Raw genomic sequence first — 164394 nt, forward strand, 5'->3', positions numbered from 1 at the left:
GATCGACGCGCTGCTGCACGGCCGGGAGATCGTCGGCGAGGGCGGTCCGATCGGGCCGGACGAGCCGTTCCGCCCCGGCGCGCACCTCTGGCTCTACCGTGAGCTGCCGGACGAGGTCCCGGTCCCGTTCGAGCTGGCCGTGCTGTACCGGGACGAGCACCTGGTCGTGGTCGACAAGCCGCACTTCCTGGCCACCACCCCGCGCGGCCGCCACGTCGTCGAGACGGCGCTCTCCCGGCTGCGGCACTCGCTGGACCTCCCCGCCCTCAGCCCGGCGCACCGGCTGGACCGGCTGACGGCCGGGCTCGCGATGTTCGTGGTCCGACCCGAGGAGCGCGGCGCCTACCAGACGCTCTTCCGCGACCGGCTGGTCCGCAAGGAGTACCGGGCGATCGCGCCGTACGACCCGGCGCTCGCCCTGCCCCGCACCGTCCGCAGCCACATCGTGAAGGAACGCGGCGTGATCGCCGCCCAGGAGCTGGACGCCCCGCCGAACAGCGAGAGCCGGATCGAGCTGGTCGAGCACCGCGACGGCCTCGGCCACTACCGGCTGCTGCCGTTCAGCGGGCGCACCCACCAGCTGCGGCTGCACATGAGCGGCCTGGGACTGCCGATCCTCGGTGACCCGGTGTACCCGGTGCTGCTGCCGGACCCCGCGCCGGACGACTTCCGCCGTCCACTGCAACTACTCGCCTCCTGCGTCGAGTTCAGCGATCCGCTGACCGGCCGCCCGCGCCGCTTCGAGAGCTGCCGCACGCTCGCCGCCTGGTCGGATCCCGCCTCCTGGTAGCTCCGGGCCCCGCGGCGGTCCGAACAGCGGTCCACCCGGCCCGGGCGCGGCGGTCCACCGGCCCGGGTGGGGCGGGCCGACGGAGTGGGAGGGGCCCGGGAGGAGCCGGCCGGGCCGGCGGAGCGGGAGGGGGCCCGCATCGGCCTCCTGGTCTAGGTCCAAGGTACGACCCGGTCCCGGTCCCGGTGGCCGATCCGTGCGGGGCGGGGCCGGGACGATCGTGGTGCCATGAACAACGCACCGCAGCACACCGTCCGGTCCGCCCAGCCGGCCACCCCGCCCGTCGCCCTGGTCACCGGAGCCTCGCGCGGCCTCGGCCTTGCCCTCGCCCGGGCACTGGCCGCCGACGGCTGGCAGCTCGTGATCACCGCCCGCAACCAGGCCGAACTCTCCGCCGCAGAGGCCGGGCTGGCCGCCCTCACCAAGGTCACCGCCCTGGCCGGCTCGGTCGTCGACGACGACCACCGCGCCCGCCTGGCCGAGGCCGCCGCCGGGCTCGGCGGTGCGACGCTCCTGGTCAACAACGCGGGCACGCTGAACGGTTCGGACGCGGGCAGCGAGCCGCTGCCCCGGCTCGCCGACGTCCCGTTGCCCGATCTGCTGGAGATGTTCGAGGTCAACGCCCTCGCGCCGATCGCCCTGACCCAGCTCCTGCTGCCGCAGCTGCGCGCGCACTCCGGTGTCCTGCTGAACATCAGCTCCGACGCGGCTGTCGAGGCCTACCGGGGCTGGGGCGGTTACGGCGCCGCCAAGGCCGCGCTGGACCACGCCTCCGCCGTGCTGGCCCGGGAGGAGCCGGAGTTGAAGGTCTGGGCGGTCGACCCGGGCAGCATGCGGACCAGGATGCTCCAGGAGGCGTACGCGGGTGAGGACATCTCCGCCGAGCCGCTCCCCGAGACCGTCGTCCCCGCCCTCCTCGGCCTGCTGCGCGACCGTCCCGCCTCCGGCCGCTACCGGGCCGCCGACCTGCTCGCCGCCACCGCCGCCCAGGGTGAGCGATGACCGCACTCGCCGACACCGGGATCGACGTCACCGTCCCGCCCGAACTCTCGGCCCGCGCACCGGCGGAGGCCCGCGGCACGGCCCGCGACGGCGTGCGGATGCTGGTCGGCCGCCGCGACGCGGGAACCGTCGAGCACCGTCGCTTCACCGACCTGCCCGAGGTGCTGCGCCCCGGGGACCTGCTGGTGGTCAACAACTCGGCCACCCTGCCCGCCGCCCTCGCCGGGCGGCTGCCGGACGGCACCGCCGTCGCGCTGCACCTGTCCTCCGCGCAGCCCGACCAACGCGGCTCCTTCCTGGTGGAGTTGCGCCGCACGGTGCCCGGCGGGGCCCCCGCCTACTACCCGCCGGCGGAGTCCCCGGCCCGCCCCGGGCTGCGGGTGGACCTGCCGGGCGGCGCCTCGGCCGAGCTCGTCGAGCCGTTCACGGCCCGCCTCTGGCACGCCCGACTCGACCTGCCCGCACCCTTGTTGGAGTACCTGGCCCGTCACGGCAGGGCCATCCGGTACGGCTACGTGGACGGCGACTGGCCGATCGAGGCCTACCAGACGGTCTTCGCGACCGTCCCCGGCAGCAGCGAAATGCCCAGCGCAGGGCGCCCGTTCAGCACAGAGATGGTGGCCCGGCTGGCCGGGCGGGGGGTGCTGGTCGCGCCGATCACCCTGCACACCGGCGTCGCCTCCCCGGAGGCGCACGAGGCCCCGTACGCCGAGCGGTTCCAGGTCCCGGCCGCCACCGCCCGTCTGGTGGGCCACGTCCGGGCCGGCGGCGGCCGGGTGATCGCGGTCGGTACGACCGTCGTCCGCGCCCTGGAATCGGCGGCCGCCCCGGACGGGACCGTCCACGAGGCGGGCGGCTGGACCGAGTTGGTGATCACCCCCGAACGCGGCGTCCTGGCCGTGGACGGCCTCCTCACCGGCTGGCACGAGCCCCGCGCCTCCCACCTGCTGATGCTCGCCGCCGTCGCCGGGCGACCACTCCTGGCACGCTGCTACGCGGAGGCGGTCCACCACCGCTACCTGTGGCACGAGTTCGGCGACGTCAATCTGCTGCTCCCCGACTAGGGTTTCGCCCGGGCCCCGGCAGCCTGCGCCCGCACGCCTGCGCGTCCGCGCCCGCACGCCTGTGCGTCCTCGCTCGTGCGCCGCCGGGGCAGGCGCCGTGAAGGCGCGGCGGCGGTGCCGACGGACTCCGGCCGACGGTGGGCCGCCTGCCGGACGACCGGTGGCCCACCGTCGGCCCACCGCAGGACGCCGGTCAGGAGGCCTGGTCGGCGAACAGCGTGCGCGCCGCGTGGTGGGTGTCCAGGTACTCGCGCACCGCGGTGATCAGGCCGTTCTCGACGGTGAAGATGCCGAGGCACTGGTTGTGGTACGCGGAGCCGTTGGCCGCCGTGCCACGGGCGGTCCACTCGGCGACCACCTGCGGGCCGTCCGCCAGCAGGCCGGTGAGCGTCACCTGCGGGGAGCCGCCGGGGGCGAACAGGGTGCCCACCGAGCCGAGGAAGTCCTCGACGATGGCGTCCCGTCCGTCCCAGACCCGCGACAGCGGCAGGTCGCCGGGGTAGGACCAGGTGGCGTTCTCGGCGAACGAGGCCACCGCGGTGGGGAGGTCGCCGGTGGCGATGGCGGTGACGTAACGCTCCACGACGGTACGGGGGTCGAGCTGGTCCACGATGTGCTCCTCGGTGTTCCGGGCCGGTTCCTTCTGCCGGGACCAAGCCAAGCCCCCCGGGGGCCACGCGGGCGAACAACCGCACGGGAACGGTGACAAACGACGGTTGTCGTGGGTGGTCAGCGGGCCGATGTACCCGGTGGCAGCTCCAGTTCGAACCAGACCACCTTGCCGTCCCGGGTGCGCCGGCTGCCCCAGCGGTGGGCGAGCTCGTTGACCAGGTGCATGCCGCGTCCGCCCTCGTCCTCCGAGCGGGCGCGCCGCATCCGGGGTGACTCGGCGTCCCGGTCGGCGACCTCCACGGTGAGCAGCCGGTTGTAGAACAGCCTGAGCTGGGTGGGGGATCCGGCGTGCACGAGGGCGTTGGTGATCAGCTCGCTGGTGAGCAGCTCCGCCCAGTCGGCGAGCGGGGCGAGACCCCAGCCGATGAGCGTGTCGCGGGTGAAGCGGCGTGAGTGCGCGACCATCGCGTGGTCGTCGGTGAGCGGCAGGGTGGCGATCCGGTCGGCGCCGGCGGGCCGGACCTGCGCCAGGATGATCGCGATGTCGTCCTCGCTGGTGCGGCCGGTGAGTTCGGCCAGGACGGCGTCGCAGGTCTGCTCCAGCGAGCGGTGCCGGTCGGCGATGGTCCGGCAGAGCAGGTCCAGGCCCTCGTCGATGTCACGGCCGCGGCGCTCGACCAGACCGTCCGTGTACAGCGCCAGGATGCCCTCCTCCGGGAGCGTGAACTCGACGCTCTCGAACGGGACTCCGCCGACCCCGAGCGGTGCGCCGGGCGGCAGGTCGACCAGCCGGGCCCCGCCCTCGCTGTCGGCCACCACCGGCGGCAGGTGGCCCGCGCAGGCGGCGGTGCAGAGACGTTCCACCGGGTCGTACACCACGCAGACGCAGGTCGCGAACTGGCCCTCGCCGAGTGCCGTGGTGGCCTCGTCCAGCCGGTGCAGAACCCGTGCGGGATCCAGCTCCAGCGTGATCAACGTGCGGGCCACCGTGCGGAGTTGCCCCATCGTGGCGGCGGCCCGGATGCCGTGCCCCATCACGTCGCCGACCACCAGCGCGACCCGCCCCGACGAGAGCGGCACGACGTCGAACCAGTCGCCGCCGACCTCGCTGACCACGCTGCTCGGCAGGTATCGGTAGGCGATCTCCAGCCCCAGCGTGCGGTGGATCTCCTGCGGCAGCAGGCTGCGCTGCAGCGTGAGCGCGGTGTCCCGCTCGCGACGGTAGAGCCGGCCGTTGTCCATCGCCAGGGCCGTCCGCGCGGCCAGCTCCTCGGCCAGCGCGCGGTCCGCCTGGCCGAACGGCACCGGATTGCGGATCCGGATGAACTCGGCGCCGCCCAGCACCAGTCCGCGTGCCAGCAGCGGCACCATCAGGTAGGAGTGGATCCCGGCGTCGAGACCCGGCTGGACCCGGTCCGGCGACGCGACGATCCGCCGCAGCGCCGCCTCGTCGACCTCCGACACCAGGATCGAGCGCCCCGTCCGCAGGCTCTCCGCGTACACCTTCGCGGACTGCGAGTTCGAGCCCACCTGGTCGGCGGCCCCCGCCAGCACCCCGTTCGCGTTGGCCTCGCCGACGGCGACCGCCCGCAGCAGCACCGTGCCGTCGTCCGGGACGGGGCTCGGCTCGTCGCCGCTCAGGACCGCCTCGCGCAGGTCGACGGTGACGAAGTCGGCGAAGCGCGGGATCACCACCTCCACCAACTCCTCGGCGGTGCGGTGCAGATCGAGTGTGGTGCCGATCCGGGTGCTGGCCTCGTTGAGCAGTGACAGCCGCTGCTGCGCCGCCCAGGCCTCGTCCAGGGCGCGCTGGCGGGCCGCCGCCGCGTCGCGCTCCCGGGTGAACAGCAGCGCGTTGTCGATCGACACCGCGGCCCGGACCGCCAACTCCCCGGCCAGCGCCAGGTCGTCGTCCTCGTACGGGCGCTCCACCACCGTCCGGTAGAAGCCGGCCACGCCGACCGGCGAACCCCGGGCGATCAGCGGCACCACCATGAACGACCGGACGTTCTGCGTGCGGACCGCGGCCCTGCGGACCGGGTCGTCGGCGAACCAGGCCATGCCCGCCGCGTCCATCCGCGGCACCAGCACCGGCTTGCGGTTCGCCAGGCTCCACGCGTACGGCGAACTCGGCCGGAACCGCTGCACCCCTCCGGTGCGGTCGATCGGCTCCAGCGTCGAACCGTGCGCCGAGTGGAACGCCATCCGGCGCAGCACCGCCGAGCCGTCCGCCAGCGTGCGGGCCTCGCGCTCGCCGCGCACCAGGTCGTCCAGCACCTCCACCACCACCGTGTCGGCCAGCCTGGGCGTCGCCACCTCGGCCAACTCCTTGGCGGTCTGGGTGAGATCGAGCGTGGTGCCGATCCGTGCCGATGCCGAGTTGACCAGCGCCAGCCGCTCCTGCGCGGCCTTCGCCTCGCGCAGCGCCTGCTGCCGGGCGAGCACGGTCTGGTGCTGGCGCAGGTAGAGCCGGGCGTTGTCGATCGCCACGGCGGCCCGCGACGCGAGCTCGTCACCGAGCGTGATGTCCGCCTCGGCGAAGGACTCCCGCTCGCCGCGCCGCGAGTACACCACCATGCCCAGCGTGGTGCCGCGCGCCACCAACGGGGTGATCCGCACCGAACGCGGCCGGTCGCCGAGATACGCCTGGCGGCGGCTCTCGGAGATCCCCTGGCTCAGCATCGGCAGCTCCCAGGACGGCACCACCACCGTGCGGCCGGTGGCCAGCGCCCGCGCGTACGGGGAGTCCGGGGCCACCTCGTACACCGTGTCCACCGGCAGTGCCTCGGCCGGGTAGAGCGGGTCGGTGGTGGCGAGCGCCAGCCGGCGCACCAGCTGCGGGGCGCTGGGGTCCAGCGGCTCCACGTTGCGCCCGGCGACCAGCGCCTCCAGCGCGAACACGCCGCTGATGTCCGCGACCCTGGGCACCATGGCATCGGCCAGCTCGCGGGCCGTCTGCCGCAGGTCAAGCGTGGTGCCGATCGAGGCGGTGGCGTCGACCAGCAGTGCCAGCCGCTCCTGCGCCCGGGCCGCCCGGGCGTCCGCGCGGGACCGCTCGGTGATGTCGATGACGGTCGAACTCACCCCGAGGATCTCCCCGGCCGGGTCCTCCAGCCGGAAGTAGGAGGCCGACCAGGCGTGGTCGTGCTCGGGATCGCCCGGGGTTCGGCCGCGCGAGCGCGCGTCCAGTACGGGTTCGCCGCTCTCCAGCACCCGCCGCATCACCGCCTCGGTCTCCTCCCCGTTGATCCCGGGCAACAGTTCGGTGAGGCGGTGTCCCAGGTGCGCGCCGGCCGGCAGGCCGTTCACCCTGGCCAGCGCGTCGTTCAGCCGGACGAAGGCGAGCCGGGTGTCGAACACGCCCATCCCGACCGGGGACTGCGTGAAGAACCCGTCGAGGACGGCGAGGTCCGCCTGGATCCGGCGCAGCGTCGAGACGTCGGACGCCACCGCGAGCACCAGCGGGCTGCCGCCCGGCCCCGAGATCGGGTGGGTGCGGAACTCCAGGTTGACGAGGTGCCCGTCCCGGTGTCGGACCGGGAACACGCCCGACCAGCCACGGCCGTCCAGGATCTCCTGGAACAGCTCCAGCACCTCCGGCCGCTGCTCGTCCGTGGCCAGCAACTGCGCGGCCCGCGCGCCGATCGCCTCCTTGGCCGTGTAGCCGAGCAGTGCCTCGGCGTCGTTGCTCCAGTGCAGGATGCGCCCGTCGGCCTCGATCAGCGCGGTCGCGATCGGCACCATCAGCAGGGCGTCCTGACGCGGCCGCCTGGGCTCACCGGCATCACGCTGCTCGTTCACCATAGCCAGAGAACCGCCCGGAGATCGTTTCCACCAGCCCTGCCATCTTCCCACGCAGCCCCGCAGCCCCGCTCGTTCCACCCGCCCCACCCGGAACCGCCCCCACCCGGAACCGCCCCCACCCGCCCACCGGCCCCGACCCCGGTGGGCCCGACCGCCCCCGCCGCGGGCCCGACCGGCGGGCCGCATCGCCCGCACGGGAAGTCGGCGGATCCGACGTCCTGCTCCGCCATCCCGCCCCGCAAGGAGAGTCCTCCGAGCCCTCCCCGCCTTCTCCGGCCTCTGCGGCCCGAGCCCTCTCCCGCGCGTGCGCCCTGCACAGGAGGCCGGCGGGGTCGACGTCCTGCTCCGTCTGGCCGTCTGCCTCTCCCGATTCGACGTCCCGTCCAACGGCCGGATGGGGTGTGCCAGCGCCAGAAGTCGGCCCAGAAGTCGGCCGGGTCGACTTCTGGCGCGTGAGTGCCGGGCTTCTGGCAGCTGGGCTGGTGGACGGACGGGCTTCTGCGCTGGAGGTCGGCTGGGGCGGCTTCCGGTGTGTGGCACAGCCGACGGATGGCTTGTCGTGGTCACCGGGCCGGGCCGGTCCAGGGTGCGTGCGGGCGGTTGCGTAGGAAGTCGGCCGGGTCGCCTTCCTACGCAACGGGGACGACCGGCCGCCGGGTGCGGGTGGTGAGGGTGAGGGCGGCGCCGAGGAGACAGAGGGCGGACGCCACGAGGGTGGCGCGCTCGGCACCTGCGGGGAGCGAGGGGGTGGAGGACGCGACGGCCACGGTGATGGCGACGCCCAGGGCGGAGCCGAGGTAGCGGGCGGTGTTGTTGGCGCCGGAGCCCATGGCCGCACGGTGGGGTGGGACGCTGCCGACCGCGAGGCGGGCCAGCGCGGCGTTGAGGATGCCGCTGCCGACGCCTGCGACGACCAGGCCCGGCACGAGCCGTTCCCATGGCGTGCCCGGGGTGACCCCGTACAGCCCGGCCTGGCCGAGACCGGAGAGCAGGAGGCCGGTCGCGACCTGGGTGGTGGCGGACATCCGGTCGGCGAGTCGGCGGGCCTGGAGGGCGGCGACCACGGACAGGCCGGACCAGAGGGCGAGCACCCCGGCCGCCGCGAGGCCGGAGAGGCCGAGCACGCTCCGGAGGAGGGTCGGCAGATAGCTCATGAACCCGACCACCGCGAGCCCCGTGAACAGCGCTCCGCCGGTGGCGGCCACGAATCCGGGGTTGCGGAACAGTGCGAGGTCCAGCATCGGCTCCGCGACCAGTGACTCCGCCACGAAGAACAGCGCGAGCAACAGCGCCCCGAGGGCGAGCAGCACCAGCACCGGCGTCCGGCCCCAGCCCGTCCGCCCCTGCGCGAGGCCGGCGATCAGGCAGGACGTCCCGGCGGCCAGGGTCAGTACGCCGTACGGGTCGAGCGCACGCGGGCGCTCGGCGCGCGACTCGGTCAGGACGACGGTTGCCGCCGCGGCCACTGCGGCGGCGGCCACCGCGATCCCACCGTTCACCGCGCGCCAGCCGGCCGTCTGCTGGACCAGTGCCCCGTACACCGGCCCGAGTGCGATGCCGAGGCCGACCGCCGCGCCCCAGGTGCCGAGGGCCCGGATCCGGCCGGGTCCTGGAGGGTGAGCATGGCTGACCAGCCCGAGCGCGGGTGCCAGGATCGCCGCGGAGGCAGCGCCCAGGAGGACCCGGGAGGCGAGGTACACGCCGCCACCGGGTGCGAGTGCGCCGAGCGCGGCGGCGACGGCGAAGAGCAGCACACCGGAGGTGAAGACCCGCTTGCGGCCGCGGTCGTCGGCGACGCTCCCGGCGGTGAGCAGCAGGGCGGCGAGGCCGATCAGGGTGCTGGTGAGGATCCACGTCCGCCCGCCGGCGCCGAGGTGGAGGGCGTCGGCGGTGGCGGCGAGCGAGGAGGTCGGGGCGGTGTAGGCGATGGTGACCAGCGCGGTCGCCAGGCAGGTGGTGAGGAGGGTGGCACCGGTGCGGACCGGGAGCGCGGCACAGGTGCCGACGGCCCGCCCGGAGGCGGTCGGCCCGGAGACGGTCGAGGCGGCCGGCCCGGAGACTGTCGAGGCGGCCCGCCTGGAGGCGGCCGGTACGGAGTCGGCCGGCACGGCGGCCGACGGAGCCGAGCCCGATGGCCCAGAGCCTGACGGCGCGGAGCCCGATGACGCGCGGGACATGGCGTTCCCTCCGAATCGCAGACCATGAGGCGAGCGCATCATGAGTCTGGTGAATGAACCTTCAAGCCGCGCAGCACGCTACCACCGTAAGTCTGTTCATTGAACCCTTGATCCGCCTGGACTACGCTGAGCCGCATGGCGCTCGGAACCGACTACGAACAGCAGGACTGCTCACTGGCCCGCGCCCTGGAGGTGGTCGGCGAACGATGGAGCCTGCTGATCGTCCGCGATGCCTTCTACGGGGTCCAGCGCTTCAACGACTTCCTCGTCCACCTCGGCATCCCGCGCGCCGTCCTCACCTCGCGGCTGAACGCCCTGGTGGCGGCCGGGGTGTTGCGCAAGGAGCCCTACCAACAGGCGCCGCTGCGCCACGGCTACCTGCTCACCGATGTGGGCCTCGAACTCTGGATGCCGGTCTACACGCTGGCCCGCTGGGGCGGCCGCCATGCCTCGGCCGGCGGACCCAGGCGCATCTTCTCGCATGCGACCTGCGGCACCGACCTCGACCTGGCCGGCTCCTGCCCGCACTGCGGGGGCCCGGCCGTGCCGCCGGGCGAGGTGACGATGCGCCCGGGGCCGGGGGCGTCGTCCGACGTCCACCCGGATCCGGTCTCCCGCGCGCTGGCCCGCCCCCACCGTCTGCTCGCGCCGGTCGGAACGGCCGCGGAGGCGCAGTCGCAGTAGGGGCGAGCCGACGCGGTCGGGGAGGCACGGTCGGGCCGACGCGGTCGGGCGGGCGTCGGGATGCCAGGCTTCCCGGGCTTCCCAGGCCTGCCGGGCCTGCCGGGCCTGCCGGGCCTGCCGGGCCTCAGTCCAGGGCCTCCAGGACGGTGGCGTTGGCCAGGCCGCCCGCCTCGCACATGGTCTGCAGCGCGAACCGCGCCCCGCGCTCGCGCATCGCGTGCACGAGGGTCGTCATCAGTCGCGTGCCGCTCGCGCCGAGCGGGTGGCCGAGTGCGATCGCGCCGCCGTTGACGTTGACCTTCGCGGGGTCGGCGCCGGTCTCCTGGAGCCATGCCAGGACGACGCTGGCGAACGCCTCGTTGACCTCGAACAGGTCGATGTCCGGCAGTGACAGCCCGGCCCGCCGGAGCACCTTCTCGGTGGCGGGTATGACGCCGGTCAGCATCAGCAGCGGGTCCGAGCCGGTCACCGCGAAGGAGTGCAGCCGGGCCAGCGGGCGCAGGCCCAGTCGCGCCGCCGTCTCGCTGCTGGTGATCAGGACGGCGGAGGCACCGTCGTTGATCGGGCTGCTGTTGCCGGCCGTCACTGACCAGTCGATCTGCGGGTACCGCTCGGCGAAGCCGGGGTCGGCGAAGGACGGGCGGAGGCCGGCCAGGATCTCCGGCGTGGTGTTCGGGCGCACCGACTCGTCCAGGGTGACGAGCCCGGTCGGCGTGGTGACCGGCACGAGCTCCGCCTCGAACAGGCCGGCGGAGTGCGCCTGCGCGGCCTTGGCGTGCGAGCCGCCGGCGAACGCGTCCATCGCCTCGCGCGCGACCGACCACTTGGCGGCGATCAGCTCGGCGCTGACGCCCTGCGGGATCAGCCCGCCGGGGTAGCGAGCGGCGATCGCGGCGCTGAACGGGTCGGCGCCGGGCGGCACGTTGGACCACATCGGGACCCGGCTCATCGACTCGATCCCGCACGCCACCACCACGTCGTACGCGCCCGCGATCACGCCCTGCGCGGCGAAGTGGACGGCCTGCTGGGAGGAGCCGCACTGCCGGTCGACCGTCGTCGCCGGGACGGACTCCGGCAGGCCGGCCGCCAGCCAGGCGTACCGGGTGGTGTTCATGGCCTGCTCGCCGACCTGGTCGACGCAGCCGCCGATCACGTCGTCGACCAACTCCGGGTCGACGCCGCTGCGGCCGATCAGGGCCTGGAGGGTGTGCGCGAGCAGCTCCACGGGGTGGACGCCCGAGAGCGCGCCTCCGGGCTTGCCCTTGCCGATGGGGGTGCGGACGGCTTCGACGATTACGGCGTCACGCATGGCGGCCGCCTTCCTCTCGCGTGAGTTGGGAAACCAAACCTACTAGAGATCTAGTGAGTTTGGAATTCCAACGTTATGAGGTTGTGGTCCGGGCCGCTCTCCGCGCGGCTGCCCCGCTCGCTGCGCCCCGCTCTCCGTGCACGCTCTCCGGGCCTCGCCCGCTACGCCACCCCGCCCTGCCCGCTACGCCGCCCCGCCCGACGCGCGGCCCTTGCCCGTTGCTCCGCCGTTCTGCAGGGTGCGCAGCAGTGCGACCCCCGCCGGGTCGACCGACCGGCGGGTGTTGGCCAGGGTTATGACGCCGACCTGCTTCTCGGGGTCGAAGGCGACGAAGGAGCGGAACCCGCCCGTCCCGCCGTTGTGCCAGATCTGGAGGTGGCCGCCCTGCTGGGGGTGGAGGCGGTGGGCGAGCCAGCCGAGGTGCATCCAGGCGAAGGGGTTGACGCGGTGGTTGACCTCCCGGGTGAGGGCTATCGCGGGCGCCAGCGGCGACCCGCCCGGCGCCGTGGTCGTCGCCGACGCCTCGAAGGGGGTCGTGGCCGAGGCCCCGGTGCAGGCCAGCTGGGCCTGGAGGAGTATCGCCAGGTCGGCGGCGGTCGAGCGGAGCCCGCCGGCGCCCGCGAGGTCGGCGAGGTGCCAGCCGGGGACGGGGCGACGGCCCGGGGTGTGGCCGTGGGCGAGCCGGCCGGAACGCTCGCCGTCGACGGTGATCACCGTGTCCGCGAGTCCGAGCGGCTCGCAGACCTCGCGCGTGACCAGTTCCTCGTAGCCGGTGCCGGCCTGGTGGGCGAGGGCCAGGCCGAGCAGGCCGGCGCCGAGGTTGGAGTAGCGGAAGCTGCGGCCGGGCACCGCGCGCAGTCGGGTGCGGGCGAGACCGGACAACAGGGCGTCGGAGGTGCAGTTGCGGTACGGGTCCGGCTTGTTCGGGGAGAGCAGGGCGGGCAGCAGCATCCCGGCGGGGAGCCGCGGCAGTCCGGAGGTGTGGGTGGCCAGGTGTTGCAGGGTGATCGGCGTACCGCCCCGGGCGGGGACGGTGACGCCGGGCGGCAGCGCGTCCTTCAGGACCTCGGCCAGTGGTTCGTCGAGTGCGGTCGAGCCGGCGAGCACCAGACGGGCCAGGGCGAGAGAGGTGAACACCTTGGTGGCCGAGCCGATTTCGAACAGGGTGTGCGCTCCGGGCACGCCGTCGCCCGGGCCCGTGGAGGTGCTCCCGGCACCGCGGATCTCCACCGCGCCGCCGGCCAGGCCGGCGACCACGGCGCCGACCTGCTGGCCGGCGAGCCGGTCGGCGGTCTGCTGGACAAGGCTGCCAAGGTCGTTCATGGTTGCGAGCCTAGGCCCCGCCCCCTGCCCGGTCGTCCGCCGTGACGATGATTCTGCACCCCCGCCGCTCCTCCGGCCGAGGTACGTTCCCGCTGCTCCCCGTGAAGTACCGGGAGCGGGCGGGGAGTAGCGGGGGAGTGGCGGGGGCGGCGGGGGCCCTGTCGGGCGGGGGCGGGGTTTGTCGGACCGTCAGCAGCTCAGGTTCGAGCCCGGGACGGTGCCGAGGATCTGGGTGAAGCTCTGGTAGGCGTTGATCCGGCTCTGCACCTGCGCGGGGTTGCCGCCGTTGCACTCCAGGGAGCCGTTGATGCTGCGGATCGTCTCGCCGAAGCCGTACCCGTTGACCATGGCGTTGTGCGGGGTCATGGTGCCCGGGCCGGTCTGGGTGTTCCAGTACCAGAGGGCGGTCTTCCAGGCCACGGCCGGGTCGGTCTGCACCAGGTTGGGGTTGTGCAGCAGGTCGATGCCGAGCGCGTCGCCGGCCGCCTTGTAGTTGAAGTTCCAGCTCAGCTGGATCGGACCGCGCCCGTAGTACGCGCTCTGCCCGGCCGGGCAGCCGTAGGGCTGCGAGGTGTCGCAGTAGTGCGGGTAGTTGGCGGTGTTCTGCTCGACCACGTAGACCAGGCCGCCGGTCTCGTGGTTGACGTTGGCGAGGAAGGCGGCGGCCTCCTGCCGGCGGACGGTGTCGCTGCCGGTGTTGGCGAAGCCGGGGTAGGCGCCGAGCGCGTCGAGCAGGCCCTGGTAGGTGTAGAAGGAGTTCCGGTTCGGGAACATCTGGTTGAACTGCGCCTGGCTGACCGGGAACCCGCCGGGGTTCGGGGTCGAGGTCGGGGTGCCGGTCGGCGTCGGCGTCGGGCCGCAGCTGTACGGCTCCCAGTACCAGGTGCTGATCACCGGGTCGTACCCCGGGTTGTCGTGAGTGGCCCGGTAGAGCCCGCCGTTGGTGTAGCGGACGATGCTCCCGGTGGTGTACGTGCGCCCGGCGGTCCAGTCCGGGTAGACGCAGCCGCCCGGGGTCTGGGTGGGCGTCGGATCGGTCGGGCCGCCGCCGCACGCACCCTGGTCGGCCCAGACACCGGTACCGCCGGTGCTGGGAGCCTCGTTCTGGGTCCACCACTTGGCGGACCAGTTGTGGCCGCTGTTGGAGACGGAGGCGCCGCCGGTGTAGGCGGTGGCCGCGTTCCAGGGCGCGGAGCAGGCGGCGGCGCTGGCGCTCGCGGCGGGCAGCAGCAGCGCGAGCGCGAGCGCCGTGACCATGGCGGAGAGCAGCGCGAGCAGGCGTTTCGTTGACACGTGATCACCCCTTGTGCGGTGGGGGCCGCACATCGGTGGGACAGGACTGTGGTGCCAGGGGGCTCCGACCCCGCGCGGGCGCGTCGTGGGGGACACGCCGACCGGGGTACGGGCCGGTGCGGGGCTGACCGAGACTCAAGCGGAATGGTCTATACCTGTCAAGGGGCGGCCACGGATTGGGCCGGGAACAGTCCTGTTTTGGCGGTTCAGGCACGGATCTCGTGAAGCCGACAGGCTCCGTGCGCCGGTGGCGCCGCGTCATCTCGGAGTGGACGCCGACGCCCCGAGCTCATTCCACTGTTCCGGGATTCTCCTGCGCGTAGGCAGCCCGGCAGCGTTCCACCTGCTCGGTGACCTGTTCCACGAACCAGCGCATGATGTCGTAGGGAACGACGTGCTCGTCATGGCTGTGGATGTGGACGGTCGGTTCCAGTGCCGGATCCTCGTCGGGGACGAACCCCACCAGGAGGGCCGGTCCGGGGCGGTGGGTCATGGGGTTCGGATCCCGGTCGCGGCTCGGCCGGCGGTTGCGACCGCGCGGGTCCTCCGTGGGGAGTCCCGTCCGATGCGTGCCGCCAGCGGGCCCGGCCCGACGCGAGGGAGCTGCGGATCGGCCCTGAACCGGGTGCCCGCCGGAGTCTGCGAGGATGGCCGGATGGACGAAACCCCCGGGCCCGCGACCCCTCTGCCCGGCCTCGGCGCGCCCATCCGGGCAGGCATCCCCGAGCACGGCAGGGTGCCCAAGTACTACGCCGTCAAGGGCCAGTTGGAGGCGCTGCTCGACGAGCTCGGCGAGGGCGGCGTGCTGCCGACCGAGCGCGACCTCGCAGCCCGCTTCGAAGTGGCCCGGGAGACCCTCCGGCAGGCGCTGCGCGACCTGCTGATCCAGGGGCGGGTCCGGCGGCGCGGCCGCAGCACGGTGGTGGCCGGGCCCAAGCTGGAGCAGCCGCTGTCGCTGGCCAGCTACACCGAGGGTGTCCGCCGTCAGGGGCGCGTCCCGGGACGCAACCTGATCGGGCTGGAGAGGTTCGCCGCCGGCCCGCTGCTGGCCGGGCAGCTGGACATCGGGGTGGGGGAGCAGGTCTGGCACCTGGAACGGGTACTGCTCGCGGACGGCGAGCGGGTCGGCCTGGAGAGCACCTATCTGGCGGTGGCCCGGGTGCCGGAGCTGGACCGGGAGTTCGACCCCGGCTCGTCGTTCTACGCCTTCCTGAAGGAGAGGGCGGGCGTCGAGCTCGGCGGGGCCGACGAGCGCATCGAGACGGTGCTCGCCTCCCCGCGCGAGGCGCTGCTGATCGGAACGCCGCCCGCCCTGCCGATGCTGCTGCTGCACCGGCTCACCAGGGATGCGGCCGGTGTGCCGCTGGAGCGGGTGCGCTCGCTGTACCGCGGCGACCGGTTCAGCTTCACCACCCGTCTCGAAGCGGACTGACCCGCCCTTCGGGCACCGCCCCCGCGTTCGCCGCCTATCCCGACTTCCTGACCCGGATCGAGACCGCGGCCCCCGCGCTCTCCACCTACGTGGTCGCCTCCTGGGCACCGATCGCCGACACCGTCTACTCCGGCAAGGTCGACACCCGTGTCGCCACCCCGTCCGCCGAGTACGACACCGGCACCACCTCCCGCGCGGTCGCGAAGCTCCGCTACGGCAACCCGGACGCCGTCTTCGTCCAGCTCGACAACGTGGACCACGCCGGCCACGCCAGTGGCGCCGCCAGCCAGGCGTACCTGGGCGCGATCCGCGGGGTTGGACGCCCAGGTGGGCCAGATCGTCGCCGCCGTCCGGGGCCGCGCCACGTACGGGCAGGAGGACTGGCTGATCATGGTCACCGCCGACCACGGCCACACCGACGCGGGCGGCCACGGCGGCTCCACCTGGAGCGAGCGGCAGACCTTCGTGATCGCCAACGGCGGTGGGCTTCCGGCGGGTTCGGTCCGTCACGACGTCCGGATGGTCGACCTCGCGCCCACCGCCATCGCACACCTGGGCCTCGCGATCGACCCGGCCTGGAACCTCGACGGATCCCCGATCGGCACCCTCGTCCCGGACGCGTTCGACGCGCTGCGCCCGCAGCTCACCGGGCCGGTGGACGAGACCGGCACCGCCGCGGGCACCATCGGCTTCACCCACACCCCGCCGAGCGGCTGGTCGGTCGACAACTCGGCGATGGGCACGGGCGGCGTCACCGAGTGGCGCGGCTGGGCCTTCACCACCGACGAGTTCTGGACCAGGACCCAGCGCGACCAGTACCGCGAGCTCAACGTCCGCTCCCCCAACGTCTTCGCCGTCGCCGACTCCGACGAGTGGTCGGACAAGAGCTTCACGGGTGGTTACGACTCCACCCTGGTCAGCCCCGAGTACCCGGTGGCCGGGCTGAGCACCGTCCCGGTCTCGTTCACCACCTATTACCAGCAGGAGGGTGGCCAGACCGCCCAGGTGCTGGCGGTCTGGGACGGCGGCGCGCCGGTCGTCGTCAAGAGCTACAGCGCCGAGACCAACGGCCGGCAGACGCTGGCACTCGCCGTGCCGGCCGGTGCGAGCCGGCTGCGGCTGCGGTTCCGGTACACCGGGAGCAACAACTGGTACTGGGTGCTCGACAACGTCCGGGTCGGCTGAGCCGGGCGGCCTGCGCCCAGGGTCGGCCTGAGCCCTGGGCCGGCCTGAGCCCGAGCGTCTGAGCCCGAGCGTCTGAGCCCGACCGTCTGAGCCCGACCGTCTGAGCCCGAGGCGGCCCGGGCCGCCTCGGGCTCAGACGGCCCTCAGGGCGGGGTGAGGGCCGCCCGCAGCCGCTCGGCGACCTCGGCAGCGCCCGCCTCGTCCGGGTACTTCCCGCGCGGCCAGAAGAAGCCGCGCAGCCCGTCCTTCGGATTGCGCGGCACCACGTGGACGTGCAGGTGCGGCACCGACTGGCTGATCCGGTTGTTCGCCGCGACGAAGCTGCCCGCCGCCCCGAGCCCGCGCTCCACTGCGGCCGCGACCCGCTGCACCCGGAGGAAGAACGGGCCCACCTCCGCCGTCGGCAGGTCCGCCAGCGTGCGGTGGTGGGCGCGGGGCACGACCAGGACGTGGCCGGGGAAGAGCGGCCGCCGGTCCAGGAACGCCACCGCCACCTCGTCGTCCAGCACCCGGTGCGCGGGTTCCTCGCCCGCAACCACCGCACAGAAGACGCAGTCCATCCGTCCATTCAAGCGACCGTCCGCCGCCCCGGCACGCCCACCAACCCTCCCCGGCCCGGCTTCACCCGTCCGGCCGCTCACCGCCGGCCGCTGGCTACTGCTCCGGAGTCCCGTCGCCGGAGTGCAGCACGCCCTCGGCGTCCTGCACCAAAGCCGTCGCACCGGACGCAACCAGCGCTCCGCGGGCCTTCTCGACGTCGTCGACCTTGAAGAACACCAGCGGGTGGTCGACCCACGGCAGCCGCGACAATCCGATCTCGACCCCGCCATCGGCGAAGGTGGCGTAATCGGCGTTCTGGAACACCGGCCCCCGGCCCAGCACGGCGGTCCAGGCCTCGATACCCGCCCCCAGATCCCTTGCCGGGTAGACCACCAAGTGCACTCCGTCCAGCTCGCTCATCCCGCAGCCCCTCTCCTCGGTCGACCACTCGCGGACAGGCGCTACCGCCCGGCACCGACAGGAAATTGATCACGGATGCCGCGTCAGGACCGGGTGAACCTATGCGGCCAGAGCACTGCGTACCGCCGGTCGCGTGCGGCGGGCCGACGGGTGCGGACGGGGGGCAGGCCGGTCCGGGGAGGGCGGACCACCCGGGACCGACCTGCCCGTGATCCGGCCTCCCCGGTACCGCCCTCCCGGTACCGCCCGGCCCGCCACAGGATCCGGGCGCCGGCCGGCTGCTCGGGGCGGTGGGGCATCCGTGCGTCACCGTCGGCCTCACGTCAGCAGTTGGTCGCCGAGCGGGCCGCGCAGGTACAGGACGAGGTGCCCGTGCCGGGCCCGGGTGACCAGTCCGGCGCGGTGCAGGACGCCGAGGTGCTGGCTCACCGTGCCGGGGCTGACGCCCAGCCGGTGGGCCAGCCCGGTGGTACTCGCCGGTTCCGCGAGCAGGTCGAGGATGCGGGCGCGGGTGCGGCCGAGGAGGTCGGCCAGGGCCCTCGGCGGGGCGGTCGAGCCGGCGTGCCAGACCGTGGCGAGGCCGCGGGCCGGGTACCAGATCCGGGGCGGCAGAGCAAGGTCGACGACGGTGACGGCGTGGTCGCAGAACAGGGAGGGCGTGAACGTCACGCCGTGTCCGTCGGCGGGCAGGTCGTGGTGTTCGGCGGGGAAGGCGTCGACGGCCAGGGTCCCGGAACCGGGCCGCCAAGCCAGGCCCGGGTCGATGTCGGCGAACAGGGAGGCCGCTCCGCCGTCGGCGAGGCGGCGGGCGCGGTACAGGACGTCGGCGCGCAGCACGGCGTGAATGCGCGGCCAGTGCGGCGCGATCACCAGGAGCCAGTAGGTGTGCAGGGCGTCGGCGACACGCCCCAGCAGGCCGAGCGGGTCGGTGCGGGCCTCCTGCAGGATCGGGTGCAGGGGGCGGCCGTCGGCGGCCTGGAGCAGTTCCTGCGTCACGCGCCGGGCCGGTGTCGACCGCAGGACGGCGAACTCGTCGTCGATGTCCGTGCTCGGCGTCGGCGGGTGCGGCGTGAGGAAGTCGGCGACCAGCCGGGTCGGGCCGACGAGTGCCTGCAACAGCGGCCAGTCGAGGTGACGGAGCAGCGGGGCGGATTGCCGTAGGAACGGTTGGTGCAGGGCGTAGCGGGTGGGACTGCGCCAGGCCCGCAGGCTCTGGACGGTCTCCTGGAGGGGTGAGCATGCGAACCGGACCGAGGCCAGGGCGTCCACATCGAGCCGGATCAGCAACATTCGGCCCATGCTAAATCTCTCGCCCCGTCAGTGAACGGCCTGGTGGAATCCGGCGCATGACTGAATCTGCTCCCGGGGGGACCCCGGCGACGGCGACGTACGACCGCATCGGCATCGGCTACCGGCACGTCCGGCGGCCCGACCCGCGCCTGGCGGCGCTGATCCACCAGGCCCTGGCCGGAGCGAGCACGGTCGTCAACGTCGGTGCGGGTACCGGGTCCTACGAGCCGGCCGGCGCGGAGGTGACCGCGGTGGACCCTTCGCGGGTGATGCTGGAGCAGCACCCCGGCCGACGGAAGGTCCTGGCCGGCGCGGAGGAACTGCCCTTCGAGGACGGCGCGTTCGATGCCGCCATGGCGGTGATGACGGTGCACCACTGGCCCGACCTCCACCGTGGTCTCGGCGAACTCCGGCGCGTCTCGCGTCGGCCTCGGGGGCCTGGCGGTGACGCCACGGGGGACGGCGAGTCCGGCATGGCGTGACGGCACGGCGTGACGGCACACCACCCGGCCACCGAGGCGAGGACCCCCGCGTAGGCGCGGGACGCCGGCACCCCGACCGGCGGCCCGCCCTGGACGATCCCGAGCGTCCGGCCGATCCGGTGCCCGACGGCGGACGCCCAACACCCGACGCCCAACACCCGGCGTCTGCCGTGCGCGGACGCACCGAGGCCGGTCCCGGCGGAGCACCGGGGACCGGCCTCCGCCCGTCCGTCCGCCCCGCGTTACTCGTAGCGGTAGAGCAGCGCCTCCCGCTCGTTCTGCTCGATCATCTCGATGGTGAGCGACGGGTCCCGCAGGTGGGAGAGGGTGACGGCGGCCGAGGTGGGCTGCGCGTCCTTGGCGAGCCAGTTCTCCGGCTTCCAGGCCGAGCCGCGCAGGAACGCCTTCGGGCAGTGCCCGTACACCTCCTCGACCGCCACCACGATCGCGCTGCGCGGCGGCTTGCCGACCGCCGTCAGCTGCTCCAGCAGCCGCGGGTCGGTGGAGACGCAGGCCCGTCCGTTGACCCGTAGCGTGGTGTCCCGGCCGGGCACCACGAAGAGCAGCCCGACCTGCCCGGTCTCGACGATGTTGTGCAGGGTGTCCAGCCGCTTGTTGCCGGTGGCGTCCGGAATCGCCAGCGTGTGATCGTCCAGCACCGAGACCAGCCCGGCCGGCCCGCCGCGCGGTGACACGTCGCACCGCCCGGCCGCATCCGCGCTGGCCACGAAGACCAGCGACGAGCAGGCGATCAGCTGCCGCGCCACCTCGTGGATCCGGTCGACCTGCTTGCGCCGCGCGTGGTCGCCCGGCTGCTCGTAGATCTCCCGCAGGTCCGCCGCGTCCTTCACGGCGCCCGTACTGAGCGCCGCGAACAGGCTCCCCGGGGCGCCGTGCGCGCCCTGCGGGGTTCGAGCGCCCTGCGGGCCCGGCCCGGTGGTTGACGGAATGACAGTCTCCGGTGTGCTGGTCATACCGGAAATCTAGCGCTCCCGACGCATCGCGGAAGGTCTGCTCAGCGGCTCGCTCAGCCGCCCGCCCAGCGGCCCGCGAAGCTCCGGGCGGGAATCCCGCCGGTGATCGCCGCCTCCCGGTCCAGGACAGCCTCCGGCCATCCGGCCGGAAACCCGGCGCTTGAACGCGGACGGGCCGTCCTCCACGAACATGCGGCCGAGAGCCAGGGTGCGCGCCGGACAAGCCCGTCGACGTCCTCCTCCTCCACCACCACTGTCCCGGGACACCGTCGGGACAGTCACCTCTGGTGACCAGGACACGCCGCGCCTGACGATGCTTCGAGTCCGGAACAACCGGGCCCGGGCGGCCCGTTGCGCCCGGCTTTTCCCACCTGCGGGCCGCCGGACACCGCCGACGCCCGCCCCACGGACTCCGGAGAACCGCTCCGGGACGCATGAAACACCGCGGAGAAGAAGCACCGCGGAGAATGGAGTGCACCATGTCAGCGCAGGCCATCCGGCTGCCGCAGTTCCTGCTCCCCGCCCTCGACGAGAACGAGGCGCCGCGGGTCATGACCGACTCGGCGGCAGAGCGTGCCTGGGTCCCGGCGTACGCGGCGGTGCCGACGTACGCGAGTGTCGACCGGCCCGTGCTGGTCACCGCGTCGGCCTGACCCCGTCCGCCTGAGCGGCTGTACGGCGGTGGAGGCGGAGGAGCGCCTGTTGCGGGTGCGCACACCGCACTCCACCGCCGTACCCCGCTCCGGACGACGGCGCACACCGCACCCCAGGAACGGAACAGAAAGGCACCACCGTGGCCATGGTCTCCCCTCGCACGGCGGAGGACGTACTCGCGCGGGACGGTCTCTTCGGAGACTCCACCGCCATCCAAGCCAGGAATCTCGCCAGGTACCGCCTCGGGCTGTCACTCCTGGGCACCCGCGACCCCCGGCACGCCGACGTCCTGCACGCGCTCTCGCTGGAGCCGGACGACCGGCTGCTCCCCGCCCTGGCCGACCCCGTGCTGCGCAACGCCTTCGAGGACGACGTGGCCTGCCTGGAGAACGGGGTGTTCGCCGCCAGCGCCCTCGGTGGTCATCTTGCGGAGGGGTGGCCGCTGCCTGCCGACGGCGCCGGCCCCTGCGAGAGCCTCATGCTGACCCGGGCCCGACCCTGGCCGGAGATCGGGGTCGGCTGGGTGTGGACCGGACTCCGGGCCCCGGCCTCCCGGCAGGCCATCGCCGAACGGCTCCGTGAGCTGTGCCGCAACAGCTTCGAGCCGGGCAGCCAGAGCGAGCCCTTCGACGCGACCCCGGAGATGGTCGAGGCGCTGCGGCAGGGCGGCGAGCTGCTCACGTCACTCCTCCCGCAGATCGGTCCGAGCGTGCTGCGGCACGCGTCGCTGGTCGGGTTCAGCGACGGGGAGTCCGCCGACGGCCCGCTGCAGTCGCTGTCGGGCGGTGACCCGCTGCCGTCCTCGATCCTGATGTCCCCCGGCCGGCTCCGCGATCCCTGGACGACGGCCGAGACGCTGCTGCACGAGGGCGCGCACCTGAAGCTGTTCGACGTGCTGCGCTCCTGCGCGCTGGTGGAGGACGGCACGGCCAAGGTGCCCATCCCGTGGAGGCAGTCCTCCTGGAGCTTCATCAGGGTGCTGGTGGCGCTGCACTTCTACGCGCACATGTTGGTCTTCCAGACCGTGGCCCGCGAGGCGGCTCCTGAGCTCGTCGCCCGGTTCGGACCGCCGCCCGCCGACGAGGTCGTCGACGAGCCGACGCCGGGGAGCCCGGCCGCCGCCCTCGGCAGCCACGGCACCGTCCTGGAGCGCCTGACCTACCTCGCGGAGCAGGCCCTCTGCGCCGACCACGGGCAGGTGACCCCGGAGGGCCGCCGCTTCGTCCACTGGCTGCTCGACGCCGTCGAGCACTGCGAGCCCCGGGTGCGCTCACTGGTCCGGGTGCCCGGACCGGCCGCCGCCGCGGGCCGGGCCGGCGAACCGCCGTCCCCCGACGGCGTCTTCGTCCGCAACGAGCCCGCGCTGGTCCGGGAGCTGCCCGCCCTGCGGCAGCTCGTGGTGCTGATGCCGGACCGGGCTCGCTACCACTGGCTCGACGCACACACCTGGGCCGTCTACGCCCTGTGCGAGGGGGTGCCGCTGACCTCGATCGCCGAGGGCTACCGCCGCACGGTGCAAGGACCGCTGGGCGAGGACGCCGCCCGCAGGACCACCCGCCGCTCCCTCGACCTGCTGCTCGCCGCGGGACTGGTGTCCCGGGTGGACGGCCCCTGAGCCCTCGGCGGGACACGGTGACGGACCCCGGTCTCCGGTCACCCGTTGATCCTCCGACCTCGCTCGCCGGATCCGGGCGCGGGAGATCGTCCGGGAGGCTCGGCGTCGCCGACCCCCCGGTCCCGGCCGCCGGACGCCTGCCGACGCGCACGGGAGAGCACTCCCTGCGCGTCGGCCAGGCCGAGCCGGTGGCCGGCCTCCGCCAGGACGGCAGCGGCCTCGGCGGCGAGCCCGGCCGCCTCGTCCGGGCGCCCCTCCGCGAGGCCCACCCGGCCGAGGACGGTCAGCGCCTGGCCCTCGATGATCCGGTAGCCCTCGACGCGTGCCCGGGCCAGTGCGGAGCGGCCGTGGGTCCCGGCGTCGGCGAGGTGCCCACCCAGCAGACACAGCTCGGCCCGGCCGACCAGGATCGCCGCCTCCGTGTGCCTGGCTCCGGCCCGCTCGGCGAGCGCGTGTGCGCGGTCGTAGGTCCGCGCGGCCTCGGCCGGCTCCCCGCGGCGCGTGCGGACGGAGGCCAGGGTCTGGAGGGCTGCCGCAGCCAGACGGCTCTCGCCGATCTCGTCTGCCAGGGAGACGGCGGCCGTGGCGAGGTCCAGGGCCACGGCAAGGTCGTCCCGGTCCCGGTGCCAGTCGGCCAGCGCCCGCAGCGTCTCCGCCTCGCTGCCCCGGTTGCCGACCTCCCGGTGGATCGCCAGGGCGTCCGTGAGCCGGTCGAGCGCCTCGTCCGAACGCCCCAGAAGGCTGAGGACCTGGCCCAGATTGCCCCGGGAGACCCCTTCGGCACCGCGCGAGTCGATGCGCCGGCTCAACTCGACGGTGGCGCGGAGGTGCCGCTCCGCCGTCCGGAGGTCGCCGAGCTCCTGGCAGAGCAGGCCCGTGTTGCCCTCCGCGCTCAGCCGGAGCATGGTCCACTCCGGACCGGCCGGCAGGACCGCCAGTGCCTCCTTGTAGCGCTCCACGGCGTCCCGCAGGGCACCGGTGAGGATGTCGACGAGGCCCAGGTTGATGAGCGCCTGGGCCTTCCCCTCCCGCCACCCGATGGTCTCGGCGTCCGCCAGCACCGCACCGTAGTGCCCGGCTGCGCTCTCGTACCTGCCGAGGCTGCGGTGGGCGTCGCCGAGGCTCAACCGCGCGGCCGCGGAACCGAGCACCTCACCGGCTGCCCGGGCCGCCTCGTCCGCCGCCTCCGAGACCGCGATCCAGTCCGGGGCGGTGCGGACCAGCCAGAAGTAGCCCCGCAGGCCGTCGCAGAGCTCCCAGGCGGCGGAGCGCAGGCCCAGCGCCGCGGCCTGCTGCACGGCGAAGACGAGGTTGGTGTGCTCCTGCCGGAACCAGTCCCGGGCGGCGGTCTGGTCGTGCATCACGACCGCTTCGTCGGCGGCGTGTTCGGGGGTGAACACCCGCATCTTCTCCGGATAGAGCAGCCGGGCCCCCGTGTGCACGCCCGCCAGGTAGTAGTCGTAGAGCCGCCGGAGCGCGGCGGCCCGCTCCTCGGCGCTCTCCTCCGCCGCCACGCACTCCTCGGCGTGGAGCCGGAGCAGGTCGTGGAGGTGGAACACGTCGTAGTCCGTCTGGCCGACCAGGTGCGCGGCGACCAGCCGCTTGAGCAGCTGCGAGGTCCGGGCGGGGGCCAGGCCGAGCAGGGCGGACGCACCACCGGTGGTGGTCGTGGGTCCGGGCACGAGGCCGAGGCGCCGGAACAGCTTCCGCTCGTCGGGCGACAGGGACGCGTAGGACACGGAGAAGACCGCCTGCAGATCGCTGGCCTCGTCCTCCGGGACGCTGAGCGCGCACAGCCGCCGGTCCTCCGCCCGCAGCCGTGCCACGTAGCGGGCCACCGGGCGGTCCCCACCGGCTTCGCGCACGTTGACGGCGGCGACCCCCAGGGCCAGGGGCAGGTGGCCGCACAGCCGGGCCAGCTCCGCGGCGGCTTCCGGCTCGGCCTCGACGAGCGCCGCCCCCATGAGCCGTTCCAGCAGTTCCCCGGCCTCCGCCGGGGGAAGGGCATCCACCCTGAGGTGGCGGGCGTTGTCCCGGACGACCAGACCCGCGAGCGTGTCCCGGCTGGTCACCACGACGTACGAGCCGGGTGTCCCGGGGAGCAGCGAGCGCACCTGGGCCACGCTCCGCGCGTTGTCGAGCACGATGAGGATGCGCTTCCCGGCCACCAGCGTGCGGTAGAGGCCCATGGCGCGGTCGAGGTCGCCCGGGACACGGTCGCAGGGGACGCCCAGGGCGTAGAGGAAGGTCGCGAGGGCCTCGACGGGGGCGACCGGCTGACAGGTCGAGTACCCCCGCAGATCCATGTAGAGCTGACCGTCCGGAAACCTCGCCCGGGCGGCGTGCCCCCAGCGCACCGCAAGCGCGGTCTTGCCCACGCCCCCGCGCCCGTCGATCGCCGTGATGATCATCGGGGCGCCGGCGCCCTGGTCGTCGGCCCACTCCTCCAGCGCCCGCAGGTGGTCACGACGGCCTGTGAAGTGCAGCGCGTCGGCCGGGAGCTGGCGGGGGACCGGGGCGAGGTCGGCGCCCTCCGCGGCTGCGCCGTCCTGTGGCGCGGCCACCGCCGGCATCCCGAGGTCCGGACTGTCGGCGAGGATCGCGCGGTCCATCTCCCGGAGCTCCGGCCCCGGTTCCAGACCGAGCTCCCGGACGAGGACGCGGCGCCCCTCCCGGTAGACGTCGAGCGCGTCGGCTCGTCGGTTGGCGCGGTAGAGCGCCAGCATGTACTGCGCCCGCAGCCGCTCCCTGAGCGGCTCGCGTTCGAGCTCCCGCCGCATCTCGCCCAACAGGGCCGCGTGACGGCCGAGTCGGAGGTCGACATCCATCAACCCCTCGAACGCCGAACGCCGCCCCTCGTCGAGCCGCGGTGCCTCCACCTCCGCGAGATAGCGGGAGGCCGTCCCCTCCAGCGCCCTGCCGCGCCACAGCCGCAGGGCCCGGCGCAGCAGCGCCGAGGCACCGTTCAGGTCTCCCGCCGCCTGCGCGCCGTCGGCCCGCTTCACCAGGTCCTCGAAGACGTGGACGTCGAGCCGGTGCGACTCCAACTGCAGTGAGTACCCGCCGGGCCTGGTGTGCAGGATGTCCGCTCCGCGGTCCCCGAGGATCCCCCGCAGCCGGCGGATGTAGTTGTGCAGCGTGGTCCTGGCGGTCTTCGGGGGATCCGCCCCCCACAGTCCGTCGATCAGGTCCTCGGTCGAGACGACCCGGTCGGACCGCAGGAGGAGCATGCTCAGCACGGCCCGGTGCTTGGCCGCCGATATCGGGACGACCTGCTCCCCGCACAGCACTTCCTCCGGTCCGAGCAGCCGGAACTCCAACGGTCCTCCCCCCACGGCACCAGCCGGCCCCCGCCGCTGCCTGCGCTAGTCGCGCGCTAGCGCATCGCGGTCATGCTAGGTCAAGACATCGTCCGAGCCTAAGGGGACAACCAGTGACGCCCACGCCGACCGAGCCAGTCCGGGTGTTCCTCGTCGAGGCGAACCCGCTCATCCGGATCGGCATCGGCGCGGTGCTGTCGGACGGCACGGTCGACCTCGTGGGCGAGGCCGCGGACGCCGAGGCGTGCCTGGAGCAGATCGGGGACACGGGCCCGCACGTCGTGCTCCTGGACCTCGACAGGCCGAGGGGATCGGGACTCGCCGCGGTCCGGTCCCTGGTGCGCCGCTTCCCCGCGGTCGGTGTGGTGGCGACCGGGTCGGCCCGGAACGAGGAGAGCGGGCTGGCGCTGGCGGCCCTGTCGGCCGGCGCCCGGGGATTCCTGCTGAAGGACCTGGAACCCGCCATGATCCTCGACGCCGTCAGGCTCGTCCGGGGCGGCGGGGTGGTGCTCAGCCCCGGTGTCGGCGGCATGCTCCCGTCGCTCCTCGCCTCGGCGGCCGATGTGCCGAGCAGCTGCGCCCTGGCCGCCCTGACCGCCCGTGAGCACGATGTGCTCGGTCTCATCGCCTGCGGTTTCGACAACCGGCGGATCGCCAGGGAGCTGATCCTCTCGGACAAGACCGTGCGCAACTACGTCTCGGCCGTGCTGACCAAACTGGGGGCGGGCAACCGCGGAGAGGCCATCGTGGCGGCACGGACGGCGGGGCTCGGGCAGGCCCCGCGGAGTGGGAAGCCGATCCGGCCGGCCTCCCACTCCGTACGCCGCGCCCCGTCGTGGCCAAGCCTCAGGCCGGTGTGAACGGGGGCTGCGCCGCCGCTCACGGCTGGTGCCCGTACCCGACTGCCCGGACCCGGCTGCCCGGACCGGCCCAGGGCGGCGCGGCCGCCTGCGCCGGGACGTCCGGTACCGGCCCGGGGTGTCCGGTGCCGACGGAACGGGGCAGGTGACGGAACGGTGCCGCGGCGGATAATTGTGGGTGTTCCATCGGCCCGCAGCCTGGTGCGGAGTGCCTCAGGGAGGTGGTGGCCGTGATCGTCAGGATCTGGGCCGGGCAGGTCATGGCCGGGCAGGTCGAAGAGTTCTGCGCCCTGCTGACGTCACAGGTGATCCCACAGCTCGGGCAGACGGACGGCTGCCTGGGCGGCGAGCTGTTGCGGTCGGTGACCGAGGACGGCCACCGGGTGCTGGTGGTGAGCCGGTGGCGCGACGAGGAGGCCCTGCGCGGGTACGCGGGGCCGATGTGGCGGATCCGGCCGGTCTGGTCGGAGGGCGAGCTGCGCTACCTGGCGCACCCGCCCGAGGTCACCCACTTCACGCCGATCCCGGCCGTGCGGCCGGCGTGACCCGCGGCCGGGGTCCGGCCTCCCCGGCGGCGCCCGGTCCGTGCGTGCCGACCACCGGGCGCGACCCGCGGGGGTCGGCACGCCCACCGGGTTCGCACGTCCGCCGGGTTCGCACGTCCGCCGGGGTGCAGACGTCCGCCGGGTTCAGACCATCAACGGCACCGGATGGATCTCGTCCGCCGGGTGCCCGGAGCGCTCGTGGATGCGCTGCACGGCCTCCTTGGACGGCGCCTCGGAGAGGCAGTACACGGTGCCCGACTCCGGGTCGGCCCACGCCTGCTCGAAGTGGACGCCCTCGTCGCCCTCGATCGCGAGGTCGGCCCGGTGGGCCATCCGCAGCTGTTCCTCGGTGATGCCCGCCATACCGTGGTGGACGTCCATGAACTTGGCCATCGCTGTCGCACCTCCAGGAGTCGCGGCCGACCGGTGCCGGCCGCCTACCACCAGCGTGCGCCCGTCGCACCTCGGGCCGCCACCGGGCACCCGCGCCACCCGGCGTCCTACGCTCGGATGAGAACCGCCCGGGCCGGGAGAAGCCGAGGCAGCGACCGGCAGAGACCGGCAGAGACCGGCCGCGACCGGCCGAGTACCGACCGGGCGCACGGTCCCGGCCCCGGGTGAGAGGACGGCCCGATGCCCGTGCTTCCCTTCGTCGGCCGCGCCGACCTGCTGGCCGAGCTGGCGGCGGCGGTCGCCGAGGCGCGCGCCGGGCGGGGCGGCCTGACCGTGCTCACCGGCGCGGCCGGTGCGGGCAAGACCCGGGCGGCCGAGGAGGCCGTGCGCCGGGCCGAGGGGTGCCGGGTGCTCTGGCTCTGGTGCCCGCCCGGAGCCGGCGTCCGCGCGGGCTCCGGCGCGCTCGGCCCCTGGTCGCAGGCCGTGCGCGAACTCGCCGCCGCCGACACCGCCTGTGGCCGGCTGGCCGCGGCCTCGCCCGGGCTGCGCGCCCTGGTCGCCGGCGAACCCGCCCCCGCCGCGGCGCCCGCCCCGGGCGTCCCGGGTGGGCCCGACGCCACGGGTGCGCCGACGCGCGGCGGACCACGCACCGCCCACCTGCCGCGCACCGCCGACCTGCCACGTGCCGCCGACCCGGCGGCGGCCCGGCAGCGGCTCGGCGGCGACCTCGCCGAACTGCTCCGCACCGGCGCCGCGCGCCGCCCGCTGCTGCTCGTCCTGGACGACGTGCACGAGGCCGACGCCTCCACCCTCCACCTGCTGACCGAACTCGCCGCCGCCGTGCGCACCACACCCGTCCTGCTGCTCGCCACCGCCCGGGACGACGGCGCCGCCTGGCGCGGGCGCACCGCCGCCCGGGCCGCGCTGCTGAGGGCGGGCCGGACACTGCCGGTCGGTCCGCTCACCGAGCCGGACCTCCGGGCGCTGCTCGCCGCCGCGGCCGGCGGGCGCAGCGACCCGGCGGCCGTCCGCGCGCTGCTGGAGCGGACCGGCGGTGACGCCTTCTTCGTCACCGAACTGCTGCGCCACGACGGGTCCGGCCGGCCGGGGCCGCTGCCCGCCACGGTCCGCGCGGCGGTCGCGGCGCGGCTGGACGGGCTGCCGGGGGAGTGCGCCCGGGTGCTCGGCGCGGCCTCGGTGCTCGGCACCCGCTTCGGCCTGGACGTGCTGGCCGAACTCGCCGCCGTACCACTGGACTCGCTCCGCCCGGTGCTCGCCGCCGCGACCGGGGAGGGGCTGCTGGCACTGGTCGAACCGGGCGCGGGCGAGTTCCGGCACGAGCTGATGCGCGAGGCCGTCCTCGACGCCCTCGACCCGGCCGAACGCGCCGCCCTGCACGGCCGCGCGGGCTCGGTACTGGCCGCCCTCGCCGCCCGCGGCCGGGACACCGGGCCGGCCGAGGCGGCGCGCCAGCTCATCCTGGCCGGGCCGGAACAGGCCGCCGCCGCCGCCGAGTTCGCGGGTCGGGCGGCGGACCGTGCGGCCGGTCTGCTGGCGTTCGAGGACGCGGCCCAGTGGTACGAACGGGCGCTGACGGTGCTCGGCACGGCAGCCGTCGCGGACGACGCCCGCCGTGCCGCCCTCCTGCTCGGCCTGGGCACCGCGCGCCTCGGCGCGGGCCACCGGGAGCAGAGCCGGGAGGCCTTCCTCGCCGCCGCCGGTCCCGCCCGCCGTGCAGGCCGCCCCGACCTCCTGGCTCGCGCAGCCCTCGGCCTGGGCTCCGGTCCGGCGGGCTTCGAGGTGGACCTCCTCGACCGTCCGCAGATCGACCTGCTCGCCGAGGCCCGCACCCGCCTCCTCGCCGCGCCGCCCACCCGGCCCGGCGCCCCACCTCCGACCCCGAGTTCGCCTCCGGCCCCAAGCCCGACCTCACCCCCACCCCAATCCCCACCCCCGACCCCGCACCTCGCCCTCCTCGCCGCCGTGACCGCGCGGCTCTCGGTCGCCGGGGCGCTGGTCGAGCCGGAAACGGACCGCCTCGCCCTGGCCGAGGAGGCGGTCCGGACGGCGCGGGGGAGCGGGGACGACGCCGTGCTGGCGTACGCGCTGTCCGCGCTCTGCGACGCACGCTCCGGCCCCGCGTACTGCGGCGAGCGGCGCGCCTGGGCGGGGGAGATCGTGACGCTCGCGCGGGGGTTGCCGGAGCCGGACCGGGAGTTGGAACTGCTCGGCCGGCGGCTGCGCCTGGTGGCGTTGCTGGAGCGCGGCGAGTCGGCCGAGGCGTACGCCGAGATCCAGGCGTACGAGGCGGGTGCCCGGGCGCTGCGCCGACCGCTCTACGCCTGGTACGTGCCGCTCTGGCGGGGTATGCGGGCCCTGTTGGAGGGCCGGCACGCGGACTGCCGCGCCGCCCTCGCGGAGGTGGCGGAGCTCGGCGAGCGGGCCGGCAGTGCCAATGCCGCCCTCCTCGCCGCCACCCAACGCTGGTGCCTCTGCGCGGAGTCGGGCGAGACCGACGAACTGAACCGGCTGCTCGCCGGACCGCCCCCGCTGGACAGCCTGCCGGGCGTCTGGCCCCGGGTCACCCGGGCGCTGATCGCGGCCCAGCTCGGCGATCGCACCGACGCGAGACGTCGACTCGTCTCCGTGGCACCGCTGTTGGCGTCCGCACCGGTGGACAGCGAGTGGCTGCCGATGATGGCCCAGGTCGCGGAGGCGCTCGCACTCGTCGGTGCGACGGCCGCCGACGCGGAACTGAGACCCCTCGCCCGCTGGCTCTACGACTCCCTGTACCCCTACCGCGAGCTGCTCGCGGTCGAGGGGATCGCGGCCGCCGTCCGCGGCCCGGTGCACCGCCACCTCGGTCTGCTCGCCACCGTTCTCGGCGAGTCCGCCGCCGCCCGCGAGCACTTCGCCCGGGCGCTCGCCACCGCCCGGGCGCTCGGCGCACCCGGCCTGGCCGACCGGATCGCCCAGGAGGCCGACGGTACTGGGCGGCCCGCGGAGGACGGTCAACTGTTCGTCTTCCAGGGAGAGTTCTGGCAGCTCGGGTATGCGGGGGAGGAGGTCCGGCTCCCCGACAGCAAGGGCCTGCGCGACCTGGCCGCACTGCTGGCCCGGCCGGGCAGGCCCGTCCCCGCCCTCGACCTGGCGACCTCGGCCCCGGCCGGCGGCGTGGCCCGGCCGTCCGATCCGGAAGGGCTCCACCAACCGTCCGACACAGGTGAGTTGATCGACGCCACCGCCCGCGCCGCCTACCGCCGGCGGCTGGTCGAGCTGGACGAGGAGTCCACCGAGGCCGACGCCGCCGGTGACGCCGAGCGCTCCGCCCGGATCGCCGTCGAGCGGGACGCGCTGGTCGGCCAGCTCTCCGCCGTCTACGGCCTGGGCGGGCGGGTGCGCCGGACGGGCTCGGCCGCCGAACGGGCCCGGACCGCCGTCACCGCCCGGATCCGCACGGCCATCGACCGCATCTCGCACGCCCACCCCGCCCTCGGCCGGCACCTCGCCAACGCCGTGCGCACCGGCACACTCTGCGTGTACGAGCCGGAGCAGCCCGTCCACTGGCAGCTCGACGACAGGCGGCCCTAGCGATCCGCCGACCGTCCCCCGCCGCGCCGCCGCGCCCCGCGAGCCCGCGCCCCGGCAGGCCTCACATCGTGCGGCCGTTCCTCACGCCCTTCTCACCGGACACGGCAGACAGCCGGGAACGCACCCGAGGAGGACGTCATGCCCCGCATCTCCAAGGCCGAGGCCGCGCTCGAACTGGACGAGCCGGTCATCGAGGGCCGCTACGCCGAACTCGGCGGATACACCGTGGGGTTCGAGACCCACAGAGCCGACATGGACCCGGGCCCGCTCTTCGCCGGACTCCCGCAGGACCGCTGCCAGAGCCCGCACTGGGGCGTCGTGGTGGCCGGGAAGGTGGTCTTCCGCTACGCCGACCACGACGAGGTCTACCAGGCCGGCGACGCCTACTACGGTGCGCCCGGCCACCTGCCGCTGATCTTCGCCGGGACGGAGCTGATCGAGTTCAGCCCGACCGAGGCGCTGGAGCGCACGATGGCCGTGGTGGGCCGCAACCTGGAAGCCGTCAAGGCGGCCGAGGCCGGCAGCGCCCCCGTCGGTGCCTGACCGGGAGGGCAGCACCATGACCATCACGACGACGGCGCCCGCACCCGCCGTCAGCGACCGCCTTTCCGCCCTCCTGGTCACCTTCCTGGAGACCGGCACCCCGCCCGCGGGCCTCTTCCACCGCGAGGTGTTCTGCGACCTCACCCTCCCGTGCTGGCGGCTCCAGTCGCGCGGGGTGGACGGCCTGGTCGCCCTGCGCAAGGACGGCCATCCGGTGCCCGGCACCGTCCCGCGTCATCGTCTCGACCGGACCGCCGCCGGGTTCGTGCTGGAGGTCGAGGAGAGCTGGGAGCAGGACGGCGAGCGCTGGTACTGCCGCGAGTTGCTGCGCGCCGACGTCCGGGACGGCGCGATCGGCCGGCTCTCCGTCTACTGCACGGGGGACTGGGACGCCGAACAGCAGCGCCGCCACCGGGCGGAGGTGACACTGCTGGAGCGTTGACGCCGGTGGACGTTGGCACCCATCGACCGTGGCACCCATCGAGCGTGCCCTCCATGGAGCGGCGACACCCGTGGAGTGCGCCCGCCGGCCCGTGAAGCCCCGCGCCGGGAGGCCGGATCACGTGATCCGCGCACCCCGGCGCATTCCCGCCCCGCACGTGAAACAGGACACAGCGGAGGCCTCTCCCTCGCTTCGCGGGGATCATGGCACAATGACGTCAGTAGTAGCAGTGACGTTCAGCGCACTCCGGGGTCGGTGAAAATCCGAACCGGCGGTTACAGTCCGCGACCCGTCCGCAGCCAGCGGCCGGTTGACCAGGTGAAATTCCTGGACCGACGGTTAAAGTCCGGATGGGAGGCGTGCGCGACGGATGAAGAGCAGTGCCCGTGGTCCCCTGGTGGGCCTCGGGTAGGTGTACGACGGGAGAGTTCTCTCCCGGCGGTTCTGCGGCACCCCGACGACGGGCCGTGCCCCGGGGTCCGTGCACCCGTGCCCGTCCGTGTCCCCTCCCATGCCGCCCCGGAGTCCGCGCCCCAAGCGCGAGGAGAACCCGGGTGTTCACCGGCATCATCGAAGAGCTCGGCGAGGTCGTGTCGATCGAGGAGATCGGCGACTCCTCGCGAATCCGCCTGCGCGGCCCGGTGGTCTGTCAGGGCGCGCATCACGGCGACTCCATCGCGGTCAACGGCGTCTGCCTGACCGTTGTCGACACCCCCGAGCAACTGGCCGCCGAGACGGGCGAGTTCAGTGCCGATGTGATGGCCGAGACGCTGCACCGTTCCAGCCTGGGCGAGTTGAAGCCCGGGTCCCGGGTCAACCTGGAGCGGGCGATGGCGCTCGGCGCCCGGCTGGGCGGGCACCTCGTGCAGGGGCATGTCGACGCGACCGGGGCCCTGTTGGGCCGCGAGCCCGGCGAGCGCGACGCGGACGGCAACCTCCGCTGGGAGGTGCTGCGCTTCTCGCTGCCCGGCACCATCTCCCGCTACCTGGTGGAGAAGGGCTCGATCACCGTGGACGGCGTCAGCCTGACCGTGGTGGAGGCGGCCCGGGACAGCTTCACCGTGAGCCTCATCCCCGCCACCCTCGCGCTGACCACGCTCGGTGCCAAGGCCGTCGGCGAGAGCGTCAACCTGGAGGTCGACGTCCTCGCCAAGTACGTGGAGCGCCTGCTCGAAGCCCGCACCCTCCCCCCGATCACCCTCCCCCCGATCACCGCGGCAGAGACGACCGGAGAGTCCAAGTGAACTGGCTGAGCGGAGAAGCGTTCACCGTCTTCGGTGAGCACGTGAAGTGGGCCGACATGTTCGGCAACCTGCTCGGACTGTCCGCCCTCGCGCTGGGTTGGCGCCGCTCGGTGTGGAGCTGGCCGGTCCAGCTGCTCTCCGGCGTCGTGCTGATCACGGCCTACCTGAACGGCCACGTGCCCGGCCTGATCGGCAAGCAGCTGATCGTCGTCGCCACGGCCGCCTGGGGCTGGACGCAGTGGCAGCGCGGCCGCCGCGGCACCGGTGAGATCGCCGTCCGGTTCGCGACCTGGCCGGAGCGGGCCGCGCTGGTGGCCGGAACCGCCCTCGGCACGGGGGCACTGGCCTGGCTCTTCCTGGCCAACCCCAGTCTCTCCTGGAGCCCCTGGTCGGACGCCTACATCTTCGTGGGCACGCTGGCGGCGATGGTCGCCCAGGCCCGCGGCTGGGTGGAGTTCTGGTTCGCCTGGATCGCCGTCGACGTCGTCGGCGTCCCGCTCGCCTTCAACAGCGGCTACTCGTTCTCCGGCCTGACCTACTCGATCTACTTCGTCCTGGTGCTGCTCGGCCTGCGTTCCTGGTGGCTGAGCACCCGTGCGCCCCGCCCCACCTCCGCCACCGTCCTTCAGGGAGCCTCCGCATGAGCACCGACCCCGGCACCGACGACCTCGTGCTCGACCCCGTCGAGCGGGCGGTCGCCGACATCGCGCTCGGCCGCGCCGTGATCGTGGTCGACGACGAGGACCGCGAGAACGAGGGCGACATCGTCTTCGCCGCCTCCGCGGCCACCCCCGAACTGATGGCGTTCACCATCCGCTACAGCTCCGGCGTGATCTGCGCGCCGATGACCGGCGACGAGCTGGACCGGCTCAAGCTGCCCCCGATGACCCAGGTCAACGAGGACCGCAAGGGCACCGCCTACGCCGTCTCGGTCGACGCCCGCGAAGGGGTGGACACCGGAATCTCGGCCGCCGACCGCGCCCGCACCGTCAGGCTGCTCTCCTCTCCCGGCACCGAGCCGGCCGACCTCACCCGCCCCGGGCACGTCTTCCCGCTGCGGGCCGTCGAGGGCGGCGTGCTGGTCCGCCCCGGCCACACCGAGGCCGCCGTCGACCTGGCCCGCCTGGCCGGGCTGCCGCCGGCCGGCGCGATCGCCGAGGTGGTCAACGACGACGGCACCATGGCCCGGCTGCCCGAGCTGGTCGCCTTCGCCCGTGAGCACGGCCTGGCGATCATCTCGATCGAGGACCTGATCGCCTACCGCCGCCGCACCGAGCTGCACGTGGACCGGGCCGCCGTCACCGCGCTGCCCACCGCGTACGGGGAGTTCACCGCGGTCGGCTACCAGGGCACGATCGACGGCGTCGAGCACCTCGCGCTCGTCGCGGGCGGCCTGGACGCCGACGGCCGGCTGCCGGACGGCGAGGACGTGCTGGTGCGCGTCCACTCCGAGTGCCTGACCGGCGACGTGTTCGGCTCGCTGCGCTGCGACTGCGGCCCGCAGCTCCAGGCGTCGCTCCAGAAGGTCGCCGCGGCGGGCCGCGGCGTCGTCCTCTATCTGCGCGGCCACGAGGGCCGGGGCATCGGCCTGGCCCACAAGCTGCGCGCCTACGAGCTCCAGGAGCAGGGCCGCGACACCGTCGACGCCAACCTGGACCTCGGCCTGCCCGCCGACGCCCGCGACTACAGCATCGGCGCGCAGATGCTCTGCGACCTCGGGGTGCGCTCGCTCACCCTGCTCACCAACAACCCGGAGAAGCTGGCCGCGCTCACCGAGCACGGCCTCAAGGTCAAGGGCCGCGAGCCGGTCGAGACCCCGGCGGGCGAGCACAACCTGCGCTACCTGCGCACCAAGCGCGACCGGATGGGCCACGACCTGCCCGGCCTCGGCTCCTGAACCGGATCCCGTACCACCCGCACGACCAGCACGACCAGCACCACCCGCACGACCAGCACGACCAGCACCACCCGCACGACCAGCACGACCAGCACCACCCGCACGACCAGCACGACCTCCTGAGCGACCCCGACCGACCCCGACCGACCCGGCAGACCCCCGCGGATTCCCGCGGATCCGCAGACCCCGAAAGAGGACCAGCACATGAGCGGCCACGGCGCCCCCGAGCTGACCATCGACAACGCCGCCGACCTCAAGGTCGCCGTGATCGCCGCCCAGTGGCACGACCAGGTGATGAACGGCCTCCTGGACGGCGCGCACCGCGCGCTCAAGGAGCTCGGCATCGCCGAGCCGACGGTGCTGCGCGTCCCCGGCACCTTCGAGCTGCCGGTCGCCGCCAAGCGGCTCGCCGACCGCGGCTACGACGCCGTGGTCGCCCTCGGCGTGGTCATCCGCGGTGGCACCCCGCACTTCGACTACGTCTGCCAGGCCGCCACCGCCGGCCTCACCCAGGTCAGCGTGGACACCGGGGTGCCGGTCGGCTTCGGCGTCCTGACCTGCGACAACGAGCAGCAGGCGCTGGACCGCGCGGGCCTGCCGGGCTCGGCGGAGGACAAGGGGCACGAGGCCGTCACCGCGGCGGTGGCCACCGCGGCCGCCCTGCGCGCCCTCTGACCCGGCCCGTACGCTCCGCCGCCGAACCCGCGTGCGGCTCCCGGACCGTGGACGTCCACCGGACTGTCCACGGTCCGGGATCGTTTACCGCCCGTAAGCCCGCACGCCGTAAGGTGAGTCCATCATGGCTTCGAAGACATTCGAGGAGCTCTTCACCGAGCTCCAGCAGAAGGCCGCCACCGGCGACCCCTCGTCCTCCCGTACCGCGCAGCTCGTCCAGCAGGGCGTCCATGCGATCGGCAAGAAGGTCGTCGAGGAGGCCGCCGAGGTCTGGATGGCCGCCGAGTTCCAGTCGGACGAGCAGACCGCGGAGGAGATCTCCCAGCTCCTCTACCACCTTCAGGTGATGATGGTCGCCCGCGGGCTGACGCTCGACGACGTCTACAAGTACCTCTAGTCAGACGTCTGCACGTACCTCCAGTCACCGGTCCAGAGAACCCGCACCACCCCACCAAAACAGGTAAGGAACCGACCTCCATGCTGCGCATCGCCCTCCCCAACAAGGGTTCGCTCTCGGGTCCCGCGGCGGAGATGCTCCATGAGGCCGGTTACCGCCAGCGCAAGGACCCCAAGGAGCTCGTCCTCGTCGACCCGGACAACCAGGTCGAGTTCTTCTTCCTGCGTCCGCGCGACATCGCGGTGTACGTCGGCTCCGGCCGCCTGGACGTCGGCATCACCGGCCGCGACCTGCTGCTGGACTCGCACTCCAACGCGGAGGAGGTGCTGGCGCTCGGCTTCGGCGGCTCCACCTTCCGTTTCGCCCGCCCGGAGGGCGTGGACGTCAAGGACGTGCAGGGCCTGGAGGGTCTGCGGATCGCCACCTCCTACACCGGCCTGGTCGAGCAGCACCTCGCCGACCACGGGGTGAAGGCCACCGTGACCAAGCTGGACGGCGCGGTGGAGACCGCGGTGCAGCTGGGCGTCGCCGACGTGATCGCCGACGTGGTGGAGACCGGTACCAGCCTGCGCAACGCCGGCCTGGAGGTGTTCGGCGAGCCGATCCTGGTCTCCGACGCCGTGGTGATCCGCCCCAAGGGCGCGGGCGAGGACCCGGCCGTCGACCAGTTCCTGCGCCGCCTGCAGGGCGTGCTGGTCGCCCGCCGCTACGTGCTGATGGACTACGACATCCGCGCCGAGAACGTCAGCGCGGCCGTCGCGCTGACCCCGGGCCTGGAGTCGCCGACCGTCTCGCCGCTGCACACCGAGGGCTGGGTGGCGGTCCGTTCGATGGTGCTCCGCAAGGAGGCCCAGCGGATCATGGACGACCTGTGGGGCATCGGCGCCCGCGCCATCCTGGTCACCAACATCCACGCCTGCCGCCTCTGACCGTCCGCCGCCTCCGGCCCCGGAGGCGGTCGCCGGCGCGGAGTTAAGCACCGGTTCAATGGGGCGGGGACGCCGGCCGGCGTTCCCGCCCCGTCCGCTGGACTTCCCCAGAACGCCCCCCGGAGACCCCACGTGTCCACCCCCGCCGAGTTCCCCGTCACCTGGGCGCCGCGCCGCACCCGCGCCGTGCTGCTGCCGGTCTGCACGCTGCTGGTCGTCCTGTTCGCCGTGATCGCGGTCGCGCTCCCGGCGAACTGGCAGCTCAACGACCGGATCATGATGGTGCTCAGCGGCGTCTTCTTCGCCGGCGCGGGCCTGATGCTGGCCCGCCCCCGGGTGAGCGCCGACGCGGAGGGCATCACCGTGGTGAACTTCGTCCGCCGCCGCCGGCTGGCCTGGGCCGAGGTCGTCCGGGTCAACTTCCGCCAGGGCGACCCCTGGGCGACGCTCGACCTCGCCGACGGCACCTCGCTCGCGGCGGTCGGCATCCAGTCCGGTATGGGCAAGGCGCAGGCGATCGCGGACGCCCGCGCGCTGCGCGACCTGGTCGAGCACCACGGCCGCTGACCGGCGCAGGCCACCGGCGCCCGAGCCGGCCCGCCACGGAACCGGGACACCGGAGCCACAGGGGACACCGGAGCCACAGAGGTCACAGGGGTCACAGGGGTCCAGGGGCCGGGGAGGCCGCTTCGAACGCGTATCCGGCAGCCGTACGGGTATCGTCTACGCTGGTAAAAGCAGGGCAAAGCGCACCGTCGACGGTCCCCTGGCCCTGCTCGCAACGACCAGAGGAGTGACTCCCCCCGTCCATGGACGATCCGTCCGGTAGTACCTGCGCCGCCCCACTTCCGACCCCCGGAAGGCAGGCGGCACTGTGATCACCGCCTGGCTGCTGTTGTTCGCGGCACTCCTGCTCATCCTCGCCAACGGCCTCTTCGTGGCCGCCGAGTTCGCCTTCGTGACCGTCGAGCGCGGGGCCGTCGAGCGCGCCGCCGAGGCCGGCGACGCGCAGGCCGCCCGGATCGCCAAGGCCCAGCGCCACCTCTCCTTCCAGCTCTCCGGCGCCCAGCTGGGCATCACCGTCACTTCGCTGGTGGTCGGCATGCTCGCCGAGCCGGCGCTCTCCGTCCTGCTGAAGCCCGTGTTCACCGGCATCGGTCTGTCCGACGGGGCGGCCCGCGCCGCCGCCGTGGTGATCGGCATGGGGCTGGCCACCGTGGTGCAGATGGTGATCGGCGAGCTGGTCCCGAAGAACTGGGCGATCTCCCGGCCGCTCCAGGTGGCCCGCGCCGTGGCCGCCCCGCACATGGCCTTCTCCCGGGTCTGCCGCCCGCTGATCAGCTTTCTGAACGGCTCCGCGGACCGCACCGTCCGTGCCTTCGGGATCGAGCCGCAGGAGGAGCTGGGCCACGCCCGCACCCCGGCCGAGCTGGTCTCGCTGGCCCGGCACTCGGCCAGGGCCGGTGCGATAGACGAGGAGTCGGCGACCCTCTTCGTGCGCACCCTCGGCCTGGGCGAGCTGACCGCCGAGTCCGTGATGACGCCGCGGGTGGACGTCGCGGCCCTCCAGCGCGACGCCAGCGCCGCCGACGTGCTCAACCTCACCCGGGCCACCGGCCTCTCCCGCTTCCCGGTCTACACCGGCAGCCTCGACGAGGTCACCGGCACCGTCACGCTCAAGGACGCCCTCGCCGTCCCGCCCGCCAGGCGCGGCCTGGTGCGGGTCGGCGAGCTGGCCGTGCCGCCGCTGCTGGTGCCCGAGACGCTCCCGGCCGAGCGGCTGCTCGACCAGCTGCGCCGGCTCCAGCCGATGGCCATCGTGGTGGACGAGTACGGCGGCACCGCCGGCGTGGTCACCGTCGAGGACATCGTCGAGGAGATCGTCGGCGAGGTGCAGGACGAGCACGACCCGGCCGACACCCCCGAGCTGGTCCCGCTGCCGCCGGTCGACGGGCTTCCCGTCTGGGCCGCCGACGGCCGGGCCCGGACCGACCAGCTGGAGGCCATCGGCCTGCACGCGCCGGACGGCCCGTACGAGACGCTGGCCGGCCTGGTCTCCGGCCTGCTCGGCCGGCTGCCCGCCCCGGGCGAGCAGGCCGAGCTGCCCGGCTGGCGGTTCACCGTCGAGGCCGTGGACCGCCACCGCACGAGCCGGGTGCGGGTCGAACGCACCGTCGGCGACCACCGCTTCGGCGACGACGAGGACGGGACCCGATGACCGCGCTCCAATTGGCCGTCGCCCTCCTGCTGCTGTTCGGAAACGCGTTCTTCGTCGGCGCCGAGTTCGCCGTCATCTCGGTCCGCCGCAGCCAGATCGAACCGCTGGCCGAGGCCGGCAACCGGCGCGCCCGAACCGTGCTGCACGCGCTCTCCAACGTCTCCGCGATGCTCGCCGCCGCCCAGCTCGGCATCACGGTCTGCTCGCTGGGCCTCGGCGCCCTCGCCGAGCCGACCATCGCCCACCTGCTGGAGGGCCCGTTCCACGCGATGGGCATCCCGTCCGGCCTGATGCACCCGCTGTCCTACGGCATCTCGCTGGCCGTCGTGGTCTTCCTGCACATGGTGATGGGCGAGATGGTGCCGAAGAACATGGCGCTGGCCGGCCCCGAGAGGGCCGCGCTCTGGCTGGGCCCGCCGCTGGACCGGCTCGCGCGCTGGCTCGCGCCGGTGATCCGCTTCCTGAACGCCTTCGCCAACGGTGTGCTGAAGTTGTTCAAGGTCGAGGCCAGGGACGAGGTGGAGTCGGTCTTCACCACCGAGCAGCTGATGTACCTGCTGGCCGACTCCCGGGACGCCGGCCTGATCGACGAGGGCCGTCAGGAGCGCCTGGAGGACGCCCTGGAGATGGGCCGCCGGCCGGTGACCGACGTCCTGCTCAAGCCCGAACAGCTGGTCACCGTGGACACCAAGGTGACCGCCGCGCAGGTCGAGGAGCTGGCGCTGCGCACCGGCTTCTCGCGCTTCCCGGTCACCGACGGCGACCCGGCCGACCACGGCTACCTCGGCTACCTGCACCTCAAGGACATCCTGGACGTCGACGACCAGTCGGCGCCGGTCCCGGCCCGCCTCTGGCGGCCGATCACCGTGCTGCGCGGCACGCTCCCGCTGGACGACGCGCTCGGTGCGATGCGCAGGGCCACCTGCCACCTGGCCGCCGTGCTCGACCAGGACGGCCGCACGCTCGGCGTGGTGACGCTGGAGGACGTGGTGGAGGAGCTGGTCGGCGAGGTGCACGACCCGGACCACCGCTCCGCCGCCTGACGGTTCCCGATTCCGTTGCGCTACGGGCGATTCCGCTCTGGGCGTGCGTCCGTTCCCCTGCCGGCCGTCCTCGTGCAGGGTGGTCGGCATGAGGCTTCTACTGCTGGGTGGAACGGAGTTCGTCGGCCGCGCCGTCGCCGAGGAGGCGCTGGCCCGGGGCTGGGAGGTGACGGTCTTCCACCGGGGGACGCACGCGCCGCCGGAGGGCGTGCGCGCCCTGCACGGGGACCGCAGGGCCGAGGGCGGCCTGGCCGCGCTGGCCGAGGGGGAGTGGGACGCGGTCGTGGACACGTGGTCCGGCGCACCCTCGGCGGTGCGTGACAGCGCCCGCCTGCTGGCCGGCCGGACCGGCCGCTACGCGTACGTGTCCAGCCGGTCGGTGTACGCGTACCCGAGCCCGGCCGGGGCGGACGAGGGCGCGGCCGTCGTCGAGGGCTCGCCGGACGCCGGGGAGGTGCCGTACGCGCAGGCCAAGCGCGGGGCCGAGCTGGCCCTGCTGGACGCCCTCGGCGACCGGGCCCTGCTCGTCCGCGCCGGGCTGATCCTCGGCCCGTACGAGAACATCGGCCGGCTGCCCTGGTGGCTGGGCCGGATCGCCCGCGGCGGCCCGGTGCTCGCCCCCGGCCCGCGCGACCTCGCGCTGCAGTACATCGACGGCCGCGACCTCGCGGTCTGGACGCTCGACGCCCTGGCGGCCGGGCTCGGCGGCGCGTACGACCTGGTCAGCCCGTCCGGGCACGCCACCATGGGCGGGCTGCTGGAGGCCTGCGTCCGGGCCACCGGCTCGGACGCCGAGCTGCGCTGGACCGAGGCGGGCCCGATCCTGGCGGCCGGCATCGAACCGTGGAGCGACCTGCCGGTCTGGATCCCGCCGGGCGAGCTGCACGACACCATGCACGGCTCCGACGTGTCCAAGGCGGTGGCCGCAGGGCTGCGCTGCCGGCCGGTGGCGGAGACGGTGGCGGACACCTGGGCCTGGTTGCAGTCCATCGGCGGCACGGCCCCGCAGCGCCCGGACCGTCCGGTGGTCGGCCTGGACCGGGAGCGGGAGGACGTGTTCCTCCGGGGCCGGACCGGCTGACCGGCTGACCGGGCTGACCCGGGCTGACCCGGACCGGACCGGCGGCCGGCGGCTGGGGGCCAGGGGCCGGGGGCCGAGGCCGGCCGGAAAGGGCCGGTGCGGCCCGGCCGCTCCCGGCGCCCGGTCAGCCCCGGCCGTCGATCAGCTCGCCGTAGGCCTGTACGAGGTCCGGCAGCCGCAGCGTCGCCAGGTCCTCGCGGCCCGGCGGCTCGCGCAGCAGCGAGAGCCGCAGGTCCCGGTAGGCGCAGGACTTCTCGTACAGGGTGCGGATGAACCGGCCGTTGCCGAGGTCGTCGATCCAGCCCTCGCGCACCACGTGGGTGCAGATGCTGGCCAGTTCCTCGGCGGCGTCCTCGTCCCAGCCGTCGCCGTCCCGGTCGGCGAGCGCCGCGCCGATCGCGGTCAGCTCGCCGGGGCGGTAGCTGGGGAAGTCGACCCGGGTGGTGAAGCGGGAGTTGAGACCGGGGTTGGTGGCGAGCAGCCGGTTCATCCCCTCCGGGTAGCCGGCCAGGATCACCACCAGCCGGTCCCGGTTGTCCTCGGCCCGCTTCAGCAGCACCTGGAGCGCCTCGTCCCCGTACGCGTCACCCTTGCTGTAGCCGGAGTTGGAGAGGCTGTACGCCTCGTCGATGAAGAGCACGCCGTCCAGCGCGGAGTCGATCAGCTCGTTCGCCTTGACCGCCGTCTGGCCGAGGAACTCGCCCACCAGGTCGGCTCTCTGGGCCTCGACCAGGTGGTCGCCGGAGAGCAGGCCGAGGGCGTGGAAGACCCGGCCGAGGATGCGTGCCACGGTGGTCTTGCCGGTGCCGGAGGGGCCGGAGAAGACGAAGTGCCGTTTGGGCGGCTGGACCGGAAGGCCCTGCGCCGCCCGCAGCCGGGACATCCGCAGCTGCGCGGAGAGCGCCCGGACCTGCCGCTTCACCGGCTCCAGGCCGACCATCCGGGCGAGTTCGGCCAGAGCCTCGTCCAGCTCCCTTTCACTGCCCACCGGTTCGGCGGGCGCCGAGGGGCTCGCGAGCCGGGGGAGCGCCTCGCCCAGGGCGGGCGCCGGAGCGGCCCCGGCGGTCGGGGCGGGGGCGGGGACGACGGGCGGGACGGCCGAGCCGGTGCGCTCTCCCGCGGCCGCCGGCGGGGCCCCGGCCCCCGCGGCCCCGGCCGGCGCGTCGGCAGGGGAGGGGGCGGTGGGGGGCACGACCCCGCCCGGGAGCTCCTCGGCGGGGAAGGCCTCCCCGGGGAAGGCCTCCGCGTCGAACGTCCCCGGGCCGTACCCGGGGGCGGCGAACCCCGCCGCGTCCGCCCCGGGCCCGTCCAGCTCCGCCGACTCGAACCCCGCCGATGGCAGCTCCGCCGATTCCAACTCCGCCGACTCGAACTCCGCCGATTCCAACTCCGCCGCGTCGAAGTCCTCTTCACCGAGCACGGCCGCTCCCGGGCCGTGGCCGCCGGCCCCGCCGACGGCGTCGAGCAGCCCGTCGACCAGTCCGTCCTCGGCCGCGATCGCCGCCAGCCGGGCCGCGGTGTCCATGAACGCCGGGTCGGCCCGGTGGACCGCGCGGTAGAGCGGGAGCGCGGCGGCGCTGCGCCCCGCCCCCTCGTACGCCCGGGCCAGCCAGTACCGCAGTTCCTTGCGCTGCGGCTGCTCGGAGCGGCAGCGGGCGAGCGAGGCGGCCAGCGGCGCCTGGGCCTGCGCGCACATGTCCAGCCGGACCCGTGCCATGCCGGCGAAGAGGCCGGCCTCGATGCCCAGCAGCGGGTCGTCCAGCAGCCGGTCGGTGTCCCGGATCAGCTGCTCCCAGTCCTTGAGCAGGTAGGAGCGGCAGGCGTGCAGGAACCGCGCGGACGGGTCTTCGGCGGGCGTCGGGCAGTGCGCCAACGCCTGGTCCAGCTCGGCGAGATGGCGGCCGTCCAGCCAGTGCGAGGCGTGGGCCAGGGCCAGGTCCCGGGCGTCCTCCAACACGGGCTGGACCCACCAGCCCAGCCAGTACCAGGAGCTGAGCGGGCGGCGGTGGAGCCGGCGCTGTTCGCCGAACCGTTTCTGGTGGCGGTACATCGCGAGCAGCGCCCCGGAGGTGTCGCTGCGCAGGGCGTGCAGGCCGAGCCAGGCGTCGGCCATCCCCGGGTCGAGCCGGACGGCCGCACGGAACTCCTCCTCCGCGCGGGCGTACGCACCCGCCGTGTAGGCGTCCATGGCGCGCAGCCAGGCACGGTCGGCGAGCCGGTTCGGAGCCGGGCCGCCCGCGTTGTTGCCGTCGGAACTGTCCACCGTCGTCACTCACGCCCCCCGCGGTGTGCCTCGGGGCTCGGCCGGCGGGTCGTGTGCGGAGTGCCGGCCGGTGGTCGATGCCCCGGGGCGCATATGCGCCTGCCTGGAATCGTACCGGCGTGGCGCTGATCCGGAAGGGTGCCGCGCGCAGTCAAATGCGACCGGGGGAGCGGTCGTTGGGCGCCCGCACGGGTCGGACGGGCTCGAACCGGCAGCCGGGGCGGTGTCCGGACCTGCGGTCGGGGCGGTGTCGGGCCGGCACCCGGCGCGGTGTCGGCCCGGAGGCCGGGGAGGCTCGGAGCGGGGTCCGGGCCGGAAGGGGGGCGGCACCCCCGGCTCACGGGGGAACAAGTCGGGAGTGCCGCGTCTGGGAGTTGCACGCTCGGTGACCGCGGCAACTGAGGAGAACCTATGTTCTGGCGATACCGCAGGTCAAGGGCTTGTTGAAGGTTCACCGAGGGTGACCGGGCGAGATCCGCCCGGTCACCCCGTCGACCGTCGTCCCGGCGTGCGGGCGGCTCGGGTCGTCGGCGAAATGTGCCGATTCGGCCTGCGCCCAGCCCTCCCAGAACTCCGCCAGTGCCGGCCCGTCCCGCTCCTCGCCGCGCCGCCGGGCGTCCTCGGCCGACAGTTCCATCCACACCAGCCGGGCCAGCCACGGCCGCACCGCACGCCGCCCGGCGCCGACCCCCTCCACCAGGACCACCGGCGCGAGCGGCACCGCCGCCGTCGAGGCGAACCGGCGCAGCGTCCAGTCGTACACCTCGTACGCGGCGTCCCGCCCGGCCGCCAGCGGCTCCAGTACCTGCGTGCGCAGCCGTCCCGCCCAGCCGAACGGCTCGGCGTGGGTGGCGAGGTCGTCCAGGTGCACCACCGGCGCGCCCCCGAGTGCGGCGCCGAGCCGGCCCGCGAAGGTGGTCTTGCCGGAGCCCGCGTGCCCGTCCACCGCGACCAGCCGCACCGGCCCGCAGGACGGCGCCAGCCCGCGCAGCTCGGCCGCGAGCGCGCCCAGGTCCGCCGCCGGGGCGTTCCGGCCCGCCGCGGGCGTTCCCGGCCGGGTGCCGGGACGGGTTTCGAAGGATTCGGAAGCAGCCACATCGGCTACCCTACGGCGGCCCGTGCGCCGATACGGACAGTGATGTTCCGCTGGTCGTGACGGCGGCGCCGGGATCGGGCATACTCACTTCGCCACGCATGTGAACGGCCGTTCACCGTAATCCGGTACCGGTCGGGCCGACCTGCCACACCCGCGTCGGGCCCGCCACAGCAGAGCCCGTCGCCCGAACGAGGAGGCGACCAGCCGCCATGACCCCCTCCCCTGCGAAAGCCGTGGACCGCCAGCTGCCCACCGAGGAGGCCCGTGAGCTGCTGAGCCTCACCCGGGACCTGGTCCAGCGCGAGCTCCAGCCGCGCGCGGCGGAGGACGAGGCCGCCGGGCACTTCCCGCGTGACGTGTTCCGCACCCTCGGCGAGGCCGGCCTGCTCTCCCTCCCGTACGACGAGAAGTACGGCGGCGGCGACCAGCCCTACGAGGTGTACCTCCAGGTCCTGGAGGAGCTGGCGTCCGGCTGGCTGGCCGTCGGCCTCGGCGTCAGCGTGCACACGCTCTCCTGCCACGCCCTGGCGACCTTCGGCACCGAGGAGCAGCGCGCCGCCTGGCTGCCCGGAATGCTCTCCGGCGAGCAGCTCGGCGCCTACTGCCTCTCCGAGCCGCAGTCCGGCTCCGACGCCGCCGCGCTGCGCACCCGCGCCGACCTGGACGGCGAGGACTACGTGGTCAGCGGCACCAAGGCGTGGATCACCCACGGCGGGCAAGCCGACTTCTACAGCGCCCTGGTGCGCACCGGCGAGCCGGGCCCGCGCGGCATCAGCTGCCTGCTGGTCCCCGGCACCGTTCCCGGCCTCTCGGCGGCCCCGCCGGAGCAGAAGATGGGCATGAAGTCCTCGCCGACGGCCCAGCTGCACTTCGACGGCGCGCGGGTGGCCCGTGAGCGGCTGATCGGCGCCGAGGGCCAGGGCTTCCAGATCGCGCTCGCCGCGCTGGACTCCGGCCGCCTCGGCATCGCCGCCTGCGCCGTCGGCGTCGCCCAGGCCGCGCTCGACCTCGCGGTCGACTACGCGCGCACCCGCCGCCAGTTCGGCCGGCCGATCGCCGAGTTCCAGGGCCTGTCCTTCATGCTCGCCGACATGGCCACCCAGATCGAGGCCGGGCGCGCGCTCTACCTGTCCGCCGCGCGGCTGCGCGACGCCGGCCTGCCGTTCTCCAAGGAGGCGGCGATGGCCAAGCTGTTCTGCACCGACACGGTGATGCGGGTGACCACCGACGCGGTGCAGGTGCTCGGCGGCTACGGCTACACCCAGGACTTCCCGGCCGAGCGCTACATGCGCGAGGCCAAGGTGCTGCAGATCGTCGAGGGCACCAACCAGATCCAGCGACTGGTGATCGGCCGCCACCTGACCCAGGGCTGACGGCCCCCGGGCCGCTCCTCGGCGGCCCCCCGAACCGCCTCCGGGCGTCACTCCAGGGTGCGGAGTGACGCCCGGAGGCATGTCCCGCCGGGACCGACCGCCGTCTGACGAGCGGTCAGGCACCCGGCGGGCGCCACGGTTTGCGGGAGTGGTGGGAACCCTGCGGGTCGGGGGAGCCGCGCGCCGTCAGTGCCGGGCGAGCCGGCGACGCTGCTGCGGGATCAGCGGGGCGACGGCCGTCACCCGGACCGGGCGGTGCGCCACCGCGTGCGAGAACGGCTGGGTGCGCCAGTCGAGTTCGGTCGGCAGCGCCAGCAGCGCCTCCAGGCCGTCCGCCTCGGCGTCCTCGGAGGGCTCCACCTCGGCCAGGTCGTCCGTCGGCGCGCCCGAGCCCGGGCAGAGCGCGGGGGAGAAGGGGTGCCACGCGGTCGGCAGCACCGCGTGCTGCGGCAGCCGCTCCTCGTCGCCCACGAGGGCGATCGGGCGGCGGCACTCGGGGCAGTGCACCCGGAAGATCTCCCAGGTGTCGGCCTCTCCCGGGTCCACCCCCGGCGCGAGGCCGTTCGGGACCGCGAGACCGTCGCGGTCGGTCATATCGTGGGTGTCGTCGGCGCCCGGCGAACGCGGGTCGGTTGCACGCATGGTGATCCCCCTCGGATCGGGCCCGGCGTGGTCGCCCGGGGCCACAACCAGCACTTCCCTGCGACGCGGACTCATAACCCTGCGGCTCGGCGCACTGTGATGCACCGGGTGTGTCCTTCGCCACATTCGCCCGGCATGTGCCCGCCCGGCACCCCGCACCACCGCCCGTGCCACCCCGCGCTCCCGCCGTGGCACCTGCCCGCGCCCCCGAAGGGGTAGGTTTGCGCCTTGTGGAGGATCTCGACCAACGCATCGTTCAGCTGCTCCTGGAGGACGGCCGGATGAGCTACACGGACCTGGGCAAGGCGACCGGCCTGTCCACCTCGGCGGTGCACCAGCGGGTGCGGCGCCTGGAGCAGCGCGGGGTGATCCGCGGCTACACCGCGATCATCGACCCGGACTCCGTCGACCTGGCGCTGACCGCGTTCATCTCGGTCAAGCCCTTCGACCCGAGCGCCCCGGACGACACCCCCGAGCGGCTCGCCGGGCTGCCCGAGATCGAGGCCTGCCACAGCGTCGCCGGGGACGAGAACTACATCCTCAAGGTCCGCGTCGGAGCCCCCGGCGACCTGGAGGACCTGCTGGCCCGGATCCGCAGCGCGGCCGGCGTCTCCACCCGCACCACCGTCGTGCTCTCCACCCCGTACGAGGCGCGGCCCCCGAAGCTCTGAGCAGGCCCGGAGGGGTGCAGACTAAGGCCCATGACCGAACGCACCCCACGGACCGTCCTGCTGCGCGGCGGCGCCGTCTACAGCCCCGCCGACCCGTTCGCCACCGCGATGCTCGTCGAGGGCGAGCACGTCGCCTGGGTCGGCAGCGACGGCGCCGCCGGGGCGTACGCCGACATCGCCGACGAGATCGTCGAGCTGGACGGCGCGCTGGTCACCCCCGCGTTCGTCGACGCGCACGTGCACGCCACCTCCACCGGGTTGGCGCTCACCGGACTCGACCTCACCGGCAGCCCCTCGCTCGCCGCCGCCCTGGCCGCCGTCGCGGCCTTCGTCGCCTCCGCCGCGGCGGCCGCCGACGAGCCCGGCGGCGTGCTCCTCGGCCACGGCTGGGACGAGACCGGCTGGCCCGAGGGCCGCCCGCCGACCCTCGCCGAGCTGGACGCGGCGGCCGGGGGCGCCGCCGTCTACCTGTCCCGCACCGACGTGCACTCCGCGCTCGCCACCTCCGCGCTGCGCGCCCTCACCCCCGGCCTCGCCGGGCGGCCCGGCCACGACGCCGACGGCCCGCTCACCCGGGACGCCCACCACGCCGTCCGGCAGACCGCACTGGCCCGCCTCACCCCCGGGCAGCGCCGCCGCGCCCAGCGCGCCACCCTGGCCCGGGCCGCCGAGCTCGGCATCGGCTCGCTGCACGAGTGCGCCGGCCCGGAGATCTCCTCCGAGGCCGACCTGACCGCCCTGCTCGCCCTCGCCGCCGAGGGTGAGGGCCCCGAAGTCTTCGGCTACTGGGGCGAGTTGGGAGGAGTCGAGACCGCCCGGCGGCTGGGCGCGGCGGGCGCCGGCGGAGACCTCTTCGTCGACGGCGCGCTCGGCTCGCACACCGCCTGCCTGCACGCCTCCTACGCCGACGCCGACCACACCGGCACCTCCTACCTGAGCGCCGGACAGGTCGCCGACCACGTGGCCGCCTGCACCGAGGCCGGGCTCCAGGCCGGCTTCCACGCCATCGGCGACGCCGCGATCGCCGCGGTGCTGGACGGCGTCCGGGCGGCGGGGGAGCGGGTCGGCGCCGACCGGGTCCGGGCGCTGCGCCACCGGGTGGAGCACGCCGAGGCGCTGGACGACAAGTCGATCGCCGCCTTCGGCGAGCTGGGCCTCACCGCCTCCGTCCAGCCCGCGTTCGACGCCGCCTGGGGCGGCTCGGACGGCATGTACGTCCAGCGCCTGGGCGCCGAGCGGGCCGCCGCCCTCAACCCCTTCGCCGCCCTGCTGCGGGCCGGAGTGCCACTCGCCTTCGGCTCGGACGCCCCGGTCACCCCGCTCGACCCCTGGGGCACCGTCCGGGCCGCCGCCTTCCACCGGACGCCGGACCACCGGATCTCCGTCCGGGCCGCGTTCACCGCCCACACCCGCGGCGGCTGGCGCGCGCTCGGCCGCGACCAGGACGGCGTCCTCGTCCCCGGCGCGATCGCCAGCTACGCGGTCTGGGCCGCCGACGACCTGGTCGTCCAGGCCCCCGACTCCCGGGTGGCCGGCTGGTCCACCGACCCGCGCTCCGGCACCCCCGGCCTGCCCGACCTCACCCCGGGCCGCCCCCTCCCCGTCTGCCTGCGCACGGTGGTCCGCGGCCGGACGGTGTACCTCGCCGCCGACGACCGGCCGGCCGGCTGAAACCGGGTGAGGCGGCGGGGCCACGCCCCCCAGGGTCCGTCTTCAAACTCCCGCCTGCCTGCCGGGCGGACGACGGGAGTTTGAAGAGGGACCCTAGATTGATCCCCATGACCGACCTCGTACCCGCCGACTTCGCCGTCCCCCGCACGCTCACCGCCGAGGGGTTCCGCCTGGAGCCCCTCGGCGAGCAGCACAACGCCTCCGATCTCGCGGCCTGGTCGTCGAGCATCGAGCACATCCACGCCACCCCGGGCTGGACCGGCAGCTGGCCGCCCGCCGAGGGCATGACGCCGGAGCAGAACCTCGCCGACCTGCGCCGGCACGCCGCCGACTTCGAGCGGCGCTCCGGCTTCACCTACACCGTCCTGGAGGCCCCCGGGGACGCCGTCGTCGGCTGCGTCTACATATACCCGGACCGGGAGGACCCCGCCGTCGCGAGGGTCAGCTCCTGGGTCCGCGCCGACCGGGCCGAGCTGGACGCCGTGCTCCACCGGACCGTCTCCGCCTGGCTCGCCGAGGACTGGCCGCTCGGGGAGGTCCGCTACGCCGCGCGCTGAGCCGCCCCGGCGCCGCCCCGGTCCCGCCCCGGCGCCGCACCGGTCCGCCGCACCGGTCCGCCGCCCCGGTCCCGGTCCTCCCGCGCACCGGGCCCGGTCCGACCGCGCGCCGGGCCCCGCCCGTTCGCGCACCGGGGGCGGCCCGGGCCAACCCGACCTCACGGTCGGGTGACATTCCGGGGTACCTTCTTCGGACAGCGTCCGAACAGCCGTCCCCGTACCTCCGCGAGGCGGCACCGAGAGAGATGGTGCGCCGGTGGCCATGCCCGTCACCCAGGAGCGGTCCGGGACCGCACCCGAGACACCCGACGAGGCGTCCTCGCCCGGGCGGCGGGCGCGGGTGCTCGCCAGGATCCGGGCCGGGCTGCCCCGCACCGGGCTGGCGGTGCTCGCGGGACTCCTGCTCGCCCTCGCCTTCCCGCCGTTCGACCTCTGGCCGCTCTCGCTGGTGGGCGTCGCCGCGTTCTCGCTGCTCACCCTGGGCCGCACCGCCCGGCAGGCCGCCTGGACGGGCTTCGCGTTCGGCCTGCCGTTCTTCCTGCTGCTGCTGAGCTGGCTGCGGGTGGTCGGCTGGGACGCCACGATCGGCCTCTCGGTCGTCGAGGCACTCTTCCTGGCCCTCCTCGGGGTCGGCCTCGCGCTCACCTCCCGGCTGCCCGGCTGGCCGCTCTGGGCGGCCTGCCTCTGGGTCACCCAGGAGTGGGCCCGCGACCGGCTGCCGCTCGGCGGCTTCCCCTGGGGTCGGCTCGCCTTCGCCAACACCGCGACTCCGTTCACCCCGCTCGCCGCGCTCGGCGGCGCCCCGCTGGTGACCTTCGCCGTCGCCCTCTCCGGCGCCCTGCTCGGCTGGGCGGCGCTGCGGACGCGCGGCCCCCGCCGGGCGCCGAAGACCGCCGCGCTGGCGGCGCTCGGCGCCGTCGCCGCCCTGCTGGCCGGCTACCTGGTCCCGGTGCCCACCGCCGCGGCCGACACCGTCAAGGTCGCCCTGATCCAGGGCAACGTGCCCAACCCCGGCATGGACTTCCTCGGCCGTCCGATGATGGTCCTCAACAACCACGCCGCCGCCACCGAGAAGCTCGCCGCCGACATCAAGGCCGGAAAGGCCGAGAAGCCGGACATCGTGATCTGGCCGGAGAACTCCTCCGACCTCGACCCGTTCAGCGACCCGCTCGCCTACCAGCGCATCGACGAGGCCGTCCGCTCGGTCGGCGTGCCCACCCTGGTCGGCACCCTGGTCGACGGCCCGGACGAGCAGCACGTCCAGAACGAGGGCATCGTCTGGGACCCGAAGACCGGCCCGGGCGCCTCCTACACCAAGCAGCACCCGGTGCCGTTCGGCGAGTACGTGCCGTTCCGCGACCAGCTGATGAAGGTGATCACCCGGCTCCAGCGGGTGGCCCGCGACTTCTACCCCGGCGACCACAACGGCGTCATGCAGCTCGGCCCGGCCAGGATCGGCGACGTCATCTGCTTCGAGGTGGCGTACGACGAGATCGTCCGCGACACCGTGGACCAGGGCGCCCGGGTGCTGGTCGTCCAGACCAACAATGCCACCTACGCGAAGACCGGCCAGCCCGAGCAGCAGCTCGCGATGTCCCGGCTGCGCGCCGTGGAGCACGGCCGGGCCGTACTGATCGCCGCCACCAGCGGCATCAGCGCCGTCATCGCCCCCGACGGCACGGTGCAGCAGCAGACCGAGGAGCTGACCGCGGCCCAGCTGTCCGCCGTGGTCCCGCTGCGCGACGGCACCACGGTGGCCGACCGCGTGGGCGCCGTGCCCGAGTGGACGCTGGCCGTCGGCGGCCTGCTGGCCTGCGGCGCGGCGCTGCTGGCCGGCCGCCGTCGGCGGGTGGCACCTCCGACCGGCTCCGAGTCCGCCTGATCCCTCCGGCCCGGCCCGACCCCTCCGGCCCGGGCCCTTCGCGCGGCCCGGGGCGGGCCGGCCGCCGGAACACGCGCAGCCGGCGGATCGTTGGACCAGGTGGTGCCGTAGCCGGCCCGGACCTCCCGTGCGGCGCGCAGAGCACCGCATGGAGTGGATTCGTACCGTGACCCAGCAAGACGCCCCCGCCCGTCCGGCCCCGCGCGGAAAGCTCCGGCGGGTCGTGCCGCTGCTGATCACCGCCTGGCTGGTGCTGGAGATCTGGCTGCTGGTCCAGGTGGGCTCGTGGCTGGGCGGCCTGACCGTGGTGCTGCTCCTCCTGGCCGGCGTGCTGATCGGCGGCTGGCTGATCAAGCGGGCCGGGCTGAAGGCGCTGTCGGCGGCGATCGACCAGAGCCGGGACCTCAAGCCGCAGCAGCCGCAGACCGGCACCAGCCTCACCGTGCTGGCCGGTCTGCTGCTGATCGTGCCGGGCTTCCTCTCGGACGCCCTGGCGCTCACCCTGCTCTTCCCGCCGACCCGGGCGCTCTGGCGGGCGGCCGGACGCCGCTTCGCCCGGAAGGCGCTGCGCAGCACCTCCGCCGTCGGTGCCGACCCGTTCGCGGACGCGATGCGGCTGCAGGAGCAGCTGCGGATCCACCGCCCGGACGGCAAGGTGATCCAGGGCGAGGTGGTCGAGCCGGGCGCCGGCCCGCAGGAGCCCGACACCACCTACCGTCCGCCGATCAACGGCTGACCGCGGGGCTCCGGGGCCGGGTCCGTACGCTTCGGACGCGCCCCCGGAGCCGGTGCAGTGACCGGGAGCGGTCGGTGGCCCGGGTCAGCCGGTCACCCGGACAGTCCGAGCAGACGGTCCGGGCAACGCGAAAGGCACCGGCGAACCGGTCCGGGCAACGCGAAAGGGACCCTGGTGGCCAGGGTCCCTTTTCGCGTGCTCCCGCCGGGTGACGGGGGCCGGGTCAGGCGCTCTTGCGGGTGTCCCGCGGGTGTACCGCGAGGTTCATCCCTCCGGAGCGGAGCACGGCCAGCCGCTCGGCCAGCACCTCCTCCAGCTCCTCGCGCGTCCGGCGCTCCATCAGCATGTCCCAATGGGTGCGCGTGGGCTTGGTCTTCTTCTCCTCCGGCTCGTCACCGTCGAGAAGTACGGCTTCCTGGCCGCAGAAGCGGCATTCCCAGGCGGACGGGATCTCCGCCTCGACCGAGAAAGGAACCTCGAATCGGTGTCCGTTCTGACATGCGTACTCGACGGTCTGGCGGGGAGCCAGATCGATACCACGGTCGGTCTCGTAGCTAGTGGCCCCGAGTCGCGTGCCGCGGAGAGCTCGCTCGCTCATGAATCGTGCCTCCCGGGCTTATGGCCCACAGGACTAGTGGTCGCTGTTCTTCGTCGTTCGGTCAACGCTCGGCTTCCGACGAAGATTCCCGTCCCGGGACATGCGTCGTCTGTCGTGCCGCCCCTGTTTGTACCCATCGGCGCCCGATTTGTCACATCTGGCCGCTGATATCACCCCAGGTGTCACCTATTTCACATCTGGTGATCGGTCGGCCTTTCCAGGACGAGCGTACCGGGACGGCCTTCCGCGCGGGGCGCCGCCCCCGTGCCGGGCCGCCCGATCAGGCGAGCGGGCGGAAGCGGAGGGGGGCGTGCTCCTTGCCCAGGTCGACGGCCGTCAGGGCGCCGGGATCGGCCGGCAGCGCCGGGGGCGGGCCCTCCGGGCGGGGCGGCACGTCCACCGGTGCGGCCGCCTCCGTCCGGGTGTCCCGGTGCGGCAGCAGGGAGATCACCGCGTCCCGCAGCTGGGCGGGCGCCTCCTCGTCCAGCGGGTCGACGGTGGCCGGCACCTGGAGCCGGACGGGTGTGCCGTTGCCGATCCGGGCGTAGCCGCGTCCGGCGGGGGCGTGCGCGGCGGGCACGATGTCCAGCGGCGCGCCGAGGGCGGCGTGGCCCTCCTCGGGGCCGGCCGGGCCGAGCAGCACCCGGGCCCGGGTGGTCGCCCGGACGGTCGGGGTGATCCGGTCACGGGCCTCCACGTCGTCGGCGATCACCACGGTGACCCTGGCGGCGCGGCCGTGCCGCAGCGGCAGCTCCAGCAGGTCCTGCGGGTCCGGGCGGCCCTCGGCGTGGGCCAGCTCGCTCAGCTCGGTCGGGTGGTCGAGCAGCAGCCAGAGCGGCCGGGTGACGTCCTCGGGCGGCGCCGATCCGGCGTGCCGGGCGGCGTTCAGCGCCGTCAGCCGGCGCTCGGTCTCCTGGGCGGCCCACTCCAGCGCGGCCAGCGCGCCGTGCAGGCTGGTCTCCACCGTGTGCACACCGGGCCGGTTGACCAGGCAGGCGTGCTCGCCGGTGCCCGCGCCGTCGATCACCACCAGATCGCCGAAGGGGAGCGCCTGGAGCGCGATCGAGCGGATCAGGCTGGAGGTGCCGTAGCCGGTCACGCCGAGCGCCAGCAGGTGCGGCTCGGCGGAACGCGGGCCGGTGCGCCAGACCACCGGCGGCTGCTGGACGGTCGCCCCGCCCTGGCCGACCGGGATGGTGCGGGCGCTGCCGTCCTCGTCGGTGAAGCCGAGCACGATCTCGCCGGGGGCGGCGACGAAGCGCTGTGCCGCGATGTCCGTCGGCAGCGGGGCCAGCGTGGCGATCCGCAGTTTGTTGGACTCCTCGTCCCAGTCGAAGCGGTACTCCCGGGCCCGGCCCGCCTTGCCCTGGACGACCTGCTCGATCCGGGCCCGGGCGGCGGGCTCGGTGTCGGTGAAGTACGCCGGGTAGTCCAGCTCCAGCCGGGAGAGCCGGCCCTCGCCGTCGAACTCCCAGGCGCGGAAGGCGTCCTTGTAGCCGCGCTCGTGGTGGTAGAGCGGGTGGAGGTCGTCCGGTCCCGCCAGGTACGGGGTGAGTGCCGCGTAGAGGGCGGAGAGCTTGATGTCGGCCACGTCCGGCTCGGGCGGGGACGGCGGTGCCTTGGGGGCCCGGCCGACCCAGGCGGAGCTGGCCATGAGCGCCACCAGGGCGAAGAGCAGGCCGTGCGGCAGCAGGTAGATGCCGAGCAGCATCGCGGCGACCAGGAAGACCGTCGGCCCGCGCCGTTCCTTCGGGGTGGCCTGCCAGCGGCCCTTCGCCCAGCCGGCGTGGTGGCGCAGCCCGCGCCCGATGACGGTGAGCGGCGCGAACATGTCGGAGGCGTGGTCGCCGGCCGTGCGGGCCAGGTCGCGGCCCTTTCTGAGGTGGCGGTTGAGCGGCATTCCTTGACTCCCCGGGCGAGTGGGACGGTCGGGTTGCGGAGGGGTGCGGAGGGTTTTGGACCGGCGGGCGGTACGACGGGGCCCGGGGGCGGTGGGATCCGCGCCCGGGCCCGGGGCCTGCCGTCAGGGGAGACGGCGGGCGCTAGAACTTGATGCCGCCGAGGAGGCTCGCCAGGCTCGCGCCGCCCGCGGTGATGCTGGGGGCGATCGAGGAGCCGGCGATGTAGAAGCCGAGGAGGGCGCAGACGATCGCGTGGGAGACCTTTAGTCCGTCCCGGCGGAAGAAGAGAAAGGCGATGGTGCCGAACAGGACGATGCCGGAAATCGAGAGGATCACGTTCTGCTCCTCGGGGAGGGGGACAGGGACGGTGTCACGGAAAGTGCCCCAATCGTGACAAAAAGTAATAGATGATGGAACGGTGCAAATGGGTGGTTTTCCCGGGCATTACCGCCCGGGATGCCGGGTGGAGGTATGCGAACCGCCCCGGGCGGGCCGGTCCGCCGCCTCCTTCCGGCGCGGCGAGGCATTCCCGGTGCGGGGGCGGGAGACTTCCGGGGGCACCGGGAAGTTCGCCCGAACGGATGCGCAACCTTCCCGCGTGCGTCCCGTGCGGCGGAATCCCGGCCCACGGCCCGCGCGAAACCGGCCCGCCGCCCGCGCGAAACCGGCCCGCCGCCCGGGCGCAACGGTCCCGGCGCCTGCGCGAAACGGGCCCGCTGGTCATCCGGAATCCGGACACCGGCTGGATCACGCCCGTTCCGGCCGTTACGGTGCGACGGGCGCGACCACCCCCGCGGGTCACCCGACCGCGGGGCCCCGACCGCCGGGCGCCCCCGGAGGGCACCCGGAAACAGCCAGAGAGGCCCGCCATGACCGACGCCGCCAGCCAGCAGAACGCCGACGCCCCCGACGCCGAGGTGATCGCACTCGCCGCGAAGCTCTTCGACGCCGCCCGCGCCGGGGACTCCGACACCCTCGCCGCCTACGTCGACGCCGGCGCGCCCGCCGACCTCACCAACGACCGCGGCGACACCCTGCTGATGCTCGCCGCCTACCACGGGCACGCCGCCACCGTCACCGTCCTCCTGGAGCGCGGTGCCGACCCGAACCGGGCCAACGACCGGGGCCAGACCCCGCTGGCCGGCGCCGTCTTCAAGGGCGCCGAGGACGTGCTCACCGTGCTGCTGGACGGCGGCGCCGACCCCGGGGCCGGGACCCCGTCCGCCGTCGACACCGCCCGGATGTTCGGCAAGGACGAGCTGGTCGCCCGGTTCGAGGCCCGCTGACCGCAGGCCGTAGGCTCTTCGACCATGGAGAGCAGCACCGCGACGGCCGTCCAGCAGGACGGCAAGGGCGACACCATAGAGATCCGCGTCACCGGCTACGCCCACCCGGACGCGCAACGCCTGTCCGCCGAGGTGCAGGAGGAGTACGTCCGCCGCTACGGCGACGGCGACCTCACCGTGCTGCACCCGGACGACTTCGAGCCGCCGGCCGGCCTCTTCCTGATCGCCTACCTCGCCGACGAGCCGGTCGCCTGCGGCGGCTGGCGGGCCAAGCAGGCCGGCCCGGACGACGTGCGGGACGGCGACGCCGAACTGAAGCGGATGTTCGTCGTCCCGGCCGCCCGCGGCCGGGGCCTCGCCCGCGCGGTGCTGCGCCGGCTGGAGCAGACCGCCGCCGAGGCCGGGCGGACCAGGTTCATCCTGGAGACCGGCACCGAGCAGCCCGAGGCGGTCGCCCTCTACGGCTCCGAGGGGTACCAGCCGATCCGGAAGTTCGGCATCTACCGCGACCACCCGCAGAGCATCTGCCTCGGCAAGGACTTCGGCGGCGCGCCCGCCGTCTGACCGGGCGCCCGCTGGGTAGGCTCCCCGCGGACCGGCCGAGGGGCGGCCGCGGGGGCGGGAGCAGGCCATGGACGAGACGGCACCGGCGACCACGCCACCGCACCCCCTCCCGACGCCCGCCCCGCTCCCCACACTGGCCGCCGCGGGCGGGGAGTTGGAGCGGCTGGTCGCGGACGGACTGCGCGCGGTCGGCTCCGGCGCGGTCTGGTCGGTCGGCGACGCCGGCGGCCGGATCGGCGGCGGCGCCACCGGAGTCCTCGGCCAAGGCCCCTACGCGCGGTCGGAGATGGGCACCGGCACCGTCTTCGACCTGGCCAGCATCACCAAGATCGTCGCGCTCTGGCCCTGCGCCGGCGCGCTCTGGCAGGCCGGCGGCCTCCCGCTCGACCGACCCCTCGGCGACTACTGGCCGGCCGCCGCCGGACACCCGGCCGGCCGGGTGACGGCACGTCAACTACTCACCCACACGGCGGGGATGCCGCTGCGCACCCGGTTCGCCGAACTCTACGGGCGCGACCGCGCGGCGATCCTGGCCGGCGTGCTCGCCGCCCCGCTGTACCGGCCGCCCGGCACCGCTGTCGAGTACACCGACCGGGCCGCCGTGCTCCTAGGCCACCTGGTCGAGTCGCTGGCCGGCGCCCCGCTCGACGTCCTCGCCGAGCGGCAGGTCTGGCGGCCGCTCGGTATGACCGACACCCGGTACGGCCCGCTCGGCCCCGCCGCGACGGCCCGCACCGCGCCCACCGAGTACGAGGAGACGGCCGGTGCCGCGCTGCGGGGTGTCGTCCACGACCCCTCGGCCCGGCTCCTCGGCGGCGTCTCCGGCAACGCCGGTGCCTTCTCCACCGCCCGCGACCTCGAACGGTTCCTCGCCGCGCTGCTCGATCCGCCGGCCGTACTGCCCTGGGGCGGCGGCTGGATCGCCGAATCACTGCGCGAACAGACCGGCGGGCTGGTGCCCGCCCGCGGCCTCTCCTGGCTGTGCGCCGCCGGCACCGACCCGGCCGAGGGCACCTTCGTCCACTACGGCTTCACCGGAACCGGCATCTGGGTCTCCCGCCGGCTCGGCCGCTGGGCGCTGCTGCTGACCAACAAGGTCCACTACGACCGCGACTTCCAGCCGCTCACCGACCTGCGCAACGCCTTCCGCCGGGCCGTCTTCGGCTGAGCCCCGCCCCGGCGGTGGTGCGCACCGTCCCCGTCCCCGACGGCCCGAGCGGGGTGGCGGTGGGCGTCGACGGGAAGAACCTCTGCGTCACCGACTTCTTTCCCGGCCTCCGTGCCGGTGATCGTGCTCCAGGACTCCTGCGGTGACTCCCTGCCGGGCACGGCGGTGCCCGGCACGGGAAGTGGCGACCGGTCAGAGCAGGGTGGACCAGTAGTACCAGAACCGGTTGAGGACCAGCATCGCGATCACCGCCGCCCACAGCACGGGCAGCGCCCAGTGGTAGCGGGCGGCCTCACGCACGACCACCTGCAACCGCGGCCCGGCCGGGATCACGCCGGTCCGCAGGTTGTGCAGCGTCGTGTACCAGCACAGCAGCACCACCGTCGCCCAGACCACGATGCAGTACGGGCAGAGAGCGCCGATCTCGTACAGCGCCTGGTCGATCAGCCAGTGCACGAAGACGACCCCGACCACGGTCCCCGCCTGAAGGCCCAGCCAGAACCAGCGCCGGTACGCGGCACCGGCCAGCAGCCCGGCGCCGATCGCGGCCAGCGCGCCGAACGCGGCCAGCCCGAGCAACGGGTTCGGGAAGCCGAGGACCTCCGCCTGCTCGGTGCGCATCACCGAACCGCAGCTGATCACCGGATTGAGGTTGCAACTGGGGATGTACGACGGGTCTTCCAGGATGCGGAGCTTGTCGAAGGTCAGGACGGCCGAGGCGGCCAGCCCGATCAGCGCGGCGAGGAGGACGAACAGGGAGAACACCCGGCCCGCGCCGACGGGGGCACCGCCCGGCGGGGCGGCGTCGGGGGCGGCGGGACGGGAGGGGTTCACGGGGTTCACGGCGGTCGGGGCGGTCACGGCAGAGCACTCCGGTGGGTGGGAAGGGCCGGCCCGGCCGGGACTTCGGCCGGGCCGGTGGTGCTCACTGCAAGCCCGCGGCCTGCTTCACCTGGGTGGTGAACTGCTCCGGCGTCACCGCGCGGTTCCCGCTGAACAGGGTGATCGGCTTGCCGTCCATCTTCACCGTCGGCGTGCCCGTCACCCCGCTGTCGTTGAACGCGTCCGCGACCTTCGCCGCCCACGGCGCGTAGGTGCGCTCGTTGACCGCCTTGACGAAGGCGTCCGTCTTCAGGCCCGGGACCTTGTCGGCCAGGTCCAGCAGGTGGTTGACGTTGCCGAAGCCGTCCTCGCGCTCGTCCGGCTGGTTGGCGTACAGCACGTCGTGGTACTGCTTGAACTTGTCCACGCCCTCGTTGAGCGCGGCCCCGACGGCGGCGAGCGCGGTGCGCGAGCCCCGGCCGCCGAGGTTCTTGTCCAGGAACGCGGCCAGGTGGTACTCCACCTTGACCGTGCCGTCGTCCGCCAGCTTCTTGACGGCGTCGCCGTTGGCCGCCTCGAAGTTCTTGCAGACCGGGCAGCGGAAGTCCTCGAACACCTGGAGGGTGTGCGCGGCGTCCGCCTTGCCGTAGGTGATCACCGTGCCGTTCGGGCCGCCGGCGTTGGCCGGCACGACCAGCGCGGTCGGCTCGGCCGCCTCGGAGGACGCGGAGGACGACTTGTCGTCGTCCGCCGCGGTGATCGCCAGTGTCGTCCCGCCCGCCAGGGCGAGCACGGCGACGACCGAGACGGCGATCACGATCCGCTGCCGGCGCTTGGCGGCCAGCTGCTCCAGGCGCTGGGCCTCCTGGATCCGTTCGCGGGCGCTGATCCGCTCGGCCTGCTTGCGGGTGGGCTTGGTGTTGTGGGACTGGGCCACGGTGGGTCAACTCCTGTACGCGGCGCGCAGCTGCGCGCGGGGGTGCCCGCCTCGGCGCGGCGGCGGCGCGGGGCGCCGGCGCGTGCGCGGGTACGAGGGGGCTCTGTCGGTGAACGCGGGAGTTGTGCGCACTGCCTGCGGGGGCGGGCCTTCGGACGCCGTCGGTCGGCGGGGGGATGGAAGCCGGTCGTCAGCAGGCAGGCGCGGGAGCCGGCGGACCGCGCCGGGGCGCCGGGCTGAGCACCACGTCCTCGCGGCGCGGCCGCGGACGGTCCGGGGCCGGCAGCGGTACCCGCAGCACCGGGCGGACCAGCGCCGGGGCCAGCAGCAGGACCAGCGCCCGCAGCGGGGCCGCCACCGACTGGCGCAGCGCCCGCAGTGCCCGGGCCAGACCCGACAGGGCGGCGTCGCCCAACCGCAGCCAGGCGGCGGCGGCCAGGGCCATCAGCAGGTGGACCAGCAGCACCAGCAGCTGGGTCGCCGCCGGCGCGACCGGCCCGGCGTGCCCCAACGGTCCGGAGAACAACGACCCGTCCACCGAGCCGCCGCCGCACACCAGCAGGTTCATGCCGCGGGTGGGACTGTGGCCCGCGCCGAGCACCGGACCACAGCCGGCCTGGCCCAGGTTGAAGGTCGTGTTGAGCAGCAGCTCGACCGGGACCATCACGGCCGAGATGTGCAGCAGCCGCCGCTCCCCGCCGGCCACCGCGGCCGCCACCAGGAAGACGACGACGGTCGCGGCGGCCACCAGGTTCAGCGGCAGCGGGCGACCGGTGATGACGACCTGGCCCAGCGCGGACAACGGCACGGCGAGCGCGGTGAACACCGCGGCCCGCAGGGCCCTCGTCGCTGGGGTGGAAGTCGTCACGTCCCGGAGTATGTCACGGCGTTTACATCCGGCACGAGGGTGCGTCCGGGACCGGTCCGGCTCCGGGGGAACAGATGGCCCGGCGGCGGCCGTTCGTTCGTGGCGGAGCGGTGCGGAGTTCACCGGCGGGATGGGTTTGCGGAGGCGCGGGGGCCCGACGGGCCGTCAGGGGCTGCCGTCGGCGGCGGGAGCGGTCCGACAATCGGGCGATGGACCATGCCACGGCCACGGCCACCGTGCTTGCCACGGGCCTGGTGACACCGATTCCGACACCGCCGCTGATTCCGATTCCGACTCTGGCTCCGACTCTGCTGTTGCCGGCGGTACCGGCTCCGCCGACCGTCCGGCCGCCCGCGCCGCCCGTGCCGCCCGTGCCGCCGACGCTGCACCCGCCGCCGGTGCTGCCGGACTTGCCGCACCTTCCGCACGTGCCGCACGTGCCGCACGTGCCGCACTGTCCGACGGCCGCGCCGTCGGCTCCGGCCACGCCCTCGGCACCGGCCTCGGCTCCGCTGGCGACCACGGTCCCGCCCTCGCCGGCGGCCGTACCCCGGACGGTTGACGCACCGCCGGTGACCGTCCCGTCGCCGGCCCGGCCGGTGCCGCCGCGGACCACGGCCGCACCCGCACCACCGGTGCCCCGGACGGCGAAGCCCGCCGAAACACCCGGAGGCCCGTCCGGGGCCCGGCCCGAACCCCCGGCCGTGCCGTGGGCGGCCCCGCCCCCCGGCCCGTCACCCACCGTGGCCGTCACCGTCGTCGCCGCGCCGCCGCCACCCGCAGCCGGTCCGTCCGTGCCCGCCCTCGACCCGGCCACCTGGACGGCCGTCCTGCTCCTCACCGCCCTCGTCCCGGCCGCGCTCACCGCGGCACTCGGCCACCCCACCCACCGGAGCCGCCGATGAACCCCGTGCCCCTGCTCAGCGCCGTCGGAGCGATCGCGGTCGCCGTCACCGGCCTCGCCGTCGCCCACCGTCTGCGCCCTGCAGTACCCGAGGGCGAGATCCCGCCCGAACCGCACGCCACCCTCTCCAGCATCGGCTCCGGCCTGCTCTCCGGCTTCATCCTGCTCACCAGCTTCCTGATCGCCACCGGCTGGGCCTCCCACACCACCGGCCTCGTCCCGCCCCGGGCCCTCTACGCCGCCGACCTCGCCGCCGGCCTGGCCGTCCTGCTGTACCCCGCCCTGGCGGGCCTGCCCTTCACCCCGCGCTACGTGACGGCGGTCTGCTTCTTCGCCGCGCTGGTCGGTTACACGATGTCCCTGGCGGTCCAGCTGCGGCCGTAGCGCGGGCGTGCCCGGCTCAGCGGCGGAGGAGCACCTCGGGGAAGCGGGCCGACGGGCCGTCGAAGAGTGCGGTCGGGCGGTGGCGGGCGCCGGAGGTCGAAGAAGGCGGTCAGGTACGCCCGCTGCGCGGCGACGGCACGGCCGTCGGTGTCGGTGCCGGTGCCGGTGCCGGTGCCGAGGAAGTGTTCCAGGCGGTCGGCGGGCCGGGCCGCCACGCGCTGGGCCTGCGGCAGCGGGAAAGCAGTCGCTGACGGCGAGATGGCCGGAGCGGGCGAGCGCAACCTGTCGGCGCCACGAGCCGAGCCGGGGCCAGAGGGCGTCCCACATGGCGTCGCGCTCCGGGTGCACGTCGTCGGCGCCCATGAACAGCAGGGGCGGTCGACGCCGTCGGTCGCGGTGCCGAAGACCGGGCCGTCCAGGGTGGCCCCAGCGCGGACGCGCGGGTCGTCGGGGAGGGTCCGGACGATGGTGGCGCCGCCCATGGAGTGGCCGAACAAGCCGGCGGAGGTGAGGTCCAGGGCCGCGCCGATGCCGCCCGGCAGCGGGCGCCCGTCGGCGTGGTCGAGCAGTTCGCGGTCGGCGCCGGCCACGAGGTCGGTGCGGCGGCCGAGGACGAGGCGGGTGTCGGCCATGGCGTGGCGGCGGGGGAGTTGCGGACGTCGAGCCGCTCGTCCGGAAACGCGACCTCGCCGGCGTCGAGGGTGTGGTCGATCGCGGCGACGACGTGGCCGCGCGAGGCGAGCCCCTCGCCCAGGACGGTGCCGAAGCTCCGGTCCCCCGGGAGCCGGGTGACTAGAGGACGACCGGTTGGCAGGCGGTGTTGTCGGCGGGGGCGCCCCGGCGGGCGTGGGCGAGCGGCCGGCCCGGCCGGCCCGGGGTGACGCCGGGGAAGTCGGTCTCCGGACGGATCTGCTCGGCGGTCCCGGTCCACGGTCCCGGTCCATGGCGCCCGAGGACGTCCGCGGGCGCAGGCGGCCGGGGACCAGAGCTGGACCATCAGCTCGCGGGGGCGGGCGGTGGGCGCCCAGCCGTCGGGGCGCCGGGGGTCGGTGAGGTGCAGCGCGGTGGTGCTTGCCGACGGGGTGCGGGCCGGTGGGCGCGGCCAGGGTCGGCCGGAGCGGGGCGTACGCGGTGGTGACGGGTCGTCATGAAACGATCCTGCCTTGACGATTGAGCGGCCGGTCCACCTTGTCCGCCGTCGCCGTCCGCCACGATGCGCGTCCGGCCATGGGCCGAGGCCCGGCTGGCGGATCCGACCGGGGCCGTACGCCTGTGGTTGTACGCAGCTGTTTCCGATGTCGTGCTCACCGACGACGAGGGGTTTGGCCCGCCGAACGCCCGGTGCTCAGGGCCCGGGACGGCGAGGCGGGCTAGCCTGGAAGGCGTTCCCCGGGCGGGCCCGGACGCGCCGCCCGGACGGCGGGACGCCGATGGCGCGACCCTCGGACCCCGAAGAGGGGGTGTGCGCGCGGATGGGTGCAGGTGAGAGCACGGTCGGCGCTGTGGTGCTGGACCGGATCGGTGCGCAGGCCGCCGTCCTGGCCGGGCTGGACGACGCGGTGCGGGCGGACGAACCCGACGCCGTGCACCGGATGCGGGTGGCCTGCCGACGGCTGCGGAGTGCGCTGCGCACCTACCGGAGGCTGTTCGAGGTCGGGGTCACCGAGGAACTGGTGGCCGAACTGCGCTGGCTGGCGGCCGCACTCGGGCGGGCGCGGGACCGGGAGGTGCTCGGCGAGCGGCTGGTGGGGCGGGCGCGGGAGCTGCCGGCGGCCTGCGGCCCGGAGCGGGTGGCGGGGGCGCTGGAGCTCTGGGCGCGGGCGGAGTACCTGCGGGTCTGGCCGGAGATCGTGGCCGCGCTCGACAGCCCGCGTCGGCGCGCCCTGGCGGACGGGCTGGCCGTGCTGCTCGCCGACCCGCCCCTGCGCGGACGGGCGGCACGGCGGGCCGGGCCGGAGCTGGCCCGGATCGCGGCACGGGAGCAGCGGCGGACGGCGAAGCGGGTGCGGCGCGCGCTGGCCCCCGAGCGGGACGGCGCCGCGAGTGACGGCGCCGCGCGGGACGAGGCACTCCACGAGGCGCGGAAGGCGGCCAAGCGGGCCCGGTATGCCGGGGAGACGGCGGTGCCGGTGGCGGGGGAGGCGGCGGAACGGTACGTCGAGCGGATGAAGGCCGTGCAGGACGTCCTCGGCGAGCACCAGGACGCGGTCGTGGCGGCGGCCGCGCTGCGGGAGAACGCGGACGGGTCCGGCGAGCCGTTCGGGTACGGCGTGCTGTACGAGCGCGAGCTGGCGGCGGGCGCGGCGGCGCGGCGGGAGCTTCGACCGACCTGGGAGCGCGCGGCGGGGCGGAAGCTGGCGCGTTTCGGCTGAGGAACGTCCGGCCGCCGGGGCGGGCTACTCCTGCCCGGTCGGCTCCCCGCCCGATTCGCCGCCTGGTTCCCCGCCGGTTGCCCCGCCCGGTTCCCCGCTCGGTGCGAGACCCGCCGCCCGGGCGGCGGTGCGGAGCAGGTCGCGCAGCATCGGGGTGGTGAGCCGGCCGGTGTTCGTGTTGCGCGGGCTCACGTGGTAGCACCCGTACAGCTCCAGCGGCGGGCCGCCGTCGCGGGCCGGCAGGGTGACGTGGGCGCCGTGGCCGAAGGCGGGCCGGGGCCGTGGGAGCAGCCAGCCGGCGGCCTCGACCGCGGGCAGCAGCGCCTGCCAGGCGAAGCCGCCGAGCGCGACCACGGTCCGGACGGTGGGCCGCATCAGCTCCAGCTCGCGGACGATCCACGGGCGGCAGGTGTCGCGTTCGGCGGTGGTGGGCTTGTTGTCGGGCGGCGCGCAGCGGACGGGGTCGGTGATCCGGACGCCGTCCAGGGCCAGCCCGTCGCCGTACCGGACGGACTCCGGGCGGTTGGCCAGCCCGAGCCGGTACAGCGCGGCGTAGAGCAGGTCGCCGGAGGGGTCGCCGGTGAAGATCCGGCCGGTGCGGTTGGCGCCGTGGGCGGCGGGGGCGAGGCCGACCAGGACGAGCGGGGCGTCGGGCGGGCCGAAGCCGGGGATCGGGCGCGCCCAGTAGTCCCAGCCGAGGTAGGCGCGGCGCTTCGTGCGGGCGGTCTCCTCACGCCACTCGACCAGCCGGGGGCAGGCCCGGCAGCCGGTGACCACCCGGTCGAGGGCGGCGAGCCCGTCGGCCCGGGCGGCGGCCGCGGCGGGGTGGCGCGGGTCGTCGGGGTCCGTGGCGGGGCCGTGGGCTGCGGCGGGCTGCGGCATGGGTCGATCCTAGGACCGCTCCGGGGGCCGCTGCGGGCATCGGCGGCCGCGGTTGCGGAGTCCGCGCGTTCCGGCGGCGCCCGCGCAGGCGTAGCGTGGAATCAGCTGCTCCGGCGGCCCCCGGCCCGGCCGGGACGGCGACGGCCGGAACTCGCTGGTGCGCGCGAGGAGGCCGTGATGGTCGTCGATCTGGTTGTGGGGATCATTGTCGGGGTCATGGTGCTGGCGGCCGTCGTGGCCGGGCTGAGCCTGCGGGTCGTGCAGCAGTTCCAACGCGGGGTGGTGTTCCGCTTCGGCCGGGTGCGCGAGGAGGTGCGGGACCCGGGGCTGGTGATGCTCATGCCGGTGGCCGACCGGCTGCGCAAGGTGAACGTGCAGATCGTGACCATGCCGATCCCCGCGCAGGAGGGCATCACCCGTGACAACGTGACCGTGCGGGTGGACGCGGTGGTGTACTTCCGGGTCGAGGACCCGGTGAAGGCCACCGTCAACGTGCAGGACTACAACTTCGCGATCTCGCAGGTCGCGCAGACCTCCCTGCGGTCGATCATCGGCAAGAGCGAGCTGGACGACCTGCTGGCCAACCGCGAACCGATCAACCAGGGCCTGGAGTTGATGATCGACAGCCCGGCGCTCGGCTGGGGCATCGAGATCGACCGGGTGGAGATCAAGGACGTCGCCCTGCCGGAGTCGATGAAGCGGTCGATGTCCCGGCAGGCGGAGGCCGAGCGGGAGCGCCGGGCGAGGATCATTACGGCGGACGGCGAGTTCCAGGCGTCGGCCCGGCTCTCGGAGGCGGCGGCGGTGATGAGCTCGACCCCGGCGGCGCTCCAACTGCGGTTGCTGCAGACCGTGGTGGAGGTGGCGGCGGAGAAGAACTCGACGCTGGTGCTGCCCTTCCCGGTCGAGCTGTTGCGGTTCCTGGACAGCGCTGGCGAGGTGCACCGGCAGTCGGTGCGGAAGGGGGAGGGCGACGACGCCGGAGTGGTCGGCCCGGCGGCGGAGGAGCCGCGGCTGCCGGCCGTCGAGCAGCTCGAACTGCCGCCACTGGAGGAGCTGCTGGAGCACTCGCCGCTGGACCCGCCGCCGGACCTGCCGCCGAACGGGGGCCGTCCGGAGCCGTCGTAGGAGGACCGGCCCCGAGGACTGCCCCCGAGGCCCTGGCCCCGCCACCGGCCCCGAGCCCGGTGGCGGGGCCAGTGGGGGCGGACCAGGATGGAGTAAGCGGGACCCGGTAAGCGGCGGCCGAAGCCGGCAGGAGTGGCAGGGGCAGGCACATCAGGAGGCCGATCATGACCAGAGCCAGCGACATCATGCACCCGGGCGCGGAGTGCATCCGCGAGCACGAGACGCTCGCCACGGCAGCCCGGATCATGAAGGAACGAGGCGTCGGGGCGCTGCCCATCTGCGGTGAGCGGCAGAAGCTGCTGGGCATCGTCACCGACCGGGACATCGTGCTGAAGTGCGTCGCCGAGGGCCGCGACCCGGCGGCGGTCACCGCCGGCGAACTGGCCGAGGGGCGGCCGATGACCGTGGAGGCGGACGAGGACGCCGAGCAGGTGCTGCGGGTGATGGAGCAGTACCGGGTGCGCCGGCTGCCGGTGATCAACCACCCGGAGCACGAGCTCGTCGGGATGATCAGCGAGGCCGACATCGCCCGCGGGCTTCCGCAGGCCCGGCTGGCGGAGTTCGTCTCGGCGGTCTGCGCGGAGGAGGAGCCGAGGTCGACGGAGGTGCAGCAGCCGCAGGGCGTCTGACCGGCACCGCGGCTCGGCCGGCGCCGGGGTCCGAGCGGCGCCGGCACCGGGGTTCAACCGGCGCTGGCGCCGATCCTCAACCGGCACGGCACGGCACGGCACCGGACCGGACCGGCGTCCCGGCTCAACCGGCCAGCGCGTACACGGTGGTGGCATGGGCGGCGGGCTCGTCCTCGCCCTCGGCGGTCAGGGTGATGTCGAGGAAGGCGATCCGCCGCCCCAGCTTGGTGACCCGGGCGTGCACCAGGACATCCCGGCCGGTGACGGCACGCTGGAAGCTGGTCGACTGCTGGACGGTGGTCATCGGCCCGAAGCCACCCAGCGCCGCCGACACCGCCACGACACTCGCGGTGTCGGCGGCGGCCATCATCGCCTGGCCGGACAACCCCCCTCCTTCGCGGGCGAGTTCCCCGGACCACGGAAGCCGCAGCACGGCGTGCCGCGGGCCGGTCTCGGTCACCGAGAGGCCGAGCGACCGGACCCAGGGGGCGAAGTGGTCGGCGAGGATCTTGTCCGCCTCGGCGGTGGTCAGCGTCATGCCGTCATTCTGGCGGTCGGGGGAGCCCGGTGTCAGCGGTTCGTGCGGCGCGCGTGTCGGCGTCGGCCGGCCACGCGGCGATTCCCTCAACGCGGGAACTGGCAAGCCCTGTTCAGCAGTCACCGTTACCATGCGCACGACGACGCACCAGGCCTGCCACCGGGGCGGCCGGCGCCGGCGCGACGGGCGACCTGGGAGGGGCGACGCATGCCGAACATGGGCTGGGTGTCACGGAACACGCGGGAGGAACGCTGGCCCACGGTGGATCTGCGGATGGACGTGCCGCACTCGGCCAGGGTCTACGACTACCTCATCGGCGGCAAGACCAACTTCCAGCCGGACCGGACGGCGGCCCACGCCTCCGTGCAGGCGTGGCCGGCGCTGCCGGTCTCGATGCGCACCACCCGGACCTTCATGCAGCGGGTGGTCCGCAACCTGGTGGAGGAGCACGGGGTACGCCAGTTCCTGGACATCGGCACCGGCATCCCGACCTCACCCAACGTGCACGAGATCGCGCAGGGCATCGCCCCCGAGGCGAGAGTCGCCTACGTCGACAACGACCCGATCGTGCTGACCCATGCGCGGGCCCTGATGTCGAGCACGGAGGAGGGCCGGACCTGCTACGTCGACGCCGACCTGCGCGACCCCGACGCCATCCTCGGCGCACCGGAGCTGCGCGAGGTGCTGGACCTCTCGCAGCCGGTGGCGCTCTCGCTGATCGCGATCGTCCACTTCGTCCTCGACGAGGACGACCCGCAGGGCATCGTGCGCCGCTTCATGGACGAGCTGGCCCCGGGCAGCTTCCTGGCCCTGACCGTCTTCACCGGTGACACCGACCCGGTGGGCGTCGGCGGTGTCGGCCGCGAGTACAACGCGCGGGGCATCCCGCTGCAGATCCGCGACCGGCAGGAGACGCTCGCCTTCTTCGACGGCTACGAGCTCCTCGACCCGGGGGTCACACTGGTCCACCGCTGGCGGCCCGACGCGGACGCCGCCCCGGTCCGCGACCAGGACATCGCGATGTACGGGGGCGTGGCGGTCAAGCGCTGAGGCGTGCCGATTGCTGAGGCGTGCCGAGCGCCGAGAGGTGCCCACCGCTGCGCCGGCCCCGCCCTCAGATCGGCTGGGTCTCCAGTACACGGTCGAGGGGCCGCAGTGCACGGGCCGCGAGGGTCTCCGGGTGGTCCTCGCCGAGGCGGCGCGCGAGGTCCGCGGTGGCGCGCCGTTGCAGCTCGGCGGCGGCCGGGTCGTCGGCGCTCCTGAGGTGGGTGAGCGCCAGGTCGGCCGCGCAGGCGAGGGCGTCGGGGTGGTCCGGCCCGAGGCGGCCGGCCAGCCCGTCGACGGCCTGGCGGTGGAGCCGGCCGGCTTCGCCGTAACGGCCTTCGTCGGCCAGGGCGTTGGCGAGGTTGGCGGTCGCGCACAGGGTGAACGGGTGGTCCGGCCCGACCGCCCGGGTGAGGGCGTCCACCGTGGCGCGCCCCTCCCGGGCGGCCGCGCCGCCGTCCCCGGCGCGGCGCAGGTAGACGGCGAGGTTGTTGGCGCAGGCCAGGGTGAACGGGTGCTCGTCGCCGAACATCCGCCGGTAGGCGGCGTGGACGCGCGCGGTGAGGCGGTGGGCGGCCTCGTGGTCGCCGGCGGCGCTGTGGTCGGTGGCCCGGCCGAGCGAGCACACCAGGCCGTCGGGTGCGTCGAAGCCGTAGCGCTCGTGGTAACGCTCGAACGCCGCGTCGGTGACCCGGCGGGCCTCCGCCAGCCGCCCGGTCCGGCGCAGCACGGCGCCCAGCAGGGTGGCGTTGCGCAGGTGCTCGGGGAGGTCGGGCTCCAGGACGCCTTCGAGATCGGCCATGACCTCCCGCAGGAGCGTGATCGCGCCTTCGGAGTCGCCGAGTTCGTGCAGGTCGCGGGCGAGGCAGGTCTTGGTGGAGAGGGTGTACGGGTGACGCGGCCCGAGGACGGCGGTGCGCAGGTCCAGCGTCTCCCGGTCGAGTTCGCGGGCGGCCTCGCTGTCGCCGACCAGCCGGTGGTCGATCGCCAGGTTGTTGACCATGGAGAGCGTGCGCGGGTTGTCGTCGCCGAACAACCCGCGGAACCGGTCGAGGACTTCGCGGTCGAGGTCGAGCGCGGCCTGGAACCGGCCGAGGGCCCGCCGGTCGGCGCCGAGCGAGCCGGCCGTCATCAGGGTGTCCGGGTGGTGCTCGCCGAGTACGGACCGCTGGCGCTCCAGGGTGGCTTCGTCGAGGGCCAGCGCCGCGGCGTAACGTCCCTGCGTGCGCAGTACGTTGGCCAGTTGGAAGCGCAGCAGCAGGGTCTGCCGGTCGTCCTCGCCGAGCTTCTCGACCCAGAGCTCCTCCAGTGACCGCCCGAGGTCCAGGGCCTGCGCCATCTCGCCGCGCTTCCACAGGTAGCGGACGCGGTCGATCAGCAGGGTGCGGGTTTCCGACTCGTCGCAGACGTGCGCCTGGGACGGGTAGAGGTGCGGCCAGATCTCCTCGAAGGCGGGCCAGTTGGCGGGGTCGTCGGTGTCGCCGACGAGGGGCCGGGCGCCGGTGAGGACGCGGTGCACCCGGTGCTTGGTCTCGAGCTGCGCGTCGATCCCGGTCACTGAGTCCCGCACCACGGCCTGGACCAGCCGGTGCAGTTGGAGTCCGCCCGCCTCGGGGTCCACCCGGGCGAGCGAGTAGCGGCCGAGGGCGCGGACGGCGGCGGCGACCGCGAAGGCGTCCTCCACCGCGGGGTCGGACTCGGCGAGGGCCTCGACCATCCGGTCGCTGTAGAGCAGCCGGCTCGAGATCGGCTCGGGTGCGAAGTAGGCACAGAGTTGCAGGAGCCGGGCGGCGGCCGGCGACTGCACGCGCAGCCGGCCGATCGAGACGCCCCAGGCGGCGGCCACCGACCGCGGGTAGTCGAAGGCCCCCTCGGCGGACAGCGCGTGCCGGAGCCGGGCGAGGTAGGTGGTGACGGGCATGGCGGTGGCGTCCAGCCAGGCCGCGGCGACCTCGACGGCCAGCGGCAGGTCGCCGAGGGCCTCGGCCACCGCGTCGGCGTCGTCGGCCGGGAGCGCGCGGACCCGGCGGCGCAGGTGTTCGGTGCTCTCCCGGCGGGTGAAGACGTCGACCTCCAGCGCGCTGGCGGCCCTGGTCCAGCCGAGGTTGCGGGAGGTGACCAGGATCCGGCCCGGCCCGTCGGGGAAGTACGGCCGCAGGTCGGCCGGTTCGTCGGCGTTGTCGAAGACCAGCAGCCAGTGCGTGGACGGGATGCCGCGGCCCAGCGCCTCCCGGGCGGCCTCGGCGCCCTCGGCGACCGAGTCGCCGACGGGCAGGCCGAGCCGCCGGGCGAGTCCGGCCAGGGCGAGGGCCACCGACTCGGTCTGCTCGGCGTCGATCCACCAGACCAGGTCGTACTCCGCCCGGTAGCGGTGGGCGTACTCCAGGGCGAGCTGGGTCTTGCCGATCCCGCCGAGTCCGTAGAGGGTCTGCGAGGTGGGCAGGACGGCTGCCACCCCGGCGCCGAGCTGCCGGTGCAGGTGCTCCAGCACCGCCTGGCGGCCGGTGAAGGACGGATGGCGGGGCGGCACCTTGAAGTGGGCGGGGACGGAGCCGGGGTGACGCAGGCCCGTCAGGTCGGGCGCCCGGCCGGCGATGCCCAGCGCGGCGAGCAGCGCCGTCGCGGCCTCCTCGGGGCCGAGTCCGACGAGGTCGGTCACCGGGCCGTCGACGGGCACCGGCTCGATCCGGACGGCAACGGCCCGGCCGGGGCCCGCGACGGGTCCGCCGTCGGGCGGCACGAGGACGCCGGGCGGCCCGAGGACGTCGGGTGAGCCCGGAGACCGGCCGCCCGGCGTCGGGCACTCGCGCAGGAACGCGGGGGAGAGCAGGGTGAGCGTCTGTTCGGCCGCTGCCGGGACGACGTGCAGGCCGGCCCGGCGCAGGACGGCCTCGGCCCAGTGCGCCCAGAGGGAGTCCTCGGGGGCGTGGAGGAGGGCGACGGTGGCGTTCTCGGGCGGGAGCCGGCACAGGTCGCAGTCGCCGGGCCGGCCGGAGCCGACGGTTCCCCGGCGCGGGTGGAGCCCGGCCCCGGCCCCGGCGCCGGCGACGATCCGGGCGGCGGTCCGTGCCAGGTCGGCGGGGAGGTTGCCGGATCCGGCCGTGAGTGCGGCCAACTCCCCTTCGGGCAGGGCCAGGTCGTGTACGGCCAGCAGGTCCGCCAGGTGGCCGGCGGCCTCCTCGGGAGTGAAGGACCCGACCCGGACCAGCCGACGCCGGCTGGTGCGCAGCTCCTGGTCCGTCCGGCGGGTGGTGACGACGACCCGGCCGGTGGCACTCGGGGCGGGCCAGAGGCCTGGCAGGTCGGCGGGGTCGGCCAGGCCGTCGAGCACGATCAGCCAGCGGCGGCCGGTGGTGTTCAGCCAGGACAGCAGGTGCTCCGCCGTCGCCGGCCCGCCCCCGAGGCCCAGCCGGTCGGCGGCCGTCGCGTAGGCGTGCCGGATCGACGCGGCGCTGTCCGCGGCTGCCCACACCACCAGGTCCACCGCGCCCGTTCGGAGGGCGAGTTGGGCGTGGTGGGCGGCGGCCTGGGTCTTCCCGGTGCCGGCCGGGCCGCTGAGCACCACCGACCGGAGCGTGCCGGGTGCGCCGTGACGGGCGACCGTGCCGGGTGCGCCGTGACGGTCGGCCGTGCCGGTTGCACCGTGCGTGCCGGGGCCGGTTGCACCGTGCACACCGGCCGTACCGCTCGGGGCCGTACCGTTCGGGGCGGGTCCGCCGGGGAGGGCGAGTGCGCCGTCGACGGCAGGCCGGTGGCGGAAGCAGTCGGCGAGCGCCGGGAGGGTGCCGACCTGGACCGGCCAGGCGACGGCGGTGGAGGCGGGGGCGGTCCGGTGGTCGTGGAGGTGGACGTCGCGGACGGACTCCGCCACCACACCGCCCGAGTTGAGGAGGTCGCGCTGGCTGTACACGCCGCCGTGCGGGGCGGCGGGGCCGGGACGAGCCCCGGGAGCGGTCAGCGCGGGGCCGCTCCCGGCGGGGTAGGGCGGTCGGGCGTGCCGATGGTGACCGGGCCGGCGAAGTCGCGGCCGATGGCGCCGCCGTGGTTGCCGATGTCCCGGCCGGCGGTCACACCGCTGTTCTCGGCCCGGACGGAGGCCGCCGCCTCGGGGGCGGCCGCCTCGTCGAGCAGCGCGCGGAGCTGTCCGGCGGCCTGCGCCTGTTCCTCCGGGGCGAGTTCGTCCAGGAAGTCCTCCAGCCGGGTCTGCCAGGAGGCCGCCTGTCGGCCGGACACCTGGTCCAGCTCGCCGGGCGCGGCGGCCGCCAGGGCCTCCTGCGTCCGGTCGAGGCGTTCCAGGACGGCCCGTTCGCCCTCCGGGCGGCCGCGGCCAAGCAGCCGGGCCACGCGTTCCCGCAGGGCGGTCCAGACGTCCGTCCCCGCCGCCTGGACGATCCCCGCGCCTCCGGCCGCCGCCAGCGCCGTCATTCCCTCCACCAGCATCCCCGCAACCCCCTCAACGCCGTTCGGCCTCGCGCTCCGGAACAGGTGACGGTTATTCAACTCCACTGGTTCCCCGGGGGAAAGGGTGTCGGGGCAACGCGTCCGTTCCGTCAGTGACTCCGGTGCAGTGCCTGCTGCATCAGCTCCGCCAGGTGCAGGGACTGCCGGCCCCCGGCGAGTTGGGAGATCTGGGTGCGGCAGCTGAAGCCGTCGGCCAGGATCACCGTGGACGGGTCGGCGGACCGGACCTCCGGGAGCAGGACGCGTTCGGCGATCGACTCCGAGACCTCGAAGTGCCCCCGCTCGAAGCCGAAGTTGCCGGCCAGGCCGCAGCAGCCGGAGTCCAGTACCCGGTTGCGCAGGCCCATCCGGGCCTCGACCCGGCGGTCGGCGGCGGTGCCGAGCACGGCGTGCTGGTGGCAGTGGGTCTGGGTGATCGCGTCGACCGGAGCCCGGGGGAGTTCGGCCTCCGGCGCGTACTCGTCGACGAACTCGGCGAAGGTGCGGGTCCGTTCGGCGAGCGGGCGGCCGTCGGACCCGAGCAGGCGGGGCAGGTCCTCGCGCAGGGTGGCGGTGCAGCTCGGGTCCATGCCGACCACCGGCGTGTCCGCGGGCAGGCCGGTGGCGGCCAGCGTGCGCAGGCTGCGGCGCATCACCCGCCGGGCGGTGCCGAGCTGGCCGGTCGAGTACCAGGTGAGGCCGCAGCAGACCGGGCCGGACGGCAGCCGGACGTCGAAGCCCAGGTGTTCCAGCACCTCGACGGCGGCGCGCAGCACGTTGGGCTGGAGGTGGTCGGAGAAGGTGTCCGGCCAGAGCAGGACGGGTCGCGCGCCCGCCGGGGCCGGGTGGGCGGCGCGGTGGCGGCGGTACCAGCGGGTGAAGGTCTCGGGCGGGAACACCGGGATCACCCGGCGCGGGTCCACCCCGCCGAGCCTCTTCAGCAGGCCGGCCGCGGGGGAGCGGGCGACCAGGTTGGCCGCGCCGGGGGCGAGGGCGACGGCCCGCAGCCAGAGCGGCAGCCAGCCCATCGAGTAGTGGGGGACGGGCCGGGGCCGGTGCCGGTAGTGCTGGTACAGGAACTCGGCCCGGTAGGTGGCCATGTCGACGTGGACCGGGCAGTCGCTCGCGCAGCCCTTGCAGCCGAGGCACAGGTCCAGTGCCTCCCGGACCTCCGGCGAGCGCCAGCCGTCCGGGATCGCCCCGCCGCGCAGCATCTCGGCGAGCAGCCGGGCACGGCCGCGGGTGGAGTGCCGCTCCTCTCCGGTGGCCATGTAACTCGGGCACATCACCCCGGTGTTCGGGTCCACGCACTTGGCCACGCCGACGCAGCGGCGCACGGCCTTGGCGAGGCTGCCGTCGTCCTGCTCGTAGGGGAGGGCGAGCGGCAGCTCGCGTACCGGTCCGGCGTGGCGCAGGTCGGAGTCGAGCGGACGGGGGTCGACGAGGGAGCCCGGGTTGAGCAGGTTCTCCGGATCCCAGATCTGCTTGAACCCGCGGAACAGGTCGATGATCTCCGGCCGGTACATGCGCGGAAGGAGTTCGGCCCGGGCCTGTCCGTCCCCGTGCTCGCCGGAGAGCGAACCCCCGTACGAGACCGCGAGATCGGCCGCCTGCTCCATGAACTCCCGGAAGACCAGAACCCCTTGGGGCTCGGTGAGCGGGAAGTCGATCCGCAGGTGGACGCAGCCCTCGCCGAAGTGCCCGTACGGGACGCCGTGCAGGCTGTGCCGGCGCAGCAGGGCCCGCAGGTCGCGCAGGTAGTCGCCGAGGCGTTCCGGGGGGACGGCCGAGTCCTCCCAGCCGGGCCAGGCCTCGCCGCCGCCGGGCAGCCGGGTGACGATCCCGGCGCCGGCCTCGCGCACCCCCCAGAGCTGGCGCTGCTCGTCCGCGTCGGTGACCAGGGAGACGGCGGCCGAGGGCTCGCGGCGCACCGCGTCCGCGAGCCCTCGGGCGGCCTGGTAGGCCTCCAGCGCGGTGGCGCCACCGACCTCCAGGAAGAGCCAGCAGGCGCCCGCGGGCAAGCGGTTCAGTGCGGGCGGGCGGGGCCCGGCGGCGAGCAGCGCGGCGATCAGGTCGGCGGCCATCCCCTCGACGGTCAGCGGGCGCAGCGGCAGCAGTGCGGGGACGGCGTCGGCGGCGGCGGTCTCGTCGGGGTAGCCGGCCACCACCAGGGCGCGGGCCGGCGGGTCCTCGACCAGCCGCACGGTCGCGCCGAGCAGCAGTGCGCAGGTGCCCTCGGTGCCGGTGAGCGCCCGGGCAAGGTCGAACCCGCGCTCGGGCAGCAGTGCGTCGAGCGGGTAGCCGGAGGTGCGACGCGGCAGGTCCGGCATGCCCTGACGGATCAGGGCGAGGTGTCGTTCGGTGAACTCGTGCAGTTCGCGGAGGAGTCGGCCGGGCCGGCCGGGTCGGCCGAGCAGCTCGGCGCGCCCTTCGGGCCCGAGCGGGCCGCCGACGGTCAGCTCGGTGCCGTCGGCGAGCAGCAGGTCCAGCGATTCGACGTTGTCGGCGGTCCGCCCCCAGGCCACCGAGTGGGCGCCGCACGAGTCGTTGCCGATCATGCCGCCGAGCGTGCACCGGCTGTGGGTGGAGGGGTCCGGGCCGAACCGCAGCCCGTACGGGCGGGCGGCCCGCTGGAGGTCGTCCAGTACGGCGCCGGGTTCGACCCGGGCGGTGCGCCGCTCCCGGTCCACCCCGAGCACCGCGCCCAGGTGGCGCCGGAAGTCCAGGACGACGGCGCCCGGGCCGATCGCCTGCCCGCCGATGCTGGTCCCCGCCCCGCGCGGCACCACCGGGACGCGGTACTGGCGGCAGAGCGCGAGCGCGGTGCGCACGTCGTCCAGGTCGGCCGGCTTGACCACGCCGAGCGGCAGATGCCGGTAGTTGGACGCGTCGTGGCTGTAGACGGTGCGCTCGGCGGCGCCGAAGCGGACCTCGCCGCGCAGCGTGGCGGCCAGCTCCCGGGCGAGGTCGGCGCCTGGGGTGGCGGACGGTCGGCTCACGGTGGTCCTCCCGGGGTTGGGCGGGCTGGCGTACCGCCGCCGATCATCCCAGCCGGGTCGCGGCCCGGGGCGCGGAAACCCCGGGGTTCCGCCGACGGGGTGTCATCTGACACCCTCGACTGTCATGATCAACGAGAACCGGGCCGACGGGCCCGACGCGTACCTGGCCGGCCTGCCGATCGGTGAGCCCCTGCCCTTCCCCGTCGACGGCGCCCCGTCCTGGGACATCTTCCCGTACGAGGGCGAGCTCAGGGTCAAGGCGCTGGTCGCGCCCGAGCTGCCCGAGCCGCCCCGCCAGGGCGAGGAGGGACCGGAGAGCTGCAAGCAGTGCGCCCGCCCGGACGAGGACTTCCTCTGGACGGACGAGCACTGGCGGCTGAGCAGCACCGACGAGCCCTCCGGCCTGCCCGCCGTCGTCCTGCTCCAGCCGCGCGCCCACCACGACCTGCTCGACCTGCCGCCCGGGCGCGCCGCCGAGCTGGGCCCGATGCTGCAGAGGGTGGAGGCGGCCCTGCTCTCGCTCGGCGGCATCGGCCGCGTGCACGTGAACCGCTGGGGCGACGGCGCCGCGCACCTGCACCTCTGGCTGATCGCCCGGCCCGCGGGCATGATGCAGCTGCGCGGCTCCACCCTGCCGCTCTGGATGGACGTCCTGCCGCCGCTGTCCGCCGAGGCGGGGGCCGCGACCGCCGGCCGGATCGCCGCCGCGATGGCCGCCGGCGGCGGCACGGCCCACGCGTAGGGCCCGTCGCCGGACCGCCGCCGGGCGGGAGTCCGAGGACGGGCCCGACGGCCTCAGACCGAGGCCCGCCGTCGCGACGCACCGGTGAGGGTGCCCTTGGCGATGTGGGAGAGCTTGGCCATCTCGAACGCCGGGTAGGCGCCGCCGGCCAACAGGGAGAACTTCACGCCCTCGCGGCCGGCGGGCCGCCGGTGCCCGGCCGGCAGGAAGCGGCGGTGGTGGTCGGCGGCGCGGTGGAAGAACTGCGGGCGCTCGGCGCGCGACACGCACCCGGCGAGGTCGAAGACAAAGAGGTAGTGCCGGATCATCCGGACGAAGAGCGCGTCCCGGACGGCGTCCGGGGCGGGCACCTCCTCCAGCAGCGCGAAGGTCCGCTCGTACTGCTCGAAGATGTCGAACTGGCTGCTGCCCGGCGAGCCGGTGGGGTGGACGGTCTCCCGCCGGCGCAGCTGGACGCAGGCGCGCGGCAGTACGGCGACCCGTCCGGCGGTCAGCATCGCCGCGTGGACCGGCGGGATCTCCTCGTACCGGCCGTCGGGGAAGGACAGCCCACGGTGCTGCCAGTGCTCCCGGCGGAACAGCCGGTCCCAGGCCAGCGCCGGTGCGCCGACCAGCTCGGGGTGGTCCAGCGGCCCGAACACCTCCGGTCCGGCCTCGGCCAGGAGCGTCTCCGCGCCGCCCGGCCAGTCACGCCCGCCGTGCCGCCGGGTGTGCCCGAAGAGCAGGACGTCCACCGGCCCGGTCTGCGCCAGCCGGTCGGCCAGGGCCTGGAGGGCGTCCCGGGGCAGCAGGTGGTCGGCGTCCAGGAAGAGCAGGTACTCGCCCTTGGCCCGGGCGGCCCCCGCGTTGCGGCTGACACCCACGCCGACGGCGGCGTCCAGGTGGAGCGCCGACACCTGCGGGTGCCGGGCCGCGTAGGCGTCGGCCAGCCCGGCCGGGGAGTCGGGGGAGCGGTCCGCGACCACGACGACCTCGAAGTCGCGGAAGGACTGGGCGAGCAGCGAGTCCAGGCACTCCGGCAGCTGTTTCTGCTGGTCGTAGGCGGGGATTACGACGCTGATCAGAGGTGAGGGCATGAGGCCGGAGCGTAAGGAGCGGATGCGGGAGGTGGCAAAGGCCTGACACTCCGTAAGTATGATCAATACCCGTCAAATCGTACGAGCGTGCGCGATATCTTCACTCGTCATGCCGGTCGCATCCACGACAGGCCCGGATCCGACGCGACCCGGGCCGCCTGGGTCCTGGCTCGTCCGGACACGGCCGGACCAGCCAGGACCCGACCCGATCGGGCCCGAACGGACCCCGGCGGACGCGAACGGACCTGAGCGGACGCGAACGGACCCGAGCGGACCCCAGTGCACCTGAGCGGACCCGAGTGGACGCGAACGGACCCGAGCGGACCCGAGTGGACCCCAGCGGACCGCCCGGCGCGGCGGACCGGCCGCGGTGGGTCACCGCGGCCGGTCCCCGGGACGGCGTGTCAGTGGTGGGCGGCCGCCTGCCCGTCCGGCCGCCGGTCCGGCCGTCGCAGCAGAAGCGCCACCACGACGCCGGCCAGCGCCGCCACACCCGCCCCGGTGAGCAGGGTGAGGTGCATGCCGTCGACGAACGCCGTCCGGGCGTGCTCGCCGACCGGGCCGCCGATGCGGGCGGCGGCGGCCAACGAGGAGCGGGCCGCGTCGGCCAGCTGCGGCGGCAGGCCGGTGACGTCGAGGCTGCTCCGGTAGCCGGCGCTGAGGACGCTGCCGAGGACGGCGATGCCGAGGGCGCCGCCCAGTTCGCGGGAGAGGTCGTTCACCGCCGAGCCGACGTTCTGGAGCGAGCGGGGCAGCGCGTCCGTGATGGCCGTGGTCGCGGGCGTCATCGCCAGCCCCGAACCGGCGCCGAGCAGCAGCAGGGCGGCCGCGAGCAGCCAGTACGGGCTGTCGGCGCCGAGTCCTCCGATCGCCGCCATCGCGGCCGCGATCAGCGCCAGCCCGGTCACCCAGGGGCCGCGGTCGCCGAAGCGGGCGGTCAGCCGCGGGGAGAGACGGGAGAGCGGCACCATCGTCACGGCCATCGGCAGCACGCTGACCGCCGCCACCAGAGCGGTGTCGCCGCGCACCAGCTGGAGGTACTGCATGATCACGAAGATGTAGCCGAAGAAGGCGAAGAACTGGCACGTGATCGACAGCGAGCCGGCCGCGAACCGGCGGTTGCGGAAGAGCCTCGGGTCCAGCAGCGGGTGGCGGCGCCGCAGCTCCCAGGCGACGAAGCCGGCCAGCACGGCCAGGCCGGCGGCGATGCCGCCCAGGGTCACCGGCTCGCCCCAGCCGCGGGTCGGCGCCTCGATGACGGAGTAGACCAGCGTGCCCAGGCCGGCCATGACCAGCAGGGCGCCGGTGACGTCCAGTCGCGGGGCGTCCGGGTCGGCCGACTCGGGCACGAAGAGCAGCGTCCCGGCGAGCGCCGCCAGCGCGAGCAGCACGTTCAGCAGGAACACCGAGCGCCAGGACCAGAGCTCCAGCAGCGTCCCCGAGGCGAGCAGGCCGACCACCGCACTGGCGCCCGCCACGGCGGCCCAGACGCTGACGGCCCGGGCCCGCTGGGCGCGCGGGAAGGTGCCGGTGATGGTGGAGAGGGTGGCCGGCATGACCAGGGCCGCGCCCACGCCCAGCAGGCCGCGCAGCGCGATGAGCATGGTCGGGTCGGTGGTCAGCGCGGCCAGTCCGGACCCGCCGCCGAACAGCGCGAGGCCGACGAGCAGCGCGCGCCGGCGGCCGAACCGGTCGCCGAGCGCCCCCGCGGGCAGCAGGAGCGCGGCGAAAACCAGGCTGTAGGCGTCGATGATCCACGAGAGCTGGGTCTGGCTGCCGCGCGTCTCCCGGGCGATGTCGGGCAGCGCCACGTTGAGCGAGGCCATCGCGGCGACCACGGTGGCCAGCGCGAGGCAGGTGACGAGCAGGACCAGGTTGTGGCGGACGGCCGGCCCGCCGGAGGCGGCGGCGTCCGGTCGGGCGGCCCCGAGGCCTGTCCCGGGCTCGGTGACGGTCATGACGGTCCTTCTCTCCCTGGCGAACGGGCGCCGGCACCCCGGAGGTTCGGGCGGGCCGGCTCGGTGCGGCCAGAGTGGGCGCGTCGCGACTAGGATTTCAACCGTGATGAATAAATCGCCGCGCCGGGGCCGGCGGACGGGCAGCCCCGACACCCGCGCCCAGATCCTCGACGTCGCGCGCCGACGGTTCCTCGCCGAGGGGTACGAGGCCGTCACGCTGCGTTCGGTGGCCGCCGAGGCGGGCGTCGACCTCGCCCTGGTCAGCTACTTCTTCGGCTCCAAGAAGGGCCTGTTCGGCGCCGCGCTCGCGCTGGCGGCCAACCCCGCCGAGAGCCTCGCCCTCGTCCTCGAAGGCGAGGTGGAGACCCTGCCGGAGCGGGTGCTGACCCAGCTGCTGCACGTGTGGGACGACCCGGAGAACGCCGCCCCGCTGCGCGCCATGCTGGGCGGCGCGGCCCAGGACCCGGCCGCCGGGGTGCTGGTCAGCGAGGTGGTCCAGCGCGAGATGATCGACCGGATCGCCGCCCGGATCGGCGGGGCGGACGCCCGTCGGCGCGCCTGCGAGTTCGCCTCCCACCTGGGCGGCCTGATCATGGCCCGGTACGTGCTGCACCTCGAACCGGTTGCTTCGCTCCCGGCTGATGAAATCGCCCGCAGCTACCTCCCGGCCATGCGCCACGCCCTGCGAGTGCGGCCCGCACCGTCCCGCGCGGGCCGGTAGGCGGGGGAGCGGGCTCGCACGGAGAAGGCCGAAGGCCCCGCGCGGAGGAGCTCCGCGCGGGGCCTTCGGTGCCGGGGTCGGCCTAGTACCAGTGGTGCGCCTGCCAGAACGACCAGGCGGCGCAGGGGCTGCCGTAGCGGGAGTTCATGTAGTTCAGGCCCCACTTGATCTGGGTGGCCGGGTTGGTGCGCCAGTCGGAGCCGGCGGAGGCCATCTTGGAGCCGGGCAGGGCCTGGACCAGGCCGTAGGCGCCGGAGGAGGCGTTGACGGCGAGCGGGTTCCAGGTGCTCTCGCGGGACACGATGTTGCTGAAGCACTGCAGCTGGCCGGCCGGGACGATCTGGGCGGCGATCTCGCGCGGGCTGCCGGAGTAGCTCGGCTTGGCGTTGAGCTTGGCGCGCTCCTGCGAGCGGGAGGCGGCGGCGTCGGCGTCCGCCTTGGCCTTGGCGTCCGCCTGGGCCTTCGCCTCGGCCTCGGCCTGCGCCTGGGCGGCGGCCTGGGCCTGCGCGGCGGCGGCAGCGGCGTCGGCCTGGGCCTGGGCGGCGGCTGCAGCGGCGTCGGCCTGGGCCTGGGCCTGGGCGGCGGCTGCAGCGGCGTCGGCCGCCTGCGGGGCCGGGGCCTGCTCGGCAGCCGGCTGCCCGTCCACGGAGACGCCGGCGACCCCGGCCACCGGGGCGGCGGCCTCGGCGACGTTGCCGCCGCTCTGCGGGATGGCGAGGGCGGCGGTGGCCGCGCTCGCCACCACGAGGGTGGTGATACCGGTGATCAGCGAGTTTCGGCGGGCATGGCTGAGCTGCATGGAGCGGACGATCCTTTTCCGTCGGGGGCCGTGTCGGGAGCGCGGGGGCATCCGGCACGCGGGGCGGGGCTCGGGTGAGCAGGGCCCGCAATGCCGTCCGGGACGGCCATGGCACCCCGGCGGTGAGGGCGGGGCGGGCGGGTTGCGCGGCGGCCGGGGCCGGTCCGCGCTGCCTGGCGACGGGCCATTCTTGGCAGAGCGCGGCGGGGGCGGCAAAGCCGCCTGCTACTACGCGCGGTAGTGGCCAGGGGCGGCGGAAACGGCGAGGCGCCCGGCCGGAGCCGGGCGCCTCTGGGCGATTTGTCCGTTTTGTGCAAAGAGGGGGCGAGTTGCCTGCGTCGTCGACGAACGATCGGCCCCAACCGGCCCGCCGCCTGCGTTCTTCCGGGTCCGGACCGGCTCCGCGGCCGGGCCGGACCGGTCCGGCAGGGGCACTCCCGGCCGCCCCGGCCGCCCCCGCGGGTGGCCTGCCACTATCGGCGGCAGTAGATGCGAAAGGCCGTGTGGGAGGCCTCACACCCCGGCCTGCCGGGGGTGGGCGCAGCGTGACCGGCCGGTCACCGGATCAGTGGCCCCGGTACGGGTTGTGCTCGGGGGTCACCGGAGCGTTCGCGTACGGGTGCTGTCCGGCGGTCGGAGCGTTCGTGTACGGGTTCTGCCCGGGAGCCACCGGGGCGTTCGCGTACGGGTGCTGCCCGGTGGGCGGAGCGCTCGCGTACGGTCCTTGCCCGGTGGCCGGACCGTTCGCGTACGGGTTGCCGGGCACCGGCTGCTGCTCCCCGTACGCGGGGTAGGAGGGGACGTCCGGAATGGCCTCGTCGGCGGGGGCGTCCTCGTCCTCCTCCTCGCCCGCGGCCTCCTCGACCGGCACCAGGTCCCGGGCCAGCAGCGTGGCGCCGGCCACCGCACCCGGCATGGCGAGAACGGTGACGAAGGGGATCAGGAACGCCAGGATCAGGGGGACGCCGAAGCCGAGCGTCAGTCCGAGGCGGGCGCGCAGCAGCCGGATCCGCTCGCGCTGCGGCACCCCGCGCCGCTGGAGGGCGACCGCGGTCAGCTCGACGGCCATGAAGAACCCGGTGACGAGGAAGCCGGCGACCGGTACCAGGGTCTGCCCGACCACGGGGATGAACCCGCAGGCGAACAGCAGGACGCCGAACCCGGCCACCCGCACCAGTACGTGGAGGCTGTCCCGGGCGGAGACCACCAGCTCGCGCCAGAGCGGCACGTCCGGCGGGGTGGGCGCCCCGCCCTCGGTCTCGTCCACCTTCTCGCAGAGCGACTCGTAGAAGGGCTGGCCGACCAGCAGGGTGACGGCGGTGAAGGTGATCAGCGAGATCAGCAGTCCGCCGCCGAAGACGATCAGGGCGAGTGCGCCGCGCAGCAGGCCCTGCCAGGGCGAGCCCCAGTCGTCCGCGAACGGGGTGGCCCAGGTGGCGAGGTCCTCCGACCATCCGCCGAGGAACCCCAGTGCCACCGCGTACCCGATCAGGGTGAGCAGCGCGGGGATCATCCCGAACGCCCACCAGCGGCCGTGCCGCCCCACCCACTTCTGGCCCTTGGCCAGGTACCCCATCCCCGCCACAAGATCTCGCATAGGGGAAAAGGGTAGGGGCTGGCCGTCGGCGGGTCATATCCGTCCCGTCACGGTCCGGTGCCGACGGCCCCGCCGGCGCCCTGCGGCCCTGCGGCACCGGCCCTGCGTCACTGCGGCACCGGCCCTGCGTCACTGCGGCACCGGGGCCCACCGGCGCAGTGCCGGGGAAGACGGCACCGGGCCCGGAAAACGGCACCGGGCCCGGGAGCCTCCGCAACGGCTTCCGGGCCCGGCGTTCGCGGGCGGCGCGGTCCGGCTCAGGCGGCCGGCGCCACCGCCGCAGCCCGTCGCCGGCGGCCCACCACGGCCGACGCCGTCAGCACGATGGCTGCGGCGACCAACGACAGGTACATCTGCTTGCGCCCGTCGGCGTCGGTGAACATGTACGCCACCACGAACCCGATCATGCCGATGGCGGCCCAGGTGAGGTAGGGGTACAGCCACATCCGGACGGTCAGGCGCTCCGGCATCTCGTTCTCGATGATCTTGCGCATCTTCAGCTGGGAGAAGCAGATCACCAGCCAGACGAAGAGCGCGACCGCACCGGAGGAGTTGAGCAGGAAGGAGAAGACGGTGTTGGGGGAGGTGTAGTTGAAGAAGACGGCGACGAAGCCGAAGACCACCGAGGACAGGATCGCGACCATCGGCACACCGCGCCGGTTCACGGTCGCGAAGGCCTTGGGGGCGTCGCCGCGCTGGCCGAGCGAGAACGCCATCCGCGAGGCGGTGTACATGCCCGAGTTGAGGCAGGAGAGCACGGCCGTCAGCACGATCACGTCCATCACCTGGCCGGCGCCCGGGATGCCGACGTGCTCCAGCACGGCGACGTACGGGCTGCCCTTGACCGCGTCGGAGTCCCACGGCAGCAGGGTGACCACGAGCAGGATGGAACCCAGGTAGAAGACGCCGATCCGCCAGATCACGCTGTTGGTGGCCTTGCTGACCGCCTTCTCCGGGTCCTCGGACTCGCCGGCGGCCAGGGTGACGATCTCGCTGCCCATGAAGGCGAAGACGACGGTGAGCATGCCGGTGAAGACCGCCCCCACGCCGTGCGGCAGGAAGCCGCCGTGGCCGACCAGGTTCGTCGTGCCGACCGCGTGGGTGCCGGGCAGCAGCCCGAACGCGGCCAGGGTGCCGATCACCAGGAAGGCGGCGATCGCCACCACCTTGATCCCGGCGAACCAGAACTCGAACTCGCCGTAGGAGGCGACCGAGAAGAGGTTGGTGGCGGTGAGCACCGCCATCACGATCAGCGCCCAACCCCACTGCGGCACCCCGGGCACCCAGTTGTTGAGGATCTTCGCACCGGCGGTGGCCTCGACGGCCAGCACCACGACCCAGAAGAACCAGTAGAGCCAGCCGATGGTGAACCCGGCCCAGCGGCCGAGCGCCCGGTCCGCGTACGCGGAGAAGGAGCCGCTCTGCGGGTCGGCCGCCGCCATCTCGCCGAGCATCCGCATCACCAGCACGACCAGCACACCGGCCAGCGTGTAGGAGAGCAGGATGCCGGGGCCGGTGGACGCGATGCCCGCGCCGGAGCCGACGAAGAGGCCGGCGCCGATCACGCCGCCGATCGCGATCATCGACAGGTGGCGGTTCTTGAGCCCGGCCTTCAGGTGCCCGTCGGCGCCGTGACCGGGTGCGCCGTGACCGCCCCGGCCGGCCTGGCCGTGCTGCGGGGGGACGGCGTCGGCCGGCGGCGATCCGGCCGTAGTGGTGGTTTCCGCACTCATGGAGGGTGAGCCCTGTGCCTTTCCAGCGCGGCTGACCCTCGGCTCGTGCACCGGAGGGTGGGGGACGTACCCGCGCAATGCGGTGCAACCTAACTTCTACCTACGAGTATCGGAACAAGGGTCGCGCAATTGTTCGCTCAGCGGACGCAAAGTGCCAGGTCAGAGCGGGTGAAAAGATGTCGCGGAAAGCTCAAATCTGAGGCATCGTCAGGCCTTTCGGAGCCCCTCGGGGCCCGCTGCGGGAGCCGGGCGGCGGGCCGTCCATACTGTCCGCGTGATGATCGTCCTCGTGCTGCTCGGCCTGCTCGCCGTCCTCGCCGTCCTGGCCCTCGCGCACTGGTACCTCTGGCGGCGCCTGGTGCGGGACGTCTCCGCGCCCGGTGGCCCTTGGCGCCGGGCCGGGACGGTCCTCGCCGTCGTCCTGCCGCTGCTCGCGGTGGGAGCGCTGGCCGGCGGGCGGAAGCTGCCGATGTCCGTCGAGCGCTGGCTGGCCTGGCCGGGCTACCTCTGGTTGGCGGTGCTGCTCTACCTGCTGATGGCGCTCGCGGTCGGCGAGGCCGCCCGGCCGCTCCTGCTCCGCCTCCCGGGTCGCCGGTCCCCGGCATCGCACGAGACCCCCGCGTCGCAGGAGGCCTCGGCGGCCGGCGCGACGGAAGCCGCCGCGCCGAAGGACACCGCGCCGAAGGACACCGCGCCGACGGACACCGCCCCCTCGCCCGAGCGCCGGCTCTTCGTCGCCCGTACGGTCGCGATCGGCGCCGCCGGCGCGGCCGCGGCCGTGGTCGGCAACGGCGCGTACGGGGTGCTGCGCGGGCCGCGGCTGAAGCAGGTCACCGTGCCGCTGGCCAAGCTGCCCGCCGGTGCGCACGGCTACCGGATCGCCGTGGTGAGCGACATCCACCTCGGGCCGATCCTCGGCCGCGGCCACACCCAGCGGATCGTCGACACGATCAACGGCGCCCGGCCCGACCTGATCGCCATCGTGGGCGACCTGGTCGACGGCACCGTGCCCGAGCTCGGGCGGGCCGCCGAGCCGTTGGCGCAGCTGCGGGCGCGCGACGGCGCGTACTTCGTCACCGGCAACCACGAGTACTTCTCCGGCGCCGCGCCCTGGGTCGACTTCGTCCGCGAGCTGGGCGTCCACCCGCTGCAGAACGCGCGCGTCGAGCTGCCCGGGTTCGACCTGGCCGGGGTCAACGACCTCGCCGGGCGCTCCGAGGGCGACGGCCCGGACTTCGCCAAGGCGCTCGGCGACCGCGACCGCGCCCGCACCTCCGTGCTGCTCTCGCACCAGCCGGTGACCATCCACGACGCCGTGCGGCACGGCGTCGACCTCCAGCTCTCCGGCCACACCCACGGCGGCCAGCTCTGGCCCGGCAACTACCTCGCCGAACTGGCCAACCCCACCGTCGCCGGGCTGGAGCGGTACGGCGACACCCAGCTGTACGTGACCCGCGGCGCCGGGGCCTGGGGCCCGCCCGTCCGGGTCGGGGCACCGTCCGACATCACCATCGTCACGCTGGCCTCGCTCCGGGCCTGAGCGCGCCCGGGGTCAGGCCTGCTCGCCCTCGCCCTCGGTGTCGATGTGCGGCAGCACCCCGTCCAGCCACCGCGGAGTCCACCAGGCGGCGGGACCGAGCAGGGTCATCACGGCCGGTACCAGGAGCAGCCGCACCACGGTGGCGTCGATCAGCACGCTGACGGCCAGCCCGAGGCCCATCATCTTGATGACGATGTTGTCGCTGACGATGAAGGCGGCGAAGACGCTGACCATGATGAGCGCCGCGCAGCTGATCACCCGGGCGGTGATCTCCAGGGCGTGGGCGACGCTGCCCCGGCTGTCCCCGGTGCGCAGCCACGCCTCGTGCACCCGGGACAGCAGGAAGATCTCGTAGTCCATGCTGAGGCCGAAGACGATGGCGAACATCATCATCGGCACGTAGCTCTCGATCGGCACGGTGCCGGAGACCCCGAGGGCGGGCCCGCCCCAGCCCCACTGGAAGACCGCCACCAGCACGCCGTACGAGGCGGCGATGGAGATCAGGTTGAGCACGGCGGCCTTCACCGCGACCAGCGGGCCCCGGAAGACCAGCAGGATGATCAGGAAGGCCAGGCCGACCACCACGGCGATGATCGGCAGCAGGCGTTCGGCCACGATGTCGCCGAACTCGACCTGGGCGGCGGTCGTGCCGGTGACGTAGGTCTTCGCGCCGGTGCCCGCCACGGCCTGCGGCAGGACGGTGTCGGCGAGGTGGCCGACCAGGTCGGTGGTCTTCTCGTCCTGCGGCCGCTGGGCGGGGGTGACGGTGTTGAAGAGGACGTCGCCGTCGGTGCTGGTCTGGAGCGGGGTGGAGCCCGCCGCGTCGGGCAGGCCGGTGAGCGACTGCTGGACGGCGCTCTGCACGGCGGGCCGGGAGCCGGCCGGGACGGCGCTCTGGTCGACGACCACGGTGATCGGGCCGTTCGAGCCGGGGCCGAAGGCGTCGGACATCAGGTCGAAGGCACGCCGGTCGGTGAACGAGACCGGGTCGGCACCGTCGTCGATGTGGCCGAGCTGGATGGAGAACAGCGGGACGGCGAGGATGCCGACGACGACCACCCCGGCCGTCAGGAACCACCAGGGGCGGCGCTCCACCCGCTGGGCGTAGCGGTGCCAGGTGCCGGTGATCTCCTCCCCGGGTGCGGCCCCGGTCTCGGCGACCGGCCGGTGCACGGTCCAGCGGTCCATCCGGCGGCCGATCAGTCCCATCAGCGCGGGGAGCAGGGTCAGCGCGGCGAGCACGGCGGAGACCACGGTCACCCCGGCGGCGGCGCCCAGCTTGGCGATGAAGTTCACCCGCGAGACGGCCAGGCCGGCCAGGGCGATGACCACCGTGCAGCCGGAGACCAGCACCGCCCGGCCGCTGGTGGCCACGGCGTGCCCGGCGGCGGTCACCGGGTCCCTGCCGTCCATCAGGCTCTGCCGGTGCCGGGTGAGCAGGAACAGGGCGTAGTCGATGCCGACCCCGATGCCGATCATGGTCGCCAGGGTCGGGGCCACGGTGGCGAAGGTGGTGGCCGCGGCCAGCAGGCCCAGCAGTCCGAGCCCGACGACGGCGCCGATCAGGGCGGTGACCAGGGGCAGGCCGGCCGCGATGACGCTGCCGAAACCGATCAGCAGCACGATGACGGCGACCCCGAAGCCGATCAGTTCGCTGACCCGGTCGTCGGCCGCCGGGCGCGCCAGCTCGCCGAGCGGACCGCCGTACTCCACCTGCACCCCGGCGTCCCGCAGCGGGGCGACGGCGGCGTCCACCCCGTCGAGGTACTCGTCACCGAGGGTGGTGGGGTTCACGTCGAAGCGGAGCGTGATGTAGCCGGTGAGGCCGTCCGCGGCGAGCGGGCCGCCGGGCGGGGCCGACTGGCCGGCCGGGGGCAGCGGGCTCTGCACGGACTGCACGTGCGGCAGCCGGCCCAGGGAGGCGACCGCCTGGTCGACCTGGCTCTGGAAGCCGGTCAGCGGCCGGGCGTCGTGGAGCACCACCTGGGCGCTGGTGCCGCCCACCGTCGGCTCGTGGGCCCGGAGGACGTCGCGGCCCTGCTGGGCCTGGGTCTGCGAGAGCGAGAAGTCGTCCGAGAACGTGCCGCCGACCGCGCGGTCGATCACCTGGACACCGGCCAGCGCGACCAGCCAGAGGACGAGGACGAGGACGGGGCGGCGGGCGCACCACTCGCCGAGGGCGCGCAGGGAACTGCGCCGGGCGGGGCGCGTGGCCTGGTCGGTGACACCGGGGGAGGACGCCATGAGCGCTCCTGGGGGAGGTGGCCAGGCGGATTCACCCACGGCCGGGCGGCACGGTCGAGCCCCGATGCTAAGGAGCGGGCGGCGCCGATCAGGCCGGGGACACGCCCCGGTGCCCCGTTCGGCGGCGCGCGCGGCGCGCGGCGGTTCCGGTCTCCCGCAGCGCCAGCAGGACGATCCGCCGGGCGTCCGCCGGCCGGCCGGTGAGACGGGCGGCCAGCAGGCGCGGGATGTCGCTCTCCTGCGAGTACCCGGGCACCACGGTCACCTCCGCCCGCCGCACCCCGGGCTCCCCGGCCACGGCGTAGGTCACGGCGTAGGTGGTCCGGTCCGGGGGCGGGGGCACCCTGGTCGTCGGCATGGCACCTCCTCGCTCCGCCCGCCGATTGCGTCCGCCGGCGCGCTGCTCCGGCAGTCCCCTGCCCCGCTTGCCCGCTGCTCCGCCGACGCGCTGCTCCGCCCGCCCATTGTCGCGCCGGCCGCCCCGACCCGCCGGGCGGCTCGGGCACGGGCGCGGGATCGTGTGGCCGATCGGGGTGAATCCGGGCAGAGTGGGAAATCTCCGGTAGGGGGAACTCCGGGAAGGGGCGACCCCATGCAGACCACCTGGAAGGGGACGATCAGCTTCGGGCTGGTCAGCATCCCCGTGCACCTGTACTCCGCCACCCAGGAGCACGACGTCCCGCTGCACCAGGTGCACGCCAAGGACGGCGGACGGGTGCGGATGAAGCGCTACTGCGAGCAGGAGGAGAAGGAAGTCCCGTACGCGGAGATCGCCAAGGGCTACGAGTCCCCCGACGGCCGCACCGTCACGCTGAGCGACGAGGACCTCGCCGACCTGCCGCTGCCCAGCAAGAAGATCATCGACGTGCTGGCCTTCGTGGACGCCGGCGAGATCGACCCGCTGATGTTCTCCAAGGCGTACTACGTCGGCGTGGCCGACAAGGCCGCGGCCAAGCCGTACGCGCTGCTGCGCGACGCGCTCACCGACTCCGGCCAGATCGCCGTCACCAAGATCGCGCTGCGCAGCAGGGAGTCCCCGGCGGTGCTGCGGGTCCACGACGGGACCCTGGTGCTGCAGACCTGCATCTGGCCCGACGAGGTGCGGCCGGCGGCCGGGATCGCGCCCGAGGAGGAGGTGACCGTGCGGCCGCAGGAGCTCAAGATGGCGCGTTCGCTGATGGACACCCTCTCCGAGGACTTCGACCTCTCCCAGCTCCACGACGACTACCAGCAGGCGCTGCAACAGGTCATCGAGGCGCGGTTGCAGGGCGTCGAGGTGCCGCACGAGGAGGAGCCGGGCGAGGCCCCGGACAACGTCATCGACCTGATGGAGGCGCTGCGCAGCAGCCTCAAGGAGGCCAAGGGCGGGCACCGGCGCGGCCACGCCGGGCCGGCCGCGGAGCCCGGGGAGGCGGCCGCGGAGCCGGGCGCGGCGGAGGAGCCGGCGGAGAAGCCGGCGCCCCGCAAGCGCGCCGCCGCCGCGAAGGCGGCCGGGAGGAGCGCCGACGGCACCGGGAAGGCGGCGGCCGCGAAGACCACCACGGCGCGGAAGAGCACCGCGAAGACCACCGCCGCGAAGACCACGGCCGCGAAGAAGACCGCCGCGAACACGGCGGCCACGGACGCGACCACCGCGAAGAAGGCCACCACCAGGAAGTCCGCAGCTCCCCGCAAGGCCTCGTGAGCTGCGTACCGGCAGTCCCCCCGACGTCCGGAGGCGAACCCAGATGGACCTGCTCACCTACAAGGACCTCGACAACGGTCCCGACGCGCCCCAGCACCCGAGCTGGGCGCACCGTGCCTGGCACGCCCTGCTCAGCCTCACCCCGACCGCCGTGGTCCTCCTGGTCGCGCTCTCGCTCGGCCTGGGGGCGATCGGGTCCCAGACCTCGTGGCGGTGGCTGGTCCTCTTCAGCATCGTCTGGGGCGTGACCGTGATCGCCCTCGTCGGCATGATCGCGCGCTGGATGACACCCGGACCGGGAAGGCACCGGACGGCCGGCTGACCCCTCCGGTGCCCGCCCGGCTCCCGGCCGGGCGGGCACCGGCACCGTGGGGGAGCGGGCACCGGCTCCCCGCCGGGCGACCGCGTCCGCGGGGGCGCCGCCGTTACGCGACCCAGACCGTGGTCACGTTGCAGAACTCCCGGATCCCGTGGCCCGACAACTCCCGCCCGAAGCCCGAGCGCTTGACCCCGCCGAACGGCAGCGCCGGGTGCGAGGCCGTCATGCCGTTGAAGAACACCGCGCCGGCCTGGATGTCGCGGACGAAGCGCTCCTGCTCCGCCGGGTCGTTGGTCCAGACGTTGGAGCTGAGCCCGAACGGCGTGTCGTTGGCGAGCGCCACCGCCTCGTCCACGTCGGCGGCCCGGTAGACGGTCGCGACCGGCCCGAAGGTCTCCTCCAGGTGGATCCGCATCGCCGGGGTGATGCCGGTCAGCACGGTCGGCTCGTAGAACCAGCCGGCGTCCAGGCCCTCGGGGCGCCGGCCGCCGCACTCCACCCGGGCGCCGTGCGCCCGCGCGTCCTCGACCAGCTCCTCCAGGTCGGTCCGCCCCTGCGGGCTGGCCAGCGGGCCGACCTCGGTCGCCTCGTCCATCGGGTCGCCGACGGTCAGGGCCCGCATCGCCGCGGTGAAGGCGGCGGTGAACGGCTCGTACACGTCCGCGTGCACGATGAAGCGCTTGGCGGCGATGCAGGACTGGCCGTTGTTCTGTGCCCGGGCCCGGACGGCGGTGCTGACGGCGGCGTCCAGGTCGGCGCTGGGCAGGACGACGAACGGGTCGCTGCCGCCCAGCTCCAGCACCGACTTCTTCACCTCGTCGGCGGCGGTGGCGGCGACCGCCCGGCCGGCCGGCTCGCTGCCGGTCAGGGTCACCGCGGCCACCCGGCGGTCGCGGATGACGCCCTCGACCGCGCCGGAGCCGATCAGCAGCGTCTGGAAGCATCCGTCGGGGAAGCCGGCCCGGCGGAACAGCTCCTCCAGCGCCACCGCCGTCCGCGGCACGTTCGAGGCGTGCTTGAGCAGGCCCACGTTGCCCGCCATCAGGGCCGGCGCCGCGAACCGCACCACCTGCCAGAACGGGAAGTTCCACGGCATCACGGCGAGCACCGCCCCGATCGGGCGGTAGCGGACGTAGGCGCGGGCGGCGCCGGAGTCGGCGACGTCGGCCGGGTCGGGGTGCTCGTCGGCGAGCAGTGCCTCGGCGTTCTCGGCGTACCAGCGCATGGCCTTCGCGCACTTGGCGGCCTCGGCGCGGGCGGCGGTCAGCGGCTTGCCCATCTCCTCGGTCATCGTGCGGGCGACGGACTCCCGGTCCTCGTCCAGCAGGTCGGCGGCGCGGCGCAGCAGTTCGGCGCGGTACGCGAAGGAGGTGGTGCGGTAGGTGCGGAACGCCTCCTCGGCGCGGGCCAGCCGCTGTTCGAGGCCGGCGGCGTCCAGCGGTTCGAAGGTCTCCAGGGTCTCGCCGGTCGCGGGGTTGACGCTTGCGATGGGCATGGATGGGCTCCCAGGTGTCCGCGGGGTTGTCGTGCCGGGTCTGCCTCCACCCTCGCCGACGCCCCGGCCCGGGGCACGCCATCGCCGCCCGGCGTGTCCCGCCGGGCGGCGCGGCGCCGCCGTCACTCCGGCAGCGACTCCACCCTGGCCGCCGCCTCCCGGGCCCGTGCGCCGGCCCTGGTACGGGCGGCGGTGACCTGCCGGCCGGGGAAGCGGTGCAGGTACTCCGCCTCCAGCTGCCCGGTCCGCAGGGTGTGGCGTTTCAGCGCGTCCTCCGACCCGTAGAGAAAGGTCTCGTGCCGGGTCCGGTGCAGCTGCTCCAGCTCGTGCAGCAGCGTGTCGTTGCCCAGGGCGTGCGGGGAGATGCCCTCGGGCCTGGTGTGCGGAGCGTCGGGGTGCCGCATGTCCACTACCTCCTCGGCGGGAAGCCCCCCGACTACCCGGTGCCCCGGGACCGGCGCCGGTACACCCGCGCGGACGGGCCCGCAGGTGAACAAGAGTTCTCGTACAATCACTGTCGTACAAGAGCTCTTGTCTATATGCTCGCCGCATGACCGACGAATCAGAAGCCCTGGCCGCCGCGCGGAGCGACGTCCGCCAGATCTCCGACTCCCGCGTCCTGGCCGCCCTCACCCACCCGGTCCGCCGCCGCCTGCTCGACGTGCTGAGGGTCGACGGCGCCGCCACCGTCGGCCTGCTGGCCGAGCGCACCGACCAGGCCGTCGGCAACGTCAGCCACCACCTCAAGGTGCTGGCGGGCGCCGACCTGATCGAGGAGGCGCCCGAGCTGGCCCGGGACCGGCGTGAGCGGTGGTGGCGCCTGACTCCCGGGAACCTGCGCTGGGTGCGGGCCGACTTCGAGAACGACCCGGTCGCCGAGGCGGTCGCCGAGGCCGCGGGCTCGCTCCAGCTGGAGCGCCAGGCCGGCCTGGTGCGCGCCTGGCCGGCCGTGCGGTCGGAGTACGACCCGCAGTGGCACCAGGGCTGCGCCGTGGCCACCGAGACCTGGCTCCGGCTCACCCCCGAGGAGGCCCGCGAGCTCGCGGCCGACCTGGTGGCGGTCCTGGAACGGTGGGCCGCCCGGCCGGTGCCCGAGGACGGGCGGGAGCGGGAGTCCGTCTTCGCCTTCGCCCACAGCGTCCCCGCCCGGCCGTGAGTGCCGCCCTCACCCCGGCCGCCGCGCCGCGCCGCTCACGGTGGGGCCTGCTGGCCCGGCGCGACTTCCGGCTGCTCTGGGCCGGCGAGAGCGTCAGCCGGCCCGGTGCGCACGGAGCGGGACTTGCCCTCCGGGCCGGCCGACGCCGGGCGGATCGTACGATGACTACTTCGTCCACCGTCGGTTCTCCCTCCCACAGCTCGGAACGATCGCCCATGCCGCTCCCCAAGGCCGAACTCCACCTGCACATCGAAGGCACCCTGGAGCCCGACCTCGCCTTCGCGCTCGCCGCGCGCAACGGCGTCACCCTCCCGTACGCCGACACCGAGGAGCTGCGCCGCGCGTACTCCTTCAGCGACCTGCAGTCCTTCCTGGACCTTTACTACGCGCTGATGGCCGTGCTGCGCACCGAGCAGGACTTCGCCGACCTCGCCGACGCCTACCTGGCCCGGGCCGCGGAGCAGGGCGTGCGGCACGCCGAGATCTTCTTCGACCCGCAGGCGCACACCGCCCGCGGCGTGCCGCTCGGCGTCGTGGTGGAGGGCCTCGGCCGCGCGCTGGACCGCAGCGAGGAGCGGTACGGCGTCTCCACCCGGCTGATCATGTGCTTCCTGCGCGACGAGTCCGCCGACTCCGCGCTGGAGACCTTCGAGGCCGCCCGGCCGTGGTTCGGCACCCGCATCACCGGCGTCGGACTCGACTCGGCCGAGGTCGGCCACCCGCCGGCCAAGTTCCGCGAGGTCTACCGGCTCGCGGCCGACGCCGGCCTGCACCGCGTCGCCCACGCCGGCGAGGAGGGCCCCGCCGGCTACATCACCGAGGCGCTCGACGTCCTCGGCGTCGAGCGGATCGACCACGGACTGCGCTGCCTGGAGGACCCGGACCTGGTCGACCGCCTGGTCCGCGAGCAGGTCCCGCTCACCCTCTGCCCGCTCTCCAACGTCCGCCTCCGCTGCATCGACACCCTCGCCGACCACCCCCTCCCCGCCATGCTCGCCGCGGGCCTCCTGGTCACCGTCAACTCCGACGACCCGGCCTACTTCGGCGGCTACGCCGACGACAACCTCCGCGCGGTGGAGGAGGCCCTGAAGCTCGACCGCGAGGAGCTGCGCCTGCTCGCCGCCAACTCCTTCCGGGCGTCCTTCCTGGACGAGGAGCGCCGGGCGGCCCTGCTGGCCGAGGTGGCCGCCTACGAGTTCGAGCCCGGCGCCGCCTGACCGGCGCCCGTGCGCCCGGCTGCCTCGCCGGGGTCGGCGCCGCCCCCGGGCCGGTGCGGGCCCGGGGGCGGCGGGGAGCTCAGACCAGAGTGCTCCAGTAGTACCAGAACCGGTTGAGGATCAGTAGGACGATCACTGCGTACCAGAGCGCCGGCACCACCCAGTGGTAGCGCGCGGCCTCCCGGACGGCCGGGCGCAGCCGGCGCCCCACCGGGATCACGCCGGAGCGCAAGTTGTGCAGCGTGGTGTACCAGAACAGCGGGATCATCGCCGCCCACACCACCATGCAGTACGGGCAGAGCGCGCCGATCCGGTACAGCGCCTGGTACATCAGCCAGGTCACGAAGCCGATGCCGAAGACCGTCCCGGCCTGGAGGCCGAGCCAGAACCAGCGCCGGTACGCCGCCCCGGCCAGGAGCCCGGCGCCGATGGTGACGACGACGCCGAAGCCGACCAGGCCCAGCAGCGAGTTGGGGAAGCCGAAGGCCTCGGCCTGGTCGCTGCGCATGATCGAGCCGCAGCTGATGATCGGGTTGATGTTGCAGTTCGGGACGTACGACGGGTCCTTGAGCAGCCGGATCTTGTCCAGGGTGAGGACGGCCGAGGCGAACAGCCCGACCGCGCCGCCGATCAGCAGCAGGAGGGCGAACGGCCGGCCGGCGCCGTAGGTGCGCGCGGGCGCGTGGGAGGTCACCCGGTCACCTGCTCGACCATGGCGGTGAACTTCTCCGGCGTGACGGCCGCGCCGTTGGTGAACACGTCCAGCTTCCGGCCGTCCAGCCGCACGGTCGGGGTGCCGGTGACGCCGCTCTTGTCGAAGGCCTTGTTCACCTGGTTGGCCCACGGCGCGTAGGTGCCGTCCTGGACGGCCTTGACGAAGGCGTCCGTCTTCAGGCCGGGGACCTGCCCGGCCAGGTCGAGCAGGTGGTTGACGTCGGCGAACCCGTCGTTGCGCTCGTCCGGCTGGTTGGCGTACAGCACGTCGTGGAACTGCTTGAACTTGTCCACGCCCTCGTTCAGCGCCGCGCCGGCGGCGGCCAGCGCGGTGCGCGAGCCCTTGCCGCCGAGGCCCTGGTCCAGGAAGGTCGCCAGGTGGTACTCGATCTTGTAGGTGCCGGCGTCGGCGAGCTGCTGGATGGTCTTGCCGTTGGTGGTCTCCAGCTGCTCGCAGTACGGGCAGCGGAAGTCCTCGTAGATCTCCAGGGTGTGCGGGGCGTCGGCCTTGCCGTAGGTGATCACGGTGCCGTCGGCGCCGCCCGCGTTGGCGGGGGTGACCAGCGGGCCGTTGGCGGCCGTGTCCCCGGAGCCGGAGGAGCCGCCGACGGCGAGGGCCGTGCCGGCGGCGAGGGCGAGCACGGCCGCGGAGGCCGCGCCGACGATCGTCCGGCGGCGGATCTTCGCCGACCGCTCGGCGCGTTCGCGCTCCTCGCGCATCCGCTCGGTGGCGGCGCGGCGGGCGGCGTTGCGGCTCTGCTGCCCGGAGGCGGTGGGGCTCCCGACGGTGGGGCTCCCGGCGGCGGGGTTCCCGGAGACGGCGTCCTCGGAGGTGGTGCGGCGGGTCTGGGGCTTCTTGCTCATGGCGGGGTGTCGTCCTGTGCTCTCGGTCCGGTGCTCCGCGTCGGGGAGCAGGGCAGGCGCGAAGGCGCGCGGCGGGGCGACCGGCGGAGAAACCGAACGGGACGGTTCCTCAGCAGGCCGGAGCAGCCACCGGCGGCCCGCGGCGGACCGCCGGGCCGAGCAGGACGGGCTCGGCCGGGACGCGGACCCGGCTGGCGCGCGGGAAGGGCGCCCGGGCCGGCGGGCGGGCCGGGACGGGCGCGGTGAGCAGCAGCAGCCGGCGGCCGGCCGTCGGGAGGAACCGACGGGTGAACTCGCCGAGGGTGTGCACCGAGCGGGCGAGGCCGGTCAGCGCGGAGTCGGCGCGGCGCAGCCAGAAGGCCGCGGCCAGCGCGATCGCGGCGTGCAGCGCGAGGAGCAGCAGCATGCCGGTGGACTCGGCCACTCCGTGGCCCAGGAGGAACCCGCCGAGCGAGCCGCCACCGCAGAGCAGCGGCTCGAAGCCGCGGGCGGAGCCGGGCGGCAGCGTGGGACAGGTCGTCTGGGCGAGGTCGAACAGGGCGCTCAGCCCCAGTTCCAGCGGCACGAAGACCGCCGCGATCGCCGGGTAGCCGCGTTCGGAGCCCGCGAGGGCGAAGGCCACCGCGAAGACGGCGCCACCGGCCAGGGCCAGCGTGCCGAGCGGCAGCGGACGGCCGGTGACCAGCACCTGGCCGAGCCCGGCGAGCAGCACGACCAGCGCGGCGAAGACCGCCGCGCGGAGCGTCCTGAAGCCCGGGCCGTTGTTCATGGGAATCGAGTCTGCCACAGGTCGAACGGCGGACGACCGGGCCGAAGGTCCGTTGTGGGGAGCCTCACCACCGCCTCTGAGCTGGGCTTATGCGTCCTTTACGGGTTCGGCGGGCGGGCCCTGGGCGGCCGCGACCCGGGCCTCGACCAGCTTCCGGAAGAGCTCCAGATCGGCCCGGACCGCGCGCTCGACCGCCCCGGCCAGGGCGAAGCCGCGCGGCCCTCCGAACACCTCGTGCACCGCCTCCGGGTCGTACTCGACGCGGATCTGCACCCGGGTGTGCTCCCGGTCGAGCGGGAGCAGGGCGAAGGCGCCGTGCAGGTCCAGGCCGTCCAGCGTCCGCCAGGCCATCACCCTGCCGCGGCCGTGGTCGGTGATCTCGGTCTCGACGCCGCGCTCGGTGCCGGCGATCTCCACCCCGAGGTGCGCGAGGTTCCGGCCCCGCGGATGGGCGCTGCGCACGCCGGCGACGAAGCGCGGGTAGTCGTGGACCCGGTGGAGCTGTTCCCAGGCCGCCAGTACCGGGGCGTCGATGTCGATCTGTTCTTCGAGCGTGCTCATAGCGGGTCGGACCTCCTGGGCCCGGTCATCCGGACCCGGTTGCTGGGACCCGGTCGTTCCGGCGGGGGCCGCGCACCTGCGCACGGGGCGCCTTCGCGCCGGGCACGCGTGCGCCGGGCACCTCCAGCGTGCGCCCGCCGGTGGCGGACAGGCAAAGCGCGGCGGGCTGCGCGAGACTGGGCGCATGCCGGAGCTGCCCGAGGTCGAGGCCCTCAGCGCCTTCCTGTCCGAGCGGCTGACCGGGCGGGTGATCGCCCGCGTGCAGCCGGTGGCGATCAGCGCGCTCAAGACCTACGACCCGCCGGTGACGGCGCTGGAGGGCCGGACGGTCGGCCCGGTCACCCGGCACGGCAAGTTCCTCGACATCGAGGCCGGCGGCCTCCACCTCGTCGTCCACCTGGCCCGGGCCGGCTGGCTGCGCTGGAAGGAGAGCCTGCCCGCCGAGCCCCCGCGCCCCGGGGGCCGGAACCCGCTCGCCCTGCGGGTGCGCCTGGAGGGCGAGGCCGGGGACGGCTTCGACCTGACCGAGGCGGGCACGAAGAAGGGCCTGGCGGTGTACGTGGTGCAGGACCCGGCCGAGGTCCCCGGCGTCGCCCGGCTCGGCCCGGACCCGCTGGACCCGTCGTTCACCCTGGACGCGTTCGCCGCCCTGCTGCACGGGGAGCGGCGCCGGCTGAAGGGCGTGCTGCGGGACCAGGCCGTGCTGGCCGGCGTCGGCAACGCCTACTCGGACGAGGTGCTGCACGCCGCCCGGATGTCCCCCTACAAGCTGGCGTCGAGCCTGACCGAGGACGAGACGGCCCGGCTCTACCAAGCGCTCGGCACCACCCTGCGGGACGCGGTGGAGCGCTCGCGCGGACTTGCGGCGGGGGAGCTGAAGGCGGAGAAGAAGCTCGGCCTGCGGGTCCACGGCCGCGCCGGGCTGCCGTGCCCGGTCTGCGGGGACACCGTGCGCGAGGTGTCGTTCGCCGACTCCTCGCTCCAGTACTGCCCCACCTGCCAGACCGGCGGCAAGCCGCTCGCGGACCGCCGGATGTCGCGGCTGCTGAAGTAGCCGCGGGGCGCGTGCCCCCGGGAGACGCGCCGGGGAGACGTGCCGGGGGAGACGCGCCAGGGCGGTGCCCGTTACCGCTTGATGGCGACGCCGCCCCAGTAGTACGCGGCGTGCGGGTCGGCCGGCGGCTCGCCGTCGGGGCGCCAGGCCATGACGGGGGCGACGCCGGGCTCGATCAGCTCCCAGCCGTCGAAGAACCGGGCCACCTCGTCGCGGGTGCGCGGGACCAGCGTCATCCCGCCGGCCCGGGCGGCCTCGGCGACCTTGGCGACGCTCTCCGGGTCGAAGTCCTGGGTCGGGTGGGTGAGGGCGAGGCAGCTGCCGGAGGGCAGGGCGTCGCGCAGCGCGGCGACCTTGGCCCACGGGTCGTCCTCGTCGGCGACCAGCATCAGCACGGCGATCATCAGCAGGCCGACCGGCCGGTCGAGGTCCAGCGTGGAGGTGAGTGACGGGTCGCTCAGCAGCTCGGCGGGCTTGCCCAGGTCGGCGTGGATGTAGGTGGTCCGGCTGGCCGGGGTGGAGACCATCAGTGCCCGCGCGTGGGCCAGCACGATCGGGTCGTTGTCGACGTAGACCACGCGGGTGCCCGGGCTGACCGCCTCGGCGATCTCGTGGGTGTTGGGCGAGGTGGGGATGCCGGTGCCGAGGTCGAGGAACTGGCGGATGCCCTGCTGCTCGGCCAGGAAGCGGACGGCGCGGCCCTGGAACGCCCGGTTCTCCTTGGCCATCGCCTTGACGCTCGGCACCGCCTCCTCGATGGCCTGGCCCATGGCGCGGTCCGGCGGGAAGTTGGTCTTCCCGCCCAGCCAGTAGTCGTACACGCGGGCGGAGTGCGGGGCACTGGTGTCGACGCCGAAGCGCTCCCACTGGCTCGGCTCGACCTCGTCACTCTCGGGCTGGTCGGAGAAGTCCTGACTTGTCGTCATGGCCACGTCCTCTGAAGACAGATCATCACACTGGGGAGGTCAGCGTAGCGGTCCAGCGGTCCGCACGGGGGCGTGGGTGTGCCGTCCGGGGCGGACGGTCCGCTTGGGCCGTCCGCCCCGGACGCGGACGGTCCGCTTGGGCCGTCGGGGTGGTGCTGGGGGCCGTCGGGGTTGCTGGTGGGAGGCGCGCGGGCTCGCGGGGGATGCATCGATCATGCTGTCTGATCGTCAGATTACTTCGCGTAGATTGCTGCTGGTTGCAGCCGGGATGTCGCTGCTCGGCGTCGCCGGTTGCCGGGGCTCCCAGGGGGCTGACGAGGGCGGTGGCGGATCGGGTGCCGAGGCGGCCGGCGGGGCGTCCGGGACGCCGGGCGCCGTGGCGCCGCCCGCCTCCGCGTCGGGCTCCGCGCCGCCCTCGGCCTCCGGCGTTCCTTCCGCCGCCCCTTCGGCCGGGCCTTCCTCGGCACCCCCGGCGGCGCCCGGCGCGGCGGCGGGCGTCGCCTCCGGCTCGCCGGTGGCCGCGCCGCGCAAGCTCACGGCGGCCGAGAGCAGACCGGTGTACGAGCTGGACGCAGAGCGGCGCGTGGTGGCGCTCACCATCGACGACGGTCCGGATCCGCGGTACACCCCGACCGTGCTGGCCCTGCTGGAGCAGTACGGCATCCGCGCCACCTTCTTCCTGATCGGCGAGAACGCCGTCGACCACGCCGGTCTGGTCAAGGAGATCGCCGCCCGGGGTCACCACATCGCCAACCACACCTGGACCCACCCCGACCTGCGCAGGCTCTCGGAGACCCAGGTGCGCGACGAGCTGACGCGCACCTCGGACCTGCTCAACCGGACCACCGGGAAGCTGCCGACCTGGTTCCGCGCGCCGGGCGGGGACTGGTCCACGGCGTCGCTCACGGTGGCCGCGGACCTCGGGATGCGGAACATGGCCTGGTCGGTGGATCCGCGGGACTGGGCCCGGCCCGGCACCTCGGTGATCACCGACCGCATCCTCAAGGACGTGCGGCCGGGGGCGATCGTGCTCAACCACGACGGCGGCGGCGACCGTTCGCAGACGGTCGCCGCGTTGAAGGCGTACCTGCCGGTGCTGATCGACGCGGGCTACTACTTCACCGCGCCGCCGGGGTGACGGCGGGCGGTGCGCACGCTCGGCAGGTAGCGGTTTTGCGGGCTAAACCACCCGAAAGGGTGGATTGGCAGAACCGTTTCTGCGATTTTGGGGCCTCTAGGGTGATAGCGCATCAATTTCCCCGGTACCCGCGCGTACCGCCCTGAAAGGCCCCAGCCCCATGCGTCTCCGCAACGCCGTGATCGCCGCCACCAGCGCTCTCGCCCTCGTCCTCGCCGTTCCCACCTCCGCGAACGCGGCAGCCGGTGACTTCCTCTACAAGATCGGCCCCGGCGTCCCGGCCGGCATCGCCGACCCGGCGAGCGGCGAGTGCGTCAACCTCTTCGGGGCGACCGAGGAGCATCCGGCGTTCGCGCCCGAGAACTTCACCACGTCGACCGCCACGGTCTTCCTCGACTTCGACTGCAACGGCGACACCTTCTACGTGATGAACCCGGGCAAGAAGCTCGGGGACCGGCTGAAGCTGCGGTCCGTCGTCTTCTCCTGAGGCGGACGAATTCCGGCGAAGCGCGGGACAGTTCGGCGATTGGTTGAGACCATTCCGGGACATCGACACCGGGAGCGGCCTTGCCGAGACGAATCGCCGGGCTGTCCGCCCGGGCCCGTGGACTGCTGATCCTCCTCTCCGCGCTGGTGCTCGCCGCGGCCGGCTTCGGCGCCCACCGTGCGCTCGGGCCCGGCGACGCCACCACGGCCGTACCCGATCCCGCCGCACCCCTTCCCGCCGGGCCGCGCACCGGCGACCGGATCGTCCCGGCGCCGTACTCCGCCACCACCGGGTCCGGCCCGGCCTACCGGCTCACCGGGCGGACCGTCGTCCGGGCGGCCGGAGGTGACGGGGAGCAGGCCGCCGAGGTCCGGCGGATCGCCGGGCAGCTGGCCGACGAGCTGCGCCGGCCGACCGGGCTGCCGCTGCCGGTCGCGGACGACGACGGCCCCGACGGCATCCGGCTCGACCTCGACCCGGCCCTGCCCGGGCAGACCGGACCGGAGGGCTACCGGCTGACCTCGGACGCGACCGCCGTCCGGATCACGGCCCGCACCCCGGCCGGGCTCTACCGGGGCACCCAGACACTGCGTCAGCTGCTGCCACCGCAGATCGAGAGCCGGACGCCGGCGGCCGCCGGGACGGAGTGGACCGTCGCCGCCGTCGACATCGACGACCGCCCGCGCTACGCCTACCGGGGCGCCATGCTCGACGTCGCGCGGCACTTCTTCACCCCGGCCGAGGTCAGGGGGTACATCGACCGGCTGGCCCTGTACAAGGTCAACTTCCTCCACCTGCACCTGAGCGACGACCAGGGCTGGCGGATCGAGATCCCCGCCCGGCCCGCGCTCACCCGGGCCGCCGCGGGCAGCGAGGTCGGCGGCACGCCCGGCGGCTTCTACACCGCGGCCGACTACCAGGAGATCGTCCGGTACGCGCAGGAGCGCTACCTCACCGTCGTCCCCGAGATCGACCTGCCCGGGCACAGCAACGCGGTCCTCGCCGCCTACCCGGAGCTGGACTGCACCGGGAGCGCGAAGCCGTGGCCGTACACCGGCATCGAGGTCGGCTTCTCCACGCTCTGCCCCACCGGCGACGCCGTCTTCGCCTTCACCCGGGACGTGGTCGCCGAGATCGCCCGGCTCACCCCCGGGCCGTACCTGCACATCGGCGGCGACGAGGTGAAGAAGGTCGCCCCGGAGGCGTACCGGGAGTTCGTGCGCAGGGTGGCAGCCCAGGTGTCGGCGGCGGGGAAGACGCCGGTCGGCTGGAACCAGACCGCGCCGGGCGGCATCGGACTGCTCCAGTACTGGGACGGCGGCGGCGGGCGCGACGCGGAGCTGCGGTAGGCCGCCGGGCGCGGGGCGAAGGTGATCATGTCCCCGGCGGGCCGGAGCTACCTCGACATGAAGTACGACTCCTCCTACCCGCTCGGGCTGGCCTGGGCCGGGACGGTCGACGTCTGGTCCGCCTACTCCTGGGACCCGGACACCCTGGTCAGGCTGCCGGCCGGCGCCGTGCTCGGAGTCGAGGCGCCGCTGTGGACGGAGACCCTGGACACCCCGGCCCAGCTGGACGTGATGCTGCTGCCCCGGCTGCCGGCCCTGGCAGAACTCGGCTGGTCGCCGTGGTCGAGCCATGACTGGGGGCGGTTCCGGCAGCGGCTCGCCGAGGAGGGGGCGCGCTGGGAGGCGGCCGGTTACGGGTACGAGCGGCGGCCGGAGGTGCCCTGGCCGGCGGGGAGGTAGCGGCCCGGCCGGCCGGCACCTCCGGTCGGCTGGGGCGGCGGGGAGCGGCGGCGTAGCGTGATGAGGGGGTTCGCGTTGGTCCCGGAGGCGGAGGAGGAACGATGTCCGTACGGGAACCGGACCCGGTGAAGCAGGAGGAGTTCGCGGGCCGGATCGTGCAGGTGCTGAACGACTCCTGTCTGGGATTCATGGCCAGCATCGGCCACCAGACCGGGCTGTTCGACGCCATGGCCGGTCTCGCCCCGTCGAGCAGCGAGGAGATCGCGCGCGCCGCCGGCCTGGAGGAACGCTACGTCCGCGAGTGGCTCGGCGCGATGGTCGTCGGCGGGATCGTCGAGTACGACCCCGGGCGCGGCACCTATCTGCTGCCGCCGGAGCACGCGGCCTCGCTCACCAGGGTGGCCGGGCCCGAGAACCTGGCCGGCATGATGCAGTACCTCGCGCTGATGGGCGACGTCGAGCAGCGGCTCATCGGCTGCTTCCGCAACGGCGGCGGGATGCCGTACTCGGCGTACCCGCGGTTCCAGGAGCTGCAGGCCGAGGAGTCCGGCCGGGTCTACGACCTGGCGCTGGTCGAGGGGATCGTGCCGCTCGTCCCCGGGCTGCCGGAGCGGCTGGGCGCCGGGATCGACGCGCTCGACATCGGCACCGGGCAGGGTCACGCCGTCAACGTGCTGGCGGGGGCCTACCCGGCGAGCCGGTTCACCGGTGTCGACATCGCGGAGAACGGCGTCGCCGCCGCCCGGGCCGAGGCCACCGCGCTCGGCCTGTCCAACGCGGACTTCGAGGTCGCCGACTCGGCCGGGCTGACCGGCTCCTACGACCTGGTCACCGCCTTCGACGTCGTCCACGACCTGGCCCGCCCGGCCGAGACGCTGGCCGCCGTCGCCCGGGTGCTGCGGCCCGACGGCGTCTTCCTGATGGGCGACATCGCGGCCAGCAGCCGGCTGGAGGAGAACGTCGGGCACCCGCTCGCGCCGGCGCTCTACACCTTCTCGACCTTCTACTGCATGACGGTCTCGCTCGGCGAGGGCGGCGCGGGGCTGGGGACGGTCTGGGGCGAGCAGACGGCCCGGCGGATGCTGGCCGAGGCCGGGTTCGGCTCGGTGCGGACCGCGCAGGTGGAGGGGGACATCCTGAACATCTACTACATCGCGCGGCCGGACGGCGCCGCGGCGTAGCCGGGCGGTGCGGGCCCCGGCGGCGGGCTGCCGGGGGTGCGCTGCCGGGGGTTCGCCGGGAGGACGCCTGTGGGCTGCCGGGGGGTGCGCCTGTGGGGTGGCGGGCCGGGGCGGGTGGCCCGGGTTGGGCCGTGCGGGTGGCCGGAGCGGACGGTCGGACGTAGGTTCGAAGAGGTCCGAGTGAAGGAGGGCGGCGATGACCGGCAACGGCTACGCACACCCCGAGGCGCTGGTCCCCACCGACTGGCTGGCCCAGCACCTGGACGACGGCACGATCCGCGTCGTCGAGGTGGACGAGGACACCACCGCGTACGAGGAGGGCCACATTCCCGGCGCGGTCGGATGGAACTGGACCACCGACCTGCACAGCCGGGTGGGCCGTGACTACACCGACCGCGACGGCGTGGAGCACCTGCTGCGCGCGGCCGGGGTGGAGGAGGACACCACCGTGGTGCTGTACGGCGGCAACAACAACTGGTTCGCCGCCTACGCCTACTGGCTGCTGCGCCTGCGCGGCTACGGGCCGGTGAAGCTGCTCGACGGCGGGCGGAAGAAGTGGGAGCTGGAGGAGCGCGGGCTCACCCAGGAGGTGATGGACTACCAGCACAGCGGCTACCGGCTGGCCGGACCCGAGCACCCCGAGGTACGGGCGCTGCGCGACGAGGTGCTGGCCAAGGCGGAGGTCTTCGCCAAACCCGGGTCCGACGCCGTGCTGGTCGACGTGCGCTCGCCGGCCGAGTACCGGGGCGAGGCGCTGGCGCCGGCGCACCTTCCGCAGGAGCAGGCGCAGGTGCCCGGCCACATCCCCGGCGCGGTGAACATTCCCTGGTCCCAGGCGGCCAACGACGACGGCACCTTCCGCTCGGCGGAGGAGCTGCGGGCGCTCTACGGCGGGCAGGGCGTGGAGGCCGAGCGCGAGGTGATCGCTTACTGCCGGATCGGCGAGCGCTCGGCGCACACCTGGTTCGCGCTGACCGAGCTGCTCGGGTACCCGCACGTGAAGAACTACGACGGGTCGTGGACGGAGTACGGCTCCCTGGTGCGGGCGCCGGTGGCACTGGGAGCCTGAGGAGACGGCTGTCGGGCGAGCCGGCGAGCCGGCGAGCCGGGCCACCGGGGTGCTGTGGGGGAGTGGGGGCGGGGTGGGCCGGCTGCGCGGGGTGCCGGGGCGGGGCCGGCTGCGTGGGGTCCGGAGCGGGGCCGGCCGAGCGGGGTCCGGGGCGGGGCTGACGTGCGCACACGGCGTGACGTGGGTGCGGCGGCCCCATTTCGGCCTGTTTCTTCTCATGAACATTTCATCCGATAGGAGTGGGGCACGGCTCACCGGGACAAGGATCGATGCGACCCATCCGTCCCAGTGATCCTGGAGGACCACCGTGCGCAAGAGGCTGATCGTCTCTGCCGCCGCAGGCGCGCTCGCCCTGCTCCTGACCGTCCCCGCCTCGGCGGCCCAGATCGGCCCCGGCGCGGCCGGCATCGGAGACCCGTACTACCCCAACGCCGGCAACGGCGGATACGACGTCTCGCACTACGACATCCGGCTCAAGTACCAGCCCGCCACCGACGAACTGGAAGGCACCGCCACCATCCTGGCCACCGCCACCCAGGACCTCTCGCGGTTCAACCTGGACTTCGTGCTCGGCGTCAAGGAGGTGCTGGTCAACGGCCGGACGGCGAAGTTCGCGAGCACCGGCGAGTCGGAGCTGGAGATCACCCCCGCCCGGCCGCTGGTGAAGGGCGCCCCGGTGACGGTCGTCGTCCGCTACGCCGACAAGCCCGGCAAGGTGGAGCGGGGCGGCTACTCCGCCTGGCTGCGCACCCCCGACGGCGGCGTCGCGGCCAACGAGCCCGAGGGCTCCGCCTGGTGGTTCCCCAGCAACGACCACCCCACCGACAAGGCCACCTACGACGTCTCCGTCCTCGTGCCCGACGGCACCCAGGCGATCAGCAACGGCCTCCTCACCGGCCAGAGCTCCCGGGCCGGCTGGACCCGCTACAACTGGCGCCAGACCAAGCCGCAGGCGACCTATCTGGCCACCCTCGCGATCGGCAGGTTCGACATCCGGACCGACACCACCCCGGGTGGGCTGCCGGTCGTCACCGCCTACAGCAAGGACCTCGGGGACAACGACGGCGCGGCACGCGCCAGCGTCGAGCGCACCGGCGAACTGGTCGACTGGCTGAGCGGCTACTTCGGCGAGTACCCGTTCGGCTCGATCGGCGGCTACGTGCCCAACGTGCCCACCGGGTACGCCCTGGAGACCCAGACCCAGATCTTCTACAGCCCCGCGCAGTTCTCCCGCGGCTCCAACACGTCCGTCGTCGTCCACGAGCTCGCCCACCAGTGGTACGGCGACAGCGTCTCCGTCCAGCGGTGGAGCGACATCTGGCTCAACGAGGGCTTCGCCCGCTACTCGCAGTGGCTCTGGTCCGAGCACGAGAACGAGGGCACGGCGCAGGAGCTCGCCGACTACGTCTACTCCTCCTACCCGGCCGACAACGCCTTCTGGTCCGTCAAGCCCGGCGACCCGGGGGCGGACCACCAGTTCTCCGGCGCCGTCTACGACCGCGGTGCGGTGGCCATCCAGGCGCTGCGCAACACCGTCGGGGACGAGAAGTTCTTCCAGATCCTGAAGGGGTGGCCGGCCGAGCGCAAGTACGGCAACGCGACCATCCAGCAGTTCCAGGCGTACGCCGAGCGGATCTCCGGGAAGCCGCTCGCGCAGCTCTTCGACACCTGGCTGTTCACGGCCTCGAAGCCGGCGGTGTCCTCGGCGGGTGTCCCGGCGGCGGCGCCTGCGGGTGCGGCGAGCCTCGCGCCGGGCGGCAAGGGCGCGCCACAGGAGCCGAAGTCCTGGAAGAAGATCCAGGAGACCAACTCGCTGCACGAGCACACCCACTGAGGACCGCCCCCGGCCGCTCGCCGAGCCCCGGCCGCCCGCGTGTGCGGGCGGCCGGGTCAGGCCGGGAGAGGGTGGAGGTCGCGCCGGAGCGGTGGAACGTGACGCCGGTGTCGCGTTCAGGAGCCGGGCGTGGCCTGCGCTGCGGTGGGGGTGGTGGTCGTGGGCGTGGTCGTGGGCGTGTCGGGTGTCGTGGTGGCGGCCGGTGCGGCCGTGCTGGTGGCCAGGGCCCGGGCCTCGGTGACGACCAGCTCCTCGATGCCGTAGAGGAAACGTTCCATCCGGGGGCGGGGGAGCACCGAGCCGTCGGCGGTCATCGCGAGCTGGAGCGCGTCCGGGGCCTGGAGGGCGTCCAGGGCGTAGGTGAGGCCGGGGCGCGGCTCGAACTCCTTGGGCCAGCTGAGGGTGGTGCGGGCCGGGTCCAGGGGGTCGCCGGAGGCGGTGCCCGCGGCATCACCGGGGGACGGGGTGGCGGGCTCGCCGGGTGACGGCGGGACCAGGTCGCGGGTGTCGTTGAAGATGCACGAGCGGTCGGCCAGCGGGCCGTGCTCGGCGGTCAGCCGGGCGATCTCCTCGTCCAGGAGGCGCTTGTCGTAGTACGCGTGCCGGTAGGTGGCGATCGACGCGGCATGGGTCCGGCGGACGACGGCGGCGAACTCGCCGTCCGCATCCGGCAGGTGGAGCAGGCCGTCGCCCGCCACCACGCTCACCGCGGCCGTCAGCCCGGGCAGGAAGCGGTTGTTGACGATGACCTGGAGCACCGCGTCGGACGAGCCGGCGAGTCGCGCCGTCATCACCGCCGTTGCCGCGAGCAGCACCGAGGAGGTGCTCGCCCGGTGTCCGGCCGCGACCAGCTCGACCGCCCGCAGCAGTGCCGGGGAGCTGAGGACGGCGTTCGGGAACGGCTGCGGCTCGTCGTGCCGGGCGGCGGGGAAGAGCCGCGGCGGCCCCGAGCGGAGCTTGCGCAGGACGTGCGCCCGGGCGTTGGCGTCACGCCGCCGGCCGCGCTCGGACTGCTGGAACGCGGCTTCCTCCAGCGGCTGTTGGGCCGGCCGACGGGCGCGGATCGCTGCGGCGGAGGCGCCCAGGGAGAGCTCGGTGAGGTCCGTCACCAGCCGGCCCATCCCGGCGCCGTCCAGCGCGGTGTGCGACAGGACGAGGGAGATGTGCCGGACCAGGTCGCCCGCCACGACCAGGCCCACCCGGACCGGCCACTGTGTGGTGCAGTCGAACGGAAGGGCGGCCAGCTCGTCGTGGAACGCCGCGCCGGTGCGCGCGAGTTCGGCGGAGTCGCCGTCGCCGTGGCGGGTGTGCACGGGCAGCCGGCCGTCCGGGTCGACGGTCTGCCGCAGCCGGCCCTCGCCGTCGGGGTGGAGCCTGGTGTGGAGGGAGTCGTGCAGGTGGAGCAGGCCGGTGAGCGCGTCGAGGACGACGGGCACCGGCAGACCCGGGTCCAGCGGAGCCGCCGTCGTGATGTTGTACCGAGGCGCGTCGGCGGGTGACAGCCGGCCGACGGCGTCCCAGATGGCCTGCTGGCCCCAGGTGGCCGGGCCGGTCCCGGACCGGCCGGACGAGAAGGTGATCTCCAGCTGCTGACTCGTGGTCACCGTGTGGCTCTCCGATGTGTGGCTCTGGGCCCGGTGCGTGCCGCGTGATGCGTCGCGCTTCCGGGCGGGGCGGGAGGTGCGGTGGGAACGCGTGTGCTGCCAGGGCAAGAGTGTGGCGCACCGCCCAGGCCCCGTCGAGCCTCCGAACGCGGCGGTCGGCCAAGGTCGTTGGGCGGTGGTGGGCGGGGTGTTCCCGGTCCGCTAGGCGAGGCCCTGTGTCCGCCCCCTCCCGGGTCCGATGGCCGGGGCGGGCGCCAGGGCGGCTCCGCCGAAGTCGCCAGGACAGGTGTCCGTGACGGTGCGGCCGGTGCCGCGGGCCCGGAGGGCGAGCCGGGCGCGCTCGCCGCGGGAGGGGCCCGCGGCCGCGTCCAGCTCGTCCGGGGCGATCCAGGCCCAGTGGGTGATCTCGCCGTCCGCGCAGGAGAGTTGGACGCTGTCGGGGTCGAGGGTGCCGAAGTCGTGGACGAACTGGACGAGCGGGTGGTCCAGCCCGGGAGCCGGATGCTGCCAGAACACGGCGAGCAGCGGCCCGGCGGGCAGGTCGAGCCCGGTCTCCTCGCGCAGCTCGCGTTCCGCGCCCGTGCGCGAGTGCTCGTGGTTGTCCAGGACCCCGCCGGGGAAGCCCCACCGGTCGACGTCGTCCCCCCTGACCATCAGCAGCCGCCCGTCCGGGGCCGTGAGGAGGGCGGCGGTGCACGTCCACGACCGCGAGGTGGTGGCGAGCCAGTGCTCGCGCGGAAGGTACGGGCGGGCCGGGGCGTGGGCGCGGAGGAAGGCGACGGCGGCCGGGGTGACACCGGGCAGGCTGTCGGCGAAGAACCAGCCGTGGGTGGCGTGACGGGTGAGGACGAGCCGGTCGAGGTCGCCCGGGTCGTCCGGTGCCACCCGGACCACGAGCTGTCGCGCGAGACCGTCGCCGCCGTCGAGTTCGCCCACGGTCCGGTCGGCGGTGCCTGGCCGGCCGCAGGTCTCGTACAGCGCGCGGGTCGCTGCGTCCGCCGGCTCCTCACCGGGCAGTTGGGCGACGGTGGGCAGTTCCCAGCAGCCGTCGGAGCGGCGCAGGAGCAGGATCCGGCCGATGCGGTCGGCGACGAGGGCGCCCGTGGTGGGTCCGGTGGTGTCCAAGCTGTCTTCCTCCGGCGGTTTTTGGGGTGGCGGACCGGTGGACCCGGTCACCCCTCGGTCAGGGAGCGGGGGTTGGCGTCGGTGCGCCACCCGTGGGTCGGGCGGCCGCGTCCGCCGGACGGGTGGCTTGCGGGAAGGCTGGTCTGCGGGACGCGCGGCCCGCTGGGCGCGTGTCCCGCTGGACAGGTAGGAGGTCGGGGTGGCGTGGGTGGCCAGGGAGGTGCGGGCGGTCAGGGAGGTGTGAGAGGTGCGGGCGGGGTAGGAGGTGGGGGAGGCAGGGGAGCGTCGGCAGGGTGGGGACTTCGGGGGGTCAGGCGGCCCAACCGAGGACGGACAGGGTGTTGCCCCGGCCGATCTCGGCGAGCGTGTGGGCGGTGTAGGGGACAGTGTCCTCCGGCAGGCGGTCCAGGGGCCACCAGAAGAGCTGCTCGCACTTGTCCGGCTCCCTGTTGACGACGTGGCCGTCGAAGCGGGCCGGGCGGAAGAAGAGCTGGAGACGGTCCCGGCCGTCCTCGGCGTCGAAGTGGTGCAGCGTGTGGACGAGGCCGAGGTGGTCCTCGGCAACGGTGATGTCGAGCTCCTCGGCGGCCTCGCGTGCCATGGCGGCGGTCACGCTCTCGCCGGGCTCCATGTGGCCCGCGGGGAGATGCCAGAGGCCGTCGGCGAACGAGGTGTTCCTGCGGCGGCCGAGCAGCACCCGGCCAGCGTCCAGGAGGACGAGGTGGACGCCGACGACGAGAGTGGGCGGGTGTGCCATGGATGGGCCTCCGGGCGGGCGGTGGCGGCGTTCGAACGGCGGGCGGGCGGCCTGGTGCGAGCGGCCTGGTGTGGGTGCCTGGTCCGAGCGGCCTGGTGTGGGCGGCGGGATTAAGTGGGCGTGGCGGAGGTGCAGTTGGCGGGGCCCGCGGACCGGGAGGAGGCTGATGATGATGCTGTTCGATTGTGGTGTTCAAGTGTTTTCGGTCCGGGCGTGCCCGGGTCGAACGGGGTGTTTTCGAGCAGCCCGAAACCGGGGAGCGGCGCCCTCCGGCCGGCCGTGGACGGCGCCGGCGAGGAGCTCGGAGCCCAGCGGGCAGGCGGCGAGCGCCCGTTCGATGGCGAGCCGTTCGGCCGGGGCGGCCCGTCCACCGGCGGCGGGCCGGGCGGGGCCGGTGCGTCGACGGATTCACCGCCGGAATCACTCGTCCGGTTGATCAGGGGGCTCAGCGGGTTTCGGTCGGTCCGCCCTCCGGGCCGGTGGCCCGGGCGTCTCCGCCCGGGGGCGGCACGGCTGTGGCGGCGCCCGCGGATGAGGCTGTGGGCGCAGGCGCAGGCGCAGGTGTGGGCGCAGGCGCGGGAGCAGGTGCGGATGCGGATGCGGTTGCGGCGAAGGTGGCGGCCGCGTAGCCGGCGTACCGCAGACGGTAGGAGTCGCCGAGGTGGTGCTGGAGCCGGCTGTGGCGGAACTGGTAGACCGCACCGGTCTGGCGCAGCACTCCCCGCCGGTAGGCGTCGTCGAGGAAGGCGACGGTGTCCCACGGGAGGTTGCCGGTCATCGGCAGCCAGATGCGGGAGAAGATCACCCACTGCCCCCAGGCGGTGAACCCGAGGGCGTAGGAGAACGTGCCGCCGAGCCCGCCCACCACTCCGATGAAGAGGCCGTCCGGCAGCGGCCACTTCATCGGTCCGAGGAAGACCTGGAGCAGGTCGACGATCAGGCGGCCGCCGAGCGCGATCGCCAGGGTGAGCGTCGGTACGAGCACGAGGACCTGCCGGCCCACCGTCGTGCGGTTGGCGGAGAGCAGGCCGACGGGGGTGGCGGCGGAGGCGATGTCCAGGGGTGCTTCGAGCGCCGCCATCAGCCCGAAGACCAGACCGGCGGCCGAGCCGAAGATCAGCCCGAAGGCCAGCATGTTGATCAGGGTGCCCTGGATCACCGCGCTGTCGGCGAGCGGGACCCTGTCGTACAGGACGCGCTCCAGCGTGACGGCGCACGCGCAGCCGACGCCCATCACGAAGCCGCCCAGCAGGACCGTCCCGAACCGGGAGGCGAAGGTGTGCACCGGCCCGCGGCCGATGCGGGTGTGGTTGCCGGGCAGCCGCAGCCGGACCTGGGTCGGCGCGAAGGCCGTGGTGCCGAACCTCGCGATGAGCCAGTAGACCGACCCGAAGGCCAGGCCCGCGATCGGCCCCATCAGGGCGCCCTCCAGGAGGATCTCGTCGAGGTCCGCCGCGGCGCCGCCGGCGCCGAGTTGGTGGACGATCAGGCCGACCGACCACTCGGACAGGGTGATGGACAGGGCACAGACCAGCATGACGGTGAGGAGACGGGTCGACGCCCGCAGGGAGTCGCCGATCCTCCACCAGGCGAGGTCCTGCTGGTCGAGGTCGTCGAACCGGGCCAGGTGGTGGGCGAGGTAGCCCAGCCAGTGCCGGACCCGTTCGGAGCCGGGGTCGGAGCCGTGGCCGCCGCGGCGCGGGGAGCCGCCGACGGCCCGCGCGGGGGCGAGGCGGCGGTAGACCGTGGGCACGAAGCCCGCCAGCAGATGCTCTTCGAGGGCGTGCCCGGTGGGGAAGCGGGTGGTGTCCAGGAGTTCCGCCGGATCGGCGGCGGGGTTCTCGCTGTAGATCGTCCGCGCCAGGATGACCATCAGCGGAGTGCTCAGGACCTCGGCGAGGTTCCGGCCGGCCGGGGTGTCCTGAGCGCGCAGCGCTTCCAGGACGGCGTCCCAGGTGTTCCGGTCCCCGGTTCGGCCGGTCCCGGCACCGGTCCCCCCGGCGGTTCCGCGGGTGGCCTCCCGGGTGCCTCCGCGGGCGTCTCCAGGGGCGTCTCCCTGGGCGTAGGCGGGGGCGTCTCCCCGGGCGTTGACGGGGCGGGAGGTGCGGGGCAGGTAGTCGGCGAGGTCGCCGGGAGTGAGATCGGCGAGTTCGACGCCGGCGGCCCAGACGAGCGGGGTCCCCGCTGCGTGGACCGCCTCGGCGAACTCCTCACGGCGGCTGGTCAGCACGAGCGGCATCGAGGTGGCGTTGAGCGCCTCCAGCGCGTCGGGCCGCAGGCCTTCCGCGATCTCGTCGAAGCCGTCGAGGACCGGCAGCACCAGGTCCGCGTCGACCAGTGCGGCGGCGAGCGTCGACCCGCTGGACACGCGCTGGACCAGGTGGGGGTGGTCGCGCAGCAGCAGGTCGATCAGCCAGTCGCGCAAAGCGGTGGCCGTCGGGTCCCACGACCCGAGGCTGAAGATCACCGGTACCCGGTCGTCAGCGGCCGGGGCGGCCAGGAGGTCCAGGAGGAACCTGATCGTCAGGATGGACTTCCCCGACCCGCCCCGGCCGAGGACCACGAGCCGGCCGGACGGGATCCGCCGGTAGACCTCGGCCACGTCGCGGAGGTCACCGCTCATGTCCACCCGGTCCGCCGCGGAGCCGGGCGGGAGGCGCTGGATGTTCTCCCAGTGGTCCGTCAGGCCCGAGGGCGCCTGCCGCCATCGCACCGGCAGCGGAAAGGGATCGTGGACCCGGCGCTGCTCCTCCTCGATCTGCCAGCGGCGCCTGACCTCCTTCGCGAGCTCGGCGGTCGCCCCGGCCAGAGCGTCCGGAAACCGGGGCGCCGGAACCCGAGGCGCCGGAACCCGGGGCGACGGCGGCCGCACCGGGGCCGGTGCCGCGGCCGGTAACGCCGCGGGCCCGGCGACCGATGCCGCAGCCGGACCGGCGACCGGTGCCTCAGTCGGTGCCTCAGTCTGTGCCGCAGTCGGTGTCACTGGCGGTGTGGGCAGGGAATGGGAACCTGCGGGCGGGAGGGAATCGGGGACAGCAGGAGGCGCGGAATCGGAGAGGAATTCAGAGGCCTTTCCTGGGGCCTCCTCCGGTGATGCCTTCGCAAGGGTGGCGGCCAGGCGCAGGCGGTCCTCCGGCCCGGCTCCCAGCGCGTCCGCGAGCAGATTGACCGTTCCCACACGGTGATCGGTGGACTTCCCGGTCTCCAGTCTGCGGATCGTGCGGACACTCACCCCCGACCGCTCCGCCACCTGTTCCTGGGTCAGCCCCGACTGTTTGCGCAGCCGGCGCAACAGTGTGCCGAGTTGATCCGCCATGCCGGCTCCCTCTTTCCCCCACGAGTACGGCCTTCGGCGAGCCTACCGTGACCACCGGCCACGGATGGCCGGTGCATGGCCTGTTCGCCGGCCAGCGCGAACGCCAGCATCAGTGGTGTCCGGTCGCCCCCGAACCTGGAGAGAGGAGCCGATATGGCGTACCGCCACTGGTGCGGAGAGTGCGGGTACAAGACCGCGTGGCTCCCCCAGTCGGAGAGCGAGGAACAGCAGATCCAGCACTACGCCAAACATCACCCGGGAATTCCTCCGGGCGGCAGCGTGGAGATCAATCGGAGTGACCCGAACCGCGGACCGGGATGTCTGCCGGCGCTGGGATTCGTGGTCCTGTTGCTGATTCTCGCGGCGTCGTGCCGCCGTTAGTTCCGGATCTCCCCGAGTGAATTCGTCCTGCCGGACCAGGTGTTCGGGTGGCTCCGCGACCGGTGTTCCGCCCGCTTTCGTCCTCGTAAAGGAAAGTGACCGCATGCTTCGCAAAATACGTGCTCTTGGTGTCGCCGCCGTGCTGGCGGGCCTGACGCTCGCCGCGGCGCCGTCCGCCGGTGCGGCGGCGCCCGCCTCCACCGCCCCCGCGGGTACCACCGCGGCCGCGGGAACCGCCGGTGTCACGGACACGCGCACGCCCATCGGCGGCGGCACCGGCATCATCTTCCGCATCGCTCCGAGCCCGGAGAACCCCCAGAGCTACTACGTCTGCACCCTCACCGCCGTCGGGCGCGATGCCGCCGGCAACCTCGTGGCCCTGACCAACGCCCACTGTTTCATCGACGACCAGGGCAACAAGCTCGTCGGCTCGCAGGTGTACCGGGACACCTCGCCCGCCGGCAGCGCGTTCTCCCCGGCGCCGCTCACGGACAGCCGGCCCGACCTGGCGACGGGGGCGATCGGCGAGGTGACGTACGTCAGCACGCCCAACAACCTGCTCAACAGCGGGCCCAAGGGGCTCGACTACGCGGTGATCAAGCTGGACGAGAGCCGGGTGGTGCCGACCGACACCGTCGGCGGCGTGACGATCAGGTCGATCGGCGCCCCGCCCGCGGTGGGGACCCGCATGTGCAAGCAGGGTCACCGGACCGGGCTGACCTGCGGGATGAGGATCGGTACCAACGGCATCTGGTTCACCCACCTGATCTGGACCGACGGTGGCGACTCCGGCTCCCCGGTCGTGTCGGGGACGGCGCTGGTCGGCAACGCCTGGGGCGCCCAGCACAGTTCGTCGATCCTCAGCATCATCGACGAGCTGACCGCCAACGGCGGCGTCGGGGCCGGCTTCCACCTGGCCACCTGAGCACCCGGCCGCTGGAGTACCTGGCCACCTGAGTACCTGGCCACCTGAGCACCCGGCCACCTGAGTATCCGGCCAATTGAGCATCCGGCCGGGTGGTGACCCGGGCACGCGGGCACGTGCCCGGGTCACCACCCGGCCAACAAGCCCGACCCACCCCCTCGACGGAGAGAACCCTCATGACATCCATACTGTCCGGTGCGCGCGTACGCGCCGCGATGCGTGCCACCGCGACCGCCGCCGCGACGGCGCTGGCGGCCACGGTGGTCGCCCTCGGCGGGCCGGTCGCACACGCCGACGCACACGCCGACGCACCTGCCGTCCCGGCCTTCACCGACGGCTACGGCCTGACCCAGGTCGTCGGCGCCACCGAGGTGCACTCCGGCACCGACTTCACGATCACCGTGACGACCCCGCAGCTGTCCGGCCGGCACAGGATCCGCATCCTGCTGCCCAGCGGCTACGCCGCGGAGCCCGGGAAGCGGTGGCCGGTGGCGTACTTCCTGCACGGCGGTGGCGGCAACGTGGACGACGCGGCGGCGGCGCCGGCCCTGCACTCGGACTCGATGATCACCGTCGTGCCGGACGGCGGCCTCAAGGGCTGGTACGCGAACTGGCTCATGCAGAACACCGCCCTGGGTGCGGCGAACTGGGAGGCGTTCCACCTCAACCAGGTCGTCCCCTTCATCGACGCCAACCTCCGTACCGTCGCCGACCGGGGCCACCGGGCCGTCGTCGGCCTGTCGATGGGCGGCTACGGCGCCCTGCACTACGCCGAGGCCCGTCCGGACCTGTTCGGCCACACCGCGTCGCTGTCCGGCGGCATCGACTTCGGGATGGCCGAGATCCGCGCGGCCGTCCTGGCCACCGAACTCAACGTCACGGGTGCCTGGTGCGCGGTGAGCACCTCCAGCCCGGCCGGCACCGGTCGGTGCACCGGCTACGGCCCCTACACCGACAGTGACGCGATCTTCGGCTCTCCGTACCCCGTCTTCAACGCGGACCACGTCTGGAACGAGGTCAACCCCGCCGCCAAGGCCAACCTGGCGAAGCTCGCCGGGGCGGAGATCACGCTCTACACCGGCAACCAGGGGCCGATCGACCACTTCACCGAGATGGCCGCCAACAACGTCAAGGCGCGCCTCGACCAGCTCGGGCTGCCGAGCCGGTTCGTCGACTACGGCAACGGGAGCTCGCTGGCCCCCGGGTGCGACGGCGGCCACAACTACGGCTGCTGGGCGCCCGCCCTGGCGGACTACGTCCCCCGGCTCCAGGCCTCCTTCGCCGCGGCGGGCTGACCGCGGCAGCGGCTCCGGCCCGGGCCCCGGCCTGACCGACTGCCGGGGCCCCGGCCGGAGCGGCACCCACTCCCTCCCGACCCGCAGTTCCTTCCTTCCTTCCTTCCTTCCTTCCTGAACTGACCTTCCCTCCCGAACTGCACTTCCTTCCCGGGCTCCGGCCCGCACGACCAAGCGAGGACTCCATGGACGATCTGATGCACAAGCTGGTTTCGGGCGCACTCAGCGGTGGGCTGATCGCACTGGTCGGGGGGCTCAGCGTCCTGGTCCGCCGCAGGCGGGTCGCCAGGGCCGAGGCCGCCGCGCCGGCGCCGGTCGAGGACCTTTCGCAGACCCTGCTGCGACAGGCCCGGGAGGCCGACCGCAGCCGTGACGAGCTCGTCGGCCAGGGCAGGCCGGTCGAGGCCCTCGACCCGGCCAGGGCGGCCGCCGATCTCTGGCGCCGGCTCACCGAGGTGCGGCAGGGCCGGTTCCTGGCCGAGCGGCAGGCCGCCCTGGCCCGTCTCGGCGAGCTGCTCGCCGCCGCGGGCCGGCCGGACGAAGCGGCGCGCGTCCGTCAGGAGATCGTCGGGCTCGGCTGACGCCCCCGACCGAAGCGAGGAGACCACCATGCCCGCCGCCCTCTGGACCGGCCGGGACGCCGACCCGGACCGCGTGACCGCCGACCTCTCCGGGGTGCTCGGCCGTGAACTCGGCCTCGCCCGCCCGCCCGTGGCCGTGACCCTCCCCTCCGACAGCACCGGCGTCCCGGCCGGCAGCCTGCTGCCGCCGCGCGAGCGGTTCAGCGGGATGCCCGCGCCGACGCTCTGCTACGTCTACGTGGACGCCCGGGCGCCGAGGCCGTTCGAACTGCGCGCCTCGCTCATGGTCGGGCGGGCGTTGGTCCGCCGCAGCCTGGGGCTGGGACAGCTCTTCTACGCCGTGCCGCTGACCCGGTCAGTGCCAGCCCGTACGGCCCTGAGCGCGCCCCGGCGCTTCGGTCCGTCGTCCTTCGAAGGCGACGCCGGGGTCGCGGGCCGCCTGAACGCGGACCGCGAGCTGGTCGCCGACGCGAACGCGCTCACCCCGCTGGAGGCCGGGCCGGACGCCTCGCACTCCTGGTCGGTCGAGCGGTTGCTGGCGGTCGAGCCGCTGCCCGGGGAGCAGGGGTCGGTGCTCCTCCTGCGCACCCTGCACCGCGCCGCCGCTCACGGGTGGTCGCTCCGCGCCGACGCGGTGCTGGACCTGGCCGCCCGCATCGAGGCCGCCCTCGGCTGAGCCGTGCGGGGGCAGCGCGGCGACGCGGCGGCGGGGCCGCGGGGGCCGGGCCGTCGCCGCCGCGAGCCGCCCGGCCGGTCCACGCCCGCCAGGCTCGCGCCCGTCAGGCTCGCGCCCGTCAGGCTCGCGCCCGTCAGGCTCGCGCCCGTCAGGCTCGCGCCCGCCAGACTCACGTGCGGTCGGCGGTGACGACGTGGTAGTCGAGCAGGCCGCTCTGCCAGGCGGTGAGGAAGTTGCGCGCCCAGTGGCCCGGCGGGACGGTGTCCTCCAGGTAGCGGTCCAGGCCGGGCCAGACGTGCTCGCCGATCGACTCGGCGGAGACGTTCCCGAAGCCGGCGTCCGCGAGATCGGCGGTGAAGTCCTTGAGCGGGTGCGCCACGTCCAGGCCGTCGGCGAAGCTGGCCAGCAGGATGCTCAGCCGCTCGGCGACCTCCGGTCCGGAGCTGAAGAACGTGGTCACCACCAGCCGCCCGCCGGGCCGGAGCACCCGCGCCGCCTCGCGCGCGAATCCGGTCAGCTCGCGGAAGTGCTGGGCCGCCTCGACGGAGTACACGCCGTCCAGCGAGCCGTCCGGGAAGGGCAGTTCGTCGGCCGCGCCGAGGGTGTAGGCCAGCCGGTCCGGGAACGTCGCCAGCGCCTTGGCGTTGACCGCGCGGGCGCGCTCGACCTGGTCCGGATGGATGTCCACCCCGGTCACCCCGGCGAACCGGAACTCGCGCAGGGCCAGTGCCGCGCCCAGCCCGCGCCCGCAGCCCACCTCGGCCAGCCGCAGCCCCTCGGCCGGCGCCGGGAAGGCGCCCAGCACCCGCCGGTACAGCTGCTCCTGGCTGCGCACGCGCTCCTCCGGGCCCGGTGACCTGGTGTCGATCCCGTGCCAGTCACCGAAGTTGATGAAGCCGCCGGCGAAGCTGGCCGCCATGGCGAGATCGCCGGCGCCGTAGGTCTGTCGCACGGTTGCGGGAATGCGGTCGTGGTTCATGGTCGCGGTCTCCTCGCGGTCGTTGCCCCGGCTCCGGGGGCGCCGCAGTACGTACCCAAACGGGATCGCGGCCGAACGCCACGTGCGGGTGGATTGTGCGGGTTCGGGACGACAGTTCGGGCGGGCTCGACGGACCTGTTGTTGACGAATTGTCAGCAAGTACTGCGCGATGGATTGACGGTGCATGGACACGGCTCTACAACGTAGTGGGCCGACCGATTCCCCCAACTGTTCGGACGGCCCCGGACGTTCGTCTTCTCGCCCCCCCTCGCCGAGAAAGAGGCTCCCCATGCGCACTCGCACCTGTCTGGCACTGGCCGCGGTCGCCGCGACGCTGGCCGTCGGCGCCGCCCCCGCATCCGCGTCCCCCGGCGGCACGGTGGCCGCCGGGGCGGTGCTGACCACCGGCGGGGCCGGCGGCACCCCGGTCGCGGTCGGCGACGTACTCGCCGCGCCGCTGGCCGCCAACACGCGCGCCACGTTCTACTCGACCGCCGCCGGATCGACCGGGGTGACGTGCGGCGTCTCGCAGCTCACCGCGCAGGTGCTCGACAACCCCGCCGCGCCCGGGACGGCGACGGAGTCACTGACCGGGCACACCTTCAGCTCGTGCACCAGCAACGTCACCGGCGTCACCTCGGTGCGGAGCCTCACCGTCGGCAACCTCCCCTACACCGTCTCCGTCGGCGACTCCGCCGGCAACCCGGTCGCCGTCACCTCCGGGACGGCCGGACCGATCCAGGCCACGGCCGTGCTGAACTCGTGGTTCGGCACGCTCACCTGCAGCTACCAGCTCAGCGGCGCCTTCACGGGCAGCGCCGACAACGCCGCCCACAGCCTGGTCTTCCGCAACGAGCACTTCGTCAAGAGCGGCGGATCGGTCCTGTGCCCCGCCGACGGCTACTTCTCGGCCACCTACGGGCCCGTCGCCGACACCAGCCGGGCGGGCAGCCCCGCGGTCGACGTCAACTGACCGACCCGGCAGACCCGGTCGGGTACCGAGCCCGGCAACGAGCCCGGTACCCGGCCCGGTCGGTCGGGCGCGCACACCGGCAGGCGGGACCGCTCCGCGGGGACCGGGCGGGCGGCTCCGTGGCGGTGGGGCCGTGGAGTGGCGGGCGCGGTGCCGGCCCCGGTCTAGCCGGTCCGGGTGACAGTTCGGGCGCGTACGCCTTCGGCCCGCCGGGCGGGGCGGAATGCTGTGCCCGGCCGGGGCTCAGGGTGTGGCGGGCGATGTGGATCACCGTGGGGGCCGACGGCCGCCGGCGGTGGCCGGTGCGCCGCTCCCCGCGGACGGGTGCCGCCGGGGCTGGGGGAGACTGGGGCTCCGACGGGGCGGCGGGGCCGGAGCGGGCCCGCCGACCATGAACAGGGGAGACCACCATGGCCACCGAACGGATCGCGCCGCCGCTGACCGGGGGCGAGCGGGAGATGCTGCGCGCCTTCCTGGACTACCACCGGGCGACGCTGGCGATGAAGTGCGACGGGCTGACCGACGACGAGCTGCGGCGGCAGTCGAGCCCGCCGTCCACGCTCTCCCTGCTGGGGCTGGTCCGCCACATGGCCGAGGTCGAGCGGACGTGGTTCCGCCGGGTGATCAACAAGGAGGACATCGCGTTCGTCTGGTCCCCGGAGCGCGACTTCCAGGCGGCCTACGACGCGCGCGACGCCGACCGGGCGGAGGCGTTCGCGGCCTGGGAGGAGGAGGTCGGGCACGCCCGCCGGATCGAGCGGGAGGCGGAGTCGCTGGACGTGACGGGCTACATGCCGAAGTGGGAGGCCGACGTGTCGCTGCGCCTGGTGATGCTGCACCTGATCCACGAGTACGCCCGGCACAACGGGCACGCCGACTTCCTGCGCGAGTCGATCGACGGCGAGGTGGGGGCGTAGGGGCGGGGGAGAGACCGGGGGCCCCGCCGGTTCACCGCCCGGTGGGCCGCCCCGCCCGCCAGAGGTCGGCGCCGACCAGGGCGGCCAGCTCGCGCACGGCCGCGCGGGTGCGGAGGCCGAGCCGGCCGGGGTCGAACTCGGCGCCCGCCGCCAGGTGCTCGTCGAACGGCAGCTCGACCACGCCCCGGCAGCGGGCGCCGAAGTACGCCCGCAGCTCGGCGGATTCGACCGGCCGGGCCGTCCCGCGAACCGCCGAGATCGCGGTGACCGAACGGGCGGCCAGCTCCCCGTAGCCGTGCGCGTGCAGCCAGTCGAGGGTCGCTGCCGCGCTGCCCGCACTGTCCACGCCCGGGGTCGTGGCGAGGACCAACTGGTCGGCCAGGCCGAGGACCCCGCGCATCGGGTCGTCCAGCAGGCCGGTGCCGGAGTCGGTGAGGGTGATGGGGAACCGCTGCGCCAGCAGGTCCAGGGCGGAGACGTAGCCGGCGTCGGAGAGCGCCCCCGGTCGGTCGGGCCCGGCGAGCACCGTCAGTCCGCTCGGCGTCGGCGAGACGTACCGGTCGAGGTCGGCGGGGTGCCGGGCAGTTGCCAGGTCGGCGATCCCGGCCTCCGTGCGCCGCCGGATCCGGCGGCCCAGCGAGCCGCTGTGCGACCCCGCGTCGACCGCCGCGACCGGCTCGCCGCGCTCGGCGGCCAGCATCGCGCCCAGGGTGAGCACCAGCGAGGTCTTGCCGGCGCCGCCCTTGGCACCCACCACGGCCACCCGGCAACTCCCCTGCAGCGGGGACCTGATGAGTCGCAGATGCTCGCGGCACCGGCGTTCGCCGGAGCGCAGGCGGTCCAGCGTGCTGCGCCGCCGCCCGGGAGCGGAGGCCGGCATGCGGGCGGCTGCCGGTGCGGGGGCGGGGCTGGCAGTCCTCATGCTCTCTCCTTCGGACGCGGTCTGCGGCGCACTCTCCACCCTGCTCTACGGCGCGTTGGCGCGGGTCAGTTCAGTGTCGGGGCGTTCGGCCGGTGCCCGACCGGGCACGACCGTGCTCTCGGGGCGAGGGCGGGAGGGGGTGGCAGGCCGTGGTTCGACGGCGCCGGGTCACACCGCCCCGGCGGAGGAGGGGAGTTCGACGCCCGGGGTGAGGTGGAACCGTTCGGGGCGGGTGACCAGGCGCCGTTCGGCCGGCGCCAGCAGGTCGCGCCGCTCCAGCCAACCGTTCAGTCTGGCCAGGGCGTTGTGGTTGCGCTCGGCCGGGTCGGCGCCCGCGAGGCCGACGGACTCGCGCAGCAGGACCCGGGCCGGACGGCCGGACGGGTCGGCCTCCGCCACCCCGATGACGATGAACGTCGTGCCCGGGGTGAACACCGCCTGCGGCTCGTCGTCGGCGTTGCCGAACGCGGTGGTGCGGCGGCCGGTGGCCGACCAAATGACGAACTCGACGGACACGCCCGGAAGTTCGGCCGCCGGTGCGGTCAGGCCGGCGACCGGGGCGGGTTCCATGAGCTCCCGCCCGACCGGATAGTGGTCCACCACCCCGGCCGGATCGAGTCCGGGATCGGCGGCGAGCAGGACGGCGCCGTGGTGGCTCGGGAGGCGGCGCAGGCCGGAGCCGAGGCAGCGGAGGAAGGCGGCCGGCGGTGCGGGCGCTCCGGCCCGGGCCGCCGCGGTCAACTCGGCCCGGCCGAGCGGGACTCCGGTGTCGCCGTGGTACAGCAGGACGGCGGCGAGGTCGGGCCTGGTGTCGTCCTTCGCGGTGGACCGCAGGGCGGGCAGCCGGGTGGCGGCCTGGTCCACCCGGCCGGTGCACCGCTGGTAGTGCTCGCCGAGCAGGGCCCGGACGGTTTCACGGTCGGCGGCGCTGCTGACGGCGACGGGGGCGGCGAACTCCTCCGGGCGGTAGAGGCGGGCCGGTGGGGGAACCGGCTGGGGAGTCGGTGGGGGAGTCGGGCGGGGAGCCGATTCGGGGCGGGGTGCGGGGGCGTGTTCGCGCGGGGCTTCGGCGGTCGGGTCCGGAGCAGTCGCCGGCGGCGGGGTCGGTTCCTCCGGTTCCTCCGGCCCCTCAGGCTCCTCAGGTTCCTCCGGTGCGGACGGCTGCGCAGGGCTGCTGCTGGCGGTAACGCTGGTGGTGGTGGCGGTAACGCTGGTGCTGCTGGTGGCGACGGCGGTCGGGGCGGGCGGGGCCGGCAGGGGAGCCGGCTCGGGAAGCGGTGCGGGATCGGTGGTGGCCGGGGAAGCGGGCAGGGCCAAGCGCCCGGGGCCGGGGTCGACCCCGGGAGCCGGGGCGGGGACGGCGGCGGGGGCGGCGGGGGCGACAGCGCCGGGAGTGCTCAGGACGGCGTGAGGCGCACCGGTCGGTGCCACTTCGGTCGGTGCCACTTCGGTCGGTGCCACTCGGGTCGGCGCCACTCGGGTCGGCGCCGTACCGGTCGTTGCCGCCCCGGGCAGGGCCCCGTACGAGACCGGCACCACGCCCGGCGGCCCGGCCACGGCCGGGTCGGGCCCGAGCCACTCCAGGCCGTGCATCCGGGCGACGAAACGCCCGACGCGTTCGGCGGACGGCTCCAGCAGTCCGTGGACGAGCAGGCCGAACCCCTCGGCGCCGGCGGTCGGCAGACGGTCGAGCAGCGCGCCGAGCTCCTCGAAGACGTCCGGCTCCACCGGGCGGTCCCGCTCGCCGATGATGAGCAGCGGGCGGGCCGGTTCGGGGCGGCGGAAGCGCGGGGTGAGCACGTGCGGCGGCTCCGGGCGGAGCCAGAGGCCCGCAGGGACGGCCTCCAGCGCCCAGTACGGGAAGGCCGCGAAGACGGCCGGTCCGTCGGTCCGCCAGTCGGCTCCGCCGTTGCGCCACGCGGCCGGGGTGGTGCCCTGGCCGGGGGCCGTGGCGAGCCGCAGGAGGTACGGCTCCCAGCGGGCCTGCCCCTGTGCGTCCAGGACGCGGGACGTGGGACCGCCCTCGCCGAGCACCGGGAGGCCGATCGCGGCATGCACCGGCCGGGCCAGCCGGGTGGCCAACGCGCCGGTGAGCGAGGTGAGTTCGTCCGGTGCGGCCCAGGGGGCACTGACCAGCGGCCGGGCGGCGTCGAGGGGCAGGGCGACCGCGGCGTCGGCGAACTCCTCGGGGAGGAGGAGCGGCGCGGCGGGGGTGCCGACCAGCAGGACGACGGTGCCGGGCGGTGCGGCGGCCAGCCCGAGGCCGGGCAACGGGCCGGCGGGCGGGGCCGCCGGGTGGGTGAGCCAGAACCCGGCGGGCAGGCGCAGCACCTGGGCGGTGGGGCTCCCGGACGTTCGGGCCGCCGGGGCAGTTCGGGCGGCCGGAGGTGTGGAGGTTCGGGCGGCCGGAGGCGTCGCGGTTCGGGCGACGGCGTGGGTGGTGGCCCGGGGCTCGGCCGTGGTGGCGCCGGGCGTTCCGGCCAGCCGCTGCGGTGCTGCGCCCGGGACGCAGTGCCACCAGGAGGTCGGCTCGGGGGCGCCGTCGGGGGTCGTGAGCGCGAGGCCGCCGTCCGGGGTGATCCTCACCAGCCCGTCGGGGGCGACCACCGGCACGCCCGCCTGCTCGGCGACCAGCTCGGCGGGCCGGCGGCCGTTGGGCGCGAGCGCGGCCAGCCCGGACGCGGCGACGACGAGCGTGCCGGCCCCGCGGGCACGGGCGACCACGCCGAGGTCGGCCATCCGGTCGCGCAGCACGACCGCCGCGTCGGGGGCGGCGGCGACCACGATCAGGCTCCCCGGCAGCGGCGGTAGCGAGCCGACCGCCGCCGACAGCTCCTCGTCGTCGGCCGAGGCCGGGGCGATGACGAAGTGCGCTCCGACGAGCCGGAGTTCGGCGCCACACGGGACGGCGGACGGGTGCGCGGGCGCCGACAGCACCGGCTGGGAGAGTTGCGGATCCCCCGGCCGCCAGCGACGCCCGAACAGCCGACGCGGCGCCAGGGCGGCGGGGACGGCGGGGCCGGGCGGTCTGGGAGGGACGCTCATCGTCCTGGTAAACGGCCCGGACCCGGTCGGGGGTTCACCTCGTCCGCGTGAGCATGTGAACCGTACGGATCGTGCGGGCGTGCGGGCGCGCGGGCGTACAGATCGTGCGGGCGTCCCGGGAGATGGGCCGTGCGGCCGTGCGGGCGTGCGGACCGCGTGGGGACGGGGACCGTGCGGGTCCGGCGGCGCTGTCGGTGGCACCTGCGATGATCCGTTTCATGAGCGAACCGAGCCCCTCCTCCGTGACCTGGCGGACCGGCCTGCCTGCCACCGTCGAGCTGGTGCGGACCCTGCACGACCTCGACTGGGGCGCCTGGAGCCGGCCCGACGTCGACCGCATGATGGCGGAGCACGCGGACTGGAAGATCCGGCGGATCTTCCCGGACGGCGTGGTGCTCGGCATGGAGCCCCGTGAACTCTTCGAGCCTCTCGGCCCCGAGCTGTACTTCCAGACCGTCGTGCCCAAGCAGCCCCGCTACCGGATCGCCCGGCTGTGGCTGCTCGACTTCACGCCCGGGGGCGACGAGGAGGAGCGCCGGGCGGAGCTGAAGCGGCTCTCCGAGGCGCTGGCGGCCGTCGGCACGCCGACGCCGGTGCCCACGGCGGCCGACGGCTTCGGCCTGCGCTGGCAGTCCGCCGACCGCACCCTGCTGCTCCAGACCAATGACCGCCGTGCCTGGCTGGCCGTCCACCCCGTGACCGTCGCCGCCGAGCACATCAGCCCCGAACTCCCGGCCGTGATAGCCGCGTTCGCCCCACTACTGCACGATGCGCCGGGCGGCGTCTGCGAGCACGACACGGTGGCCCGCATCGCCGCCGACGTCCCCGGCTGGACGGCCGACGTCACGGAGGCCCGCACGGAGATCCGCACGGCCGACCCCGCCTGCACACCCGTCCTCCTCGGCGCGGGCCAACCGGCCGGCCGCTACAACCGGCTGGTCCTGCACCGCTTCGACGAGGCGCCCGCGCTGGAGCACCGGCGGGACGTGTTCGGCGCCGTCTACCGCGCCGTCTGCGGCGTCCTCGGCGAGCCGACCCTCCACGGCGGCGGTCCCGACGGCCCGGACGCGCGCTGGCGCGAGGCCGGCGAGTCCGCCGTGCGGCTGCTGCGCCTGCGTGCCGACCGCCGGAGCGTCTGGTTGGAAACCGCCCCCGCGGAGGAGGTCGAGGAGGAGGAGTACGGCACCTTCGCCCACGGCGGCCCCAGCGGCGGCGCGGACGGCCGGAGCGACTTCCACCTGCTGCCGTACAGCTGGCAGCTGCACGTGAGCGGTCCCGGTGACCTCGCCGACCGTCTCCCCGGCGGCCGCCTCGCCGGTACCCTGCCGCACCTGCGCGAGGGCCTGGAGCTGTTGCTGGCCGCGTGGATCGAGCAGCTTCCCGTCCAGTGCCCTGGGGAGAAGGCCACCTTCTCCCTCGCCGACCGCCGGATCAGCGGCGGGCTCTCCTTCGCCTACGACCAGGACAAGGGTGTCCTGCTCCGCGTCGGCTCGCGCCCCGGCGACCCGGAAGCCGTCGCGGCGGCGATGACGGCGGACGGCTGGCAGCCGTCCGGCAAGCGGTGGAAGGCCGAGTTCAAGACCCCGACGCAGCAGACCGCCGCCGAGGTGGCCGCCCTGATCACCACCGAACTCGCCGCCCGCGGAATCACCGACCCCCAGGACGGCCTGACGGCCCGACGCGTCGTAATCGGCCCCGCCTACGGCTTCCTCCGCGTGACGGGCCTGGGCGTCTAGGGCCTGGGGCTCTTGGGGCCTGGGTGGCGGAGGCCTTGGTGTCTGGGGCCCGTTCGGAACGCCGCCTTCCACGCCTTTGCCTGCGACCGCCGCAACGGTGACGCCAGAGCACCGGGCGCGGACCGGGTCCTCGAACCCGCACTGCGGCACCTGGCCTCCGACCCCGACCCGGGGGTCCGGGCGACGGCCGCCGAGCTGGTCGGCAGGTTCTCCCGCACCGACGCCCGGGCCGTCGCAGCCTTGCAGACGTCCCACGCCCAGGACCCGAACCCGGTGGTCCGGAAGAAGGCGGGACGGTTCATCCCCGGAGGACCCTTCCACGAACGAACCGGCCCACGCGCGCTCGGGTGACTCGGGCGACAGCACGGTCCTCGCCCCTGGTTTTCGGCTTGACCCTCCGGGCGGTCGGATGATCGGGTCAGGGCATGGAAACCAGCACGACGGGCGATCCACTGCCGGCAGAAGCCGTTCTCCTCCTTGAGGCTCTCCTCAAGGAGGACCAGCCGGTCAACCGGGCCCTGCTCACGCAGATCCCACACCTGCGCGTCATCGGCCGCTGCCCGTGTTCCTGCGCCAGCATCGACTTCGGCCTGGACAGGGCAGCGGTGCCGTCCGCGCCCGTGACCGGCAATCCCGTTGCCGACGGGACGGTGCTCGACGCCGACGGAGAGCCGGTCGGCGGAGCGATGGTCTTCGCCTACGACGGCTACCTGTCCAACCTGGAGGTCTACGGCTGGGGCGATGACCAGATCACCCGGCTCCCGTCCCCGGACCGGATCTGCTGACTCCTCGAAGAAGTGGGCCCCGGGCCTACCGGAGCCGGGGAGGGCCTCACATGTGATCGGCCGGACAGGGACAGGGTTCGGGCGTGCACCCGGATGGGGTGCCCGGTGCCCCGCGGCCACCGATCGGAAGGCGGGCTGCGGAACCGGTGAACCGTGCGGGTGCTCCCGTCCGTAGTACCGGGTGGCGGCAACGCCACCGGCGCCTGACCCCCCGTGCGGGCGCCGGTTCAGCCGTCCGGGAGTACGGTCCGCCCGCCGGGGTGGCCCGCCCGCCGGGTGGTCCGGCTCCCGGTCCCCCCGGCTCCCGCGCCCCGGCGGGAGCCGGGATCGGGTGCTCCGACGGCCGTCCTTGTGGGAGGACGGTCGCCGGAGCACCCGGCCTCGCGCGGTGCGACGCCCCGGGCGCGCACCTGCCGCCCCGCCACTTCGGGCGGGAACGCCGCGCAGCCTCCGGCGCGAGGCCCCGCCGCCCGGGGCGAGGAGTCGGCCGCCCGGCGCGACGCGTCGTCATCGCGGCGGCGATCGACGGCTCGGCCACCTTCGGCGACGGCGGCGCGGTGGAGATCGCGCCGGCCGGCGACACCCGGGCCCGCCCGATCGTCCAGGCCACGTTGGACGCCGCCACCACCGAACGGACCCTGCTGCTCGCCGAGATCTACCGCCGCGGCGGCTCCTGGAGGTTCCGTGCGGTCGGGCAGGGCTTCGACCACGGGCTCGACGAGCTGGCCCGCGGCTACGGGGTGGACGTCGAGGGCTGAGCGGCCCGGGGCGGCGGCGGTACCCGCCGGGGTGCCGCCGTCACCCCGCTGCCGCCCCGCCGGGGTGCTGCTGCCGTCCGGCCGGCCGGGCCCGGGGCGGCGGCGGACGACGTCACCACCCCAGCAGGAACACCCTCCGGGACAACCCGGCCAGCACGGCCTCCGCCGCCGCCTCCGGTGCGACGGGTGCGGCGTCCATCGTGTGCCGGTCCGGCACGCCGCCCGGCTCGCCCGGCTCGGCGGAAGCGCCCGCCGGCCGCAGCACCACGTAGTGCAGCGCCGCCCCGGTGGTGCGGCTCTCGCGGCGGAACGCGTCCAGCGCCGTCGGCGCGACCGCGGCCTCCACCACCACCTGGTACCCGCCGGTGGCGAACGCGAAGGCCGCCTGCGCGGTGGCCGCCAGAGCCGTCGTGTTCTGCCGCTGCGCCTCCGGCAGGTGCGCCGGGACGTACCCCTGGCGGACCGCCCGCTGGAAGTCGTCCGCCCGCAGGTGCACGCTCGGGTGGAGGGCGTCCGCCAGCAGGGGCGCGACCGTGCCGCTCCCGGCCCCGGCCGGGTCGGCGAGCACGACCACGCCGCCGGCGCCCCGCCGGCCCCCGATCTCCGGCCCGCCTACGGTCGTTCGGTTCACGGCTGCTGATCCCTTCGCGGGCCGGGGACGGACGGGGTGCCGGAGCGGGTCTGACCCGGGTACGGACAGCCGAGCGCCTCGCCCCAACGACTGACTGCTGTCGGAGATCAACCTAGTCCACGGTGGTACCCCGAGTCCTCCCCCCTACCGATCCGTGGACCCCTCCCGCACCGGGGTGTGCGGCCGCAGGACGATCGGGTTGGTCAGCGCCGCCATCGGGCCCCACGGCAGGTCGGGGCCCATGGAGTTGCCCCGGCCGGGGGTGCCGTCGGCCTTCGGGTGGCGGACCTCGGCCCGGACGAACGCGGCGAGCGAGGCCGTCGTCCGCCAGACGACGGTTCCCGCACCGTCGGCGGGCAGCGACTCCTGGTGCAGCTGGCCCTCGTCGGTCAGGAAGCGGACCGTCCCGCCGGGCACGCCGGAGACGGCGAGACGGACGTCCACCGGGGCGTCCGCGGGGACGGTGAGCTGTTCGCCGATGCCCGCCTGCCGGCCGTGCCCGGTGGCGGTGAACTCCAGGTGGACGGCGGCCGATTCGGCGAGCCAGCTGCGTCCGGCCCGGATTCCGTAGAGGACGGCGTCACGGGTGAGGTCCTCGGCCCGGACGACGGTGTGCGGGGAGCCGATGACCTGCGGGGCACTGTGGGCGTCGCTGTTGCCGACGGCCGGTAGCCAGGAGCGTCCTTCCCGCAGGGCGACGGCGAGCCCCGCGTCCCAGGTGTCGACCGCCGACTCGTCGTCGTAGGTCCAGGGCCCGTTCCACACCTCCACCGCGTCGGCGTCCTGGTAGCCGAACTTCCACTGGCAGGCGACGTACGGGCAGTACGGGTGGGCGGGCACCACCAGGCCGCCCTGGCTGCGGACCTGTCGGGCGAAGCGCGGGAAGGCCTCGTCGCGGGAACGGTAGCGCCAGTCGACGAACCGGCCCGGCCGCAGGCCGAGCGCGAGCCAGTGGCCGTTGCGGGTGGTCACCTCCTCGCCGAGCACGATCAGCAGGTCCGGCCCGGCCAGCGGGCCCCAAACGCCGTGCGAGGAGGTGGTGTTGTGGTCCGTGGAGACGATGAAGTCCAGCCCGGCGGCCCGCGCGCCCGCGGCGACCTCGGCCGGCAGCCGGCGACCGTCGGAGTGCACGGTGTGCAGGTGGCAGTCGCCCCGGTACCAGGAGCGCCCGCGGCCCCGCGCCCGCTCGGGCGGGTAGGAGGGGGTGAACTCGGGCCCCTGCGCGCCGAACCGGAGCGTGACGGTGACCCGGTAGTCGAGCCCCTGCGGCGCCACCTGGTACGGGCCGAGGACGACGTGCCACCTCCCCGGGCGGATCGGGCCGGGGAGGTAGCCGGGCGTCGCCCCGTCGCGGGCGACGGTGAACTCGGTGCGGAACCCGCCCGACCAGCCGCGGAATCCGCGCCCGCCGAGGTCGGTGCCACGTTCGTCGAAGAGGCCGATGTCACAGGAGTTGCCGGGTGTGCCGGCGGGGACGGACGGCTTGTCGTAGCCGTACGCGACGGCGATCTCCCGTACGCCGTCCGGCACGTCGAACGGCAGGTACACGAAGTCGGGCGCACCGGTGGGGAGATGGCCGGTGAGGGTGACCGTCCGGTCGGGCACGGCGTCCGCCGCCTGCGCCGGTCCGGCGGTGGCCGCGAGGCCGAGCGCGGTGACCGCGCCGGTGGCCAGACCGGTCCGGAGCAGGTCACGGCGGTCGAGCGCGGGGGCGGGCCGGTCGGACGGGGGGCCCTGGTCGTCGGGCTGTCGGCCGTCCGGCCGCCGGCCGGGCTGCGGGTCGTCACGGTCGGTCATCGGGGCCTCCGGTCTCGGGCAGCGGCGGCGGGCGGACTCCCGGCCGGCTCGCCCGCCTCCCTACCCGCGCCGGTGAACCCCCGGTGAGCCGGGCCCCACCGGCGCACGGCGGGTCAGTGAAGGAGCCCGGGGACACCCGGCACGTCCACCGGCACGGCCAGCACCTGCCCGGTCCGCGCGTCCGCCGGCGGCGGCCACTCGGCGGCGGTCAGGTAGAGCGTGCGGCCGTCCGGACCGCCGAGCGCGCACGAGAAGCACCCGCGGTCCAGCGAGACCCGTTGCACCACCTCCCCGCCCTCGCGCACCCGGACGCAGCAGCGGCCCGGGACGTCCGCGAACCAGAGCGCGCCCTCCGCGTCGAGGCTGATCCCGTCCGGCGCCGAACCCTCCACCGCCGCCCAGACCCGCCGGTCGGTCAGGCCCCCGTCGGCCGCGATGGTGAACGCGGTGAGCCGGCCCGCGTACGACTCGGCGACGATCAGGGTCGAGCCGTCCGGGGTGACCGCCATCCCGTTGGGGAAGGCGAGGTCGCCCGCCACCTGCCGGACGGCCCCGTCCGGGGTGACCACCGCGACCAGTCCGGGCCCCGGAGCCTCGCCGCCCATCAGGTCGAAGCCGATGCAGTTGACGTACGCGTTGCCGCGCCCGTCCACGGCCACCTCGTTCCACGGCCGGTCGCAGACCGCCCGCAGGTCCGCGTACGGGCCGAGCGTGCCGTCGGCCTCGCGGCGCAGCAGCCGCCGGTCGCCGCCGGCCACGACGAGCAGGCGGCCGTCGGGCTCCGGCAGCCAGTCGATGCAGAACGGGAACGACGGGACGCGGGCGGTCACGGTGGCGGTGCCGTCGGGGCTGACGGTGAGTAGCTCCTGGGCGCCCCAGTCGCAGACCCAGAGCCGGCCGTCGTGCCAGCGGGGTGACTCGCCGAGGGCGAGGCCGGTGAGGAGGGGGGAGGGGGTGGCGGGCATCGGGACTCCCTGCGCGGATGGCCGGACGGCGGGGGACGGCGGGGGACGGCGGGGGACGGCGGGGGACGGCGGGGGACGGCTGGGGACGGCGGGGGACGGCTGGGGACGAGACGGGCCGGGGCAGCCGGGGTGCGGTTGCGGCGGGTGACGATCGATCGGTTCATAGAAACAGATGATCGGAATGTCGGATGTATGTGGAGGTGGGCATGTCGCTGAGTCGGCGGACACTGCTGATCGCAGCGGCCGGCAGCGCACTGGCGGGGTGTCAGCCGGCCGCCGAGCCCGCCGGACGGGTGACGGCGGCGGCCCCGGTGGCCGGCCCGCTGCCGCCCACCGCTCCTGAACCCGAGCCGTCCACGGGCCCGGAGGCCGCCGCTGGTCCCGCCGCTGCTCCCGCCACCGCGTCCGGGGCGCCGGCCACCTCCGCGACGCCGGTCGACCGGGCCGACGTGACGGCCAGGTACGCGGGCGTCGAGCCCTCCGAATGGGGCCTGGACGTGACCGGGGTGCTCACCTCCCTGCCGGCCGGGGAGCAGGCCACCGCCCTCACCTTCGACGCCTGCGGCGGCCCCGGCGGCTCCGGTTACGACGCCGACCTCATCGAGTTCCTGCGTGCTCACGAGGTGCCCGCCACGCTGTTCCTGAACGCGCGCTGGATCGACGCCAACCCGGCGGAGTTCGAGAGCCTCGCGGGCGACCCCCTGTTCGAGATCGCCAACCACGGGACGCTCCACCGCCCGCTCTCCGTCACGGGCCGCTCCGCCTACGGCATCGCCGGCACCGGCGACGCCGGCGAGGCGTACGACGAGGTCGCCGGGAACCTCGCGAAGCTCACCGCCCTGCTCGGCCGGCCGCCCCGTTTCTTCCGTTCCGGCACCGCCCACTACGACGACGTGGCCACCCGGATCGCCGCCGACCTCGGCCAACGCGTCGCCGGGTTCACGGTCAACGCCGACGCCGGCGCCACCTTCAGCTCCGCCCAGGTTCGCGAGGAGGTGGCCGCCACCCCGCCGGGCGCCGTCGTCATCGCCCACCTGAACCACCCGGGCGGCGGCACCGCCCCCGGCTTCGCGGCCGCCCTCCCGCCCCTCCTCGCCGCCGGCCGCCGCTTCACCCGCCTCTCGGACGTGCTGGGCTGAACCGTCGGCCTGCCGTCCGGCCCGGCCGCCGGCGGGGCCGGTCGGGGATGGGCCGGGTGAGCCGGTCCGGTCCGGGGTGAGCCGGGGTGGGCCGCCCTACGGGTGTACGTCCACGACGAGGGTGCGGTCGGGCCCGCCCGCCGTTTCGGCCACGGCCCCTTGCGAGGCCGCTGCGCAGCACGGTCGCAGCTCGCAGATGGCGTGGCCGCCAGAACGGCCCCGGGACGGCACCGTCGGGCGGCCCGTGCGGACCGGCCGACGGCGCGCGGCCCGTGCGCACCGGCCAGTGGCGCGCGGCCGGAGGTCAGCGCAGGCGCAGGCCGCCGGGGAGCTCGTCCTCGACGATGTCGGCCAGCCAGTCGAAGACGGTCGGGCCGCGTCCGGCGCGGGCCTCGGCGAGGCGGGCGGCCACCCGCTCACGGTGGGTGGGGTGGCAGCGGGCGAGCATCAGCTCCAGTTGGCGGGCGGTCTCGGGGTGGCCCAGGTTGCGCCGCGAGGTCTCGTGGTCCTGCCACTCGATGACGTAGTCGCCGTCCTCGGGGGTGCCGAAGCCGCCGCGGAGGCAGTCGGCGAAGGCGTCGAGGTTGCGGCCGAAGTAGCCGCCGCAGCCGATGGAGCGGCCGGCCTCGGCCCAGAAGTCCTCCAGGGTGCCGATCCGGGTGCCGTCGAGGACGTAGGTGACGGTCACGGCAGGACGGTGATGGCCGTGGCGAGGAGGCCGTCGCGCACGGTCCAGCGCCCGTCGAAGGAACCGAGGCGCCGGCCGTCGACGACCGGTCCGGGGACGAGGAGTTCGGCGTGGAAGGTGCCGTCGGGGCGGAAGGTGAGGTCGGCCTCGCTGAATTCGAGGAAGAGCCGGGTGAGGGGGAACCAGGTCTTGTAGACGGATTCCTTGGCGCTGAAGAGGAGGCGGTCCCAGGGGGTGTCGGGGTGCTCGGCGAGCAGCTCGGCGGTGCGCTTCTGCTCGTCGGGGAGGGCGATGGCCTCGAAGACGCCCTCGGGGAGGGGGAGCGCGGGCTCGGCGTCGATGCCCAGGGAGACGACGTCGCCGGCGTGGGCGACGGCGGCGCCGCGGAAGCCGGCGCAGTGCGTGAGGCTGCCGACCACACCGTCGGGCCAGCCGGGCGCGCCGCGCAGGCCGGGGACGAGGGGGACGTACGGGACGCCGAGGCGGCCGAGGGCGAGGCGGGCGCAGTGGCGGACGGTGGTGAACTCGCGGCGGCGGGAGCCGACGGCGCGGGCGATGACGGCCTCCTCGGCCGGTTCGAGCCGGGCCTGCGGCGGGTCGTCGTACGCGACCTCCGCCACGACGGATCCGGGCAGCAGTTCGCCGATCACAGGTCCCCCCTGAGTGTGTGCCGTGCGGACGGGACGAGCCTAACCCGGTCGGCCCCCGCGGTGGGGGCCGACCGGGGGCCCGCTCGGCTACTCGAAGGCGGCCGCCGCCGCGCGGAGGGCCCGGGCGACCGTCTCGGGGTCGTACGGGGCGGGCTCGCCGGGCAGGTAGGTGACGGCGCGCAGGGCCCCGGTGTAGCGGAACGAGCGGTGGCGCTCGTAGACCGGCCAGGAGACCGGGGACTTGCGGTCGACGCCGACGCTGATGCCCTGGAACGGGGCCATGCCGATCAGCTGGTGGACCGGGCCGAGCCGGCCGCCCTCGACGCCGTCGACCAGCAGGCGGAACTCCCACTTGAGGCCGGCCACGGCCGCGGCCTCCAGGGTGATCCGGCGGGCGCCGGGTGCCACCGGGCCGCCGTCGGCCTCGACCAGCTCGCCGTACTGGTTGTAGGCGAGGCGGAGCCGGCCGTCCTCGACGTAGAGGCTGTAGCCGCCGCCCTGGTCGCCGTGCGAGACGAGGACGCCCTGGTCGTCCGCTCCGTGGTGGTCCAGCTCGACCTCGACGGTGAAGGAGCGGAAGGAGATCAGGCGGGAGGAGCGGTACCGCTCCAGCTCGGGCGTGCCGGCCAGCAGGGTGACGGGACGGCGCAGCCGTTCGGCCTCCGGGCCGCGCAGGGCGAGGGCGCCGCTGCCGTCGGCCAGCGGGAAGACGCCGTCGCGCCAGGCGGCGGCCTCCCAGGCGGCGGCCAGTTCCTTGACCAGTCCGGGGTGTTCGGCGGCGACGTCGTGGATCTCGGTGGGGTCGGTGCGCAGGTCGTGGAGGGCCCACTCGTCGTCGTCGTAGGGCGCGCCGGGGCGGTGCAGGGTGACGAGCTTCCAGCCGTCCCGGTAGTAGCTGCGGTTGCCGGTCATCTCGCAGTACTGCTCGGGGTGGGTGGAGGGGGCCTGCGGCGCGCGCAGGACGGGGGCGAAGCTGATGCCGTCGAGCGACTGCACGGGCTGCCCGCCGCGCTCCGACGGCCGCTCGACGCCGGCCAGTTCGAGCAGGGTGGGCAGGATGTCGGTGACGTACTGGTACTGCGGGCGGACGCCGGTGTCGCCCTCGGTGCGCGGCAGCCCGGCCGGCCAGGAGAGGACGAAGGGCACCCGGACGCCGCCCGCGTAGGTCTGGCCCTTGTAGAAGCGGAACGGCGTGTTGGAGGCCATGCCCCAGCCGCGCGGGTAGTGGACCAGGCTCTGCGGGCCGCCGATGAGCTCGATCTCCCGCTCGACGTCGGGGTTCCAGTCCTCGGGCAGGCCCGGGTGGTGGACGAAGCGGCTGAAGTAGCTGCGGGTGCCCTCGGCGCCGCCCTCGCCGGTGCCGCCGTTGTCGGAGGTGAACACGATGACGGTGTTGTCGAGTTCGCCGAGCGCGGCGAGGGTGTCGGTGAGCCGGCCGAGGTTCTGGTCGACGTTGTCGACCATCGCCGCGTACACCTCCATGTACCGGGCGTACAACTTCTTCTGGACGGCGCTGAGTTCGTCCCACGGGCCGACGTCGTAGCCGGCCTCGCCGTTGCGCTCGGGCAGCTCGGTACCGGGCGGGAAGTGGCCGGCGGCGAGCTGGCGGGCGAAGCGGGCCTCGCGCAGCTCGTCCCAGCCCCCGTCGTAGCGGCCCTTGTGCCGGGCCAGGTCGGCCGGCTTGGCCTGGAGCGGGCCGTGCACGGCGTTGTGCGCGAGGTAGAGGAAGAACGGCTTCTCCGCGTCGTGCGCGCGCAGCGACTTGACCATGGCGATGGCCTGATCGGTGATGTCGTCGGTGTAGTAGTAGCCCTCGGGGAACTCGTCGATGTCCAGGGGGCTGTTGTCGCGCACGAGTTGGTGCGGGTGGAAGAGGCTGGTGAGGCCTTCCAGTACGCCGTAGTACTGGTCGAAGCCCTTCTGGAGCGGCCAGTTGGCGCGGCTGTCGGCGGCGTTGGAGGCGGAGTCGCGGGTGAGGTGCCACTTGCCGACGGCGTAGGTGGCGTAGCCCTGGTCGTGCAGGAGCTCGGCGAGGGTCGGGATGTCGCCGGCCACCTCCATGCCGTAGCCGGGGAAGCCCGGGTCGGCGTTGGCCACGAAGGAGTAGCCGACCCGGTGCGGGTTGAGGCCGGTGAGCAGGGCCGCGCGAGCGGGTGAGCAGAGCGGCATGGTGTGGTAGTTGGCCAGCCGGACCCCGTTCGCGGCGAGCCGGTCGAGGGTGGGCGTGGGGATCTCGGAGCCGAACGGGCCGATGTCGCTGTAGCCCATGTCGTCGATCAGCACGACGACGATGTTGGGCGCCCCCTCGCGCGGGCGGACGCGTTCGGGCCAGGCGGGCGTGGAGGCGCCGAAGGTGCGGCCGACGGTGCCGGTGAAGCCGGCGTACGGGTCGCGCCGGTGCGGGTCGGCCGGCCGGGGGTCGGTGGTGCTGGTCATGCGTGGCTCCGGGTGGTGAGGCGGGTGGCGGACTCCAGGCGCGGTACGGCGGCGAGGAGTTCGGCGGTGTACGGGTCCTCGGGTGCGGTGACGACGCGGTCGGCCGGGCCGGTCTCGACGATCCGGCCGCGGTGCATCACCGCGATGCGGTGGCTGACCTGGCGGACCACCGCGAGGTCGTGGGCGATGAAGAGGACGGCCAGGCCGAGTTCGCGTTGCAGCCGGGCGAGCAGCTCGATCACCTGGGCCTGGACGGAGACGTCCAGTGCGGAGACCGGCTCGTCGCAGATCAGCACGCTCGGCTCGGGGGCCAGGGCCCGTGCGATGCCGATGCGTTGGCGCTGGCCGCCGGAGAAGGAGCGCGGCTGCCGGCCGGCCGCGTCCGGCTCCAGGCCGACCTGCCGGAGGAGTTCGGCGACGCGCCGGTCCCGGGCCGCGCGGTCGCCCAGGCCGTGGGCGATCAGCGGTTCGGCGATGATCTGGCCGGCGGTCATCCGCGGGTTGAGCGAGGCGTACGGGTCCTGGAAGACCATCTGCACCTCGCGGCGGGCCGCGCGCTCCCCGCCGCGCCCGAACTCCCGTCCGCGGAACCGGATCGAGCCCGCCGAGGGGGCGTGCACCTGGACCAGGGCGCGTGCCAGGGTGGACTTGCCCGACCCGGACTCGCCGACCAGCCCGAGCGTCTCGCCCGGGTGGAGCACCAGGTCGACGCCGTCCAGCGCGGTGACCGCCCGCCGGCGCGGACCGTACGTCTTGCCCAACCCGGTGACGGTGAGCAGCGGTTCGGCTCCGGGGGTGCTGTTGGCAGCCGCCTCGGACGGCGCGTCCAGCCGCGGCACGGCCGCCAGCAGCTGCTTGGTGTAGGGGTGCCGGGGCGCGGCCAGGACGTCGTCGGTCCCGCCGCGCTCGACCACCCGGCCGTCGCGCAGCACCAGGATCCGGCGGCAGGTCTGCGCGATCACGCCGAGGTCGTGGCTGATCACCACCAGCGCGGTGCCGGTCTCCCGGTTGATCCGGGCGAGCAGTCGGAGGATCTGCTGCTGAACGGTCGGGTCGAGGGCGGTGGTGGGTTCGTCGGCGACCAGCACCTCGGCCCGGTTGGCCAGTGCGAGCGCGATCATGATGCGTTGGCGCTGGCCGCCGGAGAACTGGTGCGGGTGGTCGCGCAGCCGGGCGGTGGCGTCGGGGATGCCGACCAGGCCGAGGAGTTCGGCGGACCGGGCGGCCCGTTCGGCCTTGCCCGCGGTGCCGTGTGCGCGCAGTGCCTCGTCGAGCTGCCTGCCGATGGTGAGCACCGGGTTGAGCGAGGACATCGGGTCCTGGAAGATCATGGCGATCCGTCGGCCGCGCAGCGCGCGCAGGCCCGCTTCGGGCAGCGTGGCGAGGTCCTGCCCGTCGAGCTCGACGGTGCCGCCGGTGATCCGCCCGCCGGGCGGCAGCATCCGCAGCAGCGCCAGCGCGGTGGTGGACTTGCCGGAGCCGGACTCGCCGACCAGGCCGAGGGTGTCCCCGGCGGCCAGCTCGAAGCCGACCCCGTCGACGGCCGTGGTGCCGTCGAACTCGACGGTGAGGTCGGTCACGCGCAGGACCGGGCGGCTCATCGGCGGATCCCCTTGTTCAGGGCCTCGGCGATCAGGGTGAAGCCGAGGACGAGGGCGGTGGTGGCGGCCAGCGGGGCCGCCGCGAAGGCCGGGTGGCTGGAGAGGTAGGCGACGGACTGGCTGAGGATGGAGCCGAGGGTGGGCTCGGGCGGGCGGACGCCGAGCCCCAGGAAGCTCATCGCGCCCTCGATGAAGACGCCGATGGAGAGCGCGACGGCGGTCTGCACGATCAGCGGGTCGGCCGCGTTGGGGACGACGTGGCGCAGCAGCACCCGCAACCGGGAGGCGCCGCCGACCCGGGCGGCGAGTGCGTACTCGCGCTCCCGCTGGACCAGGATGCCGGCCCGCAACTGCCGTCCGAAGCCGGGGATTTCGGCGAGGGCGATGACGATGAGCACCGGCCAGCGGCCCGGGCCGAGGACGGCGGTGACGGCGAGCGCCAGGATGAGACCGGGGAAGGCGAGCAGCAGGTCGAAGAGCCGCTGGACGGTGAGGTCGGCCCAGCGGGAGGAGGCGGCGAGCAGGGCGAAGGAGCAGCCGAGCAGGGCGCCGGCCGGGACGGCGCCGAAGGTGATCGCCAGGTCGGTGCCGATGCCGTGCAGTACCCGGCTGAACAGGTCGCGGCCCATGTCGTCGGTACCGAAGGGGTGTTCGGCACTGGGGCCGGCCAGGGCGAGGGCGCTCTGGGCGTTCGGGTCGAGGTCGGTGAGCAGCGGCGCGAACAGTGCGGCGAGCGCGGTCACACCGACCAGGGTGAGGCCGGTGAGGCCGCGGACGGTGAGCAGGCCGGCCAGGTAGCGGTTGCGGCGCCGGGCGGCGGCCTGCGGCGGGCCGGCGGCCGGGGTGGTCGGGGTGGTTGGGGTGGTTGGGGTGGTTGGGGTGGCCATCGGGTTACTCCCACCGGATCCGGGGGTCCAGCCACGCGTACACCAGGTCGGTGAACAGCTGGACGGCGACGTAGACGGCGACGATCAGCAGCAGGAGGTCCTGCACGACGGGGTAGTCGCGGCGGATCACGCCCTGTTCGATCAGCTGGCCGAGCCCGGGCCAGGCGAAGATCCGCTCCACCAGGACGGCTCCGGCGATGAGTTGTCCGACCTGGAGGCCGAGCACGGTGATCGCGGGCGGCAGCGCGTTGGGCAGCGCGTGCTGCCAGACGATCCGCCGGCGGGAGACGCCGAGCGCGGTGGCGGTGCGGACGTAGTCCTCCGCGAGGGCGCGTTCCATGCCGTCCTTGAGGTAGCGGGCGAGGACGGCGGCGCTCGGCAGGGCCAGGCAGAGGGCCGGCATCAGGAGGTACTGGACGGCGAGGTCCGGCTGGTCGAGCAGCGATTCGTGGCCGCCGGCCGGCAGCAGGCCGAGGGTGACCGCGAAGAGCAGCACCAGCAGGACGCCGGTGACGAACGGGGGCACGGCCAGGACGGCCGTGGTGAACGTCTGGACGGCGGTGGCGACCGGCCGGCGCCGGGTGGTGGCGCCGAGTACGCCCAGCGGCAGCGCGATCACGATCACCAGGAACAGGGCGCCGAGGGTGAGTTGGACGGTGGCGCCGAGGCCGTTGCCGATCAGGTCGGCGACCTGCCCGCCGATCGCGTAGCTGGGCCCGAGGTCCCTGGTGACGAGGTGGCCGAGCCAGGCGGCGTACTGGGAGAGCAGCGGCTGGTCGAGGCCGAGCCGGGAGCGGATGGCGGCGACGGCCTCCGGACCGGCGTCGGGGCCGGCCAGCGAGGTGGCCGGGTCGCCGGGGATCAGCCGGAGGACGAGGAAGACGAGGAAGGAGGCGAGGGCGAGGACGAGCAGTCCGGAGGGCAGCCGCTTGAGGAGGAAGGTGCGCATCGGTCAGGCCGTCAGGTAGGAGTCGTCGAGGTTGAGGTAGCCGAACTTGTTGAGGTCGACACCGCGGACCTTGCTGCCGGCGACCTCGACCAGGCCGGCGATGGCGAGGTCGATCACGAACTCCTCGTCCAGCAGCACGTCGGTGATCTGCTGGTAGAGCGCCCTGGCCTCGGGACTGTCGCTGTCCGGCCGGTTCCAGGCCTTCTGGACGACGTCGGTGTAGGCGGGGGAGCTGAAGTGCGAGCTGTTCCTGGCCTCGTTGAACGGGTAGGCGCTCACCGCGAGGGTGGCGGGGTGGAGTTGGGCGAAGCCGTGGCTCAGCGTCCAGAGGGCGGGCATGGTCTGGGAGATGAGCTGCTTCTGCATGGTGGGCGAGTCGGTCGGCTGGAGCACCGTCTCGATGCCGACCTGCTTGAGGTCGTACTGGAGGATCTGCGCGATCGCGGTGGCGCCGGGCTCGTTGGAGTGCGCGAACGGCAGGGTGAGCGTGGTGAGGCCGGCGTCCTTGAGCAGGGCCCGGGCCTTGTCCGGATCGTGGCTGTAGCGGCCGGCGCCGGCCTCGCTGTAAGCGGGCGAGGACTTGGGCCAGGGGACGGAGGAGACGGTGCCGTAGCCGCCGAGCGCCTGCTGCACCAGCCGGTCGCGGTCCACGGCCCAGGCGATGGCCTGCCGGACGCGCTTGTCGCTCACGTGCTCGGCGGTGAGGTTGGCACCGATGTAGTAGGCGCCGGAGCCGGTGTCGTACTGCTTGATCCGGAACTGCGGGTCGCTCTTGAGGGCCGCCACGTCCTTGCCGCGGACGCTGTAGGAGAGGTGGGTCTGGCCGGTCTTGAGGGAGGAGAGCAGCGACTCGGCCTGCGGGACGATCCGGATCTCCACCCCGTCCAGGTAGGGGCGGCCGGCGTTCCAGTACTTCTCGTTGCGGGCGAAGGTGATCGAGCTGCCGGGCTTGCGCTCGGTGAGGGTGAACGGCCCGGTGCCGACCAGCCTGGTGCCGGCGACGGCGTCCTCGACGGTGGCCGAGTCCGGGATGATCATGAACTCGAAGAGGTCGAAGAGGTTGCTGACCGGATGGGCGAGGACGAGGGTCAGCTCGAAGTCGCCGTTCTTGCGGAAGTCGGTGACGGTGGCGGCCGTCGAACGGAGCTGGGCCGAACGGGCGGGGTTCTGCAGGTTCTTGACCGCGAAGACCACGTCGTCGGCGGTGAACCTGCGGCCGCTGTGGAAGAGCACGTCCTCGCGCAGCTTGAGGGTGATGCCGGTGCCGTCGGCGGCGAGCTGCCAGGAGGTGGCGAGCTCGGGCTGGGGCTGGAGCCTGTCGTCGTATCTGGTCAGGGTGTTGAAGACCAGGCGCTGGACGAGGGTGTTGGCGCTCTGGGCGAAGAGCAGGCTCGGCGTGAAGTCGACGCCGGTGCCCACCGTGAGGACGCCGCCCCGGCGCGGGCCCGCCGATCCGCTCGCGGCGGAGGAGGCGGTGTCCGCGGCCGAGCGGCAGGCCGCCAGCGTCAGCAGGCCGGCTCCGGCGAGGCCCCCGCGCAGCAGGGCGCGGCGGGAGAGGCCGGGGGCGGAGGGTGTGGTGAACGCGGTCATGGCGGTCCTTCGGAGGGTGGCGGGTGCGGTCGGGCGGAGGTCGGGGCGGGCAGGTGTTTTGGCGGGGGGCGGGTGTTCTCGGGGTGCGCCCGGGGGGTCAGAGCGGCTTCCCCGGGCCCACCGGGGAGGCCTTCGCGGCGACGGTCGTCGCGTGCAGCGGCCGGGCGTACAGCACGCCCAGGACGGCCGCGCCGGCCGCCACCGCGAGCGCGTCGGCGCCGCGGCTCTGGGCGATCAGCAGGTCGGCGTCCCGTCGCAGGTGGGAGCGGCGGGCGAACTCGGTGCGGACCACGTCCAGATAGGCCGGGTCGAGCACCGCGAAGGTCTCGGTGAGCACCAGCAGGTCGGGGTTGACGACGTCCGCCAGTAGTGCGAGGGCGCGGCCGACGATCTCGGCCCGGCGGCGGATGAGGCGGTCGGCCCGCGGGTCGCCGGCCCGGACGGCGGCGATCAGTTCCGCGCGGTCGGGCCGGGCGGTGATCCCGTCGGCGGCCGCCGCCTCGAACAGGGTGGTGTCCGAGGCGGCGACCGCGAGACAGCCGAGCCGGCCGCAGTGGCAGAGCGCGTCGCTGTCGGGCACCGGCAGATGGGCGACGTCGCCGGTGGCCGAGGCCGGTCCGAGGTGGACCGTGCCGGCCACCGCCAGCGCCGCGTCCACCACGTGGCCGACGAAGAGCTGCACCATCGAGCGGCGTGCGGCCGGGTGTCCGAAGAGGATCTCCGCCTGGGTGAGCGCCCGGGCGTGGTTGTCCACCTGGACCGGCAGTCCGGAGGCCCGGGACAACAGGTCGCCCAGCGGCATGTTCTCCCACTGCAACGGGTCGTGACGGACCGTCATCCCGCGCTCCGGGTCCACCGTGCCACCGGTGACCGCGCCGAGCGCGACCACCCGCCGGCCGCCCGGCACGGTGGCGAGCAGCCGGGGCAGCCGCTCCAGCAGCGGCCGGAGCACGGCGTGCCCGGTGCGTCCCCGGTTGCTCAACTCCTTTCGGTAGAGCACGTTTCCCCGCAGGTCGAGCAGCGAGAAGGTGGTGTACGGCACCCCGATGTGCAGGCCGGCCACCGCGAGCCGCCCGGTGTCGACGTCGACCGGCACCTGCGGCCGGCCCACCGTGCCCGCCCCGCCGCCCGTCAACTCGGGCCGCTCGCACAGCAGTCCGAGCTGTACGAGGTCCACCACCTGCCGGGACACCGCGGAGGCGCTGAGCCCGGTGAGCGCGGCGACCCGGCTGCGGGCGATCGGGCCGTGGTCGAGCACGGCCCGCAGGACGGCGGCGGCGTTGACGTCCCGGCGGTCGTCCCCGATCCTGCGGTCGTCACCGAGGCGCCGGTCGTCACCGATCCGACGGTCGTCACCGAGGCGCCGGTCGTCACCGAAACGCCGTTCATCCCCCAGGGGCAGGGCAGGGTGGGCGAGCGTGTCGGGCATCGGAGGCCTTTCGGGGTGGCCAGGGGCGATCGGCGGGAGTTCGGTGGGGCCTTGGCGGGCTTCGGTGAGGCTCGGCGGGGGCGGCCGGCCGGCGCTCAGGCCTGGAGGGCGGCCTCCAGTTCCTCGGCCGGGACGAGCCCGGCTACCTTCGGCGGCTCGGCCGGCTCCAGCAGGCGGCTCGGGGTGCCGTCCACGCCCACCGGCAGGTCGCCGTCCAGGGTGATCCGGCGGACCAGGCGCGGCTCGTCGCCGTAGTCGTTGACGGCGTAGTGCTGGGTGGCGCGGTTGTCCCAGATCGCCACGTCGCCGACCTGCCACTCCCAGCGGACGGTGTTCTCCAGACGCTCGATGTACCGCTGGAACAGCGCGATCAGGGCCCGGCTGTCGGCTCCCGACACGCCCTGGATCCGCTGCGCGAAGGCGCCCAGCAGCAGCGTCTTCTCGCCGGTCACCGGGTGGACGCGGACCAGCGGGTGCTCGGTCTTGAACGCGGTGGAGACGAACACCTGGCGGAACAGCCTGGCGACCTCGGCGTTGTCGGCCAGTTCGGGCTTCAGGGCCAGGCTCGCGGCGTAGTCGTAGTCGTTGGTGTGAACGGCCCGCAGGCTCTCGGCCAGCACCTTCAGCGGCTCGGGGAGGTCCTGGTAGGCGGTGACGGTGTTGGCCCAGACCGTGGAGCCGCCGGCCGGCGGGAGCTCCAGCGAACGGAGGATGGACGCCTTCGGGTAGGACGGGACGAAGGTGACGTCGGTGTGCCAGTTGTTGGCGCGCACGCCCTTGGTGGCGTCCAGCTCGAAGATGTAGCGGCCGTCGGCGCTGGGGACGGTCGGGTGACCGACCGGCTGGCCCAACAGGCGTGCGAACGCCTCGTGTTCGGCGTCGTCCAGGTGATCCTGGCCGCGGAAGAAGAGCACCTTGTGCGCGTGGAGGGCGGCCTCCAGGGCGGCGACGGTCTCGGCGGGCAGGTCGCCGCCGAGGCGGACGTCGTGCACGATCGCGCCGATCCGGCCGGCGGCGGGGGTGAGGCGCAGTTCGGTGAGGGCGGTGGTCATGGTGGTACCTCGGCTTTCGCGTGGTTGTCCGGCGTAACCGGCCGGGAGCAGGCGGGTGTTCGGGCAGGGCAGGGTGCGCGCCGGCCGTGCGGGTGTGCGGCAGGGCGGCGGCGCTGCGCGGAGTGCGCGACTGACGGGAGGGGCGGGTGCCTATGGACGTCAGGGCGCGGCGGGTCACCGTGCGGTGATCCGGTCCGGTCCGGTTCGGTCCGGTCCGATCCGGTCGGGTCGGGTCGTCAGGGACTCAGGAACTCAGGGGCTCAGAGGGGCGGACCTGCGCCAGATGCGTGTTGAGCACCTGGACGTTGAGCAGGTGGGCGTTCAGCGACAACAGCGGCTGCGGCGACGGCCGCAGCAGGGGCGGAGACAGGCAGGGCACTGGACACGGCGAACGGTGGTCATCGGCCCTCCTTCCGGCGTGCTGCGAGTGGGCTCGGCGCTCATCGTGCTGAACGTCGAGGCCCGCTGTCAATCGCTGTTTTGCCTGCTGGGCAGGGGTGTTGCCGTCGTGTGACGCCCCGTTGCGGCCGATGGCCGGACGATGGCGGGCAGGCTTCACGACGGCATTCGACCTTGTTGTGGCCCTGTCGGAGTTATTAACTCTCGGAGCGGAAGAAACTCCGGAGCAGCTCCGCGAGCACCTCGCCTCCCCGCACGCGTTCGGCGCCGTGCCTGGTTTCGCCGCGTACGCCGCCGCCAAGGCCGCGCTGCCGGCGCTCACCCGGGCCGCCGCCGTCGAGTGGGGGCCGCGCGGGGTGCGGTGCAACGCCGTCGCGCCGGGTTCGTCCCGGTCGAGCGCAGCCGGCACGTCTGGAACCGACCCGCAGACGAGCGCGGCCATGCTGCGCGCGGCGCCGCTCGGCCGGCTCGGTCGGTTCGGCAGCGCGGCCGAAGTGGCGCGCGTGGTGGCCTTCCTGGCCGTTGACGATGCATCCTTCGTCAACGGTGCCTGCCTTGCGGTGGACGCTGGGATGACTGCCATGCTGCCCGAGGCCCTGTTGCGTTGAGACCCCCGAGGAGAAGCCCCATGCGTGCCGAACCCGTAGCCGACACCCCGCACCTCGCCCTGGGCGAGGGCCCGCGCTGGGACGCGACCACCCGGCGCCTGTACTGGATCGGCATCAAGGACCGGCGCCTGCTGACCCTGGACCCGTCGAACGGCCGCGTTTCCGGGACCGGACTCGACGTGACCCCGGGGGCGTTGATGTTCCGACCGGACGGCCGGCCGGTGCTCGCCACCGAACGCGGCTTCGAGCTGCTCGACCCCGCCGACGGCCGGACCACGCTGCTCGCCCCGGTCGAGGCCGACCAGCCGGAGCGCCGGATGAACGACGGCGCCTGCGACCCGTACGGCCGCCCGGTCGCCGGCACCATGCAGCGGTCGGAGCCGTGGCGGCCCGGCCCGCTCTACCGGCTGGAAGCCGACGGGACGGCGCGGCCCGTCCTGGACGGGCTGTCCGTCCCCAACGGCCTCGCCTGGCCGGAGCCGGACCGGCTCTGGCACATCGACACCCCGACGCGGCGGATCGACCTCTACGAGTACCCCGAGCACGGCCCGGTCGGCCCGCGCATCCGCTCACTCGACGTCTCCCACCTGCCGGGCCTCCCCGACGGCATGACGCTCGACGCGGCCGGGAACCTCTGGGTGGCGTTCTGGGGCGGCGCCGCCGTCCACTGCCTCTCGCCGGCCGGGCACGTGCTCGCCAGCGTCGGGCTCCCGGCGCCGCGAGCGACCAGCTGCACGTTCGGCGGCCCGGACCTTCGCACGCTCTACATCACCACCGCCAGGACGGACGAACACCCGCTCTCCGGTGCCCTGTTCGCGCTCGACGGGGTCGGGGTCGGGGTCGGGGCGAGGACGTGACCGGAGCCGGGTCGCCGGGGGTGACCGCCGCCTGTGACCGCCGTCCTCACTGCCCCAGCAGGCGGGCGAAGTCGAGCCCGAGGCCGCCGAGGACGGGCAGTGCGCCGAGGTCGGTGACGGCGCCGACCGGGATGCTGTAGCCCTGGTTGGCCTCCCGGTGTGCCGCGGCGGGCACGGCGACGGCCGCGACCGCCGGGGTCGGGCCGGCCGTCACGGCGGAGCCGAGGAGTGCGGTGGTCGCGGCGGTGGTCGCGGCGGCGGTGAGGGCGGAGCGGAGCGCGGGCTGCACGGGGCCTCCTGGGGGTGCGGAACGTGCCCTGAGAACGCGCGACCGGCCCTGCGGTCACGTATCGTCCCGCCTTCGGCCGTTTTCGTAAAGCATCCTGATTTGTGTTCATGACAACACTTCAAAGGTCTGGACCGCTTTGGCCGGATCGGCATAGCGTCCTCCCGTGGGCGGGCCGGACGTACTCGAACTCCGCCGCACCGCCGGTGAATTGACCTGCTCAGAGAACCTCGCAGGCCCCCCGGTGCTGGTCCCCGGCCCCGCCCGTGCTCGGTATGCCGTCCGCACCAAGAACCGGAGGGAACCATGCGAGTCGTCAAGAACATCAGGAGTGCCCGCATCCTGGCCGGCGCGCCGCTCGCCGCCGCCGCGCTGATCGCCCTGACCGCAGGCTCGGCCAGCGCCGCGATCCCGATCAACAAGCCGATGACCGGCAAGGCCACCTACTACAACGACGCAGGCTTCGGCGCCTGCGGCACCCAGATCAATGCCGGAAACCAGATGCTGGTCGCCGTCTCGCACACCTGGTGGACCACCGCCAACCCGAACAACGACCCGTTGTGCAAGGGGATTTCGGTCAAGGTGACCTACCAGGGCAAGACCGTCACCGTGCCGGTCAGGGACAAGTGTCCGTCCTGCGACTCCACCCACATCGACCTGAGCCAGCCCGCCTTCGCCCGCCTCGCGCCGCTGGACAAGGGCGTGCTCACCGGTCTCACGTGGCAGTTCGTCAAGACCGGGTTCGCGGGCGAGACCGTCCCGCTGTCCGCACCCGTCGAGGGCTCGACGATCGGCTAGCACCGGGGGCAGGGCGCACAAACAGCAAGACGCCACAACAGCAAGGCGCTCGACAGCAGAGCACACGACAACCGGACTCACGACAACCGGGTGCACGAACACCGGGCGCACAACAGCAAGACGCCACAGCAGAGCACACGGCAATCGGGCGCACAACGGCCCGGGGCGTGGCGGTGGGCGGGGGGCAGGGCGCCCGGCCCGTCCGCCGCCACGCGGCCTGACAGGTTGCAGGGCCTGGCAGCCGGATACTGGCAGCGTGGTGGTGGTCCGTGCGGGAGGGCGCGGCGTAGCGTCCCCGGAGATCACCGAGCGAAAGCAGGTTCCCGTGGCCCGCAACGGCGAAGACACCCCGGCCGTCAACGGCGGCGTCTCCTTCTGGTTCGCACCGGGCGGCCTGCCCGTGCCCAGGCCCGCACTGCCCGGCGACGCGGACGCCGACGTGTGCATCGTCGGCGGCGGCTACACCGGGCTCTGGACGGCGTACTACCTGAAGAAGGCCGAGCCCGGGCTGCGGATCACCCTGCTCGAACAGCGCTTCTGCGGGTACGGGGCCTCCGGGCGCAACGGCGGCTGGCTCTACAACGGCTTCGCCGGACGGTCCGCCTTCGCCCGCCGGTACGGGCCCGGCCCGGCCGCCGCCATGCAGCGGGCGATGGACGAGGCGGTCGGCGAGGTGGCCGACACCGCCGAGGCCGAGGGCATCGAGGCGGACATCGTCCGCGGTGGCGTCCTGGAGGTGGCCCGCACCCCGGCCCAGCTCGCCCGGCTCCAGTCCTTCGCCGCCGCGGAGGCCGCCTACGGCCCCGACCGCATCCACCTGCTGACCGCCCGCGAGACCGCCGAGCGGCTCCGCGTGGCGGGCGGCCTCGGCGGCACCTGGACGCCGTACGGCGCGCGCATCCAGCCGGCCAAGCTGGCCCGCGGACTCGCCCGGGTGGTCGAGGCGCTCGGCGTCCGCATCCACGAGGAGACCCGGGTCACGGCCATCCACCCCGCCGGACCGGGCCGCCGCGCCCGCGCCGTCACCCCGCACGGCACCGTCACCGCGGACCACGTGCTGCGCGCCACCGAGGGCTTCACCGCCGGTCTCAGCGGCGAACGGCGTACCTGGCTGCCGATGAACTCCGCGATGATCGCCACCGAACCGCTGCCGTCCTCCTTCTGGGCGGCCGCGGGGTGGGAGGGCCGCGAAGTCCTCGGCGACTTCGCCCATGCCTACATGTACGCGCAGCGCACCGCCGATGACCGGATCGCCCTCGGTGGCCGGGGCGTCCCCTACCGCTACGGCTCGCGCACCGACTCCGACGGCACCACCCAGCCGGCCACCGTCCGCCAGCTGCGCGCCGTCCTCGACAGCTTCTTCCCCGCCGCGGCCGGCGCCCGGATCGACCACGCCTGGGCCGGCGTCCTCGGTGTCCCCCGGGACTGGTGCGCCACCGTCGAACTCGACCGCACCACCGGCCTCGGCTGGGCCGGCGGCTACGTCGGCAGCGGCGTCACCACCACCAACCTGGCCGGCCGCACCCTGCGCGACCTCGTCCTCGGCCGCGACACCGGACTCACCCGGCTGCCCTGGGTCGGCCACACCGTCCGCCGCTGGGAGCCCGAACCGCTGCGGTGGATCGGCGTCCACGCCCTGTACGCCGCCTACCACGCCGCCGACCACCAGGAGTCGGCCGGCCGCCCCACCACCTCACCCATCGCCCGCCTGGCGGACGTGGTGTCGGGGCGGGGGTAGGGGGAGCTGCGGGCCGGGCTGGTGCGGGCCGGGGTGGTGCCGGCTGCGCCACCGGTCGGTCAGGTGCCGTCCATCCCGAACGAGTCGTGGACCGGCCGGACCTCGACCGCGACGACGTGGAAGTCGAGGACCCGTTCGGCGATCGCGCGCGCCCGTTCCGGGGTCGCGCAGTCGAGGACGTAGTAGGCCGTCAGCTGTTCGGCCGTCCCGGTGAGCGGCCCGTTCGCCGCCTCGGCCTGCCCAGCCACCCCGGGCCCGTTCGCCGCCTCGGGCCCGTCGGCCCGCCACCGGATGGTCGTCGTGTCCCGGGGGTAGGCCAGCCCGGCACCGTTCAGCATCTCGCCCGTGCCCGCCAGGTCCTGGTGGAGGGCCTCGTGCCGGCGGAAGACCTCGGCCCGCTGCGCCTGGGACATCGCCTCGGTCGCCGCCGGGTCGGCGTACATCAGCACCATGTACTTCATGCGGCGATCCTCGCACCGGCCCGCCACACGCGGACGGACGTGCACGGCACGCCGCCCGGCGGCGTGCCCGGGTGCGGGCGGGTGGGCGGGCGGACGGGCGTCGCGTGGTGGACGGACGGGCGGACGGACAGGCGGGCGTCGTGTGGTGGGCGGGCGGTCAGGGCGTGCCGGTGCCCACGTCGCGGACCCAGACGGGGAAGGGCGGGAGCTCGGGTTCCGGGGCGTCGGGGTCGCAGGGCTCGAGGTCGTCCATGAGGACGATCCCCGGCAGGTCGTCGGCCAGGAAGGCGGCGACGACCGGCCCCAGGTCGTCGGTCGGCACGTGCGCGCCGCCGAACGGCAGTCGGGTGCGCGGCACCGAGCCGGTGGAGAGGCGCAGTTGGCCGGCCTGCTCGTCGTGCCAGACGTAGAACGTGGCCGGCCCGGCGTAGCCCGAGGCATGGATCCGGGCGCGCAGGGCGTCGGCGGTCCGCTCGAAGGCGGCCACCACCTCGGGCACCGACAGCGACCGCCGGTCCTCGTCCCCGGTGCTCAGCCACCAGGTGTTGATCTCGGTCTCCTGGTGGCGGTCGTCGGGCTCCAGGAGCAGGGGTTCGTCCGCGATCTCCGCGATGTAGGTCAGCAGCACCGTGGCAGTCTCCCGGCCGGGGCGGCGCGGTGTCGAACCGGTTCCTCCGGCCGCCCCGGGGCTGTCGCTCAACTCCCGACGCGCACCACGTACTTGCCGGTGGCGCGGCCGGCGGCCATGGCGTCGTGGGCGGCGGGGACGTCGGCGAGGCCGGGCAGCTCGGTGACGGGCAGGGTGAGCCGGCCGTCGGCGAGCAGGTCGACGACCCGCGAGACGGCCCGGCCCAGCCGGGCGGGGGCGGTGGCGGCCAGGCCGCGGTGGCTGAAGCCGGTGACAGTGAGGTTGCCGGCGAGCAGCCGGGAGACCGGGGGCAGGGCGCCGACGGCGCCGCCGCCCGCGTTGCCGAACAGGACGATGCGGCCGCCCACCGCGGCGAGGTCGAGGTCGAGCTCCAGGGCCTCGGTGCCCAGCGGGTCGAGGACGAGGTCGACGCCGCGCCCGTCGGTGGCGGCCCGGACGGCCTCGCGGAGCCGCTCGTCGCGGGCGTACGCGTGGTGGTAGCCGGACGCCTCGGCGGCGGCGGCCTTCTCGGGGCGGCCCACCGTCCCGATCAGCCGGCCGCCGCCGAGCAGCGGCACAAGTTGGGCGATCGCGCTGCCGATGCCGCCGCCGGCCGAGTGCACGAGGACGGTGTCCCCGGCGGTGAAGCGGCCGGCGTCGGTCAGCAGCAGCATGGCGGTGGCCAGGCCGAGCGGGGCGGCCGTGGCCTCGCGCAGTGCGAGCCCGGGCGGGACCGGGACGGTGAGGGCGGCGTCGGCGACGACGACCTCGGCCAGGCCGCCGCCGGGCGGGGCGGCGACCACGCGGTCGCCCACGGCCAGGCCGGTGACCCCTTCGCCCACCGCCCGGACGGTCCCGGCGACCTCCTTGCCGGGCAGGTGGGGCCAGCCGGAGTCGTACGCGGCGTCGCCCCGGCGGGTCATCACGTCGACGAAGTTCAGGCCGGCGTAGGCGACGTCGACCGCCACCTGGCCGGGGCCGGGTTGCGGTGCGGCGATCTCCTGGATCTCCGAGTTCTCGGCTCCACCGGGTGCGGTCATCACCAGTGCGCGCATGTCGGGCCCCCTCAGCTACGATGTTCGACGAACTACGAAATTGCTGCGGGCACATTGGTACCACGCAGTTTCGACGATTGTCGAACATGAGCGACCGGGAGGTCCGTCCGTGCCCCGTAGCACCCGCCGCAAGGCGCCGCTCGCGCACCCCGTGACCGGGGAGATCGACCTGTTCGACGTGCTGCACGCGCTGTCCGACGCCACCCGGATGACCATCGTGAGCATCCTGCGCGCCGAACCCGAACGGGCCTGCGGCACCTTCCCGGTGGACGTCGCGCCCTCCACCCTCAGCCACCACTTCAAGGTGCTGCGCGAGGCGGGCGTGGTCCGGCAGCGCGAGGAGGCCAACCGCCGTCTCACCGCCCTGCGTGCCGCCGACCTGGAGGAGCGTTTCCCCGGCCTCCTCGACGCCGTCCTCGCCGCGTACGCCCGCACCGAGGACGCCGCAGCCTAGAACGGTCCGACTCCGCCCGCCGGGCGCCTGCGGGAGCGGACGTGGCCGGGCCGCCCGGGTGGGCCGCGACGTCGGGCGTTCCGGTGGCTTTCCGGTGGCGGTCCCGTGGCGGGCCCCGCGAGGTCGGGCGTGGCGTCGGCCGTCCGGGATCCTCCGCCGGCAGGCCGGTCCACCGCCCCGCACGGTGTGCCCGGAAGCCGGAAGCCGGAAGCCGGAAGCCGGAAGCCGGAAGCCGGACGGGACGTGAAGAGCGCCGGCGACGAGCCGGGTACCGGGCGGCTGCTCACCGTGGCCCCCGACCACCTCGGACCGTGCTCCCGGTGCACCTCGGTGCTCGCCTTCCACCGCCCGGACGGCGTCCGCGTGTTGCGCGGCACGCGCCTGAACAAGGCTCGCCGGTGGACCGGTTGGGACGGCCGAGCCGCGATCACTCAGGGTGACCGCCGGGAGAGGCATTCGGCTGATGCGGCAGATTTTATGCCCCGGCAAACTACTCCAATGGTGGGCAGTTTCCCGTTGGCCTCCGTAAACCTGCGATGACATGGCCGGGCTGGGATAGCGTCCGTTGCACCGGGGGGTGCGCGATCCGCGCTCAACCACTCCGGCGTACTCGAACGAATTCGATCATGCCGTAAATCTTTCGGGAGAAAACCGTGCGTAATTGCCTTTCGGAAATCCGGCCGGGCGCCGTCGACGAGCTGCGGCTCGCCGTGGACTCGCTCGCGGCGTTCCCGGCCCGGGGTGGCGTCGACGGTGCCGACGTCGCCGTGCCCGAGCGCCTGGCGGCGGTGGCCGAGCTCTGCCGGGCCGTCGACGGGATGCTCGACAGCCTGGTCGTCCAGGCCGCCGCCGAGGCCGCCGAGGAAGGGTGGACCGCCGCCCGGATGGCCTCCGAACACGCCGTCTACTACGCCAGGTTGCAGCGGGCGCTGCTGCCCGCCGCGGCCTGCGGCCAGGGCGACGCCGGGCTGAAGAAGCAGTGAGCGCGTCGCACTCCAACGCGCATGTCCTGACCTGCCCCACCCGGTGGAGCGACGTCGACGAGAACGGGCACATCAACAACGCCCGGCTGGTCTCCTACGTCCAGGAGGGGATCTACGACCTCTTCCGCCACCACGCGGTCGCCGTCCGGGAATCCCTTTTCCCGTCCGGATTCCTGATCGCACGGCACGAGATCGATTACCTGGAGCAGCTCCACCACGCATCGGAGCCATTGCTGGTGCGGCTGACCGTGGAACGGCTCGGCCGTAGTTCCGCGCATGTCGAGGTGAATGTCTGCCGCGATCCGCTGACGTATATGCGGGCACGCACCGTGGTGGTCGCGCGGGACCGGGAGTCCGGTCGCTCCCGCACGCTCAGCGACTCCGAGCGGCGGTTCCTCGAAGCGTTCGCGCCGGGTGGGACCGCGGCCGACCCGCTGCCCCCGTCGCCGGCCCACCGGGTGGCGGTGAACATCCCGCGCGGCGCGGGCCAGGCCGCCCCGGCGCAGCGCACGCGCAGGCGCTGCCGCGCCTCGGCGCGCTGACGGCGGCGCGTTCACCGACGGCGACGCCTTCGCCGACGGGACCGCCTCTCCCGACAGGACCGCCTCCGCGGACAGCGCCGTCCTCACCGACGGGGCCGCCCGGACCGACGGAGCCTCCTCCGTCGACGAGGCCTCCGGCACCGACGACGCTGCCGGCATCGACGAGGCCGCCGGGAACGGGACGGCAACAGCAGTACCCATGACAGCAGTGACGCCGACGGCGGCAACGGAGCCGCCGTCCGTGGCGCGCTGGGACCGGGGCTCCGCCCGGGACGCACCGCAGGGGTGGCGCCGCTCGATCGAGCGGGCGCCTCCCGTGGTCGCCGGCCCGGCGGAGCCGTTCTGCTGCCCGGCCGGGGAACGCCGGTGCACGCCGGTGGCCTGCCGGAGAAGCCGGGCGACTCCACGCAGGAGGAGTTGAGTACCGGTACTCAGGCGCCGTCCGGTTGCGGCGGAGCATGCTGTGGATCATGACGAGCAGTTCTCAGCAGACCGGACGGGGTTGGAAGGCCGCCCTCTACGTCACCGTCGGCGTGATCGCGGTCGGTGCGGTGTTCCTCACCGGGATCAAGGTGATCGGCGTCTGGACGGGCACCCCGTTCCCGTCGGCCGACCCGGTGGCGCCCGCCCAGCTCCGCGGTCGGTGACCCCGGACGAAGAGCGCGACCCGTGGGTCCTGCCGGTGAACGCGGCCGGTAGGCCATGCCGTTGAGCCCTGCCGGTGAACGCGGCCGTCCCGGTCAGCCGCCCGTGGTGGCGCGGAACAGCTGCGCGCCGGTGCCCGTGAGGTGGACGGGCCCGCCGTCGGGGCGCAGGTAGGCCGACCCGCCTGCGTTCAGGGTCAGTCGGCGGCCGTCGGGGGCGCCCAGGACGGCTCGGCCCGCCGTGCAGAGCAGGATCTGCGGGGCGCCGGGCAGGTCGATCCGCATCGGGGTGCCGGTGGGGCGCAGCCGGGAGAGGCGGAACTCCGCGGCGGGGGACGGGAACACCTCCTCGACGCCCCCGGCGACCGGTGCGGCGGTGAGGACGCCGGGCTCGCCGGTGCGGAACGACGTCACCGCCAGCAGGCCGTCCACGTCGAGGTGCTTGGCGGTCAGGCCGCAGCGCAGGACGTTGTCCGAGTTCGCCATCAACTCGACGCCCAGGCCGTGCAGATAGGCGTGGGGCACCCCGGCGTCCAGGAACAGGGCCTGCCCGGCCCGGAGCCGGACGTGGTTGAGCAGCAGTGCCGCCACCAGGCCGGGATCGCCGGGGTAGTCCCTGGCCGCCCGCGCGTAGGCGGCGCAGGCCGCCGCGAACGGCCCACCGCCGTCCGCCACCCGGGCGAGCGCCCCGGCGAGGGAGGCCAGCTCGGCCGGGCCGGGGCGGACGTCGGCCAGGACGTGCCGTAGCAGCGCGGGCAGCACCTCCCCGGCGGGGCGGCGGCGCAGGGCGGCGGACCAGGGGGCGAGCAGCGGGACGGCCAGTTCGTCCAGCAGACGGGCGGTGGCGGCGGCCGGGCGGAACCCGCAGAGGGCTTCGAAGTCGCCCAGAGCACAGATCAGTTCGGGTTTGTGACCCCGGTCGCGGAAGGTGCGGTGCGGGGCGTCGGGCCGGACGCCGCGGGCCTCCTCGGCGGCGTGGCCGGCCTCGGCCTGCGCGCGGGTGGGGTGGACCTGGATCGAGAGGGCGCGCTCGGCCGCCAGCACCTTGAGGAGGAAGGGGAGTTCCGGTCCGAAGCGCTTCACCGTGTCGGTACCGAGGTGGCCCTCCGGGTCCTCGGCGACCAGCTCGTCCAGCGAGCGCGGCGGCCCGTCGCCGTCGTCGAGCAGGGACGGCGCCGACGGGTGGGCGCCCAGCCAGAGTTCGGCCTGCGGACCGCCGGTGGGCGCGGTGCCGGTGAGCGCGGGGATGGCGGTCGTGGATCCCCAGGCGTAGTCGCGGACCGGATTGGCGAGCGGCGCGAACGGGGGGCGGGTGGTTGCGGGCATGCGCGTTCCCTCCGGGGCGGCTGATGGCAGGCGGGGGTGTGGCCGACGGCAGACGGGGGTCGTCAACGGCAGGTGGGGATGGCCGACGGCAGACGGGAGAGACCTACGGCCGACGGTCGGCGGCCGGCGGCGGCCGACGGCTGTCAACGGCAGAGGGCCGCCGCGCCGATCAGGCCCGCGTCGGTGCCGAGTTCGGCCGGGCGGACGTCCAGCCCGCGGACGTAGGGCAGTGCGGCGTACCGGTCGAGGTGGCGGGCGAGCGGGTCGAACAGGACGGCGCCGGACTCGGCGACCCCGCCGCCGATCACCACCCGGTCGAGGTCGACCAGGGCGGCGGTGGCGGCGATCCCGGCGGCCAGCGCCTGGGCGGCCCGGTCGAAGGAGGCCAGGGCGACCGGGTCGCCGGCCAGCGCGTCGGCGGCGACGGCGCGGGCCGAGCGGTCCCCACCGGACGGCCGCCAGCCGTGGGCGAGGGCGCGCCGGGCGATCGCCGTGCCGCTGGCCAGGCCCTCCAGGCAGCCACGGGAGCCGCACGGGCAGGGGTCGCCGTCGAGGTCGACGGTGATGTGGCCGAGGTGCCCGGCGTTGCCGCTGGGGCCGGGGCGGACGGCGCCGTCGAGGATCAGCCCGGCGCCGACGCCGGTGGAGACGACCAGGCAGAGTGCGTTGTCGGCGTCGCGGGCCGCGCCGCGCCAGTGCTCGGCGGCGGCCATGGCGACGCCGTCGCCGGCCAGTGCCACGGGCAGCCCCGCCCCGGCCACGGCGGGGTGGGCGGCGGCCTCGGCGACCAGCGGGAACTCCCGCCAGCCGGGGATGTTGACCGGGCTGACCGTGCCGTGTCCGAGGTCCACCGGTCCGGCGCTGCCGATGCCGACGGCGGTCACGGCGGCCCACTGCGGGGCCGCGGCGAGGTGGTCCAGCACCCGGTGCACGACGGCCAGCACGGCCGCACCGGACTCCCCGGCCGGAGTGGGGAGTTGGACCCGGTGGGAGAGCCCCCCGCGCTGGTCGACGAGTGCCCCGGCGATCTTCGTCCCGCCGATGTCGACGGCGGCGAACAGCGGGGGAGCGGACGGCGGGACGGTCATCGCGGGTGGCTCCGGGGCGGCAGGGCCCCCGCCCTGGGCGGGCGGGGGCGTCGGGCTGGGCAACGGACAGCGTAGGAGGCTAGGCGGAAGCGGAAGCGGACGCGGAGGCGGAGGTGGAAACGGGGGCGGACGCGGAGGCGGGCGTCAGCCGGAGCGTGACCAGCTCGAACGGCCGCAACGAAAGGCTGACACCGCCGCCGTCCACCGTGACCTCGCCGCGGGTGCCGTCCCACGGCCGCTCCAGCAGGTCGCAGGGCACCGCCCCGGCCAGCGGGAACGAGGTGGTGAGCCGGCCCCGCGCGCGGCCGCCGCCGGCCTCGTAGACACGGACGACCACGTCGCCGCTGCCGTCGTCGGCCAGCTTCACCGCGCTCACCACGAGCGCGTCCTCGTCCAGCTCCACCAGCGGCCGGACGGCGTCCACGGAGCCGGTCACCCGCCGCTCGGGCAGGCTGATCAGGTAGCCCTCGCGGACGGCGTCGGAGATCCCGGCGCCCGGCACCAGCGCGTGCCGGAACCTGTGCAGGCCCTGGTCGGTGCGCGGGTCGGGGAAGCGCGGCGCGCGCAGCAGCGAGAACCGGACCGTCGTGGTGGTGCCGCCGTCGGCGTCGCGCACCGTGCGGGTGACGTCGTGGCCGTAGGTGGAGGCGGTGACCAGCGCGACGCCCCAGCCGGGCTCCTCCAGGTGGACGAAGCGGTGGTTGCAGGCCTCGAACTTGGCCGCCTCCCAACTGGTGTTGGTGTGGGTGGGCCGGTACAGGTGGCCGAACTGGGTCTCGGCGGCGTACCGCTCGGTGTGCACGTCCAGCGGGAAGGCCGCCTTGAGGAACTTCTCGGTCTCGTGCCAGTCCACCTCGGTGTCGATGTCCAGGCGCCCGACACCGGCGAGCAGGGTCAGCGTCTGGACGACCGTGGACGAGCCGAAGGAGCGGGCCACCCGGACGGCGACGGCGTCCGGGGCGTCCGTGACCACCGTCAGCGAGTCCGCCGCCGTCAGGTCGGTGACGGTGTTGCGGTAGAACTGGTCCACGTCCCAGGCGTCCCACATGTTCGGGAAGTCCGGGTGCAGCTGGAGCAGGTTGGCACGGGCACCGGGGGCCACGGTCTCCCGGCCGGTGGCGAGGTCGACCGCCGAGACGACCAGGCCGTCACCGTCCACGGCCACCGAGAGCAGCCCGTTGGCCAGCACGAACCCGCCCCCGTCACGTGCGGCCACCGAGCAGCCGGCCGGCGCGTCCGGCACCGCGGCGCCGCCCGCGGGCACCGCCGAGCGGCGGTGCGGGGCCGCGTTGAAGACCAGCTCGCGCCCGCCCGCGGCGTCACCGGCCAGCGCCTGCTGCGCCCGGCCGATCAGCGCCTCCAGCTCCGCGGCCAGCCCCGCGTAGGTGGCCTCGGCCTCGCGGTGCACCCAGGCGATCGACGAGCCGGGCAGGATGTCGTGGAACTGGTGCAGCAGCACCGTCTTCCAGATCCGGTCCAGCTCCTCGTACGGGTAGGGCAGGCCGGTGCGCGACGCCGCGGTGGCGCACCAGAGTTCGGCCTCGCGCAGCAGGTTCTCGCTGCGCCGGTTGCCCTGCTTGGTCTTCGCCTGGCTGGTCAGCGTGGCGCGGTGCAGCTCCAGGTAGAGCTCGCCCACCCAGACCGGCGGCTTCGGGTACTCGGCCTGCGCCTTCTCGAAGAACTCGGCGGGCCGCTCCCAGCGCACCGTCGCCGAGCCCTCCAAGTCCCGCAGGCGGGCCGCCTTGGCGACCATCTCGCGGGTCGTGCCGCCGCCGCCGTCGCCCCAGCCGGTCGGGGCGATCGAGTGCCGGGCGACGCCCTTGTCCTTGAAGTTCCGCGCGGCGTGCGCGATCTCCTTGCCCTTCATGGAGCAGTTGTAGGTGTCCACGGGCGGGAAGTGCGTGAAGATCCGCGTCCCGTCGATGCCCTCCCAGAGGAAGGTGTGGTGCGGGAACTTGTTGACCTGGCTCCACGAGATCTTCTGCGTCAGCAGCCACTTGGAGCCCGCGTTGCGGATGATCTGCGGCAGGCCGCCGGTGAAGCCGAAGGTGTCCGGCAGCCACGCCTCCTGGTTCTCGACCCCGAACTCTTCCAGGAAGAACCGCTTCCCGTGGACGAACTGACGGGCCATCGCCTCAGAGGAGGGCATGTTGGTGTCGGACTCCACCCACATGCCGCCGGCCGGCACGAACCGGCCCTCGGCCACCGCCTTCTTGACGCGTGCGTACACCTCGGGCCGGTGCTCCTTGATCCAGGCGTACTGCTGCGCCTGGGACATGGTGTAGACGAAGTCCGGCTCGTCCTCCAGCAGCGCCGTCATGTTGGCGGTGGTCCGGGCGACCTTGCGGACGGTCTCGCGCAGCGGCCAGAGCCACGCCGAGTCGATGTGCGCGTGGCCGACCGCGCTGATCCGGTGCGCGGACGGCGCGGCGGGCGCGGCGAGCACCTCGGCGAGCTGCGAACGGGCCGCCGCGGCGGTGCCGTTGACGTCCTGGAGGTCGATCGCGTCGAGTGCCCGCTCGACGGCGCGCAGCACGTCCCACCGGCGGGCGCCCTCGACCGGCAGCTCCTCCATCAGCTCGCCGAGCACTTCGAGGTCGATGACGAGCTGCCACACCGTCTCGTCGAAGACCGCGAGGTCCATCCGGGCCAGCCGGTACTGCGGCTGCTCCCCGGCGGTCTCACGGTCGCCCAACTCGGTGGGCAGGAAGGGGTGGTAATCGAGGATGACCGGGTTGGACGCGGCCTCGACGTGCAGCTCGACCTGCTCGCCGCCGGCCGCCGGGGCGGCGATCCGCACCCACTGGTTCTGCGGGTTGAGGCCCTTCACCGGGGAGCCGTCCGGGCGGTAGACCAGGCCCTCGCACTGGAAGCCCGGCATGTTGGCGTCGAAGCCGAGGTCGATCAGCGCCTCCACCGTCCGCCCGGCCCACGCCTCGGGCACCGTGCCGGTGACGGTGATCCAACTGGTGCCCCACGGCGCGCCCCACGCGTCGCCGACGGCGATCGGGGTGCGCGGCGCGGCCAGGCCCTCGGCGACCGGCACGGGCTCGCCGGGCGCCGTCCAGACCGAGACGGTCAGCGGGACGGACTCCGGGTGGACCGCGGGGCGGATGCGCTCGTCCAGGACGCGCTTGAGGCGGGACTCGACCAGGGTGCGGTCATCGTGCATGGCGGCAGGCTCCGTTGCGTGACTGGGGGTCGGGTGGGCGGTGATCGTCAGCGTACGTCGTCGGGGTGGAGCACCTCGGTGATCCCGCGGGCGGCCAGGTGGGCGGTGTCCCCGGCGCGCTCGGCGAGCACCGTGGTCGGCCGGGCGCCGTCCTCGGTGAGGCGCATGAAGGCCTCGAAGACGGGGCCGCCGGGGGCGCAGACCGAGCGCTTGGGCGAGGTGACCTCGTCGCCGGTCGCGACCACCACCGCGGTGGTGCGCGGCAGGGGCGGCCGCCAGCCGGCCCGCACCCGCGCGACGACCTCGGCGATCCGGGCACCGGCCGGCTTGACCCGCCGGTCGGTGGTCAGCAGGCCGAGGCCGTACTCCAGCTCGGGGAAGTCGGCCAGCGAGCGGTCCACGTCGTGCGAGCACCACCACGTGACGCCCCAGACGTCCGGGCAGTCCAGCACGGCCGCGACGGTGTCTCCGGTGAAGCGCGCGGCGTCCCCGGCGGTGATGTGCGGGGCCGGCGCACCGACCTCCTGGAGCCAGACCGGGCGGTGCGGGTCCTGTGCCCAGGCCTTGGCCAGCTCGACCAGGTACGCGGCGTGCTGCGCGGTGGCGGTGGAGTGCGCGCCATAGCGCTGCGCGGTGCCGTTGAACACCCAGGAGTGGACGGCGGTGGCCGCGCCGATCCGGGCCGAGTGCCAGGGCGTGAACGGGTGCTCGTCCAGGTACCAGGCGGCGTCGTAGGAGGCGTGCAGGTTGAGGCGGCCGGGCGCGCCCTGCTCGCAGGCGTCGAGCATCCGGCGCAGCCAGGCGTCGACCTGCTCGGGGGTGGCCCGGTCGGGGTCGGGGTGCGGCTCACCGGAGAACTGGTTGACCTCGTTGCCGACCGTCATGCCCAGGAAGTTGGCCCGGCCGTGCAGTGCCCCGGCCAGGGTGCGCAGGTAGGCGGCCTGGCCGTCCACCACGTCCGGGTCGGTGAACATGTTGCGGCGGTGCCAGCTCTGGATCCATGACGGCTGGAAGTCGAAGCTCGACAGGTGGCCCTGGAGCCCGTCGACGGCGACGTCCAGCCCGCGCTCGCCGGCGGCGTCCACCAGTGCGGCGAGCTGCTCGACGGCGCGCGGGCGGATCAGGGTGCGGTTCGGCTGGAAGACGGGCCAGAGCGGGAAGACCCGGACGTGGTCCAGGCCGAGCGCGGCGACCGAGTCGAGGTCGGCGCGGACGGCGTCGAGGTCGAAGTCGAGCCAGTGGTGGAACCAGCCCGCGGTCGGCGTGTAGTTGACGCCGAAGCGCGGCGGTCGGGGAGCGGGGTGCTGGGCGGCGGTCATCCTCGGTCGGCTTCCTCGGTGGGTTCGGCGGGACGGGTGGGGTCGGAGCTCAGCCCTTGACGGCTCCCTCCTCGACGCCCTTGAAGAAGAAGCGCTGGCAGACGCCGAACACCACGACGATCGGCAGGAAGGCGATCATGGTGCCGGCCGCGATCAGCCGCGGGTTGGAGCTGAACGTGCCGTTGAGGTACTGGAGTCCGACGGTGAGGGTGTACTTCTGCGGATCGGTGAGGACGATCAGCGGCCAGAGGAAGTCGTCCCAGGCGCCGATGAAGGTGAAGATGACGATCACGCTGAGCATGCCCCGCACGTTCGGCAGGCCGACGTGCCACAGGCGCTGCCAGACGGTGGCGCCGTCGACCAGCGCGGCCTGGTCCAGCTCCGGCGGCACCGCCGCGAACGCGGTGCGCATCAGCAGCACGTTCAGCATCGCGAGCGCGCCGGGCAGGGCGACCCCGACCAGGGAGTCGGCCAGGCCGAGGCTGCGCACCGTCACGTACTGGGAGACGATGGTGACCTCGCCGGGCAGGACGAGGGTGGCCAGGAAGAGCCCGAGGACCAGCCGGGAGCCGCGGAAGCGCAGTTTGGCCAGGGCGTAGCCGGCCAGGGTGCAGCCGACCACGTTGCCGAAGATCGCGATGGCGGCGACGACCAGCGAGTTGGCGGCGTAGGTCCAGACCGGGATGGTGTCGGCGACCTTGGCGTAGTTGGCGAAGGTGGGGTGCTCGGGGATGAAGGACGGGCTCCGGGTGTAGACGTCCTCGTCGGGGCCCTTGAGCGAGGTGGAGAGCTGCCAGAGGAAGGGGCCGATCACCAGCAGCAGCACGACGGCCAGGAGCAGGTAGTGCAGCGCGGTCCGGCCGGTCGACGGGGTGTTGAAGCTCCGGGGGCGCCGGGCGGGTGCGGTGCGGCGGGCCGGGGGACCGGGCTGGGCCGGTACGGCGGGCCGGGCCGGGGCGGCGGGTCGGGTCACGGGTCAGTCCGCCTTCCGGTTCAGGCGCGTCAGGAGCAGCATCGGGCCGAGGGTGATGAGGAACAGCAGCAGGCTGAGCGCGGAGGCGTAGCCCAGGTGCCCGGTGAAGCCGCGGCTGTACATCTGGATCAGCATCACCACCGACATGTCCCGGCCGCCGGGCCCGCCGGTGCCGTGGGAGAGCACGTACAGCTCGGAGAAGACGCGCAGTGCGGAGACCGAGATCAGCACCGAGACCAGCATCATGGTGGGCCGCACCCCGGGCAGGGTGACGTGCCAGAACCGGCGGACGGCGCTCGCACCGTCGACGGCGGCGGCCTCGTGCAGCTCCCGGCCGACGTTGGCGAGGGCCGAGAGGTAGATCACCATGTAGTAGCCGAGCCCCTTCCAAGCGGTCAGGGCGATCGAGCTGAACAGCAGCAGCCAGCGGTCGGTGAGGAAGGCGACCGGGGAGTCGGCGAGCCCGGTCTGCTGGAGCACGCCGTTGACCAGCCCGCGGTCGTCGAGCACCCAGCCCCAGATCAGGGCCACCACGACGGCCGAGGCGATCACCGGGGTGTAGAAGGCGGTGCGGAAGAAGGTGATGCCGGGGATCTTGCGCTGGACCAGCAGGGCGAGCAGCAGCGGCAGGACGGTCAGGACCGGAAGGCAGACCAGCAGGTAGACGATGCTGTTGAGCAGGGCGTCGGCCAGCTGGTCGTCGTCGAGGATGCGTTCGTAGTTGGCCAGGCCGGTGAACCGGCCGCCGCCCAGGGGCTTGGCGTCGGTGAACGACAGGATCACCGTGTTGAGCGTCGGCCAGAGGTTGAAGACGGCCAGCCAGACGATCGCTGGCCCGGCGAGCAGCCAGGGGGTGAACCAACGCCGGTGGGTCATCGGGTGCCTTGCCTTCCTGGGGGCGGTGCGGGTCGGGCCCGGCGGGCGGCGGCCGGGGAGGGCCGCCGCGCCGCCGGTGCCGGTCCGGCGGAGCGGGGTGGCGTCAGCCCTTGAGCAACTGGTTGCAGCGCTCGACGGCGGTGTCCAGTGCCTGCTTGGAGGTGGCGTCGCCGCTGATCGCCAGGGCGATCTGCTGCTTGATGACGGTGCCCATCGCGTCGTCGACCTGGACGGGCTGGAGGATCTTCGCCTTGGCCAGCGAGTTGAACGCGACGACCTTGGCGTCACCGCCGTTGGTGCCGTCGCCCTTGCTGAAGAAGGCGTCGCCGGCGGACGCCTTGGTGGAGGGGAAGATGCTGGTCAGGTGGGCGAACCCGGCCTGGTTCTCCGGGCTGGTGACCCAGCGGGCCAGGGCCACCGCGGCGGCCGGGTTCTTGGTGCTCTTCGGGATGGAAAGGCCCTGCACGTACAGCGGCGGGGTGCCCATCGCGGGGGAGGAGACCATCTTGGGGGCGAGGGTGGGGTTGTCGGTGGCGACACTGGCGATGAGGTTGGCGCCGCCGGTGGTCCAGGCCGCCGAACCGGCAGTGAACAGCTTGGAGTTGCCGGCGTAGGTGTCGGTCAGGACGTCCTTCGGCAGCAGTCCCTCCTTGAACGCGGCGCGGTACTTGTCGAGCAGCGCGGCCGCCTCGGGGGTGTTGAAGGTGAAGGACCTGCCGTCGTCGGCCATCACCTTGACGCCGGCGTTGACCAGGTCGCCGAGACCGGGCTTGCGGCTCATCAGGTAGGTCGAGCCGCCGGACTTCTCCTTCATCACCCGGGCCTGGGCGATCAGTTCGTCCAGGCTGGTGGGAAGGTTCTTCGGGTCCAGGCCGTACTTGGCCATCAGCTCCGAATTCCAGTAGTTCACATCGGTGTTGAGGTACCACGGGTAGCCGAAGGTGCCGTCCTGGCCGGTGAAGCGGTAGGCGTCGACGCCGCCGGCGACGTACTCGTCCGAGAGCTTCGGGTCGGCCTTGGCGACGTCGAGCAGCAGGCTCTTCGAGGCCAGCGGGAGGGCGAAGTCCGGCGGGAGGTTGACCACGTCGGGGAGGGTGCCGGCCGCGGCCTGGCTGAGCACCTTGTCCGAGTAGCCCTCGCCGGGCTGGTCGAGCCACTCGACCTCGACGCCGGGGTACTTCTTCTTGAAGCCGTCGATCACGCCCTGGACGTAGTCGGTGAACTTCGGCTTGAGCGCCCAGGTCTGGAGGGAGACCTTGCCCTTGACCTCGCCGGTGGCGGCCGCACTCGCCACGGTGTCGTCGCTCTTGGTGTCGGAGCCGAGTCCGCAGCCGGTGAGCAGGGTGGCGGTGACCGCCGCCGTCGTCAGTGCCGCCCAGATTCTTCGCATGAGGGTCTCCCGGTCCAGGGGGTGGGTGGGGGATCGTGCCGAGTTCTCGAACCTGCTGGGTTTGCGCAACCTGATGTACTAAACCGGTCTAGCTGTTGCAGGGACTATGCTCCCGCCTAAACTTGGATGTCAAGAGAGGAGTCGGATCCCTGTGGGCAGACCGACCATCGCCGACATCGCCCGCCAGGCCGGCGTCTCCAAGGGCGCGGTGTCCTTCGCGCTCAACGGGCGCCCCGGGGTGAGCGAGGCGACGAGGGCCCGGATCCTCCGGGTCGCCGAGGAGATGAACTGGCGGCCGCACAGCGCCGCCCGCGCCCTGGGCGGGGCCCGGGCCGACGCGGTCGGCCTGGTGATCGCGCGCCCGGCCCGCACCATCGGTGTCGAGCCGTTCTTCAGCCAACTGCTCTCCGGCCTCCAGGCCGTCCTCTCCGCCCACTCGGTCGCACTGCACCTGATGGTCGTCGAGGACACCGCCGCCGAGATCGAGGTCTACCGGCGCTGGGCCTCCGAGCACCGGGTCGACGGCTTCATCGTGGTCGACCTCCAGGTCCGCGACCCGCGGCTGGAGGTGCTGGAGGAACTGGCGCTACCCGCCGTCGTGCTGGGCGGCCCCGGCAAGGGCGGCGGTCCGGTGCGGATCTGGGCCGACGACCGGGAGGCGATGCTCTCGATCGTCGACTACCTGGCCGCCATCGGCCACCGCCGGATCGCGCACCTGGCCGGGCTGCCGCACTTCCAGCACACCCAGCGCCGGATCAGGGCGCTGCGCGACGCCTCCCGGCGGCTCGGCCTGGAGGAGGCGGTCTCGGTGCCGACCGACTTCAGCGACGCCGAGGGCGCCGCCGCCACCCGCACCCTGCTCTCCCGCCCCCGGCGGCCCACCGCGATCGTCTACGACAGCGACGTGATGGCGGTGGCCGGGCTCGGGGTGGCCGGCGAGATGGGGGTCCCGGTGCCCGGCGAGCTGTCGATCGTCTCCTTCGACGACTCGGTGCTCGCCCGGATCGTGCACCCGCCGCTGACGGCGCTCAGCCGGGACACCTTCGCACTCGGCGAGCAGGTCGCCCGGAGCCTGCTCGCGGTGGTCGACGAGACCGGCCCCGGACGTGACCTGCAGATGCCCACCCCACGGCTGACCGTCCGGGAGTCGACCTCGCCACCGGGCCCCGGCCGGCCCGCCGACTCACCCGCCGGAGTGGCCGTTGCGCGGACCGTTGACACGGGATCTGAACCGGTTTAGCCTCGCAGCGCCGAGCGGGCCCCGCTCGGCGCGCCACCGCGGGCGGACGCCCGACGAGCCGCCCACGGCCACCCGACGCCCTGGTGCCACCTGGCGCCCGGCGCGCCCGCGCCGCCGGCCGGCACGTACCGCCACCCGCACGTGTTCGGGGACGCCGAG

At 74.4% G+C, this 164394-nt stretch carries 145 protein-coding genes, 3 pseudogenes and 1 riboswitch (1 of these 149 running past the window's edge); of the genes and pseudogenes, 74 read left to right on the forward strand and 74 right to left on the reverse strand.

What is annotated here, in order from left to right:
- The 3 genes from J5Y04_RS04610 to J5Y04_RS04620 all read left to right on the forward strand — a co-directional run.
- Window positions 1-790, forward strand: partial view of a pseudouridine synthase gene (locus J5Y04_RS04610; protein WP_209410467.1) — the 3' portion only. Its footprint begins 143 nt before the window's first position; the window shows 790 of its 933 coding nt (coding positions 144-933); its start codon lies beyond the left edge, outside the window; the stop codon is at window positions 788-790.
- Between the two features lie 228 nt (window positions 791-1018).
- Window positions 1019-1792, forward strand: a complete 774-nt coding sequence (locus J5Y04_RS04615) for an SDR family oxidoreductase (RefSeq protein ID WP_209410468.1) — start codon at window positions 1019-1021, stop codon at window positions 1790-1792.
- Window positions 1789-2856 (forward strand): S-adenosylmethionine:tRNA ribosyltransferase-isomerase, encoded by a 1068-nt coding sequence (locus J5Y04_RS04620; protein ID WP_209410469.1) that lies wholly within the window; start codon window positions 1789-1791, stop codon window positions 2854-2856. The genes J5Y04_RS04615 and J5Y04_RS04620 overlap by 4 nt, the downstream gene beginning before the upstream one ends.
- Before the next feature lie 193 nt (window positions 2857-3049).
- Here the strand turns inward: J5Y04_RS04620 and J5Y04_RS04625 are convergent, their stop codons facing one another.
- From J5Y04_RS04625 to J5Y04_RS04635, 3 genes are all read right to left on the reverse strand, one after another.
- Entirely contained in the window at window positions 3050-3466 is a 417-nt protein-coding gene (locus tag J5Y04_RS04625) for a nuclear transport factor 2 family protein (protein ID WP_307852927.1), read from the reverse strand.
- 119 nt (window positions 3467-3585) lie between these two features.
- A complete protein-coding gene (locus J5Y04_RS04630) occupies window positions 3586-7272 on the reverse strand; it encodes a SpoIIE family protein phosphatase (protein WP_209410470.1) in 3687 nt (1228 codons plus the stop codon).
- A 629-nt stretch (window positions 7273-7901) separates the two neighbouring features.
- Window positions 7902-9380 (reverse strand): MFS transporter, encoded by a 1479-nt coding sequence (locus J5Y04_RS04635; protein WP_209410471.1) that lies wholly within the window; start codon window positions 9378-9380, stop codon window positions 7902-7904.
- 204 nt (window positions 9381-9584) lie between these two features.
- Here J5Y04_RS04635 and J5Y04_RS04640 point away from each other — a divergent pair, with 204 nt between their 5' ends.
- Complete coding sequence (locus tag J5Y04_RS04640; protein WP_209410472.1) at window positions 9585-10133, forward strand: helix-turn-helix domain-containing protein; 549 nt, start codon at window positions 9585-9587, stop codon at window positions 10131-10133.
- Between the two features lie 124 nt (window positions 10134-10257).
- Here J5Y04_RS04640 and J5Y04_RS04645 read toward each other — a convergent pair whose 3' ends face one another.
- From J5Y04_RS04645 to J5Y04_RS04660, 4 genes are all read right to left on the reverse strand, one after another.
- Complete coding sequence (locus J5Y04_RS04645; RefSeq protein WP_209410473.1) at window positions 10258-11442, reverse strand: thiolase family protein; 1185 nt, start codon at window positions 11440-11442, stop codon at window positions 10258-10260.
- A 183-nt stretch (window positions 11443-11625) separates the two neighbouring features.
- A complete protein-coding gene (locus J5Y04_RS04650) occupies window positions 11626-12765 on the reverse strand; it encodes a serine hydrolase (protein WP_209410474.1) in 1140 nt (379 codons plus the stop codon).
- Window positions 12766-12954: 189 nt separating this feature from the next.
- Window positions 12955-14058 carry a glycoside hydrolase family 19 protein gene (locus tag J5Y04_RS04655; RefSeq protein ID WP_307852928.1) on the reverse strand — a complete coding sequence of 368 codons (1104 nt, stop codon included), beginning with the start codon at window positions 14056-14058 and terminating at the stop codon, window positions 12955-12957.
- Window positions 14059-14347: 289 nt separating this feature from the next.
- Window positions 14348-14551 (reverse strand): hypothetical protein, encoded by a 204-nt coding sequence (locus tag J5Y04_RS04660; RefSeq protein WP_209410475.1) that lies wholly within the window; start codon window positions 14549-14551, stop codon window positions 14348-14350.
- A 162-nt stretch (window positions 14552-14713) separates the two neighbouring features.
- Here J5Y04_RS04660 and J5Y04_RS04665 point away from each other — a divergent pair, with 162 nt between their 5' ends.
- Window positions 14714-15490, forward strand: coding sequence for a GntR family transcriptional regulator (locus J5Y04_RS04665; RefSeq protein ID WP_209410476.1), 777 nt, complete (start codon window positions 14714-14716; stop codon window positions 15488-15490).
- A 327-nt stretch (window positions 15491-15817) separates the two neighbouring features.
- On the forward strand, window positions 15818-16675 hold the full coding sequence (locus J5Y04_RS04670; RefSeq protein ID WP_245204231.1) for a hypothetical protein: 858 nt from the start codon (window positions 15818-15820) through the stop codon (window positions 16673-16675).
- 143 nt (window positions 16676-16818) lie between these two features.
- Here J5Y04_RS04670 and J5Y04_RS04675 read toward each other — a convergent pair whose 3' ends face one another.
- The 3 genes from J5Y04_RS04675 to J5Y04_RS04685 form a co-directional block, all read right to left on the reverse strand.
- Window positions 16819-17235, reverse strand: a complete 417-nt coding sequence (locus tag J5Y04_RS04675) for an HIT family protein (RefSeq protein ID WP_209410477.1) — start codon at window positions 17233-17235, stop codon at window positions 16819-16821.
- Between the two features lie 94 nt (window positions 17236-17329).
- A complete protein-coding gene (locus tag J5Y04_RS04680; protein ID WP_209410478.1) occupies window positions 17330-17635 on the reverse strand; it encodes a VOC family protein in 306 nt (101 codons plus the stop codon).
- 318 nt (window positions 17636-17953) lie between these two features.
- A complete protein-coding gene (locus tag J5Y04_RS04685) occupies window positions 17954-18925 on the reverse strand; it encodes a winged helix-turn-helix domain-containing protein (RefSeq protein WP_209410479.1) in 972 nt (323 codons plus the stop codon).
- A gap of 56 nt (window positions 18926-18981) precedes the next feature.
- Here J5Y04_RS04685 and J5Y04_RS04690 point away from each other — a divergent pair, with 56 nt between their 5' ends.
- Window positions 18982-19407, forward strand: coding sequence for a class I SAM-dependent methyltransferase (locus tag J5Y04_RS04690; RefSeq protein WP_245204233.1), 426 nt, complete (start codon window positions 18982-18984; stop codon window positions 19405-19407).
- A gap of 242 nt (window positions 19408-19649) precedes the next feature.
- On the opposite strand, the gene J5Y04_RS04695 is transcribed toward J5Y04_RS04690, so the two are convergent.
- Complete coding sequence (locus J5Y04_RS04695; protein ID WP_209410480.1) at window positions 19650-20381, reverse strand: MSMEG_1061 family FMN-dependent PPOX-type flavoprotein; 732 nt, start codon at window positions 20379-20381, stop codon at window positions 19650-19652.
- Window positions 20382-20860: 479 nt separating this feature from the next.
- On the opposite strand from J5Y04_RS04695, the gene J5Y04_RS04700 reads away from it, so the two are divergent.
- Together J5Y04_RS04700 and J5Y04_RS04705 are read left to right on the forward strand one after the other, a co-directional pair.
- Window positions 20861-21034, forward strand: a complete 174-nt coding sequence (locus J5Y04_RS04700; RefSeq protein WP_209410481.1) for a hypothetical protein — start codon at window positions 20861-20863, stop codon at window positions 21032-21034.
- A gap of 146 nt (window positions 21035-21180) precedes the next feature.
- Window positions 21181-22650 (forward strand): HEXXH motif-containing putative peptide modification protein, encoded by a 1470-nt coding sequence (locus J5Y04_RS04705; RefSeq protein ID WP_209410482.1) that lies wholly within the window; start codon window positions 21181-21183, stop codon window positions 22648-22650.
- Between the two features lie 38 nt (window positions 22651-22688).
- Here the strand turns inward: J5Y04_RS04705 and J5Y04_RS04710 are convergent, their stop codons facing one another.
- Entirely contained in the window at window positions 22689-25970 is a 3282-nt protein-coding gene (locus J5Y04_RS04710; RefSeq protein WP_209410483.1) for a BTAD domain-containing putative transcriptional regulator, read from the reverse strand.
- A gap of 113 nt (window positions 25971-26083) precedes the next feature.
- Between J5Y04_RS04710 and J5Y04_RS43430 the strand changes: the two genes are divergently transcribed.
- Together J5Y04_RS43430 and J5Y04_RS04720 are read left to right on the forward strand one after the other, a co-directional pair.
- Window positions 26084-26830 carry a response regulator transcription factor gene (locus J5Y04_RS43430; RefSeq protein WP_209410484.1) on the forward strand — a complete coding sequence of 249 codons (747 nt, stop codon included), beginning with the start codon at window positions 26084-26086 and terminating at the stop codon, window positions 26828-26830.
- A 230-nt stretch (window positions 26831-27060) separates the two neighbouring features.
- Window positions 27061-27375, forward strand: coding sequence for an antibiotic biosynthesis monooxygenase family protein (locus tag J5Y04_RS04720; RefSeq protein WP_209410485.1), 315 nt, complete (start codon window positions 27061-27063; stop codon window positions 27373-27375).
- Between the two features lie 144 nt (window positions 27376-27519).
- Here the strand turns inward: J5Y04_RS04720 and J5Y04_RS04725 are convergent, their stop codons facing one another.
- On the reverse strand, window positions 27520-27768 hold the full coding sequence (locus tag J5Y04_RS04725) for an SCO4226 family nickel-binding protein (RefSeq protein ID WP_209410486.1): 249 nt from the start codon (window positions 27766-27768) through the stop codon (window positions 27520-27522).
- Window positions 27769-28008: 240 nt separating this feature from the next.
- On the opposite strand from J5Y04_RS04725, the gene J5Y04_RS04730 reads away from it, so the two are divergent.
- The 13 genes from J5Y04_RS04730 to J5Y04_RS04790 all read left to right on the forward strand — a co-directional run bounded on the left by J5Y04_RS04730 (window position 28009) and on the right by J5Y04_RS04790 (window position 41828).
- Complete coding sequence (locus tag J5Y04_RS04730; RefSeq protein WP_209410487.1) at window positions 28009-31359, forward strand: AAA family ATPase; 3351 nt, start codon at window positions 28009-28011, stop codon at window positions 31357-31359.
- 138 nt (window positions 31360-31497) lie between these two features.
- Window positions 31498-31902: a hypothetical protein gene (locus J5Y04_RS04735; protein ID WP_209410488.1), complete on the forward strand. Its 405-nt coding sequence runs from the start codon at window positions 31498-31500 to the stop codon at window positions 31900-31902.
- 16 nt (window positions 31903-31918) lie between these two features.
- Window positions 31919-32344 (forward strand): hypothetical protein, encoded by a 426-nt coding sequence (locus J5Y04_RS04740; RefSeq protein WP_209410489.1) that lies wholly within the window; start codon window positions 31919-31921, stop codon window positions 32342-32344.
- Between the two features lie 238 nt (window positions 32345-32582).
- A riboswitch (FMN riboswitch) is annotated at window positions 32583-32710 on the forward strand.
- 188 nt (window positions 32711-32898) lie between these two features.
- Window positions 32899-33588, forward strand: coding sequence for a riboflavin synthase (locus J5Y04_RS04745; RefSeq protein WP_209410490.1), 690 nt, complete (start codon window positions 32899-32901; stop codon window positions 33586-33588).
- A gap of 56 nt (window positions 33589-33644) precedes the next feature.
- Window positions 33645-34232 (forward strand): nicotinamide mononucleotide transporter family protein, encoded by a 588-nt coding sequence (locus J5Y04_RS04750; protein ID WP_209410627.1) that lies wholly within the window; start codon window positions 33645-33647, stop codon window positions 34230-34232.
- A complete protein-coding gene (locus J5Y04_RS04755) occupies window positions 34229-35485 on the forward strand; it encodes a bifunctional 3,4-dihydroxy-2-butanone-4-phosphate synthase/GTP cyclohydrolase II (protein ID WP_245204235.1) in 1257 nt (418 codons plus the stop codon). Before J5Y04_RS04750 ends, J5Y04_RS04755 begins: the two co-directional genes overlap by 4 nt.
- 204 nt (window positions 35486-35689) lie before the next feature.
- Window positions 35690-36160, forward strand: coding sequence for a 6,7-dimethyl-8-ribityllumazine synthase (ribH, locus tag J5Y04_RS04760; protein ID WP_209410491.1), 471 nt, complete (start codon window positions 35690-35692; stop codon window positions 36158-36160).
- 124 nt (window positions 36161-36284) lie between these two features.
- A complete protein-coding gene (locus J5Y04_RS04765; protein ID WP_030306151.1) occupies window positions 36285-36557 on the forward strand; it encodes a phosphoribosyl-ATP diphosphatase in 273 nt (90 codons plus the stop codon).
- 80 nt (window positions 36558-36637) lie between these two features.
- A complete protein-coding gene (gene hisG / locus J5Y04_RS04770; RefSeq protein WP_209410492.1) occupies window positions 36638-37486 on the forward strand; it encodes an ATP phosphoribosyltransferase in 849 nt (282 codons plus the stop codon).
- Between the two features lie 132 nt (window positions 37487-37618).
- Entirely contained in the window at window positions 37619-38053 is a 435-nt protein-coding gene (locus J5Y04_RS04775) for a PH domain-containing protein (RefSeq protein WP_209410493.1), read from the forward strand.
- 307 nt (window positions 38054-38360) lie between these two features.
- Window positions 38361-39704: a hemolysin family protein gene (locus tag J5Y04_RS04780; protein WP_209410494.1), complete on the forward strand. Its 1344-nt coding sequence runs from the start codon at window positions 38361-38363 to the stop codon at window positions 39702-39704.
- The gene (locus tag J5Y04_RS04785) at window positions 39701-40747 is read left to right on the forward strand and encodes a hemolysin family protein (protein ID WP_209410495.1); all 1047 of its coding nucleotides are present in this window, start codon (window positions 39701-39703) and stop codon (window positions 40745-40747) included. Before J5Y04_RS04780 ends, J5Y04_RS04785 begins: the two co-directional genes overlap by 4 nt.
- Window positions 40748-40835: 88 nt before the next feature.
- On the forward strand, window positions 40836-41828 hold the full coding sequence (locus J5Y04_RS04790) for an NAD-dependent epimerase/dehydratase family protein (protein WP_209410496.1): 993 nt from the start codon (window positions 40836-40838) through the stop codon (window positions 41826-41828).
- A 124-nt stretch (window positions 41829-41952) separates the two neighbouring features.
- Here the strand turns inward: J5Y04_RS04790 and J5Y04_RS04795 are convergent, their stop codons facing one another.
- Entirely contained in the window at window positions 41953-44016 is a 2064-nt protein-coding gene (locus J5Y04_RS04795) for an AAA family ATPase (protein WP_209410629.1), read from the reverse strand.
- A gap of 526 nt (window positions 44017-44542) precedes the next feature.
- Complete coding sequence (locus tag J5Y04_RS04800) at window positions 44543-45103, reverse strand: uridine kinase (protein WP_209410630.1); 561 nt, start codon at window positions 45101-45103, stop codon at window positions 44543-44545.
- 293 nt (window positions 45104-45396) lie between these two features.
- Between J5Y04_RS04800 and J5Y04_RS04805 the strand changes: the two genes are divergently transcribed.
- Window positions 45397-46560 carry an acyl-CoA dehydrogenase family protein gene (locus J5Y04_RS04805; protein ID WP_209410497.1) on the forward strand — a complete coding sequence of 388 codons (1164 nt, stop codon included), beginning with the start codon at window positions 45397-45399 and terminating at the stop codon, window positions 46558-46560.
- A 186-nt stretch (window positions 46561-46746) separates the two neighbouring features.
- Here J5Y04_RS04805 and J5Y04_RS04810 read toward each other — a convergent pair whose 3' ends face one another.
- The gene (locus J5Y04_RS04810; protein WP_209410498.1) at window positions 46747-47202 is read right to left on the reverse strand and encodes a hypothetical protein; all 456 of its coding nucleotides are present in this window, start codon (window positions 47200-47202) and stop codon (window positions 46747-46749) included.
- Between the two features lie 230 nt (window positions 47203-47432).
- Here J5Y04_RS04810 and J5Y04_RS04815 point away from each other — a divergent pair, with 230 nt between their 5' ends.
- The 5 genes from J5Y04_RS04815 to fxsA all read left to right on the forward strand — a co-directional run bounded on the left by J5Y04_RS04815 (window position 47433) and on the right by fxsA (window position 52719).
- On the forward strand, window positions 47433-47873 hold the full coding sequence (locus J5Y04_RS04815; RefSeq protein ID WP_030243361.1) for an Lrp/AsnC family transcriptional regulator: 441 nt from the start codon (window positions 47433-47435) through the stop codon (window positions 47871-47873).
- A 30-nt stretch (window positions 47874-47903) separates the two neighbouring features.
- On the forward strand, window positions 47904-49544 hold the full coding sequence (locus J5Y04_RS04820; RefSeq protein WP_209410499.1) for an amidohydrolase: 1641 nt from the start codon (window positions 47904-47906) through the stop codon (window positions 49542-49544).
- A 107-nt stretch (window positions 49545-49651) separates the two neighbouring features.
- A complete protein-coding gene (locus J5Y04_RS04825; RefSeq protein ID WP_209410500.1) occupies window positions 49652-50101 on the forward strand; it encodes a GNAT family N-acetyltransferase in 450 nt (149 codons plus the stop codon).
- Window positions 50102-50363: 262 nt separating this feature from the next.
- Entirely contained in the window at window positions 50364-51983 is a 1620-nt protein-coding gene (gene lnt, locus J5Y04_RS04830) for an apolipoprotein N-acyltransferase (protein ID WP_209410501.1), read from the forward strand.
- A 166-nt stretch (window positions 51984-52149) separates the two neighbouring features.
- A complete protein-coding gene (fxsA, locus tag J5Y04_RS04835; protein ID WP_307852931.1) occupies window positions 52150-52719 on the forward strand; it encodes an FxsA family membrane protein in 570 nt (189 codons plus the stop codon).
- 223 nt (window positions 52720-52942) lie between these two features.
- Here the strand turns inward: fxsA and J5Y04_RS04840 are convergent, their stop codons facing one another.
- From J5Y04_RS04840 to J5Y04_RS04850, 3 genes are all read right to left on the reverse strand, one after another.
- Window positions 52943-53317: an RNA polymerase-binding protein RbpA gene (locus J5Y04_RS04840; protein WP_030396357.1), complete on the reverse strand. Its 375-nt coding sequence runs from the start codon at window positions 53315-53317 to the stop codon at window positions 52943-52945.
- A gap of 280 nt (window positions 53318-53597) precedes the next feature.
- Complete coding sequence (locus J5Y04_RS04845) at window positions 53598-55217, reverse strand: hypothetical protein (protein WP_209410503.1); 1620 nt, start codon at window positions 55215-55217, stop codon at window positions 53598-53600.
- 142 nt (window positions 55218-55359) lie between these two features.
- Window positions 55360-55554, reverse strand: coding sequence for a hypothetical protein (locus J5Y04_RS04850; RefSeq protein WP_148646425.1), 195 nt, complete (start codon window positions 55552-55554; stop codon window positions 55360-55362).
- Between the two features lie 533 nt (window positions 55555-56087).
- Between J5Y04_RS04850 and J5Y04_RS04855 the strand changes: the two genes are divergently transcribed.
- The 3 genes from J5Y04_RS04855 to J5Y04_RS04865 all read left to right on the forward strand — a co-directional run bounded on the left by J5Y04_RS04855 (window position 56088) and on the right by J5Y04_RS04865 (window position 58236).
- Window positions 56088-56504 (forward strand): ankyrin repeat domain-containing protein, encoded by a 417-nt coding sequence (locus tag J5Y04_RS04855; RefSeq protein ID WP_209410504.1) that lies wholly within the window; start codon window positions 56088-56090, stop codon window positions 56502-56504.
- Window positions 56505-56528: 24 nt separating this feature from the next.
- Window positions 56529-57068 carry a GNAT family N-acetyltransferase gene (locus J5Y04_RS04860; protein ID WP_209410505.1) on the forward strand — a complete coding sequence of 180 codons (540 nt, stop codon included), beginning with the start codon at window positions 56529-56531 and terminating at the stop codon, window positions 57066-57068.
- A 67-nt stretch (window positions 57069-57135) separates the two neighbouring features.
- Window positions 57136-58236, forward strand: coding sequence for a serine hydrolase (locus J5Y04_RS04865; RefSeq protein WP_209410506.1), 1101 nt, complete (start codon window positions 57136-57138; stop codon window positions 58234-58236).
- Window positions 58237-58428: 192 nt separating this feature from the next.
- Here the strand turns inward: J5Y04_RS04865 and J5Y04_RS04870 are convergent, their stop codons facing one another.
- From J5Y04_RS04870 to J5Y04_RS04880, 3 genes are all read right to left on the reverse strand, one after another.
- The gene (locus tag J5Y04_RS04870) at window positions 58429-59097 is read right to left on the reverse strand and encodes a vitamin K epoxide reductase family protein (RefSeq protein ID WP_307852932.1); all 669 of its coding nucleotides are present in this window, start codon (window positions 59095-59097) and stop codon (window positions 58429-58431) included.
- A gap of 64 nt (window positions 59098-59161) precedes the next feature.
- Complete coding sequence (locus J5Y04_RS04875) at window positions 59162-59995, reverse strand: thioredoxin domain-containing protein (protein ID WP_209410507.1); 834 nt, start codon at window positions 59993-59995, stop codon at window positions 59162-59164.
- 190 nt (window positions 59996-60185) lie between these two features.
- The gene (locus J5Y04_RS04880; protein ID WP_209410508.1) at window positions 60186-60863 is read right to left on the reverse strand and encodes a hypothetical protein; all 678 of its coding nucleotides are present in this window, start codon (window positions 60861-60863) and stop codon (window positions 60186-60188) included.
- 743 nt (window positions 60864-61606) lie between these two features.
- Here J5Y04_RS04880 and J5Y04_RS04885 point away from each other — a divergent pair.
- Window positions 61607-61768, forward strand: coding sequence for a hypothetical protein (locus J5Y04_RS04885; protein WP_209410509.1), 162 nt, complete (start codon window positions 61607-61609; stop codon window positions 61766-61768).
- A complete protein-coding gene (locus tag J5Y04_RS04890; protein ID WP_209410510.1) occupies window positions 61765-62151 on the forward strand; it encodes a hypothetical protein in 387 nt (128 codons plus the stop codon). Before J5Y04_RS04885 ends, J5Y04_RS04890 begins: the two co-directional genes overlap by 4 nt.
- Here the strand turns inward: J5Y04_RS04890 and J5Y04_RS04895 are convergent.
- Window positions 62115-62783: a hypothetical protein gene (locus tag J5Y04_RS04895; RefSeq protein WP_209410511.1), complete on the reverse strand. Its 669-nt coding sequence runs from the start codon at window positions 62781-62783 to the stop codon at window positions 62115-62117. The two genes, J5Y04_RS04890 and J5Y04_RS04895, sit on opposite strands and share 37 nt — an antisense overlap.
- An 840-nt stretch (window positions 62784-63623) precedes the next feature.
- On the opposite strand from J5Y04_RS04895, the gene J5Y04_RS04900 reads away from it, so the two are divergent.
- Window positions 63624-64523, forward strand: coding sequence for a CHAD domain-containing protein (locus tag J5Y04_RS04900; RefSeq protein WP_209410512.1), 900 nt, complete (start codon window positions 63624-63626; stop codon window positions 64521-64523).
- 24 nt (window positions 64524-64547) lie between these two features.
- On the opposite strand, the gene J5Y04_RS04905 is transcribed toward J5Y04_RS04900, so the two are convergent.
- The gene (locus tag J5Y04_RS04905) at window positions 64548-65405 is read right to left on the reverse strand and encodes a uracil-DNA glycosylase (RefSeq protein ID WP_209410513.1); all 858 of its coding nucleotides are present in this window, start codon (window positions 65403-65405) and stop codon (window positions 64548-64550) included.
- Between the two features lie 177 nt (window positions 65406-65582).
- On the opposite strand from J5Y04_RS04905, the gene J5Y04_RS04910 reads away from it, so the two are divergent.
- Both J5Y04_RS04910 and J5Y04_RS04915 read left to right on the forward strand, forming a co-directional pair.
- Window positions 65583-66533 carry a slipin family protein gene (locus J5Y04_RS04910; RefSeq protein ID WP_209410514.1) on the forward strand — a complete coding sequence of 317 codons (951 nt, stop codon included), beginning with the start codon at window positions 65583-65585 and terminating at the stop codon, window positions 66531-66533.
- Window positions 66534-66697: 164 nt separating this feature from the next.
- Window positions 66698-67162 (forward strand): CBS domain-containing protein, encoded by a 465-nt coding sequence (locus tag J5Y04_RS04915; RefSeq protein ID WP_148646413.1) that lies wholly within the window; start codon window positions 66698-66700, stop codon window positions 67160-67162.
- A gap of 124 nt (window positions 67163-67286) precedes the next feature.
- On the opposite strand, the gene J5Y04_RS04920 is transcribed toward J5Y04_RS04915, so the two are convergent.
- Entirely contained in the window at window positions 67287-67700 is a 414-nt protein-coding gene (locus J5Y04_RS04920) for a PaaI family thioesterase (protein ID WP_209410515.1), read from the reverse strand.
- 216 nt (window positions 67701-67916) lie between these two features.
- On the opposite strand from J5Y04_RS04920, the gene J5Y04_RS04925 reads away from it, so the two are divergent.
- The gene (locus J5Y04_RS04925; protein WP_209410632.1) at window positions 67917-68750 is read left to right on the forward strand and encodes an SAM-dependent methyltransferase; all 834 of its coding nucleotides are present in this window, start codon (window positions 67917-67919) and stop codon (window positions 68748-68750) included.
- A 64-nt stretch (window positions 68751-68814) separates the two neighbouring features.
- Here the strand turns inward: J5Y04_RS04925 and fxsT are convergent, their stop codons facing one another.
- The 3 genes from fxsT to J5Y04_RS04940 all read right to left on the reverse strand — a co-directional run bounded on the left by fxsT (window position 68815) and on the right by J5Y04_RS04940 (window position 76183).
- Entirely contained in the window at window positions 68815-72654 is a 3840-nt protein-coding gene (fxsT, locus tag J5Y04_RS04930) for an FxSxx-COOH system tetratricopeptide repeat protein (RefSeq protein ID WP_209410516.1), read from the reverse strand.
- Window positions 72655-72698: 44 nt separating this feature from the next.
- Window positions 72699-73184 (reverse strand): hypothetical protein, encoded by a 486-nt coding sequence (locus tag J5Y04_RS04935; protein ID WP_209410517.1) that lies wholly within the window; start codon window positions 73182-73184, stop codon window positions 72699-72701.
- 110 nt (window positions 73185-73294) lie between these two features.
- Window positions 73295-76183, reverse strand: a complete 2889-nt coding sequence (locus tag J5Y04_RS04940; protein ID WP_209410518.1) for an FAD-binding and (Fe-S)-binding domain-containing protein — start codon at window positions 76181-76183, stop codon at window positions 73295-73297.
- A gap of 124 nt (window positions 76184-76307) precedes the next feature.
- Here J5Y04_RS04940 and J5Y04_RS04945 point away from each other — a divergent pair, with 124 nt between their 5' ends.
- The gene (locus J5Y04_RS04945) at window positions 76308-76925 is read left to right on the forward strand and encodes a hypothetical protein (protein ID WP_209410519.1); all 618 of its coding nucleotides are present in this window, start codon (window positions 76308-76310) and stop codon (window positions 76923-76925) included.
- A gap of 53 nt (window positions 76926-76978) precedes the next feature.
- On the opposite strand, the gene J5Y04_RS04950 is transcribed toward J5Y04_RS04945, so the two are convergent.
- On the reverse strand, window positions 76979-78001 hold the full coding sequence (locus J5Y04_RS04950) for a glycosyltransferase family A protein (protein ID WP_209410520.1): 1023 nt from the start codon (window positions 77999-78001) through the stop codon (window positions 76979-76981).
- A 404-nt stretch (window positions 78002-78405) separates the two neighbouring features.
- A complete protein-coding gene (locus tag J5Y04_RS04955; RefSeq protein ID WP_209410521.1) occupies window positions 78406-79959 on the reverse strand; it encodes an MFS transporter in 1554 nt (517 codons plus the stop codon).
- 106 nt (window positions 79960-80065) lie between these two features.
- On the opposite strand from J5Y04_RS04955, the gene J5Y04_RS04960 reads away from it, so the two are divergent.
- Window positions 80066-80680, forward strand: a complete 615-nt coding sequence (locus tag J5Y04_RS04960; RefSeq protein WP_245204340.1) for a TetR family transcriptional regulator — start codon at window positions 80066-80068, stop codon at window positions 80678-80680.
- 82 nt (window positions 80681-80762) lie between these two features.
- On the opposite strand, the gene J5Y04_RS04965 is transcribed toward J5Y04_RS04960, so the two are convergent.
- The 3 genes from J5Y04_RS04965 to J5Y04_RS04975 all read right to left on the reverse strand — a co-directional run bounded on the left by J5Y04_RS04965 (window position 80763) and on the right by J5Y04_RS04975 (window position 84809).
- Window positions 80763-81479 (reverse strand): transglycosylase SLT domain-containing protein, encoded by a 717-nt coding sequence (locus J5Y04_RS04965; RefSeq protein WP_209410523.1) that lies wholly within the window; start codon window positions 81477-81479, stop codon window positions 80763-80765.
- A gap of 565 nt (window positions 81480-82044) precedes the next feature.
- Entirely contained in the window at window positions 82045-83076 is a 1032-nt protein-coding gene (locus tag J5Y04_RS04970; RefSeq protein WP_209410524.1) for an EI24 domain-containing protein, read from the reverse strand.
- Between the two features lie 257 nt (window positions 83077-83333).
- On the reverse strand, window positions 83334-84809 hold the full coding sequence (locus J5Y04_RS04975; RefSeq protein ID WP_209410525.1) for an amino acid permease: 1476 nt from the start codon (window positions 84807-84809) through the stop codon (window positions 83334-83336).
- Window positions 84810-85086: 277 nt separating this feature from the next.
- On the opposite strand from J5Y04_RS04975, the gene J5Y04_RS04980 reads away from it, so the two are divergent.
- Window positions 85087-86349, forward strand: coding sequence for a metallophosphoesterase (locus tag J5Y04_RS04980; protein WP_209410633.1), 1263 nt, complete (start codon window positions 85087-85089; stop codon window positions 86347-86349).
- Between the two features lie 12 nt (window positions 86350-86361).
- On the opposite strand, the gene J5Y04_RS04985 is transcribed toward J5Y04_RS04980, so the two are convergent.
- Together J5Y04_RS04985 and J5Y04_RS04990 are read right to left on the reverse strand one after the other, a co-directional pair.
- The gene (locus J5Y04_RS04985) at window positions 86362-88593 is read right to left on the reverse strand and encodes an MMPL family transporter (RefSeq protein WP_209410526.1); all 2232 of its coding nucleotides are present in this window, start codon (window positions 88591-88593) and stop codon (window positions 86362-86364) included.
- Between the two features lie 88 nt (window positions 88594-88681).
- Entirely contained in the window at window positions 88682-88951 is a 270-nt protein-coding gene (locus J5Y04_RS04990; RefSeq protein ID WP_209410527.1) for a hypothetical protein, read from the reverse strand.
- A 234-nt stretch (window positions 88952-89185) separates the two neighbouring features.
- On the opposite strand from J5Y04_RS04990, the gene J5Y04_RS04995 reads away from it, so the two are divergent.
- Together J5Y04_RS04995 and J5Y04_RS05000 are read left to right on the forward strand one after the other, a co-directional pair.
- The gene (locus J5Y04_RS04995) at window positions 89186-90277 is read left to right on the forward strand and encodes a Ku protein (protein ID WP_209410528.1); all 1092 of its coding nucleotides are present in this window, start codon (window positions 89186-89188) and stop codon (window positions 90275-90277) included.
- Window positions 90278-90320: 43 nt separating this feature from the next.
- Window positions 90321-90599, forward strand: coding sequence for a hypothetical protein (locus J5Y04_RS05000; protein WP_209410529.1), 279 nt, complete (start codon window positions 90321-90323; stop codon window positions 90597-90599).
- A gap of 103 nt (window positions 90600-90702) precedes the next feature.
- Here the strand turns inward: J5Y04_RS05000 and J5Y04_RS05005 are convergent, their stop codons facing one another.
- Together J5Y04_RS05005 and J5Y04_RS05010 are read right to left on the reverse strand one after the other, a co-directional pair.
- Window positions 90703-92091 (reverse strand): NADP-dependent succinic semialdehyde dehydrogenase, encoded by a 1389-nt coding sequence (locus tag J5Y04_RS05005; RefSeq protein WP_209410530.1) that lies wholly within the window; start codon window positions 92089-92091, stop codon window positions 90703-90705.
- Window positions 92092-92213: 122 nt separating this feature from the next.
- The gene (locus J5Y04_RS05010; RefSeq protein WP_209410531.1) at window positions 92214-92495 is read right to left on the reverse strand and encodes a DUF6158 family protein; all 282 of its coding nucleotides are present in this window, start codon (window positions 92493-92495) and stop codon (window positions 92214-92216) included.
- Between the two features lie 146 nt (window positions 92496-92641).
- Here J5Y04_RS05010 and J5Y04_RS05015 point away from each other — a divergent pair, with 146 nt between their 5' ends.
- The gene (locus tag J5Y04_RS05015; protein WP_209410532.1) at window positions 92642-93247 is read left to right on the forward strand and encodes a helix-turn-helix transcriptional regulator; all 606 of its coding nucleotides are present in this window, start codon (window positions 92642-92644) and stop codon (window positions 93245-93247) included.
- A 215-nt stretch (window positions 93248-93462) separates the two neighbouring features.
- Window positions 93463-94464, forward strand: coding sequence for an adenosine deaminase (locus J5Y04_RS05020; RefSeq protein ID WP_209410533.1), 1002 nt, complete (start codon window positions 93463-93465; stop codon window positions 94462-94464).
- A 79-nt stretch (window positions 94465-94543) separates the two neighbouring features.
- Here J5Y04_RS05020 and J5Y04_RS05025 read toward each other — a convergent pair whose 3' ends face one another.
- The 4 genes from J5Y04_RS05025 to J5Y04_RS05040 all read right to left on the reverse strand — a co-directional run bounded on the left by J5Y04_RS05025 (window position 94544) and on the right by J5Y04_RS05040 (window position 97372).
- Window positions 94544-95158 carry a vitamin K epoxide reductase family protein gene (locus J5Y04_RS05025; RefSeq protein WP_209410534.1) on the reverse strand — a complete coding sequence of 205 codons (615 nt, stop codon included), beginning with the start codon at window positions 95156-95158 and terminating at the stop codon, window positions 94544-94546.
- Entirely contained in the window at window positions 95155-96042 is an 888-nt protein-coding gene (locus J5Y04_RS05030) for a thioredoxin domain-containing protein (protein WP_209410535.1), read from the reverse strand. The genes J5Y04_RS05025 and J5Y04_RS05030 overlap by 4 nt, the downstream gene beginning before the upstream one ends.
- Before the next feature lie 109 nt (window positions 96043-96151).
- Window positions 96152-96811: a hypothetical protein gene (locus tag J5Y04_RS05035; RefSeq protein ID WP_209410536.1), complete on the reverse strand. Its 660-nt coding sequence runs from the start codon at window positions 96809-96811 to the stop codon at window positions 96152-96154.
- An 87-nt stretch (window positions 96812-96898) separates the two neighbouring features.
- Complete coding sequence (locus tag J5Y04_RS05040; RefSeq protein WP_209410537.1) at window positions 96899-97372, reverse strand: SRPBCC family protein; 474 nt, start codon at window positions 97370-97372, stop codon at window positions 96899-96901.
- A gap of 184 nt (window positions 97373-97556) precedes the next feature.
- On the opposite strand from J5Y04_RS05040, the gene J5Y04_RS05045 reads away from it, so the two are divergent.
- Window positions 97557-98426, forward strand: a complete 870-nt coding sequence (locus J5Y04_RS05045) for an Fpg/Nei family DNA glycosylase (protein WP_209410538.1) — start codon at window positions 97557-97559, stop codon at window positions 98424-98426.
- Between the two features lie 71 nt (window positions 98427-98497).
- Here J5Y04_RS05045 and J5Y04_RS05050 read toward each other — a convergent pair whose 3' ends face one another.
- The gene (locus tag J5Y04_RS05050) at window positions 98498-99352 is read right to left on the reverse strand and encodes an SAM-dependent methyltransferase (RefSeq protein WP_209410539.1); all 855 of its coding nucleotides are present in this window, start codon (window positions 99350-99352) and stop codon (window positions 98498-98500) included.
- A 214-nt stretch (window positions 99353-99566) separates the two neighbouring features.
- Between J5Y04_RS05050 and J5Y04_RS05055 the strand changes: the two genes are divergently transcribed.
- The 7 genes and pseudogenes from J5Y04_RS05055 (at window position 99567) to J5Y04_RS05080 (ending at window position 106809) form a co-directional block, all read left to right on the forward strand.
- Window positions 99567-100490, forward strand: a complete 924-nt coding sequence (locus tag J5Y04_RS05055; RefSeq protein ID WP_209410540.1) for a polysaccharide deacetylase family protein — start codon at window positions 99567-99569, stop codon at window positions 100488-100490.
- A gap of 160 nt (window positions 100491-100650) precedes the next feature.
- A complete protein-coding gene (locus J5Y04_RS05060; protein WP_209410541.1) occupies window positions 100651-100977 on the forward strand; it encodes a hypothetical protein in 327 nt (108 codons plus the stop codon).
- Window positions 100978-101057: 80 nt separating this feature from the next.
- Complete coding sequence (locus tag J5Y04_RS05065) at window positions 101058-102326, forward strand: beta-N-acetylhexosaminidase (protein ID WP_245204237.1); 1269 nt, start codon at window positions 101058-101060, stop codon at window positions 102324-102326.
- Between the two features lie 15 nt (window positions 102327-102341).
- Window positions 102342-102725, forward strand: a pseudogene (locus J5Y04_RS41370) (family 20 glycosylhydrolase); the annotation flags it as partial.
- A 101-nt stretch (window positions 102726-102826) separates the two neighbouring features.
- Window positions 102827-103906: a methyltransferase domain-containing protein gene (locus J5Y04_RS05070; protein ID WP_209410542.1), complete on the forward strand. Its 1080-nt coding sequence runs from the start codon at window positions 102827-102829 to the stop codon at window positions 103904-103906.
- 196 nt (window positions 103907-104102) lie between these two features.
- Window positions 104103-104975, forward strand: a complete 873-nt coding sequence (locus tag J5Y04_RS05075) for a sulfurtransferase (protein WP_209410543.1) — start codon at window positions 104103-104105, stop codon at window positions 104973-104975.
- 307 nt (window positions 104976-105282) lie between these two features.
- Window positions 105283-106809: a M1 family metallopeptidase gene (locus tag J5Y04_RS05080; protein ID WP_209410544.1), complete on the forward strand. Its 1527-nt coding sequence runs from the start codon at window positions 105283-105285 to the stop codon at window positions 106807-106809.
- Between the two features lie 116 nt (window positions 106810-106925).
- Here J5Y04_RS05080 and J5Y04_RS05085 read toward each other — a convergent pair whose 3' ends face one another.
- The 5 genes and pseudogenes from J5Y04_RS05085 to J5Y04_RS43895 form a co-directional block, all read right to left on the reverse strand.
- Window positions 106926-108413: a condensation domain-containing protein gene (locus J5Y04_RS05085; RefSeq protein WP_209410545.1), complete on the reverse strand. Its 1488-nt coding sequence runs from the start codon at window positions 108411-108413 to the stop codon at window positions 106926-106928.
- Window positions 108414-108614: 201 nt separating this feature from the next.
- A complete protein-coding gene (locus J5Y04_RS41375) occupies window positions 108615-109538 on the reverse strand; it encodes an NUDIX domain-containing protein (protein ID WP_245204241.1) in 924 nt (307 codons plus the stop codon).
- Window positions 109539-109848: 310 nt separating this feature from the next.
- Window positions 109849-110295, reverse strand: coding sequence for an NUDIX domain-containing protein (locus J5Y04_RS05095; RefSeq protein WP_209410546.1), 447 nt, complete (start codon window positions 110293-110295; stop codon window positions 109849-109851).
- Between the two features lie 445 nt (window positions 110296-110740).
- Window positions 110741-113008, reverse strand: coding sequence for an XRE family transcriptional regulator (locus J5Y04_RS05100; RefSeq protein ID WP_374105949.1), 2268 nt, complete (start codon window positions 113006-113008; stop codon window positions 110741-110743).
- Between the two features lie 414 nt (window positions 113009-113422).
- A pseudogene (locus tag J5Y04_RS43895) lies at window positions 113423-113611 on the reverse strand (helix-turn-helix transcriptional regulator); the annotation flags it as partial.
- A 484-nt stretch (window positions 113612-114095) separates the two neighbouring features.
- Between J5Y04_RS43895 and J5Y04_RS05105 the strand changes: the two are divergent.
- From J5Y04_RS05105 to J5Y04_RS05120, 4 genes are all read left to right on the forward strand, one after another.
- A complete protein-coding gene (locus tag J5Y04_RS05105) occupies window positions 114096-114917 on the forward strand; it encodes a trypsin-like peptidase domain-containing protein (RefSeq protein WP_209410548.1) in 822 nt (273 codons plus the stop codon).
- A gap of 176 nt (window positions 114918-115093) precedes the next feature.
- Window positions 115094-116212, forward strand: coding sequence for an alpha/beta hydrolase family protein (locus J5Y04_RS05110; protein WP_209410549.1), 1119 nt, complete (start codon window positions 115094-115096; stop codon window positions 116210-116212).
- 185 nt (window positions 116213-116397) lie between these two features.
- Window positions 116398-116793: a hypothetical protein gene (locus tag J5Y04_RS05115; protein ID WP_209410550.1), complete on the forward strand. Its 396-nt coding sequence runs from the start codon at window positions 116398-116400 to the stop codon at window positions 116791-116793.
- A 28-nt stretch (window positions 116794-116821) separates the two neighbouring features.
- On the forward strand, window positions 116822-117469 hold the full coding sequence (locus J5Y04_RS05120; RefSeq protein WP_209410551.1) for a hypothetical protein: 648 nt from the start codon (window positions 116822-116824) through the stop codon (window positions 117467-117469).
- Here J5Y04_RS05120 and J5Y04_RS43900 read toward each other — a convergent pair.
- Window positions 117400-117642 (reverse strand): pentapeptide repeat-containing protein, encoded by a 243-nt coding sequence (locus J5Y04_RS43900; RefSeq protein ID WP_209410552.1) that lies wholly within the window; start codon window positions 117640-117642, stop codon window positions 117400-117402. The two genes, J5Y04_RS05120 and J5Y04_RS43900, sit on opposite strands and share 70 nt — an antisense overlap.
- The gene (locus J5Y04_RS05130) at window positions 117639-118448 is read right to left on the reverse strand and encodes a class I SAM-dependent methyltransferase (RefSeq protein WP_209410553.1); all 810 of its coding nucleotides are present in this window, start codon (window positions 118446-118448) and stop codon (window positions 117639-117641) included. The genes J5Y04_RS43900 and J5Y04_RS05130 overlap by 4 nt, the downstream gene beginning before the upstream one ends.
- A gap of 289 nt (window positions 118449-118737) precedes the next feature.
- Here J5Y04_RS05130 and J5Y04_RS05135 point away from each other — a divergent pair, with 289 nt between their 5' ends.
- On the forward strand, window positions 118738-119421 hold the full coding sequence (locus tag J5Y04_RS05135) for a Tat pathway signal sequence domain protein (protein WP_209410554.1): 684 nt from the start codon (window positions 118738-118740) through the stop codon (window positions 119419-119421).
- A gap of 410 nt (window positions 119422-119831) precedes the next feature.
- Entirely contained in the window at window positions 119832-120338 is a 507-nt protein-coding gene (locus J5Y04_RS05140; protein WP_209410555.1) for a DinB family protein, read from the forward strand.
- A 31-nt stretch (window positions 120339-120369) separates the two neighbouring features.
- Here the strand turns inward: J5Y04_RS05140 and J5Y04_RS05145 are convergent, their stop codons facing one another.
- Both J5Y04_RS05145 and J5Y04_RS05150 read right to left on the reverse strand, forming a co-directional pair.
- Window positions 120370-121260 (reverse strand): MinD/ParA family protein, encoded by an 891-nt coding sequence (locus tag J5Y04_RS05145; RefSeq protein ID WP_209410556.1) that lies wholly within the window; start codon window positions 121258-121260, stop codon window positions 120370-120372.
- A gap of 168 nt (window positions 121261-121428) precedes the next feature.
- Window positions 121429-124305 carry a hypothetical protein gene (locus J5Y04_RS05150; protein ID WP_209410557.1) on the reverse strand — a complete coding sequence of 959 codons (2877 nt, stop codon included), beginning with the start codon at window positions 124303-124305 and terminating at the stop codon, window positions 121429-121431.
- A gap of 218 nt (window positions 124306-124523) precedes the next feature.
- Here J5Y04_RS05150 and J5Y04_RS05155 point away from each other — a divergent pair, with 218 nt between their 5' ends.
- From J5Y04_RS05155 to J5Y04_RS41380, 4 genes and pseudogenes are all read left to right on the forward strand, one after another.
- On the forward strand, window positions 124524-126041 hold the full coding sequence (locus J5Y04_RS05155) for a hypothetical protein (protein WP_209410558.1): 1518 nt from the start codon (window positions 124524-124526) through the stop codon (window positions 126039-126041).
- A 12-nt stretch (window positions 126042-126053) separates the two neighbouring features.
- Window positions 126054-126392, forward strand: a complete 339-nt coding sequence (locus tag J5Y04_RS05160) for a HEAT repeat domain-containing protein (protein WP_245204243.1) — start codon at window positions 126054-126056, stop codon at window positions 126390-126392.
- A 74-nt stretch (window positions 126393-126466) separates the two neighbouring features.
- On the forward strand, window positions 126467-126826 hold the full coding sequence (locus tag J5Y04_RS05165; RefSeq protein ID WP_209410559.1) for a hypothetical protein: 360 nt from the start codon (window positions 126467-126469) through the stop codon (window positions 126824-126826).
- Between the two features lie 497 nt (window positions 126827-127323).
- Window positions 127324-127584, forward strand: a pseudogene (locus J5Y04_RS41380) (TerD family protein); the annotation flags it as partial.
- A gap of 112 nt (window positions 127585-127696) precedes the next feature.
- Here J5Y04_RS41380 and J5Y04_RS05175 read toward each other — a convergent pair.
- The 3 genes from J5Y04_RS05175 to J5Y04_RS05185 all read right to left on the reverse strand — a co-directional run bounded on the left by J5Y04_RS05175 (window position 127697) and on the right by J5Y04_RS05185 (window position 130977).
- A complete protein-coding gene (locus J5Y04_RS05175) occupies window positions 127697-128215 on the reverse strand; it encodes an ATP-binding protein (RefSeq protein WP_209410561.1) in 519 nt (172 codons plus the stop codon).
- Between the two features lie 144 nt (window positions 128216-128359).
- Window positions 128360-130012 (reverse strand): CehA/McbA family metallohydrolase, encoded by a 1653-nt coding sequence (locus J5Y04_RS05180; protein ID WP_209410562.1) that lies wholly within the window; start codon window positions 130010-130012, stop codon window positions 128360-128362.
- A gap of 113 nt (window positions 130013-130125) precedes the next feature.
- A complete protein-coding gene (locus tag J5Y04_RS05185) occupies window positions 130126-130977 on the reverse strand; it encodes an SMP-30/gluconolactonase/LRE family protein (protein WP_209410563.1) in 852 nt (283 codons plus the stop codon).
- 206 nt (window positions 130978-131183) lie between these two features.
- Here J5Y04_RS05185 and J5Y04_RS05190 point away from each other — a divergent pair, with 206 nt between their 5' ends.
- Window positions 131184-132116: a polysaccharide deacetylase family protein gene (locus J5Y04_RS05190; RefSeq protein ID WP_245204244.1), complete on the forward strand. Its 933-nt coding sequence runs from the start codon at window positions 131184-131186 to the stop codon at window positions 132114-132116.
- Between the two features lie 304 nt (window positions 132117-132420).
- On the opposite strand, the gene J5Y04_RS05195 is transcribed toward J5Y04_RS05190, so the two are convergent.
- The 9 genes from J5Y04_RS05195 to J5Y04_RS05235 form a co-directional block, all read right to left on the reverse strand.
- Window positions 132421-132804 carry a barstar family protein gene (locus J5Y04_RS05195; protein WP_209410564.1) on the reverse strand — a complete coding sequence of 128 codons (384 nt, stop codon included), beginning with the start codon at window positions 132802-132804 and terminating at the stop codon, window positions 132421-132423.
- Window positions 132801-133454, reverse strand: coding sequence for a 4'-phosphopantetheinyl transferase superfamily protein (locus tag J5Y04_RS05200; RefSeq protein WP_209410565.1), 654 nt, complete (start codon window positions 133452-133454; stop codon window positions 132801-132803). Before J5Y04_RS05200 ends, J5Y04_RS05195 begins: the two co-directional genes overlap by 4 nt.
- 87 nt (window positions 133455-133541) lie before the next feature.
- A complete protein-coding gene (locus J5Y04_RS05205) occupies window positions 133542-135890 on the reverse strand; it encodes an arylsulfatase (protein WP_209410566.1) in 2349 nt (782 codons plus the stop codon).
- A complete protein-coding gene (locus tag J5Y04_RS05210) occupies window positions 135887-137491 on the reverse strand; it encodes an ABC transporter ATP-binding protein (RefSeq protein ID WP_209410567.1) in 1605 nt (534 codons plus the stop codon). The genes J5Y04_RS05205 and J5Y04_RS05210 overlap by 4 nt, the downstream gene beginning before the upstream one ends.
- Complete coding sequence (locus tag J5Y04_RS05215) at window positions 137488-138378, reverse strand: ABC transporter permease (protein WP_209410568.1); 891 nt, start codon at window positions 138376-138378, stop codon at window positions 137488-137490. Before J5Y04_RS05215 ends, J5Y04_RS05210 begins: the two co-directional genes overlap by 4 nt.
- A 4-nt stretch (window positions 138379-138382) precedes the next feature.
- Window positions 138383-139327 (reverse strand): ABC transporter permease, encoded by a 945-nt coding sequence (locus tag J5Y04_RS05220; protein ID WP_209410569.1) that lies wholly within the window; start codon window positions 139325-139327, stop codon window positions 138383-138385.
- 3 nt (window positions 139328-139330) lie between these two features.
- Window positions 139331-140917, reverse strand: a complete 1587-nt coding sequence (locus J5Y04_RS05225; protein ID WP_209410570.1) for an ABC transporter substrate-binding protein — start codon at window positions 140915-140917, stop codon at window positions 139331-139333.
- Between the two features lie 97 nt (window positions 140918-141014).
- Window positions 141015-142346 (reverse strand): ROK family transcriptional regulator, encoded by a 1332-nt coding sequence (locus J5Y04_RS05230; RefSeq protein WP_209410571.1) that lies wholly within the window; start codon window positions 142344-142346, stop codon window positions 141015-141017.
- A 95-nt stretch (window positions 142347-142441) separates the two neighbouring features.
- Complete coding sequence (locus J5Y04_RS05235; protein WP_209410572.1) at window positions 142442-143398, reverse strand: TauD/TfdA family dioxygenase; 957 nt, start codon at window positions 143396-143398, stop codon at window positions 142442-142444.
- Between the two features lie 530 nt (window positions 143399-143928).
- Between J5Y04_RS05235 and J5Y04_RS05240 the strand changes: the two genes are divergently transcribed.
- Window positions 143929-144405, forward strand: coding sequence for an SDR family oxidoreductase (locus J5Y04_RS05240; protein ID WP_209410573.1), 477 nt, complete (start codon window positions 143929-143931; stop codon window positions 144403-144405).
- A 20-nt stretch (window positions 144406-144425) separates the two neighbouring features.
- Window positions 144426-145262, forward strand: coding sequence for an SMP-30/gluconolactonase/LRE family protein (locus tag J5Y04_RS05245; protein WP_209410574.1), 837 nt, complete (start codon window positions 144426-144428; stop codon window positions 145260-145262).
- Window positions 145263-145308: 46 nt separating this feature from the next.
- Here the strand turns inward: J5Y04_RS05245 and J5Y04_RS05250 are convergent, their stop codons facing one another.
- Window positions 145309-145551, reverse strand: coding sequence for a hypothetical protein (locus tag J5Y04_RS05250; protein ID WP_209410575.1), 243 nt, complete (start codon window positions 145549-145551; stop codon window positions 145309-145311).
- A gap of 303 nt (window positions 145552-145854) precedes the next feature.
- Between J5Y04_RS05250 and J5Y04_RS05255 the strand changes: the two genes are divergently transcribed.
- Window positions 145855-146346, forward strand: coding sequence for a cysteine/serine endopeptidase inhibitor (locus J5Y04_RS05255; protein WP_209410576.1), 492 nt, complete (start codon window positions 145855-145857; stop codon window positions 146344-146346).
- A 325-nt stretch (window positions 146347-146671) separates the two neighbouring features.
- Window positions 146672-148084 carry an FAD-binding oxidoreductase gene (locus J5Y04_RS05260; RefSeq protein ID WP_209410577.1) on the forward strand — a complete coding sequence of 471 codons (1413 nt, stop codon included), beginning with the start codon at window positions 146672-146674 and terminating at the stop codon, window positions 148082-148084.
- Window positions 148085-148143: 59 nt separating this feature from the next.
- On the opposite strand, the gene J5Y04_RS05265 is transcribed toward J5Y04_RS05260, so the two are convergent.
- The 3 genes from J5Y04_RS05265 to J5Y04_RS05275 form a co-directional block, all read right to left on the reverse strand.
- Window positions 148144-148545, reverse strand: a complete 402-nt coding sequence (locus J5Y04_RS05265) for a YciI family protein (RefSeq protein WP_209410578.1) — start codon at window positions 148543-148545, stop codon at window positions 148144-148146.
- A 157-nt stretch (window positions 148546-148702) separates the two neighbouring features.
- On the reverse strand, window positions 148703-149173 hold the full coding sequence (locus tag J5Y04_RS05270) for a hypothetical protein (RefSeq protein WP_209410579.1): 471 nt from the start codon (window positions 149171-149173) through the stop codon (window positions 148703-148705).
- 68 nt (window positions 149174-149241) lie between these two features.
- Window positions 149242-150228, reverse strand: a complete 987-nt coding sequence (locus J5Y04_RS05275) for a zinc-binding dehydrogenase (RefSeq protein WP_209410580.1) — start codon at window positions 150226-150228, stop codon at window positions 149242-149244.
- 109 nt (window positions 150229-150337) lie between these two features.
- On the opposite strand from J5Y04_RS05275, the gene J5Y04_RS41385 reads away from it, so the two are divergent.
- From J5Y04_RS41385 to J5Y04_RS05295, 4 genes are all read left to right on the forward strand, one after another.
- Window positions 150338-150682, forward strand: a complete 345-nt coding sequence (locus J5Y04_RS41385) for a helix-turn-helix domain-containing protein (RefSeq protein ID WP_307852937.1) — start codon at window positions 150338-150340, stop codon at window positions 150680-150682.
- A 653-nt stretch (window positions 150683-151335) separates the two neighbouring features.
- Window positions 151336-151665 carry a hypothetical protein gene (locus J5Y04_RS43435; RefSeq protein ID WP_209410582.1) on the forward strand — a complete coding sequence of 110 codons (330 nt, stop codon included), beginning with the start codon at window positions 151336-151338 and terminating at the stop codon, window positions 151663-151665.
- Window positions 151662-152207, forward strand: coding sequence for a thioesterase family protein (locus tag J5Y04_RS43440; protein WP_209410583.1), 546 nt, complete (start codon window positions 151662-151664; stop codon window positions 152205-152207). The genes J5Y04_RS43435 and J5Y04_RS43440 overlap by 4 nt, the downstream gene beginning before the upstream one ends.
- Window positions 152208-152677: 470 nt before the next feature.
- Window positions 152678-152854 (forward strand): hypothetical protein, encoded by a 177-nt coding sequence (locus tag J5Y04_RS05295; protein ID WP_209410584.1) that lies wholly within the window; start codon window positions 152678-152680, stop codon window positions 152852-152854.
- Between the two features lie 93 nt (window positions 152855-152947).
- On the opposite strand, the gene manA is transcribed toward J5Y04_RS05295, so the two are convergent.
- From manA to J5Y04_RS05330, 7 genes are all read right to left on the reverse strand, one after another.
- Window positions 152948-154177: a mannose-6-phosphate isomerase, class I gene (gene manA, locus J5Y04_RS05300; RefSeq protein ID WP_209410585.1), complete on the reverse strand. Its 1230-nt coding sequence runs from the start codon at window positions 154175-154177 to the stop codon at window positions 152948-152950.
- A 143-nt stretch (window positions 154178-154320) separates the two neighbouring features.
- Window positions 154321-155265 (reverse strand): ROK family protein, encoded by a 945-nt coding sequence (locus tag J5Y04_RS05305; RefSeq protein ID WP_209410586.1) that lies wholly within the window; start codon window positions 155263-155265, stop codon window positions 154321-154323.
- A gap of 79 nt (window positions 155266-155344) precedes the next feature.
- Window positions 155345-158437, reverse strand: coding sequence for a glycoside hydrolase family 38 C-terminal domain-containing protein (locus tag J5Y04_RS05310; protein WP_209410587.1), 3093 nt, complete (start codon window positions 158435-158437; stop codon window positions 155345-155347).
- Window positions 158438-158484: 47 nt separating this feature from the next.
- Entirely contained in the window at window positions 158485-159756 is a 1272-nt protein-coding gene (locus J5Y04_RS05315) for a glycosyl hydrolase (RefSeq protein WP_209410588.1), read from the reverse strand.
- A 49-nt stretch (window positions 159757-159805) separates the two neighbouring features.
- Window positions 159806-160729: a carbohydrate ABC transporter permease gene (locus tag J5Y04_RS43445; protein ID WP_209410589.1), complete on the reverse strand. Its 924-nt coding sequence runs from the start codon at window positions 160727-160729 to the stop codon at window positions 159806-159808.
- A 3-nt stretch (window positions 160730-160732) separates the two neighbouring features.
- Window positions 160733-161605, reverse strand: a complete 873-nt coding sequence (locus tag J5Y04_RS05325) for a carbohydrate ABC transporter permease (RefSeq protein WP_209410590.1) — start codon at window positions 161603-161605, stop codon at window positions 160733-160735.
- 103 nt (window positions 161606-161708) lie between these two features.
- The gene (locus J5Y04_RS05330) at window positions 161709-162995 is read right to left on the reverse strand and encodes an ABC transporter substrate-binding protein (RefSeq protein WP_209410591.1); all 1287 of its coding nucleotides are present in this window, start codon (window positions 162993-162995) and stop codon (window positions 161709-161711) included.
- 151 nt (window positions 162996-163146) lie between these two features.
- On the opposite strand from J5Y04_RS05330, the gene J5Y04_RS05335 reads away from it, so the two are divergent.
- Window positions 163147-164235 (forward strand): LacI family DNA-binding transcriptional regulator, encoded by a 1089-nt coding sequence (locus tag J5Y04_RS05335; protein ID WP_307852938.1) that lies wholly within the window; start codon window positions 163147-163149, stop codon window positions 164233-164235.
- The last annotated feature ends 159 nt before the right edge of the window (window positions 164236-164394 follow it).

The organism is Kitasatospora sp. RG8, assembly GCF_017813315.1.
GTDB lineage: Bacteria > Actinomycetota > Actinomycetes > Streptomycetales > Streptomycetaceae > Kitasatospora.

Coding starts and splice junctions, on each gene's coding strand:
- J5Y04_RS04615 (WP_209410468.1), top strand. CDS start 1,019: ATGAACAACGCACCGCAGCACACCGTCCGGTCCGCCCAGCCGGCCACC.
- J5Y04_RS04620 (WP_209410469.1), top strand. CDS start 1,789: ATGACCGCACTCGCCGACACCGGGATCGACGTCACCGTCCCGCCCGAA.
- J5Y04_RS04630 (WP_209410470.1), bottom strand. CDS start 7,272: ATGGTGAACGAGCAGCGTGATGCCGGTGAGCCCAGGCGGCCGCGTCAG.
- J5Y04_RS04640 (WP_209410472.1), top strand. CDS start 9,585: ATGGCGCTCGGAACCGACTACGAACAGCAGGACTGCTCACTGGCCCGC.
- J5Y04_RS04645 (WP_209410473.1), bottom strand. CDS start 11,442: ATGCGTGACGCCGTAATCGTCGAAGCCGTCCGCACCCCCATCGGCAAG.
- J5Y04_RS04650 (WP_209410474.1), bottom strand. CDS start 12,765: ATGAACGACCTTGGCAGCCTTGTCCAGCAGACCGCCGACCGGCTCGCC.
- J5Y04_RS04660 (WP_209410475.1), bottom strand. CDS start 14,551: ATGACCCACCGCCCCGGACCGGCCCTCCTGGTGGGGTTCGTCCCCGAC.
- J5Y04_RS04665 (WP_209410476.1), top strand. CDS start 14,714: ATGGACGAAACCCCCGGGCCCGCGACCCCTCTGCCCGGCCTCGGCGCG.
- J5Y04_RS04675 (WP_209410477.1), bottom strand. CDS start 17,235: ATGGACTGCGTCTTCTGTGCGGTGGTTGCGGGCGAGGAACCCGCGCAC.
- J5Y04_RS04680 (WP_209410478.1), bottom strand. CDS start 17,635: ATGAGCGAGCTGGACGGAGTGCACTTGGTGGTCTACCCGGCAAGGGAT.
- J5Y04_RS04685 (WP_209410479.1), bottom strand. CDS start 18,925: ATGTTGCTGATCCGGCTCGATGTGGACGCCCTGGCCTCGGTCCGGTTC.
- J5Y04_RS04690 (WP_245204233.1), top strand. CDS start 18,982: ATGACTGAATCTGCTCCCGGGGGGACCCCGGCGACGGCGACGTACGAC.
- J5Y04_RS04695 (WP_209410480.1), bottom strand. CDS start 20,381: ATGACCAGCACACCGGAGACTGTCATTCCGTCAACCACCGGGCCGGGC.
- J5Y04_RS04700 (WP_209410481.1), top strand. CDS start 20,861: ATGTCAGCGCAGGCCATCCGGCTGCCGCAGTTCCTGCTCCCCGCCCTC.
- J5Y04_RS04705 (WP_209410482.1), top strand. CDS start 21,181: ATGGTCTCCCCTCGCACGGCGGAGGACGTACTCGCGCGGGACGGTCTC.
- J5Y04_RS04725 (WP_209410486.1), bottom strand. CDS start 27,768: ATGGCCAAGTTCATGGACGTCCACCACGGTATGGCGGGCATCACCGAG.
- J5Y04_RS04730 (WP_209410487.1), top strand. CDS start 28,009: ATGCCCGTGCTTCCCTTCGTCGGCCGCGCCGACCTGCTGGCCGAGCTG.
- J5Y04_RS04735 (WP_209410488.1), top strand. CDS start 31,498: ATGCCCCGCATCTCCAAGGCCGAGGCCGCGCTCGAACTGGACGAGCCG.
- J5Y04_RS04740 (WP_209410489.1), top strand. CDS start 31,919: ATGACCATCACGACGACGGCGCCCGCACCCGCCGTCAGCGACCGCCTT.
- J5Y04_RS04750 (WP_209410627.1), top strand. CDS start 33,645: ATGTTCGGCAACCTGCTCGGACTGTCCGCCCTCGCGCTGGGTTGGCGC.
- J5Y04_RS04755 (WP_245204235.1), top strand. CDS start 34,229: ATGAGCACCGACCCCGGCACCGACGACCTCGTGCTCGACCCCGTCGAG.
- ribH (WP_209410491.1), top strand. CDS start 35,690: ATGAGCGGCCACGGCGCCCCCGAGCTGACCATCGACAACGCCGCCGAC.
- J5Y04_RS04765 (WP_030306151.1), top strand. CDS start 36,285: ATGGCTTCGAAGACATTCGAGGAGCTCTTCACCGAGCTCCAGCAGAAG.
- hisG (WP_209410492.1), top strand. CDS start 36,638: ATGCTGCGCATCGCCCTCCCCAACAAGGGTTCGCTCTCGGGTCCCGCG.
- J5Y04_RS04785 (WP_209410495.1), top strand. CDS start 39,701: ATGACCGCGCTCCAATTGGCCGTCGCCCTCCTGCTGCTGTTCGGAAAC.
- J5Y04_RS04790 (WP_209410496.1), top strand. CDS start 40,836: ATGAGGCTTCTACTGCTGGGTGGAACGGAGTTCGTCGGCCGCGCCGTC.
- J5Y04_RS04795 (WP_209410629.1), bottom strand. CDS start 44,016: ATGGACGCCTACACGGCGGGTGCGTACGCCCGCGCGGAGGAGGAGTTC.
- J5Y04_RS04805 (WP_209410497.1), top strand. CDS start 45,397: ATGACCCCCTCCCCTGCGAAAGCCGTGGACCGCCAGCTGCCCACCGAG.
- J5Y04_RS04810 (WP_209410498.1), bottom strand. CDS start 47,202: ATGCGTGCAACCGACCCGCGTTCGCCGGGCGCCGACGACACCCACGAT.
- J5Y04_RS04820 (WP_209410499.1), top strand. CDS start 47,904: ATGACCGAACGCACCCCACGGACCGTCCTGCTGCGCGGCGGCGCCGTC.
- J5Y04_RS04825 (WP_209410500.1), top strand. CDS start 49,652: ATGACCGACCTCGTACCCGCCGACTTCGCCGTCCCCCGCACGCTCACC.
- lnt (WP_209410501.1), top strand. CDS start 50,364: ATGCCCGTCACCCAGGAGCGGTCCGGGACCGCACCCGAGACACCCGAC.
- J5Y04_RS04840 (WP_030396357.1), bottom strand. CDS start 53,317: ATGAGCGAGCGAGCTCTCCGCGGCACGCGACTCGGGGCCACTAGCTAC.
- J5Y04_RS04845 (WP_209410503.1), bottom strand. CDS start 55,217: ATGCCGCTCAACCGCCACCTCAGAAAGGGCCGCGACCTGGCCCGCACG.
- J5Y04_RS04855 (WP_209410504.1), top strand. CDS start 56,088: ATGACCGACGCCGCCAGCCAGCAGAACGCCGACGCCCCCGACGCCGAG.
- J5Y04_RS04860 (WP_209410505.1), top strand. CDS start 56,529: ATGGAGAGCAGCACCGCGACGGCCGTCCAGCAGGACGGCAAGGGCGAC.
- J5Y04_RS04865 (WP_209410506.1), top strand. CDS start 57,136: ATGGACGAGACGGCACCGGCGACCACGCCACCGCACCCCCTCCCGACG.
- J5Y04_RS04890 (WP_209410510.1), top strand. CDS start 61,765: ATGAACCCCGTGCCCCTGCTCAGCGCCGTCGGAGCGATCGCGGTCGCC.
- J5Y04_RS04895 (WP_209410511.1), bottom strand. CDS start 62,783: ATGGCCGACACCCGCCTCGTCCTCGGCCGCCGCACCGACCTCGTGGCC.
- J5Y04_RS04900 (WP_209410512.1), top strand. CDS start 63,624: ATGGGTGCAGGTGAGAGCACGGTCGGCGCTGTGGTGCTGGACCGGATC.
- J5Y04_RS04905 (WP_209410513.1), bottom strand. CDS start 65,405: ATGCCGCAGCCCGCCGCAGCCCACGGCCCCGCCACGGACCCCGACGAC.
- J5Y04_RS04910 (WP_209410514.1), top strand. CDS start 65,583: ATGGTCGTCGATCTGGTTGTGGGGATCATTGTCGGGGTCATGGTGCTG.
- J5Y04_RS04915 (WP_148646413.1), top strand. CDS start 66,698: ATGACCAGAGCCAGCGACATCATGCACCCGGGCGCGGAGTGCATCCGC.
- J5Y04_RS04920 (WP_209410515.1), bottom strand. CDS start 67,700: ATGACGCTGACCACCGCCGAGGCGGACAAGATCCTCGCCGACCACTTC.
- J5Y04_RS04925 (WP_209410632.1), top strand. CDS start 67,917: ATGGGCTGGGTGTCACGGAACACGCGGGAGGAACGCTGGCCCACGGTG.
- J5Y04_RS04935 (WP_209410517.1), bottom strand. CDS start 73,184: ATGCTGGTGGAGGGAATGACGGCGCTGGCGGCGGCCGGAGGCGCGGGG.
- J5Y04_RS04945 (WP_209410519.1), top strand. CDS start 76,308: ATGATCAACGAGAACCGGGCCGACGGGCCCGACGCGTACCTGGCCGGC.
- J5Y04_RS04950 (WP_209410520.1), bottom strand. CDS start 78,001: ATGCCCTCACCTCTGATCAGCGTCGTAATCCCCGCCTACGACCAGCAG.
- J5Y04_RS04955 (WP_209410521.1), bottom strand. CDS start 79,959: ATGACCGTCACCGAGCCCGGGACAGGCCTCGGGGCCGCCCGACCGGAC.
- J5Y04_RS04960 (WP_245204340.1), top strand. CDS start 80,066: ATGAATAAATCGCCGCGCCGGGGCCGGCGGACGGGCAGCCCCGACACC.
- J5Y04_RS04965 (WP_209410523.1), bottom strand. CDS start 81,479: ATGCAGCTCAGCCATGCCCGCCGAAACTCGCTGATCACCGGTATCACC.
- J5Y04_RS04970 (WP_209410524.1), bottom strand. CDS start 83,076: ATGCGAGATCTTGTGGCGGGGATGGGGTACCTGGCCAAGGGCCAGAAG.
- J5Y04_RS04975 (WP_209410525.1), bottom strand. CDS start 84,809: ATGAGTGCGGAAACCACCACTACGGCCGGATCGCCGCCGGCCGACGCC.
- J5Y04_RS04980 (WP_209410633.1), top strand. CDS start 85,087: ATGATCGTCCTCGTGCTGCTCGGCCTGCTCGCCGTCCTCGCCGTCCTG.
- J5Y04_RS04985 (WP_209410526.1), bottom strand. CDS start 88,593: ATGGCGTCCTCCCCCGGTGTCACCGACCAGGCCACGCGCCCCGCCCGG.
- J5Y04_RS04990 (WP_209410527.1), bottom strand. CDS start 88,951: ATGCCGACGACCAGGGTGCCCCCGCCCCCGGACCGGACCACCTACGCC.
- J5Y04_RS04995 (WP_209410528.1), top strand. CDS start 89,186: ATGCAGACCACCTGGAAGGGGACGATCAGCTTCGGGCTGGTCAGCATC.
- J5Y04_RS05000 (WP_209410529.1), top strand. CDS start 90,321: ATGGACCTGCTCACCTACAAGGACCTCGACAACGGTCCCGACGCGCCC.
- J5Y04_RS05005 (WP_209410530.1), bottom strand. CDS start 92,091: ATGCCCATCGCAAGCGTCAACCCCGCGACCGGCGAGACCCTGGAGACC.
- J5Y04_RS05010 (WP_209410531.1), bottom strand. CDS start 92,495: ATGCGGCACCCCGACGCTCCGCACACCAGGCCCGAGGGCATCTCCCCG.
- J5Y04_RS05015 (WP_209410532.1), top strand. CDS start 92,642: ATGACCGACGAATCAGAAGCCCTGGCCGCCGCGCGGAGCGACGTCCGC.
- J5Y04_RS05020 (WP_209410533.1), top strand. CDS start 93,463: ATGCCGCTCCCCAAGGCCGAACTCCACCTGCACATCGAAGGCACCCTG.
- J5Y04_RS05030 (WP_209410535.1), bottom strand. CDS start 96,042: ATGAGCAAGAAGCCCCAGACCCGCCGCACCACCTCCGAGGACGCCGTC.
- J5Y04_RS05035 (WP_209410536.1), bottom strand. CDS start 96,811: ATGAACAACGGCCCGGGCTTCAGGACGCTCCGCGCGGCGGTCTTCGCC.
- J5Y04_RS05040 (WP_209410537.1), bottom strand. CDS start 97,372: ATGAGCACGCTCGAAGAACAGATCGACATCGACGCCCCGGTACTGGCG.
- J5Y04_RS05045 (WP_209410538.1), top strand. CDS start 97,557: ATGCCGGAGCTGCCCGAGGTCGAGGCCCTCAGCGCCTTCCTGTCCGAG.
- J5Y04_RS05050 (WP_209410539.1), bottom strand. CDS start 99,352: ATGACGACAAGTCAGGACTTCTCCGACCAGCCCGAGAGTGACGAGGTC.
- J5Y04_RS05055 (WP_209410540.1), top strand. CDS start 99,567: ATGCTGTCTGATCGTCAGATTACTTCGCGTAGATTGCTGCTGGTTGCA.
- J5Y04_RS05060 (WP_209410541.1), top strand. CDS start 100,651: ATGCGTCTCCGCAACGCCGTGATCGCCGCCACCAGCGCTCTCGCCCTC.
- J5Y04_RS05070 (WP_209410542.1), top strand. CDS start 102,827: ATGTCCGTACGGGAACCGGACCCGGTGAAGCAGGAGGAGTTCGCGGGC.
- J5Y04_RS05075 (WP_209410543.1), top strand. CDS start 104,103: ATGACCGGCAACGGCTACGCACACCCCGAGGCGCTGGTCCCCACCGAC.
- J5Y04_RS05095 (WP_209410546.1), bottom strand. CDS start 110,295: ATGGCACACCCGCCCACTCTCGTCGTCGGCGTCCACCTCGTCCTCCTG.
- J5Y04_RS05105 (WP_209410548.1), top strand. CDS start 114,096: ATGCTTCGCAAAATACGTGCTCTTGGTGTCGCCGCCGTGCTGGCGGGC.
- J5Y04_RS05110 (WP_209410549.1), top strand. CDS start 115,094: ATGACATCCATACTGTCCGGTGCGCGCGTACGCGCCGCGATGCGTGCC.
- J5Y04_RS05115 (WP_209410550.1), top strand. CDS start 116,398: ATGGACGATCTGATGCACAAGCTGGTTTCGGGCGCACTCAGCGGTGGG.
- J5Y04_RS05120 (WP_209410551.1), top strand. CDS start 116,822: ATGCCCGCCGCCCTCTGGACCGGCCGGGACGCCGACCCGGACCGCGTG.
- J5Y04_RS05130 (WP_209410553.1), bottom strand. CDS start 118,448: ATGAACCACGACCGCATTCCCGCAACCGTGCGACAGACCTACGGCGCC.
- J5Y04_RS05135 (WP_209410554.1), top strand. CDS start 118,738: ATGCGCACTCGCACCTGTCTGGCACTGGCCGCGGTCGCCGCGACGCTG.
- J5Y04_RS05140 (WP_209410555.1), top strand. CDS start 119,832: ATGGCCACCGAACGGATCGCGCCGCCGCTGACCGGGGGCGAGCGGGAG.
- J5Y04_RS05145 (WP_209410556.1), bottom strand. CDS start 121,260: ATGAGGACTGCCAGCCCCGCCCCCGCACCGGCAGCCGCCCGCATGCCG.
- J5Y04_RS05150 (WP_209410557.1), bottom strand. CDS start 124,305: ATGAGCGTCCCTCCCAGACCGCCCGGCCCCGCCGTCCCCGCCGCCCTG.
- J5Y04_RS05155 (WP_209410558.1), top strand. CDS start 124,524: ATGAGCGAACCGAGCCCCTCCTCCGTGACCTGGCGGACCGGCCTGCCT.
- J5Y04_RS05165 (WP_209410559.1), top strand. CDS start 126,467: ATGGAAACCAGCACGACGGGCGATCCACTGCCGGCAGAAGCCGTTCTC.
- J5Y04_RS05180 (WP_209410562.1), bottom strand. CDS start 130,012: ATGACCGACCGTGACGACCCGCAGCCCGGCCGGCGGCCGGACGGCCGA.
- J5Y04_RS05185 (WP_209410563.1), bottom strand. CDS start 130,977: ATGCCCGCCACCCCCTCCCCCCTCCTCACCGGCCTCGCCCTCGGCGAG.
- J5Y04_RS05190 (WP_245204244.1), top strand. CDS start 131,184: ATGTCGCTGAGTCGGCGGACACTGCTGATCGCAGCGGCCGGCAGCGCA.
- J5Y04_RS05205 (WP_209410566.1), bottom strand. CDS start 135,890: ATGACCAGCACCACCGACCCCCGGCCGGCCGACCCGCACCGGCGCGAC.
- J5Y04_RS05210 (WP_209410567.1), bottom strand. CDS start 137,491: ATGAGCCGCCCGGTCCTGCGCGTGACCGACCTCACCGTCGAGTTCGAC.
- J5Y04_RS05215 (WP_209410568.1), bottom strand. CDS start 138,378: ATGGCCACCCCAACCACCCCAACCACCCCAACCACCCCGACCACCCCG.
- J5Y04_RS05220 (WP_209410569.1), bottom strand. CDS start 139,327: ATGCGCACCTTCCTCCTCAAGCGGCTGCCCTCCGGACTGCTCGTCCTC.
- J5Y04_RS05225 (WP_209410570.1), bottom strand. CDS start 140,917: ATGACCGCGTTCACCACACCCTCCGCCCCCGGCCTCTCCCGCCGCGCC.
- J5Y04_RS05230 (WP_209410571.1), bottom strand. CDS start 142,346: ATGCCCGACACGCTCGCCCACCCTGCCCTGCCCCTGGGGGATGAACGG.
- J5Y04_RS05235 (WP_209410572.1), bottom strand. CDS start 143,398: ATGACCACCGCCCTCACCGAACTGCGCCTCACCCCCGCCGCCGGCCGG.
- J5Y04_RS05240 (WP_209410573.1), top strand. CDS start 143,929: ATGGCCGGACGATGGCGGGCAGGCTTCACGACGGCATTCGACCTTGTT.
- J5Y04_RS05245 (WP_209410574.1), top strand. CDS start 144,426: ATGCGTGCCGAACCCGTAGCCGACACCCCGCACCTCGCCCTGGGCGAG.
- J5Y04_RS05255 (WP_209410576.1), top strand. CDS start 145,855: ATGCGAGTCGTCAAGAACATCAGGAGTGCCCGCATCCTGGCCGGCGCG.
- J5Y04_RS05265 (WP_209410578.1), bottom strand. CDS start 148,545: ATGAAGTACATGGTGCTGATGTACGCCGACCCGGCGGCGACCGAGGCG.
- J5Y04_RS05275 (WP_209410580.1), bottom strand. CDS start 150,228: ATGCGCGCACTGGTGATGACCGCACCCGGTGGAGCCGAGAACTCGGAG.
- J5Y04_RS05295 (WP_209410584.1), top strand. CDS start 152,678: ATGACGAGCAGTTCTCAGCAGACCGGACGGGGTTGGAAGGCCGCCCTC.
- manA (WP_209410585.1), bottom strand. CDS start 154,177: ATGCCCGCAACCACCCGCCCCCCGTTCGCGCCGCTCGCCAATCCGGTC.
- J5Y04_RS05305 (WP_209410586.1), bottom strand. CDS start 155,265: ATGACCGTCCCGCCGTCCGCTCCCCCGCTGTTCGCCGCCGTCGACATC.
- J5Y04_RS05310 (WP_209410587.1), bottom strand. CDS start 158,437: ATGCACGATGACCGCACCCTGGTCGAGTCCCGCCTCAAGCGCGTCCTG.
- J5Y04_RS05315 (WP_209410588.1), bottom strand. CDS start 159,756: ATGACCGCCGCCCAGCACCCCGCTCCCCGACCGCCGCGCTTCGGCGTC.
- J5Y04_RS05325 (WP_209410590.1), bottom strand. CDS start 161,605: ATGACCCACCGGCGTTGGTTCACCCCCTGGCTGCTCGCCGGGCCAGCG.
- J5Y04_RS05330 (WP_209410591.1), bottom strand. CDS start 162,995: ATGCGAAGAATCTGGGCGGCACTGACGACGGCGGCGGTCACCGCCACC.